The sequence below is a fragment of the Acinetobacter sp. AS5 genome (assembly GCF_048957595.1).
Classification (GTDB): Bacteria; Pseudomonadota; Gammaproteobacteria; order Pseudomonadales; family Moraxellaceae; genus Acinetobacter.
Window position 1 is genome coordinate 1 of sequence record NZ_JARDAL010000002.1, and the last position, 187,033, is coordinate 187,033.

Annotated in this window: 173 protein-coding genes, 1 tRNA gene, 1 other RNA gene and 4 pseudogenes; 94 read left to right on the forward strand and 85 right to left on the reverse strand. The window is 42.3% G+C overall.

What is annotated here, in order from left to right:
* The 5 genes from PV763_RS01050 to cysS form a co-directional block, all read right to left on the reverse strand.
* The coding region (locus PV763_RS01050) for a transposase (RefSeq protein ID WP_420937236.1) at positions 1 to 229 on the reverse strand (229 nt) is incomplete at its 3' end.
* Positions 230 to 331: 102 nt separating this feature from the next.
* The gene (locus PV763_RS01055) at positions 332 to 1,309 is read right to left on the reverse strand and encodes a fatty acid desaturase family protein (RefSeq protein WP_420937237.1); all 978 of its coding nucleotides are present in this window, start codon (positions 1,307 to 1,309) and stop codon (positions 332 to 334) included.
* A gap of 93 nt (positions 1,310 to 1,402) precedes the next feature.
* Positions 1,403 to 2,191, reverse strand: a complete 789-nt coding sequence (locus PV763_RS01060) for a hypothetical protein (protein ID WP_420937238.1) — start codon at positions 2,189 to 2,191, stop codon at positions 1,403 to 1,405.
* Positions 2,192 to 2,383: 192 nt separating this feature from the next.
* Positions 2,384 to 2,459 (reverse strand) — tRNA-Gly (locus tag PV763_RS01065).
* A gap of 62 nt (positions 2,460 to 2,521) precedes the next feature.
* Positions 2,522 to 3,943: a cysteine--tRNA ligase gene (gene cysS / locus PV763_RS01070; RefSeq protein ID WP_247144201.1), complete on the reverse strand. Its 1,422-nt coding sequence runs from the start codon at positions 3,941 to 3,943 to the stop codon at positions 2,522 to 2,524.
* 432 nt (positions 3,944 to 4,375) lie between these two features.
* Here cysS and PV763_RS01075 point away from each other — a divergent pair, with 432 nt between their 5' ends.
* The 11 genes and pseudogenes from PV763_RS01075 to PV763_RS01125 all read left to right on the forward strand — a co-directional run bounded on the left by PV763_RS01075 (position 4,376) and on the right by PV763_RS01125 (position 15,211).
* Entirely contained in the window at positions 4,376 to 5,419 is a 1,044-nt protein-coding gene (locus tag PV763_RS01075) for a KpsF/GutQ family sugar-phosphate isomerase (RefSeq protein ID WP_004279959.1), read from the forward strand.
* A gap of 3 nt (positions 5,420 to 5,422) precedes the next feature.
* Entirely contained in the window at positions 5,423 to 5,962 is a 540-nt protein-coding gene (locus tag PV763_RS01080; protein ID WP_004279958.1) for a KdsC family phosphatase, read from the forward strand.
* A gap of 33 nt (positions 5,963 to 5,995) precedes the next feature.
* Complete coding sequence (gene lptC / locus PV763_RS01085) at positions 5,996 to 6,544, forward strand: LPS export ABC transporter periplasmic protein LptC (RefSeq protein ID WP_004279957.1); 549 nt, start codon at positions 5,996 to 5,998, stop codon at positions 6,542 to 6,544.
* Positions 6,528 to 7,094 (forward strand): lipopolysaccharide transport periplasmic protein LptA, encoded by a 567-nt coding sequence (gene lptA / locus PV763_RS01090; protein ID WP_420937239.1) that lies wholly within the window; start codon positions 6,528 to 6,530, stop codon positions 7,092 to 7,094. Before lptC ends, lptA begins: the two co-directional genes overlap by 17 nt.
* On the forward strand, positions 7,094 to 7,837 hold the full coding sequence (lptB, locus tag PV763_RS01095; protein WP_005104345.1) for an LPS export ABC transporter ATP-binding protein: 744 nt from the start codon (positions 7,094 to 7,096) through the stop codon (positions 7,835 to 7,837). The genes lptA and lptB overlap by 1 nt, the downstream gene beginning before the upstream one ends.
* Positions 7,838 to 8,057: 220 nt before the next feature.
* Positions 8,058 to 9,524: pseudogene (locus tag PV763_RS01100) on the forward strand (TolC family outer membrane protein).
* Entirely contained in the window at positions 9,521 to 11,662 is a 2,142-nt protein-coding gene (locus PV763_RS01105; RefSeq protein ID WP_420937240.1) for a type I secretion system permease/ATPase, read from the forward strand. Before PV763_RS01100 ends, PV763_RS01105 begins: the two are co-directional and overlap by 4 nt.
* Entirely contained in the window at positions 11,659 to 12,846 is a 1,188-nt protein-coding gene (locus PV763_RS01110) for an HlyD family efflux transporter periplasmic adaptor subunit (RefSeq protein ID WP_420937241.1), read from the forward strand. The genes PV763_RS01105 and PV763_RS01110 overlap by 4 nt, the downstream gene beginning before the upstream one ends.
* A 119-nt stretch (positions 12,847 to 12,965) precedes the next feature.
* The gene (locus PV763_RS01115) at positions 12,966 to 13,565 is read left to right on the forward strand and encodes an IMPACT family protein (protein ID WP_195724837.1); all 600 of its coding nucleotides are present in this window, start codon (positions 12,966 to 12,968) and stop codon (positions 13,563 to 13,565) included.
* On the forward strand, positions 13,558 to 14,175 hold the full coding sequence (locus PV763_RS01120; RefSeq protein ID WP_420937242.1) for a DapH/DapD/GlmU-related protein: 618 nt from the start codon (positions 13,558 to 13,560) through the stop codon (positions 14,173 to 14,175). Before PV763_RS01115 ends, PV763_RS01120 begins: the two co-directional genes overlap by 8 nt.
* A 193-nt stretch (positions 14,176 to 14,368) precedes the next feature.
* Positions 14,369 to 15,211: a universal stress protein gene (locus PV763_RS01125; RefSeq protein ID WP_420937243.1), complete on the forward strand. Its 843-nt coding sequence runs from the start codon at positions 14,369 to 14,371 to the stop codon at positions 15,209 to 15,211.
* Positions 15,212 to 15,379: 168 nt separating this feature from the next.
* On the opposite strand, the gene PV763_RS01130 is transcribed toward PV763_RS01125, so the two are convergent.
* The 13 genes from PV763_RS01130 to PV763_RS01190 form a co-directional block, all read right to left on the reverse strand.
* Positions 15,380 to 16,045 carry an O-methyltransferase gene (locus PV763_RS01130; protein WP_420937244.1) on the reverse strand — a complete coding sequence of 222 codons (666 nt, stop codon included), beginning with the start codon at positions 16,043 to 16,045 and terminating at the stop codon, positions 15,380 to 15,382.
* Positions 16,046 to 16,177: 132 nt separating this feature from the next.
* On the reverse strand, positions 16,178 to 16,897 hold the full coding sequence (locus PV763_RS01135) for a D-Ala-D-Ala carboxypeptidase family metallohydrolase (protein WP_420937245.1): 720 nt from the start codon (positions 16,895 to 16,897) through the stop codon (positions 16,178 to 16,180).
* 137 nt (positions 16,898 to 17,034) lie between these two features.
* Positions 17,035 to 17,358: a ferredoxin FdxA gene (fdxA, locus tag PV763_RS01140; protein ID WP_004279936.1), complete on the reverse strand. Its 324-nt coding sequence runs from the start codon at positions 17,356 to 17,358 to the stop codon at positions 17,035 to 17,037.
* 204 nt (positions 17,359 to 17,562) lie between these two features.
* On the reverse strand, positions 17,563 to 20,196 hold the full coding sequence (gene mutS, locus PV763_RS01145) for a DNA mismatch repair protein MutS (RefSeq protein WP_420937246.1): 2,634 nt from the start codon (positions 20,194 to 20,196) through the stop codon (positions 17,563 to 17,565).
* A 338-nt stretch (positions 20,197 to 20,534) separates the two neighbouring features.
* Positions 20,535 to 22,541: an esterase/lipase family protein gene (locus PV763_RS01150; RefSeq protein WP_420937247.1), complete on the reverse strand. Its 2,007-nt coding sequence runs from the start codon at positions 22,539 to 22,541 to the stop codon at positions 20,535 to 20,537.
* A gap of 119 nt (positions 22,542 to 22,660) precedes the next feature.
* On the reverse strand, positions 22,661 to 23,611 hold the full coding sequence (locus tag PV763_RS01155) for an ABUW_2363 family tetratricopeptide repeat lipoprotein (RefSeq protein WP_420937248.1): 951 nt from the start codon (positions 23,609 to 23,611) through the stop codon (positions 22,661 to 22,663).
* A gap of 118 nt (positions 23,612 to 23,729) precedes the next feature.
* A complete protein-coding gene (cysE, locus tag PV763_RS01160; RefSeq protein ID WP_253147061.1) occupies positions 23,730 to 24,563 on the reverse strand; it encodes a serine O-acetyltransferase in 834 nt (277 codons plus the stop codon).
* Positions 24,539 to 25,387 (reverse strand): RNA methyltransferase, encoded by an 849-nt coding sequence (locus tag PV763_RS01165; protein WP_004279927.1) that lies wholly within the window; start codon positions 25,385 to 25,387, stop codon positions 24,539 to 24,541. The genes cysE and PV763_RS01165 overlap by 25 nt, the downstream gene beginning before the upstream one ends.
* 37 nt (positions 25,388 to 25,424) lie before the next feature.
* Complete coding sequence (gene dnaE, locus PV763_RS01170) at positions 25,425 to 28,997, reverse strand: DNA polymerase III subunit alpha (protein WP_420937249.1); 3,573 nt, start codon at positions 28,995 to 28,997, stop codon at positions 25,425 to 25,427.
* Between the two features lie 357 nt (positions 28,998 to 29,354).
* Entirely contained in the window at positions 29,355 to 30,050 is a 696-nt protein-coding gene (locus tag PV763_RS01175; RefSeq protein WP_312327358.1) for a methionine ABC transporter permease, read from the reverse strand.
* The gene (locus PV763_RS01180; RefSeq protein ID WP_005100878.1) at positions 30,047 to 31,072 is read right to left on the reverse strand and encodes a methionine ABC transporter ATP-binding protein; all 1,026 of its coding nucleotides are present in this window, start codon (positions 31,070 to 31,072) and stop codon (positions 30,047 to 30,049) included. The genes PV763_RS01175 and PV763_RS01180 overlap by 4 nt, the downstream gene beginning before the upstream one ends.
* A 76-nt stretch (positions 31,073 to 31,148) precedes the next feature.
* Positions 31,149 to 32,024, reverse strand: a complete 876-nt coding sequence (locus PV763_RS01185; RefSeq protein WP_005263086.1) for a MetQ/NlpA family ABC transporter substrate-binding protein — start codon at positions 32,022 to 32,024, stop codon at positions 31,149 to 31,151.
* A 604-nt stretch (positions 32,025 to 32,628) separates the two neighbouring features.
* Complete coding sequence (locus tag PV763_RS01190; RefSeq protein WP_420937250.1) at positions 32,629 to 33,189, reverse strand: GNAT family N-acetyltransferase; 561 nt, start codon at positions 33,187 to 33,189, stop codon at positions 32,629 to 32,631.
* A gap of 67 nt (positions 33,190 to 33,256) precedes the next feature.
* On the opposite strand from PV763_RS01190, the gene PV763_RS01195 reads away from it, so the two are divergent.
* Positions 33,257 to 33,688 (forward strand): hypothetical protein, encoded by a 432-nt coding sequence (locus PV763_RS01195; RefSeq protein WP_420937251.1) that lies wholly within the window; start codon positions 33,257 to 33,259, stop codon positions 33,686 to 33,688.
* Here the strand turns inward: PV763_RS01195 and PV763_RS01200 are convergent.
* Positions 33,650 to 34,472 (reverse strand): IS5 family transposase gene (locus tag PV763_RS01200; RefSeq protein ID WP_325756114.1). Its coding sequence is split into 2 segments (ribosomal slippage): positions 33,650 to 34,090 and positions 34,092 to 34,472, totalling 822 coding nucleotides; the frame shifts between segments, so codons are not numbered across the junction. The two genes, PV763_RS01195 and PV763_RS01200, sit on opposite strands and share 39 nt — an antisense overlap.
* 138 nt (positions 34,473 to 34,610) lie before the next feature.
* Between PV763_RS01200 and PV763_RS01205 the strand changes: the two genes are divergently transcribed.
* The gene (locus PV763_RS01205) at positions 34,611 to 35,183 is read left to right on the forward strand and encodes a hypothetical protein (RefSeq protein ID WP_420937252.1); all 573 of its coding nucleotides are present in this window, start codon (positions 34,611 to 34,613) and stop codon (positions 35,181 to 35,183) included.
* Between the two features lie 57 nt (positions 35,184 to 35,240).
* Here PV763_RS01205 and purD read toward each other — a convergent pair whose 3' ends face one another.
* From purD to PV763_RS01245, 8 genes are all read right to left on the reverse strand, one after another.
* Positions 35,241 to 36,524 carry a phosphoribosylamine--glycine ligase gene (gene purD / locus PV763_RS01210; RefSeq protein ID WP_420937253.1) on the reverse strand — a complete coding sequence of 428 codons (1,284 nt, stop codon included), beginning with the start codon at positions 36,522 to 36,524 and terminating at the stop codon, positions 35,241 to 35,243.
* Between the two features lie 127 nt (positions 36,525 to 36,651).
* Positions 36,652 to 38,226, reverse strand: coding sequence for a bifunctional phosphoribosylaminoimidazolecarboxamide formyltransferase/IMP cyclohydrolase (purH, locus tag PV763_RS01215; RefSeq protein ID WP_191112734.1), 1,575 nt, complete (start codon positions 38,224 to 38,226; stop codon positions 36,652 to 36,654).
* A 95-nt stretch (positions 38,227 to 38,321) separates the two neighbouring features.
* A complete protein-coding gene (gene fis / locus PV763_RS01220) occupies positions 38,322 to 38,591 on the reverse strand; it encodes a DNA-binding transcriptional regulator Fis (RefSeq protein ID WP_001086304.1) in 270 nt (89 codons plus the stop codon).
* 398 nt (positions 38,592 to 38,989) lie between these two features.
* Entirely contained in the window at positions 38,990 to 39,865 is an 876-nt protein-coding gene (locus tag PV763_RS01225) for a DUF3426 domain-containing protein (RefSeq protein WP_420937254.1), read from the reverse strand.
* Between the two features lie 15 nt (positions 39,866 to 39,880).
* Positions 39,881 to 40,786, reverse strand: a complete 906-nt coding sequence (prmA, locus tag PV763_RS01230) for a 50S ribosomal protein L11 methyltransferase (protein ID WP_005100866.1) — start codon at positions 40,784 to 40,786, stop codon at positions 39,881 to 39,883.
* A 131-nt stretch (positions 40,787 to 40,917) separates the two neighbouring features.
* On the reverse strand, positions 40,918 to 41,805 hold the full coding sequence (locus tag PV763_RS01235) for a bile acid:sodium symporter family protein (protein ID WP_420937255.1): 888 nt from the start codon (positions 41,803 to 41,805) through the stop codon (positions 40,918 to 40,920).
* 87 nt (positions 41,806 to 41,892) lie between these two features.
* The gene (locus tag PV763_RS01240) at positions 41,893 to 42,780 is read right to left on the reverse strand and encodes a bile acid:sodium symporter family protein (RefSeq protein ID WP_224215723.1); all 888 of its coding nucleotides are present in this window, start codon (positions 42,778 to 42,780) and stop codon (positions 41,893 to 41,895) included.
* A 144-nt stretch (positions 42,781 to 42,924) separates the two neighbouring features.
* Positions 42,925 to 43,392 carry a hypothetical protein gene (locus tag PV763_RS01245; protein WP_004279893.1) on the reverse strand — a complete coding sequence of 156 codons (468 nt, stop codon included), beginning with the start codon at positions 43,390 to 43,392 and terminating at the stop codon, positions 42,925 to 42,927.
* 254 nt (positions 43,393 to 43,646) lie between these two features.
* Here PV763_RS01245 and mnmG point away from each other — a divergent pair, with 254 nt between their 5' ends.
* From mnmG to PV763_RS01260, 3 genes and pseudogenes are all read left to right on the forward strand, one after another.
* Complete coding sequence (gene mnmG / locus PV763_RS01250) at positions 43,647 to 45,527, forward strand: tRNA uridine-5-carboxymethylaminomethyl(34) synthesis enzyme MnmG (protein ID WP_420937256.1); 1,881 nt, start codon at positions 43,647 to 43,649, stop codon at positions 45,525 to 45,527.
* A 314-nt stretch (positions 45,528 to 45,841) separates the two neighbouring features.
* Positions 45,842 to 47,048 (forward strand): annotated as a pseudogene (gene mhpT / locus PV763_RS01255) (3-(3-hydroxy-phenyl)propionate transporter MhpT).
* A gap of 133 nt (positions 47,049 to 47,181) precedes the next feature.
* A complete protein-coding gene (locus PV763_RS01260) occupies positions 47,182 to 47,508 on the forward strand; it encodes a hypothetical protein (protein WP_005100855.1) in 327 nt (108 codons plus the stop codon).
* Positions 47,509 to 47,557: 49 nt separating this feature from the next.
* Here PV763_RS01260 and glnG read toward each other — a convergent pair whose 3' ends face one another.
* Together glnG and glnL are read right to left on the reverse strand one after the other, a co-directional pair.
* Complete coding sequence (gene glnG / locus PV763_RS01265) at positions 47,558 to 49,033, reverse strand: nitrogen regulation protein NR(I) (protein ID WP_004646710.1); 1,476 nt, start codon at positions 49,031 to 49,033, stop codon at positions 47,558 to 47,560.
* Positions 49,020 to 50,129 (reverse strand): nitrogen regulation protein NR(II), encoded by a 1,110-nt coding sequence (gene glnL, locus PV763_RS01270; protein WP_004646711.1) that lies wholly within the window; start codon positions 50,127 to 50,129, stop codon positions 49,020 to 49,022. Before glnL ends, glnG begins: the two co-directional genes overlap by 14 nt.
* A 341-nt stretch (positions 50,130 to 50,470) precedes the next feature.
* Between glnL and rimO the strand changes: the two genes are divergently transcribed.
* From rimO to lpxA, 12 genes are all read left to right on the forward strand, one after another.
* Positions 50,471 to 51,814, forward strand: coding sequence for a 30S ribosomal protein S12 methylthiotransferase RimO (gene rimO / locus PV763_RS01275; protein WP_004646712.1), 1,344 nt, complete (start codon positions 50,471 to 50,473; stop codon positions 51,812 to 51,814).
* Between the two features lie 46 nt (positions 51,815 to 51,860).
* Entirely contained in the window at positions 51,861 to 52,589 is a 729-nt protein-coding gene (pyrH, locus tag PV763_RS01280) for a UMP kinase (RefSeq protein ID WP_004646713.1), read from the forward strand.
* Positions 52,590 to 52,669: 80 nt separating this feature from the next.
* On the forward strand, positions 52,670 to 53,224 hold the full coding sequence (gene frr / locus PV763_RS01285) for a ribosome recycling factor (RefSeq protein ID WP_004279885.1): 555 nt from the start codon (positions 52,670 to 52,672) through the stop codon (positions 53,222 to 53,224).
* A gap of 7 nt (positions 53,225 to 53,231) precedes the next feature.
* A complete protein-coding gene (gene uppS, locus PV763_RS01290) occupies positions 53,232 to 53,984 on the forward strand; it encodes a polyprenyl diphosphate synthase (RefSeq protein ID WP_004646714.1) in 753 nt (250 codons plus the stop codon).
* 3 nt (positions 53,985 to 53,987) lie between these two features.
* Positions 53,988 to 54,812 carry a phosphatidate cytidylyltransferase gene (locus tag PV763_RS01295; RefSeq protein ID WP_004646715.1) on the forward strand — a complete coding sequence of 275 codons (825 nt, stop codon included), beginning with the start codon at positions 53,988 to 53,990 and terminating at the stop codon, positions 54,810 to 54,812.
* Entirely contained in the window at positions 54,813 to 56,009 is a 1,197-nt protein-coding gene (gene ispC, locus PV763_RS01300; RefSeq protein ID WP_004646717.1) for a 1-deoxy-D-xylulose-5-phosphate reductoisomerase, read from the forward strand. It begins immediately after the preceding gene.
* A gap of 3 nt (positions 56,010 to 56,012) precedes the next feature.
* Positions 56,013 to 57,368, forward strand: coding sequence for an RIP metalloprotease RseP (rseP, locus tag PV763_RS01305; protein WP_420937257.1), 1,356 nt, complete (start codon positions 56,013 to 56,015; stop codon positions 57,366 to 57,368).
* 39 nt (positions 57,369 to 57,407) lie between these two features.
* Positions 57,408 to 59,918, forward strand: coding sequence for an outer membrane protein assembly factor BamA (gene bamA / locus PV763_RS01310; RefSeq protein WP_004646719.1), 2,511 nt, complete (start codon positions 57,408 to 57,410; stop codon positions 59,916 to 59,918).
* A gap of 80 nt (positions 59,919 to 59,998) precedes the next feature.
* The gene (locus tag PV763_RS01315) at positions 59,999 to 60,496 is read left to right on the forward strand and encodes an OmpH family outer membrane protein (RefSeq protein ID WP_004646720.1); all 498 of its coding nucleotides are present in this window, start codon (positions 59,999 to 60,001) and stop codon (positions 60,494 to 60,496) included.
* A 3-nt stretch (positions 60,497 to 60,499) separates the two neighbouring features.
* Complete coding sequence (gene lpxD, locus PV763_RS01320) at positions 60,500 to 61,570, forward strand: UDP-3-O-(3-hydroxymyristoyl)glucosamine N-acyltransferase (RefSeq protein ID WP_004646721.1); 1,071 nt, start codon at positions 60,500 to 60,502, stop codon at positions 61,568 to 61,570.
* Between the two features lie 5 nt (positions 61,571 to 61,575).
* The gene (gene fabZ, locus PV763_RS01325) at positions 61,576 to 62,061 is read left to right on the forward strand and encodes a 3-hydroxyacyl-ACP dehydratase FabZ (protein ID WP_026055766.1); all 486 of its coding nucleotides are present in this window, start codon (positions 61,576 to 61,578) and stop codon (positions 62,059 to 62,061) included.
* The gene (gene lpxA, locus PV763_RS01330) at positions 62,058 to 62,846 is read left to right on the forward strand and encodes an acyl-ACP--UDP-N-acetylglucosamine O-acyltransferase (protein ID WP_004279876.1); all 789 of its coding nucleotides are present in this window, start codon (positions 62,058 to 62,060) and stop codon (positions 62,844 to 62,846) included. The genes fabZ and lpxA overlap by 4 nt, the downstream gene beginning before the upstream one ends.
* 60 nt (positions 62,847 to 62,906) lie before the next feature.
* On the opposite strand, the gene PV763_RS01335 is transcribed toward lpxA, so the two are convergent.
* A complete protein-coding gene (locus PV763_RS01335; RefSeq protein WP_004646724.1) occupies positions 62,907 to 63,704 on the reverse strand; it encodes a YbgF trimerization domain-containing protein in 798 nt (265 codons plus the stop codon).
* A gap of 294 nt (positions 63,705 to 63,998) precedes the next feature.
* Here PV763_RS01335 and ffs point away from each other — a divergent pair.
* Positions 63,999 to 64,095, forward strand: an RNA gene (ffs, locus tag PV763_RS01340) — signal recognition particle sRNA small type.
* 213 nt (positions 64,096 to 64,308) lie between these two features.
* Here ffs and PV763_RS01345 read toward each other — a convergent pair.
* The 4 genes from PV763_RS01345 to PV763_RS01360 all read right to left on the reverse strand — a co-directional run bounded on the left by PV763_RS01345 (position 64,309) and on the right by PV763_RS01360 (position 67,326).
* Positions 64,309 to 64,926 carry a regulatory protein RecX gene (locus tag PV763_RS01345; RefSeq protein WP_004646725.1) on the reverse strand — a complete coding sequence of 206 codons (618 nt, stop codon included), beginning with the start codon at positions 64,924 to 64,926 and terminating at the stop codon, positions 64,309 to 64,311.
* Between the two features lie 91 nt (positions 64,927 to 65,017).
* Positions 65,018 to 66,061: a recombinase RecA gene (gene recA / locus PV763_RS01350; RefSeq protein WP_004279873.1), complete on the reverse strand. Its 1,044-nt coding sequence runs from the start codon at positions 66,059 to 66,061 to the stop codon at positions 65,018 to 65,020.
* 145 nt (positions 66,062 to 66,206) lie between these two features.
* Positions 66,207 to 66,647, reverse strand: a complete 441-nt coding sequence (locus tag PV763_RS01355) for an RNA-binding S4 domain-containing protein (RefSeq protein WP_004646726.1) — start codon at positions 66,645 to 66,647, stop codon at positions 66,207 to 66,209.
* On the reverse strand, positions 66,640 to 67,326 hold the full coding sequence (locus tag PV763_RS01360) for an HAD-IA family hydrolase (protein ID WP_016806963.1): 687 nt from the start codon (positions 67,324 to 67,326) through the stop codon (positions 66,640 to 66,642). The genes PV763_RS01355 and PV763_RS01360 overlap by 8 nt, the downstream gene beginning before the upstream one ends.
* Positions 67,327 to 67,339: 13 nt before the next feature.
* Here PV763_RS01360 and PV763_RS01365 point away from each other — a divergent pair, with 13 nt between their 5' ends.
* From PV763_RS01365 to PV763_RS01375, 3 genes are all read left to right on the forward strand, one after another.
* Positions 67,340 to 68,191 (forward strand): 3'(2'),5'-bisphosphate nucleotidase CysQ family protein, encoded by an 852-nt coding sequence (locus PV763_RS01365; RefSeq protein ID WP_004646729.1) that lies wholly within the window; start codon positions 67,340 to 67,342, stop codon positions 68,189 to 68,191.
* 63 nt (positions 68,192 to 68,254) lie between these two features.
* The gene (locus PV763_RS01370) at positions 68,255 to 68,995 is read left to right on the forward strand and encodes a histidine phosphatase family protein (RefSeq protein ID WP_004646730.1); all 741 of its coding nucleotides are present in this window, start codon (positions 68,255 to 68,257) and stop codon (positions 68,993 to 68,995) included.
* A gap of 238 nt (positions 68,996 to 69,233) precedes the next feature.
* Entirely contained in the window at positions 69,234 to 69,359 is a 126-nt protein-coding gene (locus tag PV763_RS01375; RefSeq protein ID WP_004646731.1) for a hypothetical protein, read from the forward strand.
* A gap of 161 nt (positions 69,360 to 69,520) precedes the next feature.
* Here PV763_RS01375 and rpsT read toward each other — a convergent pair whose 3' ends face one another.
* Positions 69,521 to 69,790: a 30S ribosomal protein S20 gene (rpsT, locus tag PV763_RS01380; protein WP_004279868.1), complete on the reverse strand. Its 270-nt coding sequence runs from the start codon at positions 69,788 to 69,790 to the stop codon at positions 69,521 to 69,523.
* Between the two features lie 214 nt (positions 69,791 to 70,004).
* Between rpsT and PV763_RS01385 the strand changes: the two genes are divergently transcribed.
* The 5 genes from PV763_RS01385 to PV763_RS01405 all read left to right on the forward strand — a co-directional run bounded on the left by PV763_RS01385 (position 70,005) and on the right by PV763_RS01405 (position 74,920).
* On the forward strand, positions 70,005 to 70,670 hold the full coding sequence (locus tag PV763_RS01385; protein ID WP_004646732.1) for an NAD(P)H-binding protein: 666 nt from the start codon (positions 70,005 to 70,007) through the stop codon (positions 70,668 to 70,670).
* 12 nt (positions 70,671 to 70,682) lie between these two features.
* The gene (gene rraA, locus PV763_RS01390; RefSeq protein ID WP_004279866.1) at positions 70,683 to 71,192 is read left to right on the forward strand and encodes a ribonuclease E activity regulator RraA; all 510 of its coding nucleotides are present in this window, start codon (positions 70,683 to 70,685) and stop codon (positions 71,190 to 71,192) included.
* Between the two features lie 117 nt (positions 71,193 to 71,309).
* Positions 71,310 to 72,092 (forward strand): glutathione S-transferase N-terminal domain-containing protein, encoded by a 783-nt coding sequence (locus PV763_RS01395; RefSeq protein WP_004646733.1) that lies wholly within the window; start codon positions 71,310 to 71,312, stop codon positions 72,090 to 72,092.
* Between the two features lie 222 nt (positions 72,093 to 72,314).
* A complete protein-coding gene (locus PV763_RS01400; protein WP_004646734.1) occupies positions 72,315 to 72,998 on the forward strand; it encodes a response regulator in 684 nt (227 codons plus the stop codon).
* Entirely contained in the window at positions 72,998 to 74,920 is a 1,923-nt protein-coding gene (locus tag PV763_RS01405; protein WP_004646735.1) for a sensor histidine kinase, read from the forward strand. The genes PV763_RS01400 and PV763_RS01405 overlap by 1 nt, the downstream gene beginning before the upstream one ends.
* Before the next feature lie 79 nt (positions 74,921 to 74,999).
* On the opposite strand, the gene PV763_RS01410 is transcribed toward PV763_RS01405, so the two are convergent.
* Genes PV763_RS01410 through PV763_RS01420 form a run of 3 tightly spaced genes read right to left on the reverse strand, consistent with a single transcriptional unit; the run spans position 75,000 to position 77,175 of the window.
* Positions 75,000 to 76,169, reverse strand: a complete 1,170-nt coding sequence (locus tag PV763_RS01410) for a cupin domain-containing protein (RefSeq protein WP_004646738.1) — start codon at positions 76,167 to 76,169, stop codon at positions 75,000 to 75,002.
* Positions 76,170 to 76,198: 29 nt separating this feature from the next.
* Positions 76,199 to 76,792: a Maf family protein gene (locus PV763_RS01415; protein WP_004646739.1), complete on the reverse strand. Its 594-nt coding sequence runs from the start codon at positions 76,790 to 76,792 to the stop codon at positions 76,199 to 76,201.
* The gene (locus PV763_RS01420; protein WP_004279857.1) at positions 76,792 to 77,175 is read right to left on the reverse strand and encodes a DUF2237 family protein; all 384 of its coding nucleotides are present in this window, start codon (positions 77,173 to 77,175) and stop codon (positions 76,792 to 76,794) included. The genes PV763_RS01415 and PV763_RS01420 overlap by 1 nt, the downstream gene beginning before the upstream one ends.
* Positions 77,176 to 77,314: 139 nt before the next feature.
* Here PV763_RS01420 and PV763_RS01425 point away from each other — a divergent pair, with 139 nt between their 5' ends.
* The 4 genes from PV763_RS01425 to PV763_RS01440 all read left to right on the forward strand — a co-directional run bounded on the left by PV763_RS01425 (position 77,315) and on the right by PV763_RS01440 (position 81,032).
* Entirely contained in the window at positions 77,315 to 78,502 is a 1,188-nt protein-coding gene (locus PV763_RS01425) for a phosphoglycerate kinase (RefSeq protein ID WP_004646740.1), read from the forward strand.
* 154 nt (positions 78,503 to 78,656) lie between these two features.
* Positions 78,657 to 78,935 carry a hypothetical protein gene (locus PV763_RS01430; protein ID WP_004646741.1) on the forward strand — a complete coding sequence of 93 codons (279 nt, stop codon included), beginning with the start codon at positions 78,657 to 78,659 and terminating at the stop codon, positions 78,933 to 78,935.
* A gap of 119 nt (positions 78,936 to 79,054) precedes the next feature.
* Positions 79,055 to 80,092, forward strand: a complete 1,038-nt coding sequence (gene fba / locus PV763_RS01435) for a class II fructose-bisphosphate aldolase (protein ID WP_004279853.1) — start codon at positions 79,055 to 79,057, stop codon at positions 80,090 to 80,092.
* A gap of 85 nt (positions 80,093 to 80,177) precedes the next feature.
* A complete protein-coding gene (locus PV763_RS01440; RefSeq protein ID WP_004646742.1) occupies positions 80,178 to 81,032 on the forward strand; it encodes an EamA family transporter in 855 nt (284 codons plus the stop codon).
* On the opposite strand, the gene PV763_RS01445 is transcribed toward PV763_RS01440, so the two are convergent.
* Together PV763_RS01445 and nfsB are read right to left on the reverse strand one after the other, a co-directional pair.
* Positions 80,995 to 81,222: a hypothetical protein gene (locus tag PV763_RS01445; protein WP_004646744.1), complete on the reverse strand. Its 228-nt coding sequence runs from the start codon at positions 81,220 to 81,222 to the stop codon at positions 80,995 to 80,997. The genes PV763_RS01440 and PV763_RS01445 overlap by 38 nt on opposite strands.
* 106 nt (positions 81,223 to 81,328) lie before the next feature.
* The gene (gene nfsB, locus PV763_RS01450; RefSeq protein WP_004646745.1) at positions 81,329 to 81,982 is read right to left on the reverse strand and encodes an oxygen-insensitive NAD(P)H nitroreductase; all 654 of its coding nucleotides are present in this window, start codon (positions 81,980 to 81,982) and stop codon (positions 81,329 to 81,331) included.
* Positions 81,983 to 82,225: 243 nt separating this feature from the next.
* Between nfsB and hpaI the strand changes: the two are divergent.
* Both hpaI and PV763_RS01460 read left to right on the forward strand, forming a co-directional pair.
* Positions 82,226 to 83,015 (forward strand): annotated as a pseudogene (gene hpaI / locus PV763_RS01455) (4-hydroxy-2-oxoheptanedioate aldolase).
* 681 nt (positions 83,016 to 83,696) lie between these two features.
* The gene (locus PV763_RS01460) at positions 83,697 to 83,915 is read left to right on the forward strand and encodes a hypothetical protein (protein ID WP_004279847.1); all 219 of its coding nucleotides are present in this window, start codon (positions 83,697 to 83,699) and stop codon (positions 83,913 to 83,915) included.
* A 28-nt stretch (positions 83,916 to 83,943) separates the two neighbouring features.
* Here PV763_RS01460 and PV763_RS01465 read toward each other — a convergent pair whose 3' ends face one another.
* Both PV763_RS01465 and PV763_RS01470 read right to left on the reverse strand, forming a co-directional pair.
* Positions 83,944 to 84,663: a UDP-2,3-diacylglucosamine diphosphatase gene (locus PV763_RS01465; protein ID WP_004646748.1), complete on the reverse strand. Its 720-nt coding sequence runs from the start codon at positions 84,661 to 84,663 to the stop codon at positions 83,944 to 83,946.
* A 111-nt stretch (positions 84,664 to 84,774) separates the two neighbouring features.
* Complete coding sequence (locus PV763_RS01470; protein ID WP_004279844.1) at positions 84,775 to 85,284, reverse strand: peptidylprolyl isomerase; 510 nt, start codon at positions 85,282 to 85,284, stop codon at positions 84,775 to 84,777.
* 422 nt (positions 85,285 to 85,706) lie between these two features.
* On the opposite strand from PV763_RS01470, the gene PV763_RS01475 reads away from it, so the two are divergent.
* Both PV763_RS01475 and PV763_RS01480 read left to right on the forward strand, forming a co-directional pair.
* Positions 85,707 to 87,434 (forward strand): glutamine--tRNA ligase/YqeY domain fusion protein, encoded by a 1,728-nt coding sequence (locus PV763_RS01475; RefSeq protein WP_004279842.1) that lies wholly within the window; start codon positions 85,707 to 85,709, stop codon positions 87,432 to 87,434.
* Positions 87,435 to 87,503: 69 nt separating this feature from the next.
* Positions 87,504 to 88,415, forward strand: coding sequence for a bestrophin family protein (locus PV763_RS01480; protein WP_004646751.1), 912 nt, complete (start codon positions 87,504 to 87,506; stop codon positions 88,413 to 88,415).
* A gap of 83 nt (positions 88,416 to 88,498) precedes the next feature.
* On the opposite strand, the gene PV763_RS01485 is transcribed toward PV763_RS01480, so the two are convergent.
* From PV763_RS01485 to putA, 4 genes are all read right to left on the reverse strand, one after another.
* Positions 88,499 to 89,059 (reverse strand): lecithin retinol acyltransferase family protein, encoded by a 561-nt coding sequence (locus PV763_RS01485; protein WP_026055785.1) that lies wholly within the window; start codon positions 89,057 to 89,059, stop codon positions 88,499 to 88,501.
* Between the two features lie 392 nt (positions 89,060 to 89,451).
* On the reverse strand, positions 89,452 to 89,676 hold the full coding sequence (locus tag PV763_RS01490; RefSeq protein ID WP_004279838.1) for a hypothetical protein: 225 nt from the start codon (positions 89,674 to 89,676) through the stop codon (positions 89,452 to 89,454).
* A 243-nt stretch (positions 89,677 to 89,919) separates the two neighbouring features.
* Entirely contained in the window at positions 89,920 to 91,002 is a 1,083-nt protein-coding gene (trmA, locus tag PV763_RS01495) for a tRNA (uridine(54)-C5)-methyltransferase TrmA (protein WP_004646753.1), read from the reverse strand.
* 184 nt (positions 91,003 to 91,186) lie between these two features.
* Positions 91,187 to 94,942: a trifunctional transcriptional regulator/proline dehydrogenase/L-glutamate gamma-semialdehyde dehydrogenase gene (putA, locus tag PV763_RS01500; RefSeq protein ID WP_004646755.1), complete on the reverse strand. Its 3,756-nt coding sequence runs from the start codon at positions 94,940 to 94,942 to the stop codon at positions 91,187 to 91,189.
* Between the two features lie 118 nt (positions 94,943 to 95,060).
* Between putA and PV763_RS01505 the strand changes: the two genes are divergently transcribed.
* On the forward strand, positions 95,061 to 95,555 hold the full coding sequence (locus tag PV763_RS01505) for an Lrp/AsnC ligand binding domain-containing protein (RefSeq protein WP_004279833.1): 495 nt from the start codon (positions 95,061 to 95,063) through the stop codon (positions 95,553 to 95,555).
* Between the two features lie 79 nt (positions 95,556 to 95,634).
* On the opposite strand, the gene putP is transcribed toward PV763_RS01505, so the two are convergent.
* Positions 95,635 to 97,143, reverse strand: coding sequence for a sodium/proline symporter PutP (gene putP, locus PV763_RS01510; protein WP_004646756.1), 1,509 nt, complete (start codon positions 97,141 to 97,143; stop codon positions 95,635 to 95,637).
* 421 nt (positions 97,144 to 97,564) lie between these two features.
* Here putP and aspA point away from each other — a divergent pair, with 421 nt between their 5' ends.
* The 5 genes from aspA (at position 97,565) to PV763_RS01535 (ending at position 105,250) form a co-directional block, all read left to right on the forward strand.
* Positions 97,565 to 99,007: an aspartate ammonia-lyase gene (gene aspA / locus PV763_RS01515; protein WP_420937276.1), complete on the forward strand. Its 1,443-nt coding sequence runs from the start codon at positions 97,565 to 97,567 to the stop codon at positions 99,005 to 99,007.
* Positions 99,008 to 99,137: 130 nt separating this feature from the next.
* Positions 99,138 to 99,503 carry a hypothetical protein gene (locus tag PV763_RS01520; protein WP_004646758.1) on the forward strand — a complete coding sequence of 122 codons (366 nt, stop codon included), beginning with the start codon at positions 99,138 to 99,140 and terminating at the stop codon, positions 99,501 to 99,503.
* A 123-nt stretch (positions 99,504 to 99,626) separates the two neighbouring features.
* Entirely contained in the window at positions 99,627 to 103,085 is a 3,459-nt protein-coding gene (gene mfd / locus PV763_RS01525; RefSeq protein ID WP_004646759.1) for a transcription-repair coupling factor, read from the forward strand.
* Positions 103,086 to 103,314: 229 nt separating this feature from the next.
* The gene (locus PV763_RS01530) at positions 103,315 to 103,749 is read left to right on the forward strand and encodes an HIT domain-containing protein (RefSeq protein ID WP_004646760.1); all 435 of its coding nucleotides are present in this window, start codon (positions 103,315 to 103,317) and stop codon (positions 103,747 to 103,749) included.
* 55 nt (positions 103,750 to 103,804) lie between these two features.
* Entirely contained in the window at positions 103,805 to 105,250 is a 1,446-nt protein-coding gene (locus PV763_RS01535; protein WP_004729820.1) for an adenylate/guanylate cyclase domain-containing protein, read from the forward strand.
* Positions 105,251 to 105,339: 89 nt separating this feature from the next.
* Here PV763_RS01535 and fdx read toward each other — a convergent pair whose 3' ends face one another.
* The 8 genes from fdx to PV763_RS01575 form a co-directional block, all read right to left on the reverse strand.
* Positions 105,340 to 105,678, reverse strand: coding sequence for an ISC system 2Fe-2S type ferredoxin (gene fdx / locus PV763_RS01540; RefSeq protein WP_004279821.1), 339 nt, complete (start codon positions 105,676 to 105,678; stop codon positions 105,340 to 105,342).
* Between the two features lie 15 nt (positions 105,679 to 105,693).
* Positions 105,694 to 107,553 carry a Fe-S protein assembly chaperone HscA gene (hscA, locus tag PV763_RS01545; protein WP_004646762.1) on the reverse strand — a complete coding sequence of 620 codons (1,860 nt, stop codon included), beginning with the start codon at positions 107,551 to 107,553 and terminating at the stop codon, positions 105,694 to 105,696.
* 41 nt (positions 107,554 to 107,594) lie between these two features.
* Complete coding sequence (hscB, locus tag PV763_RS01550) at positions 107,595 to 108,110, reverse strand: Fe-S protein assembly co-chaperone HscB (RefSeq protein WP_004646764.1); 516 nt, start codon at positions 108,108 to 108,110, stop codon at positions 107,595 to 107,597.
* Between the two features lie 104 nt (positions 108,111 to 108,214).
* Positions 108,215 to 108,535, reverse strand: coding sequence for an iron-sulfur cluster assembly protein IscA (gene iscA / locus PV763_RS01555; protein WP_004279817.1), 321 nt, complete (start codon positions 108,533 to 108,535; stop codon positions 108,215 to 108,217).
* Between the two features lie 34 nt (positions 108,536 to 108,569).
* On the reverse strand, positions 108,570 to 108,956 hold the full coding sequence (gene iscU, locus PV763_RS01560; protein WP_004279815.1) for a Fe-S cluster assembly scaffold IscU: 387 nt from the start codon (positions 108,954 to 108,956) through the stop codon (positions 108,570 to 108,572).
* 104 nt (positions 108,957 to 109,060) lie between these two features.
* A complete protein-coding gene (locus tag PV763_RS01565) occupies positions 109,061 to 110,278 on the reverse strand; it encodes an IscS subfamily cysteine desulfurase (protein WP_004279813.1) in 1,218 nt (405 codons plus the stop codon).
* Between the two features lies 1 nt (position 110,279).
* The gene (locus tag PV763_RS01570; RefSeq protein WP_004279811.1) at positions 110,280 to 110,753 is read right to left on the reverse strand and encodes an Rrf2 family transcriptional regulator; all 474 of its coding nucleotides are present in this window, start codon (positions 110,751 to 110,753) and stop codon (positions 110,280 to 110,282) included.
* A gap of 112 nt (positions 110,754 to 110,865) precedes the next feature.
* Positions 110,866 to 111,516, reverse strand: coding sequence for a hypothetical protein (locus PV763_RS01575; RefSeq protein WP_004646765.1), 651 nt, complete (start codon positions 111,514 to 111,516; stop codon positions 110,866 to 110,868).
* A 203-nt stretch (positions 111,517 to 111,719) separates the two neighbouring features.
* On the opposite strand from PV763_RS01575, the gene PV763_RS01580 reads away from it, so the two are divergent.
* The 3 genes from PV763_RS01580 to PV763_RS01590 all read left to right on the forward strand — a co-directional run bounded on the left by PV763_RS01580 (position 111,720) and on the right by PV763_RS01590 (position 114,624).
* Positions 111,720 to 112,193, forward strand: a complete 474-nt coding sequence (locus PV763_RS01580; protein WP_004646766.1) for a phasin family protein — start codon at positions 111,720 to 111,722, stop codon at positions 112,191 to 112,193.
* Between the two features lie 162 nt (positions 112,194 to 112,355).
* Positions 112,356 to 112,628 (forward strand): HU family DNA-binding protein, encoded by a 273-nt coding sequence (locus PV763_RS01585; protein ID WP_004279807.1) that lies wholly within the window; start codon positions 112,356 to 112,358, stop codon positions 112,626 to 112,628.
* Positions 112,629 to 112,758: 130 nt separating this feature from the next.
* The gene (locus tag PV763_RS01590) at positions 112,759 to 114,624 is read left to right on the forward strand and encodes a SurA N-terminal domain-containing protein (RefSeq protein WP_004646769.1); all 1,866 of its coding nucleotides are present in this window, start codon (positions 112,759 to 112,761) and stop codon (positions 114,622 to 114,624) included.
* Positions 114,625 to 114,685: 61 nt separating this feature from the next.
* Here PV763_RS01590 and PV763_RS01595 read toward each other — a convergent pair whose 3' ends face one another.
* On the reverse strand, positions 114,686 to 115,555 hold the full coding sequence (locus PV763_RS01595; protein WP_004646770.1) for a DUF2797 domain-containing protein: 870 nt from the start codon (positions 115,553 to 115,555) through the stop codon (positions 114,686 to 114,688).
* 34 nt (positions 115,556 to 115,589) lie between these two features.
* Between PV763_RS01595 and PV763_RS01600 the strand changes: the two genes are divergently transcribed.
* Positions 115,590 to 116,060: a DUF6231 family protein gene (locus PV763_RS01600; RefSeq protein WP_004279801.1), complete on the forward strand. Its 471-nt coding sequence runs from the start codon at positions 115,590 to 115,592 to the stop codon at positions 116,058 to 116,060.
* Positions 116,061 to 116,165: 105 nt separating this feature from the next.
* Entirely contained in the window at positions 116,166 to 116,837 is a 672-nt protein-coding gene (locus PV763_RS01605) for a YidB family protein (protein ID WP_004646772.1), read from the forward strand.
* A gap of 65 nt (positions 116,838 to 116,902) precedes the next feature.
* Here the strand turns inward: PV763_RS01605 and PV763_RS01610 are convergent, their stop codons facing one another.
* The 3 genes from PV763_RS01610 to PV763_RS01620 are packed head-to-tail and all read right to left on the reverse strand — an operon-like array spanning position 116,903 to position 118,864.
* On the reverse strand, positions 116,903 to 117,517 hold the full coding sequence (locus tag PV763_RS01610; RefSeq protein WP_004279798.1) for an OB-fold-containig protein: 615 nt from the start codon (positions 117,515 to 117,517) through the stop codon (positions 116,903 to 116,905).
* A gap of 19 nt (positions 117,518 to 117,536) precedes the next feature.
* Positions 117,537 to 117,845 carry a Rieske (2Fe-2S) protein gene (locus PV763_RS01615; RefSeq protein WP_004279797.1) on the reverse strand — a complete coding sequence of 103 codons (309 nt, stop codon included), beginning with the start codon at positions 117,843 to 117,845 and terminating at the stop codon, positions 117,537 to 117,539.
* A 14-nt stretch (positions 117,846 to 117,859) separates the two neighbouring features.
* The gene (locus PV763_RS01620; protein WP_004646774.1) at positions 117,860 to 118,864 is read right to left on the reverse strand and encodes an adenosine kinase; all 1,005 of its coding nucleotides are present in this window, start codon (positions 118,862 to 118,864) and stop codon (positions 117,860 to 117,862) included.
* Positions 118,865 to 119,140: 276 nt separating this feature from the next.
* Here PV763_RS01620 and PV763_RS01625 point away from each other — a divergent pair, with 276 nt between their 5' ends.
* From PV763_RS01625 to PV763_RS01635, 3 genes are all read left to right on the forward strand, one after another.
* Entirely contained in the window at positions 119,141 to 119,593 is a 453-nt protein-coding gene (locus PV763_RS01625) for a GNAT family N-acetyltransferase (protein WP_004646775.1), read from the forward strand.
* Positions 119,594 to 119,758: 165 nt separating this feature from the next.
* Positions 119,759 to 122,698: an insulinase family protein gene (locus PV763_RS01630; RefSeq protein ID WP_004646776.1), complete on the forward strand. Its 2,940-nt coding sequence runs from the start codon at positions 119,759 to 119,761 to the stop codon at positions 122,696 to 122,698.
* Between the two features lie 21 nt (positions 122,699 to 122,719).
* Positions 122,720 to 123,859 (forward strand): phospholipase A, encoded by a 1,140-nt coding sequence (locus PV763_RS01635; RefSeq protein ID WP_004646777.1) that lies wholly within the window; start codon positions 122,720 to 122,722, stop codon positions 123,857 to 123,859.
* 70 nt (positions 123,860 to 123,929) lie between these two features.
* Here PV763_RS01635 and PV763_RS01640 read toward each other — a convergent pair whose 3' ends face one another.
* The 3 genes from PV763_RS01640 to ilvA all read right to left on the reverse strand — a co-directional run bounded on the left by PV763_RS01640 (position 123,930) and on the right by ilvA (position 127,627).
* Positions 123,930 to 125,270 (reverse strand): TrkH family potassium uptake protein, encoded by a 1,341-nt coding sequence (locus tag PV763_RS01640; protein WP_004646778.1) that lies wholly within the window; start codon positions 125,268 to 125,270, stop codon positions 123,930 to 123,932.
* A complete protein-coding gene (locus PV763_RS01645) occupies positions 125,267 to 125,923 on the reverse strand; it encodes a potassium channel family protein (protein ID WP_004646780.1) in 657 nt (218 codons plus the stop codon). Before PV763_RS01645 ends, PV763_RS01640 begins: the two co-directional genes overlap by 4 nt.
* Positions 125,924 to 126,088: 165 nt before the next feature.
* Positions 126,089 to 127,627 (reverse strand): threonine ammonia-lyase, biosynthetic, encoded by a 1,539-nt coding sequence (gene ilvA, locus PV763_RS01650; protein ID WP_004646781.1) that lies wholly within the window; start codon positions 127,625 to 127,627, stop codon positions 126,089 to 126,091.
* 104 nt (positions 127,628 to 127,731) lie between these two features.
* Here ilvA and rpiA point away from each other — a divergent pair, with 104 nt between their 5' ends.
* The 7 genes from rpiA to PV763_RS01685 all read left to right on the forward strand — a co-directional run bounded on the left by rpiA (position 127,732) and on the right by PV763_RS01685 (position 134,451).
* The gene (gene rpiA, locus PV763_RS01655) at positions 127,732 to 128,403 is read left to right on the forward strand and encodes a ribose-5-phosphate isomerase RpiA (RefSeq protein WP_004279784.1); all 672 of its coding nucleotides are present in this window, start codon (positions 127,732 to 127,734) and stop codon (positions 128,401 to 128,403) included.
* A 138-nt stretch (positions 128,404 to 128,541) separates the two neighbouring features.
* Positions 128,542 to 129,222, forward strand: coding sequence for a M48 family metallopeptidase (locus PV763_RS01660; protein WP_004646782.1), 681 nt, complete (start codon positions 128,542 to 128,544; stop codon positions 129,220 to 129,222).
* A gap of 183 nt (positions 129,223 to 129,405) precedes the next feature.
* Entirely contained in the window at positions 129,406 to 130,461 is a 1,056-nt protein-coding gene (gene argC, locus PV763_RS01665; protein WP_171057010.1) for an N-acetyl-gamma-glutamyl-phosphate reductase, read from the forward strand.
* Between the two features lie 77 nt (positions 130,462 to 130,538).
* Positions 130,539 to 131,288 carry a DUF6776 family protein gene (locus tag PV763_RS01670; protein ID WP_004279781.1) on the forward strand — a complete coding sequence of 250 codons (750 nt, stop codon included), beginning with the start codon at positions 130,539 to 130,541 and terminating at the stop codon, positions 131,286 to 131,288.
* Positions 131,289 to 131,306: 18 nt separating this feature from the next.
* On the forward strand, positions 131,307 to 131,720 hold the full coding sequence (gene clpS / locus PV763_RS01675; protein WP_004279780.1) for an ATP-dependent Clp protease adapter ClpS: 414 nt from the start codon (positions 131,307 to 131,309) through the stop codon (positions 131,718 to 131,720).
* Between the two features lie 9 nt (positions 131,721 to 131,729).
* Positions 131,730 to 134,006 (forward strand): ATP-dependent Clp protease ATP-binding subunit ClpA, encoded by a 2,277-nt coding sequence (gene clpA, locus PV763_RS01680; protein WP_004646785.1) that lies wholly within the window; start codon positions 131,730 to 131,732, stop codon positions 134,004 to 134,006.
* Between the two features lie 91 nt (positions 134,007 to 134,097).
* Complete coding sequence (locus PV763_RS01685; protein WP_004646786.1) at positions 134,098 to 134,451, forward strand: YnfA family protein; 354 nt, start codon at positions 134,098 to 134,100, stop codon at positions 134,449 to 134,451.
* Positions 134,452 to 134,553: 102 nt separating this feature from the next.
* Here PV763_RS01685 and PV763_RS01690 read toward each other — a convergent pair whose 3' ends face one another.
* From PV763_RS01690 to PV763_RS01700, 3 genes are all read right to left on the reverse strand, one after another.
* Positions 134,554 to 135,027: a hypothetical protein gene (locus PV763_RS01690; protein WP_004646787.1), complete on the reverse strand. Its 474-nt coding sequence runs from the start codon at positions 135,025 to 135,027 to the stop codon at positions 134,554 to 134,556.
* Positions 135,028 to 135,131: 104 nt separating this feature from the next.
* Positions 135,132 to 136,052 carry an ornithine carbamoyltransferase gene (argF, locus tag PV763_RS01695; RefSeq protein ID WP_004280178.1) on the reverse strand — a complete coding sequence of 307 codons (921 nt, stop codon included), beginning with the start codon at positions 136,050 to 136,052 and terminating at the stop codon, positions 135,132 to 135,134.
* A 114-nt stretch (positions 136,053 to 136,166) separates the two neighbouring features.
* The gene (locus tag PV763_RS01700; RefSeq protein ID WP_420937258.1) at positions 136,167 to 136,814 is read right to left on the reverse strand and encodes a TetR/AcrR family transcriptional regulator; all 648 of its coding nucleotides are present in this window, start codon (positions 136,812 to 136,814) and stop codon (positions 136,167 to 136,169) included.
* A gap of 230 nt (positions 136,815 to 137,044) precedes the next feature.
* On the opposite strand from PV763_RS01700, the gene prpB reads away from it, so the two are divergent.
* Positions 137,045 to 137,929 carry a methylisocitrate lyase gene (gene prpB / locus PV763_RS01705; RefSeq protein WP_004280180.1) on the forward strand — a complete coding sequence of 295 codons (885 nt, stop codon included), beginning with the start codon at positions 137,045 to 137,047 and terminating at the stop codon, positions 137,927 to 137,929.
* A 4-nt stretch (positions 137,930 to 137,933) separates the two neighbouring features.
* A complete protein-coding gene (gene prpC / locus PV763_RS01710; protein ID WP_004646790.1) occupies positions 137,934 to 139,073 on the forward strand; it encodes a bifunctional 2-methylcitrate synthase/citrate synthase in 1,140 nt (379 codons plus the stop codon).
* A gap of 66 nt (positions 139,074 to 139,139) precedes the next feature.
* Here prpC and PV763_RS01715 read toward each other — a convergent pair whose 3' ends face one another.
* Both PV763_RS01715 and PV763_RS01720 read right to left on the reverse strand, forming a co-directional pair.
* Complete coding sequence (locus PV763_RS01715) at positions 139,140 to 139,760, reverse strand: hypothetical protein (RefSeq protein WP_004646791.1); 621 nt, start codon at positions 139,758 to 139,760, stop codon at positions 139,140 to 139,142.
* A gap of 102 nt (positions 139,761 to 139,862) precedes the next feature.
* The gene (locus PV763_RS01720) at positions 139,863 to 140,339 is read right to left on the reverse strand and encodes a CinA family protein (protein WP_004280184.1); all 477 of its coding nucleotides are present in this window, start codon (positions 140,337 to 140,339) and stop codon (positions 139,863 to 139,865) included.
* A gap of 252 nt (positions 140,340 to 140,591) precedes the next feature.
* Here PV763_RS01720 and PV763_RS01725 point away from each other — a divergent pair, with 252 nt between their 5' ends.
* Positions 140,592 to 140,822 (forward strand): hypothetical protein, encoded by a 231-nt coding sequence (locus PV763_RS01725; RefSeq protein WP_004646792.1) that lies wholly within the window; start codon positions 140,592 to 140,594, stop codon positions 140,820 to 140,822.
* A 622-nt stretch (positions 140,823 to 141,444) separates the two neighbouring features.
* A complete protein-coding gene (locus PV763_RS01730; RefSeq protein ID WP_004646793.1) occupies positions 141,445 to 141,675 on the forward strand; it encodes a hypothetical protein in 231 nt (76 codons plus the stop codon).
* 103 nt (positions 141,676 to 141,778) lie between these two features.
* Here PV763_RS01730 and PV763_RS01735 read toward each other — a convergent pair whose 3' ends face one another.
* Positions 141,779 to 142,120, reverse strand: coding sequence for a hypothetical protein (locus tag PV763_RS01735; protein WP_004646794.1), 342 nt, complete (start codon positions 142,118 to 142,120; stop codon positions 141,779 to 141,781).
* A 1,216-nt stretch (positions 142,121 to 143,336) separates the two neighbouring features.
* On the opposite strand from PV763_RS01735, the gene PV763_RS01740 reads away from it, so the two are divergent.
* Positions 143,337 to 143,564, forward strand: coding sequence for a type II toxin-antitoxin system HigB family toxin (locus tag PV763_RS01740; protein WP_016806847.1), 228 nt, complete (start codon positions 143,337 to 143,339; stop codon positions 143,562 to 143,564).
* Positions 143,565 to 143,726: 162 nt separating this feature from the next.
* Complete coding sequence (locus PV763_RS01745; protein ID WP_004646799.1) at positions 143,727 to 143,873, forward strand: hypothetical protein; 147 nt, start codon at positions 143,727 to 143,729, stop codon at positions 143,871 to 143,873.
* Between the two features lie 21 nt (positions 143,874 to 143,894).
* Here PV763_RS01745 and PV763_RS01750 read toward each other — a convergent pair whose 3' ends face one another.
* The 3 genes from PV763_RS01750 to PV763_RS01760 form a co-directional block, all read right to left on the reverse strand.
* On the reverse strand, positions 143,895 to 144,551 hold the full coding sequence (locus PV763_RS01750; RefSeq protein ID WP_420937259.1) for an SOS response-associated peptidase: 657 nt from the start codon (positions 144,549 to 144,551) through the stop codon (positions 143,895 to 143,897).
* Between the two features lie 226 nt (positions 144,552 to 144,777).
* On the reverse strand, positions 144,778 to 145,992 hold the full coding sequence (locus PV763_RS01755; protein WP_420937260.1) for an alpha/beta fold hydrolase: 1,215 nt from the start codon (positions 145,990 to 145,992) through the stop codon (positions 144,778 to 144,780).
* Between the two features lie 159 nt (positions 145,993 to 146,151).
* Complete coding sequence (locus PV763_RS01760; RefSeq protein WP_243475497.1) at positions 146,152 to 147,291, reverse strand: catalase family protein; 1,140 nt, start codon at positions 147,289 to 147,291, stop codon at positions 146,152 to 146,154.
* 379 nt (positions 147,292 to 147,670) lie between these two features.
* On the opposite strand from PV763_RS01760, the gene PV763_RS01765 reads away from it, so the two are divergent.
* Positions 147,671 to 148,837 (forward strand): MFS transporter, encoded by a 1,167-nt coding sequence (locus PV763_RS01765; protein ID WP_420937261.1) that lies wholly within the window; start codon positions 147,671 to 147,673, stop codon positions 148,835 to 148,837.
* A 16-nt stretch (positions 148,838 to 148,853) separates the two neighbouring features.
* Here PV763_RS01765 and PV763_RS01770 read toward each other — a convergent pair whose 3' ends face one another.
* Entirely contained in the window at positions 148,854 to 150,344 is a 1,491-nt protein-coding gene (locus tag PV763_RS01770) for an amidase (protein WP_005266474.1), read from the reverse strand.
* Between the two features lie 46 nt (positions 150,345 to 150,390).
* Complete coding sequence (locus PV763_RS01775; RefSeq protein WP_253114340.1) at positions 150,391 to 151,821, reverse strand: sensor domain-containing diguanylate cyclase; 1,431 nt, start codon at positions 151,819 to 151,821, stop codon at positions 150,391 to 150,393.
* 314 nt (positions 151,822 to 152,135) lie between these two features.
* On the opposite strand from PV763_RS01775, the gene PV763_RS01780 reads away from it, so the two are divergent.
* Positions 152,136 to 152,579, forward strand: coding sequence for a hypothetical protein (locus tag PV763_RS01780; RefSeq protein WP_005100815.1), 444 nt, complete (start codon positions 152,136 to 152,138; stop codon positions 152,577 to 152,579).
* Positions 152,580 to 152,635: 56 nt separating this feature from the next.
* Here PV763_RS01780 and accC read toward each other — a convergent pair whose 3' ends face one another.
* Genes accC through aroQ form a run of 3 tightly spaced genes read right to left on the reverse strand, consistent with a single transcriptional unit; the run spans position 152,636 to position 154,907 of the window.
* Complete coding sequence (gene accC, locus PV763_RS01785; protein ID WP_004280198.1) at positions 152,636 to 154,000, reverse strand: acetyl-CoA carboxylase biotin carboxylase subunit; 1,365 nt, start codon at positions 153,998 to 154,000, stop codon at positions 152,636 to 152,638.
* An 18-nt stretch (positions 154,001 to 154,018) separates the two neighbouring features.
* Positions 154,019 to 154,435 carry an acetyl-CoA carboxylase biotin carboxyl carrier protein gene (gene accB / locus PV763_RS01790; protein WP_005107117.1) on the reverse strand — a complete coding sequence of 139 codons (417 nt, stop codon included), beginning with the start codon at positions 154,433 to 154,435 and terminating at the stop codon, positions 154,019 to 154,021.
* A 16-nt stretch (positions 154,436 to 154,451) separates the two neighbouring features.
* Positions 154,452 to 154,907, reverse strand: a complete 456-nt coding sequence (aroQ, locus tag PV763_RS01795) for a type II 3-dehydroquinate dehydratase (RefSeq protein ID WP_004280201.1) — start codon at positions 154,905 to 154,907, stop codon at positions 154,452 to 154,454.
* Between the two features lie 958 nt (positions 154,908 to 155,865).
* Between aroQ and ybaK the strand changes: the two genes are divergently transcribed.
* The 3 genes and pseudogenes from ybaK (at position 155,866) to PV763_RS01810 (ending at position 158,331) form a co-directional block, all read left to right on the forward strand.
* Positions 155,866 to 156,333 (forward strand): Cys-tRNA(Pro) deacylase, encoded by a 468-nt coding sequence (ybaK, locus tag PV763_RS01800; RefSeq protein WP_420937262.1) that lies wholly within the window; start codon positions 155,866 to 155,868, stop codon positions 156,331 to 156,333.
* Positions 156,334 to 156,525: 192 nt separating this feature from the next.
* Positions 156,526 to 157,779, forward strand: a pseudogene (locus PV763_RS01805) (YncE family protein).
* Positions 157,780 to 157,848: 69 nt separating this feature from the next.
* Positions 157,849 to 158,331 (forward strand): hypothetical protein, encoded by a 483-nt coding sequence (locus PV763_RS01810; protein WP_004280206.1) that lies wholly within the window; start codon positions 157,849 to 157,851, stop codon positions 158,329 to 158,331.
* Positions 158,332 to 158,446: 115 nt separating this feature from the next.
* Here the strand turns inward: PV763_RS01810 and PV763_RS01815 are convergent, their stop codons facing one another.
* Genes PV763_RS01815 through tusD form a run of 4 tightly spaced genes read right to left on the reverse strand, consistent with a single transcriptional unit; the run spans position 158,447 to position 159,838 of the window.
* Positions 158,447 to 158,758, reverse strand: coding sequence for a TusE/DsrC/DsvC family sulfur relay protein (locus PV763_RS01815; RefSeq protein WP_004280207.1), 312 nt, complete (start codon positions 158,756 to 158,758; stop codon positions 158,447 to 158,449).
* Positions 158,759 to 158,772: 14 nt separating this feature from the next.
* The gene (locus PV763_RS01820; protein ID WP_004646886.1) at positions 158,773 to 159,057 is read right to left on the reverse strand and encodes a DsrH/TusB family sulfur metabolism protein; all 285 of its coding nucleotides are present in this window, start codon (positions 159,055 to 159,057) and stop codon (positions 158,773 to 158,775) included.
* Positions 159,058 to 159,074: 17 nt separating this feature from the next.
* Positions 159,075 to 159,425, reverse strand: coding sequence for a hypothetical protein (locus tag PV763_RS01825; RefSeq protein WP_004280210.1), 351 nt, complete (start codon positions 159,423 to 159,425; stop codon positions 159,075 to 159,077).
* A 44-nt stretch (positions 159,426 to 159,469) separates the two neighbouring features.
* Entirely contained in the window at positions 159,470 to 159,838 is a 369-nt protein-coding gene (tusD, locus tag PV763_RS01830) for a sulfurtransferase complex subunit TusD (protein ID WP_004280211.1), read from the reverse strand.
* Positions 159,839 to 159,908: 70 nt separating this feature from the next.
* Between tusD and PV763_RS01835 the strand changes: the two genes are divergently transcribed.
* The 7 genes from PV763_RS01835 (at position 159,909) to PV763_RS01865 (ending at position 166,640) form a co-directional block, all read left to right on the forward strand.
* Complete coding sequence (locus PV763_RS01835; RefSeq protein WP_005107032.1) at positions 159,909 to 160,919, forward strand: NAD-dependent epimerase/dehydratase family protein; 1,011 nt, start codon at positions 159,909 to 159,911, stop codon at positions 160,917 to 160,919.
* Positions 160,920 to 161,057: 138 nt separating this feature from the next.
* Positions 161,058 to 162,452 carry a class II fumarate hydratase gene (gene fumC / locus PV763_RS01840; protein WP_420937263.1) on the forward strand — a complete coding sequence of 465 codons (1,395 nt, stop codon included), beginning with the start codon at positions 161,058 to 161,060 and terminating at the stop codon, positions 162,450 to 162,452.
* 126 nt (positions 162,453 to 162,578) lie between these two features.
* Positions 162,579 to 163,070, forward strand: a complete 492-nt coding sequence (locus PV763_RS01845) for a hypothetical protein (protein WP_253101335.1) — start codon at positions 162,579 to 162,581, stop codon at positions 163,068 to 163,070.
* A 432-nt stretch (positions 163,071 to 163,502) separates the two neighbouring features.
* Positions 163,503 to 164,105, forward strand: a complete 603-nt coding sequence (locus PV763_RS01850) for a nitroreductase family protein (protein ID WP_005107029.1) — start codon at positions 163,503 to 163,505, stop codon at positions 164,103 to 164,105.
* Positions 164,106 to 164,231: 126 nt separating this feature from the next.
* Entirely contained in the window at positions 164,232 to 164,594 is a 363-nt protein-coding gene (locus PV763_RS01855) for an immunity protein Imm33 domain-containing protein (protein WP_005107027.1), read from the forward strand.
* Positions 164,595 to 164,963, forward strand: a complete 369-nt coding sequence (locus PV763_RS01860) for a hypothetical protein (protein ID WP_420937264.1) — start codon at positions 164,595 to 164,597, stop codon at positions 164,961 to 164,963.
* Between the two features lie 915 nt (positions 164,964 to 165,878).
* The gene (locus tag PV763_RS01865) at positions 165,879 to 166,640 is read left to right on the forward strand and encodes an alpha/beta fold hydrolase (RefSeq protein ID WP_420937265.1); all 762 of its coding nucleotides are present in this window, start codon (positions 165,879 to 165,881) and stop codon (positions 166,638 to 166,640) included.
* A gap of 14 nt (positions 166,641 to 166,654) precedes the next feature.
* Here PV763_RS01865 and PV763_RS01870 read toward each other — a convergent pair whose 3' ends face one another.
* The 5 genes from PV763_RS01870 to tssH all read right to left on the reverse strand — a co-directional run bounded on the left by PV763_RS01870 (position 166,655) and on the right by tssH (position 173,734).
* Positions 166,655 to 167,596, reverse strand: coding sequence for a M15 family metallopeptidase (locus PV763_RS01870; protein ID WP_420937266.1), 942 nt, complete (start codon positions 167,594 to 167,596; stop codon positions 166,655 to 166,657).
* A 123-nt stretch (positions 167,597 to 167,719) separates the two neighbouring features.
* Complete coding sequence (gene icmH / locus PV763_RS01875; protein WP_420937267.1) at positions 167,720 to 168,532, reverse strand: type IVB secretion system protein IcmH/DotU; 813 nt, start codon at positions 168,530 to 168,532, stop codon at positions 167,720 to 167,722.
* 7 nt (positions 168,533 to 168,539) lie between these two features.
* On the reverse strand, positions 168,540 to 169,904 hold the full coding sequence (tssK, locus tag PV763_RS01880; protein WP_420937268.1) for a type VI secretion system baseplate subunit TssK: 1,365 nt from the start codon (positions 169,902 to 169,904) through the stop codon (positions 168,540 to 168,542).
* An 8-nt stretch (positions 169,905 to 169,912) separates the two neighbouring features.
* Positions 169,913 to 171,016, reverse strand: coding sequence for a type VI secretion system protein TssA (gene tssA / locus PV763_RS01885; RefSeq protein WP_253173850.1), 1,104 nt, complete (start codon positions 171,014 to 171,016; stop codon positions 169,913 to 169,915).
* 51 nt (positions 171,017 to 171,067) lie between these two features.
* A complete protein-coding gene (gene tssH / locus PV763_RS01890; protein ID WP_420937269.1) occupies positions 171,068 to 173,734 on the reverse strand; it encodes a type VI secretion system ATPase TssH in 2,667 nt (888 codons plus the stop codon).
* 349 nt (positions 173,735 to 174,083) lie between these two features.
* On the opposite strand from tssH, the gene PV763_RS01895 reads away from it, so the two are divergent.
* From PV763_RS01895 to PV763_RS01940, 10 genes are all read left to right on the forward strand, one after another.
* Positions 174,084 to 174,767, forward strand: a complete 684-nt coding sequence (locus PV763_RS01895; RefSeq protein ID WP_420937270.1) for a hypothetical protein — start codon at positions 174,084 to 174,086, stop codon at positions 174,765 to 174,767.
* 14 nt (positions 174,768 to 174,781) lie between these two features.
* A complete protein-coding gene (gene tssB / locus PV763_RS01900) occupies positions 174,782 to 175,291 on the forward strand; it encodes a type VI secretion system contractile sheath small subunit (protein ID WP_253147138.1) in 510 nt (169 codons plus the stop codon).
* Entirely contained in the window at positions 175,278 to 176,759 is a 1,482-nt protein-coding gene (tssC, locus tag PV763_RS01905) for a type VI secretion system contractile sheath large subunit (RefSeq protein ID WP_420937271.1), read from the forward strand. Before tssB ends, tssC begins: the two co-directional genes overlap by 14 nt.
* A gap of 51 nt (positions 176,760 to 176,810) precedes the next feature.
* Complete coding sequence (locus PV763_RS01910) at positions 176,811 to 177,314, forward strand: Hcp family type VI secretion system effector (RefSeq protein ID WP_005107016.1); 504 nt, start codon at positions 176,811 to 176,813, stop codon at positions 177,312 to 177,314.
* A 77-nt stretch (positions 177,315 to 177,391) separates the two neighbouring features.
* Positions 177,392 to 177,880, forward strand: a complete 489-nt coding sequence (gene tssE, locus PV763_RS01915) for a type VI secretion system baseplate subunit TssE (protein WP_071851320.1) — start codon at positions 177,392 to 177,394, stop codon at positions 177,878 to 177,880.
* The gene (gene tssF, locus PV763_RS01920) at positions 177,877 to 179,685 is read left to right on the forward strand and encodes a type VI secretion system baseplate subunit TssF (protein WP_420937272.1); all 1,809 of its coding nucleotides are present in this window, start codon (positions 177,877 to 177,879) and stop codon (positions 179,683 to 179,685) included. The genes tssE and tssF overlap by 4 nt, the downstream gene beginning before the upstream one ends.
* Positions 179,649 to 180,644 carry a type VI secretion system baseplate subunit TssG gene (gene tssG, locus PV763_RS01925; RefSeq protein ID WP_420937273.1) on the forward strand — a complete coding sequence of 332 codons (996 nt, stop codon included), beginning with the start codon at positions 179,649 to 179,651 and terminating at the stop codon, positions 180,642 to 180,644. Before tssF ends, tssG begins: the two co-directional genes overlap by 37 nt.
* Positions 180,641 to 182,080 carry a hypothetical protein gene (locus PV763_RS01930; RefSeq protein WP_420937274.1) on the forward strand — a complete coding sequence of 480 codons (1,440 nt, stop codon included), beginning with the start codon at positions 180,641 to 180,643 and terminating at the stop codon, positions 182,078 to 182,080. The genes tssG and PV763_RS01930 overlap by 4 nt, the downstream gene beginning before the upstream one ends.
* 34 nt (positions 182,081 to 182,114) lie before the next feature.
* The gene (gene tssM / locus PV763_RS01935) at positions 182,115 to 185,948 is read left to right on the forward strand and encodes a type VI secretion system membrane subunit TssM (protein WP_420937275.1); all 3,834 of its coding nucleotides are present in this window, start codon (positions 182,115 to 182,117) and stop codon (positions 185,946 to 185,948) included.
* 185 nt (positions 185,949 to 186,133) lie between these two features.
* Positions 186,134 to 186,895 carry an OmpA family protein gene (locus tag PV763_RS01940; RefSeq protein ID WP_420937277.1) on the forward strand — a complete coding sequence of 254 codons (762 nt, stop codon included), beginning with the start codon at positions 186,134 to 186,136 and terminating at the stop codon, positions 186,893 to 186,895.
* The last annotated feature ends 138 nt before the right edge of the window (positions 186,896 to 187,033 follow it).

The following is a 187,033-nucleotide window of genomic DNA, read 5'->3' on the forward strand; positions in this document are numbered from 1 at the left end:
TGAATAATCTAAGTAACTTACCGCTGCTTGACCAACGATTAAAACGTTTGAAAATAGAGTTTGAATGACCAAAACAAGAAGGAATATCTCGCCACGGACAGCCTGTTCTAATTCTATAGAGAATAGCTTCAATAAAATTGCGTAAATTTGAGTTGTGGTGAATGGATAAATTACGCAGAATAACTTTCAACTTTTGCCAGTGTTGATCTGTCAGCATGGTACGAGGCATAGCGAATAGTAAAATTGGGTTTGGCGATTTGATTTTACTACTTCGCTATTTTTTTAAGCTAAAAGTGTCAACACACCCTAGTCTCAGCAGCAGAAATATTTTTTATTTTTTTAAAAGTGAGCGAATCACATCCAGATAACTTGGCGGAGCATCGACATACTGACGCTCCCTTAATATCTGGTGCATTCTCGCCAGCTTTTGATGCGGAACAGAGGCCATCAAATGATGTTCAATATGATAGTTCACATGAATCGGGGCAACCAAAGCACGTGCCAACCAACCTGCACGAGTAGTTCGGGTATTGCTAAGGGCAGAATGACTGGTTTCTAGGCCCGCATGCTCAGCCATGGCGCGGATGCGGATGAACAAAGGAAATGGAGTGATATAGGCGAGAGGCCATAATAAATACAGTTTAGGATGTCCGCTGGCCCACAGTGCAGAAAAAATTGCTGCATTTGAGATGAGCATACCGGAACTATTCTTAAACAGATTTTTTGCTAACTCTAAATTGCTGCGATCACCACGCGGAATTGGCTTGGGGTCATTGGAAACGCTCCATTCCAGTAATTCAAGATCCATTAATACTCGACCTGCAAGGAACTTAAGTCCAGATTGCCCATTCAGGTCACGGAAGAATTTCCTGAATAGTGAGCTTTGAGTAATGGGGAAATTTTTTACCAACCCCAGGTCAGGATCATCTGGCTGCGAGGTTTTAGCATGATGTTTTAGATGATAAGGACGATACTTGCTGACATCATTCCAGATCGGGCGTGCACAGAGCCAGTCAGTCAAATGAGTGTTCAACCATTTGGTTTTAAATAGACTATGGTGCGAAGCATCATGCATCAGTATGGCCAGCGCAAGTTGTCGGCCAGCCAAAATGGCCAATGCCAGCGCGGACATCAGGACTTTTCCCCACGTAGGTAAATATTCCCAGCTATAGGCTACCGTGCCAAAGGTCATGACAATTACGGTCCAGGTTGAACCTACTGCCCAGGCACCGTGCAAGTCTGAGGTCGTGGTGAGTTCTTTAATTTCATCACGACTAAAAAGTTCTGTGACACTGACCTTGCTGTTCATTCTTCTGCCTATATTTAGTTCTTATTGCTTTATTCAATATATTTGGATGAAATATTACAGTCAATTTATTTTTGTGTATAAAAAAGAAATAAATTAGACCCCTTGGTCTTTAAAATAGTGTTGCCATAAAAGTTGACCCTGTTTTTCTATTTTGCGGACTGCGAGCTCAAATTGTTGTCGGGCATCGGTGTCTATCCATTCTGCAGGAAGCAAAGGATCAGCACGTAAACTAAACAGGGCAGATTTACCTAGATAAAAGGCACTTTTTGCAGGCTCTGCTAAAGTCAGATTTTGGTAATTTTCAAACCAGTCGTTAATATCATGCTGTACTGCATGATAGGTCTGATGTAGCTCTTCGATATCCCATAAATCACGAATTTCGGTTTCACTTTCCAGTTGACTGACTTGGAAAAAACGTGCGTCAGGATCTAATCCAAACTGGATTACAGCTGTTTTTAATGGACTTAGATTTAGCGTTAAATTATCGGGACGAATAAAAACATTTTGCTCTAGTTCCTGAAAACCATAATAACGCAGCGCTTTTTCTCTTTTATATAAGGCGGTACGGTCTACACGTCCCAAAGTGCCGGTATAGACCAATACATATTTTCCGTTCCATGTGGTCGCCGTTTGCATATCAGGGTGTTTGTTTAAGCTGATAAGAGAAGTATCGAATTTTTTCTCTAGCAATTGATACACGCCGCGTTCCACAGCTTGAATGAAATTTTCCTGATTTAATCGAGCCACAGCTACACGGATACCATTGTCAGAAATCCCCAATAATTCAGCAGCTGTTAATATCCGCTTAATAGTCAAGGTTGAGTTCTTAGAAGCGTAGAGTAAGTCTAAAACAAGATGACGAGCATTCAATTTATAAGTCATGAAACGATATCGTTATGAAAGGGATTGAAAGTTTTAAAGTTTATCCACAATAGCACTTTGTCATGAATAACCCAAAAAAATTGTCAGGGTAAAAGAGGATGAATAAGTGATTTGAGATATACATTTTATTAATAAATTTTTTTCAAACACAATAAAAAAACCCTTATCTTTCGATAAGGGTTTTTCGTATTCTGGAGCGGGAAAGGAGACTCGAACTCCCGACCCCAACCTTGGCAAGGTTATGCTCTACCAACTGAGCTATTCCCGCAATGAGGTGGATTATAGAGAATTCCACAGCAGTGTCAACTCCCTATAAATCTGTTTGATTAATTAATCAGCACGACGCCAAACTGTACCTTGACGGGTATCCTCAAGTACCACGCCTTGATCAAGTAAAGATTGACGAATCTCATCCGCACGTGCGAACTCTTTGGCTTTCTTGGCATCCTGACGCTGTTGAATCAAATCTTCAATTTGTTCAGGTGATAGTACCAATGCTTCCTGACCAATGTCAGACTTGAGGAACTCTTCTACGTCTTGCCGTACCAGACCGAGAATATTGGTCAGGTAACGCAAAGTTGCATAATAAATCGCTGCCTGTTCTGCATTTTCTTCTTTCACCGCACGATTCAGCTCTTTATTGATTTCGAACAATACCGCAATCGCTTCAGGCGTATTGAAATCATCACGCATAGCGGTATTAAAGCGTTCAACTAAAGCCTCATCCAGAGTTTCAATCAGATGATCACCATAAACCGCCTGATAGGTTTTAAATGAGTGATAGAAACGAGACAAGGTATTTTTTGCTTCTTTTAAGGCAACATCCGAGTAATTCACCGGGCTACGATAGTGTGAAGACACAATAAAATAACGTACCACTTCCGGATGGAATTTTTCAATCACGTCGCGAATGGTGAAGAAATTGCCTAAAGACTTCGACATTTTCTCGCCATCGACATTAATAAATCCGGCATGCATCCAGTAATTGACATACTGTTCGCCAGTAGATGCTTCAGATTGTGCAATTTCATTTTCATGGTGCGGGAAGGTCAGATCAGCACCGCCGCCATGAATATCGAAATGATTGCCTAGGCAGCAGGTCGACATTGCTGAACATTCAATATGCCAGCCTGGACGGCCATTGCCCCAAGGTGATGCCCATGACGGTTCATTTTCCTTGGCATGTTTCCAGAGGACAAAGTCAAACGGGTGTTTCTTTTCAACTTCGACGTCGACACGTTCAGACGCACCGGCTTGCATATCTTCCAGTTTACGGCCAGAAAGACGACCGTATTTGGCGAATTTTTCGACCTCAAAGTAGACATCACCATTATTGGAAGGATAAGCCGTACCTTTGTTGACCAGGTTGCCGATCATATCTTGCATTTGATCGATGTAATCTGTCGCTTTAGGTGCAACATCAGGTGCAAGGCAGCCCAGTTTGGCAAAGTCTTCATTCATCGCATCAATAAAGCGACCTGTTAATTCTGAGATACTTTCGCCATTTTCATTGGCACGTTTAATAATTTTGTCGTCAATATCCGTAATATTGCGCACATATTTGACCTTCCAGCCTTGGCTACGCAGGAAACGGATAATATAGTCAAATGCAACCACTGTACGTGCATGTCCAATATGACAGTAGTCATAAACCGTCATACCACAGACATACAGATCAATTTGACCTTCAACACGAGGTACGAATTCTACTTTTTTGCGTTGCTCTGAGTTATATAGAACAAATGGTTGCATAGCTGTTCAAAAGACTTCAAATAAAAGGATGAATCATCTTAACCTAAGCATAATTATTCATAAAGATAAAAGCGTAAAAAGCCTCAGTTATTTAGGGGAGTTAGGCGACGAGAGCGATTTATAAAGAAGAGGTTCAGGAAGTGAAATGGCGATATTGAGCTTACATTTTCAGAGACAGTATCCGTCAGGGTAATTGAGTTAAATTGAAATGAGGATGATTTAGTATGAATCCCATTCATTGAGACGAGAGTGAGGATATTCTAATAAAAAATAAAAATAAGCACATTCTACAGTTTTAAAAATGGAGTGAATGTAGAGGCGGAGATACCAGATTGCGCAAGTTGAATACAATCTGAATATATTAAAAATCCGTCGAATCTTCTACATTTAGAAAGCTTACAATTGCATAGCTATGCTAAAATTGCGAAAATTATGCCCATCAAACCAGAGTTTTTCTCTGTCCTTAGCGTAGGTAAACAGGCTTTGAATCCACAAAAAACAGCGAATCAACTAGATTTCCAGAAAGTCGCACTTGAAACACTGCGCATCGAAGAAAATGCACTACAGATTTTAGCAACACAGATTGATGACCGTTTTAGCCGGGCATGTGAAATTATTCTACAGTGTACTGGCCGTCTGGTGATTACCGGAATGGGCAAGTCAGGTCATATTGGCCGTAAAATGGCGGCGACCTTTGCTTCGACCGGAACACCGTCGTTCTTTATGCATCCGGGTGAAGCCGGTCATGGCGACTTGGGTATGCTGGTGGCTGGTGATGTGCTGATTGCGATTTCAAACTCGGGCAAGAGTGATGAAATCATGATGTTGATGCCACTCATCAAACATCTGGAAATTCCGCTGATTACCATCAGTGGTGATGATCGTGGTCCAATGCCACAAAATGCTGATGTAGCTTTGACGTTGGGTAATATCCAAGAAGCCTGTCCACTGGGTTTAGCGCCGACATCGTCAACGACGGCAACATTGGCTTTGGGTGATGCTTTGGCGGTGGCTTTACTGGACGCTCGCGGCTTTACCTCAGATGATTTTGCACGCTCACATCCTGCAGGTGCGCTGGGTAAGCGTCTGTTATTGCACGTGAAGCATCTGATGCGTACTGGCGCAGATTTACCTAAAGTCTCGCCAGATACCGCCATGAATAAAGTATTGTACGAAATTTCCAACAAGCGCTTGGGCTTAACCACAGTCGTCGATGAAAATGATGTGTTGCTGGGGATTTTTACCGATGGTGACTTGCGTCGCTTGATTGATAAGCAGCAAGGTTTTGATGTCAATCTGGCTATTCAGGACGTGATGACCAAAAATCCGTTGACCATTTCTCAGGAAGCACGTGCAGTGGTCGCACTGGAACGTATGAATGAACATAAAATTAATCAATTTGTAGTTGTTGATGATGCCAATAAAGTCATTGGCGTGATTAGTATGCATGACCTGATTCAGGCTGGGGTAAATTAATAAATGGCATCTTATGTATTATTAGAACAGGCACGTCATATTGCAGCACTGGTGCTTGATGTAGATGGTATTTTAAGTGATGGCTTTGTAACGCTGACCAATACTGGCGATGAGATCAAATCCTTTGACATTCGTGATGGTCTGGGCATGAAACTGGTTCAGCAGGCGGGAATCAAGGTGATTATTATCACCGGACGTAAAAGCAATATCGTAGAAAAGCGTATGTCGGATCTGGGTGTTGATTTGGTCTATCAGGGGCGTGAAGATAAAGGTACAGCACTTCGTGAAGCCTGTGCGCAGCTCAATATAGATCCTGAAGATTGCCTGTACATGGGCGATGACTGGCCTGATCTGTCTGCTTTTGCCATTGCCGGCATGAAAGTGACCGTGCCGAATGGTCATGTCGAAGTTCGCCGCCGTGCCGATCTGGTGACTCAGGCGCAGGGTGGACGTGGTGCGGTGCGTGAAATCTGCGATATGCTGTTAATGTCCAAAGGCATGTACCAAGAGTTACTTGAAAAATATACTCGTGCGCCTTATTAATAAGTCATATCTTTTGGATTAAGTACACCGCTTATGGATACTAAAGTTTTATATATTACGGCCGTGATTATTGCCGCAATAAGTGGTGGTTATTACTATTACAGCGGCAAGGGTAACAAGCTGCAGGCAGACTCTGCGCGCAGCATGACCTATTCCGCTCAAAATATTAACTTAACCCAGACGGATGAATCAGGCCAGGTATCGGTTCGTGCCCAAGTGGACCGACTTGAGCAGAACCTGCAGCTAGAAACCTCAAAGCTGGAAAATCTGCGAGCATCGACCTATGACAACGGTAAAGTCGATGCGACTTTCTTTGCCAAAATGGCGCATGGTTATGATGACAATACAAAAGTTGTACTCTCTCAAGAAGTGCTCGCCACCAAAATCATGCAAAATGGGAAAATGCAGTTCCGTACTGAAGAACTGACCGCTTTTCCGAAAACACGTGAAATTGAAACAGACAAGACAGTGATTGTGGAATCTCCACAGGCTGAATTTGTCAGCCAGGGTCTTAAAGCCAATCTTAATGATGGTCAATACGAATTCTTTAATATTCGAGGAAAGTATGAACCAAACTCCTAAAGCCAAAATGATGCACACTTTCCTGAAGCGTATGACGCTGGCGACTGTGGTTGGACTCGGTTCAATCACTGCTTTTGCGCTGCCATCTGACCGTAACCAGCCAATCACCTTGCTGGCTGACCGGGCGACTTTCAATGAGCGGACGGGTGTGACGACGTATTCTGGCAATGTCATCATTGAACAGGGTACCATGAAGCTGCAAGCCAATTCGATTGTGGCCAATCTGAACAATAAGCGCCAGATCAGCCTGATTACGGCGACAGGCAGCCCGGCACAGTTCCAGCAAAAAGTGGATCCGGCCAAAGGTCTTGCCAAAGGTCAGGCGCAGAAAATTGTCTACAATGCTGAAACCGGGATTATTACCTTGTCAGGTAATGCCTTCCTGCAACAGGACGGTGCCAGTATTCGTGGTGCGACTTTAAAATACAGCATGAACAAAGGCGATATCGAAGCCACCGGAACGCCAAACAAAACTGGTTCATCGTCTGGCCGCGTACAAATCGTGATTCCACCATCTAGTTCAACATCCTTCCCGGGAGCGCGTGATTAATGGAGCAATCGCAGCAGGTTCAAACCTTAACCATTAAGCATCTGGCGAAAAACTATAATAAACGCTGGGTAGTGAAAGATGTGTCGTTCAGTATGGAAAGTGGCCAGATTGTTGGGTTGCTCGGACCAAATGGTGCCGGAAAAACCACCAGTTTCTATATGGTGGTCGGTCTGGTGCGGATGGATAAGGGGGAAATCTATCTTGATGATCTAGATCTTTCCGACCTTGCAATGCATGAACGGGCACGTAAGGGAATTGGTTATTTGCCGCAGGAAGCTTCGATTTTCCGAAAACTGACAATTTCCGAAAATATTATGGCGATTCTGGAAACCCGTAAAGATATGACCAAGGCACAACGTCAGCAACGTCTGGCGGAGCTACTGGCAGACTTTAAAATCACCCATATCAAAGATTCCTTGGGTATGAGTGTATCCGGTGGGGAGCGACGTCGTGCCGAGATTGCGCGTGCACTCGCGGCTGATCCAAAATTTATGCTACTCGATGAACCTTTTGCCGGTGTCGATCCAATTTCGGTCGGAGATATTAAGGATATTATTACGACCTTGAAAGATCGCGGAATTGGGGTACTGATTACCGATCATAACGTGCGTGAAACGCTGGCGATTTGTGAGCATGCCTATATTGTCAGTGAAGGCGCATTGCTTGCTGAAGGCACACCAGAAGAAATTCTGGCAAATGAGACTGTGAGAAAAGTTTATCTGGGTGATGATTTCACTGTTTAAATAATCCTGCTTTATATAAAAACCCTGCATCAGACGCCAGTTGTCGGATGCAGGGTTTTTTTTGCTCAAATCAAAGTGAAAAAGATTTCTTTTAAAAGGATTTGATATATTGTTAGGCTAGAACAAGAAACATTACATAATTATGCGATTTAGGGCAGAACACTTTAAAAAAAATCAGGGGAAAACAGATCAAAAAAGAAAGAGATTGATACTTCTTCTTTTGCCTTTATCTGTGTCTTTGGCGCATGCAGAAAACTCACCCCATTATTTTTCCAATCTCAAGAATGGCTTGGGCCAGCTGATTGCACCCAAACCGACACGGTCAGGGCATAGCATTGATATCACGTCGCTTGGTCATTATTCATTAGATACATCAAAAGTAGCTGAGCTGCCGTAAATTACCCGACCACAGTCAGGACAGTCAGCTTTAAGTCCTACGATCACAGGTGGCATTCCACAAAAAATGAATCTGGTGGAAGCCGTACACCGGGCAGTGCAACGACGTCCTGAAATCACCCAGAGTATTTCGACATTATCTGCGCAGGCCGCGAATATTGATGTGGCGAGAGCGGGTTATTATCCGCAGTTATCCGGGGGTATCGGGACAGGTGACCTCACTTCCGGTGAACGTGGACGACAAATCGTTTCTTTGAATGCCACCCAGATGCTGTATGACTTTGGCAAAATTAAAACCAATATCAGTGTGGAAGAAGCCCGCTTGGCAGAAGAACAGGCAAGGGTGCTGGTTAGTCTGGATCAGATCGCATTTGAAGTAGCAGATGCAATAGTGAATATCAAACGCTATCAGCAAATTACCCAGATTGCCCAGCAGCAGATTCAGGGCATTGGACGGATTGCAGAAATTGCCAATTTGCGTGCCCGCGCCGGGATCAGCAGTCAGGCTGACCCGATTCAGGCCCAGTCCAATCTGGAAGCAGCACAATCGAATCTGATTGTTCAGCAGACCCAGCTCAGACAATATCAACAACGCTTGCGTACCTTGCTAGGATTTGATGTATCTGCAATTGAATGGGAGATTCCTGAGCGTATTGTGGCACAGGCCGATCTTTATCAGGATCCGGAATTTACCCAGATTCCGAACATGATTCTGGCCCATGCCGGGGTCAATGTTGCCCGTTTGCAAAAAGATCAGGCGCGATTAAGTCCTTATCCGACTATTAGTATTAAAGGCAGTCTAAGTCAGGCGATGAATGGGCGGAATCCAAATAATAATGAAGATGATGGCTTTTATAATTCAGTCATGATTGAAGCCAGCAGTAATTTGTATCAGGGTGGTGCAATACGTTCACAGACCCGTGCCGCCAGTTATGCCGAAGAAGCTGCACGCGCACAGGTCAATACGGTCTATCTGGATGTGCTGGATCAGGTGCGCTTGATCCGCGAGCAGATTGAAAATAAACAAAAACAAATGGGGGGTTTATCCCAGCGCCGCGCAACCACGGTACGCACCAAAGAGCTGTATCAAGAACAATATAAATTGGGTACCCGAACCGTAGTGGATTTGCTGAATGCAGAGCAAGTCATTCATAGTACCGCGCAGGAAATTGAATCGGCACGCTATGACATTTACTCGGCGATCGTACAGTACATTCAGGTCACGGGCCGTACACGGGATATTTACGCGCTTAACAGCATTTCTATTCAGGGGTTTGAAGTTCAGCCATGAGTACTACAATAATAAATTATCAACCTTGGCTTCAGGCAGTTTTAAATATTGCCCGGCATTACCGGATCGAGCCTTCTGAGGAGCGGATACGCCTGCAACTGGACTGGAACCAGCATCATGACATCGATGACATGCTCAAGATAGTCAGTCGTCAGATGGGTTTAAATGTCCGTAAAAATAAATTTGAGCGCAGCCTGCTGAATCCATGGTGTTTACCTTTACTGGTTGAATTCGATAGTGGTGATGTGGGGGTGATTGAACGCATCGACACACAGGGCAATGTCAGCATCCAGCTCAGTGGTGATGAAGGTTTATCTCAAAGTTTCACGATTGAACAGTTAGAGGTTGGCATAAAGCATCTTTATGTGCTGCGTCCTGAATCTTCAGTTCCAGATGCGCGGGTGGATGAATATATCAAACCCTTTGAGAAAAACTGGTTCTGGTCGATTGTCCTGAAGGACTGGAAGCGCTATATCGATGTGATGTTTGCGTCTTTAATTGCCAATATTCTGGCACTGGCCACGATAGTTTTCTCGATGAATGTCTATGACCGTGTCATTCCATCGCAATCTATTCCGACGTTATGGGTGTTGGCCGGTGGCGTGCTGATCGCTGCGATTTTTGAATTTGTATTACGTGTCTCGCGGATCTATCTGTCAGACATCATTGGTAAACGCGCGGATTTAAAAATTTCTGACCGGGTTTTTGGTCATTCATTACGTATCAAAAACAGTGAACATTCCAAATCGACAGGAACTTTCATTTCACAAATTCGCGAGCTGGAAGGCGTTCGCGAACTGGTGACTTCAACCACAGTTACGGCCATTGCCGATCTGCCATTTTTCTTCCTGTTCTTAGGGATATTCTGGGTCATTGGGGGAAATCTGTTCTGGGTCATGTTACTCGTTGTTCCTTTAATGATTCTCCCGGGAATTCTGGCGCAGAAAAAACTGGCACAACTGGCCCAGTTGGGGATGCGCGAATCTGCCATCCGCAATGCTTTGCTGGTAGAAGCTGTACAAGGAATTGAAGACATCAAGCTGTTAAGAGCTGAAACGCGTTTCCAGAATCAGTGGAATCATATGAATGAAGTGTCAGCCGATGTCAGCATGCAGCAACGTAAAATTGTCGGCTTGATGACTGCCTGGACCCAAAAAATTCAGGGACTGACCTTCGCGATTGTGGTTTTAGTCGGGGCTTTTGCGGTCATGGAGGGTGATATGACTACGGGTGCATTGGTGGCCTGTTCGATTCTCTCTTCACGCATGCTGGCACCAATTTCACAAATTACGGGTGTACTGGGGCGCTTGCAACAGGCTAAAGTCGCGAAATCCGGTCTAGATGAACTCATGAAAAAACCAGTGGATCAGCCGGATTATTCGCACCTGATTCATCGCCCAGCTCTGGATGGCCATTATGAACTCAGTGGTGTGGTATTCAAATATGGCGAAGATGATCCAAAACCAAGCCTGATGATTCCAAAGCTTGAGATCAAACCGGGTGAAAAGATTGCGATTCTGGGCCGTAACGGTGCCGGGAAATCAACCTTGTTGCAGCTCTTGTCTGGTATGCAGACGCCGTTACAGGGCAAGGTCAAGCTGGATGGGATTGATCTGACCCTGATTGATCCGTCAGATGTGCGGCGTGATATGAGTTTGCTAAATCAGAACTCGCAGTTATTTTATGGTTCAATTCGTGAAAACCTGACTTTGGGTGCACCTTTGGCCACCGATCAGCAAATTCTGGAAGCCTTACAAATTATCGGTGCACTGGGATTTGTACAGGAGAAAAAAGAAGGGCTGGATCATATCATTTTAGAGGGTGGTGTCGGCTTTTCTGGTGGACAGCGCCAAGCCTTGTTATTGGCGCGGTTGTTGATTCGTCAACCAAAGATTTTGCTACTGGATGAACCGACCGCTGCCATTGATGATGTGTCAGAAAAACAGTTGATTGATCATCTTAAAGGGTATTTAACCCATCGTACGATGATCGTCGCCACTCATCGCCGTGCGGTATTGGAACTGGTGGATCGTATTCTGGTGGTCAATGATGGCAAGATTGTGATGGATGGACCACGGGATCAGATCCTGAATCAGTCGCAGGGTGGTAATAAGCGGGTTGTGGGAGCAAGTGCATGAGTGAACTACAGCAACTAAAACGTTCCAGCAAGGTCAGCTTTCAGGAACCGCCATTACCCAAATCAAGTGTCATCATCTGGATTATCGGCATTGGCCTACTGGTATTACTGACCTGGGCCTGGTTATTCAAATTGGAAGAAGTATCTACTGGTACTGGAAAAATAATTCCATCATCCAAAGAGCAGGTGATTCAGTCTCTGGATGGCGGTATTTTGACTAAACTTAATGTCAAAGAAGGTGAGATTGTCGAGCGTGGGCAAGTATTGGCCCAGCTTGATCCGACCCGCTTTGAATCCAACGTCGGTGAATCAGAATCCTTGCTGGTGTCATCACGTGCCACTTCAGCCCGTTTACGTGCGGAAGTCACCGGCGCACCGTTGGTCTTTCCTGAAGAAGTGTTGAAATACCCCAAATTGGTTAAAGAAGAAACGGCCCTGTATCAGTCGCGTCGAGCCAATTTGCAAGAATCTGTTGCAGGCCTGGAACAGGCTTTGTTACTGGTGCAGCAAGAACTGGAAATGACCGCTCCCTTGGTCGCCAAAGGGGCAGCCAGTGAAGTTGAAGTGTTGCGTCTAAAACGTGAAGCCAATGACCTGCGTAATCAGATGAATGATATCCGTAATCAATATTATGTGAATGCGCGGGAAGAATTGTCCAAAGCCAATACTGATGTAGAAACCCAGCAACAGGTGGTACGTGGCAAGTCGGATACTTTGAGCCGAACTGTTTTTAAATCACCGGTTCGCGGTGTCGTCAAAGAGATTGATGTGATGACGCTGGGCGGCGTGATTCCACAAAATGGCAAGTTGATGACCATCGTGCCACTGGATGAAAAATTACTGGTTGAAGCACGAATTTCGCCACGTGATATTGCCTTTATTCGTCCTGATCAGGAAGCGCTGGTCAAAATTAGCGCCTATGATTATTCAATTTATGGCGGGCTAAAGGGTAAAGTGACCATGATTTCACCGGATACCTTGCGCGATGAAGTCAAGCAGGATCAATTTTATTATCGGGTGTATATTCGTACCGACAGCGACAAGCTCAGCAATAATGCCGGGCAGGAGTTCAATATTACTCCAGGGATGGTGGCTACCGCAGATATTCGTACAGGTTCAAAAACCGTGATGGATTATCTGATTAAGCCGTTTAACAAAGCCAAAGAAGCCTTGCGTGAACGATAATATTTGCCAAGCAAATAAGTAAAACAATCGATTAAAATCAGGCCTCTCCGTGGAGAGGCTTTTTATTTGTCTGTGCAAAGCAGGTATACTGCAGCAGTGAGAGTTTAAAGTCTGAAGTTATGCCATTTACCATTGCCAGCCTGGTCAGTTTCGAGGAAGACATTAAAAAAAGCCGCTTTCAGGCCTTTGCCACCCCTGTTGAAAATGAGCAGGACGTGAAAGATTTTCTAGAAGCTTATCGCGATCCAAGCACCACCCATCAATGCTGGGCCTGGAAAATTGGCCATCAGGTACGCTTTAATGATGATGGTGAACCTTCAGGAACAGCGGGACGCCCGATTCTGGCGACTATTGAAGGCAATGAGCTGACCAATGTGCTGGTATTGGTCAATCGCTGGTATGGCGGGATCAAGCTGGGAACAGGGGGCTTGGTGCGTGCCTATGGCGGTTGTGCTGGGCAATGTTTGTTGTTGGCAGAAAAAATTGAACTGATTGAAAAGAAAAAGGTGCAATTTTCCTGTCAATTCAATGAATGGGCCATCTTTCAATATGAATTGAATCAGCAACAAATCGATTATCAGGAAGAATATACAGCCGAAGGGGTGCAGGTCAGTGCCTTATTTCAGTTACATCAAATTCAATCTTTTGCCTTAAAAATTCAAGATGTGACCCGCGGCCGCGAACAGCTCAAAATCATAGAAGAAGCGACAGATGACTGACGTAGATCCATTACTGAAATATCGTGAACAGCACAAACATCGCCTGAATTATATGCCTTGGCTGTACTGGTCTTTAAAGCCTAAAAATCGTAGCTGGGCAGAAGCGTGGCAAAAGGACTATCAGGCTTACTTGATGGAAATGGAAACCATTGAGATTGGTGAAAACTGTTTTATTTCACCACTGGCACATATTTTTGCGGAGCCGGGACGTAAAATCATTATTGGTGATAATACCTTTATCGCTGCAGATTGCACCTTGCATGGTCCACTCGACATTGGGAATGAAGTGGCGATTAATCATCACTGTATTCTGGATGGCGGTCGGGTGGGGATTAAACTGCATGATCAGGTACGTATCGCCGCTTATTGTCATCTTTATGCCTTTGATCACGGCATGGATCTGGAGCAGCCGATTTATCAGCAGCCGGTACGTTCACAAGGCATTGAGATCGGGCGGGATGTGTGGCTGGGTGCGCACGTCGGTATCAAGGACGGAATTAAAATCGCAGATCAGGCCGTGGTGGGAATGAACAGTATGGTGACCAAGAATGTTGAGGAACGCACGATTGTCGCCGGTAATCCGGCTCAATTCATTCGCTATCGTGAATAAGCTTTTGGAAGTCAATTGCTTGATACAACCGACTGACTCAGCAGAGAGTTCGATATATTGATCTATATTTGTTCACATAAAAGTTAACATATTTCAAGTCAAGCCTTACAGATTTCGCTGCACATTTTTGAATGCTTATGCTAAGTTAAAAATAACTAAGAAATTTTTATCATAAATAGAAGAGAGGCTAAACATGAAACGTGTCATCGCCTGCATCGACTCATCACCCTGTATAAACGCGCTGGCAGACGCGGCGGCATGGATTGCCAAACAGACTGGCCGTGAACTGGTTCTGTTACAGGTTTTGGATTATTACCCAGCCAGTTATCATCTGGGAGAAATCAGCGGGGTTATTGGCTTTGAAAGTAATGCCATGTTACTCAAAGAACTGGCCGAGCTTGAACAAAAACAAAGTGAAATTGCGCTGGATTATAGCAATAACCTGCTGCAACATATTTCCGAGCGGATTCTGGCAGAACATGGCATTCAAACCACACATATTCAGGAAAAGGGTGATTTTCTGGAACAAAGTTTCCAGATCCTGCAGCCTGATGATATCGCAGTGATTGGCTTGCTCGGTGAACGCTCCGCTGAAAAAAACAAACCGATCGGCACCAATGTGGAAAATTTTATTCGTGGGGCAAACTGTACCGTGATGACAGTCGGAGAACAGTTTAAGCCGCCGACACGATTTATTTTCGCCTATGAGTATTCACCGACCTGTATCAAGATGATGAAACGGATTGCGGAAAGTGATCTGCTGCGCTTATTGCAATGTCATCTGCTATATATTGGGGATCATGCTGAAATTCTGAATGAGCCTTTGCAATATTTAAATCAGGCTGGTTTAGATGTGGTGCCACAATACCGCTATGGCGATGTCGCAGAAAATATTTTGAGCTATCAGCAGGAACTGGGGATTCAGCTGATCGTGTTGGGTGCATTTAGTCACAGTAAAATTCACCAGTTCTTTTTAGGCAGCATTGCGACCACGATTTTCCGGAATTCCAAAGTGCCTTTACTGGTTGCGAAGTAAGGATTGCATAAAATAGCCAAGCGCGAAGTCTAATCGTAAATTGTTACAGCTTGATTTAAAAATGACCAGAGTTATCCTCATATATTGTGGATAACTCTGTGGTTAATATTTATAAGTTAATGTTATTTATAATAAATATGTCATTGGGTGATTTTTGTTCTTCTTGTTTTATTTCACAATCGCGAGTGCAAAACCATCATGTCCTTTGCTGCCAATTGTTTGTAAAGCAGTGCATGACAAGATACGTGGATGATTTTGTAGGGCTTTAAACATGTCACGAATGCCTTCAATGCTTGGTTTATTATTGTCCGGATTAATGATTTCACCCGCACGAATCACATTGTCCAGAAAAATAAGCGTACCTGAGTGCGACAGGTTTAAACTGAGTTCCAGATATTCCGGATAACTCTGTTTATCTGCATCAATAAAGATGAAATCGAAAGCTTCAGTATCTTCAGGCAGGGCTTTAAGCACATCTGCTGCACGGCCGCATTTCAGCTCAACGGTCTGTTTAAGCTGCGCGCGATCAATATTTTCCTGTCCCATTGCCGCATGGGTATCGCGTCCTTCAATCGTCAGGATATAGCCATCATCCGGCAAGGCACGCGCCAGCCACATGGTGCTATATGCTGCAAATGTGCCGAGTTCCAGTACACGTTTACATTGGTTCATCTGGATCAGCATCTGCAACAACATGCCTTGGTTCGGTGCTACAGCCAGGTGATCAGGAAAACCGTGCGCTGCGGTATTCTCAAGAGTTTGATTCAGAATAGGGTCTTCAGGAATTAAATGTGAATCAATATAGTGATCAATGTCTGTCCACATTTGTTGCATAGTCTTAGCACCTCGATTGCGATGCGTGCATTTTAAACTTTTCGCGGCAGAGCGCAATTTATTGTTCTATAGGTGCTGATTTTTTAGGCGCTACAAAGTCCTGCATGAACTTTGTAGAACATTTGTCATGACTTAGTAATTACACATTGAGGAATTACGGCCTAAACTCGGTCCCCAAGTACGATAACCTTTGGTATCGATGTGGATCTGGCCAGAAGCATACATGCCGAGTCCCATATTCAGGCTTTGACCATGCTGCACCCAGAACTGGCACAATTTAAACTTGGTATTTTCAATATAACTATAATCTTGTGCTTGGGGATATTCAGGCCCAATCCGGAAATCGATGGCAGAGTTGTACAGATGGCGTGAAGAGTTGGCACCACCGGCACACTGGTTTAAAGGCAGGTCACGATAGACTGACGTGACTTCAAAATCAGTCAGTACATTGGCTGCAACCAGATATTTAAAGACTTTTAAAGTTGGGATCTGATTGGCCCATAATTCACGGCTTGGAATCATGTATTGGGAACGGCCACACTTGGCCCAATCACGTGCAGTACGCATCAATTCGAAACTCGGAATGATATTGCCAACCCCATGACGTTCCAGAAAAACCTCATATTCACGCACGCGTGACAAATTATCCAGTGCCGATACCCAGTGGGTATACACATAAGGCACAGTTTTTGGGTGGGCTTTACGATCGTATTGAACACGTTCTTGTGGAATGTAAATCCGTTTTCCAGCAGGTGTGGTGGCCTGTCCAGGTTGTTTTGTGGTCGTGGTACAGCCCACAAAAACAAGAGGAATTATACAAAGACTCAATAATCCCTTTAACAAGTTCTTCATTTATAGAAATCAGATATTTACAAAATAGCGCTATTTTAGACTAAATATAGGGAGAAATTTGGAGAATATTGCAATGAAATGTGTGCGTTGAGTATAAAAAAGATCAGCATTTGCTGATCTTTTAAAGTTTAAACTAATTACTTTTCAAGGTATTGTAATTTGTCTGCTTTGCCATTCCATTCTTCACGGTCTGCTGGCTGGTCACCAATTTGTGTGATATTTGGCCATTTTTGTGACAGGTCAGCATTCAGTTCAATAAAGACTTCCTGACCTTCTGGTAATTCGTCTTCAGAGAAAATTGCATTTGCCGGGCATTCAGGTTCGCATAACGCACAGTCGATACATTCGTCCGGGTTAATCACAAGGAAGTTAGGACCTTCATAGAAACAGTCTACAGGGCAAACTTCAACACAGTCTTGATATTTACATTTAATACAATTTTCAGTGACAACGAAGGTCATGGCGACAGCTACCTAAAAAATATGGTTCTAATTACGAATGCTGTATTTTAGGCAAAAACAGGGGGAACTAACAATTCCTTTTATTGATATTTGTTATATATAGGGCTGTTAAATTTGAAAAAAGGTCGCATACCGATGAATTACAGCATTCATCGGTATGTTCAGGACATCGACCCTATGCCAGATGAGGTCTAGGACCGAGAATTAACTTGGCTGTTTGATCAGGTCTTTGAGCGCATATAACTGCTGCAAGGCTTCACGCGGAGTTAAACTATCTACATCAATATCTTCGAGTAAGTCCAGTGCAGGCGATTCTTTCTCAATTTCGATGATACGTTCTACAGGCTCTAAAAATTCAGGCATTGCAAACAGATCATGCTGCGGGCTCAGTGGCTTGGCCTGATGCTGTTTTTCCAGAATCTTTAAGCGGTTTTGCGCTTCTTTAATCACCGCAGCCGGAATGCCTGCCAATTTCGCGACTTGCAAGCCATGACTTTGACTGGCCGGGCCATGTTGCACCTTATGCAATAAAATCAGATTACCATTCAGCTCTTTGGCCGTGACATGGTAGTTATTAATGCCACTTTCCTTATCCAGTTCAGTCAGTTCGAAATAATGGGTAGCAAATAGACATAAACATTGAATGCGTTTGGTCAGATCCAGCACACAGGCCCAAGCCAAAGACAAGCCATCATAGGTACTGGTTCCACGGCCAACTTCATCCATGAGTACCAAAGACTGGCTGGTGGCATGATGCAGGATTTGCGAGGTTTCGGTCATTTCCACCATAAAGGTTGATTTGCCGGTCGATAAATCATCGGCAGAACCAATACGGGTAAAGACACGGTCAACCGGACCTAAAGTTGCAGCTTGCGCTGGAACATAGGCACCACAATAAGCCAGCAACACGATCAATGCAGTCTGGCGCATAAAGGTGGATTTACCACCCATGTTGGGGCCGGTAATGATGGCCATGCGATGGGAAAAATCCAGTCGCGTATCGTTCGGAGTAAAGGCCGATTTACTGAGGGCTTCTACCACTGGATGTCGTCCAGCAGTGATACTTACACCGATTTCAGGGCTAAATTTTGGACGCGACCAGTTGCGTAAACGCGCCTGATGGGCAAAATTAGCAATCAGATCAATCTGGGCAATGGCGCTGCTCATCATCTGTAAACTGCCGATATCCTGACGCAGTTCATCCAGCAGCATTTCAAACAGCATTTTTTCACGGGCCAAGGCACGCGATTCGCTTGATAAGACTTTGTCTTCAAATGCTTTCAGTTCAGGTGTGATGTAGCGTTCGGCATTTTTCAGGGTTTGCCTACGAATATAGTGCTCGGGTGCCTGTTCAGCCTGTGCGCGGGTCAGTTCAATATAATAGCCACTGACGCGGTTGTAGCCAATTTTCAGTCCCGGAATGCCGCTTTGTTCACGCTCTTTAATTTCCAGATCAATCAGGAACTGGCTGGCATGATCACGAATCTGACGTAGTTCATCGAGTTCACTGTCAAAACCTTCTGCAATGACATTACCATCACGAAGCAGGACGGGTGGATTTTCCACAATGGCGGACATCAGACGTTGATGTAGATCATGGAAGTCGCCGAGTTCTTCATTGAGTTGTACTAAAAGTTTGGACTGTTGCTGACTGACAATCGGTTGCAGGGCATGGCGTAAAAATGGAATTTGCGCGCAGGCCTGTCGCAATTGCACCAGATCACGTGGACGGGCACTGCCAAGCGCAATACGGCTCAGCACGCGTTCAATATCGCTAATTTCTTTTAGTACCAAACGTACAGGTACTTCGTGGAAACCTTGCAGCAGGGCTTGAATGGCATCCAGGCGCTCATCCAGCAAGGCGGTATCGCGTAAAGGTTGCATCAGGGTGCGACTGAGCAAGCGCCCCCCCATGGCAGTCTGGCAATCATTGATCAGCTGAAATAAGGATGTCCCATGTTCAAATAAAGGCTCAATCAGTTCAAGATTACGGCGTGTCACCGGATCCAAAGCAATAAAATCTGAACTCTGTTCTAGCTGAATCGTGCGGATATGCGGTAACGCAGTTTTCTGGGTTTCTTTGGCGTAGTGAATCAGTGCCGCTGCGGCTGCTTTAGCCAAAGGTAAATGATCAATTCCGAAACCTGAAAGCGTGCTGACGGCAAACTGGTCACATAAGGTTTTTTGTGCATTATTCAGGTTGAAATCAACATTTGGACGTTTGGTGACCGAGATATCCAGTTGCTGTTTGAGTTGTTCGGTCAATGTCGGATCAGCGATATTTTCATCCAGCAGAATTTCGCTTGGCATCAAACGTGCCAGTTCAATCATGAGCTGGTTAAGATCATAATCCTGCTGCTGTACTTTAAATAAGCCAGCGCTGAGATCGAGAAGTGCAATGCCAATCTGACTCTGCTGAATACATAAAGCCACCAGATTCGAGCTTTGATGTGCACCGAGCATGGCATCATCGGTCAGGGTGCCCGGCGTAATAATCCGAACTACACCACGCTCAACCGGTCCTTTCCCAGTAACTTCGCCGATCTGCTCGCAGATCACCACGGTTTCGCCTTTTTTGACCAGACGTGCCAGATAACCTTCGGCTGCATGATAAGGCACGCCCGCCATAGGAATCGGCTGACCATTGGCTTTACCGCGATGGGTCAGGGTAATGCCTAAAATCTTGGCTGCCTTGTGTGCATCTTCAAAGAACAGTTCATAAAAATCACCCATACGATAAAACATCAATGAATGCGGATGCTGCATTTTCACTGACATGTATTGCTGCATCATAGGTGTTAAGGTAGAAAGATCAGCCATAATTTCTGAACTGGTCATTAAAAATAAATCCTTTCAACAAGAGATAAATGCAAATACTGCTCAATAGGCTATGCAGGAAAATTTAAAGCACATTTTCAATCTGGCGAACCCTACATGATTGAGCACAGGAGACCGAAAATGTGAAATGAATCTGCTGATTCAATTCAGCTTTAAAGCTGTATTGCAGCAAGTCTATCAAATTTAATTTTTAGAAAGAAATGAAATTCTAGATGAATCTTTAAGTCAACGCTCAGATCTGCCGCTATGGCTTCTTATTCAGCACTATTTGCAATTTTAAAAAAAAACAAACCACCGGATGCGAACATACGGTGGTTAAGATAAGTCAAAAGGATAATTTATTCTGGATCATAAAGACCGAGGTCTGAGAGATGTAATCTGAGAATCCGGCGCAATTCTAGTACGGCTTCAGGCGTTTCCTGAATCGAGTGGCCACCCTTAATGACTTTGCTAGATACAGCACCACTTAGGTAAGCACTTTCATATGAAACAATATCATCGCTCATGAGCTTGGTATCTTGCGTATCTACGGTATTGCCGATAATAGAATGAAATTTGATATTTTTAGAAGGCTGAATATCCTGGGTCAACGCCGTGAATTTTGAATTTTCACTCAGATCGCTTGGGCCATTTTGAATCAGGTCATGCCCCAGTTCTTTGACAAACTCGTTTAACCCGATCTGGCCTTGCAGGGTATCGGCAAAGGCACCCAAAAATGCACCCGGTATACGGATAATTTTACGGGCCAGTTTGGTATGCCAGCGGTCGGCATATTCTGTCCCACGATGTGGTGTCGCTAAGAAAATGGCCCGAGTGAAATTTGGAATAGGCCGCATTTGCAGGCGTGCTTTAAATAACGGATTATCTTTAAACTGGGCAATGCGGGTATTTTGTACCAGCTTAAATGCATCTTGGGTAATATCGGCCTGACTGACCATTAAACGGGCAATCACTCCTCCCATACTGTGTCCGACCAGTACCGCATCTTTTTTGGCTGGCGCATTGTTCGCGACCTGGGCAAAGCCTTGCTGAACCACTGCATTAATTTGAAAACGGCTTTCCAGAATCGGCATATTAGTAGAATAAAATACCTGCCAGACCTGGAAATTTTTTCTTAATACCGGATCACCCATAATGTCGTTGGTCAGACGAATCCAGGCTTCAGGACTACTGGCCAAGCCATGAATCAATACCAGCACTTTCTTGTCCGGATTATAAGGTTCCAGCATGTACAGATGCGGCATGCTCAGACTGTCTTCGCGATTAATCAGGGTTAGATAGGCTAAACGCCCCAGATTGTTCTCGGCCAGCCATAAGCCGTAAGGTGCGGAAAAGTTGGCGGCCAGCGCATATTCTTTCGAAGCCACTTTGATCTTTTCATGTTTATAAGGATCATAGAGTTTCAGGTGAAACTCAGAGCTAGAGAGAATCTGTTCGGTCGAATTCGCGGATTTGGGTACAGCGGTAATGGTGGTCGCCAGATAGCGGGCTGAATGAATATTTGGATTGATACCATTTGGATAATTGTGCTTGAGCGGATCGACAATATATTTTTTATCTTGCTCGGTTTGCTGTGCTTCAGGTAAGACCACTAAAAATTCTGAACCAAAACCATCACGGCGGGTGATAGAACGCAGGCCGGAAAAGTTCATGTTATAGGTGGACATCAGCTGTTCAATGGTCTGGTTTTTCAGCTGCGGAAAATTTTCCAGATCAATGGTGTATACACTGTCACCGACCTGAATGCGCTGGCCGGACTGTTTGGCTTCATAACGTTCAGCATAGCGTTGAATCAGATGAGCAATCGCCAGGTTATAAAAGTCACGAATCTGGACCTGGCGGTTATCAAAAATACGCTCTTGCGGCGCACGCTCGGTTTTAAATAGATAGGCATAGCTATAACGAATGCTTTTATCCAGCATAGTGAGCTGCTGATCCAGACATTTCTGGATGTTCTGCTTGTGTTGTTGCTGTTTTTCCGGTGATCGGGTTTTGTTTAAAATTCCGGTGTTACATTCAGCAGACTTGGCATTTTGTAAGGAGTTGGCTAGATATAATTCACTTGCTGTAGAAAGCAATTGTTCATCTAAAATCTGGGGAATACTTTTCAGATCTTCCACACATTCTTCGGGCTGATCAATACAGATCTGGGCTTCACGACCTGTCATGGACAACACATTCAAACTGGCTTCACTGAGCTTGTCGCGGGTCAAGATACTGTCACGCTCATTGTTCAGCGTGACATTAATGGCCTGTTCCTTAACACTGACCACCTGACAGCCGCTGAGTACGCTGGTGATGAGTAAAGTGCACAGCATTAATCTTTTATTTATTTTTTCGTGCATAAAACTTTTCACTGAATTCAAGTTATAAAGCGGGATAATGTTTTGTATTTTACTAATTTTTTTCCATAAAAATAGACCGCCGTAGCAGTCTATTTGTAATCAAATTGAAGCGAATCTTGTTATGGCGTTACAGGTGCTGTTGCTGGCTCTGCAACCGGAGCAAGTGTTGAGCTTTGCAGAATTTGCCAAACATTCCAGCGGCCGTTTTTCTCAATTTCCTGAATCAGGCGGTCCGCCACTTCAGCTTCTTGCGGATATTTCACCTTATAGTTCGCCAAGGTTTGAGTGGCATTTTTCTTCTGTTCCAGCGCAATATAGTTATTGGCTGCAGAAAGATAAGCCTCCTGAACCCCGGCTTTCATGGCTTTGTCCAGATAAGCGATGGCTTCACGTTGACCACCGCCTTCAGACAGACCAAAACCAAACCAGAAGTTGACCTCAGGATCATCTGGATTAATTTTGAGAATACGCTGGGCATAGGTCAGGGAATTGGTGGTATAAACTGAACCCAGATCCAGGTTACGTGCCATCACGCTGGCTTTAAAAGCACGCATCAACACATCAAAAGAGGCATTTGAACGGGCCGCTAAAGTATCCAGTTGTCGGGTGACTTCACGTAGTTTGGCTTCAAAGCCACGGCGTTCCTGACGATCGCTGAAACGTGGTGGATAATGACGTGCCTTACCTTCGACCATTTGCAGGAAATCGTCAATTTCGGTGATATCGATTTCATTTGAATTGGCAAGTGCTGCATAACGCATTGCACGGGTATTGCTATCTACCACTGGAATAATCAGTTTATTCACATCCAGGGTCAATTGCTTGGATGGATCATTAGGATCCGTCACCACCATCTTGGTTACAGGCTGCGCTGCAGCTTTTTTCAAATGCACTTCAAATTCAGGTGGTTCATTATAATTGAATGGATTTAAAGCATAAAATGGTGGGGACAGTTCAGGCTCTACAAAAACCACTTGATCTACAGGTTTCTCAGCAGATTTCTGAGGAGTGATCGAACACGCAGTAATTGTGAATGCTAAGCAAGCAAGTGCCAAGGGCTTAAAGGTCATAATAGTCATCCATTCTGTTATTTTTTAAAACATCTATTCAAAAATTGCATGATCGTCAGTCTATGAAAACTATAACCATCATGCAAGTAAACCCGTGTTACAGAGTGAAGTGTGATATTCAGGCCTTGGATTGGCTGGTTTGCGCTTCACATTCACGGCGCGCTTCTTCCAGAATCTCCAACTCTTTTTTGCTCAAAGGCTGGCCATCCTGTTGCTGCTTGTTAAAGGTCGGATCTAACAAAGAAAGACGATTGCACAAGTTGTTCATGCGTTTTTCATTTTGCTGAATGCGATCCAGCAAAATCCGCATGCCTTCAAGAATCGGATCAGACTGGTCTTCAGTTGCGGCATAGGGCTGGAAACCGATACTTTCTGCATAGTCACGACGACGCGCTTCAGCATCATCTTTAGGTTTGTCTTTGGTGATAAAACGTGCCGGGTTACCCACAGCTGTGGCGTTCTCAGGAACTGCTTTGGTAACGACCGCATTAGAACCGACTTTGGCATTTTTACCTACGGTGAATGGCCCAAGAATCTTGGCACCAGCACCGACTACCACGCCATCTTCTAGGGTCGGATGACGTTTGCCTTTATTCCAGGTGGTTCCACCCAAAGTCACGCCGTGATAAAGGGTGACGTCATCGCCAATTTCAGCGGTTTCACCAATTACGACACCCATACCGTGATCGATAAAGAAACGGCGGCCAATTTTTGCACCCGGATGGATTTCAATGCCCGTGGCAAAGCGGCTAAACGAAGACAACGCACGTGCAGTTCCTTTACAGTCTTTATTCCATAGCTCATGTGCCATGCGATGCATGATCAGCGCATGAATGCCAGGATAAGTGGTTAAGACTTCTAAGGTATTGCGTGCTGCAGGATCGCGCGCAAAGACAGCTTTTATATCTTCTTTGAGCTGTTTTAGCATTAGATTTGATCCTCGTCCTGTGATGATGTGTGTGAAGATTTTTTCCAGGTACCGTTGTTCAATGCCTGAACACGGCTGAAAATACCACGAAGTAAGTGATATTCCATACGATCTAATTGTATACGTCCGAAGAGACGACGCAAGCGTAAAGGCAATAATCTTGGATTTTTTGGATCCATAAACTCAATTTCTGCCAGCATTTTTTCCAAGTGTGGATAGAACTGTTCCATCTGCGCATGATTGACCAAGGGTTCATCCCATTCCATTTCAATGCCATCAATGACTTGCATGGTCGCTTTAGCATCACGTGGTTGTTCAATTTGACTCATCGTTGCCATCCGCATCTCATAGCAGATCACCTGAATCGCCTGAGCTACATTCAGTACGCCGTAGTCCGTATTCACAGGAATAGTCAGATGATAATTGGCCATCGCCAGTTCTTCATTGGTCAGACCACGGTCTTCGCGGCCAAATAGAATCGCGACTTCCTGCTGATCTTGTACCACGGCGGTCATGGCTTTTTCAGCGGCAGGGCGCACATCTAACAGCGGCCAGGGAATAGTACGGCTGCGTGCGCTGGTGCCGAATACAATCTGGCAGTCTTTAATGGCATCTTCAAGGGTTTCGACAATCTCGATCTGCTCGATCAGGTCAGTTGCACCCGCGGCCAGCGCGTCAATATCCGGATGCGGATAGGTTTTCGGTGCCACCAGAACCAGCTTGGACAAGCCCATGGTTTTCATGGCACGTAAGGCACTGCCGATATTGGCAGGTAAAGTGGTATTGACCATGACAATACGCACATGGGAGAGATGTGCTGAAACAGCAGCATTGTCAATTTGACTCATGAGGATTCCAATTTTAAGGTGTTTTAAAGATCAGGATTTATGAATATTGCGGCTGGGATTCAGCCTGATACAGTTCCAGTGCATCATCCATGCTCATGCCCACAGGCGGCGGAGGAACATCCACTGGCTTGGCCTGTTCATAGGACACGGCTTTGGCAGCTTTGGACTTGACCTGATATTCAATATGCAAGGCTTCTTTACCAAAATAATCACGCAATTTGGCTAGGAGCTCATCCAGTGGGGCGACTTTCCAGTTGAGACCCAGATGCAGTTCAGTCGTGGCATACGGATAGTCCAGATATAGAATCACCGGAATATGTGCGGACATATCGACATTGCAATAAGGAGTCAGAATTTGCTGCAGGTCACGGCTCAAGCTCTTACTGAAATGCTCGGCTGTGAGGGTGATCTTGATGCTATTGGCACGTTTCTGGCGAATTTCATTCAGGCTAAATGCCTTGGTGAGGCGTCCCATCGGACGGTCAAAGCCTTCACGCTCATAGATTTCGCCTTCAATCACCACCACTTTATCGAGCTGGATAATCTCTTTAAAGCGGTTGAAGCGTTCGTGATTGGCTGAAATCTCAATCCGTGCTGTACCATCATCTAGGGTCATCATCATCCGGTTCGGGAAGTTGGCAATATCTACCACCAGTCCTGCAAACACGGTGGTTACACCACGGCGGGTCGGCGTTAGCTCATTGATCTGACTAGGCACAAAGGCTTTCAGCTCATTGCGATACACATCAATCGGGTGGCCGGTCAGATACAGACCAAGTGTGTCTTTCTCACCTTTCAGGCGAACTTCATCCGCCCAAGGTTTGACGGGTTTAGATGGCTTGCGCTGAACTTCTTCCACTTCGCCAAACAAGTCCATGATGCCGGTTTCACGGTTGGAACGTGCCTGTTCCGCAGCTTGAACCGCTTCAGGCAGTTGCGCCATCAGGTCGGCACGATCAATGCCTAAGCAATCCAGTGCACCTGAGCGAATCAGTGCTTCCAGGGTGCGCTTATTGATTTTTTTCAGGTCAATACGATGACAGAAATCAAATAAGTCACGGAATGGACCTTCTTGCGCACGTGAGTCAATCACCGATTGCATCGCCGCTTCACCGACGCCTTTGATTGCCCCCAGACCATAGACAATAGTTTGCTCATCAGTGGCATGGAATTGATACAGCGACATATTCACTGACGGCGGCAAAACTTCCAGATTATTCTTGCGACAGTCATCAATCAGAAATACCACGTTGTCGGTGTTCTGCATCTCCGAGGTCAATACCGCAGACAGGAATTCCGCCGGATAATGCGCTTTTAGCCATGCAGTTTGGTAAGCAACTAGGGCATAGGCAGCCGCATGCGATTTGTTAAAACCATAGCCGGCGAACTTTTCCATATAGTCGAAGATATGGTTGGCCGTGGCTTCATCAATGTCTTTTTTCGATGCACCTTCAATAAAGATCTGGCGCTGTTTGACCATTTCTTCCGGTTTTTTCTTACCCATGGCACGACGTAACAAGTCCGCGCCACCAAGGGTATAGCCGGCACAGTACTGTGCAGCCTGCATTACCTGTTCCTGATACACCATAATCCCGTAGGTGGGTTCTAGCACGCCTTCAAGCAATGGATGCAGATATTCAAAATCGCCACCATGCATCCGGTGGATAAAGTCAGGAATCAGATCCATCGGGCCTGGACGGTACAGCGATACGAAGGCAATAATTTCTTCAAACTTGCTCGGGCGTGCCTCTTTCAGCATCTTCTTCATGCCCACGGATTCAAACTGGAATACCGCGGTGGTGTTGGCATTGGCAAAGACCAGATATGCGTCTTTATCTTCAAGCGGGATATAAGCAATATCTAAAGGTTTATCCGCTTTGATGCGTTTATTGATATTTTTAACCGCATCTTCAATCACCGTCAGGTTACGCAAACCCAAGAAGTCAAACTTCACCAGACCTGCAGATTCGACATCGTCTTTATCGAACTGTGCCACGCGTCCGGTACCATCGGCATCACACATGACCGCAGAGAAATCGGTAATTTTGGTTGGCGAGATCACCACACCACCGGCGTGTTTACCGGTGTTTCGGGTAATACCTTCCAGTTTCAGTGCCATTTCCCAGATTTCGGCTGCATCGTCATGGTCTGGATTGGATGGATTGGTGACGATATCTTTAAGCTGGGGTTCAGCTTCTAGTGACTCAAGCAGGCTTAGACCTAAAGGCTTGGTCGGAATCATTTTCGAGATACGATCCGCCAAGCCATAAGATTTACCCAAAACGCGCGCAACATCACGAATCGCACCTTTGGCCGCCATAGTGCCGAATGTTGCAATCTGGGAGACCGCATCACGGCCATAGGTACGTGCTACATAGTCAATCACGCGGTCACGGCCTGCGATACAGAAATCGACGTCGAAGTCGGGCATCGAAACACGTTCCGGGTTCAGGAAACGTTCGAACAGCAGTTCATAACGCAGCGGGTCAAGATCGGTAATTTTTAAGCTATAGGCGACCAGTGAACCTGCACCCGAACCACGGCCCGGACCGACCGGAACGCCGTTACTTTTCGACCACTGAATGAAGTCCATCACGATCAGGAAGTAGCCCGGGAATCCCATCGAGTTAATGATGTTAATCTCGTATTCGATACGCTCATCATAAGGCTTGCGGATTTCTGGCCAGTCTTCATCACGTTGTTCAGGCGGATACAGGAAATTCAGGCGTTCTTCCAGACCTTCTTTGGACAAGTGTGCAAAGAAGGTATCAATGGTATGACCTTCAGGAATCGGATAATCAGGCAGGAAGTATTTGCCCAGTTGCAGCGTCACATTACAGCGTTTGGCAATGTGATAGGTGTTCTCAATCGCAGATGGAATATCCGAGAACAGCGCTGTCATTTCTTCAGCAGATTTGAAATATTGTTCAGGTGAATAGGTTTTAGGGCGGCGGTTGTCACCAAGCACATAACCATCTGCAATACATACCCGTGCTTCATGCGCTTCATAATCTTCACGGGTCATGAAATGCACATCATTATGTGCGACCACACCGATATTGTATTTTTTTGCCAGCTTAACGGCTTCCAGAATAAAGTTATCTTCATCCGGACGATTGGTACGGGTCAGGGCAAGATAAACACGATTACCAAATTTTTCGACCCATTCTTCTAGCAGCGGTTCCGCTTTTTGCGGATTTGAACTCATCAGCATTTTGCCGACATCGGAATGCATGCCGAGCAGGGCAATCATGTCCTCAGGCTGATTTAAAATCCATTGTTTTTGAACGCAGGGAATATCCAGTTGCTGGCCACTGATAAAGCCTTCAGATACTAATTCAGTCAAATTACGCCAGCCGGTATTGGTCATGGCCAATAAGGTCATGCGATGTTCGGCATCATTCAGGCGAATTTCAGAACCCAGAATCGGCTTGATGCGTTTGCTCAGACATTTGCCATAGAACTTGACGGCAGCATGCAGGTTAGAAAGATCCGTGAGCGCAAGGGCAGGCATCTGTTCTTCTTCGGCAGCTTTGACCAAGTCAGGTATCCGTACGATGGATTCAGTAATCGAAAATTCTGTATGAATACCAAGATGAACAAAGTGCATAGATGAGTCCCTGCTAAAACCATTGAATAGTTTAACATGGGATTTATTGTTTCAGTTTGAAATTGAGGGGAAATGGCTAACTTTTAGGTCAAGTTTGAATTTGATTTTTTAAGCTGATTATTTAGTTAGTTGTTAGAAGATATTTTCTTTTACTTTTAACGGGGCAAAAGTAACAAAACCTCTTTGTTGATCTGATGGCACTTCCATGTGCCACAGACCAACGGGCGACTTCCTGTCGCGGTGGCACGTATCAAATAGTTGCAGGACTTTACTTTGAAATAATGAGAAAGGGTTCGTAAGTATTAAAAACAATAAAACCCTCTTTTTAAAGGGCTTTATTTATACATAAAAACTAGCTTAACGAAGTCGGGATAACCAGTCACCGAGGCTTTGTACAATCTGCACTAGAATCAGTAATACAATCACCGTCATGATGACTACAGAGGTATCAAAACGCTGATAACCATAAGAAATCGCTAAGTCACCAATACCACCCGCACCGACAGCACCGGCCATTGCCGTTGCACCAATCAAACTGATGGTAGCAGTAGTCAAGTTTAGAATCAGTGAGCTACGCGCTTCCGGCAGAATAAACTTAAAGATAATTTGGATTGGCGTCGCGCCCATCGCTTGGGCAGATTCGATAATACCTTCATTCACTTCGAGTAAAGAGGTTTCAATCAGGCGACCAATGTATGGGCCGACATAAATGGTCAATGGAACAATCGCTGCCCAGGTCCCAATCGATGTGCCGACAATTAACTTGGTCAGTGGAATCACCGCAATCAGCAAGATAATAAATGGCAATGAACGTAGCGCATTCACAATCGGATTGAGACCGTGATAAATCACACGATTCGGCAGAATCCCATTCGGACGGGTCACCAGTAGAGTAATCGCCTGAATGAAGCCCCAGATACAGCCAAACAGCATCGCGAAGAACACCATATGAAAGGTTTCTTGCAGCGCTGTCACAAACTGATCTATCGACAGGGAGCTTTTCCAGAACGGCGCAGTGATCGTTGTCAGCCACTGTACAATTAAATCTCTCATGCCTGTACTCCCGCCTGATCGACTTGTACGCCGTGTTGTTCAAGGAATTTTATTGCTGCTTGAATTTCTTGTGCATCACCCAGTAGCTGAATAAACATCTGGCCAATCACCGTGCCATTAATTTCGGTCATATTGGCAAACAGAATATTTAAACTGATATCAAACTGTTTAATCACCGCTTGAATCACGGTTTCCTGTGCCGAGCTACCAAGGAATTTCAGGCAATAAATACTGTTGTGATTCTGGTTTTCCAGATTATTCAGAATATTGACTGGTAAATGCTGCTGTAATACGGTCTGAATAAAATTCTTGGTCGTCGGGTGCTGGGGCTGACTGAATATTTGTAAGGTACTGCCGGTTTCAATCACATCACCTTTTTCCATCACGGCGACATAATCACACACGGTTTCAATTACATCCATTTCATGGGTAACCATAACAATGGTGATGCCTTGTTCTTCATTAATTTTTTTAAGTAGCTGTAGAACAGATTTGGTGGTTTGTGGATCAAGTGCAGAAGTCGCTTCATCACAGAGTAAAATTTTTGGATGATTGGCAAGGGCACGGGCAATACCAACACGCTGCTTTTGACCGCCAGACAATTCATCTGGAAAAGCATGACGTTTATGTTTCAGGTCAATAAAGTCTAATAATTCTTCGAGGCGCTTTTCCCGTTCTGCCTTGCTCCAGCCGAGGAGTTTCATGGGCATTTCGATATTGGCTGCCACGGTTTTGGTTTGCATTAAATTGAAATGCTGGAAAATCATGCCGATGCTGGCACGTTCTTGACGCAATGCTTTGGCATCCAGTGCGGTAAAATCTGTTCCGTTAATGATAATCCGGCCTGAGCTTGGGCGCTCAAGCAGGTTGATCAGACGGATGAGGGTGCTTTTACCGGCACCACTATAACCGATGATGCCAAAAATACTGCCGGTTGGAATCTGAAGATTAATCTGATTCAAGGCATGCAAGGTTTGACCCTTAAGCTCATACTGTTTTGAAATATCTTTAAATTCAATCATAGTGTCAAAAACTGCATCACGGATAAAAAAACAGGCAAGAAATCGTCCTTGCCTGTTCTAAAAGTCTATTATAGTACTATTTTGATTCAGTTAAATACGTCACAGGTTTGTTTACCGCAACTTTAGTACCACCAAAATGCTCATCAACATATGCTTTTACTGCTGGCGTATGATACAACGCACCCACTTTTTGCAGGACTGGATCATTTTGACGATCTGCTGCAACCGCTAATACGTTGACGTTCATTTTTGTGCTTTGATCAATCGGCTCATAGTAAATCGCATCTTTCAATACGTTTAAACCACCTTCCATTGCCAAGGTATTGCCCAGCACAATCGCATCAACTTCGTCTTTTACGCGTACTGCAGTCGCCATTTGAATGGGCTTAATCACGATTTGTTTTGCATTTTCGGTCACATCAGACGTTGTGCCTTTGACATTGTCGAAACCAGCTTTTAATTTAACCAGGCCTGCTGATTGTAAAAGTAATAATGCACGTGATTCGTTTGCGCCGTCGTTAGGAATAGCAATGGTTGCACCAGTTTTAAACTCGTTTAAAGATTTCACTTTGCTTGAGTAAATACCCATTGGCTCTAAATAAGTGGTAGATAGAGGTACAATTTTGGCTGTGTTGGCATCGTTGTAAGCCACCATATAGGCATAAGACTGGAATGCATTCACATCAATTTCTTTGTTGGCTACTGCCGTGTTCATTGACACATAGTCAGTAAAATTTTTCACATCAAGTTTGATACCGGCTGCTTTGGTTTCAGGCAGGGTCGCGATATAACGCCATACGTCTGCATCTGAACCGGTCGAAGCCATAGTTACAGTTTGAAGACCATTAGCATCTTTGCTTTGCGCTGCATCAGTGGCAGGCGCTTCTTGTTTACCACACCCAGTTAAAGTCAATACAGAGGCACTCAAGATAACGCCAAGTAACTTTTTCATGAAATTGTCCTAATTCTATTCTTGCCTAAAGTATAAGCATTTTTAAATCGTGTTAAATAAGAGTTTTATTACGATCTAAGTAGGTGGCTTGATCATTGCTGAGGAGGGCTTGAGATCGGAAGATGCAAGCGTGCAGCAACAGTTCTGGTGAACTTGATCAAGTCAGAGGCAGCCCAAATCTGATGTACTTGATCTATTTTGGAGAGAGAAAATAGATATTTTATAAGTACATGCCAAGGTTTATGTGCTCTGAAGTTGCGGATATCATAGCAATAAATCTATATTCGATATACTGGATAAAAAAGCCTTGCTTATCTCTTTAGTCGAATATAAAAAAAAGATCTTTTAAAGAAAATATTAATTAAAACAATATATTATTTATATTGAAAATATAGTTTTAATGGATGTGTTTAAATAGTGATCTTTATAAGATTTTGTAAGATAGAAATATAAAAAATGCATATAGATAAATATAAAAAAATATCTGATTTTTTGGGAAATGAAGAAAATTCGATCATTAACGAGATAAATCTTTCCTTTATATTAACTAAGCGAGTCAGTATCTGATCTTGGTTTCCTCAGGTCATGATACTGCAAGCTTGTTTTAACAAAAGGGAATATAGAGATAATCCGAACGCTGTTTTTCATAGAGTACGTGTCTACACAAGATATGATCGGCAGGTACAAGCGGATGATCAAACTCTCCCACTTTTTCTAAGCCAATGTTTTGCATGACACGTTCTGATGGCGTGTTAACGCATGCAGTAAAAGAAATGACTTTCTCGAGTCGTAGAGTTCTAAAAGCATATTTCAGTACCGCTTTGGCTCCTTCAGTGGCATAGCCTTGATTCCAGTATTGCGGTAGCAAGCGCCAGCCAATTTCAGGTGCATCGGCAATTTCAAATTCAGGTGGATGTACGTGTAAGCCAATAAATCCGATGAATTCGCCTGTCGCTTTGAGTTCTACGGCAAAGAGTCCCCATCCACGCGTTTTAATAGCAGTACGAATACGTTCAAGAAAAGCGGTTGCCTCAGTCGCATCGAGTTTTTTAGGGAAGTAGCGCATGACCTCATCATCTGCACACATTTGGATAAATGGGGTAGTGTCGGATTCTTGCCATTGGCGCAGGATCAGGCGAGGGGTGGTAATTGAAGCTGATGACATATACTTAGACCAAGATATAAGATGTTATCTATTAATCATTAAAATTTAATATAACATGGATGAAATTATGTTGGATGATCAACAGATTCAGAATCAAGAAACGCAAGTTTGTAGTAATCCTGCTTGGATGGTTCATCTAAAACCTTTTTCAGCAATCATTAGTGAACAACAACCTAGGATTAATTTTTCATTAGATCAGATCAATAACAATGATTATGAGGGAATGCAACTATCAAAAGTAATCGGAATTCTTTCTTTAGAAAGTGATGATAGTTTAGGTGCTTTAATTAGTTATAACGGAGCAATTGCAATCCCTCAAAGCGAAAATTTTCCAACACGCATTGATGGTATTACTAAATTAAATGAGATTTTGTGTTGCCTGTTATTAGGTGGGATCCATGCAGAGGTCTTGCATCCTCATGAGTTAGATGTAGGTACATTAGATCTCTTGCGAAAGTCATTATTGAAAATTTATCCGGTTTACCAATGCAGCTATTAAGTTGACGCGTAAACCAAATCTTTTCCGTCTATTTCGATAGCGTTCACTTAATATTCTAAATGTTTTCAATTGACTATTGATGTGTTCGATCACAACTCGTATTTTTCCAATCATTTTATTGTACTTTTTCTCAACATCAAATAAGGGTAAATTCTTCTTTTTCTTTATTGGCATCAATAATTTAAAGCCATCTTTCTCTAATCCATAGTAACCTAAATCGGTCATAACATATTCACAATGTTTGAATTTCTTAACCGTTTTTCTTGCCAGTTTAATGTCATGCTGACTGCCATTCGATATATCTAGCCCTATGATTTGTTTGCTCTTCGGATGATAGATCACTTGTACTTTTAGCGTATGTTTCTTCTTTTTACCACTGTAGAACTTACTCTGATTTTTTTTTCGGGCGTTCTATTGAACATTCTGTGGCATCAATAATGACCCAGTTAAAGTGTTCGTCTGCTGTGGTAATGCTTCGTTTTGGCAGAGTAAAACGTCTTGATTTCATTAATGCATCTTCAACTTTTTTAATGGTTCGATTCACATTGCTTTCAGCGATATGGTAATTTGCCGCCAATTCCAGTTGAGTGCTGTAGTTCCGTAAGTAATTGAGCGTTAATAACAACTGATCCTCTAAATCTAAAGTATGAGGACGACCTGATTTCTTTTTGAGTGATTCTGCTTTTTCTAAAACATCTACCATTTCGGTAAAAACTGGTCGAGGTACGCCAACCAGGCGTTTAAATTCAGAATCTGAAAAACGGTTTAATTTCTGATATCTCATGAAATCTATATTGAGGTGGTTTTTACTTTCGCAAGAGGTCTATTATATGAAAAGCGAAGTTTATTTTCTAATTTGCCATCGCTTCATAATCAATTAAGGTGCAATTGGGCATCTATATCTGAACGATATCTACCGTTGATGCATCCTAGAGTTTTACATTTTAATGATCTAAGACTCGCTTATAATGCTGGGCAGGAAATAATTAAGTCAATTCCATCTTTTACACCATTCTTTCTATTAAATGGTTATACATCTTTAATTAATCAAAACAATAATGATGCGCTTAATAATTTGTGGATTGTAGTTGAGCAAATTACAGAAATTTTATGGAAGAAAATTTATATTAAATGTAAGGATAGCTATCCAAGACAAGTAAGATGTTTACATACAACATGGGAAGAAGCTAAGTTTTTAAAAAATATAGCAACTAAGCATAAACTTTTAAGGTTAGCCAAAATTATCTCAAGACAAAATTATAAGATATTAGAGAGTGCTCGAAAATCTCGAAATAAACTAGTGCATAGTGGAAGACGTCCAGAATATGAAGTAATTTTTGAATTGTGGGGAATATTATCCGAGTTGCTTGAGCTAGCTACTTGTAGAAGAAATATAGGTCTTAGAAAAATAAAAGTCGGGAAAGAATTAAACTGGAGTAATCCACAAGATACTAATTTTGATGAATGGAAAGAATTAGTAGCTCAAATGAAATAAAAATTACTAATTAAAAACCCCGCACTTAGCGGGGTTTTTACTTAACCAAAATTTAGATTAAGCATTTTCACGCGCAATCGCACGGTAACCAATATCTTTACGGTATTGAACGCCGTCGAATGTCACTTTTTTGCAAAGTTCTAAAGCTTTTGCTTGTGCTTCACCAATGGTATTACCCAGTGCAGTCACGCAAAGTACACGACCACCAGCAGTCACGATCTCACCATTTTCATTGGCTTTAGTACCTGCATGGAACACTTTCGCATCTGCCATTTCAGTGTCTAAACCTGAAATCACATCACCATTGCTAGACGTTTCAGGATAGCCACGTGACGCAAGTACGATACCGACAGTCTTGCGCTCATCCCATTCAGCTTCCGCAGGTAAGTTACCAGCAATACCAGCTTCAACCAAATCAACTAAAGATGATTTTAAACGCATCATGATTGGTTGAGTTTCAGGGTCACCAAAACGGCAGTTAAACTCGATCACTTTAGGTTGACCTTGTTCATCAATCATCAAGCCTGCGTATAAGAAACCTGTGTAAACATGACCATCTGCTTTCATGCCGTCAACAGTCGGACGCATCACTTCTTTCATGGTTTTTTCAAATACGTCAGCCGTCACAACAGGAGCAGGAGAGTAAGCACCCATACCGCCAGTGTTCGGACCTTGGTCGCCTTCAAAAATACGTTTATGGTCTTGAGAAGTTGCCATCGGCAAGATGTTGTCGCCATCAATCATACAAATGAAAGATGCTTCTTCACCCGCAAGGAATTCTTCGATCACAACGCGAGAACCTGCATCGCCAAACTTGTTACCTGCAAGCATGTCATCAATTGCTGCAAATGCTTCTTGATTGGTCATGGCAACGATTACGCCTTTACCTGCAGCAAGACCATCGGCTTTGATCACGATTGGCGCGCCATTTTTCTCTATAAATGCTTTAGCGGCATCTACTTCAGTAAACACGTCATAGAAAGCAGTTGGAATGTTGTGACGTTTTAAGAAGTGCTTGGCAAAAGCTTTAGAGCCTTCAAGCTGTGCAGCAAACTGCGTTGGACCCCAAATTTTTACACCAGCTGCACGGCAAGCATCAACCACACCATTCACAAGTGGTGCTTCAGGGCCGACAATGACAAGTTCAACTGCATTGCTTTTTGCAAAGTCGATAATCGCAGCATTGTCTAAAATATTTAAGGCAACATTTTCGCATTTATTTTCTGTTGCAGTACCTGCATTACCCGGTGCTACAAATACTTTTGCGACTTTATCATCTTGCGCGATTTTCCATGCAAGTGCATGTTCACGACCACCATTACCCAAAACTAAAATATTCATTAAAAAAAATCCTTCTGAAATAGAATCCCCCTAAATCCCCCTTTGATAAAAGGGGGACTCCCTTCGCTCTACTATGATATAGAAAACCCTCCTTTATTAAGGAGGGCTAGGGAGGATTTAAAATTAATTAGTGACGGAAGTGACGCATACCAGTGAACACCATTGCAATACCAGCTTCGTCAGCCGCAGCAATCGTTTCTTCATCACGCATAGAACCACCCGGTTGGATAATGCATTTGATACCCGCTTTCGCAGCGTTATCAATACCATCACGGAATGGGAAGAATGCGTCAGATGCCATTACCGCACCTTCAACTACTAAACCAGCATGTTCAGCTTTGATTGCAGCAATACGAGCTGAGTTTACACGGCTCATTTGGCCAGCGCCTACACCAATGGTTTGACGGTTTTTGGCATAAACAATCGCGTTAGACTTCACGTATTTCGCCACTTTCCAAGCGAAGATCATGTCGTCAATTTCTTGTTCAGTCGGCGCACGTTTGGTGACTACTTTAAGATCATCTTTCGTGATCATGCCCAAGTCTTGGTCTTGAACCAGTAAACCACCGTTTACGCGTTTGTAGTCAAGTTGCGATTGACGCGCATCGATTGCTGGAAGTTCGCCACATACAAGTACACGTACGTTTTTCTTCGCGCCTGTTACTTCAAGAACACCTTCAGCAATGCTCGGTGCAATGATTACTTCAACAAATTGACGGTCGACAATCGCTTGTGCAGTTGCAACGTCTAATTCACGGTTGAATGCAATGATGCCACCGAAAGCAGATTCAGGATCTGTTGCATACGCAAGATCATAAGCTGCTTGAATACCGTCTAGAGACACTGCAACGCCACATGGGTTGGCGTGTTTAACGATCACACAAGCAGGCTTCGTAAATGATTTCACACATTCAAGTGCTGCATCAGTGTCCGCAATGTTGTTATAAGAGAGTTCTTTACCTTGAAGCTGTTTCGCTGTTGAAACAGAAGCTTCAGTCGCTGTGTCTTCTACATAGAATGCAGCAGCTTGATGCGGGTTTTCACCGTAACGAAGGTCTTGAACTTTGTTCAATTGAGTATTGAAAGTACGTGCAAACTTGTCTGCCTGACCTTCTTCTTTACCTACGCGAGCGCCTAAGTAAGATGCGATCATGCCGTCATATTGTGCAGTATGTTCAAAGGCTTTCACCGCTAGGTCAAAACGAGTTGCATGAGATAAAGCACCCTCAGCTTTAAGCTCAGCTACAACGGTTGCATAGTCAGATGCATTTACGATGATACCTACAGATGCATGGTTTTTTGCCGCAGCACGAACCATGGTAGGACCACCGATGTCGATGTTTTCGATGGCATCAGCAAGTGAACAGTTTGGTTTTGCTACTGTTGCAGCAAATGGATAAAGGTTTACAACGACTAAATCAATAGCATCAATGTTGTGTTCAGCCATCACAGCTTCGTCTAGACCACGACGAGCCAGGATACCCCCATGAATTTTCGGATGTAGTGTTTTTACACGGCCGTCCATCATCTCTGGAAAACCTGTATGCTCCGAAACTTCAACTACAGCCACATTATTGTCTTTCAACAATTTGTAGGTACCACCTGTAGATAAAATTTCTACCCCTAGAGCAGCAAGTTCTTGTGCAAATTCAACAATACCAGTCTTGTCAGACACAGAGATTAAAGCGCGTTTAATAGTCATGATCTTCGTCACAGTTTTCAAGGAACAGAATAAAACAAAATCAGCAATTTACAGGTTAAAAAAAATGCCTGCGGAAGCCGCAAGCATTTTATCATTTATTCACTCATTAAACCGTGAGCTTTTAACTTTTTACGTAAAGTACCACGGTTGAGTCCGAGAATCTCGGCAGCACGTGTTTGGTTACCACGTGTATATTCTAGAACTACAGATAGAAGAGGTTTCTCCATTTCTGCTAGCACCATGTCGTATACCTGAGATGGTTGCTCGCCCTGCAGTTGTGCAAAATAGTGGCGAACTGCGCGATCTACGTGGATACGTAAAGCAACATCAGATTGTGCAGTAAAAATAGGAGATTTGCTATTCATGCGAATTAATCCGAAAAACAAATATCACTTGGGTAAAGTGATATATAAAAGTGGTCTAGAAATTGAAATGAACTCCATTTTAGATCCTAAAACGGAAGTTCTAAAACTTAGTCATTACATTGAGCCTGTAGCTTGACACATCTCTGCGATTTGGTCGAAAAATAAGCGTAACAATAGTTAAAGTTTTGTTACTGACCAAAATCAAAACAAAAAAATCTGCACGATACGCAATAAATTTTATAGCGCATTAGGCAAGACTGTATTTGTTGTGAAAAAGTCGCGAGGAGTTGCAGCACATAGCTTTCGTGGCGCGTATCATACCATTGTCTAAGCAAAAGTGAGCAAGAAAACTGCATTTTTTTTAACTTTTTTTAATTTTTTAATGCTTTCTCAGCAGATTAGGGGCGAATTATTTCCAAAGTATAGCGATCAAAGCTTTTACGATCGACTGGAAGCTTAAATTTGAATTTAAACGGGCTGTTTTTTGGGATGCGCTGAATATTGACCAGACTTTCAATCAGGTACTCTTCGGAGGACAGGTTATAAGTTGCAATCACTTCACCGCGATGTTCCAGATTGATTCTTAAAATCGGTAAGGCCAGGCTACGGTCATGAAAATTGATCAGCTCACCGCTAAACTCAGCTTCATTATTACCGGTTGCCTTGATTTTGACTTTATTGGCCTGAATTAGTGTGTAGTATTTTTCCAGATTGGAACAATTAAACACTTCACAGGCACTGTTAAAAGCCAGACTCATGACGTGACTGTTTTTGATGTATTGCGGATTGAACCAGAAAAATTGAAATAGCAGCAGGCTGAATAGTGACAGATTGAGTAAACTCCAGCCTAGATAGTACATTGGCCCGCGTTTAGTCTGCTTTTCTGCCTGATCTTCCCAGTTCATGCTCGGCAGAACTGAAATCGGCTCGGTACTGAAATAATTCAGGTTATTTAAATAGGTTTCCAGATCAATATTGGAATGTTCAACTTTTTGGTCAAAAATCTGTAGCAGGCTATGACGATGCTGCTGATCCGTGTGATAAACACCTGAGTTATTTTGAGCATCAGTTTTGATGAATTCGCTGGAGTTCGACTGAGCCTGAGACATTGAGACGGTGACCGAATTCCGGGTTTCGGTCACCAAATGCGATAAGGCATTAAATGAGGTGGTACATTTGGGACAGCAAACCATACCCTGCGCAACGGTGAGTTGAGCAACTGTGACCTTATAGGTGGTGGAACAGGTAGGGCAATGGGTTCTTTTGTCACTCATGGATTATTTATAGGCTCATTCGTTCTTATGGCGTTTACCCGAGATACGGCACCAGTGCTCATCTCGTTTTTCTACCTCTAATATATCAAAATAATTTGAGTAAATGCTAGTAACATCAGCAACTTGCTCTTCGATAACTCCAGCAAGTGCGAACTGTCCCTCAGATTTAATTAAAGTTGCGAACTCAGGAGCCAGCATCATCAGTGGTGCTGCCAGAATATTGGCAACAAATACGTCAGCTTTGGTATTACCGAGCTCATCTCTAAATTCTTCTGGCAATCCGACATAGAGTTTGTCCAGTACGCCATTCAGTTCAGCATTTTGCTGAGTCGCCAGTACAGCTTGTGGATCGATATCAGTGGCATATGCTTTTTTCGCACCTAATAGCAGTGCAGCTACCGCGAGAATGCCTGAACCACAGCCATAATCGATAACAATTTTATCTTTCACATCAATCTTGCCCAGCCATTGTAAGCACAGGAAAGTTGAAGCGTGGTTGCCTGTTCCGAAAGCCAGACCTGGATCAAGCTTGATATTTACCGCATCGGCATCAGGTGCTTCCATCCACTCCGGTACGATCCAGTATTTATCAGCAATCTGAATTGGCTCATAGGCATCCATCCAGGTGCGTTCCCAAGCCTGATCTTCAATCAGTTCATGACGGATCGGAGCATCTGGCATTTGTGCACGAATAAAGGTTTCTAGTGCGGCAACATCGATTTCTTCGCCTTCTTCCTGCGCATAAATACCGGTCACAATCACTTTATTCCAGAGTGGTGTTTCACCTGGAAGTGGTTCCAGCAAATCCTGGTTTTCAGCATCATCCAGAGTCACACTCACTGCGCCTAGCGAGCTGAGTAATGTCTCAGTAAAATCAACCTGAGCCTGTTCAACCGTAATATGAATTTGTAACCACTTCACAGAAATAACCTTTATACATTTTTCAAAAAGCTATTGTAACGGAAGTTCAGACTCAACGCTGCTATCTTCTTGATCCATTCCCAAAATAAAAAGGATGCCTGAGGCATCCTTTGAACAGTTCCAGAGCTTATCTAATCCAGATTCGTTAAAGGTGTTTGCGCCGGGAGTGGTGCAAGCCGATTCAATAGACTGCCAAAAATTGCAGCAAAGATATACATAAAGATAGAATAAACCGCGGCTGGGATCGCCACAGCAGCACTGCCAATCACGGTCAGGGCAATGGTCATGGCGAGGGTGCTGTTATGAATGCCAATTTCAAATGCACTGGCACGGGCTTGAGCGCTATTAATATTCAGTAGTCGCGGAATCAGATAACCAATACTCAGGCTCAGGATGCAGAACAAGGCAGTCGCCAGACCCACCTGGGTCAAGTATTCACCGATATTGCTGCGCTCTTTGATGAGTGTGGCAATAATAATCAGCACCAAAAAGCCAATCGAAAAAATCCGCAGCGGCCGATTCAGTTTTGCTGTCACGCCTGGTGCATAGCGCCGAATCAACATGCCAATTCCCACCGGAATCAGGATGATCGCAAAGACTTGCAGAATCTTGCCGAATTGCAGGCCAACTTGCTGGCTATCCTGCATAAAATGCATGATCGAAAAATTAATAATTAAAGGTAAGGTAATCGCTGCGATGACTGAGTTGATAGCAGTCAAAGTGATATTGAGGGCTAAGTCACCTTTAAACAGATAGCTAAACAGGTTGGCTGTTGCACCCCCGGGCGAAGCCGCCAAGAGCATCAACCCGACTGAGAGTAATGGGGTTAAAGCGAATAGCTTGCAGAGTAAAAAGGCAATGCCAACCAGAATAACCAGTTGGCAGAACAATGCTATAAATACGGCTTTGGGGTGACGAGTGACACGGCTAAAGTCCCGAGGCGTCAGTTCAAGGCCCAGTCCCATCATGATGATTGCAAGTGCCAGCGGCAGTAATATCGTTATAAGGCCAGAATCCATCTGTATGCTCCTTGTCGAAAATTGTTTTAATACTTCTGATTTTCTTTAGAAAAGCATACAGCCTTATAGCAGAATCAGCCAAATAAATTACAAATCTGATAAACGACTTTTATTGCTATACACCACTTGCTGGCGACTAATCAGCACACCGAAAATAGTGGCGAAACTGTACATGAAAATTGTATAAATGCCTGCAGGAATAGCCATCGTGACATTATTTAAGACCGATATCGCAATCGTCAGCGCAATGGCAGTGTTATGAATGCCAATTTCAAAGGTACAGGCGCGTGCCATTTTCTCTGGGATACCCATGAGTAAAGGAATGCAATAGCCAATAAACAGGCTGGAAAAACATAAAATCGCAGTTGCTGCACCAATATTGGCAAAGTATTCGACCAAATTCGAACGTTCTCTGAAAATGGCGAATATCAATAGGATGGTTAGAAAACCGATAGAGAGTAAGCGCATGGGCCTGCTGACAGTAATTGACAGGTTTGGAAATTTGGCCCGAAGCAGCATACCCATGATCACGGGAATCAAGGTAATTAAAAAGACCTGCATAATCTTTTCAACTGGAAAAGTCACGTTTGAGTCATGACTCATAAAGTAGTGTAAGGACAGATTGATAATAAAGGGCAGGGTAAAAATAGAGATGATGGTATTAATGGCGGTTAGAGTAATATTCAGTGCCACATCACCTTTATATATGTAGCTAAATAGGTTCGCGGTTGGGCCACCAGGTGAGGCGGCTAGCAACATCAGACCTACAGCAAGCAAAGCGGGCAAGTCCAAAATCAGACAAATAAAAAAAGCAACGCTGGGTAATAGGACTAACTGCGCAAATAAAGTAATAAAAATGACTTTAGGATAGCGACTTAAGCGCAGGAAATCTTTGATAGTGAGTTCTAGCCCCAGCCCCATCATCATAATTGCCAATGTAATTGGCAAAAAAACGCTAAAAAACCCCGAATCCATGAATTTGCCTTTTTATTATGCATTTATAGGTATATTTCCAGTTTAGCCTAGATGAATAAATAAGCAATAAAAAACGGGCAAAATGCAATCACTTTGCCCGTCAAAGCTTTTACTTGAAATCTAAACTATTTAGATATATATCGGCTACATACCTGGCTGGCCTTGCATTGGTGAATCAGGCTGTGCTGGCTGGTTCATCTGATGCTGCATAGGCTGGTTTTGCATATGTGGCTGCATCGGTTGGCTTTGCATCTGAGATTGTCCCTGAGGGCGTGGTGGCATAAAGCCTAATGCACATTTACCTTTGACTTCGGCACCATTGATGGTGGCAGTAGTCGCACCACTGTTGCCGCTACAGGTACTCATGAGTTCGGCTTCATCGCCTTTGATTGAAGCATTTTTGGATGAAGCGAAAAACTGCGGCTCACAGGTACCATTCCAGATAATGCCACGATAGGCAAAACTGACTTGTGCACCTTGGGATTTGCCTTTACAAACCTGTTGGTACTTTTGTGCATTATAAATGGTTTCGACCTTATCATTCGCTGATGCAGCAAATGGCGCAAAACATAAACCACATAGAACGGTTGAGAGGAAAATATTCTTATTCATCTTTTATACCTTTGTTTGTAATGTAACCAACATATAGATTAAAAAATGCGCGAGATTAAACAATGCAAATCGAGTAAATTTCTCAGCTTATATGTTTAATTTATATAGTTCCTCTGCAAAGTTAAATTACAGTGCTTTATTGTTATGCGAGTTAAGTGCGATTTATCTCAGGATAAATTCAACTGAATTTGTCTACTTTAGAGTGAAATTTGCTATAATGCTCAGCTATTCTTTTTTATCTCTCAATTACCACTATGCATTATCCTAAAGTATACGATGTCATTGTTATCGGTGGCGGTCACGCCGGTACGGAAGCGGCTCTGGCTGCAGCGCGTATGGGTCGACAGACTTTACTCTTAACTCATAACATTGAGACTTTAGGGCAGATGAGTTGTAACCCGGCCATCGGTGGTATTGGTAAATCGCATTTGGTGCGTGAAATTGATGCCTTGGGCGGTGCGATGGCACTGGCTGCCGATAAAGGCGGTATTCAATTCCGTATTTTGAACTCGCGTAAAGGTGCTGCAGTACGTGCAACACGTGCGCAGGCGGACCGTGTACGTTATAAAGCGGCTATTCGCGAAACATTAGAAAACCAAGCAAACCTTGATATTTTTCAGCAAGCCGCAGATGACCTGATTGTTGAAGGCGATACTGTAAAAGGTGTGGTTACCCAAATGGGTATCCATTTTGATGCTAAAACTGTGGTGCTGACAGCAGGTACTTTCCTCGGTGGTGTCATCCACGTCGGTCTGGAGAAATCTAGCGGTGGTCGTGCGGGTGATCCGCCGTCAATTTCCTTGGCACATCGTTTGCGTGAACTTCAACTTCCAGTGGGTCGTTTAAAAACAGGTACACCACCGCGTATTGATGCACGTTCAGTCGATTTCTCTGTGATGACGCCACAGCCGGGTGATTTCCCGTCTCCAACCATGTCATTCATGGGCGATGCATCAATGCATCCTGAGCAGGTAAATTGCTATATCACGCATACTAATGAACGCACACATGAAATCATTCGTGGCGGTTTAGACCGTTCACCAATGTACACTGGTGTGATCGAAGGTGTGGGTCCACGTTACTGCCCATCGATTGAAGATAAAATTCACCGTTTTGCCGATAAAGATTCTCACCAAGTCTTTCTGGAGCCTGAAGGCCTGGATACACATGAGCTTTATCCAAATGGTATTTCGACTTCTTTACCGTTCGACGTTCAGTTTGAACTGGTTCGCTCGATCCGTGGTATGGAAAATGCGCACATTCTCCGTCCGGGCTATGCCATTGAATACGATTATTTCAACCCACAAGCGTTGAAATTTACCCTTGAAACCAAAGCAATTAATAACTTGTATTTCGCCGGTCAAATCAACGGCACAACCGGTTATGAAGAAGCGGGTGCGCAGGGTTTGCTTGCAGGCTTGAACGCTGCACGCCGTGCTTGGGATCAGGAGCAATGGACGCCAAAACGTGATGAAGCGTACATGGGCGTACTGGTTGATGACCTGATCACACTCGGTACCAAAGAACCGTACCGCATGTTTACCTCACGTGCCGAATACCGTTTGATGCTGCGTGAAGATAACGCAGATCAGCGTTTAACAGCAATTGGTCGTGAAATGGGTCTAGTGGATGATGCACGTTGGGCAGTGTACTGTGAGAAAATGGAAGCAGTAGAAAAAGAAACGGGTCGTTTACAACACCTGTGGGCTGCACCAAACAATCCAATGGGCAAGAAATTCGTTGAGATGACCGGTGCAGACCTGTCTAAAGAATGTTCGGCGATCGATTTGTTGAAACGTCCAAACATTTCATTTGCTCAAATTGCAGAGTTAACCAATTCTGAAGTATCACCATTTGTCGGTGAGCAAATTGAAATTGCAGTGAAATATGCGGGTTATATTAATCGTCAGCATGAAGATGTCGCACAAATGAAACGTCTTGAAGAAACCCGTATTCCTGCGGATTTCGATTATGACATCGTGTCAGGTCTGTCCCGTGAAATTACCCTGAAACTGAAAGATGTTCGTCCTGAAACATTGGCGCAAGCCAGTCGTATTCCAGGTGTAACCCCTGCAGCAGTTCAACTGGTGATGATTACAATTCGTAAGAATGCACAAGCAAAGAAATCTGCTTAAGATTTTGCGCTAAAAAAGCCCGCATTAAGCGGGCTTTTTATCGGCTTGTAGTTTTGTATAAGTTTTGACTATCGTTGAATTAAAAATAACTACTATTAAATTAAGTTATTGATAAATATATATAATAAATATTGTTAAGATGTATTAAGTCTATAAATACAATCTTTTAGGTCTAATTTAGATGATATTTACACATGCTGATGTGCTTAAACCCGACTATTGTCGTGCTATTTCTCTATCAAGATTAGGTTAAGAATAATGCAACGGATCGTCAGACTATCAAACGGTTTGTGAATTATTGATGGAGATCAGTCATGGCACAGTCATACAGCGAAAAAGCCCAAAAAATATTAACGATATTCTTATGTTTCTGGGTCGCATTTTTTGAAGGTTTTGACCTTCAAGCTCCCGGGATTGCGGCGAAAGGAATTGCAGCAAGCTTTGGTTTAGATCAAATCCAAATGGGCTATGTATTTAGTCTGGGTGTCTTTGGAATGCTGTTTGGCGCATTCTTTGGCGGACGTATTGCAGATTATCTAGGACAAAAGAAAGTCCTAATGCTTTCTGTGACTATTTTTGGTCTGTTCATGTCGTTGACTGCAATTGCGCCAAGCATCGAAGTTTTATATGCAGCGCGTTTCTTTACTGGTTTGGGTTTAGGTGCGGCAATGCCAACCATGATTTCAGTCGTCGGTGATGAAGCAACGGAAGCCAACCGTGGCAAGCTAAATAGTCTGATGTATTGTGGTTTGCCGGTAGGGGCGATCTTTGTTGCCGGTCTGGCCATGTTGCTTCCGGAGATTCAATGGCAAACCTTGTTCCTGATTGGGGGATTAACGCCTTTAGCACTGATTCCATTGATGGCATTTATTCTTAAAGATAAGCCTAAAGTGAATGCGGGAAGTACCGGTTTCTGGCGAAGCTGTGCCGGGAATGGCTGAGGTGTTGTTCAAGCAGCAACAGTATAAAAATACAGTGCCTCTTTGGGTTGGTTTCTTTTTTACCTTGATGATCAATTATATTTTGATCAGCTGGTTACCTAACTTGCTTATGGAACAAGGTTTGCAGAAACAACAGGCATTTCTGGTGATGTTGGTGTTCCAGGTGGGCGCGGTTATTGGAACCCTGAGCCTAGGTTATTTACTGGATCGTTTAAAGCTTTGGCAAATGGCGACCATCATTTATAGTGGCTTGTTTGTTGCCTTGGTATTGTTATTCACCACAACTTCTATTCCGTTATTAATTTTGGCGGGAGTCATGGGTGGCATTTTCTCTACGGGTGGTCAATCTATTCTATATGGGATCTCACCGATTTTTTACTCAGGCGCAGGCAAAGTGACAGGCGTGGGCAGTGCGATCTCTTTAGGGCGTTTAGGGGCGATGACTGGACCATTATTAACTGGAAAAATTCTGGCATTAGGTTTGGGCACCACAGGTATTCTTGTGGCAAGTTTACCAGCAGTGGTCGTATCGGCAGTAGCCGTCACTGCACTATCACGTTATAAGGCTGCTCATAAGTAATTAATCATTGAGATCTATCAAGACAAAAAGGGAATCTGAAAATTCCCTTTTTTATCGTCGAGACTTTTAATTGAATAAAGTCAGTCCATAAAATTTGCTAAAATATACGAATAGCAAACAGATTGATTTTTATATGGCTTATCAACTTATTCCACTCTCGATTCAGGCCACTGATAATATTGCCTGTCCACATTGTCAGCACAACGTGATTGATTGGGCAGAAGAGCAATATGTGCAACCTTGTGAGCATACCCTGTTTATTGCCATGGATATCGGCTTTGAATATATGACCGATGAATTCGAGCACAGCATGCCGCGTTCTGTAGATGATCTGCATGCCAATGATGATCAGGTGAATATGCTGGATGAAATCACCCAGGCGACTTATCCAGATTATCTGATCTATAAGTCTGATCTGGGCATAGATGGGTATTTCCGCTATGTGGGTTTTACTGCATAAATTATCATTAATAAAAAAGCGCCAATCGGCGCTTTTTTATATGGAAAAATTAACTTTCTATTTCTTCTTCGATTTCATCATCCGTGGTATCCATGCCCAGTTCTTTAAGCTTGCGCGTTAAAGTATTGCGACCCCAACCTAAAAGTTCTGCGGCATGACGTTTACGGCCACGGGTTTGTTGCAAGGCTGCATTAATCAAGGTGCGTTCAAACATCGGCGTTGCAACATCCAGAAGTTTCATCTCGCCGTTTTTGAGTTTCTGCATCGCCCATTGACCCAGCAATTCATCCCAGTGATGCGGTGCGATCTGGTTCAGCGTTGGAATTGGCGCGCCCGGATCCTGCTGATGAATTGGAATCTGTTTCAGCTCAGGTGGCAAGTCTTCAGGATAGACTTCACGACCTGTGATCATGACAGTCAGCCAGCGACAGGTGTTCTCAAGTTGACGCACGTTACCTTGCCACGGCAATTTCTGCATATATTCCTGGGTTTCAGGACGCAGAATCTTTGGATTGACCCCAAGTTCCTTCCCGGCACGTGCCAGAAAATGCTGCGCCAACATCGGAATATCTTCACTGCGATGTGCCAGTTTTGGAATATGAATACGAATTACATTCAGGCGGTGATACAAGTCTTCCCGGAAACGACCATCATGGACCAGTTTTTCCAGATCCTGATGTGTCGCTGCCACGATACGCACATCGACCTTAACCGGAATATGACCGCCAACACGATAAAACTCTCCATCAGCTAGGACACGCAGTAAACGGGTCTGGGTCTCAAATGGCATATCGCCAATTTCATCTAAAAACAGCGTGCCGCCATTGGCCTGTTCAAAACGACCCTGACGTTGGGTGTTAGCACCGGTAAATGCACCTTTCTCATGGCCGAACAGTTCAGTTTCGATCAGGTCTTTTGGAATCGCCGCCATATTGAGGGCAATAAAAGGTTTTGAACTGCGTGGTGAATGACGATGCAGGGCATGAGCTACCAGTTCTTTACCTGTACCAGACTCACCATTAATCAACACGGTAATATGCGATTGTGATAAACGGCCAATGGCACGAAACACTTCCTGCATGGCAGGCGATTCACCAATAATCTCGGTAGATTGAATTGGTGGGGCGGCTTTTGCTGATTCTTGTTGCTGTAGCTTGGTGATATGTAAAATCGCACGATTTACCAGCGCCAGTGCTTCATCAATATCAAAAGGCTTAGGTAAATATTCAAAAGCACCGGTTTGATAACTGGATACAGCCGACTCTAAGTCTGAATGCGCCGTCATAATAATCACAGGCAAGTCAGGATAATTGTGTTTAACCTTGCCCAGGAAGGTAAGACCATCAATTCCTGGCATACGGATATCGGTCAAAATCACATCGGGTGCTTCCAGACTCAGTTGATCCAGTGCAGATTGTGCTTCTTCAAAACTGGTAACGTCCAGACCTTCCTCTTTAAACGTCTTTTCCAGTACCCAGCGCATGGCGCGATCGTCATCAATCACCCATATTTTATTTCGCGACATGATTTGACTCCCAAGGTAAATATAAGCTAAAGACGGTTTTTCCAGCTACCGACTGACACTCGATCATGCCGTTGTGCTGATGAATAATATTTTGAGCAATACTGAGGCCCAGTCCGGTCCCTTTGGCACGGCTGGTGACCAGCGGATAAAACACCGATTCGATAATCTCTTCCGGCACACCTGGGCCATTGTCTTCAATATCAATCCGTACCACAGAGCGGTGAATCACCCCGTTAATAGTAAAAAGACGCTGGATCCGGGTTCTTAAAATCAGTTCCGGTTGATGTTCGACAAAGAATTCCTTGTTTTCGGTCATGGCCTGTACGGCATTGGCGCAAATATTCAAAATGACCTGAATCAATTGGTCACGGTCTGCCAGAACTTCCGGTAAGGACAAGTCGTAATCCCGGATAATCTTGATTTTCTTTTTGGTCTGGTTGGCAATCAGTGAACGTACACGTTCCAAGGGTTCATGGACATTGACCAGTTCATAGCTCGGAAGCTGGCGTGAGCCGAGCATGGTATCGGCCAGATTTCTCAGTCGATCCACTTCGCTAATGATAATGTCGGTAAATTCTTTGTATTGTGGATCATTCAAACTACGTGCCAGTAATTGAGTCGCGCCACGAATGCCACCGAGTGGATTTTTGATTTCATGCGCGACACCGCGAATCAGCTGACGCGCTACCTGATGCTGTTGCAGCAGATTTTCTTCGCGTGAAATTTTTAACATGCGATCGCGAGGATTGAGTTCGATGAGCAGTAGCGGATGATAAGGTTTACCCAGATTTAGCTGAGAAACAGTGTAGTCGACATGAATGTCTTTAAAGTTGACCAGAATAGTGGCTTCGCGGCGTGTATAAGGTTGTCCCGTAGTTAAAGTATTATTCAGGGCTTCTTCGGTATTGAACTCATCTGTCGGGTTTTGCAAAATATTGAGCACAGATGTGCCGCTCGCGCGGAATAAGCTCACATCAAATAAGGCTTCACAGGCAGAATTCAGATAATAAATATTAAGATCGCGGTCTATCAATAAGATACACGTGGTCATATTGTCCACTAAAGCACGATAGTCGATCGGAATAATTTGATCCATTCGCGGGTTTGTTCCTGTATTAAAATGGCGCAATGGCATCTTCATAAAGCAATTTAATCAATTTTAAGTTCTGATTTGATGCAAGATGCACGCCAACTTTTATGACGAGAGATTATTTATTGCGATGAAATGCAGAAATGTGACAGAGCAACACAATTCATCTTAGATATAGCGGATTAAATTGAAGCTGTAAATCTAAAATGATTCATTTTGGTGCATGAGTGGGTATGTTGAATATTTTATGGCAATATTTTAGTGCATGATGCAAAGAGTCAGGTTTTCAACTATTTTTATGATGCGAAAAGACATACAATACGCGCATTCTAGTAGAGCGAAAATTCATGAAGTCCCCCAAAGTCGGTTTTGTATCTTTAGGTTGTCCTAAGGCATTGGTAGATTCTGAACGTATTTTAACCCAGTTAAAGACTGAAGGTTATGACGTCGCTTCGGATTATGACGGTGCTGATTTAGTTGTAGTAAATACCTGTGGTTTCATTGAATCCGCAGTGCAAGAATCGCTAGATGCGATTGGTGAGGCGATGAGCGCGAATGGTCGCGTGATCGTAACAGGTTGTCTAGGTAAAGACGAAGACAAGATTCGCCAAATGCATCCCAATGTCCTGAAAGTGACAGGTGCAGCGGCATATAAAGAAGTTATGGATGCGGTTCATCAATACGTACCTGAGCCGCCAAAACACAATCCATTTATTGATCTGGTTCCAGAGCAAGGCATCCGCCTGACGCCAAAACACTATGCTTATCTGAAAATATCTGAAGGCTGCAACCATCGTTGTACCTTCTGTATTATTCCAAGCATGCGTGGCGATCTGGTTTCACGTCCAGTCGGTTCTGTGCTTGATGAAGCTGCAGCGCTGAAACGTGCCGGTGTAAAAGAAGTACTCGTCATCTCCCAGGATACTTCTGCTTATGGCCTGGACACGAAATACAAGCTGGATTTCTGGAATGGCCAGCCGGTTAAAACCAAATTCTATGACATGTGTGAAGCATTAGGTCAGTTGGGAATCTGGGTGCGTTTGCACTATGTTTACCCGTATCCGCATGTGGATGCTGTGATTGACCTGATGGCACAAGGTAAAATCCTGCCTTATCTGGATATTCCATTCCAGCACGCGAGTCCAAAAATTCTCAAACTGATGAAACGCCCTGCGCACAGTGAAAATACACTGGAGCGTTTGAAAATCTGGCGCGAGAAATGTCCTGATCTGGTGTTGCGTTCAACATTTGTGGTGGGCTTCCCGGGTGAAACTGAAGAAGACTTCCAGATGTTACTGGACTGGCTGAAAGAAGCCCAGCTGGATCGTGTGGGATGTTTTACCTATTCGCCAGTTGAAGGTGCGACAGCAAATGATTTGCCAGATCACGTTCCTGAAGAAATTAAACAAGAGCGTTATGAGCGTTTCATGCAGGTTCAGCAAGAAATCTCGGCAGCCAAACTCCAAAAACGTATCGGTCAGACCATGACTGTGCTGGTAGATGACCTGGAAGATGAATTCCCGGTAGCGGTTGCGCGTTCTTATGCAGATGCACCTGAAATTGATGGTAATGTTTTTGTTGAAGATATCGATAAAAGCGTCATCAAGGCGGGGGATTTACTTGAAGTCGAAATTACTGATGCAGATGAATACGATCTGTATGCAAAACTCATTTCAGTCAAGTCTGCTTAAGATTTTGAATTAAAAAAATTTAAATTGAATACTTTGGAGTTTGATGATGTTGGATTCTAAAAAGCCACGCTTTGGTCGCATCCTGTTAAAGCTTTCTGGTGAGGCGCTGGCAGGCAATAAAGACATGGGGATCGATGCACAAGTGCTCGATCAGATGTCACTTTCTATTGCGCACCTCGTGGGTTTAGGCGTACAAGTAGGTATTGTTGTGGGTGGTGGTAACCTGTATCGCGGTAGCCAGCTACAAAAAGATGGTCTGGTTGGCCGTGTAACTGGCGACCAGATGGGTATGCTGGCAACAGTCATGAACGGTTTGGCACTTCGCGACGCTTTGGTGCGCCGTAATATTAAAACCCGTTTAATGTCTGCATTGCCGATTGGTGCTGTAGTTGAGTCTTACTCAAGCCGTGATGCGATCCGTTACCTGACTCAGGGTGAAGTGTGTGTATTCGTGGCAGGTACAGGTAATCCGTTCTTTACGACAGATACTGCTGCTTGTTTACGTGGTATCGAAATCGAATCAGACTTGATTTTGAAAGCGACCAAAGTTGATGGCGTATATAACAAAGATCCAAGCAAATATGATGATGCGGTTAAATATGACACATTGACTTTTGACCAGGTTCTGGACGAAAAGCTGGGTGTAATGGACTTAACTGCAATCTGTTTATGTCGTGATCACAACGTGCCGCTACAAGTATTCGATATGAATAAATCTGGCGCATTGCTTTCCGTTGTGATGGGTGAAAAAGAAGGGACTCACGTTACCAATTAATGACGTGAGCACCAAAGCACTTTATACTACACGCTAATTTAGTAATAACCTCTTTTCAAGAATTAAGTAAGGAAGATCATATGATTAACGATCTTAAAAAAGACAGCGAAGACCGTATGAACAAAACTCTAGAATCTCTAGAGCATGGTTTTGCAAAAGTTCGTACCGGTCGTGCGCATCCATCAATTTTAAATAACGTGATGGTTTCTTACTATGGTTCAGACGTTCCATTGAACCAGGTGGCAAACGTAGGTGTTGAAGATTCACGTACTTTGTTAATCCAGCCTTTCGAACGTTCAATGGTTTCTGCAATTGATAAAGCGATTCGTGAATCTGACTTGGGTCTGAACCCAATTACAGCAGATGCGATTCGTGTACCGATGGCGGCGTTGACTGAAGAAACGCGTCGTGACATGCAAAAAGTTGCGCGTAATGAAGCAGAAAATGCCAAAGTAGCGATCCGTAACATCCGTCGTGATGTATTGGGCGATATCAAGGCTTTGTTGAAAGAAAAAGAAATTTCTGAAGACGAAGAGCGTCGTGCTGCTGACGAAATCCAGAAAATTACTGACAAATTTGTTGCTGAAGTTGACAAGCGCTTGGCTGCGAAAGAAGCTGAATTGATGAAGGTCTAATTCATCGATGACCGTTGCTGAAGAAAATCCCCGTCTTCCGAAACATGTTGCCATCATCATGGATGGCAACAATCGTTTTGCCAAAAAAAATCAGATGCAGAAAGGTGATGGACACCGTGAAGGAAAAACGGTTCTGGATCCGATTGTTGAACACTGTAAAAAAAGAAATATCCAGGCTTTAACTGTATTTGCCTTTTCCAGTGAAAACTGGAATCGTCCACAGTTTGAAGTTGAATTGCTCATGAAATTGCTGGTTGACACCATTCATGAACAATTACCCCGCATGGAAAAATTCAATATTGCCTTACGCTTTATCGGTGATCGCAGCCGTTTGTCCCCAGAATTACAGGGGCTTATGTTGCATGCCGAAGAAAGGACTGCTAATTTCAATAGTATGACACTCACTATTGCAATCAGTTATGGTGGTATGTGGGATATGGCACAAGCTGCACAGCGAATTGCCAGCGATGTTTTAACAAATAAATTAGATCTTGATGCAATTAATACTGATGTATTTGGTCAATATGTCAGCCTTGGTGATTTACCTGCAGTTGATCTGCTGATTCGTACGGGTGGGGACTTCCGTCTGTCGAATTTCCTGTTGTGGCAGGCAGCCTATGCAGAGCTGTATTTCACTGAGACGCTATGGCCAGAATTTACCGTTGAAGAACTTGATGATGCACTTGCCGTATTTGGCGGGCGTGAACGTCGTTTTGGTAAAACATCAGAACAGATTCATCAGGAAAAACTTGAGAATTAATACATGTTTGAGCGGATTATAACCGCATTGGTGTTGGTAGCAGTTGTACTGAGCTGTATGTTTGCTACTGAATCACATTATCCAATGTTTGTATTGATGGTTCTTGCTGCTGGGGTGGCCGGTTATGAGTGGTTCAAACTCATGCCGCGAAAATTTAAATATGTCATCAAACCTGTTGCTTGGGGATATGGAGTGCTCACTGCAGCACTTTCAGCTTTGGCATTGTATTTTGCCGAAGTTGCCTTATTGTTATGGGTGGCTTCTATAATTACTTGGTTGCTCAGCATTTACTGGGTTAAAACCTATCCTGAATATGATGGCTGGTACAACGCCAGCCTGCACGGAATCGGCGTAGTTCTGATCTCTGCTGCGGTTACTGCAATTTTCTCTGTCTGGCAAAGTTCACCGTGGTGGCTGATGTACCTGTTTTTACTGGTATGGGGCGCAGATAGTGGTGCGTATTTTGTGGGTCGTAAATTTGGCAAGAAAAAGTTGGCGCCGAATGTTAGTCCTAATAAATCTGTGGAAGGGCTGTATGGTGGTATTGTTACTTCAATGCTGATTGTAACGGCAGTTGCCTTACTTTATCTGGATATGACCTGGCCAGAACTGATTTTATTCCTGATTCTCTCTGTGGTTACAGTATTTAGTTCGGTACTGGGTGACCTGTTTGAATCCATGATCAAACGTCGTGCCGGTATTAAGGATTCAGGTCGAATTTTGCCAGGACATGGCGGAGTACTGGATCGTATTGATTCTTTGCTTGCTGCAGCTCCAATCTTTGCAGCAGGTATGGCTGTTTTAAAACTTATTGGTGTAGATTTATAAATGTCACAAGCAGTTTGTATACTGGGTGCTACAGGTTCCATTGGTCAAAGTACTTTAAAAATCTTGCAGCGACATCCTGAAGCATACTCGGTTTTTGCTGTGACCGCGCAAAGTCGTATCGAGGAGCTGGTTGAAATTTGCCGGCAATACCGTCCTAAAGTGGCGGTGGTGCCGGCTGAAAAAGTAGATGAACTCTCAAAACGACTCCAGCAACATCATTTGGCTAATATTGAAATTCTGCAAGATGAAGCCGGTTTAATTGCTGTGGCTGAACACGCTGATGTTGATATTGTGATGGCAGCAATCGTTGGGGCTGCAGGATTATTGCCGACATTGGCTGCTGTGAAAGCGGGTAAACGCGTACTGTTGGCCAATAAAGAAGCTTTGGTGATGTCGGGTGACATCATGATGCAGGCAGCGCGCGATCATGGGGCATTACTGCTTCCCGTTGACTCTGAACATAACGCGATTTTCCAATGTCTGCCACAGCATTATTTTGAGGCAGAGCGTCATGGCAAGCCCAAACTGGGTGTATCCCAGATTCTGCTGACCGCGTCGGGTGGGCCGTTTCTGAACCATAGCATGCAGCAACTTGAAGAGGTCACACCTGCCCAAGCTTGCAAGCATCCTAACTGGTCCATGGGTCAAAAAATTTCAGTCGATTCTGCTACCTTGATGAATAAAGGTTTAGAATTGATCGAAGCCTGCCATTTGTTTGCAGTTCAAGAACAATTTGTTACAGTTGTTGTGCATCCACAGAGTATTATTCACTCCATGGTTCAATACGTTGATGGTTCGACTTTGGCACAAATGGGTAATCCAGATATGGGCACGCCTATTGCACATGCTTTGGCATGGCCTGAGCGTATTAGTACGCATGTGGCGCCACTGGATCTGTTTATGCATTCACAACTTAATTTTCAAGAACCGGATATGCTCCGTTTCCCTGCATTAAAACTGGCCCGTCAGGCCATGCAGAGTGGCGGAATTGCACCTACGATTTTAAATGCGGCCAATGAAATTGCAGTTGCTGCATTTTTAAATCAACAGATCAGATTTACCCAAATTCCTCAGGTAGTTGAGCATGTCCTAAATCAGATGGACAATCAACCTGCACATGATCTGGACGCTATCTTGCAAGCAGATCAAATGGCACGAGGTGTATCACAGCAATACGTTGTGAGTAAAGGAAGTTAAGATATGAATGCCTTGTTTATGATTGCCGCAGCAATTCTCTTACTCGGTCCCTTAATTGCGATTCACGAGTTCGGTCACTATATTGTGGCGCGTAAACTGGGCGTTAAAGTATTGGTCTATTCGATTGGATTTGGGCCAACATTATTAAAATGGACCTCGAAAAAATCCGGAATTCAGTATCAATTGTCTGCCTTGCCTTTGGGTGGCTATGTCAAGATGCTGGATGAACGTGAAGGTAATGTCGCTGAAGAAGACTTACCCAAAGCTTTTAATCGTCAGCATCCGTGGAAAAGAATCGCCATCGTGGCAGCGGGACCATTAATCAACCTGATTTTTGCAGTTCTTCTATTCTGGGTGTTATTTTTACCGGCACAAGAACAGCTCAATACCCGTGTAGGCAAAATTTTACCAAATACGCCTGCTGCAACCGTACAAATGCAGCCGGGCGACAAAATTGTAGCTGTGGATGGTACTCAGGTGGAAACTTGGGAAAAACTCAGTTATGCCTTGGTAGATCGTGTTGGTGAAACTGGCGTAGTTTCTATTCAGGCAGATCGCGCTGGTGAAAACAAACTGTTTCAGTTGCCGATTCAAAACTATTTAAAAGATCAAAGTCAATCGCCGCAAGAAAGCCTGGGGTTCTTGCCTTATCGGCCAGAAATTCCGGCAGTGATCAGCAAGCTGAGTGAAGATGGTGCAGCCATCCGTCAAGGTTTGAAAGAAGGCGACAAGATCCTGGCTATTGACGGCGTTCAGATGAAAGACTGGTTTGATGTGGTGCAGGTGGTACAGGCATCTCCAGAAAAATTACTCAAAATGGATGTTCTACGCGAAAATCAGGTGGTTCAGCTAGAAGTCATGCCGCAAGGCAAACGTGACAATATGGGCAATGTGACCGGTATGCTGGGCGTACAAAGCGATCCGGGTAAACTGAATATTCCTGCAGAATATAAACAGACCATTCATTACTCGCCAGGCGAAGCACTGGTAATGGCGTTTGATAAAACAGCACATTTATCTTCGATGATTCTGAACTCGATTGTCAAAATGGTACGTGGCCTGATTGGCCTGGATAATTTATCAGGTCCAATTACCATCGCCAAAGTGGCAGGACAAAGCGCAGAAATGGGCTGGGAAACTTTTATTTCCTTTATGGCGCTAATGAGTGTAAGTTTAGGAATATTAAATCTACTACCCATTCCAATGCTTGATGGCGGACATCTGGTTTACTATTTTGTTGAATTAATTCGTGGTAAACCTGTTTCCGAACAAATACAATTGGTTGGACTAAAAATTGGTATGGTACTGCTCGGCAGTATGATGCTTCTGGCATTATTTAATGATTTTATGCGTTTATAACAACGTAAATGGAATAAATTAACAGCGGAAAAGACTGGCATGCAGCACACACATTTATTTATGCCTCTGGCACTCGTTAGTGCAATGGCAGTAGCACAACAAGTATATGCAGCAGATGAATTCATTGTACAAGATATAAAATTTGATGGATTAGTACGTTTAACTCCTGACAATGTGTATGGCCTAGTGCCGATTAACAGTGGTGATCGGGTCAATGATCCAGTCATTGCCAATGCAATTCGTAGCATGTATGCATCAGGCCTGTTTGATGACATTAAAGCCGTTCAGCAGGGCAATACCTTGGTTTTCCAAGTTGTTGAACGCCCGGTCATTTCGAAAATCGAATTGAAAGGCAATAAGCTGATTCCTAAGGAAGCACTTGAAGAAGGCCTGAAAAAAATGGGTCTGGCTGAAGGCGAAGTGCTGAAAAAATCAGCACTGCAAACCATTGAAACTGAACTTGAACAGCAATACATGCAGCAAGGTCGTTATGATGCCGATATTACGGTCACCACGACGCCTCGACCAAATAACCGTGTTGAATTGCTGATTGATTTTATTGAAGGTAAAGCGGCTAAAGTTTTCGATATCAATATTATCGGGAATACCGTATTTAAAGAGTCTGATATCAAGCAGGCCTTTGCCGTAAAAGAAAGTGGCTGGAGTTCGGTCATTTCGCGTAATGACCGTTATGCACGTGAAAAGATGGCGGCGAGCCTAGAAGCTTTGCGTGCCATGTATCTGAATCGCGGTTATATCAATTTTAATATTACCAATTCCAGTCTGAACTTGAGTGAAGATAAAAAGAATGTTTTCATCGAAGTTTCTGTGGATGAAGGCGAACAATTTAAATTTGGTCAAACCAAATATTTAGGTGATGCACTTTATAAGACTGAAGAATTACAGGCTTTACAAATTTTCAAAGAAGGCGAAATTTATTCGCAGGAAAAAGTCAACGCGGTTAAGCAGTTATTGCAGCGTAAGTATGGTAATGCAGGTTATTACTATGCAGAAGTCAATATTGTTCCTCAAATTAACAACGAAACCAAACTGGTTGATCTAAATTATTATATTAATCCGGGTCAGCAAGTCACGGTGCGACGTATTAATTTCACTGGTAATACGAAAACTGCAGATGAAGTACTACGTCGTGAAATGCGCCAAATGGAAGGTGCACTTGCTAGTAATGAAAAGATTGACCTGTCTAAGGTCCGTCTGGAGCGTACCGGGTTCTTTAAAACTGTCGATATCAAACCTGCACGTATTCCGGGTGCACCAGATCAGGTGGACTTGAATGTTGCCGTTGAAGAGCAGCATTCAGGGACCAGTACTCTTGCAGTTGGTTTCTCACAAAGCGGTGGTGTAACTTTCCAGGCAGGTTTAAGTCAGACCAACTTCCTGGGTACAGGTAATAGTGTTTCAATCGATTTGTCGCGTTCTGAAACCCAAGATTATTATAACTTGAGCGTGATGGACCCGTACTTCACCATTGATGGTGTGCGTCGCGGCTATAACATGTATTACCGTAAAACCAAGCTGGATGATGATTATAACGTCAATAACTATGTGACAGACAGTTTCGGTGGTGGGATTAACTTTGGTTATCCAATTGATGAAAACCAGAGTGTTAGCCTAGGCCTGAACATTGATCAGACCGATGTGACCACTGGTCCATATGTGTCGACTTATGTTGCTGATTATTTGGAACGTAATGGCGGAAAAGAAACAAAAAGTGGTGAGTATTGTCCTCAAGCATTAGTTCCAATTAAAGATTCTGCTGGGAATGTTACTGGTTACCAGCCTTGCCCTAATCCAGTTCCATATGGTCAAGAATTCCAGGGTGATTTTTTGACTTATAACCTTAATTTAGGTTGGTCTTATAATACCTTAAATAGACCGATGTTCCCGACAACGGGTATGTCACATCGTGTCAATGCTGAAATTGCCTTGCCAGGTAGTGATGTCGAGTATCAAAAAGTCACTTATGACGCTCAGGCATTTTTCCCATTAGGCAAAGATTTTGTCCTGCGCGGTTATGGTAAGTTGGGTTATGGTAATGACTTGCCATTCTACAAGAATTTCTATGCAGGTGGTTTTGGTTCGGTTCGTGGTTATGAAAATAGTACATTAGGTCCTAAATATCCAGGTGTATATTTCTCTGATACAGGTCAAACGGATCCTTCTCCTGAGGAAGTAGGTGGTAATGCACTAATTCAATTTGGTACCGAATTAGTGCTTCCAGTACCATTTAAAGGGGATTGGGCACGTCAGGTTCGTCCAGTCATCTTTGCTGAAGGTGCACAAGTGTTTGATATCCAATGTGATGTATCAAATGAAAATATTTTCGTTAATGGCACTTCAGTAAATGGAAAGCAGTACTGTAAAGATAACTTCGGTTTCGATGCAGATAATATGCGCTATAGCGTGGGTGCAGGTTTCACCTGGATCACTATGATTGGACCATTATCACTTAGCTATGCTTATCCGTTGAATAAAAAAGACGGTGATGATACTAAAAACATCCAGTTCGAAATTGGACGTACTTTCTAAAATCGTTTTGACCTAGAAACTAAATTTTGCTCATAAAGCCTGCAGGTTTTGTGAGCAAATTTTTTTGAATGAGTAATAATATGAAAAAAATGATTATGGCAATGAGCCTGGCTTTGGCAAGTGTTGCTCCTTTGACTCAAGCGGCTAGTATGGGGGTAATTGACTTGGAGCGTGTGGTTGAAGGTAGTACTTATCTGAAACAACAAAACACGATATTCCAGCAAAAAATTCAGCCACAAACCACTAAGATTGAGCAACTCAGCAAAGAGCTGGAAACTTTGCAGCAACGTGCTCAATCCAATACCAAGCTCAGTGAGACTGAAAAACAGAAAATGTCTGTGCAATATCAGGCTAAGTTGCAAGAATTGAATCAGTTACAGCAATCTGTACAGACGAATGTCCAAAGCTCGATTCAGCAGATCCGAATTGTATTTGATGCACGGGTAAAGCAAATTGCTGAACAATTGCGTAGAGAAAACAACCTGGATGTGGTTTTAAATAAAAATTCAGCGCTTGCTTATGATGCTAAATATGATTTAACTGATAAAATGATTCAAAAGGTTAATGCAATTAAATAATCAATGAATCATCAACAGCTTCAGTTAGCTGATCTCGCTCGCCTGGTTCAGGGCGAGTGCATAGGTCAGACAGATTTACGTTTGAGCGCTTTGGCCAGTCTTGAACAGGCAACTTCACACGATCTGGCATTTGTGAATGCCGATAAATATGTAGAGCAGGCCAATCAAAGTCAGGCAGGTGCTTTAATTGTCACGGCTGAACTAAAACAACAGATAACTTCACATCAAAACTTTATTGTTGTGGCAAATCCCTATCTGGCTTTTGCGATTCTGACGCATGTCTTTGAGAAAAAACATCGCCAGCGTGGCATTGAGAGTACTGCTCAAATTCACCCGTCGGCAGTGATTGCGGACGATGCTTATATTGGTCATTACGTGGTGATTGGTGAGCATTGTGTCGTGGGTGCGAATACGATTGTTCAGGCGCATGTGCAGATCGATGATGATGTCGAGATCGGTCAGGACTGTTTTATTGACTCACATGTGACCCTCACCGGCGCAGCAAAAATTGGTAATCGGGTGCGCATTCATGCCAATAGCGTGATTGGTAGCGAAGGGTTTGGTTTTGCACCTTATCAGGGTAAATGGCACCGTATTGCGCAATTAGGTTCTGTATGCATTGAGGATGATGTGCGTATTGGGTCAAATTGTAGCGTAGACCGTGGTGCACTGGATGATACGATTTTGCAACAGGGTGTGATCATTGATAATCTTGTGCAAATCGCACATAACGTTAAAATTGGTGCACATACCGCGATTGCTGCAAAAACTGCCGTTGCAGGAAGTGTTTCAATTGGCAAAAACTGTATCATTGGTGGTGCCTCTGCGATTTCTGGACACTTGAATATTGCTGATAATGTGACGTTGACCGGAATGTCAATGGTGACAAATAATATTTCTGAAGCTGGAAAATATTCATCCGGGATTGGTCTGTTTGAAAATCAGAAATGGAAACGTACCGTGGTTCGCCTCAGACAATTAGCAGATGTGCCATTGACCCAGGTGATCAAACGACTAGATCATATGCAATCTCAGATTGAGTCCATTGAATCAACATTTAAGTTGCGTAAATAATTATGATGACAGAGTCGAATTTGCCTACATTCACGAAGCCTGAATTGCCAATGAATATTCAAAAGATTCGTGAATATTTGCCCCATCGCTATCCATTTTTATTGGTTGATCGCGTCGTCGAAATTACCGATAATGGCATTGTTGGTTATAAAAACGTCTCAATTAATGAAGAGTTTTTACAAGGCCATTTTCCGAATTATCCAATTATGCCAGGTGTACTGATTGTTGAGGCACTGGCACAAATCTCTGGAATTCTGGGTTTTGTGATGAATAACGAAGTACCAAGTGAAGGTTCTTTGTTCCTGTTTGCCGGTGCGGAAAAAGTTAGATTTAAAAAACAGGTGGTTGCAGGTGACCAATTGGTTTTAAAATCTGAATTAGTGATGCAAAAGCGGGGCATTTACAAATATAATTGTATTGCCACTGTAGATGGCGTCGTCGCAACAACCGCGGAAATTATGGTTTCGCATCAAAAAGTCGAGCAGGCATGAGCAATAATCCCCTTATTCATCCAACTGCCATTATTGACCCGTCAGCAGTCATTGCTGCTGATGTAGAAATTGGCCCATATTGTATTATCGGGCCAAATGTCACTATTGGTGCGGGTAGCAAACTTCATTCACACGTGGTGGTGGGTGGCTATACGCGTATAGGTGAATATAATGAAATTTTCCAGTTCGCCAGTGTAGGCGAGGTGTGTCAGGATCTTAAGTATGCTGGTGAAGAAACCTGGCTTGAGATTGGCGATCACAACAAGATTCGTGAGCATTGCAGTCTGCATCGTGGTACGGTTCAGGACCAGAGCCTGACCAAGATCGGTAGTCATAACCTGCTCATGGTCAATACTCATATTGCACATGACTGTATGGTTGGAGATTATAATATCTTTGCCAATAACGTCGGTGTGGCTGGACATGTCCATGTCGGGGACTACGTCGTCATTGGCGGAAACTCGGGCATTCATCAGTTCTGTAAGATTGATTCTTATAGCATGATTGGTGGTGCATCACTGATTTTGAAAGATGTGCCGGCTTATGTGATGGTTTCAGGTAATCCTGCGCATGCATTTGCCATGAATATTGAAGGCATGCGTCGTAAAGGCTGGTCGAAGACCGTAATCAGCGGTTTACGTGATGCCTTTAAACTGATTTATAAATCAGGTTTAACGACTCAGGAAGCAATCGAGCAGATCCGTACAGGAATTTTGCCGGAAGTGGCTGAAGTACAACGTCTAATTGACTCTCTTGAACAGTCGAAGCGCGGCATTGTGCGCTAAATGTTTGAGGTAATAAAAAAGACACCTGAAGGTGTCTTTTTTATTTTGGGAATTTCTATTTTACTTAAGAAATTTAATTTCCTCAGCTTTCGGATAATTCTTCAATAGCTTTGTTTTGTATTGCGATGCAAGCGTAGTATTCTTTTCAACATCTTTGCTGATGTTATAAAGCTGATACAGGGCAGTGGAGGCTTTTGCAGAATTTGGGTAACGGTCAACGACAATCAGATAATTACGTTTCGCTTCAGTAAATTTTGGCGGGTCAATCGCCAGATTGAATTCCGCTAACCAGAAATAGGCATTGCTGATATAAACGCTATTCGGATTGTTTTTAATAAAGTTTTGCATCGGTGCAATGGCTTTGGCTGCACCGCCATTTTTATAAGCATCTAAAGCCACGGTATAAGCTGCCTTTTCTAGCTCAGCAGGTTGCTTTCCGCTGCTTGCTGTATTGACCTTATTTGTGTTTAGGCTGGGTGCAGTATCCTGTGGGTTTTCCTCCGTTGGATTGTCTTCAGCAGGTTCAATTTTTTGCTGCAATAGTTCGAGACGCTGATCGAGATCGGCATAACGATTGGTCAGTTCATTTTTGAGCCGTTCAATCTCATTTTCCTGTTCTTCCATTTTACCGCGCAAAATCCGCAAGTCATTTTCGAGCTGCTGGTTCTTTTGCATGATTTGCCAGCTGGTATTGGTTTGAACTGCTGGAGTTGCACCAGCCGCAATTGCCGCTGGGGTATTTACTGCGGTTTGATTCGTAGCTTGGCTCAAGCCGCGCGATTCAATCGGAATATTGGCAAATAGAGGCGTGGTAAAGAGTGCTGTCACTGCACACAATACGGTCTTTTTAAACATCATAAAATTTCCATAATTCTTTGTGAGATGCGGATCCGCTGCTCATCTTTTCAAAGTAGATCATTCATATACATTGCACACATTAAAAACGGCATTTTTAGAAAATGCAACAAGGTTTTACAAAGATCATGTGAATCTGAGTGTTGATGGATTGATTGTGAAGATCCCTTAAAAATCAGCAGAAATATCAATATTGTTTTTAAAATAATCAAACGGATAGCTTAAGGGATTATTTTGCGGAACAAGGCTTGCAACTTGATTAAAAATCTCTATACTCTGTTTTTGTAATGGTAGCCCTGCTGGTTACTTCGCAATTGTACTCTATGAACCCCGCCAGGACCGGAAGGTAGCAACGGTAATAGAACTATGATGTGCCGGAGCTTTGCTGGTAGGGTTGCCACCATATTCTTATTATAATAACAATGCGAATTCGCAGTTTTCTATTCTCAAATATCATTTTTTTTCAATATCGTCAAACAGCATTATCTTATTGTTTTAATGATTAAATCATCATTATCTTTTGCCGTGCTTTATTTTATTTTCCAACTAATATTAGATTAAATATCCAATCCTTTTAATTCATTAAGACTTTCAAAGAATATAAGACTTAGTCTTCTGCTTTACGGTTAATGGCCTTGATAATCGCATCCATTTCAAAACCACGATACATTAAAAAACGGATCTGTTTGGCTTTGAGCTTGGGGTCTTTAGGAACTTCGGTGCCATATTTTTTGACTTTTAGTTCATAGGCTTGTTGAACCCAGTCGGTTTCTTTGAGTTCTTCTGAAATCAGAGCAGTATCAATCTTTTTGCTCTTGAGTTTCATTTTAATTTGATTGGGACCTTTGCCTTTACGCTTTTGACTCGACAACATGGTTTCCGCCACACGCTGATCACTTTGATAGTTCTCACGGGACAGTTCTTCAACCAGGTTAATAACTTCATCACGATGCTCTGCATAGAGGGCTAGTTTCTCTATCAGTTCGGCTTTGGAATATTCCTTGCGCGTCAGTACGGCAAAGGCATAAGAACGTAAGCGTGAGCCTGTCAGTCCCGGTTTCTTCTCATCCTGAGTTGGGGTAGAGGAAAACAAACGTTCTTCAGGATCAAATTCAGGAGCGTCTTGGATCGCACTTTTTGCAGGTTGAGCTTGATCTTCAGTATCACCAAATTGCTGTTTTAAAGTTTCATAATCGAGCAGTTTGCTGAATTTCGCGTCTGACATGATTCTCTCGGATTTTAGATTCCCTATATAATAACAAAACGCCCCGGAGGGCGCTGTGTATTGACGTTTAAAGATGATGCATCTAATAAGATCATGCATCTAAAAAGTCAGGTTCTTCCTTGCTATCGTCTTCTTCAACAACCACTGCTTTAGTCAGAAGCTGGTCACGAATCAGTTTTTCAATCGTCTGAGCCATTTCTTTATGCTCTTCCAGATAACGGATGGTGTTGTTCTTACCCTGGCCAATTTTGTCGCCTTGATAAGAATACCACGCACCAGCTTTCTGCACGATTTCTTGCTGTACAGCAAGGTCGATCAATTCACCTAGATGGTTAACACCTTTGCCATAAAGAATCTGGAATAAAGCTTCTTTAAACGGAGGCGCCATTTTGTTTTTCACGACTTTGACTTTGGTTTCAGAACCAACAATCTCGTCACCTTCTTTCACTTGGCCGATACGACGGATGTCCAAGCGAACAGAGGCATAGAATTTCAGTGCGTTACCACCAGTTGTGGTTTCAGGGCTACCAAACATGACACCAATCTTCATACGAATCTGGTTAATGAAGATCACCATACAGTTGGAACGCTTGGCATTACCAGTAATTTTACGCAGTGCCTGGCTCATTAAACGGGCTTGCAGACCCATATGCGAGTCACCCATTTCGCCTTCAATTTCAGCGCGCGGAGTCAATGCAGCAACAGAGTCGACAACGATCATGTCGATCGCGCCAGAGCGTACCAGCATGTCTGCGATTTCAAGTGCCTGTTCACCGTGATCCGGTTGCGATACCAGCAGGTTGTCAATATCTACGCCCAGTTTGCGCGCATATTGAGGATCAAGTGCATGTTCCGCATCGATGAATGCACACGTACCGCCTGCTTTCTGACACTCTGCAATTGCTTGCAGGGTCATTGTGGTTTTACCTGAAGATTCAGGACCATAGATCTCGACGATACGACCTTTAGGTAAACCACCAATACCGAGTGCAATATCCAGCGTTAAAGAGCCTGTAGACACAGCTTCAACTGCCTGAACGGTATTGTCACCAAGACGCATAACTGTATTTTTACCAAACTGTTTTTCAATCTGGCTTAAGGCAGCGTTGAGCGCCTTGTTTTTATTCTCATCCATCTTACAACCTCAATACGATGTCACTAAGTTAGTACTCAAGTGGATGTCTTAAATTAGAGCTTTGTTCCACAGGTGTATAGTGACAGAATTTTCCCTAGTGTTCTATAAAAGTCAGCGCATGTACGACATATTCTGACGCTTAAATTTAATCGTCATTATAGGACCATGACTGATCGAAATTCTGACTATTTTCATTTTTAAATCTACTGATATCACGACGATCCTTCTTGCTTGGACGATGGTCGGGACGAGCTAGATTATGCAACTTTCTTTGTGATGTAATCAATTCCCGGCGTGCAATACTGACTTCGGTTTCTTCATACAGTTTTTGTGCCACGGGTGCAGGTCCACGAACATCAGAAAGTTCCTTAACCAGCACGGTTTTTTTGTCGATGCCTTGCTGAATCGTCAGTTCCATACCAACACGGACTTCGCGCGATACCTTGACACGTTCACCATTGTGATGGACTTTGCCACCTTCAATCGCATGTTTGGCAATCGAGCGGGTTTTAAAAAACCGTGCTGCCCACAGCCATTTGTCTATACGCATGCCTACCGCATCTTCGGGTAAAGACGATTTACGCATATTTTTTTTCTACCTCAGCCTGATTTAAATGAGTGATTAAATCTGTTAATTGGTGCAGCATCGGGTAATTACAAGTCTGACGTGCTACTTTGGCTGAAGAGGGCTGCTGGATGCTGAACAGGTTCTGAATGCCATAGGCTTGAGCCCCATTCAGGACTTTTTCAGTATCATCAATAAAATAAGCATGTGCAGGGTCAAATGGATGCAACGCATTCAGGCCTTGCCAGAACTCGATAAATTCTTTGGCATGTCCGATCGTTTCTGAACTGACAATCACATCGAAATAATCTCTTAAATTCAAATGATCCAGTTTAAATGCTAGACCCGCACAGTCAGCATTGGTGGCCAGCCAGATGGGATAGCCATTATTTTTAAGATAATCGAGCAATTCGAGACAATGCGGGCGTAAGGCCACTTTATCTTTATGTTCAATTTGCATCGCCAGAACATCGACTTCGACTTTAGCCGTCCAGAAGCGTGAAGAGTACCAGTTTAAGGTATGATTATGTTCCTGATAGAATGCATAGAGTGTCGCCTGGCTGTGTTCCAGGCTACAGCCATGTGTGGCAGCATAACGCACAGGCAATAACTCGTTCCAGATGAAATCATCGTAGGCAAGATCAAGTAAAGTGCCATCCATATCGAAAATTATGGTAGGTTTTTCAGAGCATTTTGACATATTTAGGTTTTCTATGTTTAAAGCAACAGCAGCACCACAAGATCCAATGATTTTGCAGTTTGTGCCCATTTTGACACAAGCCTGTGAAATTTTGCGAGAAGAATATCAGCGTTATTGTTCTGGTGCAGCTTTTGATGTCATCAAAAAAAATGATAATTCTCCGGTGACTCAGGCAGATTTTCGGGTTAATACTTATCTGACCCAAGCTTTGGCAGAGATTTCCAGCTTGCCTTTACTGTCTGAAGAAGGACAGGAACATGAACGCCGCTCATGGTCAGAATTCTGGTTACTGGATCCGTTAGATGGCACTAAAGAGTTTTTGCACCAGCGCCCCGAATTTACCATTAATTTGAGTCTGGTCAGAGGCAGTTTGACCACTTTTGCCATATTGGCGGTTCCAGAGCAGCAACTGATTTATTTCTGTCCTGAGCAGGGCTTGCCTTATAAATATGATATTCAAACTAGAACATGGTTTGCTTATGCAATGTCTTCGACATCTAAAATGATTGCTGTAGGGTTGAGCCAAAGTAGCCAGCAGAAACCGAAATATCTCGAATATTTACAAAGTTTGGCCAAGCTCACGGACTACACTGAATTTAAAGCGGGCAGCGCTTATAAATTTTGCATGATGCTGGAAGATCAGGTGGATATCTATCCACGTTTTCATCCGACCTCGGAATGGGATACCAGCGCTGGTCAATGTATGCTCGAACGGATTGGGGGTGGCTTGGTCGATTTAGAAGGTCGCCCATTTATTTATAATCATCGGGATACTTTGCTGAATGGCGGATTCATTGCTTATAAGAATAATGATATGAAAATTATTGCATTGCAGGCGGTTTCTGACATGCAGGCCGAGCATTGAGCAAAATTCTGAGCGTGTTATAGTGGTGCTTAACCTATTACCAAATCCAGAGTTGGCTGTAACGTGTCCCTGAAACTGCTTCCACCGAGTATGTTGAGTGCAATTGATTTATTGCCCGATGTACAGACGCCTGTCACCTTATTTACACGGCATTCGATTCGTGAAGAGGTTCCGGGTCAAGGTTTGGCAGGCTATGATCTGCAACTGACCAATCAGGGGCGGGATCTGGCGCAGGAATGGGGTGCTTATCTGGCTGATCAAACTGATCGTGTGATTCATCACTGTATTTCAAGTCCGATCCAGCGGTGTATTGATACCGCTGCATTGATGATTGAAGGGGCAGATGCGGTTACCCCTGAGCAGAATACCCATCGTATTGAAATTATTGAACAGGGACTTCTGATGGAGCCTGGCAGCTTTGTGCTGGATATTCAAAAAGCTGGGCCTTATTTTGCCAAGCAGGGTGCACTCGGTTTTATTAACAGTTTTGTCAATAATGCCTTGCCTGGGATGAAACAGCCGATTCATGGCGTGGTGGATGTACTGGAACTGATTTACAACACCCATCCACAAAATAAATATGGGCTGAGTTTGGCTGTCAGCCACGATACTATTCTCGCAGCGATGATTGCAGTGATGTCAGGGCGTCAAGACGTCAGTCGGGAAGACTGGCCAAAAATGATGGAAGGTCTGTTTGTCTGGTTTGAAGGTGATGTGTTTTTGGAGTCCAAACTGAAATGGATCTGGCGCGGTCAGGTACATGAACTGGATATTGCTGATTTTAAACGTTCCCAACTTTCTTAAATTAAATTGATCTATTCAAAACTCAATTGTTCACAGCAATTGAGTTTTTTATTGGGGAGTTAGAAATTATAAAGATGGTGGGGCGTTTCATATTGATCATTCAATAAAGTTCAGGCTAAAACGATAAAAATAAATTTTAAACTGCACCTTTTACATTTATAGGGTGAAAATTCAATAATGTAAGTATAAAAATTATCTATGCTTAATAAATATAGAAATATTCATCTTGAGGAAAATTATGAAAGTTATCACAATTTTTAGCCTGATCGCGATTTTGGGTTTAACCGCATGTCAAAAGCGGGACACTGACAATACGAAACAGGATAAAACCACTTCGCCATCCTCTATGGATAAAGATCAATAATCTAAAAGAGAGGGAGATTCAGGTTTTTATCTCACAGTATCGCATTGACTGGATGAGTGCTGTCTAAACAAATTATTTTTCTGAATGAGTCATTATATTTTTTAGTTTCTTCAAATTCCAGACACAAAAAAAGCCCTAAAAAGGGCTTTTTTCATTTGCGATTAGTTAGAAGCTAGTGCTTTAACTTGCGCGTTCAAGCGGCTCTTATGACGAGCTGCTTTGTTTTTATGGATGATGCCTTTGTCAGCCATACGGTCGATTACTGGAACAAGCGATTTGTACGCTTCAGTAGCAACTGCATAGTCATTAGTGCTGATAGCAGCTAATGTACGTTTAAGATAGGTACGAACCATAGAACGCAAGCTTGCGTTGTGTTTGCGTGCTTTAACGTTTTGACGAGCACGTTTTTTAGCTTGAGCAGAGTTTGCCACTCGTGCACTCCTTGAAATAGATTGGTCTGGGCGGGCTGAAACTCAACTGAAAACCAACATCAGAGGAATTATCACCAGCCCGTAAACAAGTGCCATATTTTGATTAAACTAAGCACCGAAGTCAAGTCTTGACATGCTTTGACAACATTTTAGATGCAGAAAAATTCTAAAGAAAACGTTAGATTAGTATTCCACCCAGGAGATCGTATAAAAAATGACTAAATCACTGACTCATCCCATCGTGATAGGTGCCACTGGCTTGGTGGGAAAACAACTGATAAAACGTTTGCAAGATGAGCCGACTTGCCAGCAGATTACTGCAGTGGTCAGAAAACATCAAAATGATCTGGATGCTTTGGATAAAGTTCAACAACTGGTACTGGAAGATTTCCTGATGTTGAATGATCAGGATGTCAGCAAGCATAGCCATGGTTTTAGCTGCCTGGGCAGCACCATGAAAAAAGCCGGATCCAAACAGGCATTTTATAGTATTGACTATACCATAAATGCTCACTTTGCAGAGCTGTTACAGCAAACCTCAGCCCATTATCTTTTGCTAAGCGCAATGGGTGCCGATTCCCAATCGCATTTTTACTATAATCGGGTCAAAGGTGAACTGGAAGAATATATACAAACATTGTCCTTGGACAGAATCAGTTTGATTCGACCTTCATTGCTCATTGGTGAACGTCCAGAGCAGCGTTTTTTGGAAGATATCGCGCAGCAGGTTTACCACAAAGTATCGCGTTTTATTCCGGATAGTTTTGCGTATAAGCCAGTGACAGCCGAGCAGGTGGCTCATACTATGGTCGAGGCCGCGCTAACTCAGACGGTAAAATTTGAAATTTATGATAATTTACGCATACAAAAAATGAAATGAGGGGAAAACACCGTGTCTACAGCAGCATTTGTTACCTGTGACTTGTTAGATGATCATCCAGAATTAGAGCTTCAGGTGGTGACACCTTGCCTGGACGGTAAATTTTTTAAGAGTTATGGGGCGCGCAAAACCTTTGGCGGTCAGATTGTGACAGTAAAATGTTTTGAAGATAACTCGCGGGTGAAAGAGTTGTTGGCCACAGATGGAACAGGCAAGGTCCTGGTCGTAGATGGCGGTGCATCCATGCGCTGTGCCTTGATGGGTGACCTGATTGCAGAATCAGCGGTAAAAAATCACTGGAATGGCGTAATTATTTATGGTTGCGTTCGTGATGTCGATGCGATTGCTGAACTTGATCTTGGTGTGCATGCATTGGCGGCTATTCCGCAAAAGAGCAACCGCAAGGGTGTGGGTGAAGTTGATATCTCTCTCTGTTTTGGTGGTGTCACGTTTAATGCAGGCGAGTATGTCTATGCAGACAATAATGGTATTGTGGTGTCTAAAACAGCATTAGTGGCTTAATCGGCCGGAATCTGCATTTCTGCATGAAAGAATAACAACAAAACTTATCTGTACCCTGAAAGACAGGATGCCTAGATTCTGTCTTTCATTCATATAAAACAAAAATAGGAAAATACTATGTTGAGTCATCAAATTAAAGTTGTACAAGCTTTGGCCTCTTCAATCGCTGAAGGTGGACGTGGGATGGTGGGTACACCGTTTCCAAATCAGCCTGAAAAAGCCTTGAAGCTCTATGAATACGAGGGTTCACCATTTTGTCGTCGGGTGCGTGAAGTCATGACCTTGCTAAATCTGGATTATGAAGTTTATCCATGTCCACGAGGGGGTACTCATTTCCGTCCTGAGGTGCAGCAATTGGGTGGAAAACTGCAATTTCCTTTTTTAGTTGATGAAAATACCGGTGATCGACTCTATGAGTCTCAGGATATTATCGATCATCTGTTCAAGCATTATGGCAAAACCGGCAAAACTCCCAAGAAATATGCTCACTATCCTAAAATTCCAGTGGCTGCAATTGCGGGAACCGTCCTCAATGGTTTACGCGGCGGAATGGTGAATCCCAAGATTAAGGATCGGCCAACACCTGAACTGTTATTAGAATTATGGGGCTTTGAGGCCAGTCCTTATACCCGAATTGTACGCGCCGTTTTGAGTGAACTGGAAGTGCCGTTTGTTTTTCATAATGTCGCTAAAGAGCGCTGGCAAGATTATGGACCGGCCAAATTGCGTTTAAAACCGGGAAAATATGAACCACTACCAGGCGGTAAGCGTGAACATTTGTTTGAAATGATGGGAAATAATATTCAGCTTCCCTATCTGGTCGATCCAAATACAGATACCAAAATGTTTGAATCGGCTGAGATTGTGAAATATTTAAAACAGCAATACGGTACTGCTTAAAGTAGACAGCTCGTATAACTTCAAAAGATTTTCTATCTTGAACTGCCATCTGCTAAACAGATGGCATTTTTTATGTCTATGATATGGAAAACGGGCGTAAGCGTTTCTCGCTGCTTAAAACTTCAGATAATAAAAAATAAATAAATCATGATTTTTAGTGTGATTTTGTTTATATTTTAATCTTAAAGGGGATATATAAAAATAAATATAAGGGGCGTGCTTATGACAGCATCGGAGGCAGTCTTGCCAGTACCAGTATTAATCGTTGAAGATGAATATGTCATCCAGCGCCGTTTAAAAATCATATTAAGCAATCTAGGTTATCAGGATGACGTTCTGTTATTTGCCAATACGGTGAAAGAAGCATATGCCGTTTTGCAGCAACAGCCGATTGCACTGGCCTTAGTAGATTTGGGTTTACCAGATGGAAGTGGGATTTCAATTATTGAAAAAATCCGCGAACAGGACGCACAAGCGTTGATTCTGGTGGTGTCTGCCTGGAGTACCCAAGATAGCCTGTTTAGGGCAATTCAGGCCGGTGCGACCGGTTATGTGCTGAAAGAACGGGATGATGTTGAAGTCGCCTTGGCTATTCGCAGTATTTTGCGTGGCGGTGCACCGATTGATCCCTTTGTTGCCCGTGAAATTTTAAAACAGATTTCTATTCCCACCATTTCAGGAACAGTAGAACAGAACAGGCCAGCTGCGGATCAGGAAACGCTCACACAGCGGGAGCAGGAAATCCTGTCCTTGGTTGCGCAAGGTCTGAGTAATCGTGAAATTGCCGAGCAGCTCTGTGTATCACGCTATACCGTCGAAAGTCATATCAAGCATATTTACCGCAAACTCTCGGTCAGTAAACGTACCAAGGCGGTCAGTACCGCACGGCATCTGGGAATTCTGTAATGTCATCTGCCTGTTCCAGAAGCAGCAAACGGCAGCGACTGAAATGGATCGGTGTTTTTGTCCTGTGCAGCTGGCTTTGCTTGTTCTGTAGTATCAGTCAGGCACAAAACCATTTTCAGATTAATGATCTTTGTCAGGTGAAGATCGAATATATTCAGAAGGTTCAGGCTCAGGGTCCTACCGAGATGCCGACATCGGGCTGGCAAAGCGTACGTTTGCCGGATAACTGGCAGAATAACTGGAAGAATTATCATGGGGGTGCCTGGTACAAGATTGTCTGGCGTTGGTCATGTCAGGACAATATTCGTCTTGCAGAACCGGTTGCCTTTTCTATTGATTATATTAATTCGGCAGGTGCCGTGTTCCTGAATGGTGACTTGCTTTGGTCTGACCGGAACTTGCAAGAGCCCTTGTCGAAAAGCTGGAATATGCCGCGTTACTGGGTTTTCCCGATTAGCGGTTTGCGTAAAGACAGTAATGAAATCCTGATTTATGTAAATGGCTACAGTTTCCAAAGCGCGGGCCTGGGCAATATTCAGTTTAATAATGTGTTGGTGAATAGCCAGCAGTATTTGGAAAAAATCTGGGATCGCCGTACCGTATTCCAGATCAATATGATTTTCTCTGCCACGATTGGGCTGATCTGTTTCATTATCTGGTTATTCCGGCGTTCAGAAACCACTTTTGGCTGGCTGGCACTCAGTTCACTGTTGTGGATTCTGTTTATTTCCAATGTCTTGACTACAGAAAATTTTCCATTTCACTCCACGATTTCGGCAGCTAAAGCCAATATGCTTTTTTTTATTGCCTATATCCATTGTTTTTGTCTGTATCTGATCCGCTTTGTAAAACAGAAATTTAAGCAGTTGGAGCGAGGATTTATTCTGGTCAGCGTTCTGTCCAGCTTACTGGTTATGATCAGTTCCTTGGATTATCTGGAGCAGGTACTGGGCGGAGTGTTTATCATCTATGTATTGCTCTTTATTAGTTGTACTGTATATGTCAGCTATCAGGCCATCAAAACCCGAAATGGAGAATATCTTTTCCTGACGCTGTGTCTCTGGGGGATTTTGCTGTGTGTAGTCATCGACCTGATCATGTTGAACCAAACCCAGGTCAATGAATTTTCACCTTTATCCCCCTATACCTCACCGATTATTACCCTGTTTGTCGTGCTGATTATGGGCACACGCTTGAATCGTAATGTCAGGAAAATCGAAAAATTTAATACCCAGTTAGAACGTAAAGTTCAGCAGGTCAGTGCCGACCTGAATAAAAGCCTGAGCGATAAACATCAACTGGAGCTGACGAATGTTCGTCTGCAAGAACGGATTAATCTGTCACATGAACTGCATGACGGGTTGGGAGGGTCTATTGTCCGTTCCATGATTCTGGTGGATCAAAGTAGCGAAACAGTTTCTAAACAGCAGTTTCTTTCCATGCTGAAACTGCTCAGAGATGATCTCAGACAAATCATTGACAGTGGTTCATCTATTGAAAATAAAGTCCCACAAACGCCGGTACTCTGGATCGCACCGGTACGTTATCGTTTTACCCAGCTGATGGAAGAAATGGGGATTGTAGTTGAATGGTCATTTCCAAAAGTCTGGCAGCGTGAACCGACGGCATTACAGTGTTTGACCTTGATCCGAGTAGTCGAAGAAAGTCTGACCAATATCATTAAGCATAGTCAGGCCAGTCAGGTAAAAGTCAGTCTGGAATATTCCCAGCCACATCAGCTTACTTTAAGCATTCAGGATAATGGCATCGGTTTCGATGCTGACATGGTGCAAAAAAATGGCCTGAGTATTGGAATGCGCAGCATGAAAATGCGGGTTGAGCGCATGGGAGGATTGTTCCAGATTGAATCTGAACAAGGAGATACGCTGATTCGTGTTGTATTAGAGCTGTATCAGCCTTAAGTAACTAGAATTTTAGTAGAAAATAAAAAGAGGATCATGTGATCCTCTTTTTATTATCGCTTAACGAGTCGTTAAACGCTTACTCGTCGTCAGCAGGTGGAACCAACATCAACACGGCTTCATTCAATAATGCTGCAACATCTTCCAGAATTTCTTCATCAGCGAAGTCTTCACTGAATAACAGCGCTTCACCATCTGCAAGCTGTTTGAGTTTTGCGGTAAATGTCTCAGAGATGCACACACCCTCACCATTTGCCCAGAACAGAACGTCGCCGTCCGTTTCAGTATAAAGCAGGCGTGACGCAGGTTCGAGCATCAGGCTATAGCCCTGATCGAGTGCTTCTTCCAGATCACCTGTACCGATTTCTTCTGCTTCAGGCAGGTTTTCAGGATATTTAGGTTCGGACATCAAGCTCATGATGGCATCTTCGAGAACATTGGAATTATGCAGTTGCTGCATGATGTGTTCTTTCAGATATTCCAGCTCATTGCTGCTCACTTCACCGATAGCACCGACTTGATCACGGATGATATCCAGCAATGGGTTACGCAGCGTTTCATTTTCAGAGAATTTATCCCCGACACGATCCATCATGTCACTGATATTTGGCATGCGGAAACCGAATGAATAAGTCAGGCAGTCATCTTCAGCCACGCCGTAATGAGCCAGACCAGGCGGCACATAGAGCAAGTCGCCAGGTGCCAGCACTTCATCAAAGTCCACTTCTATTTCAGGCAATAATTTAAGCGGTTGACCCGGAACAAATGGAGTTTCGGTATCACACATTTGCCCAAGCTGCCAGCGACGATGGCCATAGCCTTGTACCAGAAACACATCATAGAAATCGAAATGCTTGCCGACTGAACCGCCTTGCGGTGCATAAGACACCATGATGTCATCGCGACGCCATTGTGGAATAAATGGGAATTTTTTCCAAAGTGCCGACAGGTCAAATGAATAGTGATCTACAGCCTGAACCAAAAGTGTCCAGAGTTTTGGCATTTTCTGAAAATCTGCTTTGAGCAAAGGTGAAGATTTCACGCTCCATTGATTCGGATCACGATCTTTCTGCTTGATGAGACGGGCAGTGACATGTTCTTCAAGCGCAAGTTCCATCACATCATTGGGTTCAAGCAAACTGGCGATTTCAGGCATCGCATTACGCACCAGTAATGGTTTCTTTTGCCAGTATTCGCTAAGGAATTGTTCAGCGGTGATGCCGCCTAAAACGTCTAAAGGTTGAGACATAGATTACAGCCTGAATTTAAAGAGAGAGATTAAGGAACTAAAATTTTTAATTCACGAAGAATATTGCATAGCTTGATCATCGGCATACCCATCAGTGTGGTCTGGTCTTGCCCGGTCATTTCTTCAAACAGGCTAATTCCTAAGCTTTCACATTTGAAACTGCCAGCACAATGCAGTGGCTGTTCAATCTCGACATAGCGCTCGATTTCGGCCTGAGAAAGTTTACGAAACTTGACTTTATAGTGTTCGACCAGACTTTGTTCAAAACCCGTCGATTGTTGCTGTACACTGAGCGCCGTACTGAAATAGACAATCTTGTCCGAGTTAGCTTGGAGCTGGCGAATGGCTTTTTCAGTCGTTAACGGTTTACCGATAAAAATATCCGGTGCACCTTCACGCCATGCCACCTGATCCGAGCCGATCACAATCGCTTCAGGATTCTGTTCGGCAATATATCTGGCTTTCTCGAAAGCTAGTCGTTGTGCCAGATCATCTGCGTGATTTTCCCCGCGAGGAGATTCATCAATATCCGGTACCATGGAAATATAATCAATATGCAGACGATCCATCAGCGCTTTGCGGGTTTGACTGGATGATGCCAAAATAATCTGTACAGAATTCATTAGACAGCATATTCCTCAAGAATATTTAACGGCACATAAGCCAGAACAGCTTTGTGACAGGCTTGCAGCTTGATTGGAGGTGCTTGACCTGCTTCATAGGCTTCGACCCAGCGCGTTACGCAGATACACCAGAAATCGCCAGGTTGCAGGCCGGGGAAATCCAGTTCAGGCAAAGGCGTAATCAGGTCATTACCGACTTTTTGAGAAAAATTCAGAAATTCTGAAGTCATTTGCGCGCAAACCGTGTGCTGGCCCAGATCAGTGGTCGCAGTATGGCAAAAGCCATTGCGGAAATAACCGGTAATCGGATCGAAGCAACAGCTGGACAAAGGCTCACCTAACACGTTCAAACGGTTAAGATTTGGATCAGGATGTATCGACATAGGGACTGAATCTAAAAGAGGCTTTTTTCTATCATAACAAAACTTTGGCATTCATAATGTTTTCTGCAAAAGATGCTAACCTTTTTCTGCATAATCATTTAAAATCGCCTGGTTTTAATATCTATAAAGTGAGCTCTACATGAACTTTCAGCGTATGACTGACCTCGATTTAGCAGGTAAACGTGTTCTGATCCGTGAAGATTTAAACGTTCCTGTTAAAAATGGTGTGATCACCAGCGATGCGCGTCTTCGTGCAGCATTGCCAACGATTAAAGCAGCATTAGAAAAAGGCGCTGCAGTCATGGTGTATTCTCATCTGGGTCGTCCGGTTGAAGGTGAGCCTAAGGCTGAACAGTCACTTGCTCCTGTAGCGGCTTACTTGACTGAAGCTTTGGGCCAAGAAGTGAAACTGTTCACTGACTATTTAGATGGCGTTGATGTTCAGCCAGGTCAGGTGGTTCTGCTTGAAAACTGCCGTTTTAACGTCGGCGAGAAGAAAAACAATCCTGAACTTGCAGCAAAATATGCAGCACTTTGCGACGTATTTGTAATGGATGCCTTTGGTACAGCGCACCGTGCAGAAGCATCTACTGAAGGCGTAGCGCGTTTAGCGAAAGTTGCAGCAGCAGGTCCTTTACTGGCAGCTGAACTGGATGCACTTGGCCGTGCACTGCAAACGCCAGAAAAGCCAATGGTGGCGATTGTTGCGGGTTCTAAAGTCTCTACCAAGCTGGATGTTTTAACCTCACTTTCTGATATCTGTGATCAATTGATCGTGGGTGGTGGTATTGCCAATACTTTCCTTGCTGCAGCAGGCTATAACGTTGGTAAATCACTGTGTGAAAAAGACCTGATCGATACAGCAAAAGCCATTGCTGCAAAAGTATCAGTGCCACTTCCTACTGACGTTGTGGTTGCAGATGCCTCTGAAATCAACTTTGAGGATTTCCTGGGTTCATTGGCTGCTGCGAAAGCAACGGTGAAAAACGTTGCCGATGTTGCTGACAACGACATGATTCTGGATGTAGGTCCGGAAACTGCGAAAGCATTTGCAGAAATTCTGAAAACCTCTAAAACCATTCTTTGGAATGGCCCGGTTGGCGTATTTGAAGTCGATCAATTCGGTGAAGGGACTAAAACTTTATCTTTAGCAATTGCTGAATCGGAAGGTTTCTCGATCGCGGGTGGTGGGGACACACTTGCTGCGATTGATAAATATGAAGTGGCTGACAAAATTGGTTATATCTCGACGGGTGGCGGTGCATTCCTTGAATTCGTTGAAGGTAAAACTCTTCCTGCAGTTGCGGTACTATTAGAACGTGCTTAATTGCATGTCCTAAGCTAAAAAGCTGGCCCAGTGCCAGCTTTTTTTATGTCATTTTTTTGACAGTGAAAACTTACCCTTCATGGCTTCGTCATTAAAATGCAATAAATCTGTCATAAGATGCAGTAATTAAATCACCAAATGACGAGAATACGTGATGAAGAAACAGTTAACTATCGCAGTATTATTAGCAGCTTCTCTGGCACTGACTGCATGTGCAAAACAGGAAAGCACACCAGAAGCTGAAGCAGAAAGCTCGGCAGCAGTGGCGGATCAGGCGGTGACTCCAGAACAGCAAGCTGCCATTGATGCCATTGATCAGCCAATTCTAGACGAAAAAAATACCGATATCCCGGCTGAAGTTGCCAATGCACCAGCCGATGAAGCAACTGCAGACGAGTCAGTTGCTGCGACTTCAGAGCCTGTAGCACCTTAATCCGGTTGATGTGACACAAAATCCCTGCAAATGCAGGGATTTTTTTTAAATAGTGTTATTTGTTGCTGAATTGAAACCTTTGAACATGTAGAATATGTGGCATTCACTGGGAGGATATTATGGCTCTTATTTCATTGCGCCAGCTCTTGGATCACGCCGGCGAACATGCTTACGGCGTACCAGCATTTAACGTAAACAACTTAGAACAAATGCGTGCAATTATGCTTGCAGCAGATGCAACCAATTCACCTGTTATCGTACAAGCATCTGCGGGTGCGCGTAAATATGCAGGCGCTCCGTTCTTGCGTCACCTAATTTTGGCTGCAATTGAAGAATGGCCACATATTCCAGTGGTAATGCATCAAGACCACGGTACCAGCCCTGACATTTGTCAACGTTCAATCCAGTTAGGCTTTTCATCAGTAATGATGGACGGTTCACTGGGTGAAGACGGTAAAACACCAACTTCATATGAATATAACGTTGATGTGACTCGCCGTACAGTTCAAATGGCACATGCGTGTGGCGTATCTGTTGAAGGTGAAATCGGTTGTTTGGGTAGCCTTGAAACAGGTATGGCGGGTGAAGAAGATGGCGTAGGCGCAGAAGGCGTACTGGATCATTCTCAACTCCTGACTTCAGTTGAAGAAGCGCGTAGCTTCGTTGCTGATACCAATGTTGATGCGCTTGCAATTGCAGTAGGTACTTCACACGGTGCGTACAAGTTCACGCGTCCACCTACAGGTGATATTCTTGCGATTGACCGCATTAAAGAAATTCACGCAGCACTTCCAAACACACATCTTGTCATGCACGGTTCAAGCTCTGTGCCACAAGAATGGTTGGCAGTGATTAACCAGTATGGCGGCGACATCAAGGAAACTTACGGTGTTCCGGTTGAACAGCTGGTTGAAGCGATCAAACACGGCGTGCGCAAGATTAACATCGATACTGACTTGCGTTTAGCATCTACCGGTGCAATGCGTCGTATGATGGCAGAAAAACCAAGCGAATTCGATCCACGTAAATTCTTCAGCGCAACTGTAGATGCAATGAAGCAAATCTGTATCGATCGTTACGAAGCTTTTGGTACTGCAGGCAATGCAGACAAGATTCGCCCAATCTCTTTAGAGAAAATGGTGTCACACTATAAATAATTCCCAGTGAATCATTTATAAAAAAAGCCCACTGCAAATGTGGGCTTTTTTGTAGACTCATAAATATCAAGAATAAGAGCAGCATATGGAACTGATTTTCGCAGCAGCGCTATGCAGCGTTGCGGTCTCAATATTATTAAAAGTCGCCAAAAATAAGGGCTTGAGTCCGATACACATGATTAGCTGGAACTATATGACAGCTAGTCTCTTGTGTTTTTTCTGGTTTAAGCCTGATATTCAGCATATTTCAATGTCTCAGACGCCTTGGTTGCTTATTCTGGCTCTGGGTATTTTGCTTCCGAGCGTATTTCTGTTTTTGGCCAAGGCTTTGCAAACGGCTGGAATTTTAAAAACCGAAATTGCCCAGCGACTTTCTGTAGTTTTGTCACTGGCTGCAGCCTATTTCATTTTTCAGGAACAGTTTAATCAGCTGAAAATACTTGGGATCGCTTTAGGTATTGGAGCAGTGCTGTGCATCCTGTTTTCACATCGACAAAGTACAGGACAGAGCAGTCAGGGAATGTTGTATCTGGGCTTGGTCTGGGTCGGTTATGCACTGATTGATGTATTGTTGAAATATACAACCAGTCTGGGCCTCCAATTCGCGGTGGCGCTGAATCTAATGTTTGTTTGTGCCCTGATCATTTCGATGGGCTATCTGTTAATCAAATATAAAAGCTTGGGCTCGATGCAGAATATCGGCGCTGGTCTGTTATTGGGTTTCCTGAATTTTGCCAATATTGCTTTCTATGTCAAAGCCCATATGCTGCTTAAGGATTCACCTGCGATCGTCTTTGCTGGCATGAATATTCTGGTGGTGGTATTTGGTGTGATAGCAGGTCTGGTATTCTTTAAAGAACGGCTCAAACCTGCAAGTACTTTAGGATTACTGCTAGGCTTGACTAGTGTGATTTGCCTAGCTTATGCAATGTCTGCTTGACATAAGAGGATGCAAATTCAATCGGATGTCGGAGCAGGTCACCTGCTTCGGCCAGTCCAAGCAATAAACCGGACTGTTGGCAGTCTGGACAGTGCGGATAACGATGCTGTTGCTCTTTATAGTGCTGGAGATAAATTTTATCGCAATGATGGCATTCAAATTTCAGGGATTTGGATGTAAGGAGCGACATAGATGACCTCTATTGTTATTCTATTAGATGTAAATTAAATAAAGCAAAAAATAGGCCCGAATTGACATGGAAAGGGGCGCTTGACCCCTTTTATAGCATAAATTCCTTACAGTTTGGTGAAAATATCTTCAGCGGCAAGACGTGATTTAGGGAGTTTGGCATTGAAATCATTTTCACTGCGATAGCCTAAAGTCAGCAATACAGAAGGGATCAAACCCTGTTCTGCAAGTTGTAATTCTTCACTAATCATCTCTCCGTCAAAGCCGCCAATTGGTGTGGCATCAACCCCTTCAATTCCGGCAGCCAAGAGCATTTGACCGAGTGCAATGAAGGTCTGGTTTTCAGCCCAACGCTGAATATCACCTTTTTCATTACGATAATAATGAATATAACCTGCACGGGTATTTTTCTGACCTTCTTTGGCTGATTCATCTTTAAAACGGCCACTGAGATCATCGCGGTTCAATAAGTTTTCTAGATGCAACTCATTAATGTCGGCTTTGGTGCAGAATAAAATGGTATGTGAAGAATCCAGAACTTTGGGTGCATTGTAGGCATAAGTACCAACCAAGGCTTTGGCAATGCGCTGTTTGGCGGCATCATGATCGGCAATAAAAAAATGCCAAGGCTGAATATTGATCGAAGAGGGTGCCAGACGCAAAATTTCTAACAAGCGTTCAAACTGTTCTGCTGGGATTTTCTTGCTAGGATCATAGGCTTTAGTGGTATAGCGGGTCTGTGTGATCTTGAGTAAATCCATCAATGGACTCCAATCTTTTTAAATAAACAGCGAGTAGAAGTTTTAAATATATACATTTTTCACATCCCCTGATTATTACAATAAAAAAGCATCAGGCAAAGCCTGTTTTGAGATGATCTTGAGCTGGATTCAAGCAAAACTTAGAGTTAAATCAGATTAAAATCCAGTTTTTGTCTATTGGCACTTTTAAGCGAGAAGCGTTTAATAAGAGGCATCGCCAGCAACATGCAAATAGGTTAGCGGATGCAAGTGACCAATTACTTTAAACACAAACTGAAAACCCAGCAGCAAATCGGCTTATGGATTGGCAGATGCCTATGGAACCGAGATTGCGGCAAATGCAGGTTATGACTGGCTGCTGATTGATGGTGAGCATGCACCCAGTGATTTGAGAACGACTTTGTCGCAACTGCAAAGTATTGCTGCTTATCCCTCGCAAGCAGTAGTACGACCACCCATTGGTAGCGTACAACTGATCAAGCAACTCCTTGATATCGGTGCACAAACGCTGTTGATTCCGATGGTAGAAACCGTGGAACAGGCCGAACTCATGGTCAGGGCAGTCCGTTATCCGCCTGAAGGAATTCGTGGCGTTGGTGCTGCACTGGCACGTGCCACCCGCTGGAACAGCATTCCAAATTATTATCAGACGGCACATGAAGAAATCTGTTTATTAATCCAGATTGAATCGGTCACAGGACTTGAAAATCTGGATGCTATTCTTCAGATCGACGGGATTGATGGCGTGTTTATTGGCGCCGTTGATCTATCTGCCACTATGGGTTATCAAGGTGATCCGAATCATCCTGAAGTACAAAAAGCTGTAATTGATGCAATCCAGCGGATTCGTTCTGCAGGCAAAGCTCCAGGAATTCTGTCAACCCAGCATGAAGTGACGCAAAAATATATCGAACTTGGCACTGAGTTTGTAGCAGTGGGCGTAGATACCAGTATTTTGATGAATTCCTTGCGTGATCTATTGGGGAAATATAAAAAGGATATCAATGTGATTAATCCGACTAGCGGTTATTAATCAACAAGAGATTCTGAATGAATAGCTTGCTTAGATTTTTAGTTTATTTTTAACCGGAAATTCTTTAGATGAGCTATTCATTCAGCCATAAGAAAATCATAATGAACCTTCAAGATGCAGAACAATTTTTACAAGAACAGCAGAACATCTTAGAGAACCAACGTCAGCAAAAAACTAGACGAGTGCAACAAGCCTTTTTTATGATTCACGTACTGTTTGTAGCCTTAAATGCTATTCTCTTGATCCTAAATTATCAAAAGACGGGAGAGTGGAACTTGCTGTACCTCGGGCTGAGTTTCATGTCTCTAATATTGATTTTAAGGTATTTAAAGACAGGTTTTGTTTATCAACGGAAATGAAGTAACGTTAAAATGAATTTTAGATCATAAAAATCAAAAGCCTAATAATTAACAAAGCATGAAAAAAGTTCTTAAAAATCCCATTCTATTGTCATTACAATGTAATTTTGCTTTTGCTGGATAAATAGCTTACACTGGCTGCACTTCAAGCAAGTACTGTTCTTGCTTCTATTATTATTTTAAGCTGATTGTGATGTACTTTTTAGTTCAAGTATTTGAACTCAAATAAGATCTACTAACCATAGAACTATTATGTAAACTAGGTTGTTATTAATCTCTCTCCATATAGTCACAAAAAGCTCATATCGTGTGAGTAAATATTTTGATCAAAATCAATGAATGGCATATTGCCACTGCCGCTGATGGCAATGAAATTAACGTGAAACTGGTTCCATTAAAGCGCAAGCAAAATACAATGGACGGTTTTATCTGGGTTGAGGTCGGTAAAATGATTCAATTGCCAACGGGTGAGGAATTTCAGTTCAATCTCGATGGTAAAAGTTTCTATACTGGGGTAAACCAGCTTTATCGTCTGTGTTAAGCAGATCAATATCGTAAAAAGTGGCTGATTAATATCGCCACTTTTTTAGTTTCAGGGTATCAAAACTTTGATCTTCCTGAATTTCCAGAATCTCTGCACTGTCTTCTTTCCAGTCGCCTAGTACAATTCTTCTTTTCTGGGCTAACTGATGAATGGCTGCGCGATGCGTATGACCATGGATTAGTACATCTACATCCTGTAATGCCAGCTCAACTGCATGTGGGTTGACGTCCATCACTTCATAGCTTTTAAACTGTTGTGCCTGATGGCTTTGTTGACGAAAGCGGTTGGCTAGTCTGGTTCGAAATGAGAGAGGGGTTTTTCTTAAGAAGCCAAGTAGCCAGGGATGACGAATAATCTTTTTAAAACGCTGATAGGAGACGTCATCGGTACATAGGGCATCGCCATGTTCCAGGCGAAAATGTGTTCCGGCAATGATTAGCTGATCGATTTCGGGAAGAAGCTGCCCGCCAAATCGAGCTAAAAATTTACTTCCTAAGACAAAATCCCGGTTGCCGGCCTGAAAATAGACTTGATTCCCAGCCTGAGTAAACTGTTTTAATGCAGTGACAATTTCGTCCAGCCATGGAGAGGTATAGTCATCACCAATCCAGGCATTGAACCAGTCACCCAGAATATACAATTGGGTATTTTGATTTTGATATTCAGTTAATAAATCTAAAAACCCCCGAACAAGTCGAGGGTGATCAGGTGACAAATGTAAATCTGAGATAAACAGATAGGTCACGAATCTTTTCCTTTTATTCCTCTCTAGATCCCTCATTCATATGAGGGATTTTCCATTACACTGTTTTAAAGTGTTGCTTTAAAACTCATAAAAGAACGGAGAGGACGTTTTTTATTCAGAAATGATTTTTGCAGATTCGATTACTACGTTTTCTAGAGGAACGTCAGCGTGGTAGCCACGGTTGCCAGTACGTACGTTTTTGATTTCGTTCACAACGTCCATACCTTCAACGACTTTACCAAATACGGCATAACCCCAACCTTGAGCAGTTTTGCCAGAGTGGTTAAGGAATGAGTTGTTTTTCACGTTAATGAAGAACTGAGCAGAAGCAGAGTGCGGTGCCTGAGTACGCGCCATTGCAATCGTACCTTCGTCATTGGTCAAGCCGTTGTCTGCTTCGTTTTCGATTGCATCACGTGTTGCTTTTTCTTTGAAGTTTTCATCCATGCCGCCGCCTTGGATCATGAAACCATCAATAACACGGTGGAAAATTACGCCGTCATAAAAACCGTCACGTACGTATTCTAAAAAGTTAGCTACGGTTTTAGGTGCTTTTTCAGCATTGAGTTCTAGAACAATACGACCTTTATTGGTGTTTAATTCGACTTGAGGAAAACTCATTGTGTAATCTCCTGATCATGGACGAGTGCCATGGTTTTTTCTGAATGAGTGAAGCATAAGCAAACTACATTCGACAAGGCAAGTAAAAACATTATTTTCTTTGTTAAAAGCATAAAAATAATACCTTATTTATACGTTGATTTATCAAGGCATTTCAGATATTGCCCTATCAGGTACCCTATTTTGAATTGGCGTAAATTAATGATTTTACTGCTTGTACAAGCACTGATATTTTAGTTTCAGGCAACTCGCCGTATTTTCATTTTTTAAAATGGGTGAATTGAAATCAAATACCATAGTTAGCGGTTGAGAGATTATTCACCTCTAGTTAAACTAAGGAACTTTGATAATGAATATGCGTACAACCTGTGCGATTAAATATTCGTTAATCCCTTTTTAACTTTAGAAGTGAATGATTGATCATGAAGCCAAATGATGTTGTGACATCTCTGCCCGAGAACCCGACCCAAAAGAACAATGCAGTCGATTCAGTGCAGCAGCAAGAACAACAACCGGGCTTGGACTTTGTACGTCAGGTCATTACCGATGATTTAGCCGCTGGTCGTACTCAACAGGTGGTGACGCGTTTTCCGCCTGAGCCGAATGGCTATTTACATATTGGCCATGTGAAAGCAATTTGCTTGAACTTCGGAATTGCTGAAGAATTTAAAGGTGTGTGTAACCTGCGTTTTGACGATACCAACCCGGATGCCGAAGAGCAGGAATATGTGGATGGTATTGCCAATGATGTGAAATGGCTGGGTTTCCAATGGGAAGGCGAGCCGCGTTATGCATCAAGCTATTTCGATCAACTTTATACCTGGGCAGTTCAGCTGATTGAGCAGGGCGATGCCTATGTGGATTTGCAAAGCCCTGAAGAGATCCGTTTAAACCGCGGTAATTTCGTTGAGCCAGGCAAGAACTCGCCACAACGCGATGCAACGGTTGCAGAAAACCTGGAGCGTTTTGAGAAAATGCGCAGCGGTGAATATGCAGAAGGTCAGGCTGTATTACGTGCCAAGATTGATATGACTTCACCGAACGTGCATATGCGTGATCCGATTCTGTATCGTATCCTGCATTCTGAACACCATCAGACTGGCGATAAATGGAAAATTTATCCAATGTATGACTATGCGCATCCATTGTCTGATGCGATTGAAGGCATTACGCATTCACTCTGTACCCTGGAATTCCAGGATCATCGTCCGTTCTATGATTGGGTAGTGGCAAAAGTTAAATCACCATCCGTGCCACGTCAGTATGAATCGAGCCGTTTGAATGTGGACTATACCATCACCTCGAAACGTAAATTACGTAAACTGGTGGAAGGTAGCTATGTTCAGGGCTGGGATGACCCACGTATGCCAACTGTAGTCGGTATGCGTCGTCGTGGTTTCACACCTGAAGGTCTACGTGATTTCTGTCAACGTGTCGGTGTATCGAAAGTTGATGGAAGTATTGTCGATGTAGCTATGCTGGAATACTGTATTCGCCAGTCTCTGGAAAATACTGCCGCTCGTGGTATGGCTGTGTTAAATCCATTAAAAGTGACTTTAACCAACTTGCCAGCCGATATGGACCTGACCCATTCACGTCATCCGAATGTCGATATGGGCGAGCGCGTTATTCCATTGACGACTGAGCTGTATATTGACCGTAAAGACTTTGAAGAAGAGCCACCAAAAGGCTTTAAACGTCTGATTCCAGGAGGTGAAGTTCGTTTACGTCATGCCTATGTCATCAAATGTGACGAAGTCATTAAAGATGAAAATGGTGAAGTGGTTGAGCTGAAATGTTCGATTGATCCTGAAACTTTAGGTAAAAATCCTGAAGGTCGTAAGGTGAAAGGCGTGATTCACTGGGTATCTGCGACAAAAGGCGTTCCTGCGGAAGTGCGTATTTACGACCGTCTGTTTACTGAATCTGATCCTGAGGTGGGCGATGACTTCTTGGCAAACCTGAACCCTGAATCATTGAAGGTAGTTCAGGCCGTGATTGAGCCTGCTTTGGCACAAGCACAACCGGAAGACCGTTTCCAGTTTGAGCGTGAAGGCTATTTTGTGGCTGATCAATATGATCATTCCAGCGAAAAACCGGTATTCAACCGTATTCTGGATCTTAAGGACAGCTTTAAACCAGGCAAATAAGCTGGTTTAAGTCAGAATGTAAAAAGCCCAACTCTGGTTGGGCTTTTTCAATACAGCAGGGAAAATTGCATGATTGTGCGTGATAAGAATAATAGTTTGGGCTTACTGTTTGCCTGGCAGGGAACGATTCTGCCCAAGGTGCTGCCCGCATTGGTTTTGGTGGTTTTTATTTCCGCTTTACTAGTGTATTTGAGTCAGGCGCATTTCGTGAGCCTTCCTGCTGTCCCGGCAATTGGCTTTACCATTTTTGGTGTCATTCTTTCGATCTTTCTGAGTTTTAGAAATACGGCCTGCTATGATCGCTGGTGGGAAGGGCGCAAGCTTTGGGGTGCGTTGATTGCAACCACGCGTCATTTATGCCGTGACAGCCATGTGCTAGATGATCAAATCCGTGAAGTTTTGCTATATCGCATGATGCTGTTTACCCATCTATTACGTGATCGGCTGAGACAGCAAACGCCCAGTATTCAGGCTTATGAAGCCACTGCCGGTTTTGAACCCAAGTCATTTGAGCAATTGCCCATGCAAATCAATCCATCCCAATGGGTGCTGGAACAGATGCAAAAAGAGCTGGTGCAGCAATATAAGCAGGGCAAGATCAGCGATATTATTTATAATAACCTGAATCAGCACACTGTGGCTTTGGGAGATATTCAGGCTGGTTGTGACCGGATTTTGTCCACGCCATTACCATTTTCTTATTCGGTATTGTTACATCGTGCGGTTTATTCTTTTTGCTTTATCCTGCCTTTCAGTTTGCAGGCAAATTTAGGCCTGTGGACACCAATTCTGGTTGGATTGATTGCCTATATGCTACTCGGGCTGGATGAACTCAGTGCGGAACTGGAAGAGCCCTTTGGCTTGCAGGACAACGATCTGCCGCTAGATTCAATTGTGCGACTGGTCGAGCGGGAAACCCTAAGTTCTTTAGGTAAAGCACTACCTGAGGCAATTCAAGCCAGAAAAGGCTATTTGACTTGATTCCTTATCAACATCATCAAAATGTAAAACACGAACTTAAAATTTCTTGCTCACAAAAAATCATCGGCAGGCTGAGCTTTAAATTAACGATGTTTAAGATTGGTCAGGTCTGACACTTTGGTTTTAGCCTGATCTTGCAATTCACGGTATTGTTGCAAACGCAGATTGGCTTTATCTCTGAGTTTTTTCTTGATGTACAGCGCCAATGCGAAACTGGTCGTGGTCAGGGTCAGGAACATGCTGTTCATAAAACTCATCATCGAGCTGATATAACCAATCGTGGTCAGGCGATTCATCATATAAATTACTTGCGGGCTACTTTCCACACCGGTAATCGCCCAGGTACACAAATGTTCGCAATTATTAATAATCAGATGATAGTTGTTTTCATGCATTCTGGACCGCATGCGGCGCACCACTTTACGACCTTTATATTTTGCCGAGTCATAATGTTGCATATGAATTGGTTTGCCATGACTGAATTTTTCAATAGAAGTTATTTCAATCGGGCGTTTCTTGAATAAATGCGCAAAGCCGGAATAATGAATGACACGACCACGTCCGGCGTAAATCCCATGATGGGTATAACCGAAATGTTTAACCATAAGATGTGCGCCTATGGGAAACCGTTTAGTCTGTTGCATATCAGAATTAAGCCATTTAAAAAAGCATTGTCGTTTAATAGGAAGTGTACTGTGTTTTGCTAAATTAATCGATGCCTTGCCTGAGTTTCAGATCAGAATTGAAGAGTTATTAAGCCAAGTTTTAAAGGAGCTAGAAGAGAGCAGAATTTAGAACATATTCTTCTGATAAAGGTTTTAAATAGCCTAAGCAAGTACTAAAATTTCTGCAAAATCACAAGCATGGATCAAGGAAGTCATTCAACATTTTCTGCCTGATCCCTGAAGCTTTTAAAGTTGAAGTTAATAAACTATGCTGAAATAGAGAAGACCAAACCCTTAAACTAAACTTTCAAGCATAAAAAAAGCACCTGACTACGCAAGTGCTTTCTTTATACGGCTGTAACCTTGGCCGATTACTGCAATGGCAAGTGCTGAAGTTCATTCAGTTCTTTGCGGCTATAGCCGCGAGATACAAGAACCTTTTTAATTCCGATGATGATTTCTTCATCAGTAGCTTTAGAAAGTGCTTCAAGAAGCTGTTCATTTGTCTTGCAAGAGCAATCATTTTCAACACAAGCAATTTGATTCTTGTGTTCATTGTGTTGTTCATGAGAAAACAACTTTTGCCAAAAACTCATAGAGCCTTCATACAACAACCTAACATAGAGTGAAATATAGCCAATTAAATAAATAAAGCAATAGGACCTATGTGATAAAAGCAGCAGTCAGGCTAGAAAATTTCCGATTGAAGCCTAAAGGTCTAACGATATTTCTTGCTGTACAAGTCAATATTTATTATTAAATACATGATTTATAGTATAAAAAATGGAGCTTCAAAAAGCTCCATTTTTGTAACAATATAATAAATTGAAACAAATTCTTTATACTTTTTCCAACAATACACCCGTTTCAACATGATGTGTATACGGGAACTGGTCAAACATGGCGAACTTGCTGATTCTATGCGTTTGAGACAACTGTTTCAGATTGTCATATAAGGTATCTGGATTACAAGAAATGTAAATAATACGCTGGAAACGCTGTAACAGTTTCAGCGTTTCATCATCAATACCAGCACGCGGTGGATCGACAAATACCGTATCAAAATCATAAGTCGAAATGTCAATTTGTGCTTCCTGCAAACGACGGAAAACACGTTCGCCATTATAGGCTTGAGTGAATTCTTCGGCAGACAGACGCGCAACCTGAATATTTTCAATCTGGTTCTGCTCAATATTCCACTCAGCTGCATAAACTGAAGATTTGGCTAATTCAGTGGCCAAAACACGGCGGAATTTGGTCGAAAGCGGCAGGGTAAAGTTCCCATTGCCACAGTAGAGTTCCAGCAAATCTTTATCTGATTGTTCCGCTGCATCACATGCCCATTCCAGCATTTTTTGACAAACTTGTGCATTGGGCTGGGTGAAGCTGCTTTCGATCTGCTTATATTTATAGTGACGATCAAAAACAGACAGTTCTTCCACCACATATTCATCAGTCAGGACGAATTTCTGGCCACGGCTTCGGCCAATCAGTTTAATATTCAGTTTTTCCGCCAGTGCTTTTGCTGCAGGTTCCCAGCTTTCATCCAGCTTGCGGTGATAAATCAGGGAAACTAGGACTTGGCCACTTAAAGTCGCCAGAAAATGGACTTCAAATAGACGATGACCCAGATTGGCATCTGCCTTGAATGCTTCAAGTAATTGTGGCATCAAGTCATTAATGCTGCGGTCTGCAATTGGAAATTCATCAATACGAATGACTTTTTTATTGTTGTTCTCGTCACGTTCGAACATGGCATAAAACAGATCATCTTCAGTATGCCAGATCCGGAATTCAGCACGCATGCGGAAATATTTTTCAGGAGACTGGAATACTTCTAAAGCAGGTGGTTGATATTCGGCAAACTGAGCGCTGATGCGTTCAATTTTGGCTTCAAGTTGTTGCTGATAAGATGAAGTCATATGCAGTAAGAAATCGCAAATATTTTAAAGCGCAAATGGTAGCAAAAAATTGCCGATCTGCCTAAGCCTATTGTAGTCAAGCCGCTTTAAAAGCTGCATAAAAAAGACCAAACCTTCTGAGGAGAGAGGTTTGGCCATAAAGAGGAAAGATTTAAGCTAAAAATGCTGAGATGATTGGACTGATTTAGAGATTATCCATCGTCATCAAGCTGGCATTGCCGCCTGCCGCCGCCGTATTGATACTGATCGCGCGTTCAATCACAAATCGCTCGACCGGAATATCATAGTTGCCCGAACTTAAATGGGTGATACCAATAATTGGACCTTGGCGTGTTGCAATGCGTTTCTGCAAGTCAATCAGTTCAGTAGTGTCACCATGATGCAGGACGGCCTCAAATACACCTGTTTCAATATCCCGGACCACTTTAAATTGCTTGCTAACCGCGGCTGGCATGGTTGGTAAATATTTCAGAATAAAAGTATTGTTTGCCAGTACCGCAGGACGACTGCCAACCGATAAAATCGCCAGAATTTGCTGAATCTGGTCTTGATCCCTATGTGCTAACGAGAGAACGCTTTCACGTGGCAAGATCATGTATTGATTTTCCTCGCCAGTTGGGCCTTGCAGGCTAAAGCTTTGACCAGTCGCAATTTGCATAGGCGCTTTTAAAGATAAAGTTGGGAAAGTTTTAGCTACCCAGGCTTTAAACTCCTGAACAAGTTTATGTTCAACAAGTGCTGGCTCAGCTTGAGCTGCATAAGGCTGAGCCAGTTTTTTCTCGGATACTTGATGCATTAAACGATAGATATACAACGGGCCACCCGCTTTCGGGCCGGTGCCGGACAGACCTTCACCACCAAAAGGCTGGACGCCCACGACCGCACCAACGATATTGCGGTTGATATACAGGTTGCCGACTTCCGCTCGTGCAATCACGGTTTGCATGGTTTCATCAATACGCGTGTGCAAGCCCATGGTCAGGCCATAACCCTTGCTGTTGATCTGATCTAACAACTGTTCCAGTTCGCCATATTTATAGCTGATCAGATGCAGTACCGGGCCAAACACTTCACGTTCCAGATCATCCAGATTTGGAAGTTCAATCAGGGTTGGTGCAATGAATGTTCCTGGAGTTAATTCAGTCTGGTCCTGATTAAACATCAACTGATGAACTGTATGACCTTTGCTGCGCATCTGCTCGATATGCTTTTGGATATTTTGCTGGGCTTCTGCATCAATCACTGGACCAATATCGGTTTTCAGCAAGACCGGATTGCCAACGCGCAACTGTTGCATCGCACCTTTGAGCATGCTGCGTACGGCCTCCAGATTATCTTCCTGAACACAGAGGACACGCAGGGCAGAACAGCGCTGACCGGCACTGTCATAGGCAGAGCTCACAACATCCAACACCACCTGTTCAGTCAATGCAGATGAATCCACAATCATGGCATTTTGACCACCAGTTTCAGCAATCAGGGTGACGCTTTCTCCAAACTGGTTTATTCGTTCTGCCACGGTTTTTTGTAGAATTTGGGCGACCTCGGTGGAACCGGTAAACATGATGCCCTGAATACGTGGATCTGCACTGAGCTGTGCACCAATGGTTTCACCACGGCCCGGCAATAGCTGTAACACATCCTGCGGAATGCCGGCTTCCCATAAAATCTGTACGGCTTGTGCTGCAATGAGCGGTGTTTGTTCAGCCGGTTTGGCAATCACGGTATTGCCAGCGACCAGCGCTGCTGAAATCTGACCGGTAAAAATCGCCAGCGGGAAGTTCCATGGACTGATACATAGTACAGTACCTAAAGGCTGGATCTGTACATTGTCACTGAGATCCAAAACTTGAGCTGCATAGTAACGCAAGAAATCTACCGCCTCACGTACTTCGGCAATCGCATTGGCATAGGTTTTACCTGCTTCGCGAGAAAGAAGAACCATGAGCGGAAGCAAACGCTGTTCCATCAGTTCTGCGGCTTTATTCAGGCAGGCAGCACGCTCATTTTTTGGCAGATTGGCCCAGAAACTTTGTGCATTAACTGCTTGAGTGAGTGCAATTTCAGCCTGTTCAGAAGTTGCTTCATAGACTGTGCCGACCACATCCTGATGGTGTGCTGGATTGATCACTGGAACTGCATGGGGCGTATCCACGCTGCTAAATGCCGTTCCCATAGCAGCTGACTGAAATTGCGTATTTGCCAGACTGGATGCGACTTCATTTAAAATACTGAGTTCAGCATCATTGGCCAAATCGAGTCCTGAAGAGTTCAATCGTTCATCGGCATAAAGATCTTGCGGATAGGGAATATGCGGATGCTTGGCACCCAATACGCTTTCCTGTTTTGACGCCTTTAAAATGGTTTGCTGTGGATTTTCAATCAAATCTTCAATTTTCAAGGTTTTGTCAGCAATACGATTGACGAAGGAGGTATTGGCACCATTTTCCAGTAAGCGGCGCACCAGATAAGCCAGCAAGGTTTCATGATTGCCGACTGGCGCATAGATCCGGCATGGTACACCGAGTTTATTTTTCGATGGATCGCCCACGACATTTTCATACAGTGGTTCGCCCATGCCATGCAGACATTGGAACTCATATTGGCCGGCATAATACTGCTCAGGTTGTGCCAGCTGATAGATCGTCGCTACCGTTTGTGCATTGTGAGTGGCAAATTGTGGGTAGATATAATCCGGTTCAGCCAACAGCTTACGCGCACAAGCAATATAAGACAGATCCGTATGCACCTTACGAGTAAATACCGGATAATCTGACATTCCATCAATTTGGGCTTTCTTGATTTCGCTGTCCCAATATGCGCCTTTGACCAGACGAATCATCAAGCGTTTCTGGCTGCGCTTCGCCAGATCAATGATGTAATCCACTACATAGAAGCAGCGTTTCTGATAGGCCTGAATCACAAAGCCAATGCCTTTCCAGTCCTGTAATTGTGGTTCAAAACACAGGCGTTCTAACAGTTCAAGTGAAATCTCAAGGCGATCACTTTCTTCAGCATCGATATTTAAACCAATATTGTATTGCTTGGCCAAGACCGCGAGTTTCAGTACTTTTGCATAGAGCTCATCATGCACGCGATCCATTTGCGAACGCTGATAACGGGGGTGCAGCGCAGAGAGTTTGATAGAAATGCCAGGCCCGTCATAAACATCCTTATCCTGCGAAGATTGACCAATGGCATGAATGGCTTGCTGATAATCCTGATAATAACGTTCAGCATCCGGATCGGTCAGTGCTGCTTCACCCAGCATGTCATAGGAATAGCGAAAGCCTTTTTCTTCCAACGGTTCGGCATTTTTCAGGGCTTCATCAATGGTTTCACCCGTGACAAACTGCTCGCCCATCATGCGCATGGCAACATCGACAGCCTTACGGATAATCCCGCGGCCACTGCGTGCCAAAAGACCGGTCAATAAGCTAGACAGGCTTTTTTGCTGTGGGGTTTCCATCAGCTTGCCGGTCAGCATCAGTCCCCAGGCTGCTGCATTCACAAACATCAATTGGCTCTGGCCCAAATGTTCTTTCCAGTTACCTTGATTGATTTTGTCACGGATCAGCAAGTCACGTGTGGCTTTGTCCGGAATCCGCAGTAAGGCTTCTGCCAGACACATCAGGGCAATGCCTTCCTGAGAAGATAAAGAAAATTCCTGCAATAAGCCTTGGACAATACCGGCTTTCCCAGTGGAACTTTTGCGTTCACGTAAGGAATGTGCGAGATCAAAGGCAAGCGCCTGAATCTTGTCACTCATCTCGGAAGAAATTTCACTATGGGCCAATAACTCTTCGACGCATTCAGTTTCTGCACGACGCCATACCGTATTAATACGTTCTTCGTATTGGTTTTTGTGTTTAAATTCAGCAATATAATTTGAGTGCTGGGCTGAATCTAAAATTGAATCTGGGCGGAGAGTGGTTGGCATAGTGACTTCCTGTACTGCGTCAATCAGTTCTTTGAGGTGAATGAGTTTTAATCTATAATCACAGAATATTTGACGAATATCTCACTATAGTTTTCGCTTTTTTTAGAGAATAATTCTAATGCCAAGTCCTTATTTGAACCTTGACCGTATAGATATTCGTATACTGGGTTTATTGCAATCCGATGCCAAGCTATCCAATATCAAACTGGCTGAACTGGTCAATTTGTCGCCTACAGCAGCCTTGGCGCGTGTACAAAAGCTGACCCGGGAAGGTTTTATTGTGGGCTATGAAGCGCGCCTCAATCCAGTCATGTTGAATAATGGTTTTGTGGTCTTTGTTGAAATTTTATTGGATAAAACCACGCCGAATGTTTTAGATGAATTTTCCCATGCTGTGCGGCAGATTCCTGAAATTATCGAGTGTCATATGATCAGTGGCGGGTTTGATTTCGTGGTAAAAATCCGCTGTGCCAATATGGATGAGTTCCGGAAAATCTCTGGTCAGATCTTGTGGCAATTGCCCGGAATTAAAGAAACGCGCAGTTATCCGGTGATGGAAGTGATTAAAGAAAGTCAGCAGATCCATCTGAAAATGCCGGGAAAAGCCAAGTAATTTTCAAGAACTTCATTTGTGAATCTAAGAAACATAAAAGGGACGATTAAGTCCCTTTTATGTGCAAGAAAAAAGGTGATTATTTTTTCATTTCTGCCATTTCTTTTTGATACTCGGCTTTAGCCATTTCAAAGCGTTTGACCACATCAGCACTCGGTGCTTTATCCAGCAGGCTGACGATGATAATGCTGAGGGTGGCCAGAATAAAGCCTGGAATGATCTCATACAGACCGGTATCACCCATATAATTTTTCCAGACAATTACAGTCATGGCACCAACCACCATACCCACAATTGCGCCGTTGAGGGTCATTCGTTTCCAGAATAGCGACAAGATAATCAGCGGGCCAAATGCAGCACCAAAGCCCGCCCAGGCATAAGCCACCAGACCCAAAACCTTACTGTTCGGATTAATCGCCAGTGAAATGGCAATTAGGGCAATCACCAAGACCATGCCGCGACCGACCCAGATCAGTTCTTTTTGTGAAGCATTTTTACGCAGGAAACTCTTATATAAATCTTCGGTCAGGGTGGTTGAGCAGACCAGAAGCTGACAGCTCAAGGTGCTCATAATTGCCGCCAAGATAGCAGCCAGAATGATTCCGGCAATCCATGGATTAAACAGGATTTTGGTCAACTCCATAAATACCGTTTCAGGGTTTTGATTCACCACCGAAGCCAATGCGGGATTGACACTGAAGTAGGCAATACCGATATAACCGGCAGCCACTGCACCGCCTAGGCATAGAATCATCCAGGTCATGCCAATACGGCGTGCAGCAGGAATGGTTTTGACCGAATCTGCTGCCATAAAACGCACCAGAATATGCGGCTGACCAAAATAACCCAAGCCCCAAGCCAGACTGGAAATAATCGCAACGGTGCTTAAACCTTCAAGCATGCTTGAAGCATGTGGGCGAGCCGATTCAAGGATGACACTCACTTGCTGGCTGTTGTCGCCCAGAGCCAAGAAGGTAATGATCGGAGTCAGCAATAAGGCAAAAATCATCAAACCGGCTTGGAATGTATCTGTCCAGCTGATCGCCAAAAAGCCACCAATACAAACATAAAGAATCGTCGCCATCGCACCAATCACAAGCGCTGTGGTGTAATCCCAGCCAAACAGGCTTTCAAACAGTCGTGCACCTGCGACCATGCCTGAGGCACAATAAATTGCAAAGAACACCAGAATCACCAAGGCAGACAAGACCCGTAAAATACGTTTACGATCGGAAAAACGGCTAGTGAAATAATCCGGCAAGGTTAGAGCATTGTTCTGATATTCAGTATGGGCGCGCAGTCGACCTGCCACGAGTAACCAGTTCAGCCATGCACCGATAATCAAACCGATCGCAATCCAGACTTCTGACAGACCAGACAAGTAAATGGCTCCTGGAAGACCCATCAACAGCCAGCCACTCATATCCGATGCGCCCGCCGAAAGTGCAGTGACGACACTGCCCAGACTCCGTCCACCTAGAATATATTCGTCAAAATTGGAGGTGGCACGATAAGCATATAAACCGATTGCAATCATGGCGATAATATAAAACATGAAAGTAATCAGGGTGGGGTTTAAAGAAGTCATGGGCAGGTCATCCTGTAAATATGGAAATCATCGTCCAAGATGATTTTTTGTACTGAGATTGCAAGGAGGTGATTCAAGCATGGTTTAAAAATTACACTCTGTAACAATTACACAGCTTTTATGTATACCTATTGTAAATAGAGTAGTAATTCACTGAAATTGAATTAGGAATAACTTGAGCGGATAAAAGGCAATACGACGTCGAATTCAGGGGAAAAGTGGAAATTTTGAATAAATAATGAAAATATTTGAATCTTAGCCAATTGCTTACACAATCTTACAAAACTCACAGCTTTAGCGTATTGGTAATAAATCGTAGCAAATCTAGGTTAAAGTCTTCCTATTAGGCCTGTATTTGTTTGCTCATATTAATGTCACACCAAATACGGTGCATCGCCAAGAGTATTTTTTAGTGGACAATATGCTTCAAATCGAACCGACCCGCATTGAACGTGATTTATTGGGGGAAAAACAAATCCCGTTGCATAGCTATTATGGGATTCATACCTTACGTGCCATCGAAAATTTTAAGATTTCTGGATTGGCGGTGGGGCAACAAACGCACTTTATTCGTGCTTTGGCCCAAGTGAAAAAAGCTTCGGCACAAGCCAATCTGCACTTTCAAAAATTGTCCGAGCAGACCAGTACTGCCATTCAGAAAGCTTGTGATGAATTGATTCAGCATCCGGAAGCGTGGCAAACGGCATTTCCACTCGATCCTTATCAGGGCGGTGCCGGAACCTCCATCAATATGAATGCCAATGAGGTGATTGCCAATATTGCCCTAGAAATGTCGGGCCATCAGAAAGGTGATTATCACATTCTGCATCCGAATGATCACGTCAATACCTCGCAATCGACCAATGATGTCTATCCAACGGCTTTGCGTCTGGCGACCTATAGCAGTCTGGATGAGTTATTGAGCGTGCTTAAAGCATTGATTGACTGTATCGATCATAAAGCTGCCGAATTTGAATATGTCATCAAGATGGGACGTACCCAGTTACAAGATGCCGTGCCGATGACCATGGAACAGGAATTCCGGGCATTTGCCACCTTATTAAAAGAAGACCTGAAGCTGATTGGACAGATGCGACAGTTATTGCTGGAAGTCAATTTAGGCGCCACCGCCATTGGGACCGGGGTGAATACACCGCCGGGCTATGCCAAGCGGGTGGTGGAAATCTTGGCGCACCTGACAGGTTTACCTTTAAAAGGTGCAGCAGATTATGTCGAGGCGACCAGCGATTGTGGCGTCTTTATTATCTTGTCGAGCAGTTTAAAACGTCTGGCAGTGAAATTGTCCAAAATCTGTAATGACTTGCGCTTGCTCAGCTCGGGGCCGCGTACAGGGTTAGCTGAAATTCGCTTACCTGAGTTACAGGCAGGTTCTTCGATCATGCCGGCAAAAATCAATCCGGTAATTCCAGAAGTTGTGAATCAGATTGCATTCCGGGTGATTGGTAATGACTTAACCATTACTATGGCTGCGGAAGCCGGGCAGTTACAATTGAATGTCATGGAACCTGTGATTGCCGTGGCGATGAATGAATCAATTCAATTATTGACCCAAGGCATGCAAACCCTGAATCAGAAATGTATTGCTGGTATTCAGGCCAATGAACAGATTTGCTTAAGTTCCGTCATGCGCAGTGTCGGGATTGTGACCTTGCTTGAACCGATTCTGGGACATGCCAAGTGTGATGAAATCGGCAAACAATGTATGTGGGAAAATAAAACCGTGCCACAGGTGGTATTAGAGTTAGGCTTATTGAGTGAAGCGCAATTAGAAGAGATTTTTGCATTTGAAAATCTGGTGTCTGAAATACCTGTAGCAGAGAGTCAGCTCGAACAGGTTTCTTGATAGCATAAATTGTCTTGAAACAGCTCAAATCAACTGATCGTTGTGATTTTGACAATTTGCCTCAAGTTCGATATGTGGATTTGAGGCATTTTCATCTAGACTAGGGTCTGAACTTTATTTGGCTGGGTAAATGGCGATGTTTGATAAAATCAGTGCATTATTTAAAACTAATAAACCGACTGCTGCACAGCTATATTTAGACGAGCAGAATATCCAGCATGTCGAAGGCACAGGTTATATCGTGGATGGCATTGATTTAAATCAGGAACTGACCACACGCTTAGAATATTTGTCCAATCGCCGTCTAAAACAGTTTGATGATTTAAAAGCTTTATACGACACCGCGATGCTGATCAATGAAAAGATTGATCTGGAAATTGCCCATCAGCGTTTTAATGTGACTTTGGGAAATACCGAAGAGAACCTGCTGCAATTTAAAATGATCCTCAAGAAGTTAAATGATTATTATCGTAACTTTCTGCGAGAGAAAAAATAAGTGTTAAAAGTGGCTTGAAATCGAAGCGTATGGATGTGGCAAGACTGCATAAAAATAACAAAATATCCTGAGATCATCGTGCTAGTATAAGCCTCAGGTTATTTAGACTTTAAAGCTATATCCATGTTCCAACAAGAAATTTCCCAACTCAATTTACCACAACTCAAAGCAGGCGAGAAACGCTGGTTAGGCAATCTGCAAGGTTCCTCGACGGCATTGTTGCTCAAAGAAATCGTGCAGCAGCAATCGCGTTTATTTATCGTGATTGCACGTAATAATCAGCATTTGGGTCAACTGGAAAGTGAACTGGAATTTTATGGGGTTAAACCCACGATTTTTCCAGATTGGGAAATCTTGCCTTATGACCGTCTCTCCCCCCATCAGGATATTGTCTCGGAACGTCTGGCAATCTTATCCAATATGCCAAAAACTGGCGTACTGTTGCTGTCCGCCTCAACTTTGGCACAACGTGTGGCGCCGACCTCATGGATTCTGGGTGAGCATTTCGATATTCATGTCGGTCAGAAATTTGATCTGGAACAACAAAAGAAAAAGTTGATTCAGGCCGGTTATCATCTGGTCGATACCGTCTATGATCCAGGTGAATTCGCGGTACGCGGCAGTATCATGGATATCTACGCATCGGGACAGGAAGCACCGATTCGGATTGACCTGTTTGATGATGAAATTGAAAGCCTGAAATTTTTCGATGCCGAAACTCAGCGCACCACGCAAAGTTTGCAGCAGTTTACCGTATTGCCGGCACAGGAATTTCCGCTCAAGGAAGGTCGTGCCACTTTCCGTGACCGCTATGCCGAATTTTTCCCGACCGCGAATCCAAAGAAAAACCCGATCTATCAGGATGTGATGGATGGCATAGTCTCGCCGGGAATCGAGTTTTATTTGCCCTTGTTTTTCAGCGCGGAAGCCATGCAAGGCCAAAGTTCACTGATTTCGTACCTACCGAAGAATGGCATTGTCATTACAGATAAGGCTCTGGACGAAAGTCTCAGCCAGTTTTGGCAAGATGTGGTGCGCCGTTATGAAGATCGTCGCCACAATGTCGACCAACCGATCATGCCGCCTGAAAGCCTGTTTTTTCAGACCAATCAGGTGCTGGAGCAGCTGAACCAGTTTGCACGCATCATTGCCGCACAAACATCTTTTGATCAAAAAGCTGGGGTATTGAATCTTGATACCCAGTTGCCACCGCGTCTGCCCGTAGATCCGAAACGTGAAAAACCGTTTCATGAAATCAAAAAATATATTGATCAGGCTAATCATCCGGTATTGCTAGTGGCTGAAAGTGCTGGACGCCGGGAAAGTCTTAAAGATGCCTTAAGGCCAAGTCTGGGTGATATCCCCACGGTTGAAAATTTTGATAGTTTTATTCAATCTCTGTATGCAATTGCCATTACCAATGCGCCTTTAGAGCGTGGTCTGGTATTGACCGATCGTGTCAGCGTAATTTCTGAAAATCAGCTGTATGAACATCGCGTGGTACAGCGCCGTCGCAAACGTCAACAGGAAGTTTCCGAAGAGTTTCTGATCCGAAGTCTAACTGAGCTGACCATGGGCGCGCCTGTGGTACATATCGATTATGGGGTCGGACGTTATGCCGGTCTGGTCACCCTAAGTATTGATGATCAGGATCACGAATTTTTGCAGCTGGATTATGCGGATGCCGCCAAAGTCTATGTGCCGGTGACCAATCTACACTTAATCAGCCGGTACAGTGGTGGTGATCCGGATCTGGCACCTTTGCATAAACTGGGTACGGACGCATGGAATAAAGCCAAACGTAAAGCGCTGGAACAGATTCACGATGTCGCGGCCGAATTGCTGCATATTCAGGCACGGCGTTCTTCCAAGCCCGGGATCAGTTTTGAAATCGATCAAAGCCTGTATATGCAATTTGCCAGTGGCTTTGCCTATGAAGAAACACTGGATCAGGCCAATGCGATTGAAGCGACGTTGCATGACATGCAGCAGGCCAAGCCGATGGATCGTCTGGTGTGTGGTGATGTCGGGTTTGGTAAAACAGAAGTCGCAATGCGTGCCGCATTTGTTGCAGTACAGAATAACCGGCAGGTGGCGATTCTGGTACCGACCACTTTGCTGGCACAGCAGCATTATGATTCATTCAAAGACCGCTTCGCCGACTGGCCAGTCCGGATTGAAGTGCTGTCACGTTTCGGCTCTTCCAAAGCACATACCAAGACCATTGACGACCTGATTGAAGGTAAAGTCGATATTGTGATTGGTACACATAAGATTTTGCAGGAAAATGTTCAGTTTAAGAATCTTGGCTTGATGATTGTCGATGAAGAGCATCGTTTCGGGGTGCGCGACAAGGAACGAATCAAGGCGATGCGTGCCGATGTCGACATGCTGACACTGACTGCAACTCCAATTCCACGGACACTGAATATGGCCTTTAGTGGCATGCGTGATCTGTCGATTATCGCCACACCGCCGGCACGCCGTCTTGCGGTGAAAACCTTTGTGCAGGAACATACCGATGACACCATTAAAGAAGCGATTCTGCGTGAATTGCTGCGCGGTGGTCAGGTTTATTTTCTGCATAATGAAGTTGATACAATCGATCGTGCCGCCGAGCATATCCGTAAACTGGTGCCGGAAGCGCGGGTGATTGTGGCCCACGGGCAGATGCGTGAACGTGAACTGGAGCAGGTGATGCAGCAGTTCTATCACAAGGAATACAATGTTCTGGTATGTTCGACCATTATTGAAACCGGGATTGATGTTCCGAATGCCAATACCATTCTGATTGAACGTGCTGACAAGCTGGGCCTGGCACAATTACATCAGCTACGCGGACGTGTAGGACGCTCACACCATCAGGCTTATGCCTACTTAATGGTGCCGTCTTTAAAAGCCTTAAAAGGTGATGCAGAAAAACGTCTGGATGCCATTCAGCGTGCTTCGACCTTGGGTGCCGGTTTTATGCTGGCAACCGAAGATCTGGAAATTCGCGGCGCAGGTGAGTTACTAGGTGAGCAGCAGAGTGGTTCGATGCAGGCTATTGGTTATAGCCTGTATATGGAAATGCTGGAAAAAGCCACCAAAGCCATTCAAAAAGGCAAAACGCCAAACTTCGATGCACCATTGTCATTGACTGCCGAAATTACCCTGCATATGCCAGCGTTGATTCCAGATGAATATCTGGGTGATGTGCATCAACGTCTGTTGTTCTATAAACGCATCAGTAATACTGATACCCAGGAAAAACTGGACAATATCCGGATGGAATTGATCGATCGTTTTGGTATACCGCCGCAACCGGTCAAACAGCTCTTTGCTGTACATCAGATTCGATTGAAAGCCGAGCAGCTTGGTATTACTAAAATTGATATCAGCAGTCAGGGTGGGCATATTGAATTTGCACCGGATACTCCGGTTCAAGCCATGACGATTATCCAGATGATGCAGAAACATCCGACCTATTTCCGGATGGATGGCGGTCAACGTCTAAAAGTCATGGTCATGCTGGAAGACTATCAAAAGCGGATTCAGTTTATACAGGATTTACTGGACAGTCTGCTTAAAGAATTGCACTGATTTTATTCGATTAAATCAGCCTGAAAATTCAGTTTGGATTTCATTTTCCAATGAAGTTTGCAGGAACAACAGGCTTGATTTTTTTAATGAATTGTTTACAGTAATTGTTGTGATGTGCTTCGCAACAAATCATGAGAATTTGTCTTTAAACACATTGCTTTCAATATTCAGCTTCAGTTGGATATGTTAGTATTAGCCATCATTCTAATTTTGCATCATTTATAAAGATATGTTTAGTTTGCATCCACAACTTGCTCAAGATACGTTTTTTGTAGGCGACTTTCCTTTGTCAACATGTCGTTTGATGAATGATATGCAATTTCCCTGGCTCATTCTGATTCCACGTGTGCCGGGTGTCTCTGAATTATATGAATTGAGTCAAGCTGACCAAGAGCAGTTTTTAAGAGAGTCAAGCTGGTTATCAAGCCAGCTGGCACGTGTTTTCCGTGCAGATAAAATGAATGTAGCAGCGCTGGGTAATATGGTGCCGCAATTGCATTTTCATCATGTAGTTCGTTATCAGAACGACGTTGCATGGCCGAAGCCTGTTTGGGGTACACCTGCTGTTCCTTATAGCAGTGAAGTATTGGCACATATGCGTCAAACCTTAATGCTGGCTTTACGTGGTCAGGGCGACATGCCATTTGACTGGCGCATGGACTAATCAGCCAAGGCATTCCGAGAACCATGAACAGTTGCGGACTTCAGGGAGGGAGTGAGTGCAATTAGACGACTGGATTCAAAAAGAACCCCATCAGTTTGAGTATTTCCATCGCATGATGGGATACATCATGCTGTCTGTGGTTCTGGTCGTCTTTCATTACACTGAACCAGATACCCAGTATCAGCTTTTTGTTCCATTTTTTTTGTTTCTGGTTTTGCTAATTACACCGAAACTATCTCGCTGGCTGATCTATCGTCATGATTATCACATCCGGCGTAATATTCTTTTCCTGATTGATGTCATTGTCATTTCGGTGGTTTTGGCGGCCGTGCATCTGGACTTGGTCTTGTCCTTGCTGGGTCTGGTCGCAGTGCTCTATACCGCGATCAGCAATAAAATTTCATTTATGATGGCATCTCTAGCCAGCCTGATCGGGATTACGCTTTTTTATCTGGCCAATATTCTGGTCTTTGGGTTTAATAATTATTTCGAACCGACCAGCAGTGAGTTGACCGTTTTAGGCTTTATCTGTCTGATTACCTATTTTGGTGTCGGAAGTTTTTATCAAAGTGGTCGTGTGCAATACATGACCCAGAAAAAAGACCATTATTTCGAACAGATGAACCGTTATATGGAATTTGCCAATCAGCTGAGTCGCTATGCGCCCGTGCAGTTATGGCAATCCATTATGAAAGGTGAATCTGAAGCCAAAATTGAATATAAACGTAAAAAGTTGACGATCTTTTTCTCTGATATTCAAGGCTTTACAGAGCTATCTGAAACTCTGATTCCAGATGATTTAGCATTCCTGTTGAATGACTATCTTCGGCATATGACCGAAATCGCTAAAAATTATGAAGCGACTGTCGATAAATTCATGGGTGATGCCATCCTGATTTTCTTTGGTGATCCGAACTCCGAAGGTGTGGAACAGGATGCTAAGAACTGTATGGAAATGGCATTGGCGATGCGTCAGCAAATGAAATTGCTGCGGGAACGCTGGATTAAAATGGGTTATCCGCCACTGCATATCCGCATGGGGATTTCAACCGGTTATTGCCACGTAGGGAATTATGGGGCTACGCATCGTATGGCTTATACCATTGTAGGACGTGATGCCAATCTGGCAGCGCGTTTGCAAAGTGCAGCGGAAGTCGATGAAATCCTGATTTCGGAAGATACTCATAATCTGATCAAAGATGATTATCTTTGTGCACCGAAAAAGCCGATATTCTTGAAAGGCATTAAAGCACATGTAAGAACCTGGCAGGTCATGGAAAAATATGCGTCTCAGAAAGTCGAGTATCAGCGCTGGTTCGATTATGAATATAAGGGCTTTCATTTATTGCTGAATCTGGATGAAGTGCAAAACTTTGAATATCCTGAGCTGATTCATGTACTAGAAAAAATGATTAAACGCATTGAAACTCAGCAGAAAATGACCAATTCACAAGGTATTGTCAAATTGAAGCTTGAGGATGAAGTAATTGAACACATTTAAAGTTCATGTAAATTTACTTTAATTGTTTCTTATAAAGAGAAAAAACCACGCATGAGCGTGGTTTTTTATTTTAGCCTGCAACGAAAATCTTAGTGATTTTCTGACGCATGGTTAATGGTGTATTTTGGAATTTCAATTTCCAGATCTTCATCGTCCAGTTTAACCTGACAAGAAAGACGTGAATCAGGTTCTAAACCCCAGGCACGATCGAGTAAGTCAGCTTCAACATCATCCATTTCTTCCAGGCTGTCAAAACCTTTGCGTACCACTACATGGCAGGTGGTACACGCTGCTGACATATCGCAAGCATGTTCGATTTTAATGCCATTTTTTAGCAGGCTTTCGCAAAGATTGGCATTTTGTTCGACTTCAAACTCAGCACCTTCGGGGCAAATCTGCGCATGTGGAAGAACTTTAATACGTGGCATAGTCGTTACCTTAAATTAGTTTGAGTTTGACCAGTCGTCGAGTTTAGTGCCCTTAAGAGCTGCATCAATATGTTGATTCATACGTGCTGCTGCAAAAGCATCACTATGTATTTTAAGCTGTTCAACGGCAGATTCAATCGCTTTGATATCTGAACCCTGAAGCTGAGTTTCAAGTTGTGCTTGCGCAGTTTGCAGTGCTGCAAGTTGATCTTCAGTCAACAGACCGGCATCCGCTTGGAGTGCCTGAACCAGTGCTTCCAGCTCACGCTGTGCTTCCACTTTGGTTTCATTCAAATGACGAAGATTCTTATCTTCTTCAGCGAACTTATAACCGTCTAGCAACAGACGTTCAGTATCTTCACCCGATAAACCATAAGATGGTTTGATATCGATTTGAGCCGTCACGCCAGAGGTGGTTTCTTTGGCAGATACAGTCAGCAAGCCATCTGCATCGACCTGGAACGTCACTTCAATACGTGCCTGACCGGCAGTCATTGGTGGAATGCCATGCAGGACAAAACGCCCTAAACTACGGCAATGCTCAACCAGATCACGTTCACCTTGAACCACATGAATCAACATGGCAGTCTGGCCATCTTGATAAGTCGTAAATTCCTGACGACGAGCGACTGGAATCGCAGTATTACGCGAAATTAATCGTTCAACCAGTCCGCCCATGGTTTCAAGACCAAGAGACAGAGGCGTCACGTCTAATAGTAATGAGCCATCAGTTGAGTTGCCAATCAATTGGTTCGCAGTAATTGATGCGCCAATCGCAACCACTTCATCCGGATTAATAGTGCATAGTGGTTCTTGATTGAATACTTCACGCACGGCTTTTTGTACTGCATAAGAACGGGTTGAGCCACCGACCAAAACGACATTTTGAATGTCATCCAGTTCAAGCTTGGCATCACGCATCACACGCTTACATACGCTGATGGTCTTATCCAAAGCAACTTTAATGATCTCTTCAAATGTCGGACGGTCAAGCGTCAATACCTGATCAAGCAATTTGAGTTGAACTGAATCTGCATCAGACAAAGCTTCTTTGGCTTTACGTGCTGCAACCACAAAATGTGCATATTCTGCATCATTCAAGGTGTCAATATTCAGTTGTTTCTTGGCCCATTTCAGGATCAAACGATCTAGGTCATCACCACCGAGGGCAGTGTGGCCACCGGTTGCCAGAACTTCAAACACACCTTGACTAAAACGCAGAATCGAAACGTCAAAGGTACCACCACCCAAGTCGTAGATCACATAGTTGCGATCTGTACTTAGATTGCTTTCCTGATCGAGACCATAAGCAACAGCAGCAGCGGTTGGCTCATTCAACAAACGTAAAACATTCAAGCCAGCAAGTTGAGCAGCATCACGGGTTGCCTGACGCTGTGCTTCATCAAAGTAGGCCGGAACAGTAATAACGGCACCATTGACCGGATTTTGCAGACTGGCTTCAGCGCGGTCTTTCAACTGCTTTAAAATTTCTGCAGAAATCTCAACCGGCGTCTTACGGCCTTGTGCGGTTTCAAAAGCCGGCATTTCATTCGCTTCACCAACCAACGCATAAGGATGCTGGAATTTGATGTCAGCTTTCGAGCGACCCATAAAACGTTTTACAGAAACGATGGTGTTTTTAGGGTCAGTAGTAATGAAAGGCGCAGCTTCATTGCCGTATTGAGTCTGTTGTTCTGCATAATGCACGATAGAAGGAAGTAGCACACGACCTTGTTCGTCATTAAGTACTTTGGCTTTACCTGAAAGAACCGTGGCAACCAAAGAGTGGGTGGTGCCTAAATCGATACCAATCGCAATGCGGTGTTCATGTGGTGCACTTGATTGACCTGGTTCTGCAATTTGCAAGAGAGCCATAGTGTTACATCCTTTGCACGTTAAATATTAAATACTAAAAATTAGAAATCATCATCAAGATCAAAGCTGTCATCGTCCAGGAAGCGGTCTTCCGCTTTGTCGATATCGGCCATGACTTTAACGAAGAAGCGTAGTTTGCGCACTGTATCGCGTGCTTCGGCCCAGTCTTCATCCGCATAATCAATTTTGAACTCGCGAACCAAGCCCTCAATCCATTGCTGGACTTCGACTTTCAGTGAAGTTAAATCTTCAGCAGAAGTTGCATCGTCAAGTTGTTCACGAATTTCCAGAGCGTCCTGCAAGAATTCAAAATCACTGATCGACTGATCTAAGTGATAATCCTGTTTCTTGAGAGACAGTAAATACGCTGCACGGCTATCGACCGCTGACAAGGTTTTAAATGCCTGATTGATATCACTTGATTTAATCAGAGCCTGATCTTTGTCTTCAGCTTTATCTGGGTGATATTGTTGCTGCAACTTTAAAAATTCAGTCTTTAAAGCCGCTAAATCAATATCGAGTGCTACAGGAAGGTTGAACAACTCAAAATGATTCATGGGAGATGGGATCCGCGATTAATGTGCAAAAGTAACTGTATAAATGCAATTAAAACAGTGTGAAACACACTGTTTTAATGTCAAAAAGAGAATAACTGCCGGGTTTATACAGTGAAGGATTCACCACAACCGCATTCGCCTTTTTTGTTGGGGTTGTTAAATTCGAAGCCTTCGTTCAAGCCGTTTTTAACATAGTCCATCTCCATACCTTCAAGATAAACCAGGCTTTTCGGGTCAACGAATACTTTAACCCCAAACTGCTCAAAGGCTTGGTCATGTGTATCGACTTCATCGACGAACTCGAGCACATAGGCCAGACCAGAACAGCCTGAAGTTTTCACACCAACGCGAATGCCTTCACCCTTACCGCGATTTTTTAAATAATTGCTGATATGAGTTGCAGCATTTTCAGTTAAATGGATCATGAAAACTCCGTTAAAATTTCAAAACGTGGAACAATTAAGCTTTAACTTTCTTGCTACGGTAGTCTTCTACAGCTGCTTTGATTGCATCTTCAGCAAGAACAGAGCAGTGTACTTTTACTGGTGGAAGTGCAAGTTCAGTTGCAATATCAATGTTCTTGATCGCTTGAGCTTGATCCAAAGTTTTACCTTTGAGCCATTCGGTCACAAGTGAACTTGATGCAATGGCAGAACCACAACCATAAGTTTTGAAACGTGCTTCTTCAATCACGCCTTCATCGTTTACCTGAATCTGTAAACGCATCACGTCACCACATGCTGGCGCACCAACCATACCAGTACCAACGTTTTCAGCATTTTTATCTAAAACGCCAACATTACGAGGGTTTTCGTAATGATCAATTACTTTTTCGCTATAAGCCATGTTGCTTCTCCAAACCTCGGGGTCAGCCTCAGTATTAAATATGGGGGTAAAAAAACTTTTCTCAATGAGATAGCAACGGATTTGTCACTATCTCAGAATGAAAATTAGTGCTCAGCCCACTCAACTTTAGAAAGGTCAATACCTTCCTTATACATATCCCAAAGCGGAGAAAGTTCACGTAACTTCTCAACAGCAGCTTTAGTGATAGTCAATACGTGATCGATATCTTCTTCAGTGGTGTATTTACCGAAGCTGAAGCGGATCGAACTGTGTGCAAGTTCGTCTGAAAGACCCAATGCACGAAGTACATAAGATGGTTCAAGTGTTGCAGATGTACATGCCGAACCTGAAGATACCGCAGCATCTTTCAATGCCATCATCAATGATTCGCCTTCAACGAAGTTGAAGCTAATATTCAGGTAGTTCGCTACGTTTTGTGTTGGATGGCCGTTCAGGAACACTTGTTCAAGACCTTGTAAACCATTCCACAGCTTGTCGCGAAGTACACGTAAACGAGTCTGTTCAGCTTCCAAGTTTTTGCCTGCAAGTTCAAACGCTTCACCCATACCTACAATCTGGTGAGTCGCAAGGGTACCTGAACGCATACCACGTTCATGGCCGCCACCATGCATTTCAGCTTTAAGGCGTACACGCGGGCTACGACGTACAAACAGTGCGCCAATACCTTTAGGGCCATAGATCTTATGCGCAGAGAAGCTCATCAAATCTACTTTTAAAGTTGAAAGATCAATTTCAACTTTACCCGCTGCCTGAGCTGCATCGACATGGAAGAAAATCTTGTTGGCGCGAGTGATTTCACCAATCGCTGCAACATCAGTCACAGTACCGATTTCATTGTTTACCATCATCAGGGAAACAAGAATTGTGTCTGGACGGATCGCTGCCTGTACCATTTCAGGCGTAATTAAACCGGTTTGAGGTTGAGGCTCAATATAGGTAATTTCAAAACCTTCAGACTCAAGCTCACGACAGGTATCTAAAACTGCCTTATGTTCGATTTTAGAGGTAACGATATGTTTACCTTTAGATGCATAGAAATGAGCCACACCTTTAAGCGCAAGGTTGTCTGACTCGGTTGCACCTGAAGTCCATACGATTTCACGTGGATCAGCTTTAATTAAATTCGCAACTTGTTCACGTGCATATTCAACTTTTTCTTCTGCTTGCCAACCATACGCGTGTGAACGAGATGCCGCATTACCAAAGGTACCATCGAATGTTAAGCATTCCATCATACGTTCAGCAACCTGAGGATCTACAGGAGTTGTAGCTGCATAATCAAGATAAATCGGACGTTTCATGTCAAATACCTGTAACCGATAAAAGGGCTGAATCTAAAGGTGCTGATTTTTGGCGTAATGACACAGTCTGGACGTTGTCACGTGCAACCAGATCAGCAAGCGAGATTTTTTCTAAATAATCGGCAATGTGATGGGAGAGTTCCTGCCATAAATCATGAGTCAAGCACATCGCGCCATTCTGGCAATTGCCTTTATGGTCACAGCGAGTCGCATCAACTGTTTCGTTTACAGCTTCAATAATTGCTAACACAGTAATTTCATCTGCATTACGTGCTAAATGGTAACCACCATTTGCGCCACGAACACTAGAAACTAAACCATGACGCTTGAGCTTCGCAAATAACTGCTCAAGATAAGCAACAGAAATAGTTTGACGTGCTGCAATTTCAGCGAGCGTTATCGTTTTTTCAGAAGGCTGCAAAGCTAGATCAAGTAGAGCAGTCACAGCGTAGCGACCGCGAGTGGTTAGGCGCATGATTCGATACACATGGTTAGACTAGATGTGTAGATTTTATGAATCCCGACTAAATTAGTCAAGTTATTTTTAGTAGACCTTAGTGGGATTTAATTTTTGGAGAATGAAAGATTTACATGCTCAGCCAATTATACACTAATAACATAATCAAAAGTACGCTGCTCAGGCCAAAAATGATATTAATACGCTTTTGACGGCGTTCGATCCGTTTCAGGCGGTTTTTATACTGTTTGACTTCCACTTGCAGGGTATTGATCTTGGAGCGCTGTTCTTCAATTTTCTTTAAAAGCGGTGCAATACGCTTTTTAGAAGCAATAATTTCCGCTTCATCCGTCGGCGCATCAGACAGCCAGTGTTTCCAGTCGGCTAGTACTTTTGGCAAGCTGAATACGGTTAACAGATCACGAAACTCATCTTTTAAAACCTGATTGCCATCAATGCGCATGCTGCGAATGCTACGACGATTGCCAAAAATGAAAATTTTAATCAGATCGGGAAGTGTAGTGCGCACATCCAGGTCGACAATGCGGCCCGGTGCTTTGTGGTCAAATAATAGTCCATTGGGGGTGAATTGCACATAAAAGTCGAAATATGGAATATAGCTATTGATTTTAATCGAGATGTTTTTATCTACAAACTTTTTGGCCTGTAATGCAACGACACGATCATGCTTGAGAATGAAAGTAAATATTGTCTCTAAAACAATTAACGTCATCGTAAGCAACAAATGCGGTTGATTTTGACTTTGTTGCGATTCGCTCATATACAACCAATCCTTACCTGAAATATAAAGTGAAAAAGCTTCCTGCTTGTGAAGAGATTTCAGGGTTAAATCAAATTAGACTTGAAATAAATTGCTTTGTAGAACAGTTTATCAAATCTATCAAGTACTAAATTTGCTATTATGCAGTGGTTTTGTAGAATAATTTATAATAATTGCGCAGAAAACAAACAGGAGCCGTGCACATGGACAAGTCAAAAACAGCACAAGACTCAGCTGAAGCTTCGAATGAGAAAATGCTGAAACCCAAGTCTAAATCTGCCTCGGAGCGCAAATCGGTTCTTGATTTTCGTAAATACACCAAACAGATCTGGTTGGCTGGACTTGGGGCATTTTCACGTGCAGAAGAGGAAGGCAATAAACTGTTTGACTCGCTGGTCAAGGTCGGGGAAGAACTTGAATCTAAAACTGCAGATATTGCCGATCAAACTGTAGAGAAGGTTTCAGAAAAAGCCAAAGAGTCGGTCACAGACACCAAAGACAAAGTGGAAAAATTAATCGACAACTCTGTTCATCACTCATTGAATCGTATAGGATTAGTCACACTGAAGGATGTACAGTATTTGGAACGTTTAATTCTCCAGTTGCATGCCAAGGTTGATCAGTTGACTGCGGAACAAGAAAAAATGAAAGAAGAATTGCCGAAAAAACTTAAATAAAATGACTTTATTTATTATTCAATGTTTTTTTCGCATATTTTTTGAAAAAAAAGAGGTTCTTAAGTATTGCGTTTATACCTAAAGCATTGCTATAAAGGCGTTATGGCATGTTAAACCAATTCTTGAACCTTAAATAAACGATATTAAGAGGACGTAATCTTCATGAATAAATCAGAATTAATTGATGCAATTGCAGAAAAAGGGGGATTATCTAAGGCTGACGCAGGTAAAGCTTTAGATGCTACAATTGCTTCTGTTACTGAAGCTTTAAAATCGGGTGATACAGTAACTTTAGTGGGTTTTGGTACTTTCGGTGTGAAAGAACGCGCTGCACGTACTGGCCGTAACCCACAAACTGGTGCTACTCTTGAGATCAAAGCAAGCAAAGTACCTAGCTTCAAAGCAGGTAAAGGCTTAAAAGACGCTGTAGCTTAAGCTTACCCAGCGACGAAACGCGCCTTCTTTGGCGCGTTTTTTATTGATAAATTTAATTGTGATGATTAACACATTCATTCAATGGGTATTTTCGGTTAAAATCCTTTGCAAATAAAATATTGGAATACTTATGGAAGCTTTTCGTAAAGTTATTAAGGGTTGGTTGGGCAAAGTCTTGCTCGTTCTGTTTTTGACCCCGTTAGCACTTGTAGGTATTGAAGGATATTTTAGCAGCGGAAACTCTGATGCGGCAAAATCAGTGAACGGGACTGAAATATCTCAAAAAGAATTAGAGTCACTGACCAAATCATTTAAAGAACAATATCTCAGTTATGCCAATGGGGATGAAACTTTACTGAATCAAAGCTTCATTGACCAGAAAGCCATGGATACTCTGGTTGCACGTACTTTATTGCTGCAACAGGCTGAAGAATTAGGGATCAGTCTGAGTGACCAGCAAATTGAACAGATGATTGCTCAGCAGCCTACTTTCCAGCAAGATGGCAAGTTCTCGAATGCTTTATATGAAAATTATCTAAAATCAATTGGCATGACCAATCGCGCTTTGATTGAAAGTTTACGTAAAGATCATGCGCTGAAGATGCTGTCATCGACTTTCCTGGATTATCCACTGGTAAGCCCAGTCGAAATGCAGCAGATTGCCGATTTACAAACTGAACAACGTCATATTCATATTTCCAGCATTAATCTGGACAGCTATAAAAAAGATGTCAAAGTGACGGATGCAGATATTGCTGCTTATTATGAAAAACACAAAACGCTATTTAAACAGCCGACCAGTGTAGATGTCGACTATGTGGTGTTAAAGCCAAGCGATATTCAGGTGGAGAGTTTAGCGGTTACAGAGGCTGAGCTTCAGGAAGCCTATACCGCCTTTGTTGCAACACAAAAACAGACAGTTAAACCAGATGTGAAGCATATTTTAATTACGGCGGACAGTCGTAGTGATGCTGAAGCAAAAAAACTGGCGACCGATATTGCAGCCAAAATTAAAGCCGGTACTACTTTTGCTCAGGCAGCAGCACAATATTCTGAAGACCCTGAATCTAAGTCTAAAGGTGGCGCGCTTGCCGTTTATGAAGAAGGTGTATTTGGTACTGCATTTGATCAGACGGTTAGTTCTTTAAAATCGGGTCAGGTGTCTGCACCAGTGAAAACAGATTATGGTTACCACATCATTTCTGTGCAAACGCCAGATGTTGCAGTTCCTTCTTTTGAATCACAAAAAGCACGTTTGTCTGAAGAAGCCTTGGCTGCTAAAAAATCCAATGCATTCTCTGATACGGTCAATACGCTAAATGATATGGTGGTAGGAAGTGATTCTCTGGATGTCGTTACACAGGAAGTTAAAGGTGTACAAGTCCAGAAAGCCCAAGGTGTAACACTTTCGACCCGTGATCCTGTGCTGAGCGATGCTAACCTCAAAGTCAAATTGTTTAATGACGATGTTAAAAATGGTGATCGTAATGCTTCATCAAGCATTCAGTTAGCCAATGGTGATGTAGCCTGGATAAAGGTGCGTAATTATCATGCAGCCGGCGAACAAACATTGGCAGAAGCAAAACCCCGTGTTAAGGCTCAGTTGATTGAAGACAAGGCAGCTGCTTTGGCAAAAGCAAAAATTCAGAAAGCTTTGGATGAGTTCAAAACCAAACCGGCTGCAGCAGTGGCGAAAGGTGATTTGATCTTTGAAGATGCTGGCGTTTACACACGTGCTGAAGGTTTACTAAAACGTGATGTACAGCGTGCGGCCTTTAGTCTGCCGACACCAAAAGCAGGCCATTGGTCAGTGACCACAGCGAAAATGCCGAATGAACTGGTTGTGGTTGCGGTATCAGAAGTGAAGAAAAATCCGGTGGATGTATTAAGTGCAGAACAGCGTAGTGAGTTGGTGAAGTTATATCAGCAACTTCGTGGTCAGCAGGAATTTGATGACTATACGCGTTACCTGAAATCTCAGGCAAAAATCAAATAAAATTGTTGTATAAAAAAACCAGCCTGCGGGCTGGTTTTTTGTTTTCTAGGCAAATAATGGTTTAAGCACGAATAATCAGTTGATAACCGGTATATTTGCGCATATTAATCACGCCAGTATCCAGAATTAAATACTGGCCCTTGATGCCTTGTAATTTGCCACGAATCACAGGAGTTTTATCCAGATTATGCGATTTAATCTTTTCCGGATATTGTTCTACCGGATAAATAAACTCTCGTGCGAATTCATCTTCCAATACTTCAATATTTTCATTAAATTCTAGATTCTGATTAAATTCTTCGCGAATGCTTTGAATTTTAGGCGCAAATTCTTCCAGCAGTTGTTCACGCACTTCAATCAGGTTCAATGGTTCTGCTTCACCTTTCAGTAGCTTGCGCCAGTCAGTTTTATCAGCAACCTGCGTACCAAACATGACCTCAAGCTTTCCGGAAAGACGACGTGAGCCCACTTTCATAATCGGCAGGGCTTGGGAGGCACCCTGATCAAGCCAGCGAGTCGGCATTTGGCTGGTACGGGTAATGCCGACCTTTAATGCACTGGAATTGGCCAGATAGACAATATGTGGTTGGAAGCAGACATTCTGTGCAAATTCATCTTCGCGGCAAGTGCCCAAATGATAATGGCACGTCTCTGGCTTCATGATGCACATATCACATGAAGCATTGGTTTTAAAACATTTAAAACAGTGACCTTGCGAAAATGATTTGGAAGTTTTGTTGCCACAAGACACGCAGTAAATATTACCGGTCCATTCAATCTCGATTTCTTGGCCTAAATTAAACGGAAGATCAATTTCTGCACGATCTAAAATTAATTTATATTCAACATTTGCCCGCTGTATCTGTTGATCAGTTACACTAAGGTCCTTGAGGCCGACGTGCATTTTATGACAAATGCCCTGAAGTTCCATAAAAATTACTCACTTAAATCATAAGGATGCAGTTATGGCTGAGCAGAATGTCATTACTTCAATGCTAGACGATTTCGCACAGGAACAGCCAATTCATACTGCTATTTGTATTGGGCAGGACTTGAGCCAAGTCCAGTTTCAGCCAGCTATTCAATGGTCCTATTTTAGCGTATCTGACTTTTTAAATCTGCCTTTTCAGCAACGTTATGACTTGGCTGTGGTGATGCTGGATACTGCAGAAACAGAACATTTGTCTGAACAGATCATGAGTCAAATTCTGGTGAAATTACGTGATTTGTTTGCCAAACGGCTAGTGGTGATCAGCCGGCTGCAAAATGAAAAGTTATTGAGAGCTTTAGGATTTACCCAGCTGATTGACAAGACCACACATGAGGCCGATTTTGCGCTGTGGCAGTTTAATATTTTAACCTATAAGCACGTGCCAGACTGGTTTAACTCCAAATTTTGGGCTAATCCGGAAAACTGGGATAAATTTCGCTGGTAAACCGAAAACCTGCTTAACCAAGATTGCAAATATTAACACAATCTTGCCTAGACAATATGAGGGCAGGCCGTATTCTGTAATTAAGATGCACATAGGATATAGGACATGACAAACCTGAGTAGTATTGTGGAAATATTAGCAAAGCAGGCATTGGGTGGTGGGCAGTCGCAGCAAAAGTCCTCACAACAAGGTGGCTTGGCAGATATCCTGGGGTCTGTGCTAGGGCATTTAAACCAGTCAAATTCTCAGCAAAATCAAAATACTCAAAACCAGCAAAATCAAACCGGCCAGCAGACTCGACAAAATGGTCTGGGGGCAATTTTAGGTTCAGTAATAAGTCAGTTCGGTGGTAGTGGTACTCAAGGTACTGCTCAGCCTCGTTCAGGATTGGGTGGTTCTACTGGTAAAACCTTATTGATTGCAGTACTGCCTTTAGTGCTGGCCTGGATTCAAAAACAGGGCGGTTTACAGGGTGCATTAGACAAGCTAAAAGGACAGGGGCTCAATAGCCAGGTCGATGATTGGGTGTCGACCGGCCCCGGTGAAAATGCCAATGTCGATCCGCAGCAGGTGCAAAACCTGTTTGATGATCAGGAAGTTGAAGCAGTTGCACAACAAACCCATGCACCGAAGCAGGATGTGTATAGTGCGATTTCACAGGTCTTGCCGCAGATTATTGATTCGCTTACTCCACAAGGTGAGCAAACCAGCAAGCAGGAAGCCAATAATGATATTCAAAATGTATTGAATATGGTTTCAGGACTTCTTAAAAAATAAATATAGACATTAAAAAATCCCGATATCTGTCGGGATTTTTTAATAACTATCAAATGATTTAGAATTTAATCTAGATTCATGCTGAACAGCTGATTAGATTTACAAATTTTCTTGGCAACATAATGAGATTTTCTCATGCGAATCAGGATAATCTGCGACTGAAAACCGAGTTCACCAAACTCAGGTTCTACCTGTACATAATGCAGTTGCCCATACTCATCTCGCACCCGCGCTTGAGCAGAAAAACCGGGTCGGGCATTGCCACTGGAAATTGTCGCCAAACGGCCAAGTAAATTGACATTGTTCTTTTTATATTTAGGTGGAATGACCTGATCCAGACAGTGAATCATAAAAATAGTAAAAAAAGTCGCAATGATTAAAGCCGGAATAATCAGGTAATAAGCAGGCAGAAATTTAAATTCCTGAGAATAGATCAGGAACTGTAAAACATAGCCGGCAAAACTAAAATTCATCAGGAAGAAAAACACAATCAAGGTTTTGGAGAATTTGACGTTTAGTAGATCCATCTGCTGAAAGTCATAAGGTGAAATTTTTTGCAGAAACTTGCTGGGTCTGAGTCCAAAATAGAAACCAATGGTTTTCACCACACCGAACAGAATAATCGCCAATAAACTCAGATGAAAAGGCATCAGGTTATAGTCTAGAAAAAATGCAGGCATGGTGAAGTCCGTTTTAGTCTTATTCTGAGAGGTAAATTCCACCATCAGAATGCACGGTAATCTCTACTTTTTCAAGTGCTTGACCTTGGCAAGGCCCAGAAATGCATTCACCGCTTTCTACCAGAAACAAGGCGCCATGCGTGGAGCATTCAATAAATTCCTGATCGCGATCCAGAAACTGGTTTTCCAGAAATTCCAGTTCGACCTGCAAATGCGGACACAGGTTTTGATAGGCATAGAAGGCACCGTCACGCTGTGTGATAAAGATATTATCTCCATCGGGAAGCTCAAAAGAGCGTGCTTCGCGTTCTGGAACGTCTTCGGTCATGCAAATTTTAAACATTAAGCACATTCCTTTTGAAAGTCTTGTAATAATGCCGCATAGTCTTCAACTGCCAGGCGTGGACCAAATTGTGAAACCACCTGGCTCGAAATGAGAATCGCCAGTTCAGCCGCAGCTTGAAGACCCAAATTAGCATTCAATCCGTACAGGAAAGCCCCGGCAAAAGCATCACCGGCACCGTTGGCATCTACTGCAGGCACTTTACGGCCAGGAACAGTAAATGTATTTTGATAATCCGAAATCAGTGCGCCTTCAGCTGACAATGTAATGACAACGTGCTGACTGATTGTTTTTAATTTAAGCAGGGCTGCCTCAAGATTATCTGTTTCTGTATACATCAGCGCTTCTTGCTGGTTACATAACAGCAAGTCTACACCATCTGCAATCATTTCATCCAAACCGGCACGCGCGTATTGCACCATGGCAGGATCAGATAAAGTTAGGGCAATTTTAACGCCATTGGCACGGGCAATATCACGTGCTTGTTGTACCGCATGACGTGCTGTGTCAGAAGTTGATAAATAACCTTCGAGATATAGCCATTTCGCGCTATTTAGTGCGCTGAAATCAATTTGTTGATCAGTCAGTTCGGCCGTAATACCCAGATAGGTATGCATGGTACGTTCAGAATCAGGGCTGACCAGAACCATACATGTCCCTGTTACGCCTTCACTGATCGATTGGGTGGTGGTCTTAATACCTGCATCATTCAAACCCTTCAGGTAGATGTGCCCCAGTTCGTCATTTCCGACACGACAGCCATAAAATGCAGAACCACCGAGCGCAGAAAATGCCACGGTAGTGTTGGCTGCTGAACCGCCTGAAGCCTGACCCTTATACACTTGAGTCGCTTGAAGATTTTGATAAAGAGTGGCCTGAGTCTCACCATCTGCAAGTTGCATGGTGCCTTTTTGCAAGTGATGTGCAGTTAAAAAGTCATCAGAAACTTTAAATTCTTGGTCAATCAGCGCATTACCAATCGCAAAAAGATCAACAGTTGCCATGTTCAAATATCACATTAAAAATGAAAGTCCTAAGTTTACACGATTGCTTGGGATTGCTGTAGTTTGCTGAATCATTTTCAAATATTTTTCAAAAATGCTGTATTTTGTTCAGCAGCTATCTTTGGTCTAAAAACTGACTTATTTTTGTGCACTGGTGTGCTGCAGCATTGATTTAAGGATCACATTTTATTTATAAAGAGATATCGCTCCTGGCATGATACTTTAAGTCGCTTGGCAACAGTGATTCTTCACAACAATTTCAAATAGTGTGCGTATATGAATATTAAAATTGTAACAGCCGAACAACTCCCGGATCAGATCGAAACACTGGCAACTCTGGCACGTAAAGAAGGCTATAATTTGGTAGATAAGTTAATAGAAGAATATCGCACCGGGAAAAACTGCTTTAGCCACGCCAATGAATATTTGGTGGTGGCGCATGATGGCAAGAAACTGGTTGGCTGTGGTGGCTTAAACCAGCAATGGGGAGATAACGGCATTGAAGACCGCATTGGTCGTGTACGCCGTTTTTATGTGCATCCGAAATATCGTCAGCATGGCGTAGGCAAACAGCTTTTGGCTTACCTAGAGCAATTGGCACGTCCGCATTATTCGGCTTTATGCTTACAAACAGATACCCGACTGGCCGCCAGTTTTTATCAAAAGCAGAATTATGTATTTGTAGAAAATAATCCAAGCTATAACTATTTTAAATATCTGATTTCTTAAGCTTGTAAATACTCATCTAGATGCAGGAAGTAAATTTGATGATTTAATTTTCAAATGATCAAGTTTACTTAATTCGATCAAAATCCTCGGTTTTCAACGTGAATAATTCAAACAACTAAAGCTATAATGCGCTTAGTTATTTTAATTAAAGCATTAGGAGATCGCATGACTGTAGATGTCACTGAAACCATTTCTCAAACTGTACATCCTGCGTTTCAGTTGGTACGTCAACAACATGTTGAAGCTTTAGACATTTTCGTGTCTGAATATAAACATAAAGTGACTGGCGCCACGCATTATCATCTGGCGACCAATCACGACGAAAATGTCTTTCTGGTGGCGTTTCGTACCCAGCCGATGGATTCTAAAGGCGAAGCCCATATTCTGGAACATACTGCGCTGTGTGGTTCAGAAAAATTCCCGGTGCGTGATCCATTCTTCCTGATGATTCGCCGTTCATTGAATACTTTCATGAATGCCTTTACTGCGGCTGACTGGACTGCGTATCCATTTGCGACCCAAAATAGTAAAGATTTCCAGAACCTGCTCGAAGTGTATATGGATGCAGCATTTGCTGCGAACCTGAATCCATTGGATTTTGCCCAGGAAGGCATTCGCATTGAGCTGGAAAATGGCGAGCCTGTCTATAAAGGCGTAGTTTTTAATGAAATGAAAGGTGCGATGAGTTCGCCTTCAGACCAGCTGTATCACACGCTGGCGCATCATTTATATCCGCATACCACCTATCATTATAATTCTGGTGGTGATCCTAAAGATATTCCTGACCTGACTTACCAAGAGTTAGTAGATTTCTATAAGTCACATTACCATCCAAGTAATGCAGTCTTCATGACCTTTGGCAATAAAACAGCATTTGAATTGCAAGAGCAGTTTGAACATCTGGCATTATCCAAATTTGAAAAAGGTCAGACGCTGTATCCAACACCTGAAACCCGTTTGACTGCACCATTGACGGTTACCGACAGCTATGCGGTCGATGCCGAAGATCTACAGGACAAGACCTATCATGTGCTGTCATGGTTATTGCCGGAAGCTAGTGACATTAAACTGCGTTTGGGCATGCGTTTAGTTGAAGGGATTCTGCTTGAAGATTCAGCATCACCACTGCGTCATTATCTGGAAACGTGTGGTTATGCAGATGCAACAGGTCCATTCATGGGCGTGGATGATTCTAATTTTGAAATGACTTTCTACTGTGCGGTGCAGGGTTCAAATCCTGAACATGCAGAAGAATTTAAAAATGGTGTGTTTAAGGTTCTAGAAGATGTTGCCTCTAAACCGGTTGATCAGAACATGGTCGATGCGATCCTGCATCAAATTGAATTGCATCAGCGTGAAATCAATGGTGATGGTACGCCGTATGGTTTGAGCCTGATTCTGAGCGGTCTGGGCAGCGCGATTCATCACCGTGATCCGGTTGAAGTTTGGGATGTGGATTCTGCGATTGCCGCAGTTAAGGAAGAGCTGCAAGATCCGATGTGGCTTTCCAATCTGATCAAAGAGCATCTGCTGGATAACCCACATCGTGTCCAACTGACACTGGTTCCCGATGCGACCAAATCTGCCAAAGAAGCGGCTGATGAAAAAGCGCGTCTAGCCGAAATTGGAAAGAATCTGACTGAAGAACAAAAAGCTGAAATTATTGCCCAGACTGAAGCATTGAATGTTCGTCAGGACACGCCGGATGACTTGAACTTATTGCCGAAAGTCGGTCTGGAAGATGTCCCTGCGGAATTGCAAATTGTTCAAGGCCAGTTGCGTGAGATTATCTGTAACCGTGTTGATACGCCGTTGAACCTGTATCATGCCGGCACCAATGGGATTTATTATCAACAGGTTCTGGTCAATATTCCGGATGAAGTGGTGCAGTCGCCTTACTTTAACCTGCTGTCGATCCTGATGGGTGAAGTTGGTGCGGGTGAGTATGATTATCTTGAGTTCCAGCAACTGCAAACAGCGGTAAGTGGCGGTCTGGGCATGGGCGCATCTTTGCGTTCTAAAGTCGATGACAAAAACAAAATTACTGCCTGGTTGACGTTGACCACCAAATCTTTGGTGAATCATCTGGATGCAATTCGTCTGTTAAAGATCGGTTTTGAACAGCTTCGTTTTGATGAGAAAGACCGTATTGTTGAACTGTTACAACAGCGTAAAACGCGCTGGCAGTCACGTATTTCTGGTTCTGGACATAGCTATGCAATGCAAACGGCTTCACGTCAGCATAGTGCATTGGCTTTGCGTGATTATCACAATACCGGTTTGGGTGCATTGAACTGGCTGATCGAGCTGGTGTCTAAGATCGAAAAAGATCCGGCTGAATATGATCTGCTGATTGATGAATTAAAACGGATTCATCGGGTCTTGTTGCAAGCACCAAAGCAATTCCTGTTAGTCTGTGAAGAGCCGCAGTCTGAGCATCTGATCGAAGAAATTCAGAATGTCTGGGACAAACTTGCTGTTGATCCAGCACCGGTTGCATTGACTCAAGTCGAAAAAGTAACCCATGATCAGCACGAAGCCTGGTTGATTCAAGCCAATGTCCAATTCTGTGCGGCTGCTTATCCGGCAGTTGAAGTCTCACACCCTGATGCTGCTGCCTTGATGGTACTAGCGGGTTATTTGCGTAATGGCTTCCTGCACAGCGCCATTCGTGAAAAAGGCGGTGCCTATGGTGGTGGTGCGAGCTATGACGGCAATGCCTGTTCGTTCCGTTTCTACAGCTACCGTGACCCACGTCTGGCAGAAACCTTCCAGGATTTTGATGCGAGTATTCAGTGGTTACTCAATGCACCACAACAGCCGCATCAACTGGAAGAAGCCATTCTGGGGCTGATTGCCAGTATGGATAAACCAGGCTCACCGGCAGGCGAAGCCATTACTGCATGTTATTCCTACTTGCATCAACGTACGCCAGCGTTCCGTAAAAAATTACGTGAACGTTTATTGAATGTCACACTGGATGATTTGCAGCGTGTTGCACAGACCTATCTGGTCGAGCAGCAGGCGACGAAAGCCGTTGTGGCACCAGTGGCAAAACGTGAAATGCTGGAGCAGCTTGGTTTTGTAATTCAACAAGTTCTATAAATAAAAAAAAGAGGATAAGGGATGGCGCTTAATTCGTTTAAGCGCTCAACTCTACAGCTGAGCGTGTTGCTGGGCTGTGCAGTTGGGACGCAAGTGAATGCGGAAGAAACAGTAGTCAACAGTCCCACGCCGGCAACGGCTGAAGCCTGTGCTGCACTGGAAATTAGTGCAGAGCGTCTGGCCTGTTATGATACTTTATTTAAAATTCCGGTTACTGATAAGCCTGCAATCGTTTCTGAACGTCGTGCAGCAGCAGAAATTGCGCCTGAACCCGACAATTTAAAAGCGAAAATTGGTCAGACTGTTTCCAATATTTACGCTTCTGAAGGATCAAAGCTGACGCCGAATCTGTCTTTGCTGGATAGCCGCTGGGAACTCTCTCCGGAAAGTAAATTAGGCACCTGGAACATTCGTTCTTATCAGCCGGTGTATTTGATGCCAGGTTTCTGGACATCAAACAAGAATGAATTACCCGAGAGTGAAAATCCCAACAATATAGAGACAGAGAAACAGAATCTCACCTCAACTGAAGCTAAGTTTCAACTGTCTTTAAAGACCAAGGCGGTTGAAAATATCTTGGGAGATAATGGCGATCTCTGGCTTGGTTATACTCAGTCTTCGCGTTGGCAGGTGTATAACTCGGAAGAATCACGTCCGTTTCGTGAGACCAACTATGAACCCGAAGCCAGTTTGATTTTCCGTACCAATTATGATCTTTTGGGTCTGAATTGGCGTATGTTGGGATTGACCATCAATCATCAGTCCAATGGTCGTTCTGATCCGTTATCACGTAGCTGGAATCGGGTGATGCTGAATCTTGGTTTTGAAAAAGACAATTTTGCCTTGATGGTTCGTCCTTGGTATCGCTTTGAAGAGAAGCGAGAAGACGATAACAATCCAGAGATCAAGAACTATATTGGCCGTGGAGACATGACCGCATTTTATCGTTATAAGGAGCATGATTTTTCATTGATGCTACGACATACCTTAAAAGGTGGAGATGAAAACCGTGGAGCGGTACAGTTCGACTGGTCATTCCCGATCAGTGGGCGTTTGCGTGGCCAATTCCAGCTTTTTGATGGTTACGGAGAAAGCCTGATTGATTATAACCATCGTGCCACGTATGTCGGTTTAGGTGTTTCCTTGATGAACTGGTTCTAGGATTCCAACTTTAAACATCTTGGAATGAAAATAAAAAACCATGCCGCTGCATGGTTTTTTTATAGATAGATTAGCCAATCTGGATTTCTGAAGGCGGATGTTTGAGACGACTCTTTTTCGGAGTCGCAATAAAATAAGCAAGCGTCAGTGGCCCTAGACGCCCTGCGAACATTAACAGCATTAGAATAATCAAACTGGCAGGTTGTAGTTCCTCTGTTACCCCTCGGGACAAACCGACGGTACAGGCCGCAGACACGGCTTCAAACAACAGATCCAGAAAATCCTGCTCAGGTTCCAGGATTAATAAGCTCATAAAACCCATCATGATCAATGCTGCAGTAATACACACGACGGCCAATGCTTTAAACGTAGTTTTTTCAGGAATAGAGTGATTAAACAGCCGGATCTCATCTTCGCGTCTTAAAAAACTGATTACGCTGATGACCACAATAATAAACGTACCGACCTTAATGCCGCCCGCCGTACTTAAGGAGCCGCCCCCGATAAACATGAGCAGCATGGTAACGAGACTGGATGCATCGCTCATTTGTTCCATTGGCAAGCTATTAAAACCTGAAGAGCGGGGAACGGTGGCATGGAACCAGGCATTCACGGCCTGATCGCCCAAACTCATGAGACCCAAGGTGTGTGGATTGGAAGCCTCTAGTAGCCAAAGTACGATAAAAGCACTTAGGTTCAGACCCAGAATCGTTGAGAGGATTAGCTTGCTGTTGGTACTCAACTTACGCCAGCGCTTATGTTCTTTGACGTCCATCAGCACCAGAAAACCGATACCGCCAATGATATACAACATACTGATGGTAAAGGTAATCAGATATTGCCCTGAAAAACTCATCAAGCTATTTGGAAATAGTGAAAATCCACCATTATTAAAAGCGGAGACACTATAAAAGGCTGCATAAAATAATGCATCAGTGAATTGATATTCTTTAAGCCAGGACAAGGTCAGAATCAGCGTGCCGATCGCTTCAAAGAATAGAGAATATAAAAACACGGCTTTAATGGTAAAACTGACTTTTTTCAGACTAGTTTGTCCAATGGACTCCTGTGCCATGACTTGTTGTTTTAGCCCCAGTTGCGGTGCCAGACTCATCACTGCCAGAATGGCAAAGGTCATAAAACCCAAGCCGCCGCATTGCAACAAAAACATAATCACGATTTGACCAAATACGGTATAGGCTTCACCGACATTCACCACCGATAGCCCGGTAATGGTCACAGCAGAAGTTGCTGTAAAAATCGCCTCCAGCCAGCTGATTTCTCCATGATGTGCAATAGGCAGCATCAATAGCAGTGAGCCGATCAGAATTAATCCGAGAAAACCCAAAGCCAGTAAGCTCGGAGGACTGAGGTTAATCGTCCTGTGTTGCTTTAAATCAGAACTTTTCATAAATGTTTAAAATATTTAGCAAGACGGCGCAAAGGTTCCAGCAATCCTTCAACCAGTAAAATGTCGCCTTCTTGAAGAATCTGATTGGCATCTACGTGGTATTGCAGCGTAGATCCGCGTTTATGTAATAAGGTGGTAATTTCAGGTATATGCTTCATCAACTGATTCAACGGTGTACCATGATGATCTGCATGAATCTCGATCTTGACAATATAGTGATCATCTTCAAGTGACATATAACGGCTAACCATCGGGTAGCTGAGTGATTGTGCCACACGGACGCCCATATCTTCTTCTGGGTGAATAATTTTTTCGACGTTCAGATGGGTCAAAATCATATGGTGGGCTTTGGATTTGGCTTTGGCCCAAATTTTCTTTACACCCATATTTTTCAGATGCAGTACACACAGAATGCTGGCTTCAATATCTTCACCAATTGCGACTACGACCGCTTCACAGCGCTGGATATCCAGTTCATCCAGGACATGCTCATCGGTTGCATCGGCAATGACCGCATGGGTGAGCTGATCGGAAATATTTTCCACATATTTTTTATCGAGATCGATTCCAATCACATCATGTTTCAGGCTGATCAGTTGAGTCGCCACTGTTGCACCGAAGCTGCCCAGCCCAATGACTGCAAATAATGCCATGCATATTTCCTTAAATCTTTTTATTTCAAATCAGTTCATGTCTAAGTATGTATCTTAAAGATTTTTATAGTTTTCAGCTATCTGGCCTTACATAAATACTTCATACATTTTCATTCAGCCGGACATAAAAAAACCGCCTCGAAAGGCGGTTTATGTTTGAAAGAATTACTTCAAGAAACGTTGATAACCCAGATTATTGGTAATTTCCTGATATGGATAGGTAATGGTTTCGAGAGTTTCGATCAAGCCATCCGGATTCTGTTGTGCATCGGTTGCTTCAAGACCCACCAGAACACGTCCTTCAGCAGCGCCGTGGTTCCGGTAGTGGAACAGGGTGATATTATGGGTTGGGCCAAGACGTTCCAGGAACATCAGTAAAGCGCCAGGACGCTCCGGGAATTCCACGCGGAACAGGCGCTCATTTTCAATATCGGCATGACCACCGATCAGGTAACGGATATGCAGTTTGGCCACTTCGTCATCAGACAGATCGTCAACGTCATACTGGAACTTTAAGGTTTCATAAATTTCCTGACGTTCTTTCTCGCCATTTTTCAGACTGATGCCGACAAAGACTTGCGCAGCAGAAGCATCGCTGGCACGGTAGTTAAATTCAGTAATATTACGGCCTTGTAATGCACGGCAGAAACTCAGGAATGAACCTTTCTGTTCCGGAATGGTCACGGCAAAAATCGCTTCTTTGCGTTCACCCAGTTCGGTACGTTCAGCGATATAACGTAAACGGTCGAAGTTCATGTTGGCGCCGCAGACAATCGACACCATGTTCTTCCCTTCGATGCCATGTTCAGCCACGTATTTTTTAATACCTGCCAGAGCCATTGCACCAGATGGTTCTACAATGCTACGGCATTCGTCATAAGTGTCTTTAATCGCTGCACAGACTTCATCCGTATTCACCAGCACCACATTCGGTTCCACGATTGGGCCAGAATTGTCCGATTTTTGCAGACGAATCACATCAAATGGTTTTTCACCAATTTGGGCTACCGCTGTACCATCAGCAAACAAGCCCACAGATGGGAGAATCACACGTTCATTTGCTTCTAAAGCAGCTTTTAAACAGGCAGATTCGTCGTATTCCACTGGAATGACTTTAACGTGGGGTGCGACATCACCTAAATACGCTGCAACACCTGCGATCAGGCCACCACCGCCAACTGCGACAAACACGTAATCCACATCGCGCCATTGACGCAGGATTTCATTAGCAATCGTACCTTGGCCAGCAATCACCAGTTCATCATCATAAGGCGGAATGAAGGTCATGCCATCTTCCTGGGCACGTTGAATCGCATACTTGTTGGCGACATCAAATGAATCACCATGCAAAACCACTTCGCCACCAAGACGCTTAACCGCCTGTACCTTGATATCAGGTGTGGTTTTAGGCATCACAATAATCGCGCGAATACCCAGCTTTTTCCCTGAGAGTGCCACGCCCTGTGCATGGTTACCCGCTGAAGCAGTAATAACGCCACGTTCCATTTGTGATTTCGGTAATTGACTAATACGGTTATAGGCACCGCGTAGCTTGAATGAAAAAACCGGTTGTAAATCTTCACGTTTAAAGCGGATATTATTATTGAGTCGTTCGCTAATTCGTGGCGCTGCTTCGAGTGGAGTTTCGATTGCAACATCGTAGACCGTTGCTTGTAAAATTTGTCGAACCAAACGAGACAGCATGTTAATTTTCCATCTAACAGTTTAAAATAGGGGCTTATTGTAACAAACCACACGGCTTTGCGGTTTAAAAAAGCTGCAAAAGTCCAAAATAGTTGAGTGAAGCCATGAGTCTATATGCAACCCAAGATGAGAAAAAACAAGCAGCAGCCAAAGCCGCTTTAAAACACTTGCCAAAAGGGGGCATTTTAGGCGTAGGTACAGGCAGTACTGTAAACTTTTTAATTGACTTATTGCCTGAGCTGCAATTGGAAGCTGCGGTAGCCAGTTCAGAAGCAACTGCACAACGCTTGAAAAAACTCGGCATTGAAGTGGTAGATATGAACTCTGTCAGTGGTCTGGATGCTTATGTTGATGGTGCAGATGAAATTGATCGTCATATGCATATGATCAAAGGTGGCGGTGCAGCGCTGACACGTGAAAAGATTGTTGCCTCTATTGCGAAAAAATTTGTGTGTATCGTGGATGATTCTAAATGGGTTGGACAATTAGGGCGTGAGTTCCCGCTTCCTGTAGAAGTGATTCCAATGGCGCGTTCTGCAGTCGCGCGTAAAATCGTATCTTTAGGTGGCGATCCTGCGTACCGTGAAGGTGTGGTCACTGACAACGGTAATGTGATTTTAGATGTGTACAACCTGAATATTCTAAATGCACTTGAACTGGAAAAAACCTTAAACGATATTCCGGGCGTGGTATGTAACGGTATCTTTGCGATCAACAAAGCAGATATCGCCATTGTCGCGACTGATAACGGAATTGAAGAGCGTACAGCGGTTTAATTAAACTTTCTAGAAAAAATCCCTCTAAATCTCCCTGAGCGAAGTTTTGAAGCACTGCTTTAAAACAAGTGCAAGAAGGGAGACTTTTAAAAGCCCCTCTTTGAAAAAGAGGGGGTTAGGGAGATTAAAAAAACTATAATGACCTTATCCGATCTACCCGAAATCCAAATCACCCGAAATGTCCGTTCAACCCGGTTACGTTTGCGTGTCGATGCGACCCAGATTCGCCTCACAGCCCCGGTTTTTTGCAGCAAAAAACAGATACGGCATTTTATTGAACAATCTGAAAGCTGGCTGATTAAAACCTGGCAATCCCAGCAAGAAAAAATCGAAAATATTGACCGGACGTTACCGATTGAGCTGCGGTTATTTAATCTAAAAGAACCTGTACAAATTTCTTATCAAAGCCAGAAGAGCAACTTCATTTTTGATCATAAAAATTTACAGCTTTGCATCAGTGACCGACATCCTGAAGAATATTTAAAAACTTTCGTGATTGCCTACGCAAAAGAACAGCTTCCTTCATATTTAAATCTTGTCTCACAGCAATGTCATTTGCCTTTTAAAAACTGCAGTATTCGACAACCTAAAACCCGGTGGGGCAGTTGTTCGGCCAAACATGACATTATGCTGAATAGTGCGCTAGTATTATTTCCTGAAGAGGTCACGCATTATGTCGCTGTCCATGAACTGGTACACACAAAGCATTTTGATCATAGTCCACGCTTTTGGGCAGAAGTTGCTAAGCATGATCAGCATTTCCAGCAGCATCGTATAACGCTGAAAAATACGCCGTTGCCATATTGGTGGGGTGCCTAAAACCATAATTAATAAGTCCATATAACTCTATTGAAATAGCCTAAGCAAATTAAAAGTTTCATGATCAAAATCGGACTTATCCTACTGATCAATTAAAAAACCAGCAAACCCCAGTGAAATGGTTTAGAAAACCTCAACTTCCTGTCATACTAGGCTGTATAAAGGAAACATTTATTTGAGGTAATCATCGTGATTTCAGTGGGTATTGTGGGTGGTACGGGTTATACAGGCGTTGAACTTTTGCGTCTTTTGCTACGACATCCAGATGTAAATGTAACAGCACTGACATCACGTACTGAAGCAGGTCGTCGTGTAGATGACATGTTCCCAAGCTTGCGCGGGCATACCAATCTTAAATTTTCTGATTTGAGTCTGGGTTTATTAAAATCATGCGATGTGGTGTTCTTTGCAACGCCGCATGGTGTCGCAATGAAACATGCCGAAGAGCTGGTTGCTGCAAATACCAAAGTGATCGACTTGGCGGCAGATTTTCGTTTACAAGATCTTGAACAGTTTGAAAAATGGTATGGCATGCAACATGCATGTCCAGAACTGTTAAAAGATTCTGTTTATGGTTTATCTGAGCTAAATCGTGAAGAAATTAAAAAGGCCAGTGTGATCGGGAATCCGGGGTGTTATCCAACTACAGTTCAGTTGGGTCTGGCGCCGGTCTTAAAAGCGGCTGAAGCATTGGTGAAACCTGAAAGCATTATTATCGATGCCAAATCTGGTGTATCAGGTGCAGGTCGTAAAGCCAGTCTGGGCATGATTTATTCTGAAAATTCCGATAATTTTAAGGCCTATGGTGTAGCGGGTCATCGTCATCACCCTGAAATTGTCGAAGCATTGGAAAAAATTTCAGGTCAAAAAAATGTGTTTGATCATATTTTATTTGTACCGCATTTGGTGCCGATGATTCGTGGTATGTTGTCGACCATCTATATCGATTTAACTGAAGCAGGCCAATCAGCAGATTTACAAGCGCTATATGAGCAGTTCTATGCCAATGAAGCATTTGTCGATGTTATGCCGGCGGGTAGCTCACCCGAAACCCGTTCAGTGCGTGGAGCGAATCAGTTGCGTATTGCCTTGTATAAGCCACAACCAACGAAACTGGTTGTACTGGTTGCACAAGACAATCTGGTAAAAGGGGCAGCAGGTCAGGCTGTACAAAACATGAACCTGATGTTTGGTTTTGCTGAAGACGCTGGCTTAAATAATATTGGTTTATTACCATAAAAAACGTATTAGAACTTCACACACATTTAGATTTGCATTTAAATGTGTGTCTTGATTAAAGCAAACAAGAGATCAAAATGCCGAATAACGAGTCAAATACGACGCTTCCTCAGGAACCCGGGACTAAGAAACCATTCATGAAAGGTAATACGCCCTTGGCCATTGGTGCGGCTGTATTGATCTTAAGCAGTGGCGTACTCGGATATACCGTAGGACATCGTCAGGGTTTGACTGCGGCGGGTTATGATGCAGATGCAGAGCAACTGGTCGATGTGGTACAGACTCAGAAAGCCAGTCTTGAAACACTGAACAAGACGCTGAATACTGCGGTTCAGGAGCGTGATCTAGCTGTCAGCAACGCCAATGATCTGTATCTGGCCATGACCAAGGCACGTGATGAACAGGTGCAGGCTGAAAGTGTAGGAACCATTTATCGCGAAATTTTGCGTCAGCGTGGTGGTTTGGCATTGGCGGTTCAAAACCTGTCGATTAAACCATTACCCGAAAATGCCTTTGAATACCAGATTGATCTGGTTCAGGTCAGTCCAGGCAAAAGTCGTGCTTCAGGTAGTGTGGAACTGCGCCTGATTAAAGGGACTGAAATTCTGGTGGTACCACTGGAAGATAAAAACTTTAATTTTGAAAATTATGAGCGACTCACTGGCCGCTGGACCATGCCGAAAGGCTTTAAACCAGAATTTATTGAAGTGCGTCTTACTGGTGCCAAGCCTGTGATTCGTCGTTTTAGTTGGGAACAGGGCAAAGCAGTCGAAAATCAGTCTGCCACCTTGTCAGAAATTCCGAAAACCGAAGCAAATGCAAATTAAGTGTGAAATATAAATCTTATGCCAAGCAATAAACGTCAAATGTGTTTAAGTGATATTAAAAATTCTTTTAATGAGTCTGGAATCGTTGATTGGCATATCAGCCCACGTTTAGCAAATGAACCCTCTGAAGACGGTGATTCTGACTTAGCTGTACAGACTGCACCGCCAGAACTGAAACGTCCACCGTTGTATGCGGTTGTTTTATTAAATGACGACTATACGCCGATGGAGTTTGTAATTGAAATTTTACAACAATACTTTGCAATGAATCTTGACCAAGCTACACAAGTAATGCTAACTGTACATTATGAAGGAAAGGGTGTAGCTGGGGTTTATCCTCGAGACATTGCGGAGACCAAAGCGAACCAAGTCAATAATTATGCTCGATCACAAGGTCATCCGTTACTTTGCCAAATAGAGCCTAAAGATTAAGGGGGTTACATGCTCAGTCGTCAATTAGAAGTATCACTACGTTTGGCTGTCAGCATGGCTCGTCAAAAGAGACATGAGTTCCTGACCGTAGAACATTTATTGTTAGCCTTGCTCGACAATGATTCAGCCGTGAATGCTCTCAAAGCATGTGGTGCGGACATCATCGTGTTGCGTAAGGAATTAGAAGAGTACGTAGAACAACATACCCCTAAACTTGGTGAAAATAGTGATCAGGCACCACACCCGACAGAAAGCTTCGACCGGATCTTGCAACGCGCGATTTTTCACGTGCAGTCAAGCGGCGGCGATCGTACTGTAGAAGGTGCTGATATTCTGGTTGCCATGTATTCTGAGCGTGACTCATTTGCAGTCTATCTGCTGAAACGTCATCAAATTAACCGTCTGACCCTGACTCAGTACCTGTCTCATGGTACCCGTAAAGAAGATGTACAGTCTGAAGAAGAAATCGAAGATCTAGATGGCGAATCAGCATCTTCAGCAAGTTCAGGTCCACTTGAACTTTATACCACTAACCTGAATGTTGAAGCACAAAAAGGTAAGACCGATCCACTGATTGGTCGTGAAAAAGAAATCGAGCGTGCCGCGCAAATTCTTTGCCGCCGTCGTAAAAATAACCCACTCCTTGTCGGTGATCCAGGTGTCGGTAAAACCTCGATTGCTGAAGGGCTGGCTTGGTTAATTGTCAATGGTAAAGCGCCAAAACCACTGGAAAATGCTGAAATTTTCAGTCTGGACATTGGTGCTTTGGTGGCAGGAACCAAATACCGTGGCGACTTTGAAAAACGCTTGAAACAGCTTTTAAATGCGTTGAAAAAGAAACCTGAAGCAGTGCTGTTTATTGATGAAATTCACATGATTATTGGTGCAGGCTCGAGTATGGGCAGTACCATGGATGCATCGAATCTGATCAAACCGGCGCTGGCAAATGGTTCTTTACGCTGCATCGGGTCAACCACATTCCAGGAATACCGTCAGGTCTTTGAGAAAGATCATGCTTTATCGCGTCGTTTCCAGAAAATTGATGTGAATGAGCCATCTATTTCTGAAACTATTGATATCCTACGTGGTCTGAAATCGAAGTTTGAAGATTTCCATCATGTGGAATATGAAGATCAAGCCTTAGTGTCTGCGGTAGAACTTTCTGCGAAATTTATCAACGACCGTTTCTTGCCAGATAAGGCGATTGATGTCATTGATGAAGCCGGTGCTCAGCGCCGTCTCAAAGCAGAACAAGATGACAGTTTAATCACCGTAGAAAATATTGAAGACATCGTTTCTAAAATTGCGCGTATTCCTCCGAAAACTGTCTCTAAAGATGACAAGAGTGTGCTGGAAAATCTTGAGCGTGATTTAAAACGTGTGGTCTTTGGTCAGGATGAAGCGATTGAGGCCTTGGCTTCTGCAATTAAACTGTCACGTGCCGGTTTGAAGTCTCCAGATAAGCCTGTAGGTAGTTTTGTCTTTGCGGGTCCTACAGGTGTTGGTAAAACCGAAGTGACCAAGCAGCTCGCGAAACAGATGGGTGTGGAACTGGTTCGTTTTGATATGTCGGAATACATGGAACGTCATGCAGTGTCACGTTTGATCGGTGCACCTCCGGGCTATGTCGGTTTTGATCAGGGTGGCTTGCTCACCGATGCGATTCACAAAAATCCGCATTGTGTGCTGTTGCTAGACGAGATCGAAAAAGCGCATCCAGATGTGTTTAACCTCTTATTGCAGATTATGGATCATGGTTCATTGACTGATAATAACGGGCGTAAATCTGATTTCCGTAACGTGGTCTTGGTACTCACCACCAATATTGGTGCTGAAAGTATTTCACGTGTCAGCATTGGTTTTATGGAACAGGACAATAGTAACGATAATCAGGAAGCGATGAAGAAAGTTTTCTCGCCAGAATTCCGTAACCGTCTCGATGGCGTGATTCAGTTCAAGGCATTACCAAGCAGCATTATTGAAAATGTTGTAGATAAATTCCTGACTGAACTTCAAGCACAACTAGATGACAAAAAAGTCATGTTGGAAGTGGATCAGAGTGCACGTGAATGGATGTCAGAACATGGCTATGACCGTTTAATGGGCGCACGTCCAATGCAACGTTTGATTCAGGAACACCTGAAAAAACCGCTGGCTGAGATGATCCTGTTTGGTGAGCTGGCTGAAAATGGCGGCAATGTTGCAGTATCTGTGAAAAAAGAAAATGGTAAAGCGGTTGGCTTAAAACTTGAAGTTTTTGAAGACCAGACTGCTGAACCAGCTTAATTAATAAGAAGGATCAAACCCGTGCTTGCACGGGTTTTTTCATGGACTCATATTTTAAATTATCAAATTCATATCATTTAAAAGATAAATTATGGATATTCAAGTTACCAAGCTGTTCACGACATTTTTACTGTTTTTAGTCACGGCATTGATGGAAATTTTAGGTTGTTATTTTCCCTATCTGATTTTAAATCAGGGGAGAAGCCACTGGTTATGGATTCCGACAGCTCTGGCTTTGGCGGCTTTTGTCTGGCTGTTAACCTTGCATCCAGCTGCTTCAGGACGGATCTATGCCGCTTATGGCGGTATCTATATTTTTTCAGCACTGATGTGGTTGCGCTTCGTTGATCAAGTGACTCTATCGCGTTGGGATCTACTTGGTGGCATGGTGGTAATACTGGGCGCGTTGATTATTATTTTGCAGCCGCAAGGCTTGGTGCGTTAGCAAGATATAACAGTAAACCTTATTAAAAAAGGTAGCCACGGCTACCTTTTGTTTTCAGGATTCTTGAATCCTGAATCGAAATAAATGTCTTATGTGTTTAGATTATTTTAATTTGCAATCTTTCTGGGAAATATCCGTTTTATATGTTTGTGTCTGCGAGTTCAGGCTGAGTTCAACCTTGTAAGGGTTCTCAATCTGATAGCGATGCTCAAAGAAAATTTCACAATTATTGAGCAGATTATTGCGAATGACTTTCATCACTTCTTTGCGCCCCAAGTCTTTTTCAAACTGGCTAAAATCGGGCGTGATGATCATGCCTTTCAGTGTGGTTTTATTGGCACTTAACTGTAATTGTTCAATAATCGTATTTTGATCAATCTGCAATGGTAAAGTTCTGGAATCCTCTGCACTGAGCACTGCGAGCAATTCATTCAGCTCAGCTTTTTTCTGAATTTTAAATTTGCTGTCAATAATATTTTTTTCTTGAAGATATTGGTCAAATTCAGAAGCATGCACCGGTAAGGCGACACTGCTAAAACCAGTCAAGAGTGCCAAAGCCCAATATTTTTTTTGCATTGTATAAAATCACTTTTTATTCCATTTCAACAATGATTATAAGAGCTGAGACAAAAAAAGCACCAGAGATTGGTGCTTAATTTGTGAAGATTCATCTTAAAAAATTAGTCTTTTTTCAGATTTTCATTAATCAGGAATTCAACCAAAGCTTTTTGCGCGTGCAAGCGGTTTTCAGCTTCATCCCAAACTACGGCATTTTTATGGTCAAGCAGATTTTCTGAAATCTCTTCGCCACGATGCGCAGGCAAGCAGTGCATAAACAAGCAATCCGGATGTGCAAGATCCATCAGGCGTTCATTCACCTGATAATCTGCAAAGGCTTTTTCACGGATCTTCTGCTCTTCTTCCTGACCCATGCTTGCCCAAACATCAGTCACGATCAGGTCAGCATTCACCGCTGCATCTTCAGCAGAAGGAACCAGTTCCACACAATGCGCGAATTCAGACAGGAATTTTTCTTGTGGCTCATAGCCTTTTGGCGCTGCAATTTTCAGATTAAAGCCCCACATATGTGCAGCTTCAATATAAGAGTTACACATATTGTTGCCATCACCAATCCAGGCAACAGTTTTACCTTCAATTGAGCCACGTTGCTCTACATAAGTCTGCATGTCAGCAAGTAGCTGGCAAGGATGGTGGTCATCTGTCAACGCATTAATCACTGGAACTTTTGAATAAGATGCAAAACGCTCCACGATATCATGGCCGAAAGTACGGATCATCACGATATCCAGCATGCTTGAAATCACACGTGCAGAATCTTCAATCGGTTCACCACGACCTAACTGGGTATCGCGTGAAGACAGGAAAATCGCGCTACCACCAAATTGGCTCATGCCAGCTTCAAACGAAACACGCGTACGGGTACTCGATTTCTCAAAAATCATGCCCATCACTTTACCAACAAATGGTTGGAACACTTCATTGTTATGCTGTTTGCGCTTAAGCTCAATTGCGCGTTGCAAAATCTGGTTAAGTTCTAAAGTTGATAAATCGCGTAAGGTGAGAAAGTGACGGAGAGCCATTCGTTACTCCACAATAATTGCCGAAAAACTCGATCAACAATCAGTTGTTGGTTAGTTTAAGAAAAAAATACGGAATCGGCTAATATACTATAAGCAATGAAAAATGCAAAAAAACTAGACTTTTTGATGACCGTCTAAAAAGCGATCCACACAATAACTGATGTATTTGTCGATTTCCTGATCATCTTCCTGTACCGGAATTCCCATCAGAATACGCCATTCCAGATTGCGCAAAATACCAAAATACAACTGTGCCGAATATTGCGGATTCTCGCAATGCAATAAACCTTGCGCATCTGCCTGTTCTAAAGCCGTAGCAATGGCACTTTGTACATGCACCGGGCCTCGCTCATGAATATGCTGGGCAAGTTCTGGATTGCGCTGACTCTGTTCCAGCACCAGACGCATAAAGGCCGAGTTTTCAGGTTGCATGATCTGGTGATAAAAATTGAGTAGCGTGTGTACTAAATAACTACGAAAATCCAGTGCCATCAATTCGATCGGAATACTGATATCTTCAAAAAACTTGATACGACGATAATCGCAGATGGCTTTAAACAAGCCTTCTTTATTGCCAAAGTATTTATAGATCGAAGCTTTGGAGCCTCCGGCATGCTGGACGATATCATCCAGAGAGACAGCGTCATAACCCCGTTCCACAAATAGCTCGGTTGCACTGATCAGCAGCGCAATACAACGCTCATGACCACGTTTGGTCTGTGGCAGATCTTTGGCGAGCGGTTCTAGGGCAAGGTCTTGCATAGGAGATCGTACATCAACATGACAATAAAGATTGAAACGCCATCATAGCAAATATATGCACATATTTCATAATTGCGCCAGATAAGTGCGCTATTTGCTAATTAGGTAAAGCAAAACTTAAAAATTTGACTAAAGTTTTAGAGTATTTGTTCTATCGGGTTATGGAATGAGCAAGCCAAATGAGTATACTCGAATTTCAATAATTATAGCCAAGACTGTGGAAAAGGAAGATGACAGAACAAATGTCTGCAGGTTTAAGATTTAGACAAGCGCTTGAAGTCGAGAAACCATTGCAAATTATGGGCACGGTAAATGCCTATGCTGCCATGATGGCCAAACAGGTCGGTTATAAAGCCATTTATTTATCAGGTGCGGGTGTCGCGAATTATTCTTATGGTTTGCCTGACCTGGGCATGACCAGCCTGGATAATGTTCTTGAAGATGTACGCCGGATCACTGAACGTGTGGATACACCTTTACTGGTTGATATTGATACCGGTTGGGGCGGCGCATTAAATATTGCCCGAACGATCAAACAGATGATTGCAGCAGGAGCCGCTGCGGTTCATATTGAAGATCAGGTTGCACAGAAGCGTTGTGGTCATCGTCCAAATAAAGAAATCGTATCGCAACAGGAAATGGTCGATCGTATCAAAGCTGCTGTAGATGCGAAAACCGATTCAAACTTCGTGGTGATGGCGCGTACCGATGCGCTACAAAAAGAAGGCCTGCAAGCCGTGATTGACCGTGCTTCTGCCTGTGTTGAAGCGGGCGCAGATGCGATTTTTGCTGAAGCGATGACTGATATCACCATGTACCGTACAGTATGTGATGCGGTCGGTGTGCCAGTCCTGGCGAATATTACCGAATTTGGTGATACGCCGTATTATACGGTAGATGAATTGGCTGAGCAGGGCATTGGCATGGTGCTGTATCCATTGTCAGCGACACGTGCAATGCAAAAAGCCGCACTTGAAGTGATGCGTTCGGTGCGCGAACATGGTACTCAGGTAAATGTGCTGGATATCATGCAACAACGAAAAGAACTCTACGAATTTTTAGATTATCACAGCTTCGAAGACACATTAGATAAACTGTTTAAACAGGAGAATTAAAAAAATGGCTGAAGGAAAAGTACTCACTGGCGCAGGATTGCGCGGACAAGTGGCAGGTAAAACCTCACTTTCAACAGTAGGCAAAAGTGGCGCAGGCCTGACCTATCGCGGTTATGACGTACAGGATCTGGCTGAACATTGCCAGTTTGAAGAAGTCGCTTACCTGATTTTCTTCGGAGAATTGCCGACATCAGAGCAATTGGCAGCCTACAAAGCCAAACTGAAATCCTTACGCACTTTACCTCAGGCATTAAAAGAAGTCCTTGAGCGTATTCCTGCCGACTCACATCCAATGGATGTGATGCGTACTGGCGTTTCCATGCTGGGCAATCTTGAAACTGAGCAATCTTTTGAGCAGCAACAGGATATCGCAGACCGTATTTTGGCAACTTTGCCGGCAATGATCTGTTACTGGTATCGTTATAGCCATGACGGCGTGCGTATTGAAGAAAATACCGATGATGATTCAATCGGTGCGCAGTTCCTGAATCTACTGCATGGCGAAAAGCCAAATGAATTACATGAACAGGTGATGAATGTTTCCTTGATTCTGTATGCAGAGCATGAATTCAACGCTTCAACTTTTACCGCTCGTGTGTGTGCATCAACGCTGTCCGATATGCACTCTTGTATTACCGGTGCAATCGGTTCCTTGCGTGGCCCTCTACATGGCGGTGCCAACGAAGCTGCGATGGACATGATTGAAAACTGGAAGTCGCCTGAAGAAGCTGAACGTGAAATGCTGGGCATGCTGGAACGTAAAGAAAAAATCATGGGCTTCGGTCATGCGATCTATAAGGACAATGATCCGCGTAATGGCATTATTAAAGTCTGGTCTGAGCGTTTGGCCAAAGATGTCGGTGATACGGTACTTTATCCAGTCTCGGTACGCTGTGAAGAAGTCATGTGGCGTGAGAAGAAATTATTCTGTAATGCGGATTTCTTCCATGCATCTGCCTATCATTTTATGGGCATTCCAACCAAGCTGTTTACCCCGATCTTTGTTATGTCGCGTGTGACAGGCTGGGCCGCACATGTGATGGAACAACGTGCAGACAATCGTATTATCCGTCCAAGCGCGGATTACACTGGGCCAGAGTTGCGTAAAGTAGTGCCAATCGCTGAGCGTTCTACTGCGGCTTAATCTGTTTCTGTAGTAAAAATAAAAAAAATAAGGTCTCAATTGAGACCTTATTTTTTATCGGTTTCGTTATCGGCTTAACAGTGCCGGATCTTCAATGCTATAACCTGTTTCAAAAGGAATACCCAGATACTTTACTATTACCAGAGTTTTATTTTGTCTCGGAACTTTATAGGCCTGGCTAATTTTCAAGCCTTGCTGATAACTAACCGCTTGCTGAACCGCGCTTTTTTGTAAGCCAGATTTCACTTGATATTGATAGGTCCATTTTGGCACTTTTTCCTGAGGGTCATGCCAGGCAGGCGCGCTACCTTTTTTTGTCTTTAACACCTTAAGCTGTGGTTTTGATTTTTGAATTGGATTTAATGGAACTAAACGTTTTTTGATTTTGGCAATGTCCTGATCAAACTTGCGACTGTCTTGATCATAATCGATGCGCTTGGTTTTAGGATTGATATATAAGGAATTGACCTGAACCAGTTGATTTGGTTTTTGGGATTTAAAATTATAATAATATAGTTGAGGCAAGCGTCCACGACCATCAAGATAGTGACGCATGATATAAAGCTTCTGTTCTTTGACTTCATAGCCTAGAACTTCAATATTTTGTGGACCGCCTACGGTAGCGAAAGCCAGAGTGGGCAAGCTCAGAGGGAGCAGGAGCAGTGCAGTTTTAATATTCATGGTCATTCCACCCTCAAAAAAATAGATTGGCATCTGATCATGCCAATCTATCTTAAAATACGGTAGAAATAATGAAGCTTATTCAGGCTATACAGTAACTTTGAAAGCTTAGCTGTTATTCAACAGATTGATCATGTCATGTGCAACCACAGCGGACAGTTTGTTGAGGCGTTCAAGTGGCGAGCCTTTGAGATAATACTGGAACTGATGGATTTGCGTGCCATCATTAATGGCCACAAAAAAAGTCCCTTCCGGTTTCTCTGGTGTCGCGCTACCACCTGGTTTAAGCAATCCTGTACAGGCAATAATCCAGTCAGCATCACGGAACATTTTTTTACCTGCTTCCGCCAGAGCAACCGTTACCGGCATAGATTCCGCAGTATGACTATTGATCAGATTCTTGGAAATGCCCAATACTGAAGTCTTGACACTTACATCGTAGCAGATCAAACCACCAATCAGAATTTCGGCACCTTCTCCTTTACAAATGGAGAACTGGCTACTGAGATATCCAGAACTTGCGCTTTCGATAAAGGCAATTTTTATGTTTTTCTCTTCGAGTAAGCCGCAACAGGTTTTTATCATAGTCTCTATATTTTCTTTGTGGGAGTGATTTTAGATCAATCTAGGCAGATTTTTTCCTGTCGATCAACTCCAAGTATATTTATATTTTTATGAAAGTTAAAATTTTTTTCATAGATCAGTGTAATTTCATGTTGACCTGATCGCAAATCTGAGTGGTTAAAGTTTGGGCTATTTTCAAAAATAGAGGTTTCTTCTCAGGCGGAACAGTGGTAAAAATAAAAATAAAGTGCTTAGTGAAAGTAGGGTGTTGGAATGAAAACCACAGTAAAATATGTAGTCTTAAAAAGTCTTGACTATCAATTGGGTACACCATTATTTCAGGAAGAAATTGACGCTGATGGTCAATATTTTGATCAGATACCAAGCACAATTTCTTATCAGAATTTGCAGTTCAAAGTGAAAAGCAAAGAGCTTAAACGTTTGTATCTGGCCGAAGAGCAGGAAGATACTCAAACGATTATCGTCAAAGTAGTCAATATCTAATAAAAACTGAATAGAATAAGCCTCTTTTAAAGGGGCTTATTTATTATAAATAGATTAATAAATATAATTACAAACAATGATTTGATCTAAGTTTATACCAAAATAATAAGTAAAAATATTTGAATTAAAGTCAAGGTAAATTCGAAACAGCTTAAGTTTTATTGGTGAGGTCATGTTAAGTATCGTATTTCTTCACAGTTAATAATATTCAAAAAGAATTGTATTTTTAATGTTTTATTTAATTTTTTAAAAATATAGAAGATTTAGATTTATTTGTATATATTTATAAATATCAATAGTATAGTTATTAAGTGGTTCTGTTTAATAACGCTTTTTAAATTTTATTAAAAATTTTCCTATATATGAAATAGGACTTAAGTTATTCCTTTTATTGGATAATAAATTTTTGACCTATAAAGTCTTTCATTATGTTTCTGTTGCATTATATCAGGTAATTTATGTTGCGCATTAATCTCCACTTCAAGTACTTATCTTACTATTTTTTACATTGAATTAATCTGTAACAGGTTAAAGGTTGGCGAAATCTGAAAAATGCGTAGAGTAGATATTAAGTCGAAACCTATCGGCTTTTAATTTAAAGCAAATAGTAAGGAATACCACCATGGCTAATAATCAACAGCAAGACCAACAGAAACAGCAGCAACAACAGCAACAGCAAAATCAACAACGCAATCAAGATCAGCAGCGTCAACAAAACAACCAGCAAAACCCAAATCAGCAACAAAATAACCAGCAACAACAGCAGCCGCAGCGCAATCAGCAACAAAACCAGCAAGGCCAACAGCAACAACAGCCACAGCAAAACAGTAACCAACAGCAACAAGATCAGTGAAAACCGCAGTGTTAATTCTGTTTAAGACTTACGCTCTTCATAAAAAAACCGCCTGAATCAGGCGGTTTTTTATATTTCATTGCACGATTAGACTAAGTATTTATTAACACTGAATATTGGCTTTTAGCTTGTAGAAATTCAAGGCATTGTCTAGGTCGGTGAGCAACTCTTTTTCTGTATATTCCTTGGGTGCAAGTTTTAGCAAGGCAGGCATATAGTTATTTTTATATTCTTTAGGATATTGTTCACACAGGATACGTGTTCTTTCTTCCAGACTAATTGTTGAAGAGTCAAGTTTGTCCAGATAAGCACTCAGTTGATTATCTGATTGTTCAAACTGCACTTTAATGTTTGCATCAGCTTCTGCTGCACTCTCTGCTTGCTGTTTTTGGCAGCCGCTTATTGCCAGACTCATCAATAAAGTAATTAGTATGCGATTTTTCATGCTGCCAAAATATTGTTATTGCTCATATGAAAAATTATAGAGAGAAATGACTAAAAAGAAAGCAGGGATCTATAAACTTTATGAGACATTGAACATTCATAACATCCGATATTGACTGAAATAAGGAATTTTCTCCTACAAATCTGAATTAACCTATTCTCATTTATAGGTTTAGCAATTCTTTTTGGGTTTTGGTTATTTAATCGTCTTATTTGCCCATTAAAAAGATTTTTGGATAAATTACAGTCATTTAATTAACAAAAGTAATGGTTTTTTCATATTTTGAAACATTGCATCTATATATCCTACACAGATTGGCTGCATGGCTAGTGATATCTTGGCGTCATTCTAAGAACTTAATGAAAATAATTAAAAATCAGCACATTATAGGGCCTGTTTAATTTAGGAGAGTTAAACAGGCTTTTTCTTTTCCGTCTTAAATCTGGTTTTTTCTTTGCTGATTGTATTTTTTGCTCATTCTCTTTCACATAAGTTTTCATACACAACATAAAGCCTGAAAATTCCCTCAGGAGAGATACATGAATAGATGTTATTTATATATCTCTTTTCACGAAAAGACAGGACAAAGCTATGATGAGATGTATATGCGCATTTGGCATGGGCGTAATGGTTGGCTGTTGTTTTAAATCTTGCAAAGAGAAAATGTGTCAGATGATGAGCAGCAAGCATTGTAAAAGTGATCATTGTAAAAAAGATCAGGCGACTCAAGCTGAAGAGCCTGTACAAACTTAGCCCAAAAGCTTCAATTTTACTGAAAGGCTAAACAACAGAGCTGAGTACTGAAGTTGTTCTAGATCGCTGATCCAATCATTTTATATTGAATCATTCTATATTTAAAGCAATAAAGCTTGATCCTAGATTGAGCTTTTTACACTTAGGAGAAAAACATGATGCAATTTATATTTTGTTTATTTGGTCTTCATGGTGCGACTGAAATTAACTACACGTGTGACCATGATGAGATCAAACAGTGTCGTGATTGCTTGAAAAATATTGAATAATGTGCCAAATCATCAGACATCTTAATGAAGATCAATCCCCGTTCAATCATCAGTTGGCGGGGTTTTTCTTTACTGATGAAATTTTTGGATCTAAACATAATTTCTCACAAGGAATACTTTATAAAAGAATCATTTCAATAGGATTACGTTTTGATAAATTCTTAGCTGCTTAGAACTGGAATACAATAAAATTTATGCGTGTGATCACCCATGCTCGAATTCTTGAAGCAATTCAAAAGAGGCCACAGGCTGAAACTGCATTAGCTGGTTGGCATCGAATGATTAAGGCCAATCATCCTAAAGATTTTACTGAAATGAAAAGACTTTTTCCGGCAGTGGATAAGCTTAGAAAATTTCATGTATTCGATATCGGCTCGCACGCGAATTCATATTCTTTGCTGTACCATCTACGATCAGGCTGAACAGCTTATTTGCTCAGATGGACTTTAGGGTTTGTGAAATGTAAAAGAATACTTCAAGGAAAATTTGTCTTTTTAGAAAACTGAATGTGCAACATAAATAACATTGATGTTTAGCAGTAGATGTCATATTTATCTCTTAATAGATATATGAAGGAGATGCATATGACAAATAAGCCAGAGCAAGAGCAAGAATCAAATCCGCATAAAGAATCGAATGACGACAAGGGTAATCAGGCATCTTATAAGCATGTCAAACCAGAGAAAAAACCCAATGCAGAACCAGAAAATCCATTGAGAGAGCAAAAATAGCTTTTTCATATGGACGAAGCCCTAACTTGGTTTAGGGCTTTTTAATTTCCCGATAAACCTTGAATCTCTAGGCTTTGCAATAAATTCATCTTTCATTTCAAAGAAAAATTCATGGGCTTGTTCATGATCGCAGTGCAACCAGTCATGTCGTGATTCTTCCGGAATCACAATAATCGAGCGTTTTTCGTCATTCGGGTCATGAAACTGTTTCATAAAGGGATGTTGATCTGAATTTATGGTCAGCATCGAAAATGATCTGATTTTCTCACCATCAATGTGTGCGTCATCATAAATCGCCGCCACGGTAAAAGGATTGCCATCTTCACGTGAAATGCCAAACCAGTGCGATTTACCGTCTATATATTTAGGTTCATAGAATGTATCGACGGGTACCAAAGCAAACTGGTTGTTTTTCCAGGCATGTCGGAAACTCGGTTTGGATGCCACTGTTTCAGTCCGTGCATTATAGGTATGCCGGCCATATTTCAATTCTTTCGCCCAGGCTGGAATCAGTCCGAAACGTGCGATATCCAGCTCAAACTCATCAGCACCGCGCATAATGATTGGGGCTGGCGCTAAAGGATAAACATGCGGTTTCATGCCCAGTTCGAGTTGCTCTTCATGAATATCTAATAAGGAAAGACGTTTTTTTGAGGGAAATTCATAGTTCGAGCACATAAATAACCTCTTTCATTCTAATTATTATTTGCTAAAGAATTAAAGTATAAAAATGATGGGCTCAAAACAATTCGAAATCGTAAGTATAGTTTTAACAGAAAGTAAGAATACGGATTAATATTAGTTTATCCTCTTTATAGAATAGTGCTCCTTTAAAGGACTATTCTATAAATATGAAGATTAAAATATTTGAGTTTTTAATGATTAAATACAAAAGCTCACCGGGTTATTTTGTAGGGCAGGTGTTCAAAGCTTTCCCTTGTTCAACTGAATGGATAAAGTTTCCAATTAGAAATTCACTCTGTCTTAAGGAATCACGATGATCTCCATTTTTGACTAGATGGAAGGCGATAGATTTCTGCTTCGTACATACCTGCTGATAGTAAGCATAAGTACCACGATCATCGACCAGTTGATCTTTCTCACCTTGTACCAGCAGAACCGGCACAGTCGGTGTCATATTCTCAATAGACTGTTCTTTTAAATAATTTGTCAAAGGTGCCAGATTTATATTTGATTTAAAGACAGTCTTAGGTGCTTGTTTTAGGTCAGATTGTAATTCTGACAAACAGCGACTGCGTGCATGATTAAGAATTTCTTCCATTTCTGGGCTAACTAAATTTGCTGGAGCAAGCATCGGGTCTGCAGCTTCTGCTCCTAAAAGCACAATTGGAAAAAATGCGGCGACATCAGTCGTGATTTGCGAATTGCTGGCAACATATTCAGCGATTCCTTCATATTGGTAACCGCCCGGTGCTAGTGCAATTGCCCCGCGAAGATCAAATTCAGGTGCATCTTTTTGACCGGCCGCAGCAATTTTAAGAGATGCTGCACCTCCTTGACTATGACCCATAACATACCAATTTTTACTAAAGCTATAAGGCTTTAAATGGTGGATCGCTCGTACAGCATCCACGACAGTATGTAACTGGCTTCGCGCATTCATATAAGGATGACCGCCCGGAGTGCCTAAACCTTGATAATCAGGTGCAATGACTGCATAGCCGCGAGCGAGCCAGGCATTCAATGCTTTAGCAGCGATTTGCTGATAGACATGGACTGGCCCGCCCACATAATCCCCAGAGGGTGCACATGTATCAGCAACGCCAGTTGTACCATGCGCCCAAGCCAGAACAGGCCAGCCATCTTTAGGGAATTTGCCTTTAGGTAACAGGATATAGCCTGAAGTGACAATGGGTTCGGATTTTGTGCCACGACTGCGATAATTAATTAAGAAACGTTGTGAGGCATTCGTAAACAGATCAGTATTTTGTTCTTGTATAGATAATATTGTACCCGGTATTTTTTCCGAAATATTGGATGCTTGGATTTTGCTGCTATCGGGAAGTGGAGGAGATGCTATTGCATATGTTGAACCTAAACATAAACAGCTCATGATTAATTTAATAATAGGAGATTTAATTTTCATCGCTGAAACCATTTTCCTTTTTATAATGTCATTTTTAATGTAGCAGCTTTATTTATGTTTCTAAATTAACTCTGCACAGAGTTTGTAAACTAAAGCTTTTAAGTTAAGGCGAATGAGCAGTACAACAGGTTATTTTAGTTTAGCTAATAACTTCATATAAGCACTTATATTTTAATGTGGTTCTGATCTGTGAGTAGAATTCATATCATGTCTAACCTCACTAATACGATCATAAATCACTTTTCGCATTCGGTTTATTACTCCCAGAGGTTTGTGCTCCGGTAGTGTATGCCATGGTGTAAAAGAGAGATTTTCACAAAACTTGTTTTGTTCAGGTGTATCAAAAACTTGCTGAGGAATGCGGATAGTTGCGACCTTGTAAAAAGGCGCCTCACTTTCTTGCCATTCAGTCATGGAATCTTCGACTGACATGGTGTTTGATGTTCTAGGCTGTATCAGAAACTCCATACATGCTTCACTTTTTTGCAAATGTTTGCGCAATTTTTCTCTTAGAAAATTATGATGCGGAGCATGTGGAAGAGGATCTGTCACTGTCGAACATGCTTGAGCTGAATACTTTATAGCTTGACGATCAGTGCCTATTCCTAATTGATAGGGCACCATAGACCAATATCTAGTTTGCAAAGGATTAGAAATTTTATTTCTCGTATTTAAGGCAATCCAGGTTCCTTTAGCTCCTAATGCAAAAGGAATATGCAGTTTATTAAAAAATCTATCGCTATTTATATCTTGCATAAATGACATATATCGAACTGGATCATTCACAAAAAAGACAGGATGATTGATCATAATGAAATCTTGAGTAGAGGTTTCATCATCTAAAAGCTTTTCTCCCGGTACTCCCAAAAGTTTTATCGCCATACCACGGGCATCTTTTTTAATATCTGCTTGTTGGGCATTTTTAGACCCATTAGAGAAACGAATCCAGGCTTGATATGTTTTTCCCGGAAGAAAAACACCTTGAGCCAAGTTTTTGGGAAGAGCTTCATCTACTTTGAATTCTGCGCGTACGCAACCGTGTGCTTTGGGATGGGCATCACGTAGCGCGATACCTGTGGAATACTCTTTCCGAATAGATATCTCAATTATATCTGCGATTTTTTCAGTTATGTTTGCTTCATCAGGATAAAGACTTTCACTTAAATAATGATCTATATGGGGATGAAGATTATCTTTTGGAGAGTTAGAGGTTATAGGGGAAGCGTTAGCATATGCAGCACTACAAATACTTATTACCATTAGAGGGAGGAAGACTAGACCCGAGTATAGAGGTCTTATAAAGTTAGGCATTGATTTTCTCCTTGCTATAAAGCTAGAGTTCGTTTTAATTTTTTAGCCTATGATCTGAAAATTCTTTGGACATACTTTAGCCATAAAATAATTGTAATGTCTGTGTAATTATTGATCTTCAGATTTAAAGTTCATCCAACTCCTTCCTAAAAACGTTTCCGCCCTTTATCGTGTGCTCAATATAGAAGCCGATTTATGTTCTTACTTTGATTTAACTCAGCAAAGGGTTTTTTGCTTTAGTAAAATTTATTCATAAACTTATGTAAATTTATTTTTAGACTAATACGAGATGCTCGTAGCAAAATCAAGAGTTGTCGAATACAGTGCTATAGAAATTGATTGAGTTTAACATTTTGAAAATATTAGGATATATAAATCAATGCCAGTTCTAGCAATCCAGCATAGACTCAGTGGATTTTACTTTTTTTACTATGCGATTGTCGGGGCGTTCATGCCTTTTTGGAGTCTGTATCTTGAAGATCAAGGCTTCAATTATCAGGAAATCGGCATTTTATCTTCTATTGCGATTGTTACCCGATTCTTTGCGCCGTTGATCTGGGGGTGGATTGCAGACAAATCCGGTAAACGCATGCTGCTGGTGCGTATTGCCACCTGGATGGAAGCCTGTATCTGGTTCATGATTTTTATCATTCCCAATAGCTTTCAATCTGTAGCTTTATTGATGCTGATTTTCAGTTTCTTTCAGAATGCTATTCTGGCTCAGTTTGAAGGCGTGACTTTATTCTGGCTCGGGGAAAAAAGAGCAGAACTCTATGGCAAAGTACGAAAATGGGGATCAGTCGGCTTTATTATCGGTGTATTCTGCTTGGGCACCGTCTTTGAAATTATTAGCATCAGTATGTTACCCGTCTTGTTGCTGTGTATTTCATTTCTGGCCTTTCTCTGGTCATTTATCATTAAAGAGCCCACGACAGCACCTACCGCACAGAAACAGCTCGAACCCTTATGGCCAATATTCAAACGCCCAGTGGTGTATAGCTTTTTCCTGATTGAATTGATTCTGCTATTTTCACACGCGCCATTTTATAGTTTTTATAGCAATTATCTCAGTCAGGCGGGATTTAGCACCAGTCAGATCGGGCTGCTCTGGTCAGTCGGGGTCATTGCGGAAATAATCATGTTTGCCTATGCGACGTTCTTTCTGACACGGTGGTCATGGCGTCATCTGGTCACGCTATGCTTGTTAATGACAGGATTAAGATGGTTCATCGTCGGAGTCTTTCCTGCTTCATTTATGGCACAGTTTTTTGCTCAAACGATTCACGCTTTAAGTTTTGGTTTATTTCATATGATTGCGATGCGAGTGATTTTCCAGAATTTTTCTGCAGGGCAGCAAGGACGTGGACAAGCGCTATATAGCACGATGTGGGGCGTTGGCGTGGCGAGTGGCAGTATTCTGGCTGGGCATTATTGGGATCAAGTCGGCGGCACATCTATTTTTATCGCTGCTGCAGTATCGACTTTGCTTGGCTTGTTACTGATTTTCGGATTGCCAAATAAAGTCGAACTGCAAAAACAGGCTTGAAAATATCATCTCAGTATTAAATACGGATTTTGGCGTATTGCCCAAACCACGGTTGTGCCTGTTCCAATTGGGCTGCCAGTTGTAATAGCAGATCCTCACGGGCAAACGGCGCAATAAACTGTGAACCGAGCGGCAGGTTTTGTTCATTCCAGTACAGTGGTACAGACATCGCTGGGAGTCCGGTAATATTGGCCAACTGGGTAAAAGGCACCCATTTTAGATTTTCTTTCACAATCTGGTCGACCAGTTTACCTTGCGCCAGCAAATGTGCTTTATTTAGTTTCAATAAAGCTTTAAGAATCGGTTTCTGCCAGTTTGGTGTTTTGACCTCACCATTTTTTGGCGCCACTGTCGCCGTTGCAGGCGTCAGGTACAGATCATAATTATCAAAGAAATGATTCATCTGGGTCACGTACTGGCCCCAGTTATTCAGGTTCTGGATATAATCAATCGCGCTGGTTTTGGCCCCAAAAGCCGCCAGCGCTAAAGAGTCCAGTTCAAAATCATTCGATTTGGACGGATAGCCTTTCTGGATTTCATCCAGCATAAATGAAAACTGGCTAAACCAGGTGGTAATAAAATCCTTGGCCAGTTGCATGCCATCAATGGCTGGACGGTCTTCGACCACTTCATGGCCCAAAGATTCTAGCAATTTGGCTGTTTGTTCAATGGCTTTAATGGCATCCTGCGAAACAGGTGTGCCAATCGTAGAATAAGTGCTAAACGCAATTTTCAGTTTTTTTGGCGGTTGCTGAATCACATCCAGATAATGATGCTGTGGACGCTGAATCTTAAACAGTGAACTATGATCTTCACCATGGGTGGCATCCAGCATTGCAGCACTATCCCGTACCGTTTTGGTCAGTACATGCTGAATCGCGGCGCCATGCATGGCTTCACTCATTTGTGGTCCCCAAGGCGTGCGGCCACGACTCGGTTTCAGGCCAAACAGGCCGCAATAGGAAGCGGGGATACGTATCGAGCCGCCACCATCACCAGCACCCGCAATTGGTACAATTCCGGCAGCCACGGCAGAAGCGGAACCACCGGACGAGCCGCCGCTATTATGCTGTAAATTCCACGGATTTTTACAGCTGCCCCAAGCATCTGGTTCAGTAATACCTTTAATCCCAAATTCAGGAGTATTGGTACGTCCAAAAGTCACAATCCCGGCTTTTTCCCAGCGATTGACAATCTCGGCATTGGTCTCGGCGATATAACCAATCCGTTTTAAGCCCTGACAACCATAAGAAGTTGGATAACCGGCATATTCCTGAAACAGGTCTTTAACCAGAAAAGGCACACCGGCAAAAGGTCCGGACAGATTTTGCTGGCTCCGTTTCAATGCATGCTCATGCATCGGAATAATAATTGCATTTAGCTCGGGATTGGCAATTGAGCTACGCTCTAGTGCAGCAGATAAAAGTTCACTTGAATGTACTTGTTTATTGGCGACCAGATCAGCCAGTCCTAAACCGTCATATTGCAGATATTCTTCAAATTTCATTGCCATTCCCTAGTGTTGCTGCTTCAAGGTTGTAGATCATTTAGGCTCAAGATGCAAGCACCACCTGATTTCGCCCACGATGTTTGGCCTGATACAAGGCTTGATCTGCAATATTGATCAGGTTTTGCAGGTCTTGGGCCTGCGGTTCATTTTGATGAGTGATGCCCACACTCACGGTAATATACAGGGGCGAGCCATCTGATTGATAAATAGGGGTTTTTTCCACCAGATCACGAATCCGTTCTGCAATAAGACGTGCTTCTGATGGTTCGGTATTCCAGAGTAACAGCACAAATTCTTCCCCACCAATTCGTGCAAACAGATCTTCAGCACGTAAATTGCAGCGAATGATTTCCGCAAAATGTTGCAGCACCTTGTCACCGACATGATGGCCAAAATCATCGTTCAGACGTTTGAAATGATCAATATCCAGCATGATGACCGAAAATTCCATTCTGTTGGCATATTGCAGTAAATATTCACCTTTCTGAAAGAAAAAATGACGGTTCATGGTGCGGGTCAGACTGTCGTGATTGGCCAGATACAAGACCCGTTTAAACAGCTCATTGCGGTTTTGACTAATAATACAAAGAATAAGCGGCGATAAGGCCAGCATAAACAGCCCGATCCGGAGCGAAATATAAATCGTAGAATCTGCCAAGGTGTCATGCGTTGTGGCATAAAACCGCGTCAGGCTGTAATAGGTTAAAATAGTCACAAACGCATTAATCAGTGTCATGCTAAACAGGCGATAGGTCAACGCAGCCCAGATCAGTGCAGCCAGAGGGTAGAGCATTGCGCCGGGGCCTGCAAAAATATTGGTAATGATGACACAGGCCACGACTGAAGATGCAGGTAAAAAATAGCTGAAGTAATTACGTTTTTGACGACGGTTTTTAAATAGATACTGCATGTCTTTTATTCTTGGGAATGCCAAGATTAAAGGGAGAAACACAATATAATTCACCATTTCACCGGTCCACCACAGACCAAAATCAATCCATAAATTCTCTTTGGTCATGAATGAATTGGGTAGATTTGGCAAGGTGAGAACTGCAAAAGCCGCACTGGCCAGACAGCCTGCAAAAGCGAAGATGCCAAATAAATGAACGAATGTATAACCAGTATTATAGTATTTGTAATTAATCTTGAAATATCGAATAAAAAATATCGAGACAATAGTGCTGATCAGATTAGACAAGGTAAGAAACAGGCTTTGTAATAGGCTGTTCCCGGTGATCAGATCTGCAAACATAAAAGCGCTGAATGCACCAAGCCAACCTCCCATATTATTTAAATGTGGAAAGCGTAAGAACAGGGCTAACAAGGCAGCATTGGCCGGCCACAATAAGGCCAGATACTCAATTGGTCTGGTTGCGATCCCAATAAAACAACAGACTAAAACAGCGAAAACAATGACAAAATAAGCATAGGTTTCATGATTTAATTGTTGTTCTGTTATTCGAGCTAATTGCAAATTTAAAATCCTATTCAAATTTTTAAGTGTGAATGATCACTTTGTTCAGCAACTAAGTTTGACCCAAAATATAATTTTATTGTTTGATTAATCTGTTATTAATGCGAACTATTAAGATTCTTATATACGAAATATATACAAAAAAAGTCAGAAAGGAAATCCATGTTTTTAAACAATGTGATAAATAATTTCTGACTCTGTATTGAAATTGCGTTAGAGCGGGACACGATCCCAAAAAATATGATAATTTAGAATCAATTGTTAACAAGATGTCGGTAAATATGAAAAAAATATGTCTTAGCCTTATCTTACTCATGAGCTCACCTTGGCTAATGGCGACAGAAAATAAAAAACCAGCGAATGCTCCTGCTAAAGCTGCTGAAATCCCAAATACATTTACTGTGAAAACCCGTCCGGAAATTGTCGGATTGTGGGGAATGGAAATCCCGAATAATAAAAAATGTATCGAATATTATAATTTTAAAGGCAATAATAATGTGGTGATTAAAAGTGGCGATGAGTGGACGTCGGGGCTATATGACTATCAGCCGGCACAGGATCCTTCGCAGCAGATTCCAGCGCTGATTCTGCAAGTAAAATATGACAATAATGAAAAAGACTGTTCAGGCAATCAGGTGGATCAGTCTGGTGAAATTTCGCAATATTTTGTGAAATGGCAAAACCCTTATACCATTAACTTCTGCGCCAATGAAAAAGCCGAACAATGTTTTGCTGTGCTCAGACGCGTATTGCCTTAAATTGCAAACAATAAAAAAACCGCTGAATGACAGCGGTTTTTTTTATGAGCTTTGATTTAAGCTTTGTCTTCAGCACCTTCAAGCTGCTTTAACAAATGCTTCTCTAGGTAATGAATATCCATTGCCTGTTTGCAGAAGTTTTTATCCTGAAGGATTAAATCTTTATGCAAAGGAATATTGGTTTTAACGCCAGTCAAAATCATTTCTTCCAAAGCATTTCTCATTCGAGAAATAGACGTCTCACGATCCTTACCATGCGAAATCAGTTTGGCAATCATCGAGTCATAATACGGCGGAATGCTATAGCCTGGGTAGATGTGCGAGTCTAAGCGGATACCTGCGCCGCCTGGTGCATAGAAGCTCTCAATCTTGCCGGGTGAAGGCAAGAAGGTTGATGGATCTTCTGCGTTAATACGGCATTCAATCGCATGTCCTAAAACCTTGACATCTTCTTGCTGAATATCCAGACCTAAGCCGCCAGCAATACGCAATTGCTGTTCGATAATATCGATACCCGTGACCATTTCAGTTACCGGATGCTCAACCTGAACACGCGTATTCATTTCAATGAAGAAGAACTCATCATCTTCAAACAGGAATTCGAATGTACCTGCACCACGATATTGCATCAATTTACAGGCATTGACACAGGCTTCTAGAATATCAGCACGTGCTTGCTCTGGTAAGTTCGGTGCTGGTGCTTCTTCCAGTACTTTTTGATGGCGACGCTGTAGTGAACAGTCACGATCATACAGATGAATCGCATGACCATTACCATCAGCAAGTACTTGCACTTCGACGTGACGTGGCTTTTGCAGAAAACGTTCCATATAGACCGTATCATCACCGAACCACATTTCTGCATCACGCTGTGCAGCCTGAACAGATTCCAGCAGGGTATCGACATTTTCTACGATACGCATACCACGACCACCACCGCCAGAAGCAGCTTTTACAATCAGTGGAAAACCGATCTCTTTGGCTTCAGCCATGGCATTGTGAATCGTTACGGCATGGTCGCAGCCCGGTACTGTTGGTACACCAGCTTTTTTCATGGCAATAATGGCAGAAACCTTGTTTCCCATTAAACGAATATGTTCCGGACGCGGACCAATAAAGATAAAACCAGAATTTTCTACGATTTCTGCAAATTCTGCATTTTCAGCGAGGAATCCATAACCAGGATGGATTGCATCTGCGCCGGTAATTTCAGCAGCTGTAATAATCGCAGGAATATTCAAGTAGCTGTCACTGCTCGCACCAGGGCCGATACATACTGCTTCATCACAGAAACGTAAGTGCATCAGGTCCTTGTCTGCGTCAGAATAGACACCTACAGTTTTGATCCCTAAAGTTCTGCAAGCACGGGTGATGCGTAACGCAATTTCACCACGGTTTGCAATTAAAACTTTTTGCAACATTATAAATCCCCGGGGTGATTAAGCGCGGTAGCGGAAAAGTGGTTGACCGAATTGAATCACTTCACCATTTTTCACCAGAATTTCTTCAATCACACCGCTTTGAGTAGCTTCAATCGGGTTCATGATTTTCATTGCCTCGATAATACCCAGCGTATCGCCTGCAGAAACGGTCTGGCCAACTTTAACAAATGTCGGTTCACCTGGGCTTGGTGCTGCATAGAACACGCCGACCATTGGTGAAGTTTCAACTGCGCCACGAGGAGATTTTGCTGCTGGCGCTTCGGCTGCTGGTGCAGGCATAGCAGGAACAGCTGCTGCAACCACTGGATTACGACGAGTTAATGCAATCGACTGATCGCCTTCTTTAACTTCGATCGCCTGTAAGTCAGATTCAATCATCAAGTCGATGAGTTTCTTGATTTTACGGATATCCATGAGACAGTATTCCTAATTAAGATTGTGTAGAAGGTTGTATTTTTTCAATGATATAGTCGAGGGCAGCAGCATAGCCTTTTGCACCTAGACCACAAATCACGCCGATGGCTTTATCGGACAAGTACGAATGATGTCGGAATGCCTCACGTGCATGCACATTAGACAGATGGACTTCAATGAAAGGAATGGCAACGCCAAGAAGGGCATCGCGAACCGCAACAGAGGTATGAGTCAATGCTGCCGGATTAATAATGATATATTGAACGCCGTCTTGCTGAGCTTGATGAATTCGGTCAACAATGGCACCTTCCCAGTTGCTTTGGAACGTTTCGAGTTGTAATGTGGCCTTTTGAGCCTGAGTAATCAGTTGCTGGTTAATATCGTCAAGACTAAGGTGACCATAAACTTCCGGTTCGCGCTTCCCAAGCAAGTTTAAATTCGGTCCATGAATAACCAAAATGGTCGAACTCATCCAGCATGCTCCAATTAAAAAGTATCGGGGTTTGTTTGCAAGATGTCTGCAAACTCTGCTTATTATTGCATGATTTTCTACATTACTATTTATAATTTCTTTGAATTAACGTAGAAAGCATATAGCAAACAGTGGCGCTATAATGAAAACTTTGCAGAGATTTGGCAATGTTAAAAAATTACAATTCGCTGGGTATTCAGATTATTTTCATTGTAAACCCAATTGGCAAAAACAGTTAATATCCTTTATGTAACTGTATCTTCATGTTAACGCTAAATTCTTCCTTTTAGTGATATTTTTAGTTTTGAACAAGAGTTGTCTGGCTGATTTTACTGCAATGTTCGACTTCTATAGCATAGAAAACTCTTTACATTCTGACTTTAGAGTTGTGCTGATGATCCTCTTTATATATAAGCTATCGACCGTTTCTCAAAACTTGATGAAAATTTAAAAATATAAGATAAGACAATATGTTAATGATATTTTCTCTTATTGTACTTGGATTTTCCTAGGTCTATTCTTCCAATATATTGGAATTAATTACATCATTTTCAATTCAAGTATTCATGACAGACACTGTACAAGAATCTATTTCTTCTTCCGGAGATAAAGGTTAAATCTCAGCGGGTTTAAGATAAAACGCTCGACTTATATGCCTCGTATTTATAGACGCATGAAATGACGAATGTGTTCATCTTCAAGCCTTCTACATAGTGAAGCCATTAATCGCCTAACGCTTAGATAGTGGCAAAAACACATACATTTGTTGATATTTTGCTCGTCATCATCTTTGCAGAAGAGTTTAAAAGTATTGAAGAGCGTAAAGATTGAACCAAATAGATCTGATTGAAGCGGAATACGGGCTTAAAGCAAAATTTCTCTAAACTCACCGCATCTAAATTAACTTCTTGAGCTAATCTTTATATAATCATGCGATTCCTCTCAAACAAGACTTTCTATGACACCTGCATGCAAACTATTAAAAGCCAATAAAATCGAATACAGCATTCATGAATATGAACATGATGCCAATGCCAAAAGTTTCGGGTTAGAAGCTGCTGAAAAATTAGGGCTTTCGGTGGAAGAAGTCTTTAAAACTTTATTAGTCACGGATGATAAACAGTATTTTGTTGCCATATTGCCGGTACATCATCAGTTAAATCTGAAAAAAGTAGCGCAGGCCGTAGGATGCAAAAAACTCCAGATGGCAGATCCTAAACATGCAGAACGCTTGACCGGTTATCTGGTCGGCGGAATCAGTCCCATTGGTCAAAAGAAACGATTAAAAACGGTGATTGATGCCAGCGCAGAACAGTTGAATACGATCTATGTCAGTGGCGGTAAAAGAGGCTTGGATATCGGAATAAAACCAGCTGATCTTGCCAATGTGCTCAATGCACAGTTTGTCGATGTACTGGATACATAAGATCGAAGTACGATGATCACCTAAATTCATAGAACCTGAAGTAATAAATTTAAAATAGCTGCATATTTTTTGGTCGGAAATAACAGTAAATCATTTTATACGTTTGTATATTAGATAAGTTAAACACAGCCTGGCTGTGTACACAACAAGGAATGAAAACAAAAATATAAATTATTATGCAGAGCATAATGGATGAAAATTCAAAATAAAAAATGGCCACGGTTCTGTCTGACATTATCTGCGATGGCGATGCTATCTGCGTTGCCAAGTGTACAGGCCGCTTCTGCGCCTTCAGCTGTACCTGCCAATTCACAGCAGGTTTTCTTTGTCGGAAATAATTGGGATGGCACGGTAACCGTGATTCGTCCATCGGGTGATTTTGGCAAAATTGGCGTCATTAACATGATTCCTGATCGTAAAGAGCGCCTTAAAGAAATTCACCTGAATCCAATCAAACTGATTGCTTATACTTATATTCAGGCCACAGCCGGTGAAGGCAATGACCAGCTGGTGGATGATATGTACTCGACACCAGATGGATAGTCAGTCGTTGCATCACGCCCAAGTTTCGCCGATGTGGTATCAATTAATATCAAAACCGGCAAGATTAACTGGCGGACGCCTGTAGAAGGCTTCCGTGCTGACCATATGGCGGTATCACCAGATGGGCAACGAGTCGCCGTATCTGCATCTTCAGGAAATGTGGTGCATGTATTGGATATCCATACCGGTAAAGAGTTAGGCCGTTTCAGCACTGGCGATAAACCGCATGAAAACATTTACTTCGATGGCGGCAACAAGATCCTGAACTCTGCCATCGGCAATGTTGAAACCTCGATGGATGCACAGTGGCAAGACTTTACTAAAGGTAAGCGTTTTATCACTATCGCAGATGCCAATACGCATCAGGTGGTAAGAAAAATCGATTTCAGGCCTGCATTGGATGCATTTGGTCGAAAAGATTTGTCCAACTCAGTACGACCAATGGTATTTAGTAAGGATGAAACCAAACTGTATGCCCAGGTTTCATTTTTTAATGGGCTGATTGAGTACGATCTGAATCAGAACAAGATTAGCCGGATCGGACAGCTGCCTGGCAGTGACAGTATTCCGAAAGACCGGACAAAATGGGTGAATGATTCGCGTCATCATGGCCTATCAATCAGTGCTGATGGTGAAAAGCTCTGTGTCGCCGGTACCATGGATAACTACGCTACGATTGTAGATCGCAAAACACTGACAGCCGGGAAACTGATTTCTGCAGATAAACCTTATTGGGCAACGCGAAGCCCGGATGGTCGTAGCTGTGTAATTTCAGAAAGTGAAACAGATGTAGTCACAGTGATTGATTTTGCCACAGGCAATAAAGTGCTGAGTGTACCGGTAGGAAATCATCCACAACGCGTTCGGATTGGTTATGCACCAGCAGACTGGTCAACGCCGTAGTCAATCGTCGATTAGTGAAAAAGACAGCTTTTTGATAAAGGTTGTCTTTGTTGAGCTGAGGACATAAAAATGAATGATAAAACAATTCTGTTCTATGTAATGATCGGATTGCTCTTGTTTGGGACTTTAGTGGGTATTGGTTATCAGGTACGACAAGAAATCTATCGGACGAATTTTACTGATCAGACCCATTCTGATCCGGTCCTGCCAGTTGAAAAATCGGCAAGCTATATATCTGTTAACTCTCCTGAGAATAGTCAAACTACGAAGAAGAAACAGAACGATACGGTTGCAAAGCAAAGCGAATTATCAAAGCAACAAGAACAGTTATATCTGGACTTTACTCAGATCATTAACGCTTTAAGTGAGGGACAACGACCAAATCCTCAACAAGTCAGTTTGTTGATCAGTCAGCAGCAAAAACTGGTAGAGGCCCAACTGGTGAGCAAGGCCGAAGCGAAAGCACAAATTGAGTTTCTGATTAAAGTTCTGCCTGAAATGGATCATGAATTGCATCGGGCGTTGCGAGTATTAGAACAAACTCGAACTTGACGAATTAGATCCAGCTGTATCTTTCATTATTCTCAGTCTGAAAATTGCTCTCATAAAAAAAAGCCCAAAAAATGATCTGGGCCTTTAAATACACACTATAGAAAGCTAAGTATCTTTATAAACAATTTGCAGGCTTGGGTACACCAGCCAAACGGCTTAAGTGACGGGCCACCAGACCAGTATTAAACTTTTCTTGAAGCATGGCATTATTGATATCGGCACTGACAGTTTTCATTAAAAATTTAATCAGTGGTCGTGTTGCTGGTGAATGACCAAACTGCTGATAGAACTGACGTACCGCTTGCAGAATTTCAAAATGCCAAGGAGTTAAGCTCAGTTCCAGACTATCGGCCAGCACTTGAGCGACTTCTTCATTCCAGATGGTATAGTCAACCAGATGGCCATCTTGATCCAATTCTAAATTCATATCTAACTCATTTATTATTTCATTGAAATGCAGCGATTAAACTCGAGGCAAAGATCTGCAAAATCCGCATAATTCAAAAGCTTTATCTGATCAGGCAAAGGCTGTACTAATAACTCCGCATCATTTTTCAGTATGTGAATTTTCGGCAAGCTTTGAAGAAATGAATGCTCTAGCAGCAAAACCGCTTCACCCATCAGCACGACCTGATCACCCATTGTATAAGTTTGAGCCAGTTGCTCTAGGATCTGCGCTGTTGCCGAATAGCTGGATTGGATCAGATAAAGTGTGTGATTTGACATTTTTATATCCTTGTTCCTTACCAATACATCACATGATCAAAGCTTTGAATAAATTCAGAATTAAGCTCAATAAATTCGATTTCTTGTTCGCTCTGTGCCACAAATGAGGAATGCTGGTTTTTTTTCTCAATCAGAATCGGAGTGAGATCATAAAACTCGAAACTGTCGACCATATTTGATGCCAGTTTGAATGCATGATGCACCTGGTCAAATTGCAGGTCTGAATGCAGCAAACTGAGGGCAGCACTTTGTAGCAGGACTTTAACTTCTGCGCCAAACGTTGCCAGGACCATGGTAGCCGATAGGCTTTCATGCACCTGCAGACTGGTCAGATTGGCTTGGGTTAATATAACAAGTACAGATTTCACACAAGATTCCTTGGAAAAGCAACACATTCTAAAAAATGAAACATCTAGAATTGAATGAGACGTTGTGAGGACTGAACAGCATCGGCAAGTTCACCTAAACCGACCAATTCAAAGGCATCTGCCAGATTATGCTGCTGAATATTGTGACGTCGAGCATTGTCCAGATCTGTAATTCCACGTGCCAATGCTGCACTTACACAGACCGGGAGGCGAATCTGTAGCGCTTGCCATGCATGTGTAAGATGACGTTGATCGTCGGGTACCCATTGCAATGCATTTGCGACCGATACGCCGTCCTGATAGAAGAATACACGGAATGCTTCCTGTTTATCTTGCAAGGCCTGAGCCAAACCCAGGGCATGCCAGGCATAAATGGAAGTCGGTGCGGAGGTAACAAGAATTAAGGTGCTCATCGAAATTCACTACAGGCTTGATCAATAGCAACAGATTGATCTTGGCTTCATCAGAAAGTAGGTAGTATAAATGATTTTAGTGACGGGTGGATTAGGATTTTTAGGCTCACATATTGCTTTAAGTCTGTTAGCACAAGGACTAGAGGTCATTGTGGTCGATAATTTGGCCAATGCTAACTTACAGACTCTGGAGCGCCTCGAATTTATTTCTGGTATGTATGTACCTTTTATCAAAATTGATATTCGCAATACGCCAGCATTGAACAAAGTCTTTGAGCAGCATTCGATTCAGGCTGTGGTGCATACCGCAAGTTTTAAATCACTGGAAGAATCAGTATTAAAACCACTTGAATATTATAATGATAATGTTAGCTGTATTATGAGTCTCATGCGTGCCATGCAGCGTACCGGCGTGCGTCATCTGGTACATTTATCCAGTCTGGCGGTATATGGACAATCTGGTGCAGACTTAAGCGAAGATCTGCCTTTTAACTTCACTTATCCGAATCCCTATATCAAATCGCAACAAATGGTTGAGGAAATTATCCGGGATACTGCCAAAACTGATAATGAATGGCGGATTGCGATCCTACGTCTGTCCAATATCGCCGGCGCCTTTGAACACGGTGTGCTGGGGGAAGCGGTGCCACCTTTACCGAAAAATATTTTGCCTTTGGCGATGCAGGTCGCTGCACAGCAACGTGAATATCTGGAATTACGCCGTCAGGCCCATACTGCGGATGGCACAGTAGAACGCAGTTTTCTGCATGTCGCAGACTGTTGTGATGCCGTGATCAAGTCCTTGCAATGGCTATCACAACAGCAGGAATTAAAATGTGAAGCCTTTAATATTGCCGGTGAATTGATTTCCATACAGGATTTGCTAGATCAACTGGCTGAAGTGACTCAGTCTGCAATCAAAACCATGGATGCTCTGCCATACCCACATGCGGAAATGGATCAATTGGGGGCGAACATTGGAAAAGTGCGAAATATCCTACATTGGCAACCTCAGCGTTCACTCAGAAAGATGCTTGAGGATGAATGGTTGTTTTATCAGAATATGCTCAGAGGGCAGTAAGTAAGAGTATTTAGCTTATATTTGATAATAATTATCATTTACATGGTTGTTGTAATCGATTACTTTAAATAAATAGATTAAATCATTGATATAGAAATTCCTAAGATCCGTAACAGGCAAGAAGAATTGAGGTTGAACATGCAAACACGTATTGAACATGACACGATGGGAGAAGTGGCTGTACCGAGCGAGGCTTTATGGGGCGCTCAGACTCAGCGTAGCTTGCAAAATTTCAAAATTGGCAATGAGCGTTTGCCACGTCCAATGATTCGTGCCATGGGACTCGTCAAAAAAGCTGCGGCCTTGACCAATGCCGAGCTGAACCAGATTTCCCAAGAACTGTCACGCTACATTGTAGATGCGGCAGATGAAGTCATCAGCGGGAAATGGGACAGTCAATTTCCACTGGTGGTCTGGCAAACCGGTTCAGGTACGCAAAGCAATATGAACTGTAATGAGGTGATTGCCAATATTGCCAACCAGAAACTGGGCAATCATTTAGGGGCACAAAAACCGGTTCATCCGAATGATCATGTCAATCGTGCCCAATCTACCAATGATTCATTTCCGACTGCGATTCATGTGGCTGCGAGTTTGCAGATCAATGAACTGTTAATTCCGGCTGTCACACGTTTACGCGATACTTTATATGCCAAATCTCAGGATTTTGCCGATATTGTAAAAATTGGCCGGACACACCTACAAGATGCTACGCCTTTAACCTTGGGGCAGGAATTCAGCGGTTATGTCTCTCAACTTGATCATGGACTTCTTCGTCTAGAACAGGCCTTAGTTGGCTTATATGAATTGCCATTAGGCGGTACAGCGGTTGGTACCGGTCTAAATGCTCATCCTGATTATGCTGTTCAGTCTGCTAAAGTTCTGGGACAGTCAACTGGATTGCCATTTGTGACTGCGCCAAACAAATTTGAAGCGTTGGCAGGCCGTGATGCTGCGGTATTCGCGTCTGGTGCATTAAAGACTTTAGCGGTTAGTCTGAATAAGATTGCCAATGATATTCGTTGGCTGGCCAGCGGGCCACGTTGTGGTTTTGGTGAATTGCGTATACCTGAAAATGAACCGGGTTCTAGCATCATGCCGGGTAAGGTGAACCCGACGCAAAGTGAAGCGATGACCATGGTCGTGGCGCAAGTTCTCGGCAATGACACCACCATTAACGTGGCAGGTGCATCAGGGAATTTTGAGCTGAATGTGTTTATGCCGGTCATTGCCTATAACCTGCTGCAATCCATCCAGCTTTTAGGCGATGCGTGTAACAGTTTTAATGATCATTGCGCCGTAGGCATTGAGCCGAATCATGAGAAAATTGAACATTTCCTGCATGATTCTTTAATGCTGGTCACAGCATTGAATCCGGTGATTGGTTATGAGAATGCAGCCAAGGTTGCCAAAACAGCCTATAAGGAAGGAAAAACCTTAAAACAGGTGGCTGTTGAACTGGGTTTAGTCACTGCTGAACAGTTTGATGAAGTAGTGCGTCCTGAACAGATGGTCTCACCGAATGCCAAATAAGGGCTGCAGCGCTTTTATTTTCAATCTTTCCGCCTGTTTTATCATGGAATAGTCAGCAGTGGTTTTTATCTCAGGCAGAGTTGCGTACAATAGTGCTAGATGAGATTAACCACTGATGATTGTTTTATGCTTGATATTTATTTAACAGATGTTCAAAGAAAGGTGCAATTCAAGGATTATCCAGGTGAGCATCCTGTTAAATTTATTTTGAATTTCAAAAAGATTTTCCCGAGTGTGATGGAACTTCTTTTACCTGTACTCCCGGATAATGAAAATCTGGAAGAAATGTCTTGGGAATCGACCAGCGAAGATTTTGAGACCTTCCAGATGTTCTTAACCGGATGGGGTATTATCGAACTGCGTTTGAAAGCGATTACCCAGTTTAAAGATAAAGCATTTGCGGATCGTCTGGTTAAACAAGCCCAACAGAAACGCAAAGACTATCAAAAGCAGCAGACTAAACTGACTACAGTTGAACTGGATTATCTGTTTATGCATGAGATGCATGCTCTGATTGATGCAGAGCTGGTTGAGCTCGGTGAGAAATTCTATTTACCGATTTTACGTGAGTTGTGGAAGACTAAAGTATCTGCTCAGGTGTTGAACGCGAAGTTTTAAACTGGTTTTTTTAGCTTTTATTTATAAAATTAATCCTCCAATTTTGGGGGATTAATTTTATCTGCAATATGAGATTTATTTCATGATGTGCTATTCCTTAGAATAGCCTAAGCAAGATTGAATTTGGGGGTTGAACATCTTTATTCTTAAAATTTTGATCAATAATAGCGCATGTTGAACCATAGTTTAACATCAGGCTCTATCATAGGGCAGCAGTTTTAACGATTGTTCAAAAAATAGATGAAAATGATCATTTTTAGCTAAAAAATATATAAAAATATCAATTAAATAGCCTAGTAATTGAGTCCATTATTTTTTAAGGTATATAGGCTTTATCTCACGTTAAAGCAAAAGCTCCATTGATTAGCTATCCTTCATAAAAATAACTGAAGGTTCAAATTTTCCCGAAGATATATCCCAGGATTTTCAAAAATGTCGAATCAGTTTTTAGATTTAATTACTAAACGCCGTACTATTTATGCCATTGCCAAGAATGTTGAACAATCTCCTGAACATCTAACTGATTTGATTCAGACTGCAATTAAGCAGAGCCCATCTTCTTTCAATTCTCAGTCTTCACGCGCCGTCATTTTATTCAATTCGGAACATGAAAAGTTCTGGGGCTTCGTCGCAGATAAATTAAAAAGCTATGCCAAAGATGAAGAAAGCGCTGCAAGAACCACAGCAAAAATGGCAAGTTTTGCGGCAGGGCTAGGCACTGTTTTATTTTTTGAAGATCAAACAGTTATAGAAGGCTTACAGGAACAATTCCCATCTTATGCTGATAACTTTCCAATCTGGGCAGAGCATTCGACTGCGATCGCGCAATTTGCAACGTGGACAGCATTGCATACAGAAGGTCTGGGCGCATCATTGCAGCACTACAATCCGATCGTGGATGAACAGGTACATGCGGAATGGGACATTCCATCGAACTGGAAGTTGCGTGCACAGTTGGTCTTTGGTTCGATAGAAGGCGAGCCACGTGCCAAAGATTATCTGGCGGATGAAGAGCGCTTTAAAGTCTTCCAATAAGCTGAGATCCATATCTGCGCTTAACACGGTTTAAGGGCAGATATTTTTTAGATCTCGACGAAATCCCAATCAGCTTCATTAAAATTAAGTTAAAATAGCGCGCTAATGAATGATGAGTAAGACCGAATGTCGAAAAACACGCAAAACCTGTCACCGTTACAAGAACTGATCGCAGAGCAAAAGCTACTTTGTGAAGAAGTAGGCTCGGCTTATGTTGAAGTCACGGGGGATGATGTTGTTGCGGTGGCCGTACATACCTTAAAACAGGATCCGATTGTCGGCATCCGTAAAAAGCCTGAAACTGATGAAAATATCAGCTGGTACATTTATGGCGGAGAGCCTTCAAGTGAAGAGGCTTTTGAAACCATGACAGTACGTGAATTACAGGACATCGCACCAGAAGTTTTACCGTATCTGGCTCTGGAAACAGGTTTTCGTTTCATGATTGATGCCGATGATTATGAAGATGTCTGGAAAGAAGAAATTTAAATGCTAAAAAAATCATCTTTCATTTGTGCTGGATTATTATTAGGACTGAGTAGCGTGGTCTTCGCACAGCGGCTTTCACAAAGTGCCTATGATGAGTTTATTTCAGCACAGACTAAAATCGTGAATGAAACCAAATACATTTTAGATGAAGATGATCAAAAGGCAGATGCACAAACTCAACGTCAGGCTTTCTGCAAACGACTGAAAGCCTATCAGGATATTCAAAAGGTGTCCGAAGAAAACAGCAGTCTGAATATGGCACCTACGATGTCTATGATTGCCAGAAATTTTCTTGAGCGGCAGGATCAAAGTTTGACTAAATCTGGAATGACGGCGAGCGTATTTTGTAAAAATAGGGAAGTAGAATAAGTTATAAACTACTTTTTTATCTTGAAAGTTTTTCGCAGTGGAATAAAAATAAAGTATCTAAGTCTATTTCACAATCAAATTTTATAGATATTAAAACCTGAAAGACCATCTCCCGAATATCATTTGATAAAGAGTTTGTTAAGTTAATTTAAATTTATTTTAATGTGAATACCTCATACCTCGGGGATATATCCACTGTATTTAATCTATTGATAAGAATAAATGAATAACCGTGGTTTTGTAATTTCTAAAAAATGTCTTATTTATGCGGTGTATTTCTTGAACAGAACAATTTAAGTAGGATAGCGTGATTGCACGTTTATATTTAAGCTAATAACTTGAACATCCTAAGATATTAAAATAGCCTAAGCAATACATAATTTTAACAACTTTATCAAGAAAGGGAGAGAGGGGAAATTTATAATGCTGATGTTTACTACCTGTAACTCATTTGGACTTAAGACGTATTATTCTAAACAGAATCAAGTGGATTAATAAGCTACTTATGAATAGTCATTTTTTGATAAATAATAAGCAATGAATAATTAAAAACAATATTTTCAAAATTACCTCAGTCTATTTGGGTAATAACAGCGAGTTAGTTTAAGAAACACTCTGACCTAAAAGTGGTTTACATGTTATTAAATCCCAGTTTTAAGATTTTCATTAATTTTATTTAGTCTGCACCACAACTCAACCATCTTCTTTCTTATTTATAGATAGCCAAATATCCATCCAGATCTAAAATCGTAATTTTAAATACTTATGATTCGTTTATGAATTATTTAGCCTAAGCAAAATATATCCCCATAAAATAGCCTAAGCAGGATTTTATATTTAAAAATTTCGCAATTGATTAATTCCAAATATAAACCCACTATAAACACTTAAACAAAGAAATCATGGAATTCTCAAATGATCCTAAATTATCAACTTCAACACCACGAAACGTCAGTACTATCTCCAATGGTCTTCATTCATGGTTTATTCGGTAGTTTAAGTAATTTAGGCGTACTAGCTCGATATTTTTCTGAGCAAAGAACCGTGATCCAACTTGATGTATGCAATCATGGTCTTTCTGCTCATAGTTCAGACTTAAATTATCAGCTTATGGCTGAAGATGTCCTAGAAACTTTATCCAGTTTAAATATTCAAAAGTTCGTAGTAGTAGGGCATTCCATGGGTGGGAAAATTGCCATGAAATTGGCTGATTTAGCCCGTGTACAAACTGAAAGGTTGGTCGTCCTGGATATTACACCAATCCAATATCATGAGAGTCATCATACTGAGATTTTTAAAGCTTTATTTGCGGTGCAGCAAGCAAATGTTGCTTCACGACTTGAGGCAGCAAAAATTATGCGTGAATACATTGATGAAGAAATGGTAATTCAGTTTTTATTAAAATCCTTTAATAAAGGGCAGTGGCTCTTTAATGTTCAGGCTTTATTTGATCATTATCCAGATATTATGGATTGGGAAAAGGTCGAAAAAATTAATCTGCCAGCTTTATTTCTTCGTGGCGGTAATTCTTTTTATATCTCAAAACCTGAACACTTTACAGCAATTGATGAGCAATTTTCTCAGGCGAAAATTGAATGCATTGAAAATACAGGACATTGGCTGCATGGTGAAAAACCAGATGAAGTGATCAAACACATGCAGGCCTTTCTAAATTAATTCACTTTTTATGCTTAAGGCTGAAATGTTTGAGTCTGTAATTGTCCTTCATGAATGAGTTGATGAGCCATTTCAGCTGTTTTCTTTAAACCGGGCATACGATATTCAGTATGTCCAAAATCTTTAATGGATTTCCAGCGACCGCCCCAGGTTAAACCCACCGATTCTGCAATCTGGCCATATAACTCATAACCACGCATGGCCCATGGATCACGTTCGCTAATCACCACCTTACCATCGCGTTTAAAGGCAATATCTGCAGCCAAACCAAACTGATGATAACTTTGAAAGCCTTTAGCCTTAGTAATATTACTGTTGGTCGCCAAAGAGTTTTGCCTTTCCGGACTTCGATAACTTTCGAGTACAACCAGCTCATAACCATGCTGTTCGCGCATAATTTTAAACACCATCAGTAAGCGCTGTTTAAATCGTGGATTCATCTTATGCCATTTACGGTCTGCTGTGCTGATATTTGGATTTATATGAATGTCTTCAATATTCAGATTAAGGCTTTGCGCTGAAATTACAGAATGATTTGCTAAAACTTCTTCTTGTAAGGCTTCAATAATAAGCTGTTCATCGACTTCAGTTGGCGCTGTTAATATTTGCCCATCTAATAATGCATAAATCTGTGGATCAACTTTCCTTAAATATTCAGCTTCAAACTTACTTGCAGTAAGTGGCTGCGTAAAAGTGAACATTAAAATACTGGCAAATAAGCTAAATCCTGCAATCAAAATCCACCATTGCTGTAAATACCATTCAGATTGAAGGTGCTCTGGCGATGCAGCCCGATGAAATTTCTGCACAAACTGTTTTACTTGAGCAAATTGTTGTCTGCTTTGTGGAATCAAATCAAGAAATAAATCCTGTATTCTTAATCGCAATTCGTAAGACAGTAGTACCAACATAGTCAAGCTTAATACAATAAAGCTGCTTAATATAATCAAAATCATTAGTTGAATGATTGATCTAATGATAACTTTAAAAATATTTTTTGGAGCATAACTTATCCAACGGCGCCATTTTTTAAGTCTTTATTTTTTATAAGGGTTCATCATATTTATTTGAAAATTGAGTTAGGGTAAATGAATCGTAATATAAGCTTGTTCAGCAGGAGTGCTAATCAAATTTTGATATTGAGAAAACACAGCAGCTTGTTCTGTTGACAAGGCATATTTAAAAACCACAAAGCTGATCACAGCAAATAATAATAAAAATATCAGAATCCAGAAAAATGGTAATTCACGATGGATGATATGTCGGATTTGATCTGGAATTGCTGAAAAAGGAGAAAAAGCAACTTTTTTACACTTGAGATAATCAATCTGATCTCCGATACGAGCAATCAGACTATTTAAATGCTCAATAGATTCAATTCGATACTTTCCCTGGAATCCCAATAAAAGGCAATGATGATATACCTCTAATACTGCCAGACGTTGCTTATCTTTATGGCGTATTTCTTCCAGATGTTCAAAGAAGCGAAAACCTGCAAGTTGTGAGCCAAACAGGATCAACTGCAAGGGACTGATCATCCAGGCATTTTGCAGATCAAAAAATTGCTCATCCTGCTGCGTGACAATTGTTTCATCTACTAAAGCGCAATAGGCATATTTTGCATCTTGAATATCTTTAGCTGAAAATTGCATCTGACGTGCCTGATGTTCAAAACTTTTCAACATCTCCAGAATTTTTTCACGAAAGGCTTCAATATCTGTAGGGAGATAATGATTTTTTAACAGGAAAACAATATAGAAGCCGTCATGCAGTAAATCTACCAGACTATTCGTATAGGTAGGGTAGCTTTCTACAGATTGCATGGCTGTATAACCGGCCCCGATTTGATCATCATCAAAAAGTGAAGAAGGAGAATTAGCGATTGTATTCATTTTTATTTTATCCATTCATGACAGCAATCAGTTCAACCGTAATATCCTTAAAACCGTTCGAGATATAAACACAAATTGATTCTGAATCCAGCATGCGCTGATACAGTTCATTATTTGGTTCGATCTCGAAATAATGCACACCGGAACGTACTGGAATTGCAGTAGGAACCTGCATGAGGTGCTGGACGGGTACAGCAGGCAAAGCTGCAACCACACGTTGTTCTACATCTATGCTACTGCCGACTTTAAAACGGATCGGAACATAGGCAATCAGATCATGTGCAGGCATAATGCTACTCGATACAGCAAGATATAGCCGGGTATTGCGACTGATCTTGTCAGTCTCCAGACTACCGAGCCAATAGGACGGGCGCGTTTCTTTTAAGCTGATGCTGATATATCGATTCGAAATAATTGTATCGAGTAAATCTCTGAGAATAATATCAAGCTGATTGAAACTGTCATACAAATGATGATGCTGATACTGCGGTAGTTGATCGATGTCATAGGCTGTTGAAAATGTGAGTAAGGAGCCGCTTAGTCTTAAAAGTTCCGCATATAGCCGTTCCGGATGAATTTGGGGATATTGCAAAATATGATTTAAGGTTGCATAAGCAGTATTTAAGGCATTCACTAGCCAGAAAGAGACGATATCCCCAGAACGGAATTCAATCAGTTTCTGTTCATTTTCCCGATTATTGGATTGAATCGTTTTAATCTTAGCCCGGATGATATTTAAAGTTCGCTTTAAATTGTCTAGCAGATATTCACAGGCCTGAATATGTAAAATTGGAGGAATAAATTTATGATCAAAATTAAAATTTCCCGAACTTTGTCTTTTGATTTGAGCAACCGGAAGATATAAATAACCATCCAGAGGCTGCTGAGGTTCATGGCCAACTTCAAAAAGTTTAAATTCTGCCCGACGGCGTAACAGGGTGATCTCCGCTGTAGTGGCATCGGTGAATAAATCATGAGTAGAGATTAAATGTGAGTGATAACGACTCGTCTGAGTGTTTTCAGCATGACTTACATTCTGCTTGTTCGGTTGTAGCATTGGTAAAGCCAAATAAATTAGCATTTCACCACGCAGGTTTAAGGTATCCAGTTGTACCGGTTCTGGTAATAAATCCTGTGCAGGTGCCTGATAAATTTCACCATCTTGCCAGATCATTTCAATTTTGCTCAATGCCAATATATGCATATTGAATTGAGCTTCATCAAACTGAATAGACTGTATTCCGTGAGCAAAAAGAAATGTCGCCCGAATCATATGACTCAAGCGTTGTTCATGATAGGCATCCTGTAATTGAAAATGCTGCGGTCTTAAAAATAGACCTTCGCCCCAAAGTACTTTTTCTGCTTTAAACATTTTAATATTTACCACTCATTCTTAGGTTCATCGTTGGCATATACACCCAGTAATTCATGTACATTTTCAATCGGATTATCGTTCTTAATGACTTGAGCCAGCCATTCATGTAATGGCATCTGACTCCATTTGATTGTCTTTTGCAGCATGTAGCTTACTGGACTATGTGGTTCATGCGATTGAAAATATTCAGATATTTGTTGTAATAACTGCATCGCCTGTTGACGATTGGCCAGATGATTTTGGGCGTGAAGTCGAAATTCTTGTATATCTTCAAGCGAGGTATTCATTACTATTATTTCAGGTATTTTGAGAGTGCCGGATTGCGATGTATTTATTTGATCCTGAGATATTGGAGAAATATCAGTTTTATAAATGCGTTTGATACTAGAAAAGATTGATTCCAGTTGAGAATCTGTGCTCGCGTAACTCGGTGCATCCGGGCCCAGCAAAAGATCCAGTGTATTTTTAAGGCGTTGCCATTGTTTCTGAATTTCCTGAAAATATAGTTCATTCTGGTTTAACACTGTTTGAGGAGTCTTCAGCAACAATTGCTCAAAATACTCCAAGTCCTGAACAGCATTATATTCAGAAGAATCATCTTGCTGCTGTTTGAGCTGTATATTGCGCTGATGCAGTAATACCTCATAATCGCTTAAACTATAAAAAGGTGCAGAACTGACCAAAGGCACCTGTTTCATCAGCGTTGGCAGTTGCGCAATCAAACCTTTTAATAATCCCAAACGCTGATCAAGATCATCCTCTTCGATTTGGGGATGTAAGGTTAACCAATATCGCTCAAGGCTTTGCTGGGTCAACTCTAACCCTCTGACAATCCCTTCAAAACCATAGAAATGACTCCAAGCCTCTATGAGCCAGCTATATAGGCGTATATCCTTGGTTTTTTCAGTTAATAATTCAATTATTTTATCGTGTACAAGTTGCCAATTGGCCTGTTTCGGTTCCGAGACCCAGTCACCCTGGTCCAATAAAGGATCATCGCGAGTTCTGGCCTTTTTAATCACATGAAAATCATTTGAAAATGAAAAATCCATGCCACAGGGCTGATCGGCTGAAATACTTTTCAATAAATATTCAAATTCCAGACTCATATTTATTCCAACTATTATATTTTATTTATTATTAGCTTTAATTTACTTCTACTAGGCAGCATCTACTTTACTGTTTTTAGACCGTACTTTTGGTGCTATTTTAACTTTAGGATCTACGCTATAAAAAATTTCATCATTCTTGATCTCAATATGAATCAGTTTAGGAATCTTTCCCTCACTCATGGTTCTCAATATTTCTGTAGCCAAAGCAGGCAATACTGAAGCATTTAAAATATGATCAATATTGCGCGCACCACTATCAACCTCGGTACATCGGCTGAGCAGAAGTTCGAGCAAGTCCCCACTATAAGTGACCTGGGTGACATATTGCTGCTGAATGCGTCGGGTAATTTTCCCCAGTTTATGCTGAATAATCTGGATCAATAGCTCATCGTGTAAAGGATAATAAGGCACAATCTGCATACGCCCTAAAAATGCCGGTTTAAATTGCTGATATAAACTTGGTTTGAGCAGTTCAATTAATCTATTTGCATCCGGCCAGTTTTCGACGGGTTGATTTAAACAGGCCTGCATAATGGCACTAGAACCGACATTTGAAGTTAATAAAATTGTCGTATTTTTAAAATCAATCAGCCGACCTTCGCTATCTTCCAGCATGCCTTTATCAAAGACCTGATAAAATAATTCCTGCACATCAGAATGAGCTTTTTCGATTTCATCCAGTAAAATCACACTATAAGGATTACGACGCACTGCTTCAGTCAACACACCACCTTGACCATAACCGACATAACCTGGAGGAGCACCTTTTAACGAAGACACGGTATGTGCTTCCTGATATTCCGATATATTGATCGTGATCAGATGCGACTCACCTCCATACAATTCTTGAGCCAAGGCCAGGGCAGTTTCAGTTTTTCCCACACCGCTTGGACCAAGCAATAAAAATACACCTTGTGGTTTGTTCGGATCATCCAGTTTTGCTTTAGATGTTTTAATACCTTGGACCAGTTGATGCAAAGCAAAGTCCTGACCCATCACACGCTGCGATAATTTATCTTGGAGTTTTAAGACCTGTCGGATTTCATCATTCATCATTTTACCGACTGGAATTCCGGTCCAGTCAGAAATGATCTGATGAATCATAGGGACTGTTACACGCTCGAACACAAGTGGGTGATCAGCCTGAATCTGGGTCAAACGCTGCTGTAATACTTTAATTTTATTTTTATTTTCAATTTTTTTGGATTGAACCTGTAATAATTTTATTTCCTGAACCAGTTGAAGTTCTTGCTGCCATTGCAGGCTTATCTGAGAAATTTCTTGTTCCAAATTTGAAATATTTTCTGATAATTCAATTAAACGTGTCTGATGACACGGAAAATTTTGATGCTCCTGATTTAAAATCTCATGTTCAAGCCGAAGATTATGCAGCTGTGCCTGTAACTGGTCTAACTTTGCAGGTTGTGCATTTTGGCTCAAAGCAACTCGTGCCGCGGCTGTATCTAATACACTAATGGCCTTATCCGGTAATTTCCGTCCACTGATATAACGATGCGAGTTACGTACCGCAGCAGCAATTGCTGCATCATCAATCTGCAACTGAAAATGCTGAGTCATGACCGGAATCATGGCACGCAACATATCGATGGCGACTTCCTCAGTAGGTTCTTCTACCTTCACTACCTGAAAACGGCGGCTAAGCGCAGCATCTTTTTCAAAGTATTGTTTGTACTCCGCCCAAGTAGTAGCGGCGATAGTACGCAGTTCTCCTCGTGCCAAAGCTGGTTTTAACAGATTGGCGGCATCATTCTGACCAGCCTGACCACCTGCACCAATCAGCGTATGGGCTTCATCAATAAACAGGATAATAGGATAACTGCAGGACTGAACTTCTTGAATGATTTGCTTCAGGCGATTCTCAAACTCGCCTTTTACACTGGCACCTGCTTGTAATAAGCCCAGATCCAATACATGAAGTTCTACATTTTTGAGTACATCAGGTACCTGATCATTCACAATTTTCAGGGCCAATCCTTCTACTACAGCAGTCTTACCGACTCCCGGATCGCCGGTAAGTATGGGATTGTTCTGATGACGGCGCATCAGAATATCCAGCATCAAACGGATTTCAAACTCACGACCGATCACCGGGTCGATTTGGCCTTGGCGTGCTTTTTCAGTCAGATTAATGGTGTATTGATCGAGTGCCAGTGTTTTATTTAATTTTAGCTGTGCGTTAGGTGAATCTTCTTTTACCTTAGTAAGCTGAGCATAGCTCGGGTTTTCAATACTCTGCTCGCAGAGCTCCAAAAAATGATGTTTGAGATGATCAATTGGAAATAGCTCAAATAAAGTAGAAGCACGAATCGTCATTTGATATAGATCAGGTGCAGTGAGCAGGGCAACCAGTAAATGTCCGCTGCGGATCATCGGATTCTGTTCTGCTGAAGCCAAAAGCCAGGCATGTTCTAATGCACGAATAATGGATTTGGCAAAGATAGGCGTACGAGAATTGCCTTTAGTCATTTGCTGAATGCTCTGATTCAGATCATGGGTGAGATCATCTTCGGAAATTTTATACTTTTTGAGCAATAATTTGAGATCGTTCAGGTCTGGCTGCTGTAGCAATTCTAAGAGAAAATGCTCAATTTCGATTTCATGATTTCGCTGTTTGATGCAGAAATTCGCTGATTTCTCAAGGCATAGGCGTGCATGCTCAGATAATTTTGTAATCAAAATTTTTAAATTACTCATATTTTTCTCTCTTAGAATATACAGCCTGATGTTTTTGGAATTTATAGCTATATATTTGTTATTATTAGGTTTATTTTTATTTATTTAAGTTTTTCTATGAGCAATCAAGATATATTGGCTCAAGATTTTTGGCATATTCTACTCAAGTCTATCCAAATGTCTGCATTCATTGGTCGGAATCTTACCATTTTAAAAATTACATAAAATAATTTAACAAAAACGCATTTATGTATTGACTTCCTGTGATAATTTTTTGTTAAATCCGCAACTAGATTTTTGAATTATAAAAATAGAAAAATAAATTTTGATTATAAAAATATAAAACAATAACCAAAAATTGAGGCTTATTTTGAAAAATAATCTAGGTTTTATTGTATTGCTCATCTCAGGGATGGCGCAGCTATGTTTTGCTCAAACCCATGCAGCAGAATTAAAAAAATCATGTATCAAGAGCTATCCACAAGCAAAAAATGATACTGATTCAACTATCATTGATTTATACCAGCAGTTATGCGACAAGACAGCAAGAAAAAATATGCATCTGCAGCAGCAATTGTCTACCCAAATTGCCAAACGCTATGTTGAAGTCGGTGATCATCTGAAAGCGCTCAATTTAATCGAGCAATTACATCAGCAAAATTATACTCATCAAGATTTAACTGATCTAGAATTCCTGGCAGGAGTTGGGATATCTTCCCAAAGTCTGGAACAGATGCGTAGTACAGAAGTCCGTGCCTTAAATGACTCTACCTATCCACAAGCCAAGTCGCTAAGTGAACATATTTATCTGGCACAGCCTGTAGCAAAATTTTCTGCATCTGCCTTAATGACAGCGCGGAACTCAAAAGTAAAACAGACTAAAAAGAAACCAAATATCCCAGTAAAACAAAACCTAAGTCAAAATAAAAATAAAGCATCGAAAAGCAATCTAAAAAATAATACGGCTGCTATCAGTAGTAAAAAAACAGAAAGTATCAGTACACGAACCCCCACTCCTAGTACTAATCCATTTGGATCATTAAATAATAATTAATAAGGAAAATCATGATGGCTAAGCGTGAAAGTGTACAAAAAAAATTACAGCGTATTCGACCACCACGTGTGCAATTGACCTACGATGTTGAGGTCGGTGATGGCCGTGAAATTAAAGAATTACCCTTTGTGGTAGGGGTTTTGGGAGATTTTTCAGCAGCATCGGAACTTGAAAAAACCAAGCTCAAAGATAAAAAATTTATCAATGTAGACTTGGGAAATATTGATGAGGTGATGCAGTCTCTGGCGCCTCGTGCCAGTTTTCAGGTGGAAAATAGTTTGACTGAAGAGAGTGGCACAATATCAGTAGATTTGGTTTTTAATGCGATGGATGATTTTCGGCCAGAACAGGTAGTCCAACAAGTCGAACCTTTGCGAAAACTGGTAGAAGCACGAGAACGTTTAACTGATTTACGCAATAAAATATCCAATAATGAACGTCTAGAAGATTTACTGGATGATATTTTAAAAAATACCGACCAAATCCGTAAAATGAGTATGGAGGCAGACAATGAATCACTCTAATGCTGCAACTACCACGAATGTTGCTATTGAAGAATACTCAATTCTGGACTCTATTGTTGAACGTAGTCAAATTGCGCGTAATGAAGAAGAACATGATCGGGCCAAAAGTTTGATTGGTGAGTTGGCCAAGGAAGTCATGGCCGGTACCGTTATAGTTTCAGACAATATGACCTTGGCTTTAGATAAACGCATTGCAGAAATTGATGCGCTTATTTCTACCCATCTGAGCAAGATCATGCATCACGAGCAGTTTCAAAAAGTTGAGTCCACCTGGCGAGGGCTGTATTACTTTTGTCAGGAAACGCCATCACACTCTTTAATTAAAATTCGTATGTTGAATACGACCAAAAAAGAATTGATTAAAGATTTTCAAAGTGCCAGCGACTTTGATCAAAGTACTCTATTTAAAAAAATCTATGAAGAAGAATATGGTTCATTTGGCGGTGCGCCTTATGCGACCCTCATTGGTGACTTTGAGTTTGATCGCACACCTTCAGACCTGTATTTGCTCGAGCAGATTTCACATGTAGCATCAGCGGCACATGCACCGTTTCTCTCAGCTGCAAGTCCTTCCATGTTCGGATTGGAAACTTTTACTGATATTGATCGCCCACGCGATGTTTCTAAAATTTTTGAAACAGCTGAATATGTGCAATGGCGTTCATTCCGGGAAAGTGATGATGCTCGTTATCTGGCATTGACTATTCCACGAGTATTAGGCCGTTTACCTTATCATCCTAAAGATGGCAATACGACAGCAGGCTTTAACTATGTAGAAGAAGTTTCAGGTGAAAATCATAATGAATACCTGTGGATGAATGCTGCTTATGCTTTGGGGACGCGTTTAACCAATGCCTTTGATATGCATGGCTGGTGTGCTGCGATTCGTGGGGTTGAGGGTGGCGGTTTGGTCGAAGGTCTGCCAGTGCATACCTTTAAAACCAATGATGGAGAAATCATATTTAAGTGCCCGACTGAAATTGCGATTACGGACCGTCGTGAAAAAGAACTCAGTGATCTTGGCTTTATTCCATTAGTACATTGTAAAAATACCGATTATGCCGCGTTCTTCGGTGCCCAATCTACCCAAAAACCAAAGAAATATGATAACGATATTGCCAATGCCAATTCCGCATTATCCAGTCAGATACAGTACATTATGGCAGTCTCGCGAATCGCTCATTATTTAAAAGCAATGATGCGAGATAAGGTGGGAAGTTTTACATCTGCAGGAAATGTCGAAGCATTTCTAAACGACTGGCTGTCTCAATATGTACTTTTGGATGATGGCGCTTCACAGGAAGCCAAAGCACAGTATCCACTGCGTGAAGCTTCGATAAAAGTTGTAGAAAATCCGGCTGAACCTGGACATTACAAATCTGTGGTCTTTTTGAGACCGCATTTTCAGTTAGACGAGTTGTCTGTATCTTTACGACTGGTCACTGAGTTACCGCAGTCGAGTCATTAAGACCGCTGCTAAAATTATAAGAATATTTATAACAACAGGAAAATTATTAAAATGAAAGACATTTACATCCAGTTTCGTGGCAAATATAAAGTTGATGGTGAATCTCGTGATTCAGAACATAAAAGCTGGCTAGAAGCAAATTCCTGGTCGCACAACATTCGTCAGCCAAAATCTGCCACATCTTCCAGTGTAGGCGGTCATACCGCAGAACGAGTTGAACATTCCGACATGATTTTTATGAAAGATCTGGATGCAACCAGCCCAAAACTTTGGGAAGCTTGTTCGGCAGGTTATACCTTCGATGAGGTACAAATCGATTTTTATCGTGCTAATGGTGATAAACGCGTTAAATACCTGCAAATTAAATTAAAACATGTGCTGGTTTCTCAGGTCACTCCGACAGTAAATCAAGAAGGCGTTCCAACAGAAGCTTTTGGTTTGAAATATGCAGCAGTTGAGTGGACGTATAATCAGCAAGATATTAATGGTACACAAAAGGGTGCCGTGACCAAGAAATGGTCATTATCAAATAATACTGCTTCTTATGCAGCGTAATTTGACCTTTTTTAGAGGCTGGTCTTGATCAGCCTCTCTGATATTTATAAAAATAAATAAAATTAGACTATAACAATATGAATTTGGATCAGCTTTACCCTTACGGATTTAGAACAACATTATTTGACCGTCTATTACCTCAGGACATTCAATGTTCTCAAGGGCTTTCATTGCAGGCTTTAAGAGAGTCTGTAGCAGATGATCTGGAAGATCTGTTGAATACTCGTTTAGTTAACTTGGATGTAGATGACAGTTATGACCAGGTCAAACGTTCAATTCTTCAATTTGGCATCATTGATTTTGTAGGTCTTTCAACGGCAAATCCAATGGACCGGGATAAAATCTGCCGCTCGATTGAACATTCTATTCACGCGCATGAACCACGCTTAACACAGGTAAAAGTCGAGATGCTGATGGATGAGCATAATAGGGGAAGTCTGTGTCTAAGTATTCAGGCATTCTTAAATATTTATCCCCTATATGAACCGGTAATTTTTGACGCATTCCTCAAGCCTACTACGCAACAATACGTAATTTTGTCTAAAACATCAGCAGGTGTGCTGTGATCGAAGAATTATTACCTTATTACGAAAAGCAATTACAGGAATTTGGGCAACAATCACGAGAGTTTGCCAATAAATACCCAAAAATTGCCCAACGCCTTTCGTTGAATCAAGAGCAGATTGATGATCCGCATATCGAAAGACTGATTCAGGCATTTTCCCTGATTTCTGCCCGGATCGATAAGAAACTGCACGATAGTTATGAAGTATTTACACGTGCTATTTTTGAGGTGATGTTTCCACAGTACCTTAAACCTTTTCCAGCATGTTCAGTGGTCAGTTTTGACGATGCCATTAAAATCCGACAGCTTAAAAGTAGCCAGCAGATTCCCAAGCAAACTGTATTAAAATCAAAAAGTATCCGTGGGGTACAGTGTGAGTATCGTACGACAAACCAGGTTAATTTATTACCAATCGCCTTAAAATCTGTTAATTTTAAAACGCATGCTTCGACTCATGTTCATTTAAATCGAAATGCAACCTTGAGCTTTGGTTTTGAAATTTTTAACCAGCAGCAGCGACTGTTGGAACAACAAAAATTACCTATTTATCTGGATGCAATTACCAGCTTTCCATTGCAAGTACTAGATTGTATTTTTAAGCCAGAGACTGGTTTTTCTGTAATAGTACAGAATCAAGAGATTGATATTCAAAATCCATTTGAACTAATGGGATTTACTGAAGCGGAAAGTGCGCTCCCAGTTGATCAACATACTCATCATGCCTATCGTTTATTAATCGAGTATTTTTGCTTTCCAGAAAAATTTAATTTTCTTAACCTCAATCTGAGTTTTTTAAGAGAATTAAATATAGAAACCGCAGAATTTGAGCTACACATTCATTTTAAAATAAATCTGAATGATCAAGCTATGATCAGAAATTATTCAGAATTAAATAGCGCTAATTTCAAATTATTTGCGACACCAGTTATAAATTTATTCCCTAAACAGGCTGAGCCACAAAAAATTGATCATCTGCGCCTGGAATATTCATTAATAAGTGATGTACATCATCCTGAATATTTTCAGGTATATGCGATCACCGAAATGAAGTTATTGAGAGAGAAACGCGAGAACAGTCAAAAAACTTATCCCGTATTACCTTTTTTTGCCATGAGTCATTATCATCAGGCTGATGCTCAATTTTATTATCACCTGTTGCCCGAGCAAAGTAATACCAAGCATACAGAACTGAAATATTCGATTATTTCCAAATCTTTAGAACCACAAAAAATTTCATCAGACTTTATCAGTATGCAGTTGTTATGCAGCAATCGGGATTTACCTTATGAAAGTTATAACAAAGATCAGAATAACTTATCTCTCAATGACAATAGTTTGGCACGTAAAGCCATATTATTAAAAAGACCCAATTTACCTTATTGTTTTGATCAAAAGCAGCAAGAACAGTGGCGAATTATCTCGCATTTATCATTGAATAATCTTTCTTTAATGAAAGCAAATGCAGTCAGTCACATTAAGGAATTACTTGAACTGTATAACTTGCCGCAATCCAAAGACAACCGGCTAATTATTAATTCAATTCAATCGATCCAGTTTTCTCTGAGCCAGAAGTTGCGTGAGCATAAACCATTTCCACTTTTTGTACGGGGTGTCAAAGTTGAAATCCAGATCGATCCAGAAGTCTTTAGAGGAGCCAGTCTGTATATCTTTGTGCAACTTTTAAATCATATTTTTAATTTGAAAGTTCAAATGAATAGTTATGTGGATATGCACGTCATAGATTCAAAGTCAAAACAGGAGTTATACCAATGCATACAGAATGTTGGTGGCAAAAGGCTTCTGTAGTTGGTCGGCTCTTTCAGCAGCCGACCAGCTTTGAATTTATTCAAGCCACGCGATTATTAAGACATGCACCTGCACGGAACAGACATCAAGGATGGAGTAAATCATTTGAATTTATTAGTTCACTCAATCTTAATTTTCCAACTTCTGAAATTGAATCATTGCAATGTCAAGATCATAAAGTTCAGATGACCAATTTAATCGTGGGGTTGACTGGCGTACAGGGCGTATTGCCTTATATCTATACACATAAAATTAAACAGAGTACCGGGGCACACCGAGAAGAAAGCTTACACTTTCTCGGACTGTTTAATCATAAATTGTCTGCACAATATGTCGATGCCTGTCTGAATTATCATTTACCACTGCGTTATGAAATTGAGCATGAAAATCATTATCTAAACATGCTTCATGCTTTGAGTGGCTATAGCGGTCAACAACATGAACAGCAACCTATAGATGACTATTTTGCTGAGTTTTCAGGCTTGATGCAGGGGCAAAATAATACCCATTATGCGTTAAGCAGCATATTGTCTTGTATTTTTAAATATCAATTTAAGATTAATGAGTTTATTCCGGAAAGCTTCCAACTGGATGATCAGCAAAAAAGCGGTTTGGGAGCTTTGCAACCAGTTTTACTGGGAATCAACAGCTTCTGTGGAGAGACCATTCAGCAAATTGATGAAAAAATTGAAATCGTCATTGGTCCATTAAAACGTGAAGACTATATAAATTTTTTATCTGAAGGAATACATAGCGCCAAATTGAAACAGTTACTTCAAACCTGGTGTAGCCCGACCATGTTAGTGGATCTTCGGTTGATTCTAGACAAAGATGAATTATGCCCAGCCCAACTTGGAGAAGTACATTCGATGGGGCTAGCCAGAGGAGCTTTATTAATGCTGAATCCGGCAATCCACAATGCGGAAACCTGCTATAGCCTGATAGGAAAAATGTCATGATTAAGCGTATTATTCAGACTTTTATAGTTTTATCCGTTTTAAACAATGTTCTTGTCATTTATTACTGGCGAGATACTCAATACGATCCATCAAATATTGATTTCCTATTATATTTTGGCATTTTACCTTTGTTAATTTGCTTGTTGTTATTAACACCTTATTTTATTTATAAAGCTGTAAAATCCTATAAACAAAGACAGCAAGAACAAAAGGATAGGGCTCATAAATCTCTTCAAGCACAACAGCAAGAATTAGAAAATAAAGAAGAATTGGATCAAGCGATTGAGGATTACACGCTCAATATTTTTTCAGCTGCCGCTTGGCACAGTTTTGGCGAAAATGCAGAGATCTTGCAGCACATGAAGCAGTTCAAGAGTCCTGAGCTGGACTCAGAACTGCTAAATCGTTTTGGTCTACCTATATTGACATATCGCATTCATTCTGTGGACCGCTTACTTGAAGAAAACGGGACTAGCGAAGAAATGCTTCCAACATTACAGGAACAACGAATTCAACAGTTGATTCAACAACAACTCGAACAGCATGAAGAAAGTCTGAGCTTAATTTCAGAAAAGTTAAAACGTTCAGCACTATTTTATGATCACGAACTGGCTTATGAATATCGAATGCATCCGGGATGGATACAGGAGAACTACTGTGAAGATGAAGGAAATATTGCCTCTAATCTAATAGCAGTAAGCCGATTAAATAGGTTGAATCTGCATATTTTATTGGCGGATCATATGACTGGGGAGTGGAGTAATCTCTATCAAGAGCAGCTTATAAGTCAAATTCAACGACAATACGCATTGCTGCCTGTCCAAATTCATACCAAGTTTTATCTCCTATCTGCTGATCATGCTTATTCAGCTTTGCTGGAGCTATTACAGGAAATTTCAGGTCAATCACATGAGATCAGCTTGATCATTATGGCGGATTCTGAAATTGATCAGGATTGTCTGGATCAGCAATTTTGGCAAAATGAAGAGTATATTGCTGCAGAATATACTGCCAGCTGGTGTTTATCCGCACATGACTTAGAGGTTGAGGGGATGATGCCTTCACGAATATTGACTCTCAGCAAGTACGTCACTGACCTATATGCGTACTTGGGTCAGAATCAGGTTGATCTGTCCTATCAGCTGGAACAGGCACATCCTTTTTTAGTTTTCTTAGATGAAGCCACTCAGTCTAAAACAATGAAAATAATACAAGAAAAATTTACTAATATTGATTTTGAGCCGGAGCATACCATTTATCCTCAAAGCTATTTGGGGCATACCCAACAATTGGCAGCAGTTTTTGCAGCGATGATGTCATCATATCTATACGACAATGTCATTACAATAAGCTATAGCACACAACAAGAATCAAGCTATTTATGTTTTAAAAATAAAGAAAGTGATCAACTGAATGAAATCTCATTAGTAGCCTAACTATTTATAAAAATTAAAGAAGAAAGAGATAAAAGTGAATACATTATTTTATACAGTCCTGGGGTATGTCTGGCAGTACATTAGCAACCCTAAAACAATGATGGCCTTATCCTTTTTAGTGGTCATTATTTCTATAAAAAATACGGTTTCTGATCGCATTTTCTGGATATTGCTGACCGTCTATGTCGCCATATTAATAGGCTGGGGGATTTATACACTTATCCGGTGTTATCTGCATACTAAAAAGGGTGAAGAAATCGAGACTGCCTTATCTCAAGGTTTTGCAGCTGAAAGCAAATACAATAATAAAGAAGAACTTCAGCAGATCAGTCAGCAAGTCAAACAATCTATTCAGTTGATTCGTAAGTCAAAATTAGGCGATCGTAAGGGTCACGCGGCACTGTATGAACTTCCTTGGTATATGGTCATCGGTAACCCGGCGGCTGGGAAAAGCTCGGCGATTTATCATTCCGGTTTGCGGTTTCCTTTTGAAGAAACTCATCAGAAAATGGTCTCTGCCGGACTTAGCGGAACTCGAAACTGTGACTGGTTTTTTTCAACTCAGGGTATTTTCCTGGATACAGCCGGACGCTATTCAGTCTACCCGGAGGACCATTCTGAATGGTTAGGCTTTTTAAATATTCTCAAGAAAAATCGTTCTAAAGCGCCCGTAAATGGTCTTATTGTGATCGTAAGTATCGCTGAGTTGGTCAATCAAAGTCCGGAGAAATCTCTACAACTGGCCAAGAACCTGCGTGCCCGTATTCAAGACCTGACTGAACGTCTAGAAGTTTTTGCGCCAGTTTATTTGGTATTTTCCAAGATGGACCTGATTGCCGGCTTCACGGAATTTTTTGATTGTTATCAAGGACAAGAATTGGATCAGGTGTGGGGCGCAACTTTGGCTTATCAACCAGACTCGAGTGCAAATGCTGTTCAGCTATTTGAAAAGCATTATGGCATTTTATATGAGGGTCTGAAAAATGTAAGTATGACCCATTTAACCCGTCGGCATTCACAGCATATTTCACCCAGTGTAATGACCTTTCCACTGGAATTTAAGAGTCTCAAACCGGTATTAAGAACCTTTATTTCCACTTTATTTCAAGACAATCCTTATCAGTTTAAACCGGTTTTTCGTGGATTTTATTTTACCAGCGCCTTACAGGAAGGCTCCATTGAAAGTCCAATGACAGAACAGATTGCTGAGGACTTTCATCTGATCCGCAGCGATAATCATGATCTTGGCCTGTCTAAAGAGTCTGTATCACAGAATCATGGTTATTTTCTGAAAGGTTTATTTTCTGAAGTGATTCTTAAAGATAAAAATCTGGTGAAGCAGCATATTAATCCGGCACGAAAACGCCGACGCTTTATGGCTTTTACTGGTGCTTTACTTACTGTATCGATGGTGTTGAGTCTGTGGGTGTGGTCTTATCGAAATAATCAGCAATTAATGGAAGAAGTTCAGGCGGACCTGAATAAGGTCGTACAGATGCAGAAACAGTCAGGAACGGAGCTGGTCACACAAATCGATGCATTATTAATTTTGCAAGCTCATCTACAACAGTTAGATCAATTTGATCAGAAGCGCCCATTAAAATACAGTTTTGGTCTATATCAAGGACAACAGATCAGGGAGAAACTGCAAGCTGAATATCTTAAAGGAATTGAGCAATTAGTATTGCAGCCCAGCCAGCAAAATATTGCAGAATATCTACAACGGGTAAAAAGCAATGCAGCAGTTCTTAAAGAAAATCATATTCATGTGCAAATTAATCCGACTGCACAAGTTCAGCAACTCGCATTAGAACCATCTGACCAAAATCCGCAAGATGCTTATAATGCACTTAAAACATATCTGATGTTGAGTAACCGTAAATCTATAGATTCCAGTCATCTCAGCGATCAGTTGACACGTTTTTGGCGGACTTGGCTGGATCAGCATCGTGGTCAGCTGCCACGTGCTGAAATGCTGCAAAAGGCCGAGCAGTTACTTAGCTATGCCATGACACTGACAGATTCGAGTTCATTTCCCCAGCTGGATTCCGATACTGTTCTGGTTGAACAGACTCGCCAGGTTTTAACCGCGATGATGACCGGAGTGTCTGCACGAGATCGTGTATATAACAAAATTAAAATGCGGGCTTTGGTACGTTTTCCTGCATTAACGATCAAACAGATGGTCGGGGAGAATGCTCAGACAACCATGTTGGGAAGTTATGCCTTACCCGGTTTTTATAGCTATCAAGCCTGGAACGAATATGTACAACCTGCCATAGAAACCGCGGCGCAAAGCCCAACTGAAAGTAAAGATTGGGTACTTAATACATCACAGTCTGATGATTTGAGTTTTAGTGGCAGTCCTGAACAAATTCGACGCCAGCTGACTGAAATGTATAAAAAAGAATATATCAGCGAATGGCGTAAATTCTTGGGTGCCATTTATTATGCCAAGGCCGGTGACTTTAATCAGCAAACATATCAGATAGATATTCTTGGCGAACCAGAAAACTCACCGATTCGTAAAGTCATACAACGGATAGCGCAAGAAACCAGCTGGGATAATCCAATGGTACAAGCTGAGTTGGCGGTTCCACAAAAAGGTTTTATTGCCTGGTTTAAACGCAAGATATTGCAACGTCATGATGGCAAGTTGGCACAGAATTCTGCATCGACTTTCTCTCAGGGGATGATTGCCAAAGACTTTCAGATCTTCTACCAGATTGTACGTACACGAGATGATTTGCAGAACCGGTCGCTGCTGGATGAGTATATGCAATCTCTGGCCAAGATACGGAGTCGCTTTAATGATCTAAAAAGTTCTGGAGATATTGGTCCGGCGAGCATGATGCTCCTTAAGCAGACCGTTGATGAGCAGAATTCTATCTTTAATATCACTCAAAAGTTTGTGGATGAGAAAATGTCGGTAGGAACCCATGAGCTGGATCAACAGCTGATTAAAAAGTTGTTTAGTGTTCCTCTCACACGTTCCTTTGAAAGTCTGATGCTCCCGGCACAAGCTGAAATGAACGAACTCTGGCTAATACAGGCCTATCAACCATTTAATGCAAATTTATCGCAAAAATATCCGTTTAGCAATCAAGGTAGCTTACAGGCAACCTCTCAAGAAATTAATCAGATTTTTGGTGAAAATGGCAGTATTTCCCGTTTTGTCAAAGAGCATCTTGATCCCTTAGTGATCCGTCGTGGCTATAGCTTAAGCTCGAAAACCTGGCAAGATTTAGGGCTTAATCTAAATCCTGTGTTTGTTGCAAACTTTCAAAATTATGTCGCGCCTGTGAATGGTATGGCAACTGGTGAGTTAAATAATACCAGTCGTCAGGCAGTGAGACCCAATCAATCTAATTTCCAGTTTTACCCACTGGAACAGGCTCATTTATTGGCTTATACCATTGATATTGATGGACAAAGAATGCTATTTGAAAACGGAATTCAACAATGGGTGAATTTTATCTGGCCAAATTCCGGCGCAATTCCAGGCGCACGGATCACGGTGATTGATTTGGAAGGGAAGACCCATACCATTTTTGATGAGCCTGGGGAATATGGAATCAATCGTTTGATTGATAGTGCTCAGCGTACACAAAAAGGCAATATTTTTGAGATGGTCTGGCGCAGTAAAGAGAATCCTGAACTATTTGTGAAGACCAATTTTCGTTTGGTGAGTGGAAATAATGCAAGTTCTATCGGAAGTAATCCAAGTTATAGCAATTTACAGTTGGTGGATCAGGTTGTTTCGAATAAAGCAGTAAGAGTGGTCGCAGCACAGAATACGACGATGTCAGGAAAAACAGCTCAGATAACTAAGACGACTGCTGCAAACACAGGAACTTTAGCGCCATGATACTCATCAATCATATTGTAAATGGATCACGTGGGTGAATTGATATGAATTAAAAACAACCAATTTTAGTGTAGAAAATAATTCAAGGTTGGCGGTACTAGAATAGTCTTTAACTGAGAGTCAGATAAGCCTGACTCAAAGCATTAAATTAATTAAATAAACATTTATAGAAGCATAAAATGAAAATAAAAAATAAATACTTAAAGTTAAATAAAATCATTATTTTATTCTGTTTTTTAATTGGTTTTAATGTGCATGCACAACCTGTAATTGCTGAAGGTAATGTACCGAATAACAGTAGTAAGCAAGCTATTTTGGCGAAATTGTATTCAATTTATGGTCAGGAAAATGTGATAGATCGCATTCAGATTCGTCAAGTAGTAGCACCAACGGGTTGGTCAAATATAGTCACTGATGTGATTAATGAAGACCTTAAAAAGGTTAAACACGGAATGTTAACAATTAAAGGTTCTGATATTCAGCTAACGGGTAAAGTATCAAATTCTTATGAAATTCATGATACTACAGAAAGATTTAAGGGTTTAACACCCGAAAATTACCGTTTAAATGCACAGCTTTCAGTCAATCAGGCAGAACAGAAGATTATTGATGCTGCATTAAAGAACCGGATTATTGAATTTGAATCTGGCAGTGCAATATTAGCAACTTCAGGTATACAGATACTGGATGAAATGGTCAGTGCCTTAAATAAAGTTAGCGGAAAAAAGATACGGATTATTGGACATACGGATAGTTCAGGCGATACTAATAAAAATCTCATGTTGAGTCAGCAACGTGCAGAAGCAGTAAAAGCTTATTTAATCGCAAAAAATCTTCCAGCGCATTTACTGAGTACTGAAGGTTCAGGTTCAAGTAAACCTGTAGCGGATAATGCAACAGCTGAGGGTCGTAAGAGAAATCGTCGGATTGAATTTGAAGTGCTTTAACGTTTAAGTTGCTTGAGCAGCTATAAGTATATGGTGAATGACCTGTATGAGTATATTAATAGTTGTTATTCACCAATTAAAATGTCTATGCGATAAACCATTTAAAATGTCCTGTTTTTAACCACAAGAGTCAAGCAC

Coding starts and splice junctions, on each gene's coding strand:
- PV763_RS01055 (WP_420937237.1), bottom strand. CDS start 1,309: ATGAACAGCAAGGTCAGTGTCACAGAACTTTTTAGTCGTGATGAAATT.
- PV763_RS01060 (WP_420937238.1), bottom strand. CDS start 2,191: ATGACTTATAAATTGAATGCTCGTCATCTTGTTTTAGACTTACTCTAC.
- cysS (WP_247144201.1), bottom strand. CDS start 3,943: ATGCAACCATTTGTTCTATATAACTCAGAGCAACGCAAAAAAGTAGAA.
- PV763_RS01075 (WP_004279959.1), top strand. CDS start 4,376: ATGCCCATCAAACCAGAGTTTTTCTCTGTCCTTAGCGTAGGTAAACAG.
- PV763_RS01080 (WP_004279958.1), top strand. CDS start 5,423: ATGGCATCTTATGTATTATTAGAACAGGCACGTCATATTGCAGCACTG.
- lptC (WP_004279957.1), top strand. CDS start 5,996: ATGGATACTAAAGTTTTATATATTACGGCCGTGATTATTGCCGCAATA.
- lptA (WP_420937239.1), top strand. CDS start 6,528: ATGAACCAAACTCCTAAAGCCAAAATGATGCACACTTTCCTGAAGCGT.
- lptB (WP_005104345.1), top strand. CDS start 7,094: ATGGAGCAATCGCAGCAGGTTCAAACCTTAACCATTAAGCATCTGGCG.
- PV763_RS01105 (WP_420937240.1), top strand. CDS start 9,521: ATGAGTACTACAATAATAAATTATCAACCTTGGCTTCAGGCAGTTTTA.
- PV763_RS01110 (WP_420937241.1), top strand. CDS start 11,659: ATGAGTGAACTACAGCAACTAAAACGTTCCAGCAAGGTCAGCTTTCAG.
- PV763_RS01115 (WP_195724837.1), top strand. CDS start 12,966: ATGCCATTTACCATTGCCAGCCTGGTCAGTTTCGAGGAAGACATTAAA.
- PV763_RS01120 (WP_420937242.1), top strand. CDS start 13,558: ATGACTGACGTAGATCCATTACTGAAATATCGTGAACAGCACAAACAT.
- PV763_RS01125 (WP_420937243.1), top strand. CDS start 14,369: ATGAAACGTGTCATCGCCTGCATCGACTCATCACCCTGTATAAACGCG.
- PV763_RS01130 (WP_420937244.1), bottom strand. CDS start 16,045: ATGCAACAAATGTGGACAGACATTGATCACTATATTGATTCACATTTA.
- PV763_RS01135 (WP_420937245.1), bottom strand. CDS start 16,897: ATGAAGAACTTGTTAAAGGGATTATTGAGTCTTTGTATAATTCCTCTT.
- fdxA (WP_004279936.1), bottom strand. CDS start 17,358: ATGACCTTCGTTGTCACTGAAAATTGTATTAAATGTAAATATCAAGAC.
- mutS (WP_420937246.1), bottom strand. CDS start 20,196: ATGACCAGTTCAGAAATTATGGCTGATCTTTCTACCTTAACACCTATG.
- PV763_RS01150 (WP_420937247.1), bottom strand. CDS start 22,541: ATGCACGAAAAAATAAATAAAAGATTAATGCTGTGCACTTTACTCATC.
- PV763_RS01155 (WP_420937248.1), bottom strand. CDS start 23,611: ATGACCTTTAAGCCCTTGGCACTTGCTTGCTTAGCATTCACAATTACT.
- PV763_RS01165 (WP_004279927.1), bottom strand. CDS start 25,387: ATGAGTCAAATTGACAATGCTGCTGTTTCAGCACATCTCTCCCATGTG.
- dnaE (WP_420937249.1), bottom strand. CDS start 28,997: ATGCACTTTGTTCATCTTGGTATTCATACAGAATTTTCGATTACTGAA.
- PV763_RS01175 (WP_312327358.1), bottom strand. CDS start 30,050: ATGAGAGATTTAATTGTACAGTGGCTGACAACGATCACTGCGCCGTTC.
- PV763_RS01180 (WP_005100878.1), bottom strand. CDS start 31,072: ATGATTGAATTTAAAGATATTTCAAAACAGTATGAGCTTAAGGGTCAA.
- PV763_RS01185 (WP_005263086.1), bottom strand. CDS start 32,024: ATGAAAAAGTTACTTGGCGTTATCTTGAGTGCCTCTGTATTGACTTTA.
- PV763_RS01190 (WP_420937250.1), bottom strand. CDS start 33,189: ATGTCATCAGCTTCAATTACCACCCCTCGCCTGATCCTGCGCCAATGG.
- PV763_RS01195 (WP_420937251.1), top strand. CDS start 33,257: ATGTTGGATGATCAACAGATTCAGAATCAAGAAACGCAAGTTTGTAGT.
- PV763_RS01205 (WP_420937252.1), top strand. CDS start 34,611: ATGCATCCTAGAGTTTTACATTTTAATGATCTAAGACTCGCTTATAAT.
- purD (WP_420937253.1), bottom strand. CDS start 36,524: ATGAATATTTTAGTTTTGGGTAATGGTGGTCGTGAACATGCACTTGCA.
- purH (WP_191112734.1), bottom strand. CDS start 38,226: ATGACTATTAAACGCGCTTTAATCTCTGTGTCTGACAAGACTGGTATT.
- fis (WP_001086304.1), bottom strand. CDS start 38,591: ATGAATAGCAAATCTCCTATTTTTACTGCACAATCTGATGTTGCTTTA.
- PV763_RS01225 (WP_420937254.1), bottom strand. CDS start 39,865: ATGAGTGACAAAAGAACCCATTGCCCTACCTGTTCCACCACCTATAAG.
- PV763_RS01235 (WP_420937255.1), bottom strand. CDS start 41,805: ATGGATTCTGGCCTTATAACGATATTACTGCCGCTGGCACTTGCAATC.
- PV763_RS01240 (WP_224215723.1), bottom strand. CDS start 42,780: ATGGATTCGGGGTTTTTTAGCGTTTTTTTGCCAATTACATTGGCAATT.
- PV763_RS01245 (WP_004279893.1), bottom strand. CDS start 43,392: ATGAATAAGAATATTTTCCTCTCAACCGTTCTATGTGGTTTATGTTTT.
- mnmG (WP_420937256.1), top strand. CDS start 43,647: ATGCATTATCCTAAAGTATACGATGTCATTGTTATCGGTGGCGGTCAC.
- PV763_RS01260 (WP_005100855.1), top strand. CDS start 47,182: ATGGCTTATCAACTTATTCCACTCTCGATTCAGGCCACTGATAATATT.
- glnG (WP_004646710.1), bottom strand. CDS start 49,033: ATGTCGCGAAATAAAATATGGGTGATTGATGACGATCGCGCCATGCGC.
- glnL (WP_004646711.1), bottom strand. CDS start 50,129: ATGGATCAAATTATTCCGATCGACTATCGTGCTTTAGTGGACAATATG.
- rimO (WP_004646712.1), top strand. CDS start 50,471: ATGAAGTCCCCCAAAGTCGGTTTTGTATCTTTAGGTTGTCCTAAGGCA.
- pyrH (WP_004646713.1), top strand. CDS start 51,861: ATGTTGGATTCTAAAAAGCCACGCTTTGGTCGCATCCTGTTAAAGCTT.
- frr (WP_004279885.1), top strand. CDS start 52,670: ATGATTAACGATCTTAAAAAAGACAGCGAAGACCGTATGAACAAAACT.
- uppS (WP_004646714.1), top strand. CDS start 53,232: ATGACCGTTGCTGAAGAAAATCCCCGTCTTCCGAAACATGTTGCCATC.
- PV763_RS01295 (WP_004646715.1), top strand. CDS start 53,988: ATGTTTGAGCGGATTATAACCGCATTGGTGTTGGTAGCAGTTGTACTG.
- ispC (WP_004646717.1), top strand. CDS start 54,813: ATGTCACAAGCAGTTTGTATACTGGGTGCTACAGGTTCCATTGGTCAA.
- rseP (WP_420937257.1), top strand. CDS start 56,013: ATGAATGCCTTGTTTATGATTGCCGCAGCAATTCTCTTACTCGGTCCC.
- bamA (WP_004646719.1), top strand. CDS start 57,408: ATGCAGCACACACATTTATTTATGCCTCTGGCACTCGTTAGTGCAATG.
- PV763_RS01315 (WP_004646720.1), top strand. CDS start 59,999: ATGAAAAAAATGATTATGGCAATGAGCCTGGCTTTGGCAAGTGTTGCT.
- lpxD (WP_004646721.1), top strand. CDS start 60,500: ATGAATCATCAACAGCTTCAGTTAGCTGATCTCGCTCGCCTGGTTCAG.
- fabZ (WP_026055766.1), top strand. CDS start 61,576: ATGACAGAGTCGAATTTGCCTACATTCACGAAGCCTGAATTGCCAATG.
- lpxA (WP_004279876.1), top strand. CDS start 62,058: ATGAGCAATAATCCCCTTATTCATCCAACTGCCATTATTGACCCGTCA.
- PV763_RS01335 (WP_004646724.1), bottom strand. CDS start 63,704: ATGATGTTTAAAAAGACCGTATTGTGTGCAGTGACAGCACTCTTTACC.
- PV763_RS01345 (WP_004646725.1), bottom strand. CDS start 64,926: ATGTCAGACGCGAAATTCAGCAAACTGCTCGATTATGAAACTTTAAAA.
- recA (WP_004279873.1), bottom strand. CDS start 66,061: ATGGATGAGAATAAAAACAAGGCGCTCAACGCTGCCTTAAGCCAGATT.
- PV763_RS01355 (WP_004646726.1), bottom strand. CDS start 66,647: ATGCGTAAATCGTCTTTACCCGAAGATGCGGTAGGCATGCGTATAGAC.
- PV763_RS01360 (WP_016806963.1), bottom strand. CDS start 67,326: ATGTCAAAATGCTCTGAAAAACCTACCATAATTTTCGATATGGATGGC.
- PV763_RS01365 (WP_004646729.1), top strand. CDS start 67,340: ATGTTTAAAGCAACAGCAGCACCACAAGATCCAATGATTTTGCAGTTT.
- PV763_RS01375 (WP_004646731.1), top strand. CDS start 69,234: ATGAAAGTTATCACAATTTTTAGCCTGATCGCGATTTTGGGTTTAACC.
- PV763_RS01385 (WP_004646732.1), top strand. CDS start 70,005: ATGACTAAATCACTGACTCATCCCATCGTGATAGGTGCCACTGGCTTG.
- PV763_RS01395 (WP_004646733.1), top strand. CDS start 71,310: ATGTTGAGTCATCAAATTAAAGTTGTACAAGCTTTGGCCTCTTCAATC.
- PV763_RS01400 (WP_004646734.1), top strand. CDS start 72,315: ATGACAGCATCGGAGGCAGTCTTGCCAGTACCAGTATTAATCGTTGAA.
- PV763_RS01405 (WP_004646735.1), top strand. CDS start 72,998: ATGTCATCTGCCTGTTCCAGAAGCAGCAAACGGCAGCGACTGAAATGG.
- PV763_RS01410 (WP_004646738.1), bottom strand. CDS start 76,169: ATGTCTCAACCTTTAGACGTTTTAGGCGGCATCACCGCTGAACAATTC.
- PV763_RS01415 (WP_004646739.1), bottom strand. CDS start 76,792: ATGAATTCTGTACAGATTATTTTGGCATCATCCAGTCAAACCCGCAAA.
- PV763_RS01420 (WP_004279857.1), bottom strand. CDS start 77,175: ATGTCGATACATCCTGATCCAAATCTTAACCGTTTGAACGTGTTAGGT.
- PV763_RS01425 (WP_004646740.1), top strand. CDS start 77,315: ATGAACTTTCAGCGTATGACTGACCTCGATTTAGCAGGTAAACGTGTT.
- PV763_RS01430 (WP_004646741.1), top strand. CDS start 78,657: ATGAAGAAACAGTTAACTATCGCAGTATTATTAGCAGCTTCTCTGGCA.
- fba (WP_004279853.1), top strand. CDS start 79,055: ATGGCTCTTATTTCATTGCGCCAGCTCTTGGATCACGCCGGCGAACAT.
- PV763_RS01440 (WP_004646742.1), top strand. CDS start 80,178: ATGGAACTGATTTTCGCAGCAGCGCTATGCAGCGTTGCGGTCTCAATA.
- PV763_RS01445 (WP_004646744.1), bottom strand. CDS start 81,222: ATGTCGCTCCTTACATCCAAATCCCTGAAATTTGAATGCCATCATTGC.
- nfsB (WP_004646745.1), bottom strand. CDS start 81,982: ATGGATTTACTCAAGATCACACAGACCCGCTATACCACTAAAGCCTAT.
- PV763_RS01470 (WP_004279844.1), bottom strand. CDS start 85,284: ATGAGTTTTCCTCAAGTCGAATTAAACACCAATAAAGGTCGTATTGTT.
- PV763_RS01475 (WP_004279842.1), top strand. CDS start 85,707: ATGAAGCCAAATGATGTTGTGACATCTCTGCCCGAGAACCCGACCCAA.
- PV763_RS01480 (WP_004646751.1), top strand. CDS start 87,504: ATGATTGTGCGTGATAAGAATAATAGTTTGGGCTTACTGTTTGCCTGG.
- PV763_RS01485 (WP_026055785.1), bottom strand. CDS start 89,059: ATGCAACAGACTAAACGGTTTCCCATAGGCGCACATCTTATGGTTAAA.
- PV763_RS01490 (WP_004279838.1), bottom strand. CDS start 89,676: ATGAGTTTTTGGCAAAAGTTGTTTTCTCATGAACAACACAATGAACAC.
- trmA (WP_004646753.1), bottom strand. CDS start 91,002: ATGACTTCATCTTATCAGCAACAACTTGAAGCCAAAATTGAACGCATC.
- putA (WP_004646755.1), bottom strand. CDS start 94,942: ATGCCAACCACTCTCCGCCCAGATTCAATTTTAGATTCAGCCCAGCAC.
- PV763_RS01505 (WP_004279833.1), top strand. CDS start 95,061: ATGCCAAGTCCTTATTTGAACCTTGACCGTATAGATATTCGTATACTG.
- putP (WP_004646756.1), bottom strand. CDS start 97,143: ATGACTTCTTTAAACCCCACCCTGATTACTTTCATGTTTTATATTATC.
- aspA (WP_420937276.1), top strand. CDS start 97,565: ATGCTTCAAATCGAACCGACCCGCATTGAACGTGATTTATTGGGGGAA.
- PV763_RS01520 (WP_004646758.1), top strand. CDS start 99,138: ATGGCGATGTTTGATAAAATCAGTGCATTATTTAAAACTAATAAACCG.
- mfd (WP_004646759.1), top strand. CDS start 99,627: ATGTTCCAACAAGAAATTTCCCAACTCAATTTACCACAACTCAAAGCA.
- PV763_RS01530 (WP_004646760.1), top strand. CDS start 103,315: ATGTTTAGTTTGCATCCACAACTTGCTCAAGATACGTTTTTTGTAGGC.
- fdx (WP_004279821.1), bottom strand. CDS start 105,678: ATGCCACGTATTAAAGTTCTTCCACATGCGCAGATTTGCCCCGAAGGT.
- hscA (WP_004646762.1), bottom strand. CDS start 107,553: ATGGCTCTCTTGCAAATTGCAGAACCAGGTCAATCAAGTGCACCACAT.
- hscB (WP_004646764.1), bottom strand. CDS start 108,110: ATGAATCATTTTGAGTTGTTCAACCTTCCTGTAGCACTCGATATTGAT.
- iscA (WP_004279817.1), bottom strand. CDS start 108,535: ATGATCCATTTAACTGAAAATGCTGCAACTCATATCAGCAATTATTTA.
- iscU (WP_004279815.1), bottom strand. CDS start 108,956: ATGGCTTATAGCGAAAAAGTAATTGATCATTACGAAAACCCTCGTAAT.
- PV763_RS01565 (WP_004279813.1), bottom strand. CDS start 110,278: ATGAAACGTCCGATTTATCTTGATTATGCAGCTACAACTCCTGTAGAT.
- PV763_RS01570 (WP_004279811.1), bottom strand. CDS start 110,753: ATGCGCCTAACCACTCGCGGTCGCTACGCTGTGACTGCTCTACTTGAT.
- PV763_RS01575 (WP_004646765.1), bottom strand. CDS start 111,516: ATGAGCGAATCGCAACAAAGTCAAAATCAACCGCATTTGTTGCTTACG.
- PV763_RS01580 (WP_004646766.1), top strand. CDS start 111,720: ATGGACAAGTCAAAAACAGCACAAGACTCAGCTGAAGCTTCGAATGAG.
- PV763_RS01585 (WP_004279807.1), top strand. CDS start 112,356: ATGAATAAATCAGAATTAATTGATGCAATTGCAGAAAAAGGGGGATTA.
- PV763_RS01590 (WP_004646769.1), top strand. CDS start 112,759: ATGGAAGCTTTTCGTAAAGTTATTAAGGGTTGGTTGGGCAAAGTCTTG.
- PV763_RS01595 (WP_004646770.1), bottom strand. CDS start 115,555: ATGGAACTTCAGGGCATTTGTCATAAAATGCACGTCGGCCTCAAGGAC.
- PV763_RS01600 (WP_004279801.1), top strand. CDS start 115,590: ATGGCTGAGCAGAATGTCATTACTTCAATGCTAGACGATTTCGCACAG.
- PV763_RS01605 (WP_004646772.1), top strand. CDS start 116,166: ATGACAAACCTGAGTAGTATTGTGGAAATATTAGCAAAGCAGGCATTG.
- PV763_RS01610 (WP_004279798.1), bottom strand. CDS start 117,517: ATGCCTGCATTTTTTCTAGACTATAACCTGATGCCTTTTCATCTGAGT.
- PV763_RS01615 (WP_004279797.1), bottom strand. CDS start 117,845: ATGACCGAAGACGTTCCAGAACGCGAAGCACGCTCTTTTGAGCTTCCC.
- PV763_RS01620 (WP_004646774.1), bottom strand. CDS start 118,864: ATGGCAACTGTTGATCTTTTTGCGATTGGTAATGCGCTGATTGACCAA.
- PV763_RS01625 (WP_004646775.1), top strand. CDS start 119,141: ATGAATATTAAAATTGTAACAGCCGAACAACTCCCGGATCAGATCGAA.
- PV763_RS01630 (WP_004646776.1), top strand. CDS start 119,759: ATGACTGTAGATGTCACTGAAACCATTTCTCAAACTGTACATCCTGCG.
- PV763_RS01635 (WP_004646777.1), top strand. CDS start 122,720: ATGGCGCTTAATTCGTTTAAGCGCTCAACTCTACAGCTGAGCGTGTTG.
- PV763_RS01640 (WP_004646778.1), bottom strand. CDS start 125,270: ATGAAAAGTTCTGATTTAAAGCAACACAGGACGATTAACCTCAGTCCT.
- PV763_RS01645 (WP_004646780.1), bottom strand. CDS start 125,923: ATGGCATTATTTGCAGTCATTGGGCTGGGCAGCTTCGGTGCAACAGTG.
- ilvA (WP_004646781.1), bottom strand. CDS start 127,627: ATGCTGTCTCGTTTGGTTCGACAAATTTTACAAGCAACGGTCTACGAT.
- rpiA (WP_004279784.1), top strand. CDS start 127,732: ATGAGTCTATATGCAACCCAAGATGAGAAAAAACAAGCAGCAGCCAAA.
- PV763_RS01660 (WP_004646782.1), top strand. CDS start 128,542: ATGACCTTATCCGATCTACCCGAAATCCAAATCACCCGAAATGTCCGT.
- PV763_RS01670 (WP_004279781.1), top strand. CDS start 130,539: ATGCCGAATAACGAGTCAAATACGACGCTTCCTCAGGAACCCGGGACT.
- clpS (WP_004279780.1), top strand. CDS start 131,307: ATGCCAAGCAATAAACGTCAAATGTGTTTAAGTGATATTAAAAATTCT.
- clpA (WP_004646785.1), top strand. CDS start 131,730: ATGCTCAGTCGTCAATTAGAAGTATCACTACGTTTGGCTGTCAGCATG.
- PV763_RS01685 (WP_004646786.1), top strand. CDS start 134,098: ATGGATATTCAAGTTACCAAGCTGTTCACGACATTTTTACTGTTTTTA.
- PV763_RS01690 (WP_004646787.1), bottom strand. CDS start 135,027: ATGCAAAAAAAATATTGGGCTTTGGCACTCTTGACTGGTTTTAGCAGT.
- argF (WP_004280178.1), bottom strand. CDS start 136,052: ATGGCTCTCCGTCACTTTCTCACCTTACGCGATTTATCAACTTTAGAA.
- PV763_RS01700 (WP_420937258.1), bottom strand. CDS start 136,814: ATGCAAGACCTTGCCCTAGAACCGCTCGCCAAAGATCTGCCACAGACC.
- prpB (WP_004280180.1), top strand. CDS start 137,045: ATGACAGAACAAATGTCTGCAGGTTTAAGATTTAGACAAGCGCTTGAA.
- prpC (WP_004646790.1), top strand. CDS start 137,934: ATGGCTGAAGGAAAAGTACTCACTGGCGCAGGATTGCGCGGACAAGTG.
- PV763_RS01715 (WP_004646791.1), bottom strand. CDS start 139,760: ATGACCATGAATATTAAAACTGCACTGCTCCTGCTCCCTCTGAGCTTG.
- PV763_RS01720 (WP_004280184.1), bottom strand. CDS start 140,339: ATGATAAAAACCTGTTGCGGCTTACTCGAAGAGAAAAACATAAAAATT.
- PV763_RS01725 (WP_004646792.1), top strand. CDS start 140,592: ATGAAAACCACAGTAAAATATGTAGTCTTAAAAAGTCTTGACTATCAA.
- PV763_RS01730 (WP_004646793.1), top strand. CDS start 141,445: ATGGCTAATAATCAACAGCAAGACCAACAGAAACAGCAGCAACAACAG.
- PV763_RS01735 (WP_004646794.1), bottom strand. CDS start 142,120: ATGAAAAATCGCATACTAATTACTTTATTGATGAGTCTGGCAATAAGC.
- PV763_RS01740 (WP_016806847.1), top strand. CDS start 143,337: ATGCGTGTGATCACCCATGCTCGAATTCTTGAAGCAATTCAAAAGAGG.
- PV763_RS01745 (WP_004646799.1), top strand. CDS start 143,727: ATGACAAATAAGCCAGAGCAAGAGCAAGAATCAAATCCGCATAAAGAA.
- PV763_RS01750 (WP_420937259.1), bottom strand. CDS start 144,551: ATGTGCTCGAACTATGAATTTCCCTCAAAAAAACGTCTTTCCTTATTA.
- PV763_RS01755 (WP_420937260.1), bottom strand. CDS start 145,992: ATGGTTTCAGCGATGAAAATTAAATCTCCTATTATTAAATTAATCATG.
- PV763_RS01760 (WP_243475497.1), bottom strand. CDS start 147,291: ATGCCTAACTTTATAAGACCTCTATACTCGGGTCTAGTCTTCCTCCCT.
- PV763_RS01765 (WP_420937261.1), top strand. CDS start 147,671: ATGCCAGTTCTAGCAATCCAGCATAGACTCAGTGGATTTTACTTTTTT.
- PV763_RS01770 (WP_005266474.1), bottom strand. CDS start 150,344: ATGAAATTTGAAGAATATCTGCAATATGACGGTTTAGGACTGGCTGAT.
- PV763_RS01780 (WP_005100815.1), top strand. CDS start 152,136: ATGAGCTCACCTTGGCTAATGGCGACAGAAAATAAAAAACCAGCGAAT.
- accC (WP_004280198.1), bottom strand. CDS start 154,000: ATGTTGCAAAAAGTTTTAATTGCAAACCGTGGTGAAATTGCGTTACGC.
- accB (WP_005107117.1), bottom strand. CDS start 154,435: ATGGATATCCGTAAAATCAAGAAACTCATCGACTTGATGATTGAATCT.
- aroQ (WP_004280201.1), bottom strand. CDS start 154,907: ATGAGTTCGACCATTTTGGTTATTCATGGACCGAATTTAAACTTGCTT.
- ybaK (WP_420937262.1), top strand. CDS start 155,866: ATGACACCTGCATGCAAACTATTAAAAGCCAATAAAATCGAATACAGC.
- PV763_RS01810 (WP_004280206.1), top strand. CDS start 157,849: ATGAATGATAAAACAATTCTGTTCTATGTAATGATCGGATTGCTCTTG.
- PV763_RS01815 (WP_004280207.1), bottom strand. CDS start 158,758: ATGAATTTAGAATTGGATCAAGATGGCCATCTGGTTGACTATACCATC.
- PV763_RS01820 (WP_004646886.1), bottom strand. CDS start 159,057: ATGTCAAATCACACACTTTATCTGATCCAATCCAGCTATTCGGCAACA.
- tusD (WP_004280211.1), bottom strand. CDS start 159,838: ATGAGCACCTTAATTCTTGTTACCTCCGCACCGACTTCCATTTATGCC.
- PV763_RS01835 (WP_005107032.1), top strand. CDS start 159,909: ATGATTTTAGTGACGGGTGGATTAGGATTTTTAGGCTCACATATTGCT.
- fumC (WP_420937263.1), top strand. CDS start 161,058: ATGCAAACACGTATTGAACATGACACGATGGGAGAAGTGGCTGTACCG.
- PV763_RS01845 (WP_253101335.1), top strand. CDS start 162,579: ATGCTTGATATTTATTTAACAGATGTTCAAAGAAAGGTGCAATTCAAG.
- PV763_RS01850 (WP_005107029.1), top strand. CDS start 163,503: ATGTCGAATCAGTTTTTAGATTTAATTACTAAACGCCGTACTATTTAT.
- PV763_RS01855 (WP_005107027.1), top strand. CDS start 164,232: ATGTCGAAAAACACGCAAAACCTGTCACCGTTACAAGAACTGATCGCA.
- PV763_RS01860 (WP_420937264.1), top strand. CDS start 164,595: ATGCTAAAAAAATCATCTTTCATTTGTGCTGGATTATTATTAGGACTG.
- PV763_RS01865 (WP_420937265.1), top strand. CDS start 165,879: ATGATCCTAAATTATCAACTTCAACACCACGAAACGTCAGTACTATCT.
- PV763_RS01870 (WP_420937266.1), bottom strand. CDS start 167,596: ATGATTTTGATTATATTAAGCAGCTTTATTGTATTAAGCTTGACTATG.
- icmH (WP_420937267.1), bottom strand. CDS start 168,532: ATGAATACAATCGCTAATTCTCCTTCTTCACTTTTTGATGATGATCAA.
- tssK (WP_420937268.1), bottom strand. CDS start 169,904: ATGTTTAAAGCAGAAAAAGTACTTTGGGGCGAAGGTCTATTTTTAAGA.
- tssA (WP_253173850.1), bottom strand. CDS start 171,016: ATGAGTCTGGAATTTGAATATTTATTGAAAAGTATTTCAGCCGATCAG.
- tssH (WP_420937269.1), bottom strand. CDS start 173,734: ATGAGTAATTTAAAAATTTTGATTACAAAATTATCTGAGCATGCACGC.
- tssB (WP_253147138.1), top strand. CDS start 174,782: ATGGCTAAGCGTGAAAGTGTACAAAAAAAATTACAGCGTATTCGACCA.
- tssC (WP_420937271.1), top strand. CDS start 175,278: ATGAATCACTCTAATGCTGCAACTACCACGAATGTTGCTATTGAAGAA.
- PV763_RS01910 (WP_005107016.1), top strand. CDS start 176,811: ATGAAAGACATTTACATCCAGTTTCGTGGCAAATATAAAGTTGATGGT.
- tssE (WP_071851320.1), top strand. CDS start 177,392: ATGAATTTGGATCAGCTTTACCCTTACGGATTTAGAACAACATTATTT.
- tssG (WP_420937273.1), top strand. CDS start 179,649: ATGCATACAGAATGTTGGTGGCAAAAGGCTTCTGTAGTTGGTCGGCTC.
- PV763_RS01930 (WP_420937274.1), top strand. CDS start 180,641: ATGATTAAGCGTATTATTCAGACTTTTATAGTTTTATCCGTTTTAAAC.